This window comes from Micromonospora noduli, from assembly GCF_003264365.1.
Classification (GTDB): domain Bacteria; phylum Actinomycetota; class Actinomycetes; order Mycobacteriales; family Micromonosporaceae; genus Micromonospora; species Micromonospora noduli.
The window spans coordinates 114024-333724 of sequence record NZ_PYAK01000001.1; the positions used below are offsets into that span (position 1 = coordinate 114024).

Below are 219701 nucleotides of genomic sequence, written 5' to 3' on the forward strand. Positions count from 1 at the left end.
TAGCCCGCCGCTTGATCGACGGAGGACCGCAGGCAGCGCAGCCGCGCTGGTGTTCTACTCACTGAACTCGGTCACGGAGAGCGCCTCGTCCAGTCGACCGGCGGCGAGGTCGTCGTGGCGGATGACGAAGCTGCCGTAGTAGAACTCGTCGGCGAGGGAAAAACAGGCGAGCGAGGTACGACGCGAGGACGCCGGGCGGCCGGATGGCTCGCCCTGTCGGCATCACCGCCGTTGCCCGCCGACGGTCAGAGGCCCTGACCCACCTCGACCAGGTAGCCGTCCGGGTCGCGCAGGTAGCAGCGGATCTCCGTTCCGTGGTCCTTCGGCTCGGTGAGGAAGTCCGCGCCCCGGGACTTCCACTCCTCGTAGAGTTTCCGAATGTCCCGGACCCGGACGTTCATCGCGCAGCTCAGCGTGTTGGAGTCGGCCGGCGCCTTGGCCTGCACCGTCGGCTTGTCGTCCGTCGGACCGCCCTCGACGTTGATGATGATGTAGCTGTTGAAGAACTTCATGATCAGCGGGCTGCTCTCGTGGACGCAGGTCGCCCCGAACACCCGCTCGTAGTACTCCCGGGACCGCGCCAGATCGCGAACGATCAGCAAGGTTGCGAGGAACATGCCGTCCTCGGGCTCGAAGTAGTCGGGTGCCGGGTTGGCCAACGCCATGACGTCCTCCTGTCGTCGCCCGTCCAGCGCGAGAAGTCGGGCGGCGTCGTATCCCCCACCGATGTTGGCGAAAACGCCACTGCGGCGGGCGATGCCCCGACTGACACGACAGGTGCCGACCCGGCAGGGGGATGGGATATCGCTCCGGCGAGGGAGGCCGTGCGCCGTTGGCGGTGCGATGGTCAGGCCATCACCGGTGGCCGTCAGCGGACAACGGCATCGCGGGCGTCGGTGGTGACGGCAGTGTCCGAGCGGGACGGGTTGGGGTGACGATGACGAAGCATGCTGTCCGGGTGGCCCGGATGTTCGACGGCGAACGGCTCGTGGACGGTGGGGTGCTGGTCCTGCTCGACGAGGGGCGCATCGCCGAGGTGCACCGGGGTAGCGCCGAGGCGCCGGAAGGCTGGCCGGTGCGTGAGGAGCCGAACGGCACGCTGCTGCCCGGTCTGGTCGACGCGCACGTGCACCTGTGCGCCGACGCCGGGCCCGACGCGCTCGGCCGGCTCGCCGATCGTCCCGAGTCGGACCTCGACGCGGTCGTCGAGGCGTCGCTACGTACGCACCTGGCGGCCGGCGTCACGACGGTCCGGGACCTGGGCGACCGGCGCGACGCGGTGCTGCATTGGCGGGATCGGCGGGTACGGAACGACCTTCCGACGGTGGTGGGGTCGGGCGCACCGCTCACCAGCGTCGGCGGGCACTGCTGGTCGTTGGGGGGTGAGGCGAGCGGTGTCGACGGGATCCGCGAGGCCGTACGTCTGCGGGTGGCGGCCGGTGCCGATCTGGTGAAGGTCATGGCCAGCGGCGGGGTGTTCACCCCGGGCACCGACACCACGAGGCCGCAGTTCACCGACGAGGAACTGACCGCCGCACTGACGCAGGCCCACGATCTGGGCCTGCCGGTGACCGCGCACGCGCACGCGCTCAGCGCGGTCGAGCAGGCGCTGCGCGTCGGTGTGGACGGCATCGAGCACTGCACCTGCGTCACCGCGGCCGGCGCCCGTGTTCCCGCTGAGCTCGCGGACCGACTGGCCGCGTCCGGGGTGGCGGTCTGTGCCACGCTCGGCACCGACCCGGCCGTGGTCACGCCACCCGAGGTGGTGGAGATGGCGGCGCGGGCCGGGCTCAGCGAGGCCGCGCTGCGCGACGGCGTTGCCACCCTGCAGCGGGCCGGGGTCCGCCTGGTGGCCGGTTCGGACGCGGGCCTCGGCCCCGCGAAGCCGCACGGGATCCTGCCCGAGACGCTCGTCGAGTACGTGGTCTGCGGCATATCCGCCACCGTCGCCCTCGCCGCGGCCACGTCGGTCGGCGCCGAGGTGTGTGGCCTGGGGCGACGCAAGGGCCGGGTCCGCCCCGGGTTCGAGGCCGACCTGTTGATCGTGGACGGCGACCCGACGAGCGACATCACGGTGCTGCGCCGCCCGCTCGCGGTATACCTCGCCGGTGACCTCGTGAGATAAGGGTGTCGCCGGGTCAGGACGAGCGGAGCTGCTCACGGAACCAGGCCCGGTCGGGGTTCACGACAGCCTGATCGCCGAGCACGACGGTGGGCACTGTCTCGTTGCCGCCGGCCACCGCCCGGACGGCGGCGGCAGCGGCCGGGTCGCGCCAGATGTCCACCCAGTGCGCCCGCCGGGCGAGCCGGCCGAGGGAGAACCGGAGCCGCAGGCAGTAGTGACAGCCGGGACGCCAGTACACGATCGGCCGGCCGTCCAGCGCGCTGGCCCGCTGCGCCTCGGCGGCGCCCATCGAGCGGGGAAAGGCCCACGGCGACAGCAGCAGCGCCAAAGCCAGGAAGACCACCAACTCGACGCCGCCGACGACGGGCAGATCGTCGGCCAGTTGCGCCGTAGCCACCAGCACGCCGCACGTCGCCATCAGGATCGCCAGAACCCACCGTCGCAGCACGCCGAGGACCCTACCTCCCGGTACGCGACGGCCGCTGTTCCGGCCAGGTCGGCGGCCCTCACGCCTTGACATGTATCGATGTTAACGCCAACATGAACTCCGCCACCTGGTAGCAACGCCACCGTCACATTCCCAGCCCTTTACGCCTCTTCCCCGGCCCTGCCCGACGTCGCCGCGTGGCGTCGACCGGACCGGCCACGGATCCCCGCGCGCTACAGGTGCTGGTCAATGACCGTCCCCAATCTCGCGGAGGACACATGCCGCTGCCATTCCCTCGAACCGACCCGAACACCCGTCGGGCCGTCCGCCGGGGGCCTGCCGGCCACGGTGTCCCTCGGCGTCTGCGGTCGACGCTGGCCGCGGTGCTGGTGGTGCTGGCCGTGTCGGCCGGCCTGCCCGTGGCCGCGCCGGCGCACGCCGCGCCGGCCGTCACCTACACCAACCCGTTGGTGAACCAGCGGGCCGACCCGCACATTTTCCGGCACACCGACGGCTACTACTACCTGACCGCGACCGTGCCGCAGTACGACCGGATCGTGCTGCGCCGGGCGACCACCCTGCAAGGGTTGGCAACGGCCGCGGAGACGACGATCTGGAGCCGCCACACCAGCGGAGAGATGGGCGCCCACATCTGGGCGCCGGAGATCCACTTCATAAACAACAGGTGGTACGTCTACTTCGCCGCGGGCCGCACCGACGACGTGTGGCGCATCCGGATGTACGTGTTGGAGAACGCCAACGCGAATCCGCTGACCGGTTCGTGGACGGAACGCGGCCGGATCACCACACCCTGGGACACCTTCAGCCTGGACGCCTCGACCTTCGTCGCCAACGGGGTGCGCTATCTGACCTGGGCACAGCAGGAGCCGTCGATCGGAAACAACTCCAACGTCTACCTCGCCCGGATGGGTGCCAACCCGTGGCAGATCACTGGGACCGTGACCCGGCTCGTCGTGCCGACGTACGACTGGGAAACCCGCGGTTACCGGGTTGCCGAGGGACCGGCGGTGATCCAACGAAACGGCCGGATCTTCCTGACCTACTCGGCCAGCGCCACGGACGCCAACTACTGCCTCGGGATGCTGAGCGCCTCCGCCAGCGCGAACCTGCTCGACGCCGCCTCCTGGAGCAAGAGCCCCAGCCCGGTGTTCGCCAGCAACGCGGTCACCGGCCAGTACGGCCCCGGCCACAACTCGTTCACCGTCTCCGAGGACGGGCAGAGCGACATCCTCGTCTACCACGACCGGAACTACCGCGACATCACCGGCGATCCGCTCAACGACCCGAACCGACGCACCCGGCTACAGAAGGTGTACTGGAACGCCGACGGCACCCCGAACTTCGGCATCCCGGTGCCCGATGGGGCCACACCGGTGCGGCTGCGGTCCCATGACCAGGCCAGCAGCTTCATCCGGCACTACGACTACCGGGCACGGATCGAGCCGAACGTGACCAACCTGGCCGACTCCCAGTTCCGCATCGTCACCGGCCTCGCCGGCGGCGGATCGGTGTCGCTGGAGTCGACCAACTTCCCCGGTTACTACCTACGCCACCGGGGCTACGCCCTGTACGTGGAGAAGAACGACGGCTCGGCGCTGTTTGGCGGCGACGCGAGCTTCCGTCGTCAAGCCGGCCTCGCCGACAGCGCCGGGATCTCACTGGAGTCGCACAACTTCCCGGGCCGCCACGTGCGCCACCGCGACGGACTGCTCTACATCGAGGCGGTCAGTTCGAGCGCCGAGCGCGCTTCGGCCACCTTCCACCTCGAGTAGGTGCCCGCGGTCGTCGATACCCGTCCAGGTTCGTCCGGAGCCCATTCCAGCCAGGAGGAGCGATGCCCTTCAGCATCACCAGAAGACCGTCCGGCGGCGGGCCGATCCGTCGCGGCCGGCGTACGGGCCTGGTGTTCGCCATGATCACCACGCTGGTCGGCGCGGCCGGTGCCGCTCTGGTCGGCGCACCGCCGGCAGCGGCGGCGAGCATCGACACCAACGCCTACTACGTCCTGGTCAACCGCAACAGCGGCAAGGTCCTCGACGTCCGGGACACCTCGACGGCAGACGGCGCGGTGATCCAGCAGTGGTCCCGTAACGACGGCGCGTGGCAACAGTTCCAGTTCGTCTCCTCCGGCAGCGGCTACTACCGCCTCAAGGCCCGGCACAGCGGCAAGGTCGTCGACCTCTGGGAGTGGAACACCGCCGACGGCGCCGAGTACCGCCAGTGGTCCGATGTCAACGGCACCAACCAGCAGTTCCAGGTTCTCGACTCCGACGGCGGCTACGTCCGGCTGATCAACCGCCACTCCGCGAAGGCACTTGAGGTCTGGGAGCGGTCCGCGGCCGACGGCGGCCGGATCAGTCAGTACGCCGACCTCAACGGCCCGAACCAGCAGTGGCAGCTGGTCGCGGTCGGTGGCGGCAGCACGCCACCGACCACCGGCTGTGGCAGCGGGTCCACCAACGCCGAGGCCGTACTGAGCGGGAGCACCTGGACGGCCCGCAACGGCTCGTCGACTGTCTACTCGGGTTCGGACATGCTGTCGGCGATGCAGGCGGCGGTCAACTCGCTCTCGGCGGGTCGTACGTCGAAGCAGCGGGTGGTGGTTCGCGGCTCCGGCTCGATGAGCGCGGGCTCGCGGTTGTCGCTGCCGTCGTACACGACCCTGGCCGTGTGCGGCACGATCAACGTGACCGGGTCGGGTTCGGGTGACCAGGCGCCGGTGTACTCGCGGGGAACCACTGACGTCGAGGTGCAGAACCTCACGCTGACCGGCTCGCCGTTGTACGGGATCTTCATGCGCAACGTGAACAACCTGACTCTCGGGCAGATCGACATGCGGCTCTCCGCCGGTCTGGGCGTACGCATCGACAACCATGGTGGGGATCGAGCGGTGAAGGTGCGCAACGTCCGCATCGACACCGTGTACGTGTCGGGGACCGGCACCCACGGGGTGGAGACGTACGGCGTGGACGGTCTGACGATCGGCACGGTCACGGCCCGCAACACCCGGGACTCCGGCCTGCTGCTCAATGACACGATCAACGCCACGGTGGGCACCGTCGACGCGCAGGGCGCCGGGGCCGGCACCGGGTACGCCGCGTTCCGGATGGCCAACCGCAACGGCCGGGTGGGCAACTCGTACCCGACCAACATCCGGGTCGGAACCGTGCTCGCGTCCGGCGGTGGTCGGGGGATCTTCTGCGTGTCCGAGTCCGGTGGCGCGGTCATCGACCGGGTGACGATCTCTAACACGGGCAACAACGCGATCCTGGTGGAGAACTGCTACAACGTCACCATCGCCGGGGTGTCCGGGACGGTGACGGGCGGCGGCGAGGTGCGGATCGCGGCCCGGAGCGAGTTCCCGATCTCCTCCGGCATCCGATTCCAGAATCTGACCGTCAGCGGCACCAACATCACCCAGAGCCCCTGCGGTGGCGCGAACAACACGATCAGCAACGTCACCCGGGTCAACTCGACCCTGACGTGGTGCTGAGCCGGTGAAGAGCGGCCGCCCGGGTTGGGGCGGCCGCTCTGCACCGGATCGTGGTCGGTGCTTCCGCCCGGGCCGGTCGCGGGGTTTCGTCGGCTGGCGCTTGCGGGTAGCGATGGCCCATGAACCGCAATCTCGTCAAGGCTCTACAGGTCGCGTGGGAGCTGCCGGAGTTCCGTTCCGGGGTGCGACACGTCATCGATCTTGATGAGGTCGCGGTGCTGCTGGCCACGCTGTCGGTCCCGAACCATGACCACGAGGTGGAGCGCAGCCTGCTGAGCCTGCTGCGGTCCGCCCTGGACACTGTCGAGATTCGGGAAGCGGTGCTGCTGCTGCTGGAGCGCGACGAGGTGCGCGGGCCGCTTGTCGCGGCGGCGGTGGAGCCGCTGGCGGATCGGCCGGGTCAGGCTGCCGCCATCGCGTCGGCGGCCGAGGATCCGGTGGTGCGGCGTGAGGTGCGGGCGGTGCTGGCCAGTGCCAAGGTGCGCGAGCTGATCTGGCAGGCGATCGAGAACCAGCTGAGCGACGACCGGTTCGGTCTGATCCGCCGGGCGGCGGTGCTGTTCGTGCGGCACCCGAGCGTCCGACGCCTCGCCTGGGCACTGCGCCGGCACGGGGTGTTGCGGGAACTACGCCGCAAGCAGTGATCCACGCCAGTCAACGGCTCCGGGCCGACCTCGCAGGGTCGACCCGGAGCCGAACCTCCGCCTCGCCGGCCAGCAGATCACCGACGGCGGCGGGCCATCCACTGCCAGATGTGGGTGCCGTTGAGGCTCGGGTCGTTGCGGGCCACGTAGATCCAGGACCAGTGACCGGGGAACTGGTAGCCGTTCCAGACGACGTGGTCGTACAGGCTGATCAGTGATCCCGGGATGAGGTCGTGGGCGTGGATCGTGTTGGTCTCGGGTGGCACTGTGTCGTCGTCGCGCGAGGTGACCAGCCAGGTCGGGGTCCGAATGCTCGCCAACTCCGCGTCGGTGATCAGCGGCGGGCCCTCCCCGCTGAGCGGCTCGACGACACCGCAGATCGGCACCGAGGCGGCGAACAGGTCGGGGTAGGTCGAGGTCATCTCCAGGGACATGTAGCCGCCGTTGCTGCACCCGACCACGTAGATCCGGTCCGGGTCGACACGCTTGCGGCGTACGAGGTCCTGAACGATCTCGCGGATCAGCGGGGCGAACCGGGGGCCGTCCTCCATCCAGTAGGAGGTGCTCTGCGGAGCGACGACGTACGCGCCGGAGAAGATCCGCTGGGCCTGCGGGGTGGCGAAGCCGAGCGCTCCCCGGTTGGCGCGCAGCGTGGTCTCGTTGTCGTAGTAGCCGTCCGGCAGCGAGGCGCCCTCGCCGCCACCGTGCAGCCAGACGATCAGCGGCCGTCGGTCGTGCCGGGGCGAGTGGTCGGGCGAGTACAGCCGGTACTTCATACCCGAGCCCGAGACGTGGTAGCTGAAGGCGTCCACCTCGGGGTTCGACAGCCCTGCCTGCACGAAGCGACTGATGGTGACCGGTGAGCCGCGCCGCCGGACGATCGGGGTGTTCTGGGTGATGGTGTAGACGAGGTCCAGCCGGACGTTGCGGCCCCGGCTCAGGATGTAGCCGAGGGTGCCACCTCCGGGTTGACCCTCGGCGTGGCTCAGCTCCAGCACGATGTTCCCGTGCCGGTCGAGCCGGGCCGCGGTGACCGTACGGTCCAGGTCGTACTCGCTGAAGATCTGGTCCCCGGGAGCGATCGGGATCGGGCTGGTGGCCTTGGCGTGCACGCTGAACGTGCCGGGGGTCAGCCCGGCCGGGTCGATCGGCCCGAGCCGGCGGGTGTCGAGGGTGACCGAGGTGACCTGCTCGCCGCCGTCGAGCGTTGTCGCGTCGAGGGTGAAGCTCACGCTGGTGGGATGGCGGCCACTGGCGTGGGCGGCGGGGCCGGGCAGGGCCAGGCCGATGGCGGCACCGGCCCCACCGGCCAGAACGGTGCGACGAGTGACAGACGTGGACATGCGGTCCCCCGTACCTTGCGATGTAGAAGGTCATCGATGGCGTCTCAACGTAACGCCGCGGAGATCCGCTGGCAACCGGTGCGGGCACGAGCGATCAGGGCGCCCCACGTCATGGAGCTACGCGGAAGACGCCCTGATCAGTCACGGCAGGAGGATCGCCAGCACGGTCAGCTCAGGCGCTCGAACACGGAGAACGGGTAAACCCAGGCGGGGTTGAACATCAGGCCCAGCCGGTGCAGGTACCGCTGGCAGGCGCTCGGCTGCGCCGGGTCGGGGCAGAAGGTCACCCACAGTTCGGAGTACCCGTCCTTCTCGGTCGGGCTGTAGTTGACGATCTGGTCGCGCACGACGAACCGCATCGAGGTCAGTCGGGGGTCCTGCACGTCGTTGGGGAAGGAGAGGGACGTGTCCAGGCCGTACAGCACGATCTCGTTGGAGAACAGGCAGACGCTCGCCTGGAAGTACAACTCGTAGATGGTGGTGTAGGTGGCTGTCTCGTAGACCGCCTCGGAGACCTCCTCGCGGTAGCAGGGGGTGCCCGGCGGGAACGCGGGCGGCGTGGGCACCGGGATCGCGTTGGTCGTGATGTCGCCGGTGGTGCGGGCCGAACTGCCCGACGGGGTAGCGCGCAGGCCACCGTCGGCGCAGGCCGCCTTCGTCCTGCAGATGGCCGCGTCGGGCGCCGCCGACGCGGCGGCCGCCGGGACGGTGAGCGTCGCCGCGAGCACTGTCAGGGCCAGGACCAGAGACTTGAGATGTACGGACACATGACCTCCAATGGTTCGATCAGTGCGCTCTGCACCCGAGCAGGATCGCCGAACGAGCCGAGCCTCTGGCCGGGATTCCGTACACCGCCGTACACTGACGAACGTCGATTGCCGACGGGGGGCGGGACACTGGACGCTGCGGGGGTGCGAACGTCCGACGACCTTGCCGGGTTGTTGCGGGCGTTGCGACGCAGGCACGCACGCCAACAGGGTGACGGCGAGCTGACCTATCGCGAGTTGGCCGCCCGCACCGGCTGGTCGCACACCGCGATCGCGGAATACCTCACCGGGAAGACGCTGCCGCCGACCGACCGGCTCGACGCTCTGGTCCGGCTCCTCGGTGCCACGCCGGCCGAGCAGGGTGCGCTGGCCACCGCCCGGGACCGGATCGAGGAGAGCCGCCGCCGCGCGCCGCGCACACCCGACCGGCTGGTGCCCCGGCAGTTGCCCGCCGACGTGGCCAGCCTCGCCGGCCGTGACGACGAGTTGGCCCTTCTCGACAAGCTCGTCGCCGCGCCCACCGCCGTCGTGGTCGCCGCCATCTCGGGCACCGCCGGGGTGGGCAAGACCGCCCTGGCCGTGCACTGGGCGCATCGCGTCGCGCACCAGTTCGACGACGGTCAGCTCTACGTGAACCTACGCGGCTTCGACCCGCGCGGGCAGGCGCTGAGCGCGGCGAAGGTGCTGCACGGCTTCCTGGACGCTCTCGGGGTGCCGGCCGCCCGGGTGCCCGCCGACCTCGACGCCCAGGCCGCGCTGTACCGCAGCGCGCTGGCCGGCAAACGGGTCCTCATCGTGCTGGACAACGCCCGCGACGCCGAACAGGTCCGTCCGCTGCTGCCCGGCACATCCACCACCGTGGTGCTGGTGACGAGCCGCAACCAGCTCACCTCGCTGGTCAGCCTCGACTGCGCGCACCCGATCCCGCTCGGCCTGCTCAGCCGCGACGCGGCCAGTCGTCTACTCACCAATCGGCTCGGCGCCGAACGGGTGGCCGCCGAGCCGGAGGCCGCCGAGGCGATCATCGCCGCCTGCGCACGGCTACCGCTGGCGTTGAGCATCGCCGCCGCGAGAGTCCAGCAGTCCGGCTTTCCGCTGGGCACCCTCGCGACCGAACTGGGGACGGCTGGTCGGCGGTTCGGCGTACTGGACGCGGGCGACGCCGTCGGGGAGGTACGGGCGGTGTTCTCCTGGTCGTACACCGCGCTCGCCCCGCCGGCGGCCGGGTTGTTCCGGCTGCTGGGCCTGCACCCCGGTCCGGACATCACGGTGGCCGCGGCGGCGAGCCTGGCCGGTCTTCCGGCGGAAGGAACCCACCGGTCGCTGACCGAGCTGACCCGCGCGAACCTGCTCGCCGAGTACCGGCCCGGCCGGTTCACGGCGCACGACCTGTTGCGGGCGTACGCCGCCGAACTCAGCGACGGCACCGACCCCGAGCCGGACCGCAGGGCCGCCACGACAAGGTTTCTCGACCACTACACCCACACCACCCACACCGCCGACGCCCTGCTGCGCCCGCACAGCGACCCGGTCGACCACCTCATGACCCCGCCCGCGGCCGGTGTGCATCCTGAGCGACCCACCACCCACGCGGAGGCGATGGCCTGGTTGACCGCCGAGCACCCGGTCCTGCTCGCCGCGCTCCGCCAGGCCGCCGGTGCGGGGTTCGACGCGCACACCTGGCGGCTGGGACGGGCCCTCGACACGTTCCTGGACCGGCAGGGGCACTGGCACGACCGCGTCGAGACCTGCAAGGCGGCCCTGCTCGCCGCCGAGCGTCTCGGCGACCCGGTCGCGCAGGCGGTCGCGCACCGTTTCCTCGCCGGCGCCCACACCGCGGTCAACCGGTACGCCGACGCGCTGGGCCACCTCGAACGGGCCCTCGACCTGTACCTCCGCGCTGACGACGCCGAGGGCGAGGCGCGTACGCACCAGAACCTCGCCTCGTTGTGGGACCGGCAGGGCGAGCCACGGAAGGCCCTTGAGCACTCGAAGCGGACCCTCGTGCTGGCCGAGGCCGCCGGCCATCGCCGAGCCCAGGCCGACGCGCTCAACGCGGTGGGCTGGTGCCATGCCCAACTCGGCGAGCACCCCGCCGCGTTGGCGTACTGCGAGCAGGCCCTCGCACTCCTCCAACAGCTCGACGACCGCGCCGGCGAGGCCGCGACCTGGGACAGCCTCGGCTTCGCACACCACCACCTCGGCCAGTACGGCCGGGCCGTGGAGTGCTACGAGCGCACGCTTGAGCTGACCCGTGACCTCGGCGACCTCTGGGGTGAGGCGGACACGCTCAGCCGGCTCGGTGACACCCGCCACGCCCTTGGCGACCCCACCTCCGGTCGGGCCGACTGGCAGCGGGCACTGGACATCTTCACGGCCCTCAACCACCCGGACGCCGCCGCCGTCCGCGCCAAACTCCAGCTGCCGTAATCGAGACCATCGCCCAGCGACCGGCCACCCGGGTCGTACTTTGGGACGATCTGAAGTCGCACCACCGTTCGTACGATGGGTCCATGCACCCTCGCCTGCACGCGGTGTTGGCCGAGCCGCGTGTCTCCCCCGCCCTGTCGAGGGTGTGGCGTGACTGGGCGCTGATCGCGGTCCTCGCGCCGGCGATCCTGGTGGAAGGGGTCTTCCGACCCGATCTGCCGTGGCGGGTGGGCTGCGTCGTCGTCGTGCTCGCGCTGCTGCCCACGCTCCTGTGGCGGCGTACGGCGCCGCTGGCGATGGTGGTGACCGCGTTCGGCTGCACGACGGTCGCCCCGTTCGTGCTGCCCGGCGATCCCTGCCAGCTGTTCACGGCCAGCTTCCTGGTCCTCCTGGTGTACGCGCTGTTCCGTTGGGGCTCCGGCCGGGATGCGGTGCTCGGTTCATTCTTCGTGGTGGCCAAGGTGACCGCCGCCGGCCTGGTCGACTCGGTCGACGGCGGTGAGCTGGTCGCCGGTTTCGCGGTGATGTTCGCCGCCGCCACGCTGGGTGTCGCGATCCGTTTCCGCGCTGCCGCCCGGCAGCGCGAGCTCGATCAGGTGAAGCTGTTGGAGCGTGAGCGGCTCGCCCGCGACCTGCACGACACGGTGGCCCACCACGTGTCGGCGATGGCGATCCGCGCCCAGGCCGGCATCGCGGCGTCGGCGAGTCAGCCGGACGCCGCCGTCGAGGCGCTGCACACCATCGAGGCCGAGGCGTCCCGTGCGCTGGCCGAGATGCGCGCGATGGTCCGCGTCCTGCGCCGTAACGAGCCTGCCGACCTGGGGCCCAACCCGCAGGTCGCCGACATCGGACGGCTCGCCGGCCAATTCCGCACCGGGCCGACCGTCGACGTGGATCTGCGAGGCGACCTCGGCGGCCTTCCGCCCACTGTCGGCTCCGCGCTCTACCGCCTGGCTCAGGAGTCGGTCACCAATGCCCGTCGGCACGCGCGCCACGCCACCCGCATCGAGGTCAGCGTGGCGGCCGACGACACGTCGGTGTGCCTGCGGGTCAGCGACGACGGCGAGGCCGGCGGCGCCCGTCCGACAGGTTCGCCCGGTTTCGGGCTGGTCGGAATGAAGGAGCGCGCCGACCTGCTCGGCGGCACCTGCGAGGCCGGCCCCGATCCCGACCGCGGATGGACCGTCACGGCCGTGCTTCCGCGCGAGGGGGTCGGCGCGTGACGGTTCGCGTGCTCGTGGCGGACGACCAGGAGATCGTCCGTACCGGCCTCACCATCATCCTGAACACTCAACCTGGCATCGAGGTCGTCGGTGGGGCTGGCGACGGCCGCCAGGCCGTCGAGCTCGCCCGGCGGCTCCGCCCCGACGTGTGTCTGTTCGACATTCGGATGCCGGGCATGGACGGCATCGAGGCCACCCGGGCGCTCGCCGGGCCAACGGTCCCGGAGCCGCTCGCGGTGGTCGTCATCACGACCTTCGACCTCGACGAGTACGTGTACGCGGCGCTGCGGGCCGGCGCCCGCGGTTTCCTGCTCAAGGAGGCCGGTCCTGACCTGCTCAGCCAGGCGGTGCACGCGGCCGCCAACGGGGACGCGCTGATAGCTCCGAGTGTCACCACGCGGCTGCTGAAGGCGTTCGCCGACGCGGACCCGGCCGCGCCGCGCGCGCAGCCCATCGAGGCGCTCACCGACCGGGAGGAGCAGGTCCTGGTCGCCGTCGCGCGGGGACGCACCAACCAGGAGATCGCCGACGAGCTCTACATCACGTTGAGCACTGTCAAGTCGCACGTCACCAGCCTGATGATGAAGCTGGGGGTGCGTAACCGGGTCGAGGTGGCGATGTGGGCGTACGAGACCAACCGCCGCCGACGGCACTGGTGAGCGCCGGAAGTACGACGACGGGGTGCGACCATGGGCCGACCCGATCGCGGCCCATGTGCCGATGAGCGGGGGCGGGTGCGGCGTCCACCATCGGTGTCATGACGATGCGCGAGTGGCGGCTACCGGCCGCGTTGATCCTGCTGGGGCTGATACCGATGCTCGCCGGCGCGGGACGCCTCACCGAGTTGGGCGCTGGACCGGCGGTCACCCCGGCGAACGCGCGTTTCGTCGCCGATCCGCTGCCTGTGGTGTTGCACATCGTCGGCGCGGTGGTTTACACGATCCTCGGCGCGTTCCAGTTCGTACCCCGTCTGCGCCGGCACTCGTGGCACCGCAGGGCCGGCCGGCTGCTCGTCCCCTGTGGGCTGACGGTCGCGTTCACCGGCCTGTGGATGGCCGTCGCGTACGACCTGCCCGCCCATGACAACGACGTGCTCGCCGGTATGCGACTCGTCTTCGGTTCGGCCATGGCCGGCTCGATCCTGCTCGGCCTCGCCGCCGTGCTCCGCCGGGACATCGCCCAGCACCGCAGGTGGATGGTGCGCGGCTACGCGATCGGCCTCGGTGCCGGCACCCAGGCGTTCACCCACGCGCCGTACCTCATTGCGACCGGCGACCAGCCCGACGGGAACCTCCGGGCCGGCCTGGTGGTCGCCGGATGGTTGATCAACCTTGCCGTGGCCGAGTGGTACCTGCGGCGTCCAGCTCCGGCCGTCGCCGCGGCGGCAGTGCGCCGAGCGGAGCCCGAGCGGCAGAAGGGCTGAGGGTCGTCACCCCTCTCACACCTGACGGTGTGGCTGCCGTGCCGGCGGTACGGCAGCCACACCGGGGCGTCACCTGTTCTGCTTCTCCTGGCACGGCACGCAGAAGCGAGCGTGCGGGAGAATTTCGAGCCGCTCGGCCGGGATGCTCCGGCCGCACCTCTGGCAGGCACCGTAGGTGCCGTCGCTGATCCGGTTCAGCGCACCGGTGATCTGCTCGATGTTCTGGCGGGTGGCCAGCAGCAGCGCGGCCTGGTTGTGGGCCTCGCCGGGGTCGCCGGTGTCCGCGTTGAGCTCGGTCAGTTCCCGCAGCCGAGCCGTCTGGGTGGCGAAGTCGTCCGCCAGGGACGCTCGTAGGTCAGCCAGCCAACTCTGGTCGGGAGTAGGACGATGATCGACGCTCATGATCTGCCTTTCAAGGGGAATGGGCGGGAAAAACAAAAAGGGCCGAAGCTTGATAGCTTCGCCCTGGCGGTCGTTCTGGGTATGCAACGACTCCGCGGGTGGGCCTCGGCCGGTTCGCATCGGGCTCGACACTGTGTGCGTGGGCACGGTGTGCGGCGCGCGGACAACCGGCACCCGCATGTCGGCCTTGGGGCGGGTCGCCGTCGGCACGCGGACAGCACCGCACACCGCCACCTCGGTGGCGGCGGGCGAGCGGAAGGTCACCGGCGGCATGCCCCCACCATAGAGCGACGTTGCCCTAATGCCAACGTCCGCGGTGGGGCCTCATTCCGGCCACGAACTGCCGCTTTTCGCCGCAATAGGGCCGTTGCCCGAACCCGGTGGGCGCCCTTCGATATCGCAGCGAGGTCATCTTTTCGAGTCCTAGACTGCGGTGCGTGGCGGGGTTTTTACCCTGCCTACCGGGGGGAGAGAATGCCATGCAATCTCAGTCGACACCGTCCGGGTCCCCGTCGACGACGCAACAACCCGACAAGGCTCACGGTGGCGCCAACCGCGACATGCCGCCGGAGTTGGGTTCGGACGCTGTCGGCATATTCGAAGGCCGGACCTTCATGTTGTCCAACCCGGCCGGGGACGTGCCGGCCGACTCCATCGCTGGTCTGGTGCACGACGACACCCGCTACCTCAGCCGTTGGGAGTTGACCCTCGACGGGAAGGCTCCGCTCGTCCTCAGCGCGAACCCCGTCGATCCGTACTCGGCGGCCTTCTTTCTCGCGAATCCAGAGGTCGAGGGCCTGGCGGCGAACCGGGTCGGCGTGCGACGGGAACGATTCGTCGGCGACGGCATGTGCGAGCGGATCACTGTGCAATATTTTGGTGCCGAGCCGATCTCCGTGCGTCTGCGGTTGGATGTCGGCGCGGACTTCGCTGATCTGTTCGAGATCAAGGGAACGGGACGGAGCAGGCTGGCCGACATCCGGCGGACCCACCGGTCGGACGGCTCGGCGCTGCGTTTCTCCTACCAGAATTCGCACTGGTCGGCCGTCACCACAGTGGAGGCCGAGCCGCGTGCCGATCGGGTCGAGGGCGACGCACTGGTCTGGGACGTGCACCTGGGGCGAGGTCAGACCTGGGGTTGTGAGCTGCGGGTGCTGCTGAACTGTCGGGGCACTGACTACCAGCCGGCCAGCCGCACCTTCGGAGAAGATCAGGACCCGGGCGCCGACGACGCAGCCTGGCGGTGGAGGGCCAACAAGCCACACCTGAGCGCTGAATCAGACCTGTTGCGCGACGTGTACCACAAGTCGGCCAGCGATCTGGTGTCGATGCGGATCGCCAAGGAGATTCGGGGTGAGCAGGTCGTTCTGCTGGCGGCCGGCATGCCCTGGTTCCTGGCGGTCTTCGGGCGGGACACTCTGATCACCGCCTACCAGAGCGTCAGCTGCGGACCTGACGTCGCCCGGGGCGCGCTGGTCACTCTCGCCGCGCACCAGGGCAGCGCCGTCGACGACTTCAGCGACGAGGAACCGGGAAAGATACTCCACGAGTTCCGTTCCGGTGAGCTGACGCAGCTCGGCATCATGCCTTACGGCCCGTGCTTCGGCGCGGCCGACACCACCCAGCTGTGGCTCATCCTGCTCTCCGAGTACTGGCGGTGGACGGGCGACGACGCGCTGGTCCAGCGGTTGCGGCCGAACGCCGACGCCGCTCTGCGGTGGATCGACAACTTCGGAGACCGCGACGGCGACGGCTACGTCGAGTACGCCACCCGCTCCCCCGAAGGTATGCGCAACCACTGCTGGCGCGACTCACCGGACGGGGTCCAGTTCGCCGACAGCAGCCTTCCCACCCTGCCGGTCGCGACCTGTGAGATCCAGGGCTACACCTATGACGCGAAGCTGCGCGCCGCACAACTCGCCGACGGCCCGTGGGCCGACCGCGCATTGGCGCGACGGCTGCGTACCGAGGCCACCGAGCTGCGCGAACGCTTCAACCGCGACTACTGGCTGCCTGCCCGCGGCGGCTACTACGCGATCGGCCTCGACGCCGACAAGTGCCCCATCGACTCGATGACCTCGAACATGGGCCACCTGCTGTGGAGTGGCATCGTCCCGCCGGACCGTGCCGCCGCGGTGGCCCGGCAGTTGATGTCCGACCAGATGTTCTCCGGCTGGGGTGTCCGGACCCTCTCCACCGAGGACGTGGGTTACAACCCCATCGGCTACCACCTCGGGACCGTGTGGCCACACGACAACTCGATCATCGCCGCCGGGCTCGCCCGGTACGGTCACCGCGACGCCGCGAACCGCATCGCGATGGCGATGCTGGAGGCCGCCGCCCACTTCGGGCACCGCCTGCCCGAGGCCATCTCCGGGTACGACCGTTCGCTCGGCCGACGACCCGTGCCGTACCCCACCGCCTGCAATCCCCAGGCCTGGGCCAGCGGCGCTCCCCTGCTGTTCCTGCGGACCATGCTCGGGCTCGATGCCAACGACGGGATCCTCGCCACCGATCCCCACGTTCCCGAGGCGCTGGGGACCATCCGGCTGACCGGGGTCACCGTCCACGGCGCCCGACAGACGGTCAGCTCGGGGTGAGGAGGCAGAACTCGTTGCCCTCCGGGTCGGCGAGCACCCTCCACGGGACGTCCTGGCCCAGGTCGATGGGGGTCGCGCCGAGACTCCGCAGCCGGGCCGCCTCGGCCTCCGGGTCGTCACCGGGGTACGGGCGGACGTCGAGGTGGACGCGGTTCCATCCGCTCTTCACGTCAGGTGTACGGACGAACTCCAGATAGGGACCGACGCCCTTCGCGGAGCGCAGTCGCGCAATCTGGTCGGTCACCTCGTGCACTGTCCAGTCCGTGGCCTCGCTCCAGAACCGGGCCATCGCGCGCGGGTCCGCGCAGTCGACCACCACGGCGGCGATCGGTCCGGTGTCCCGGTAGAGCGGTCGGGGGTCCAGCACACAGAACTCGTTGCCCTCCGGGTCGGCCATGACCGTCCACGGCACGTCGCCCTGGCCCACGTCGGCAGGTGTTGCGCCGAGATCCTTCAGGCGCGCGACCACCTGCGCCTGGTGGGCCGCCGAGGTGGTGGCGAGGTCCACGTGCACCCGGTTCTTCACCGTCTTGGCCTCCTGGGAGACGACGAGGTCGATGCAGACAGCGACGGGGTCGGGGTAGACGAAGCCCTCGGGTTCGAGGTTGGTCACGCCGGGTCCCTCGCTGGAGACCTCCCAACCGAGCGCCTGCGCCCAGAACCCGCCCAACGCGGAGTCGTCCCGAGCCTTCATGTTGATCTGCACAAGCCGTGTCACCATGCCGGCGATGCTAGGGCTTGTGCCCGCGTCTCGCTGACCGTCATCGCCGTCCACCCGCGCTACCCCGGGTGTCGTCCGGAGGCTGCTCTTTTGTCAGGTGCAGCAGCCAACCCTCGCCGGTGCGGATGAGCGCGTATCGCCGGCGGCCGGCGCGGCCGTGCAGTGTGAACAGCATCCGCCGGTCGGTGCGATCGTGCTCCTCCCAGGTGCCGATGTCGGCGATCGACTTGTCGACGTCCTCGTAGGTGAGGTGATTGAGGTCGTGGTCGGGCACGGCGATCGCGAGCCGGTTGTCGCTGGGACTGTCCGGCAGACCGCGGGGCACCGCCCACGAGCGCAGCACGCCGTCTTCCTCAAGCCGCAGGTCGAAGTGCGGTCGCGGTTTACGGTGGTGGTGCAGGACGAAGGCGGGTGCCACCTTCCTATTCTCGGTGCCGGCCGGCCCTTCCGCCTGTCAACCCGACCACCTCACGGAAGCCTGGCACGCCTGCCAGCGCTGAGCAGATGGATGAGCGCCGAGGGTGTCGTGGTGTCTTGATTGACTGGGTCGATGCGGATCGAGGAAGTTGAGGGGATCGCGGCGGCCCTGGGTAGCAGGGTCGTGACGACATCGGTGTTGGCGGGCGGTTTCTCTCACGAGACCTGCCTTCTCACGCTTGCTGACCGTCGGGTCGTTGCCCGGTTCGGAGGAACCGACCCGACGGTTGAGGCGGGGGTCATGGACGTCGCCCGCCGGTATGCGCCGGTCCCGGACGTCTTGTTGGTCATGCCCGCCGGAGACGGGCGAGTGCGCCCCGCGATGGTCATCGAGTATGTGGACGGCGTCTTGCTGAGTGGTGTGCTCGCTAGGGGCGATCTTGGGCGGTTGGAGGCGGGTGAGCTGGGGGCCGAGGTCGGACGGGCCGTCGCGCGAGTCGCTGGTGCGACGTTCGACCGACGAGGTTTCTTCGTGGACGGGGATCTCACCGTCAAGGAGGAGCGTCCCTGGTCGCAGCAGTTGGTGGAGGTCGCGGAGGTGTGTATGGCTGCGGTTCCCGACGGCCGGCTCGACGGCGAGACGCGTCGTGCCTGGGTGATGTTGTGCGCGGCTCACGCGACGGCACTGGAAGGCATCGACGGTCAGACTCGGCTCGTACATGCCGACATCAACCCGAAGAACATCCTGGTCTCCCGCGTGGGCGGGGGTTGGCGAGTGGATGCGCTGCTCGACTGGGAGTTCAGTTATTCCGGTTGCCCGTATGGCGACGCTGCGAACATGGCCCGGTTCGGCGCTGACTACCCCGCCGGATTCTTGGACGGCTTCCAGGCGGGCTTCGCCGAGCAGCAGCCCGCAGACCTGCCCCTGGTGCGGAACTGGACCTATGTGGGGCGGGTCCTTGACATGTTCGCGTTGAGTGACCTGCTGACTCGCCCTCTGGGGCATGCCGTGGCCGACCAAGCCGCCGATCAGGTCCGGCGGTGGGTTGGAAACGGCGTACCGGACAGTGTGTGACGTGTCGGGGCGGGATGGGCTGTCACACGCTGCGGGGGATAGATTTTGCGGGGCACGCATATTTGCGTGCCCCGCAATTAGTGCTAGCGTGGTGGCATGACGGGGCTACGGGAGCGCAAGAAGGCCGAGACGCGGGCGGCGCTCGGTTGGGCTGCGATCCACCTCACCGCCGAGCACGGCTACGACAACGTCCGCGTCGAGGACATCGCCGAGGCGGCCGGCGTCTCCCCGCGCACCTTCAACAACTACTTCTCCAGCAAGGCCGAGGCGATCGCCTCCCGCCACCTCGACCGCAGCCTGCGCACCGCCGCCGCGCTACGCGAACGTCCCGCCGACGAGCCGCTCTGGGTGGCGCTCACCCAGGCCTCGCTGGAGCAGTTCACGCGCGGCCCCGAGGTCGAGGCGATGCCCTCCCCCTCCCACGCCCAGTGGGTTGCCGGCGTACGCACCATGCTCGCCGAACCCGCGCTACAGGGCGAACGGCTGCGCGCCACCGCCCTCGCCGAGGCGGAGCTTGCCGCCGCGGTCGCCGAGCGCACCGGCACCGACCTCGCCACCGACATGTATCCGAGGCTCGTCGCGGCCGCCGCCAGCGCCGCCGTCGCCGTCGCCATGCAGCACTATCTCGACAGCGCCGACCCACCCGCCCCGATCGAACGCCTCATCACCGACGCCTTCACCCAGGTCGCCGCCGGCCTCCCGGCCCCACCCCGCTGAGGCTCCGCCCCCTCGCAGGGCACCACCCCACCCACGTCACCACCTCACCCACGTCTCCAGCCGCGTCCCACTCCCGCGGCGGGCCGGCCACGTGCCGCACCTGCCGTGGCGATGACGCACACCCCGAAGGAACCACGACCATGATCGATGTCATCATCGTCGGAGCCGGCCCCAACGGCCTCATGCTCGCCTGCGAACTGGCCCTCGCCGGCGTGCACCCCCTCGTCCTCGAACGCCACGCCACGCCCACCGGCGAGCCGCGCGCCAACGGGCTCGTGGGCCAGGTCGTCCGCCTGCTCGACCGGCGCGGCCTCTACGCGCGGCTCAGCGGAGAGAGCACCCCACCGGCCCCCCAACCGGCCTTCACCTTCGGCGCGTTCCCGCTGGATCTCACGATGCTCGCGGAGAACCCGCACTACGTGCTCGGCGTGCCGCAAGCCCAGCTCGAGGCCGGTCTCGCCGCCCGAGCCGCCGAGCTCGGAGTCGACCTGCGCCGCGGCCACGAGGTCGTCGACCTCCGCCAACGCCCCGACGCGGTCGAGGTCAACCTCGCCGACGGTACGCAGCTCACCAGTCGTTTCGTCGTCGGAGCCGACGGCGGCCGCAGCGCCGTGCGCCGCCTCGCCGGCATCGACTTCCCCGGTGTCACCAACGACAGGTCGATCTCCCGCACCGCCACCGTGACCGTGCCCGGGCCATCCCTCGACCCCGAAACGGGCGGCCTGCGCGTCCCCGGCTACGGCGTCGTCGCGCCGTTCCAGCACACCCGCACCGCGCGTGGCCTGATCGCCTGGGCCCCGTTCCCCGGCCGCCCGGCGATCCTGAGCACGACGGAGTGGCCCGACACGCCAACGAACGACGAGACCCCGATGACCCTGGCGGAGCTCCGCGCCAGCGTCGCCCGGGTGCTCGGTGCCGACATCCCCTTCGGCGCGCCTGACGGCCCCGGCCTGCTGCGGCGACTGACCGGCCGCAACACCCGCATCGCCGCCCGCTACCGCGCCGGCCGGGTGCTGCTGGTTGGCGACGCCGCGCACGTGCACCCCGCAATGGGCGGCCCCGGCCTCAACCTGGGCCTGCAGGACGCGGTCAACCTGGGTTGGAAGCTCGCCGCAACGGTACGCGGCTGGGCACCGCAGGGTCTGCTCGACACGTACGAAAGCGAACGTCGCCCCGTCGCCGAACGGGTCGTCATGTCCACCCAGGCGCAGTCGGCCCTCATCGGCCCCGGCGACGAGATCAGCGGATTGCGGGAACTCTTCGCCGAACTGCTGCGCAAGCCGGAGGTGACCGGGCACATCGCGGCGCTGATGTCCGGCGCGGACATCAGCTACCCCGCCGACCCCACCGACCCGTTGGCCGGCCGCTGGGCCCCCGACGTGGTCGTGCACGCCGACCACGGCGCGACACGCCTCGCCGAGCTGACCCGCACCGCCCGGCCACTGCTGCTGGACTCCACGGGTGCCCACGCCGGGATTGCCGCACCATGGCGAGACCGGGTCGACGTGGTCACCGGCTCACTGGAGGGCACGACGGCGACCGCCCTGCTCATACGCCCCGACTGCTTCATCGCATGGTCCGCCGGGAACGCCGCCACGCTGCGCGCCTCGCTCACCCACCACTTCGGCCTACCAGGCTGACCATCCACCAGCGTCAGCGCGCCCTTTCCGGAAGCCGAGGCGTCTCGGCCCTGTCTGGCTCTCTTCAGCGTCGGTTCGCGTCGTACGCCTTCCAGGCCTCGACCGGAGTGAGCGGAACCGGCGCGGGTCGCTGCGCCACGGTCGTCAGCTCGATCCGCTGGCCTTCCGCCGCCGACCGGAGCAGGCTGGTCATCGTTTCGAGCACGTGCAGCGCGACGTCGCCGCCGGCGCGCGGCGGACGCTGATCGTCGGCCCTGACAAGGTCGATCAGACCGATGCCCCGGGAACCCTTGGCGTAACCAGCCTGCGGTTCGAGGGCGCGCCATTCGGTGCCACCGAGCGGGAAGAGACGGACCTCGCCGTCGAAGTAGTTCGGATCGGGTACGGCGAGCGAGCCGGCCTCCCCGTGCACCTCGATCGGTACGGCAGTCGTCCGGACGCCGTCGAAGCTCGTCGTGATGGTGGAGAGCGCACCGTTGGCGTGCTCGAGGACGCCGGTGAGGTGGGTGTCCACCCCCACCGGGATTCGCTCGCCGGTGCGCGGGCCCGAGCCGATGACGCGCTCGGCGCGCAGGCGGCTGGCGGCTCCGGTCACCGCCCGGACCGGCCCGAGCAGGTGGATGAGCGCTGAGATGTAGTACGGCCCCATGTCCAGCATCGGGCCGCCGCCGGGTGCGTAGTAGAAGTCAGGGTTGGGATGCCAGCGTTCGTGCCCCGGAGTGACCATGACGGCCGATGCGGACATGGGGCGTCCGATGAGCCCGCCGTCGATCGCCGCCCGCGCCGTCTGCGTACCCGTACCCAAAACGGTGTCCGGCGCGCAACCGACGCGGACGCCGGCCGACGCGGCGCGCTCGATGATCGCGCGGCCGTCCGGGAACGTCACGGCGAGCGGCTTCTCGACGTACACGTCCTTGCCGGCGTCGATCGCGCCCAGCGAGATGTCCGCGTGCGCCGCGGGGATGGTGAGGTTGAGCACCGTCCCCACGTCCGGGCGGGCGAGCAGGCGCTCGACGCTCATCGCCTCGGCCCCGGGAATCGTGGCCGCGACCGCGGCCGACCGGGAGGCGTCGAGGTCGGCCACCGCGGCGATGCTCACCTCGGGGTGGTCCGCGAGTGTGTCCAGGTACGCGCGGGAGATGAACCCGAGACCTACGACGCCGACGCGGTGCGGGTCGCCCACACCATTCCCCTCTCGATGACGGTACGGACGCCCGGGTGCTCCAGCACGTCCAGGCTGTGGCCGGGGGTCGTCACGACGACGCGTCCGGCACCCCACAGTCGGGTCCAGATCGCCGGCGAGGTGACCGGCCGGTGCCACGGGTGCCATGCCTGCGTCGGGTGGGTGGTGACGGCCAGTACGTCGATCAGGTCGTCGTGCAGCACCCAGTACTGTTCGGTGACCAGGTCGAAGTCCTCGATGCCCGCGGTGATCGGGTGCTCCCGGCCGAGGTCGGTGATGCGCACCGTGTGCGGCAGGAAGTTGTCCTCCGGGCCGCCGTGACGCTCACACGGCTCCAAGCCCGGATGGGTCGCGAACTGGCCGCCCACCAGGTGCAGGTATTCCGATGACGCGCGGAACGCGTCCACGATGCCGCCGTGCCAGCCGGTGAAGCCCGTGCCGGCGACGACCGCCGCGCTGAGGCCGGCCACCTGGTCCGCGGTGATCTGCGACATCGTCATGCACTGCACGACGAGGTCGGTCTCGGCCATCTCGGCGGCGTCGGCGTAGATCTCTGTCGACTCCTCGACCCGTACGGCATAGCCGCTACGTTCGAGGAAGGGGAGGAACAACTCGGTCGCCTTGACCGGCTGGTGCCCCTCCCAACCGCCCCGAACCACCAGTGCTCTGCGCTGCGCCACCATCGCTCCCTCCCACGGCCGCCGCCACCGGGTTGGCCGCTTCCGACCCGACGACGTGCCGCCGATGCCCGTACGTGTCGAGCACCGAAACCGTACCCGTGGTCGCCGACAAAGCCGACGTACGCCGGCTTCCGGATTCCACTGTGCACGGTCGGCTCACGCCGCAGCAAGAACGCAGGTGCTGAAACGGCGCAGAGGTTCCGGGCCGGGCGGGTCGAGATCGCGAGCGTCGCAGCGGATCTGCTGATCAACCGCTACGGCGGTTACCATACTGGCGAGGGCTCTGGACCGAGCCCCGGCCGCCGAGGTGCTGACCCTTTCCATGCGGTTGAGGCGAGGCGACCTTGCCCTTCGCGCGTCGGGCAGCCCGATTCGCGGGAACGGCAGGCGGGTCGGTCTCGGTCTCGGTGTCGGCCGCTGTCGGGGTGTCGGCAGCCACCGCGGGGTCGTCTTGGGCGGGCTCAGGCTCCGGCATCGGGTTCTCCTTGGATCTGGTGGGGTCCTACGGGCCATCGATGGCCGCCGGGACGCGGACTGATCGACGCCGGGGTGTGCTCCTTGACGGTAGCGCAACGCCAGGGCCAGGCGAGTGTTCCCCCGCTCGGATGGGACGGTCGTTACCTGCTGCCTGCCGGCGCGGACCGAACCCCAGGCCGCAACCGCATCGCCGGAACTGGATACTTCTTCTGGCCCGAACCGAAGGGCGCCCGTGCCGAAGCTCGCCATGGTCGCGCGGCGAGAGTTACGGCCCAGTATGCGGAGGTGGGTGGGTATTGGGCCGTCCGGAAAAGCCCGTGGACCCGGCGGCAGGCCCGGTGCAACGGTTGGCGTGGCAGCTGCGACAGTTGCGGGAGCACGCGGGCAACCCGAGCTATCGGCTCCTGGCTCGGCGCGCGCACTACTCGGCAAGCACGTTGGCGGACGCGGCGAAGGTGACCGGCTGCCGTCGTTGGAGGTGACGCTCGGGTACGTCCAGGCCTGTGGCGGCGACCCGGCCGAGTGGCGGGCACGGTGGTCGGCCATCGCCGAAGCGGCGGTCGCCTCCGGTACCGCCGAGACCACCGCGCAGCGCTGCCCGTATCAAGGGCTGACGGCATTCCAGCCCGAGCAGGCGGAGCTGTTCTTCGGCCGTAGGGAGTTGGTCGAACGGCTGCTGGCACGGGTCGATCGGCGGTGCCTGACCGCGGTTGTCGGGGCTTCCGGAAGCGGCAAGTCCTCGTTGCTGCGCGCCGGTCTGCTGGGAGCCATCGCCGCCGACCGTGGGCTCGCGCAGCGGTGGCAGACCATGTTGTTGACGCCGACCGAACGCCCGCTGGAGGCGTTGGCCGCCGAGGTCGCGAAGGTGACCGGCCAGGATGCCCCAGAGATCCGGAAGGACCTGGCGGCGGATCCCGCGGCGCTCGACATCGCGGTGCGCAGCGCACTGGCCGGCGGCCCGCCGCAGGCCCGCGCGCTGCTGGTGGTGGACCAGTTCGAGGAGGTGTTCACACTCTGCCCCGACAATGCGGAACGCCGCCGGTTCGTCGAGGCGCTGCTGGACGCCGCGCACGGGCCCGACCGCCGCACCGCTGTGGTGCTCGGGGTACGCGCCGACTTCCTCGCCCACCTCATGCAGTACCCGAACCTCGCCGCAGCGCTGGACGACGAGGCGTACCTCCTGGTGCGGCCGGTGAGCTCCACCGACCTGCGGGAGATCATCATCCGACCCGCCGCCCAGGTCGGCATGGCCGTCGAAGCCGACCTGGTCAGCACGGTGCTCGCCGATGCCGCCGACGAGCCGGGCGCGTTGCCGCTCGTCTCGCACGCGCTCCTCGAGACGTGGCAGCGACGCACCGGGGAGACCCTCACCCTGACGGCCTATCAGGCGAGCGGCGGTATGCGCGGGGCAATCGCCCAGACTGCCGAGCGGGCCTATGGCGACTTCGGGTCAGCCGAGCAACAAGCCGCTCGCCGGGTCTTCCTACGGCTCACCGCATTGGGCGACGGCACCGAGGACACCCGGCGGCGCATCACGCGTACCGAACTCGACGGTATCGCCGACGAGGCTGTCACTGCCCGAGTTCTGGACAAGCTGGCCGAATCCCGTCTGGTGGTCATGGGCGACGGCACGGTGGAGGTGGCCCATGAGGCACTCATCCGGGCCTGGCCGCGGCTACACCGATGGCTGACCGATGGCCGCGCGAACCTGCTGATCCACCGGCGACTCACCGAAGCCGCGCACACCTGGGCGACGCTCCACCGTGATGCCGGAGCCCTGTACCGGGGAACCCAACTCCTGGGCGCGCAAGCCCTGGCCGAGGACCATCCGGAGGAGCTCAACGAACTCGAAAGCTCGTTCCTGCACGCCAGCTCCGCTCTCGCCGAATCCGAGCAGAACGCCGCCCGGCGTCAGGCCCGCCTGTTCAAGCGCTTCGTGGCAGGCATATCCACGCTGCTCGTCCTCGCCCTGTTGGGTGGCGGCGTCGCGGTACGACAACGCCAGGACACCCGCCGACAGCAGGTGGCCACGCTCTCCGGTGAACTGTCGCTGCAAGCCCGATCCCTGCTCGCCACCGATTCCGAGCTGGCCGGCCTGCTGGCCGTCGAGGCCGACCACCTCAACTCGAACACCGAGACCCAGGGCAGTGTGCTCAGCGCGGCTGCCGCGCCCCGCCGCACCGAGCTCAACGTCGGCGGGCCGTCCATCTACACGGTCGCGTTCAACCCGGACCATTCCCTGTTGGCCTCCGCGGCCGGCGACGGCACCATCGGATTGTGGGACCCCGCACGCGGTGCGCGGCTCGCCACCCTCTCCGGCCACACCGGTCGGACCGCCGACCTGGCCTTCGCCGACCACGGAAGGCTGCTCGCCTCCGTCGGGATCGACAGGTCCATCATCATCTGGGACGTAGCGACGCGCCAACAGACGACCCGGTTGACGGAGAGCAACCTCGGGTCGGGGATGGCCTTCAGCCCCGACGGGACCAAGCTCGCCGTCGGTCTCACCGGCGGCCCCGGCACCGACGCGAACGCCGGCCGTGCCGGCGACATCGCCCTCTACGATCTGCGGACCACAACTCGCACCCTGCTCCGCGAGCACCGGAGTCCGGTCAGATCGCTCACGTTCAGCCACGACGGCACGATCCTCGTCTCCAGCGACGGGGTGGAGCACCCGGCCGCTTGGCGTGTGGCGACCGGCGTGCTGTTCGCCAGACTGCCCGCCGAGCATGTCTTCTCGGTCGCCTTCGGTCCCTCGGGGTATGTCCTCGCGGGTTCCGCCGACGACCGCGGGGTGTACCTGTGGGATCTTGCGAGCGGCCAGCCCGTCCGCCTTCCGCCGCTACCGCTGGCCGGCCGCTACGCATGGACGATCTCCGCGCCCACCGACAGCATGCTCGCCGTGGCCGACGAGAACGGCGCGATCACCATCTGGGACGTGCGACGCCGCGAGTCCCTGCAGACCTTTCAGGACCGGGGCCGCACCGAGACGGTGTCCGTCGCCCTGAGCCGGGACGGGGCGATGCTCGCCTCCGCCGGCTTCAACGGAACCATCGTGCTCCACAATTTGGCGGATGCCCCGTTCAGCGGTTTCGCAGCCCAGGTCAAAGACCTGAAGATCAGCCCGGACGGCAGCCGTGTCGCCTCGGCGGGCAGCGACGGCACGGTCCGTCTCTGGGACACCGACGGTAGACACGTGGCTGCCCTCGCCGGGCACGCAGACGAGGTGCAGGCCGTCGCGTTCAGCCCCGACGGGCTCCGGCTCGCCGCCGTGACCCGGAACAACATCATCACGATCTGGGATCTCCAACGTCGACGGCACGCCACCCGACCGATCGTGTCCAAGGGAATCGGTGCCTCCACGGACGTCGCCTTCGATCCTGGTGGCCGTCTCGTCGCAGCCGCCACGCTCGGCCCCTTCATCTGGGACGTCGGCGACATCAACGACCCGACCGACATCACGGCCAGGTTCCCGACGCAGATCGTCACGTCGCTGGCCTTCAGCCCGGACGGCCGCCGCCTCCTGGGCGCGAGCGTCGGCGGCTTCGTCAACACGTGGGACGTCACCACCGGCAAACTTCTCAGCCGAGTGAAAAGCCAGCAGGGCACAGTGCAGGACATCGCGATCAGCCCGGACGGAGCTCTGCTCGCGACCGCCGGCGACAGCCGTACCGTCAAGCTCTGGGACGCCGCGACCGGCAGCGAACTCGCCATTCTGCACGGCCACACCGCGCCCGTCCAGGTTCTTGCCTTCAGCCGCGACGGCCGCAGGATCGCGTCCGCTGGCGACGACCGCACCATCGCCGTCTGGGACACCGCCACCCAGCAACGCGTTGCGACCCTCAGCGGCCACGGCGCGAGAGTCCGCGGGCTCGCCTTCACTGCCGCCGGAACTCTCATCTCCGGCGCCGAGGACGGCCGAATCATCCGCTGGTCGTTCGATCTCCGCGCCGCCAGGGCCCAGATCTGCGCCACGGCCGGCCGTGAGCTGACCCGGCAGGAGTGGGCGACACACATCCCATCAGAACCGTACAAGCCCTCCTGCGGCACACCGCCGAATCGCTGACTGAGCCGCGCAGACGTCCGAAGAATTGTCCGACGTTGTTTGTCCGGTGCCGCCGCCCTGTCGGACAACCTCGCCCCGCACCAGCCTGACTCCAGGACACAAGCCTTGCGGTGGGTGTCCGCCGAGGAGTCCGACCACCCGGGGAGCAGCCCGACGGGGGCCCCGGGCAGTCGGACGACACTGCGATGAAGGAGAACTCAATGAAGCGGATGGCAACACTAATCGCATTGCTCATGACCGTGCTCGCGGGCACGCTCGTCACCGCCAGCCCCGCCCACGCTCGCAGTCAACCGGAATGCGAGTCCTACGACGTCGTCAGCAACCAGGCGGGTTATCGGGTTGCCGCGCCGGTCGGCAAGTACGGCGTCCTGCCGTGCTCGCTGGTCTGGGGCGACGGCGGGCCGGGCACGGTGGCCCTCCAGTGGGCCCTGAACGACTGCTACCTCGCACCCGCCGGCAAGACGCTGCTCAGCGATGACGGGGCGTTCGGTCAACTGACCTTCAACGCGCTGAAGTTCGCCCAGAGCAAGGCGGGCATCAGCGCGGACGGCCAGTTCGGGCCGCAGTCACGCGCCTCCCTGAAGTTCCCCGCCTACACGGGCGGAACCTACGGAACCCCTACCTGTGCCCGCCTCGGCCGTCCACTGCCGTAGCTGCCGCTGCGTGGGCCACGCCGGCGGTGACAGCGCAAACGCTGTCACCGCCGGCTCGCCGATCCCACACTGCCGTTCGTCGCGGAGACCTTCAGAGGTACGGGCTCAGTCGAGTACCGACTCGCCGCCCGGGTAGGCGAACGACGCGCGTGGTGAGTAGAAGCCCCAGACGATCTCCAGCGGATCGGCCGGACGCAGCGCGTACACCGGATGGTCGGGCTCGAGGAACTCCAGCGACTCGACCTCGAACGGGTCGACCGGCTCCGCCACGAAGGGGTAGTTGCCGCTGAGCAGCCTGCCGTCGAGCCGGGTGAGGTAGCGCAGCTGGCCCCGGTTGACGGCGTCGCCGGTGCGCCCGACGCGGGCCGTCGTCCTGATCACGGGCACGCCGTCCGCCTCGGTGGTCGCGATCAGCCGTTGCCCCCGTACCTCGATAGTGGTCCTTCCCGGCGAGGCCGGCACGCCCCGGGCGGTGGCGTACGCCCGGACAACCGGGCTGGAGTTGACGTACTGCGTCCACCAGCGGCCGGGCGTGACACCGTCGGGGGCGTCGACCCCGGAGAGGTCCGGACCGATGTACGTCAGGGAGTAGGCGCCGAAGCCAGAGGTCTGCCCGTCGTCGTCGACGACGTACTGGTTCATGAAGACCTGGTGGTTCGGTGCCGGCCGGAGCCCGTCGGGCACCAGGGCGGCCACCGCGTCGGGGTCGGCCGGCAGCCAACCGAAGTAGATCATTCTGCTGTTCACGACGAGCTGCGGAGCGACGATTTCGGTCACGAGGGGTCCTTCCGCTGGGCATCGGTCCGTAGTCGCGACGCTACGGAGCCGCCCGCCGCCCGGACAACGACGGATTGCCGACATGCAACCCGTCGTTGTCCGGCTCGGGAAGGCCACGGTGAATCGGCCGTCAGGTCGGAGCGACCGTCAGACGGCCGTGCGGGACCACTGCTGGTTGGTGCCGGAGTTGCACGAATACTGCTTGAGGACCACTCCGTCCGCTGTCGCCGCGGCCGGCACGTCCACGCACTTGTTGCTGTGTCGTGCCCGGAGCTGGAAGTAACCGCCGTTGGCGACCATCTGGAACTGCTGGTTGGTGCCGGTGCCACAGGTGTACTGGACGAGCTCGGCGCCGTCGGCGGTCGATGCGCTCACCACGTCGAGGCACTTTCCGCTGTGCCGGCTGACGATGCGCCAGTAGCCGCTGCCGGCGTCCTGGAACTGCCACTGCTGCCACGCACCACCGCCGTACGTGTACTGGCCGACGCGCGCGCCGTTGTCGGTGTTCGGCTGCTGGACGTCCATGGCCTTGCCGCTGTGCCGCACGTCGATCCGGTAGAACGTCCCCGTCGATGGCGGGGGTGTCGTCGGGCCACCGCCGACGGTGTCGCCCCACGCGTACCGGATCCGGTCCGCGCCGGAGGTGTTACGGACCGTCAGGTTGAGGTCGGTGCCGCTGCCGCTGAGGGCGAACATCGAGTACCAGTCGTAGCCGATGGTGCCGGTCTTGCCGCCGAGGGCGGGCCAATAGGTGCCACCCATCTGGTTGTCCCGCATGACCTGGGCCATGGCCCGGATGTAGCGCACGAAGTTGTCGGTGCTGCCCGCGTCGGCGTAGTTGCGACCGTCGTTCATCGGTGCGCCGAACTCGGTCGCGACCGCGCGGGAGGCGCAGTTGCCGAGGCGCGCCTGGATGTGGCTGCGGAAGGCGTCGTAGGTCATCGCGCCGTAGAAGAAGGCGTAGTAGTGGAAGGACAGCAGCGTCGAGTTGAAGCGGCTGTCGTTGCAGATGTCGCGCAGGTCCTGGCTGAAGCCGGTGCCGCCGATCAGCACCCGGCCGGGCACCGCCGAGTAGTGGTAGCTGAGCCAGTTGGCGGCGACGTTGCGCCACTCCGCCGAGCTGTAGCCGTGCGGCTCGTTCATCGGCTCGAAGTAGACGTTGGTGTTCGTGCCGTACGTGTTGGTCACTGTGGACCACATCGCGTTCCACGCGGCGAGGTTCGTGATCCTGCCGCCGGAGGCGGCACCGTCCTCCCAGTAGGCGAGGATGACCTTGAAGCCGCGGGCGGTGGCCGCGTCGATGGCACCTCGGTACGCCTCCCACCAGGCCGTCCCCACCGTGTGGGTGTTGATGGGCAGTCGGATGGTGTTGACCCCCATGGTGGAGGCCATGTCGTCGTAGAGGGCATTGGCCTTGGCCCGCACGGTTGCGTTGCTGTCGGACATGCTCAGGCCCTGCACGACGAGCGGGCTGGTCTTGAAGTTGTCACCCAACATGGCCCAGTTCATGCCGCGGAACTGGTTGGTGGCGGCAGTGGCCGGCGACGACGCGACGGCGACTACGCCAACCATCGCCGTCAACGCGGCCACCAGGGCGCAGAGCACCCGTCGATGTAGTGCCACAGTCGAAACTCCTCGGAGAGGGACCAGGTTCAGCTGGTCACGCGGAAGGTGGCGTCGGCACGGCTCTGCGCGTCGGACACCGGGTCGAGTCGGAGCAGGTAGCTGTAGTGCCGGAGGTAGCGGTCCGGGTGGCTGTAGGACTGGAACGACGTCCACGACGAGTTGGCGAGGCCGGCGACCTGCCGAAAGGTGGCGTCGGCGGCGAAGGTGGCGGTGCCGTCGTTGGCTTCCAGCCGGAAGTCGTATCCGTAGTGGCGCAGGTAGTGGCCCGGGTAGTTGACCGACTGGATGGAGACGGTGCCGGAGCCGACCAGGCCGGGCACCAGCCGCCACTGGCCGTCCTGGGCAGGGCTGACGTTCGGGTCGATGCGGACGTCGTAGTCGTAGTGCCGCACGTACCGGTCCTGGAAGTTGTACGACTGGATCCGGTTGACCGCGGTGGCGGGCCAGCGGGTGAGCACCCGGTTCTGCTCGGCAGCGGTCAGGTTGAGGATCGAACCGTGCCGTTTCTTGGTGCCGCCCATCGCGTACGAGCCGGACGCCGGCAGGCGGTAGCTGCCCGGGCTCGATGGATCGGTGGTCAGGACCGGCAGGTAGCCGCGCCCGCTGGAGTACTGGTCGAGGTAGAGGAACCACTCGTTGCGGGTGTTCATTTTCATCCACATCGGGCCTTCGACCTGCGCGCCGGTCAGCCCGATGCCGGAGAGGTTTCCGAGGCTGGTCCAGGTGCCGAGGATGGAGTTGCTGCCTTCGATGGCGATCTGGCCGTCCCGGGAGGCCCGGACGTAGCGGTAGGCGCCGACTCCGGCCGGCACCTCGACGATCTGGGTGTCGATGATCTCCTGGTTTCCCGGCCGGTTGACGTAGGGCTGCGGTGTGGTGACGCTGCGGAAGTTCGCCGTGCGCGCGTAGTAGATGCGGTGCTTGGTCGCGCCGTTGAGCGGGACGTTCGTCGCCCAGTAGAGGACGTAGTCGCCGGTGGCCGGGTTCCAGATCGCCTCGGGCGCCCAGGCGTTGCGTCCGTCTGGAATTGCGCTGGCGACGTTCAGCAGCCACGGCGCCGACCAGTTGACCAGGTCGGTGGACTCCCACACGACGAGGTTGCGGCTGCCGTTGTTGATCGCGGTCGACCAGTCCTGACCGCAGCCGATGCACAGGTCGGTGGCGATGATCCAGTACCGGTCGCCGGCCGGCGAGCGGACCAGGGCGGGGTCGCGGACGCCGCGGGTGCCGACTGTGGACCGCAGCACGAGCCCACCGTTGTTGAGGTCGGTCCAGCGTAGGCCGTCGGTGCTGTGGGCGAAGTAGATCTGCTGGTCGGTCGACGACTCGCCGGTGAAGTGCGCCATCAGGTAGCCGACGGTCGGGTCGAGCGCGGCCGCCTCCTTCGGCGTCGCCGCCGACCAGGTGGTGAACAGCAGGCTCGCGGCCACCGCAACCGCGCAGAGCCGGGCGAGGACTCTCGACATGTGTCTCTCTCCTTCGCGCAGGGGCTTACCAGTCAGCTAGAGCGTCGGCACAACGGGCCGGATGGTGCCGTCGGTGCTGAACTCCATCCGGTCGATGGCGGTCTCGCGGTTGGTGCCGTTGCCGGTCGGTACGGCGAAGCGGTGGTAGGCGATGTGCCAGGTGTCGCTGCCGGGTGCCCGGGCCACGGAGTGGTGACCGGTGCCCTTGATGCCGACGTCGAGGCGTTTCTGCAGCACCACGCCGCGCCTTGTCCAGGGCCCGAGGGGTGAGGAGCCGGTGGCGTAGGCGACCCGGTAGTCCTCGCTGCGGGTGTCGTTCTCGGACCACATGAAGTAGTACAGGCCGTTGCGCTTGAACACGAACGGCGCCTCGTTGTAGCCCGACGGGGTGATGACCCGCGCCTGCGTCGCTTCGAAGGAGACCATGTCGGCGTTCAACCGCACCGCCCGCGCGACACCCTGTCCCCAGTACAGGTAGGACTGGCCGTCGTCGTCGGTGAACACCATCGGGTCGATCGTCTGTCCGCCGGAGAACTGGTCGCTGCGGATCAGCGGCCGGCCCAGCGCGTCGCGGAACGGCCCGGTGGGGCTGTCGGCCACCGCCACGCCCAGCTGTTTGGCGGTGTTGCCGCTGGCCGCGCCGCCGCTGAAGTACAGGTAGTAGCGGCCGTTGGCGGCGGCCACCGCCGGCGCCCAGGCCGAGTTGTCCGCCCAGGAGACGTCCGGACCGTGGTCGAGGATCACGCCGTGGTCGGTCCAGTTGACCAGGTCGGTCGAGGAGAACGCCTTGTAGTAGGTGCCGGCCCAGCTCGCGTAGCCGTCGGTGGTCGGGTACAGGTAGTAGCGGCCGTTGAACACCGTGAGGTGCGGGTCGGCGAAGAGGCCCGGAATCACCGGGCCCTTGGTGGTCCTGGGCGCCCAGGGAGCGACGAGGCGGAAGGCGCTGTCCGCACGGAACACGGCCGTGTCCTGGTAGGCGTCGAGCCAGAGTGCGAAGTCGCGGTGTCGGATCCGCCGGCTCGGGTAGTTGTACGAGGCGAGCGCCACCGATCCGCTGACCGAACCCTCCACGGCACAGAAGGTGGCGTCGGCCCGGAACGCCGCGTCACCGGTGTTCGGATCGACCCGGAGCCGGTAGTCGCGGTGCCGCAGGAACATGCCCGTCCTGGTCTGCAACGAGTAGCAGGTCGGCGACGCCAGACCGTTGACCACCGTGAAGGTGGCGTCGAGCTTGGTCTGGTTGCCGCTGCTCGAGGTGACCGGGTCGAGTTGACCGAGATAGTCGATGTGTCGCACGTACCGTCCGGCCTGGTTGACCGCCTCCAGCGAGACCGCGCCGGTCGGCAGCGTGGCGGCATGCGCCGGCCGGTCGGCCACCACCAGGACAGCTGCGGCGGCCACGGCGGAGAGCAAGAGGAGGGCACGTAGACGCATCGTCGATGCTCCCGACCGGATCACCATCCCGCCCCTCTCGCAAGATCGTCTATGTTAGCGTTAACAAGAGCAGGCGGTATCCGGGCTCAGGCTTGGGCGGCCTTGGCGACGGGGTGGAGTGTCCACACGCCGTGCCCCTGGCGCGTCACACGACCACAGGCACAATGTGTTCGGTTCGTTAAGTTCGCGTTGCGGACAAGTGTTAGCGATCGCATCTACGAGTGTCAAGGGATCGACCGCGGCCGCTCCCCCGCGACCCCGGTCACGCCACCCGTCATCCACAGTCCCGGTCAGACCGTGCCATCACCGTCCTGAAGCCATCGATGGATGGCGGCGAAGTCCGCCTCGGTCAGGCCCGTGTACGGGTCAACGCGGTGCAGCAGCGCCCGCGCCGGGTGGTGAGCCCTCACCCATCGGCGGTCGGCGTCGGTGATCTCGTCGTCAAACCACACGAAGGGGCCTCCTGCTGCCCACTGGGTCAGGAACGCGGTCTTCCAGTGCAGGCCACGCCCCGTCCCCTCGTCGTCGTCCGGCCAATCGACGACGGGCAGGTCCGGAAGCCCGAGCCGGGGGGAGACGACCTCGTTCGCCTCCGCCATCCACGTCGTTGCCCAGACCAACTCGCCCTCCAAGGCGAGCAGCCGACGACCGTCATCCGGGTTGAGACGATCAAGGAGGGGATTGCCGGTGTTTTCCGTCTGCCGCTTGGCGGTGCCGCCCGACGGACTTCTCTGGCCAACCGGTCGGGCCTTGAACGGGATCAGTGGTCCGTCCACATCAAGGAAGATGACCGGACGTCCGGCGAAGCCGGGAGTCACGCCGGAACCGTCCCCTGCCGACCTTGATCCTCGAGCGCCTCACGCACCTGCATGAGCGCGAAGCCCAGCAGGTTGAGCCCTCGCCAACAGGCGGGGTCGCCAGCAGCCGGATCGTCGCGGTTCAGGCCGATGCCCCAGATCCGGTCGACCGGGCTGGCCTCCACGAGGACTCGCAGCCCGGTAGCCAGCAGAAACGCCCGGAGCGCGGGGTGCTGATCGAATTTCGCGAGGTTGCCGGCCACCACGATCGCGAAGCGGTGTTCACTCCAGGTCTGCTGATCGAAACCCGCGACGCGTCCTCCCAGCACCTTCGCGGCGTGGGGATGCGGCGCGGCGAGGATCTGTTTCGCCATCGCGCGGTCGCCGAACAGGGTGGCCTTGCGCCACATCATGTAGTGCTCCGCAGTGGCGAACCGCGTGTCGTCGGCGGTGAACGGCGCCGGCCACCACTGACTCAGGCAGCCTGCGCCGACACCACCGTCACGTTCGGGCTGGTGCCCCCAGAAGAACAGGAATTTGACCTGATGACCCTGTGCCTGCGCAGCGGCCAGATCCGCGACGCTACGAACCGATGACAGCATGATGGTGAGTGTGTGGCACCGGGGCTCGGCGTGCCCCGCATTTTCGACCGCGACGACGTGCTCGCGGCCGCCGCGACGCCGGGCATGCCCACAGCGCTGTGACATATTGCCCACGTCCGGCGGCAATCGAACCCGACGGCCGATACCTACAGTCGGACCATGACCATCGACGACGGCGTGCGGGTCTGGCTCCGCCGGCAGGGAGCTGAGCAGATCGCCCATCCCGGAGGCAACCTGTACGTCCACCTATGTCGAGTCAGCGAACGACTCGCCGTGCTCGGCTGCGCCCGTGACGTGCAAGCAGCGGGCCTCACCCACGCCGCCTACGGGACCGACGGGTTCGACGTCACCCTGGTTGATCGGGCCGATCGTGCGGTGCTGCGGGATCTCGTTGGCGCCGACGCCGAGGAGCTCGTCTATCTGTACGGCGCCTGCGACCGTGGACGCAGCTGGCAGCAGCTGGTGAGGACCGGTGAGGTGTTCGACCGCTTCACACGTCAGGTGCGGACGCCCGGTGAGACTCAACTTCGGTCGCTCGTGGACCTGAGCATCGTCAACGAGTTGGACGTCATCGAGCACGATCCTGCGGTGGCAGACCGGCACGGGGCCTACTTCCGGAAGCTGTTCGCGTCGTGGGCCCCGATCGCCTCGGAGCAGGTCATCAGCGATGCGCAGCGGGTCCTGCGGCAGTGACACCCGAATCGTCGCGTCCGACAGCACGGGCCTCCGGCCGCGTACGGGTGCGAGCCGTCTACCCCGGCAGCTTCGATCCCGTCACTGCAGGGCATGTGAATGTGGTCAGCCGGGCACGCGCTCTCTTCGACGTGCGCACGCTAGGGGCGCGGCGGGCCGAGTAGGGCGGCGATCATCGCTTCGGGCTCGATGGTGGTTGGTCGATCGCTGACCTGCCCGTCGCCGAGTTCGATGACCCGCCACACTCCGTCCGCGCGTAGGGCGAGGTCCACGGTGACGAAGGGCAGGCCCAGCCCGGCGATCATCGGCGCGAGCGACTCCAGGTCGACCTCGACCGAAGGGCGCTCGTTCGGGCTGTCCGGATGAGGGCCGATCAGGACACAGCCGCCGTTGACCCACCAGGTGCGTACCTCGGCGGAGGTGAACCGCTCGAAGCGGCGCAGCACGAACCCGCCCACGAAGTCGTCCTCGCGCAACTCCAGGAACCGGCTCGCCACTCTCCAGACGGCCACCGCGTCATCGAGCTCGGGGATGAAGGCCGCGTCGTCCCAGTAGTGCTTCATCGACTTGGTGTAGTCACGAAGTACCGCCGGTCCTGCCCCAAGCGCAACGCGCGCCTGGTCAAGATCCGCCTGATCCGAGCCCCGGGTCCACACCGACGCCGGAGTGACCGCCGCCAGCGCCGCGTACCAGCCGGGCAGCTCATGTGCCCGCCGATACTGCTCGCCACTGGTTCTCAACACCACACCGCGCTCGGCGAGGGCCTCGGCGAACGCCGCGTACCGCTCGCTGCGCAGCATCCAACCGCGATAGACCGCCGCACCGGTGCCCGAGACTGAGGCCACCGCCTGGTGTACGTCACCGCCCCGCGCCACGGCGTCGTGGTCGACCACCGCAACCTGGAACCCGGCAGCACGGGCCGCCTCAGCCTCGGCCGCGAAGTGCTCGTCCGGGCGGCGTGGGCGCAGCGGGTTCGCGGGAACGATCAGGATCACGCTCGTATCCTGCCCGAACTCATGCCTGCGCCTCGAACCCGTATCCGGCCAACGACCGGAAACCGGTTGCCTGTCGCCGGGGTCGCGCCGACGATCAGTCGATGCCCAGTGACCAGGCGACCCCCGACTTCTCAATCAAGCCCACCCTCACCGGTGAGCGAGTGATCCTGCGTCCCTTCGTCGACGACGACCTGGACACCTTCCGAACGGCGGTGGCCGATCCCGAGGTGGTCCGGCTGACCGGCAGCCCGGCCGACGACACTCTCGACGAGGAGCGGATGCTTTCCTGGTACGGCAGCCGCAACGCGCAGACCGACCGACTCGACCTGGCGGTCGTGGACCGCGCCACCGGGGCCTGCGTCGGCGAGGTGGTCCTCAACGACTGGGACCCCGTCAACCGGAACTGCAACTTCCGCACCCTGCTCACCGCCGCCGGCCGCGACCGCGGCTTGGGCACCGAGGCGGTACGCCTGATCGTCGGCCACGGTTTCGAGAGGCTCGGCCTGCACCGCATCTCGCTGGAGGTGTTCGCCTTCAACCCCCGGGCCCGGCGGGTGTACGAGAAGGTCGGCTTCGTTGCCGAGGGTGTGCTGCGGCAGGTCCTGCGCGACGGCGGCGACTGGGTTGACGCCACGGTGATGTCGATCCTCGCGCCCGAGTGGGCGGCGCACCGGGGACGTCCCGAGCGCCGAGGCTCGTAGCCGGCGGGCCGGAGGCGTCAGCTCTGGATGGAGAAGGTGGAGACGACACCGTTGTGGTCGGACCTGGTGCCACCGACGATGTCGTAGTCGGTCATCCACATCAGCTGGTGTTCGGGCAGCCGCTTCCAGAAGTAGACGTAGTCGATGTGCCGGTTGCCGTGCGTCCCGGTGCCCTTTTCGCCGTACAGGTTGTAGTTGGAGCGCAGATTCGGCAGCTCGTTGGCCTCGAAGACCTGCCACGGGAACTTCGCGTACCCGTAGCTCCGGTCGGCGCTGAAGTCGACGTTGAGGTCTCCGCTCACGATGACCTGGCCCTCGTCCTGCTTGTCGACCGCCAGTTCCTTGAGACCCTGGAACTGCGCCTCGGCGCACCTGGTGCGCGGCAGGTCCTCCGGCCGGCCGGCGGTTTCGATGCTGGCCACCGCGTGGGCGTTGATGTGGGTCACGTTGCGGCCACTGGTCTTGTGCCGGTACTTGACCCAGTTGTTGTACCGCGCGGGCGGCACCTCGCCCGGCCCGTTGGTGTCACAGACGAAGATCGAGCCCTTGTCGAGTACGTCGAACATGCTCTTCTTGGCGATCAACGCCTCGCCGGCCTGGTTGGTGCCGCCCGGCGCGTACAACCACCAGCCGTTGTCGGCGGCCCAGCTCGCCAGGAACGCCTTTCGGGCACCGACCTCGTTGAGACCGACGAGGTCGGCCTTGGACGCGATCAGGTTCAGGTCGTGCACGAAGTCGGCCTGGCTCAGCCCGTAGTAGATGTTCAGCGTGGCCGCCTTGAAGCCCACGCTTGCGGCAGCGGCTGGTGCCGCCGGCAGCAGGGCCGCCACCAGCGCGACCGCGCCCGCGAGAGCGCCCAGAGCGCGGGTCGACCAGTCCGTTGTGCTGCGCATCGATTTTCCTCCGCCTTGACGCCGACGGTGGCCGGCCAACGGACACTATCGATTCGAGTCGACGCGACGCCGAACATCCGGTGACGAAGCATCGACAGACCTGGGTCGACCAGTGCGGGGTAATCATTCCCCCCAGCGGCGGTGGTGGGGCTACGCGAAGGTGAGGCCGTCGGACCGGGCGCGTTTGAGCTCGGAGAAAGCCCGGCAGCCGGCGAGCAGGCGAGCGCCGTCGAAGACGCGGACGGCCTCCTCGCCACGAGGGATCGAGGTCAGCACGGGGCCGAAGAAGGCCACGTCGTCGACGACGACCGTCGGGGTGCCGAGGTCCTCGCCCACCAGTTGCTGTGCGTGGGCGGTGCTCGCCCGCATCTGCGGGTCGAGGTCGCTGCGGTGGGCGGCGTCGGCCAGGTCGGCGGGGAGGCCGGCCTCGGCCAGGGCCAACGGGACGACGGTGTCGAAGTCCTTGTCGCCGGCGTCGTGGATCCGGCGGCCGAGCGCCGGGTACAGCCGTGCGAGGGCGGCGGAGCCGTGTTGCGCGGCGGCCGCCACACACACCCTGGCCGGCCCCCACGCCCGGTCGTTGAATTCGCGATACCAGGGCTCCAGGTCACGATGCTCGTTGATCACCGCGAGGCTCATCACCTCGAACCGCAGGGTGAGCGGCCGCATCTTCGCGACCTCCATGAGCCAGCGGGAGGTGATCCAGGCGAACGGGCAGGACGGATCCACGTACGCCGTGACCACCGGAGCTGATGCTTGAGGCGAGTTGTCTTCCACGGAAGACAACTTATCTTCCCCGGAAGGTAAGGTGCAACAGTGGATGACGACCGGATCGCCGACATCGTTGGCCAGTGGGGTCGCGAGCGACCAGACCTCGACCCCAGCCCGTTGCTGATCATCGGTCGCATCCAACAGTTGGCCGCCGTACTCGATGAGGCCCTGCGGCCGCCGTTCGCCGCAGCGGACCTCGGCAACGGCGACTTCGACGTGCTCGCGGCGCTGCGTCGCGAGGGCGAGCCCTACACGCTCACGGCGGGCCAGCTGAGCCAGCGGATGCTCGTGACCACGGGAGCGGTGACCAAGCGGGTGGACCGTCTGATCGCCCGCGGCCTCGTGTCACGCTCGGTCTCCGCAGCCGACGCGCGCGGCAGGGTGGTCGGGCTGACGTCGACCGGCGTGGCGTTGACCGACCGGCTCATCGAGGAACATCTGGCCAACGAGGCGGCCATCCTTCGCGGCCTGACCGACAGCGACCGCAGAACACTTGAGCGCCTACTGGCGGCGATGAATCGGACCCTGACCTCCGGAGATTTTGGACCCGAGGGCGGGGACCACGACGGGTGATGCCCCCGGGCATGATCGGCCGATCCTCGGAATACCATTCGGGCATGGACGACACCACACGCGGCGTACGCATCAGACGCGGTGGCCCGGCCGACGCACCCGCCGTACTGGACATGCTCGACTCCGCGGTGGTCTGGATGAACGACCGCGGCAACACCGAGCAGTGGGGCACGACGCCGTTCTCGGAAAAACCCGAACGGGCCGCACAGGTCGATCGGTACCTGACCGAGAACCTCCCGTTCATCGCGGAAGTGGATGGGACACCGGCCGCAGCCCTGGTATTGGATTCCGGGCCTGATCCGCGGGCACCGATCGCGCCTGCGGAGGAACCCGAGCGCTACGTCCGCCTCCTGGTCTCCGACCGACGATTCGCCGGCCGGAAACTCGGGTCGGCCCTGTTGGCACACGCCGTCGAGGAAACCCGGCGAGCCGGCGTGCGGTTGCTACGGGTCGACTGCTGGGCGGGCAGCGGCGGCGAGTTGGTGGCGTATTACGAGCGCAACGGGTTCACTCCCACCGATACCTTCCTGGCCGGGACCTGGCCGGGGCAGGTGCTGGCCCAGCGGGTCGATTGAGCCGTGCAGCCTCTGCTACCGAGCTTGGGGTGGGGCCATCGGACCAATAATCGGGCGTCTCGCCGGTGTGCGTCCACTAGCGTCCCGCCTCATGGAGAACACCACCGTACGCACTGAACGCCTCGAGCTTCGCCCGGTGCGAGACGCGGACGTCGACCGGATCCTGGAGTACCGCAATCTGCCGCAGGTCACGCGCTGGCTACTCCGCACGCAGGTCGACCCTGCGTCCTTCCGCACGGCATGGCGACGCGCGGCCGCAGACCCTGACGACCACAGCATGGCGGCCACGCTCGACGGCGTGGTGATCGGAACCGTCTCGCTCGACGTCGTCGACGGCATGGGCCAACCCGGCATGCCACCACGGACCGAGGCCGAGCTTGGCTACATCTTCGATCCGGCCTACGGCGGAAATGGGTACGCGACCGAGGCGGTAACCGCCGTGGTGGCGCACGCATTCGACCGGCTGGGCATTCGGAGAATCACCGCCGGCTGCTTCGCGGCCAACCTCGCCTCGGTGCGAATCCTCGAGAAGGTCGGCATGCGTCGTGAACAGCACGGCGTCGGCGATTCCTGGCACGCCGAACTGGGCTGGGTGGACGGCTACACCTACGCCCTCCTCGCCGAGGCATGGCATCGAGAGGCAGCACCGTCGGAGCAGCCGATCGCGTCCACACCGGCGCCGCGGGCGCGGTGAACCACCAGCGCATCCTCGACGGGGCTTGTGCTATCCCGGCCGGATCGGCCCCGGCGGGGCTAGCCGCTGGTGGGATCCAGCTGCTCGAAGGCCATGCTTCACCCGGTCCGTCGCGACGAGCCCTCCGAGTCGGTAGAGGAACTCGATGAACGCGGCGAAGGTCGCGTTGACCGTCTCGAAGTTGGGGGTCTCCAGGTCCAGCAACACGACGGCGCCGGTCAGCGCGGCCAACGGCATGAGCGTGCATCGGCTCAGCTACTGCATGATGGTGACCGGCGGGTGCTCCTGCACGGCGGCGCACTGATAGACCTGGAGTGTGTAGCCACGACCGATTTCCACCTGCGTCGGGGTGTGATCGACCGACTCGTCCTCCTCAGCGATGGGACGCCAGCTGCGGCTGTCGCCGTCCCATTCGTCGCTTGGGATGGTGAGAAGTGGTTCCAGCGGAGCGCCGCAGCACCGGAGCTCGTCAGGGCCCGCCGGGCTCCGAAAGGTGAAGAAGGCGGCCCAGCCACCGACCTTCCAACCGGGAGCGATTGACAGGTCGCCCCGGTAACTCGGTTGCTTCTCGTCCGGTGACTGGAGGAGCTCCCTCTCTCGGGAGATGATGCGTTCCGCCAGCTTGTCATCCAGCTCGTGATAAGCCGGGTACTCGGTGACCTGCTCTGGGTGCAGAACGCAAGGTTCCGGTACGTAACAGCCCTGACCGACGAAGGCCGGCTCGGGCGGGTTCATCAGCATGTTCCGCACGCTTGTGGATTGCCGCCACCGTAGGCGCACTGCCGACCGCGCATCCATGATTTCATCGAACGGGCACCACAGCACCTGAAGCATGTCTGTGCCAGGGGGACAGGGCAGATCAGGGACGTCCCGGGCGTAGAGCTGGGCGAGCGGGATGAGCGGCAGCGGCTCCACCGGCAGCAGGGCCGGGTCGTAACCGGAATCTACGCGGTCTACGACTACCTTCTCATCGGGAGTGAGCAGATTCGTTCCCGGCGACCTGGGCCGTTGCCACGCTGCGGCGAGGATACGCCGACGCGTGCGGACGTCCTCCAGCGTCGTCAACCCGTACGGCTCGTGCTCGTCTCCGCATCTTGGCCAGGCCTCGTCTTCCGGCCACAGCAAAGGCCCACCCACCGAGCTGTCATGCACGGCCGGGTCTCCTGGGCGGGGATGAAGGCGGGTGGCGGTCCTGGCCCTCGCTGCCAGTTCCGGGAACAACGAGACCACATCCAACGGACGCGGTGGGGTGGTGCGCGTCATGATTCACTCTCCTGATCAGCGGCCTGCATGCAACCACGTGGCGCTGACAGGAGGAGCCGTCAGAGAGCCGCGCTGGTCATCCGGTCAGATCGTTCGGTTGGTCTGACCGACCGCTCCCAGCGACTGGGGCTAGCCGCTGGTGGATTCCAGCTGATCGAAGGCCACGCTCCACCAGGACTTCGGGTCGGCAAACGCTGACGAGTCGACGCCCATCAGTTCCTCGCGGATCGCGGCGGCGCGGGCGGCGCGGGCCCGACCGCCCGGGTCCGTGGCGATGAGCTGCCCGAGCCGGTAGAGGAACTCGACGAACGCGGCGAAGGTCGCGTTGACCGTCTCGAAGTTGGGGGTTTCCAGGTCCAGCAACACGACGGCGCCGGTCAGCGCGTCGAGGCAGAAGAGCAGCTGCGGGTCCTCGGGTGAGCTGCCGAGGACGATGTGGATGCGCGGGCTGGCCTCGCCGATCTCGATCTTCAGCTTGGAGAACAACTCCATGCCGGAGACGTCGACGTCGACGGTGAACAGGATCGGTACGTCGACCGGAATGGCTCCGAACGGCGGGAAGACCTCTGGCGTCAGCGGGCCGAGGACGTCGTCGAACCGGTCGACCGGGAAGTAGATCATCCCATCGGCGCCCCAGAGCGCCGTGAGCTCCTCATGCGTCGCGGTCAATCGTCCGCCTCCTCGTCATCGTCGCCGGGCGTGGTCAGACCGTGCTCGTCGAGGAAGCCCCACCACTCGTCGTCGTCGAAGCCGACCTCGCCGTACCCGGCGCCGAAGACGTAGTAGGCGAGGAACGAGTCGAGGTCCGGCGCGACGTCGAGGAACATCTCACGCATGAACCACTCGTCGGTGGTCTCCGCCGGGAAGTACCAGACCGCGCCGGTGTCGCGTCGGATCAGCAGTGGCTCGTCGTTCAGTGTGCCGATGACCAGCCACTCGGCGGGTTCGTCGGCGACGCCGGTGAACTCGGGCATCTGCTCGAGGTAGTACTGGATGTCGTCGAGGTCCGCGACTGCGGGCAGGTCGAACGCGCCGGCCAGGATGCCGTTGGCGGTCTCCAGCAGCTCCCGGACCGGCTGCGGCAGCTCGGCGGGAATCTGGTCGGCCGGAGCGCCCTCGTTGATCTGTGCCCACGCCAGCGTCGCCGGCTGGTCCGCCTCCAGGTCGGTACGCAGCTCCGCGATGAGCTCCCGCAACTCGGGATTCAATCCACTACCTCTATTCGGATCGGTGTGCCATCGGGCAGGTTCATGATCTGACGCCAGATTTGCCCGCCGACATCCCAGTTTGTTCTACCGTGCAGGAGCTTCAGATTACTAACGTCGTCGGCGCCCCCGAGTTGCAGCTCCCACACATGGTCGGGCTGCTGCTTGCGGAGTCGGGCGGCGAGGGCGTTCGCCATCTTCTTGTCGTGGGGCCAGTACTTGTCGAAGATCTTCTGCCGGATGCGCTTCTTGTAGTCGGCCGTGATCTTCTTGTCCCGAGCGACCGGGTTCGCCTGTTTGAACAGCTTGCCCTCGTCGCTGAGCTTCTTCAGCGCGTTCATCTTGCGGTCAAACTGGCCGCGCGCGTGGAACGACTTGCGCTGCACCTTGATCGTGACCTCGGGCAGGTCGTTGTTGCGCACCACCGGCTTGGCGGCGGCTTTCTTCACCGCCGCGCGGACGCCCTTGCCAACCTTCGGCTTGCCCGCGCCGCCGCGCTTCTTCGAGCTCTTCGGCGCCCTGCTAGGCATCGAGGAGCTCCTGGATCACCTGGTCGATCAGCAGACCGACGATCTCCCGCGTGATCATCTGGAAGATCGGGACCTCGGCCAGCGACGCGCCGAACGTGACGACGGCGGTGGCGATCGCCTGAGCCACAGCGAAGGCGAGGATCGCAAGCTGCACGATCACCTGGATCTTCAGCGCGAGCACGATCGCGGCGGCGATGATCAGCCCGGTGCCGATCAGCATGGCGGCCTCAGAGTAGTCCGGCAGCGTTCCGGGGCCGCTCTCCGGCTTGGACCACCACTTCTGGAACGCCTGCACCGACTCGCCCTGGTGCTGTGACCAGATCGCCGCCGCAGCCGAGCTGGCCTCCCCGGATGCCTCGGCGACAGTGCCGGAGAAGTCCAGCCAGGCCTGGCCCATCTCGAACAGCTTTTCCTCGTCGGCTTCGGGCCAGCTGTAGCCGATCCAGCCGAGTGCCGTGATCAGCTCACCCGGCAGTTGAAGTCCCATGCCGTCACCCCAGCATTCCCTGGATGTCCCGCAGCGCGCCCGCGGCGGCGTCCTCGACCAGCTCGAAGTTGTCGGCCATCTTCGTCAGGTCGCTGCCGGCCGATCCGATCTCCTCGGCGGCCACGCCGATGCAGTCAAAAACCCAGGTGGACGCCTCCGTGTAGGCGATGCCGATCAGCGAGCCGATGTCGTCGGCACCCCACGGCTCGCCGTGCCCCTGCATCTTTGCCTCGAAGCTCTCCAACTGCCCGATGAAGCGTTCGGCGGCGCCGATGACCTCATCGCCGCCGGAACGCAGCAGCGCGGGCTCGACCTCGAAGCCGTTCACCGGGAACCTCCTCGGGCCATTCGCTCCTGCGCGTCCGTGAGCGCCTGCAGGAACGCACCGAGCCGCGGCACGGCCGTGTCACGAACCTGCTCCAGCTGCTCGGTGAGCTGCGAGAGGTCGCCGGAGGCCACCGCCGGGCCGCCACCGCGCATCGAGTCGATCGCCGCGTTCACGGCCGCGATCACGTGTTCGCAGACCTCGGCGGCGCCGAGCCGCATCATCCGTGGGTCCAGCGTCAGCGACTCCAGCCGGCCATCAGCGCCGAACTCGGCACGGACCTGCCCCTCGGCCGACTCACCGACCCGACGCAGGCGCGCGGCCTCCTCGTCCTCCGGCGCAGCGCCGGCGGCGCGCAACGCGCCAACCGTCGCGTCCAGCATGCGAGCGAACTCTCCGCTCGCCGGCTCATTCACCGACATGCGCCCTCCATCGATCGCCTCCGAGACAGTGGAAAGCGTAGTCAGATCCGGCAAACAGTGTGGACCGGCGAGGTGGACGTTCCATCGAATCCTGTCGACGGGTCCGGCCGATCGACGGAGCTGCACAACAACGGGGGTACGCCCGACGCAGGTCCCTCGACCGGCGCACCTGACAGCGGCTGGGTACCGCTCAGGGCTGGAAGTACTCCGACATCAGGCGGCTGACCCATTCCGGCTGCTCGACGTTCACCGGGACGAACTCCACCATCGTCGGCTTCAGGTCGACGACCGGGGTGCCCGAGACCGCGTCGAGACCCACCACCGTCAATTCGCGGCCGTGGACGGATTCGATGGCGCAGCACGTCACTCCGATGCGGTTTGGTCTGCGAGGGCCGCGGCCGGCGAATACACCAACGGGCGGTAGGTCGGAGCGACCACGGTAGGGACGGGGTTCGCGGTGATCACCGTCTGCTGGGAACTGGTCGAAGATGAAGAGGACTTCCACATGGGAGAAGCCCTCCAGGCCCTGGAGGCACAGATCACCGAAGCGCTCGTCGATGGTGATGGTGCTGCGGACGGCACCCCAGTTGTCCGTGTGCTGGACATCGGTCCTGTCATTTCGGACCGTACCGATCGGGGTGATCTCAAAGCTGGGCATGACCTGAGGCTAGTTGCCGCGCACGACCGGCCGGCATGCACGAGCACCCGATCAAGGAGTCAGGCCGGGGTTGCGCTGGCGGCGGTCCTGGCGAAGCGGCGGGCCAGGTGGCCGAAGGCGTCGACAAGCTCGGCGGGGCCGACAACGTCGATCTCGGTGTCGAACCGGGCGATGGCGGCGGCCAGGCTGGGCCAGGACCAGGAGCCGAGAGTGCCAACGGGATGGGGCCGTCGCAACCCGACGGCCCCGTCCCGCCACTCCGAGCGTTCGTACCCTCAGGCGGTGGCCAGGCGGACCATGAACTGGCAGCCGTCGGGGGTGTTGCGCACCTCGACCCGACCGCCGTGCGCCTCCACCAGGCCATGAACGATGGCCAGGCCGAGCCCTCCGGACGCCCCACCGTCACCGGGGCCGGGAGTGCGGGCCGGCTCACCACGGAACGCGATGTCGAACACCCGGGGAAGGTCGGCCGGGGGAATGCCGCCACAGGTGTCGGCAACCGACAGCCAGGCGTGGTCGTCCTCCCGGCCGGCTTCGATACGTACGGTGCCGTCGGCCGGGGTGTAGCGGACCGCGTTGAGCAGCAGGTTCGCCACGACCCGGGCCAACTCCGGTTCGCTCGCGGCGACCGTCGGCCACCCCGACTCGCTGGCGATCAACTTGATCCGGCGAGCGTCGGCCAACGGGATGGTGCTGGCCAGCGCGTCCGAAACCACCTCTCCGAGCGGCACCGCCGTCAACGACAACCGCAACGCTCCCGCGTTGATCCGGGACAGCTCGAACAGGTCATCGACGAGTCGGGTCATCCGGTCGGTCTCCAGTCGGATGCGCCGGTGGTACTCGTCGACCGTGTCCGGATCGCGCACCACCCGGTCCTCCAGCGCCTCCGCCATGGCCCTCAGCCCGGCGAGCGGGGTCCGCAGGTCGTGGGAGACCCAGGCGACCAGGTCGCGCCGGCCCTTCTCCAGTTGCCGTTCCCGCTCCCGGGCCTGGTCGCGCCAGACCGCGGCGCGGGCCAGTCGCCGGCCGAAGTGCCCGCCGACGGCGAGGCTGACCACCGCTGCCGCCGCGACGGTGATCAGGACCACCTCAAGGTCGTGCGCGGAGAGGAACATCGCCTCCGCGACCGCCATCACCCCGACGGCGACGGCGACCACAGTGGTGGTGAGCAGCACGTTGAGGTGCACGGTGATCGAGCTGCGCCGAAGCGCGCGGAGCAGCACCGCACCGGCGAGCCCGATGCCGAGTGCCGCCCCGAGGGCGATCGCGAAGATCAGGAGTACGTCACGCATGGGCCGGCTCGTAGCGGTAGCCGACGCCCCAGACGGTCACGATCCGCTGCGGATCGGCCGGGTTGGCCTCAATCTTCTCCCGCAGCCGGCGTACGTGCACTGTCACTGTCGAGTGGTCCCCGAAGTTCCAGCCCCAGACCTGCTCAAGAAGTTCGGCCCGGCCGAAGACCCGGGACGGATGCCGCATGAGGTGGACGAGCAGGTCGAATTCGCGCAACGTCAGGGCCAGATCCGCACCGGCGAGGCGGGCGGTTCGGGAGGCCGTGTGCACCACCAGGTTGCCGTCGGTGAGCGCCTCCGGCCGCTCGGGCGGCGTCCCACCGCCGGCGCGACGGAGCACCGAACGGACCCGCAGCACCAGTTCCCTGGGTGAGAAGGGCTTGGTCAGGTAGTCGTCCGCGCCGAGTTGCAGCCCGAGGATCCGGTCGGACTCGTCGCCGCGCGCGGTGAGCATGACGATCGGTACGCCGTCCGGCCGTACCCGCAGCGCCCGGCACACCTCCAGACCGTTGATCAGCGGCAGCATCAGGTCGAGCACGACCAGGTGTGGCGCGTGCCGCTCCACGGCCGCCAGTGCCGCCGCACCGTCCGCCGCGAGGCTCACCTGGAAGCCGTCGTTCTCGAGGTAACGACGGATGACGTCGCTCACGGTCTGATCGTCGTCGACCACCAGCACACGCTGTGTCACGGACCTTCCCCGTTCCGCCCCGTCAACGTCTCCCCCAGATGTCCATCGACCCAGCGTAGCCAGGCACCAGACTCCGCCCGCACCGGTAAACCTTGCGAGGTTCTTACGGCTGTACGCGGAAACCCGCTCGGGCGTACGCGAGGTCATACGGTGACCGGAATGCGGATCCTTGTCACCGGTGCGGCCGGGTTCATCGGCTCACACGTCGCCGACCTGCTCACCGACGACGGGCACGAGGTGGTGGCAGTGGACGCGCTCCTGCCCGAGGCGCACGGTGCGACGGCGCCGCGGTGGACCGAGCGGCACGACCTGGTGGTCGGTGACGTACGCGACGGCGAGCTGCTGACCCGGCTACTGAACGGGGTCGACGCGGTCTGCCATCAGGCAGCCATGGTCGGCCATGGCCTCGACCCGGCCGATGCCCCCCGGTACGCCGCGCACAACGACCTCGGCACTGCCACCCTCCTCGCGGCGATGCACGCCACCGGGGTGCGCCGACTGGTGCTGGCCAGCTCGATGGTGGTCTACGGCGAGGGCCGCTATCACTGCCCCACCCACGGGATCGTCCGACCTGCCAACCGCCGGGTCGTCGACCTGGCCGAGGGCCAGTACGAGCCGACCTGCCCTCGCTGCGACCAGGCGCTCTCCCCCGGTCTTGTGCCCGAGGACGCGCCGCTGGAACCGCAGAGCACGTACGCCGCCACCAAGTTGGCCCAGGAACACCTCGCCGGTGCCTGGGCCCGGCAGACCGGCGGATCGGTCTGGGCCCTGCGCTATCACAACGTCTACGGACCGCGAATGCCCCGCGACACTCCGTATTCGGGGGTTGCGTCGATCTTCCGGTCGGCCCTGGCCGCCGGACGACCGCCCCGGGTGCTGGAGGACGGCCGGCAACGGCGCGACTTCGTGCACGTGACCGACGTGGCCGCGGCCAACCTGCTGGCCCTCACGACACCGGCACCGGATCCCCTGACGCCGATCAACGTCTGCTCGGGCGAACCGCACACCGTCGGCGAGTTGGCCCACGAGCTGGCGTCGGCGATGGGCGGGCCACCGCCGATCACGGTCGGGGGCGGACGGGCGGCGGACGTACGGCACGTCGTGGCCGATCCGGCGCGGGCCACCCGCGTGCTCGGTTTCACCGCCCGAGTCGGCTTCGCCGCTGGCATCGCCGACTTCACCACCGCGGTGATGCGGGACCCGGCATCGGTCACGACACCGTCCACAGCAGGTGGTTGACGGCGAGAGCCGTGGCGGCCTGGGCGGCCAACCACCACCGTCGGTGACCGTGCGGCAGGTGCGCGGTGGCGACCAGCAGCCAGACGGCGAACGGTAGCCAGATCCGCTCGACCTCGGCCTTGCTGAGCCCGGACAGGTCCGCGGCGAGCACCGCCGCCGTCGCCGCGACGGGCAACCACACAGTGGGCCCGGCGCTGGCGATCCGCTGCCGGAGGGCCGTCGCGAGCGGTGGGTGCGGTGCCCGGATCGACACGGCGGCCACCGCCCGCCGCAGCGCCGGCCCGACCACCGGGCCGGCCGAGAGCAGCAGGGCGGCGAAATTCGCCCAGACCCAGTAGCCGTACGGACGTTCCGCCGCCCAGCCCTGGTAGTAACGACGCGCCACCAGGTGGTAGCCGTCCAGCCACCAGAAGCCGGCGAGGGTGAACGCCGCGACGACGGCCGCGACCGCCGTCGCCGCGACCAGGAGCACGCCGAGGCGGTCCCGCGCCCGGAGCAGCACCACTGTCAACGCGAGCAACCCGACCAGGACGAACCCGTACGACAGGTAGAGCGCGAAGCCGAGGAGCAACCCGCCCAGTGCGGCCCCCGGTCGGCCACCCACCGCCAGCAACGCCAACCCGGCCGCGACCACCGCGGCGAAGATCCCGTCCGCGGACGCGCCCACCCAGACCGCCCCCGGGAGGAGCACCAGGAACGGCCACACCGCCCGGGCGGCGTCCTCGGCGCCGAGTGCCCGCAACGTCACCGGAACCGACACCGACACCGTGGCACCGAGCAGCACGCAGGCGAGCCCGGCGGCGGTCCCGCCGCCCAGGCCGATCCGCTCCAGCCAGACGAAGAACAGCAACGCTCCCGGGGGGTGAGCGGCAGCGTGGGTGGACCACGAATCGGGCTGGAAGTCGAGAATCCGGTCGGCGAAGCCGGACAGCATGATGCCGACGTCCGTCACCCGGGGCACCTCGTGCAGGTACTCGGCCTGCACTGTGAGCCGCCCGGTCAACCCCGCGGACCAGCCGTCCACCAGGGCCAGCGACAGCGTCCAGAGCAGCGAGGCGAGATAGCCGACCGCCAGCAGTCGCGGCCACGGCGTGTCCGTTCCCCAGCGCACGCCCCGCCAGACGAACAGCGCCGCGACGAGAAGCGCGGCGGGGGTGCCGGGCCCCAGATGGGGCTGCCAACTCGCGTAGAGCGGTGCCGCGTCGGCGTGCAGCCGTACGCCCTGATGGTTGAGCAGGGCGCCGACGGCGACGGCGACGGCGAGCAGGGCCACCTCGGTGCCGAGGACGATCAGGTCGGCGGACCGGGTTCGTCCCGGCCGGGTCATCATGGTCATGGTGACGGCCGACGATACGACCTCCCACCAGGCATTCGGCGGCCAGACGGTGAGACGTCAGCGAGTCGTAAGATCCGTTGCCGTGTAAGCGATTCGTAAGGAGAAACCGCGGCCCGGACGACCGGTGGCGGGCCTAGCGTCGCCGGTATGCACACAACGATCGACGTGGTGCTGCCGTGTCTGGACGAGGCGGCCGCACTGCCTGCCGTACTGAGCGGACTGCCACCCGGCTACCGCGCCATCGTGGTCGACAACGGCTCCACCGACGGTTCGCCGGTCGTCGCGGCCGAGCACGGGGCCCGGGTCGTCCACGAGCCGCGACGCGGGTACGGCGCGGCAGTGCACGCCGGCCTGCTGGCGGCGGAGGCGGATCTGGTCTGCGTGCTCGACGCGGACGGCTCGTTCGACCCGGCCGAGTTGCCCAGGCTCGTCTCGGCGGTGCTCGACGGGCGGGCCGATCTCGCCGTCGGGCGGCGTCGGCCGGTCTCGGCGGCTGCCTGGCCGTGGCATGCCCGCGCCGGGAACGCGCTGGTCGCGGCCCTGCTGCGGCGTCGCGGCGTGCCGGTGTACGACATCAGCCCGATCCGGGTGGCCCGCCGGGCGGCGCTGCTGGGCCTCGGTGTCAACGACCGCGCGTTCGGCTACCCCCTGGAGTTGCTGCTGCGCGCGGCCGGAGCGGGCTGGCGGATCCTCGAACTGGACGTCGCGTACGCACCCCGGGCCGCCGGGACCGTCTCGAAGGTCTCCGGCTCGGTCCGGGGCACGCTGCGAGCGACCCGGGACTTCGCCGGAGTGCTGCGCGCCGACGCCGGTGGTGGCCGGTGAACGTCCTGCTCCTTGTCGCGAAGGCGCCGGTCCCCGGGCAGGCCAAGACGCGCCTCTGCCCGCCCGCCGATCCCACCCAGGCGGCCCGGATCGCGGCGGCGTCGCTGTTGGACACCCTCGCGGCGGTGCGCGCCACCGCCTCGACCATTCCCGTGTTGGCCCACACCGGCCGGTTCGCCGATGCCGAGTACGGCGCGGAGTTGACCGCCGCGTTGGTCGGTTGGCACCTGCTTCCGCAGCGCGGCGACACGTTCGCCGACCGCCTCGCGAACGCCCACGCCGACACCGCTGCGGCATTTCCCGGCCGGGCGGTGCTGCAGATCGGCATGGACACCCCGCAGATCCGCCCGGCAGTGCTCACCACCGCGCTGGACCGGCTCGCCGAACACGAGGCGGTGTTCGGGCCCGCGCTGGACGGCGGCTGGTGGGCACTCGGGTTACGCGATCCGAGGTACGCGAGCGCGCTACGCGACGTACCCATGTCGACCGACGACACCGGGCGTCATACCCTGGCCGCGCTGCGCGGGCACGGCGTACAACCGGCGATGCTGCCCGTGCTGCGGGATGTCGACGACTGGTCGTCGGCGCTGGCGGTCGCGGCTGACCTACAGGGCACCCGGTTCGCGGACGCCGTCGCGTCGGTGGGTGGCCATCTGCTGAGCGGACGCCCCCGGTGAATTCGACGATCAGTCTCGACGGTTTCGACGTGGTGCTGCGCAGACTCGGCGGGTGGTCCGCCGACCAGGACGCCTACGGCACGCCGGTCGGCCCGAGGCCTGCGACCCAACCCGACCATTGGCTGGTGCACACCGACGGGCGACGTGACCTGTTGCCGGTACGGCGCTGGCACGGCCCGCCCGAACCGGAAATCGAGTCCGTCGCCGCACGCTGCACGGGGCCCACGATCGATCTCGGCTGCGGCCCCGGTCGGCTGACCAGGGCACTCGCGCAGCGCGGCCTCGTCGCACTGGGGGTGGACATCTCCGCCGAGGCGGTACGTCTGACCCAGGGTCGGGGTGTGGTGGCCCTACGACGCGACGTCTTCGAACCCCTTCCCGGCGAGGGTAGGTGGGCGCACGCCCTGCTCATCGACGGCAACATCGGCATCGGTGGCGACCCGGTCCGCCTGCTGCGCCGGTGCGGCACCCTGATCGCGGCCGACGGAACGCTGGTGGTCGAGGTGGAACCCCCGGGTGCCGGGCTGTGGCAGGGACAGGCGTACGTCCTGTCCGGATCGTCCGGCGATCGGGAACAGCGCGGACCGGTGTTTCGCTGGGCGCGGGTCGGGGCGGAGGCGGTGGCCCGTACCGCCGCCGCTGCCGGCCTGCGGGTCGTTGACCGTTTCCGGTTCGGTCCACGCTGGTTCGCCGAGTTGGCACGCTCATGATCCGCCGGCCACGCGTCCCCGCCCCCGAGGACTTCACCGCGCCCTCGCACTCACCGCTGGTCACCGCCCGGCTCGGCCTCTGGCTCGGGGTGGCGTTCGGGCTGTGTTTCGGCACCGGGCTGCTCAGCCACTACATCCAGCACCCGCCGGGCTGGTTCACCTGGCCGACCCGACCGGTCAACCTGTACCGGGTCACCCAGGGCGTTCACGTGCTCTCCGGTGTCGCGGCGATCCCGTTGCTGCTGGCCAAGCTGTGGAGCGTCTATCCCCGGCTGTTTGTCCGTCCGCCTCTACGTCAGCCGATCCGGTTGTCCGCACACGCCCTCGAACGGATCTCCGTCCTGGTGCTGGTCTGCGCCGCGTTCTTCGAACTGGTCACGGGCCTGTTCAACGTCGCGCAGTCGTACCCGTGGGGGTTCTTCTTCCCGACGGCCCACTACGCGGTCGCCTGGCTGGTGGTCGGGGCGATGCTGCTGCACGTCGCGGTGAAGCTCCCGGTCGCCCGCGCGGCGCTGAGCACGCCACTGCGACGCAGGAGAGCGGTGCCAGCCGCGACGCCGGGGCCTGACGATCGGGACTCGTCCGAGCGACGCGCGTTCCTGCGTACCTCGGCGGGCGTCGCCGGCATCGCCGTGCTGGCCACCGCCGGAGTCACAGTGCCGTGGCTACGTCGGGTGTCGCCGCTGGCGTGGCGTTCCGCGTCCGGGCCGCAGGGCGTACCGATCAACCGCACGGCGGCTGCCGCGCGTATCGCCGTTCCTGCGGACTGGCGACTGGAGATCGTCTGGCCGGGCGGGCGGGACAGCCTGTCCCTGGCCGACCTGGCGGCCCTGCCGCAACGGACGGCAGAACTGCCGATCGCCTGTGTCGAGGGCTGGAGCGCCTCGGCCCACTGGACCGGCGTGCCCGTCGTTGCGCTGCTCCGCCGGGCCGGCGCACCGACCGGCCGACCGGTTCGGGTCACCTCACTGGAAACCGACGGCCTGTACGCGGCGAGCACACTCCCTGCGGCCCACGCCCGCGACCCGCTGACCCTCCTCGCCCTGCGGATCAATGGCGAGCAGCTGTCGCCCGACCACGGTTACCCCTGTCGACTCATCGCGCCGAGCCGGCCAGGCGTCCTGCAGACCAAGTGGGTGGCCCGGCTGGAGGTGCTGCGGTGAGAACCGTCCGACTGCTCCTGTTCGTGGTCGGTGCCGCGGCCACCGCGTACGGCGGTTGGTTGCTCCTCCCCCAGCTCGGCACCGCCCTGCCGTGGCTGATCGGCGGCCCGGTGCTGCACGACGTCCTGGTGGCACCGCTGGTCGGACTGGTCGGGTTGGCGCTGGGTCGACTGGTGACGAACCGGTTACGTCTGGCCTGGATCGCCGCGGGTCTGACGGCCAGCGCCACGTTGCTGCTGATCGCGGTGCCCCTGCTGTGGCGACCACCCTCGGCGCCTCCGAACCCGGGCCTACCGGACCGTGACTACCCGCTCGGGCTCGCTGTCGGGCTGGCTGTCCTCTGGGCCGCGATCGTGATCGTCCTGGTCGTCGCCACCATTGTCGACCGACGCGTCGCGCACCGACGGGCAGACCGTCGCTGAGTCGACCCCCACCCGTTTTCACCGTTCGCCCAGGAGGGGTACACATGTCAGCAGGAGACGCCAGCACGACCGATCGCCCGCCGATCGCCGTGATCGGTGGATCGGGGTTCTACGAGTTCCTCGACGACGTCGCCGAGGTCACCGTCGACACACCGTACGGACCGCCGAGCGACGCGCTGTCCGTCGGGAGTGTCGCCGGGCGGCCGGTGGTGTTCCTGCCCCGCCACGGACGGCGACACACCCTCCCCCCACATCGGATCAACTACCGGGCCAATCTGTGGGCGCTGCACGCACTCGGCGTCCGCCAGGTGCTCGCACCGGGCGCCGTGGGCGGTCTGCGCCCGGATCTGGGCCCGGGGACCCTCGTCGTACCGGACCAACTGGTCGACCGGACCAGCGGCCGCGCGCAGACCTACTACGACGGACAGCCACGCGCGGACGGGGAACTCTCCCCGGTCGTACATGTGCCCTTCGCCGACCCCTACTGTCCGGTCGGACGGGCCACTGTCCTCGACGCCGCCCGATCCGCCGGTTGGCAGCCGGTCGACGGCGGAACCATGGTCGTCATCGAAGGGCCCCGATTCTCCACCCGCGCCGAATCACTGTGGTACGGCCGGGAGGGCTGGTCGGTCGTCGGCATGACCGGCCACCCGGAAGCGGTGTTGGCCCGCGAACTGGCGCTGTGTTACACCGCGCTGTCACTGGTGACCGACCTCGACTCGGGCGTCGAGGTTGGTCAGGGCGTGACCCAGCAGGAGGTGTTCACGGTCTTCGCCCGGAACATCGATCGTCTGCGCCTCCTGCTCGGCGACGTGGTGAAGACGTTGCCGGAGGACCAGGGAACCTGCCCGTGCGGACAGGCGCTGGCAGATACGCAGCGGTGACTGTCGTAAGAGTTCCGAAAGGGTTCGCGAACAGTTCGACGGCGGCTACGGCCGTACGCTGCGGGGGTGGGAAAACGGATGTTCCGGTCGCCGGTGGTCCGAGCCGGGCTCGCCGTCGCTGTCGTCGTGGCGATGCTGGCCCTCTACTGGTTCCAGCCGTGGAAGCTGTTCACCGACACCTACGTCGACGAGGCGATTCCCCGCGTAGGGACGACCTCGGCCGCCCCGATCGAGGCGTCCGCGACCCCGGGATCCTCGACACCGGCGCCCGCGACCTCGGCAGCCGCCCCAGCGGCGAACAAGATCCTGACCACCGGCGAGTTCGTCACCCATGAGCACCGGACGACCGGCAGTGCCGAGATTCACCGGCTCGCCGACGGGCGCCACCAGCTCGTCATCCGCGACCTGAACACGTCGAACGGCCCGGACCTGCGGGTGTGGCTGACCGACCAACCGGTCATCCGGGGCACGCCCGGCTGGCGGGTGTTCGACGACGGCAAATGGGTCGAGCTGGCGAAGCTCAAGGGCAACAAGGGCAACCAGGTGTACGAGCTACCGGCGTCGGTGGAGCCAGGCGACTTCCGCAGCGTCTCCATCTGGTGCAAGCGGTTCGCGGTCTCCTTCGGCGCGGCAGAACTCACGAGCGCCTGACCGGCCTGCCCGGTCGCAACCTGCCGGACACGGCATTGACATCTTTCACTGCGCGATCTAGCGTCGAAGCGAATCGGTTCGACACCGAGCCAGGTGCTCCGGCACCGTCGGGCGAACGGTCACGTGGTGTTCGGGCGCACGGTGTGGCCGCCATCGATTCGACGATCGACTGGTCCTGCGTGGGCGGCGAGACCAGTGGCGGAAACCTGTGTCGATGAGCCGGCCGGGCGCCGTCGGCACATCGCGTCTTCTGGGGTTCGTCCGCGGCGAACGTGGTCGACGGGGGTGACCCGCAGCGGCGCGTCGTGGCGGCGTGCGGGTTGCCGTGGACCCCCTTTCAACCAGTTCGTGCCGAGTGGCGGGAGCCCCTTCATGACAAGACGTAGACCCATCCTTGGACTGCTTGCGACGGCGGCGGCCGTCGTCCTGACAGTGAGCGCGGGGGCACTGGCCGGTGGTTCGATCACCACCGCGTCGGCCGCGAACATCGGAGCGGCCGCAGCGACCGCCGGGTGCGGCAAGGCACCCACCTTGACCAGTGGCCAACGGTCCATCCAGAGCAGCGGCCAGAACCGCAGTTTCATCCTGAGGATTCCTGACAACTACGACAGGAACCATCCCTACCGGTTGATCTTCGGATTCCACTGGAACGGCGGCACCGCAAACGACGTCGACGGCGGTGGGTCCGACGGGGCGGCCTGGTCCTACTACGGGCTGCGGCAGCAGGCGAACAACAGCACCATTTTCGTCGCGCCCCAGGGCAACGGCAACGGCTGGGCCAACCCCGGCGGCCAGGACGTCACCTTCGTCGACGACATGATCAGGGTGATCGAGGCAGACCTCTGCGTCGAGACCACGCAACGCTTCGCGCTCGGCTTCAGCTACGGCGGCGGCATGAGCTACTCGCTGGCCTGTTCCCGGCCAAGCGTCTTCCGCGCTGTCGCTGTCTACTCCGGCGGGCAGCTCAGTGGATGCGGCGGCGGCACCCAGCCGGTCGCGTACATGGGGATCCATGGCATCGGCGATGCGGTGCTCAACGTCTCCGCCGGACGGTCCCTGCGCGACACGTTCGTGCGGAACAACGGGTGCACCGCACAGAGCCCACCCGAACCGAGGGCGGGCAGCCTGACCCACATCACCACCACCTACTCCGGCTGCCGGTCCGGCTATCCGGTGGTCTGGGCCGCCTTCGACGGCGGGCACACCCCGGGCCCGGTGGACGGCGGCGGGGACAGCGGAGCCAGGACCTGGACCAAGGGCGAGGTGTGGAGGTTCTTCACCCAGTTCGGTGGCAGCACCGACCCGACGACACCGCCACCGACCACCACCCCGCCACCGAGCGGCACGTCGGCCCTGCGCAGCACGTCCTCCGGACGGTGCCTCGACGTCAACGGCGCCTCGCAGACCAACGGCGCGGCGGCGATCATCTGGGACTGCCACGGTCAGAGCAACCAGAGCTGGACCTCGACCGCCGCCCAGGAACTGCGCGTCTTCGGCGGCAAGTGCCTCGACGTCAACGGCGCCGGCACCGCGAACGGCAGCTCGGTGATCATTTGGGACTGCAACGGCCAGTCCAACCAGAAGTGGCGGCTCAACACCGACGGCTCGATCACCGGAGTTGGTTCGGGCCGGTGCCTGGACATGGTCGGCAACGGCACCGCCAACGGCACGCGCGTCCAGATCTGGGACTGCACCGGCGCGGCCAACCAACGCTGGAGCCGGAGCTGAGCCCGGCGAGGTTCCCGGGACGGGGACCGGGCCAACGGATGTTCCACCACCCACAAGGAGGCTCAACCGTGCCACTTCGCAAACTCTCCGCCCCCTGGCTGGGGGCAGCCATGGCGGTGATGGTCCTGATCGCCGTCGCAACGTACGTCCTCACGACCGTCGCACCGGCGGCGGCGGCCACCACAGCCGGCTGCGGCAAGGCGCCCGGACTGAACAGCGGCACCCACACCATCCAGAGCAGCGGGAAGAGCCGCAGCTTCATCCTTCGGCTGCCGGACAACTACAACAACACCTACGCCCACCGGCTGGCCTTCGGGTTCCACTGGTTGGGCGGCACCGCCAGCCAGGTCGCGGGCGGCGGCTCCGACGGAGCCGCGTGGGCCTACTACGGCATGCAGTCGCAGGCGAACAACAGCACCATCTTCGTCGCCCCGCAGGGACTCAACAACGGCTGGGGCAACTCCAACGGCGAAGATGTCACCTTCACCGACGACATGATCCGCGTGATCGACAACGCTCTCTGCGTCGACACCACCCAACGTTTCTCGGTCGGGTTCAGCTACGGCGGCGCGATGAGCTACTCGTTGGCGTGTTCCCGGCCGACGGTGTTCCGTGCGGTCGCGGCAATTGCGGCCCCGGGAGCGATCAGCGGATGCAGCGGCGGCACCCAGCCCGTGGCGTACCTGGGGATCCACGGCATCAACGACAACATCCCCAGCGGACGGTCGCTGCGCGACAGGTTCGTCCGCAACAACGGATGCGCCGCACAGAGCCCGCCCGAGCCGAGGGCTGGCAGCCTGACCCACATCACCACCGCGTACTCCTGCCAGCCCGGATACCCGGTGCTCTGGGCCGCGTTCGACGGCGGCCACCAGCAGGGCCCGGTGGACGGGTGCGCCGGCTGTGAGAGCGGCGCACGGAGCTGGGTCAAGCAGGAGGTGTGGCGGTTCTTCACGCAGTTCGGGTCGGACGTCCCGCCCACCACTCCCCCGCCGACCACCCCGCCGCCAGGGCAGCAGAACGTCCTGATCGTGGGGAGCCCGTCCGGCCGGTGCATCGACATCCCCAACTCCAGCACCACCAACGGCACCCGCCCGCAGCTGTGGGACTGTCACGGTGGCACCAACCAGCGCTGGACCCACACCGCCAACCGCACCCTGACCGTCTACGGCAACAAGTGCCTGGACGCCAGCGGGGCGGGCAGCAGCAACGGCACGGCGGTCCTCATCTGGGACTGCAACGGCCAGGCCAACCAACAGTGGAACCTGAACTCCAACGGCACCATCACCGGCGCCCAATCGGGGCTGTGCCTCGACGCCGTCGCATCCGGCACGGCCAATGGGACGCAACTTCACCTCTGGGCCTGCCACGGCGGTGCCAACCAACAGTGGGCTAGGCGCGCCTAGTACCACACCAGGCAACGCGCCGCTCGGGTCGTTTCCCGGGCGGCGCGTGCGTCTGGCAGGGGGGCCACCACCGCGCGGTCAGTATCGGTGGGGTGGGGCGCCGATGGCCAGGACAGCGGTGTCGTCGGTGAGTCCGGTGCCGAAGGTATCGATCAAGTCGATGATGGCGGTGACGGCGGCGGCTGCGGGCGCGGGCGCGAGAGAGCGAGCAAATCGGGCGAGGGCTGCCGCTCCGTACCGGCCATCGGCGGTCTCACTGCCGACGGAACGTGCCTCGGTGAGTCCGTCGCTGTAGAGGAGCAACGTGTCGCCAGGGTTCACCACCACTGTGGTGTTGGTGTATTGGGCGTTCGGGAAGGCCCCCACGATGCGGCCCTTCGTGGGGTGGTAGTGGACCGAGCCATCGGCCCGCAGCAGCAGCGGCTCCGGGTGCCCACCGCTGGCGATGATCGCGGTGAAGCCGCCGACGGCCGTCGTGGAGGTGAGGATGCCGAACACGACGGTGCAGTAGCGGGCGTCCTCGCGGTACTCCTGCCAGAGCACTGTGTTGAGGTTGTGCAGCGCGGCAGCGGGGTCGGGGTTGTAGACCGTCGCGGCCCGCAACGTGTAGCGGGCCAGGGCGGTGACGGCAGCCGCTTCGACGCCCTTGCCGCTGACATCGCCCAGGAAGAACCCCCAGCGGCCGTCGACGAGGGGGAAGAGGTCGTAGAAGTCGCCGCCGACCTGGTCGGTGGAGGCCGCCCGGTAGTACGCGGCGCTGTCCAGCCCGGGCGGAGTCTGCAGCACGGCGGGGAGGAGACTGCGCTGGAGCTTGCCGACGAGATGCCGTAGCCGTTCGTCCTCGCGTTCTGCGGCCTTGCGGGCATCGAGGAGCTCTCGTTCGTAGGCACGGCGCATCTTGGCGTCGAAGATCGCCGTCCGGATGAGTTGGGGTTGCCCCTCGCTGCCGGCCTTGACGATCGACGTGACGAGGACCGGCATCCGGGAGCCGTCCCTGGTGCGAAGTTCGAGGGACACACCGCCGATCTCGCCCTGCATGGCCAGCATCGGCGCGAAGTGGGTCTCGTGGTAGATCCGCCCGCCGCCGGTGAGGAGATCGCTGAAGCGGCGCCGTCCGACGAGTTCCTCGCGGCGGTAGCCGAGCCAGGCCAGCAGGGTGCCGTTGATTTTGGCGATGGTGCCGTCCAGGAGGGTGGACAGGTACCCGCAGGGCGCGTTCTCGTACAGGTCTTCGAGGTTGTCTTCCAGCAGGGCAGGGAAGCCGGCCTCACTCGGCCGGGCACTCCTGTGATCGTCTGGACCTTGGCCGTGAGGGTCATGCCCCGCAGCGGCGGTCATCGGTAGGCGGCCCTGACAAACGACGTGATCGCTGCGGCCGTGGCCTCCGGCGCGCTCAACTGCGGGCAATGCCCGGTCGCGTCCAAGGTGACGAGCCGACTTCCGGCGATCTGTGCATGCACGAACGCGCCGACTTCGGGCGGCGCGATGGCGTCCTGAGCACATTGCAGGATCAACGTGGGAACACTCACCGCGGCGAGATCCGCCCGGTTGTCGGACAGGAACGTCGCACGGGCGAACACCTGCGCCATCGCGGGATTCGTCCGGCAGAAGCTCGCCGTCAGCTCTTCACCCAACTCCGGGCGCTCCGGGTTGCCCATGATCAGAGGTGCCATGCTCGACGACCAGCCGAGGTAGTTGCTCTCAAGTGAACCGAGCAGGTCGTCGATGTCGTCGCGAGTGAAACCGCCTCGGTAAGTCTCGTCATCGATGTAGCACGGTGAGGGGGTGACCAGGACGAGCGCGGAGAAGCGGTCCGGCTCCCGGTTCGCCGCGAGGACCCCGATGCTCGAACTGACCGAATGCCCCACGAAGATCGGCTGCTGGAGGTCGAGGTCCTGGCAGATACTCAGCACGTCGTCGGCGTAGCCGTCCAGGGAGGCGTACCGGTCAGCGTCCCAGGCCGCCGGGTCAGCCTGGCCTGATCCGACGTGATCAAACAACACCAGCTGGGCCCATTGTCCGATTTCGGCGGCCACATGGCGCCACATCTGCTGATCGCAGCCGAAGCCGTGCGCGAGCACAAGGGTAGGACCGCCCTCACGACCGGTCACCACCACGTTGTTGCGATTCCGCACAAGCATTCGCCTATCTTCCATCACCCGCATCCCCGTACCAAATGTTGGTTCACCTGGGCGAACGTCGTCGCACGAACGACCCCGCAGGCCCGTTGGCCGATGATCACCAGGATCGGCAGGAGAACCTTTCCCTGGTGGTGATGGCCGGTGCCGCGGCGGGCAGATCGTGTCCTGTCCGTTCGACCTCCTCCGCGGCCTCCAGGACCTGTGCCACACCAGGTGCCGCCAACGCCGGGTGGGTCTCGGCCACCGCGCGGCCCGAGGGGACGGGCCCGGCCCAGAGCGCGCGGTGCCAGGGGCGGTTGACCGGTGGCCCCCACAACGCCGGTGACACCGGCCCGAAGAGCAGGACCGATGGCGTGGCGTAGGCGGTCGCGAGGTGACCGATGCCGGTGTCGCCAGCGACCACCAGCCGACCGTGGGCGACCAGGGCGGCCACCTCCCCCACCCCGGTCCGTCCGGCGAGCACCGCCGAACCGGGCAGACCGGCCCGGGCCGCGACCTCGGCGGCGAGGACACCCTCGCCACTCGACCCGGTGACCACCACCCGATGTCCCCGGCAAGTCAGTTCCCGGGCCACGGCGGCGAACCGGTCGACCGGCCAGCGCCGCTGCGCGGCCTTCGCGCCCGGGTGCACGATGGTCACCCCGGTCGGCAGGTTCTGCGGGGGTGGTCGGCGCAGCGCGAGATCGTCCGGGTCGGCCACGATGCCGTACCAGGCCAACAGCCGGCACCACCGGTGGACCTCGTGCTCGAGGGCACCGGACGCTTGCCGTGCTTACGCCGGCTGAACCGCTCCTCCTCCGCGGCGGCCACCACCTGACCGTCGATGACCAGGGCGGCCGCTGGGTCATGGAAGACAGCGTTTATCCCGAGGACGCGCATAGACCGGCCTCTACCCCGCCGCGACGCGGTAAACCCAGAGATCAGCAACTTCCCAAAAGTGCTGATTGTCCACTTAGCTCGGGCTGGCCGGACAGGCGCTGATCGTCCACGCGGTTTCCCTGGTTCAGCCCTCGACCCCGGTCGCGGAGTGGGCCGCGCCGACCGGTTTCGACTGCGACGATCCGCGCTGCCGCAAATAGATCGACAGAACCACCATCGACGTGACGGCCAGCAGTTCCGACTGCCAGTTCTGCAGGGTGCGATTCCAGAAGTCCGGTTGGAGCAGGTACTGCCCCCACGACACCGGATCCTGGAGGTTGCCGAGCTGCTCCTCGTTGTACGCGGCGACCCCGGCGATCGACTGCGCCAGCCACGACAGCGCGAAGATCGCACCCATGACCAGGCCCAGCGAGTGGGAGAAGAGCGCCTGCCGCGCCCCACCGACGCGGGCCCACGCCGGCGAGGTGTCGGTGGCGTGGGCGCCGACCATCTGGTCCTCATCCGATTCACGGCCGGGCTTGTCGAGTTTCTTGGACTCCGGCGAGCCCTTCTGCAGCAGCCAGACGGTCAGGAAGATGTACAGGAAGAACTGCAGATACTCCGACTGCCAGTTCTCCGTGACGTCCACGGCGAAACTCGCCGACGTGACGTACCGGCCGAGCGACACCGGTGCCAGACCCTCGCTGAACTGTCGCTGGTTGAAGTCGGCGTGCCCGGCGAAGGCCTGACCGACCAGCGAGAGGAGGAACAGCAGGCCGAAGACCAGGCCGAGGGAGTTTTCGCGAAGAAACCTCCTCACCGGTGCAACACCCCCAGCGCACCGAAGTAGACCAGGCCAGCGGCGACCACGAGCAGCAGCAACACGAACTGGACCCGCATTGGCTCACCCTCCCTGGAGCACACAGTCGTAGGGCTTCTCACCCCGGGCGGTGCAACCGGCGGCGACCACGCGCCAGCCGCCGGGGAAGACGGCGAGGAAGACCGTGTCGCCGCTGAGCCGCACCTGCGCCCGCTGGCCGTACACCTCGCTGGCCGACACCCTGCCCGGTTGCGGGAGGTTTTCGGCCAGGATCGCCTCCGCGCACGGTTTGTCCGCAGACTGCTCGAGTTCACCGAGGGTGTCGGGTCCCAGCAGCGCGCAGGCCGCAGCCGCGTCCCTCTCGGCGGCGGCGGTCAGCATCCGCACGGCGACGGCGGCCGCCGCGTCGCCGCGGTCGGTCACCGAGCTGCAACCGGCCACGGTCACCAGAACCAGAGCCGCGCCCAACGCGGCGCCTGCACCCCTCATGTAGGGCCCACTCCCCCCGATCGCCGCCTCCCAGTCGAATGGGATCACCGACTCGCGTTGGCCACCGGGATATCCAGGTTTATCCCGGCGCTGGTCACCGCCAGCAGGTAGGTGACGCAGGGAGCGGCGGCGCGCAGGGCCAACGCGACCTCGGCAGACTCGGCCGCGCGCTGTGTTCGCAACAGGGCGCTGATGCCGTGGGCGCTGAAGAAGGTCACCCCGGAGAGATCGAGCACCAGACGTGCGGGTCGCCGGGTGATCACGTGTTCGGCCAGCTCACTGATGAGATGAGCGGTGCTCATGTCGACCTCGCCGGAAACGGCGATCAGTGGCGCATTCCGATCGTTGTGCAGGTCGAGCGTCATGATCGGTTTGGCGGGCTGGGTGTGCTGCCGAGTGGGCTGAGCGTCGTGCCGAGTGGGCTGAGCGTGCTGCCGAGTGGGTTGTTCGAGGATGGACATGACGCCTCCCGATCTGGTGCATCGGTGAGTCGGACCCTCCCGCGGCGACGAGGCGCGGGCGGCGGACCTGGGCGCATGTCTTGACCCGCGAACCACCCTACCCACGATTTTCGCCGCTGACACCACTCGCGCGGTGGCCGAGCCTCGATCCGGCAGTGCTGGCGAGAATCCCCGAAGAGGTGCCGCTCGTCCGGTTTGGTCCGCCGGCCCGGGGCAGGGCACATGCTGAAGGGCGGTCGAGGCGAGGAGGCGACGGTGGCGGACGCGACGGTGGCGGACCTGGTGGTGGCCCGGTTGGCCGACTGGGGCGTGGACCGGGTCTTCGGCTACTCCGGGGACGGTATCGATGGGGTGATGGGGGCCCTGCGTCGGGCCGGTCGGCCGGAGTTCGTGCAGGCCCGGCACGAGGAGACGGCGGCGTTCATGGCCTGCGGGCACGCCAAGTACACCGGCGGGCTGGGGGTGTGCCTGTCGACCCAGGGACCGGGCGCGGTGCATCTGCTCAACGGCCTCTACGACGCCCGGCTGGACTCCCAGCCGGTGCTCGCCCTGGTCGGTCAGCAGGTGACGTCCGTGCTGGGCAGCGGCTACCAGCAGGAGATCGACCTGGTACGCCTCTACGGCGATGTGTGCGCACAGTTCGTGCAGACCGCGTACACCCCGGAGCAGCTGCCGATGCTGCTCGACCGGGCGATCCGCACCGCCCTGGCGACCCGCAGCCCGACCTGTGTGATCCTGCCGCACGACGTGCAGACCGCCCCGGCCCCGGACCTCGGCGCACAGGAGCACGGGATCATGGTGACCAACCCCGGGTTGCCGGTGCCCGAGCTGCGGCCCCGCGCCGGTGATCTGCGGGCAGCCGCGGACCTGCTCGACGCCGGGGAGCGGGTGGCGATCCTGGTGGGGCAGGGTGCCCGAGCCGCCGCCGGCGAGGTGGTCGAGCTGGCCGAGGCCCTCGGCGCCGGCGTGACGGCGTCGCTGCTGGGCAAGCCGGTGCTGGACGAGTCGCTGCCGTTTCACACCGGCGTGATGGGTCACCTGGGCAGCACCGCCAGCAGCATGCTGATGAACGAGTGCGACACCCTGCTGATCGTCGGCAGCAACGATCCCTGGTCGGAGTTCTACCCGGCACCGGGGCAGGCCCGGGCGGTGCAGATCGACATCGACGGTCGACGCCTGGGGATGCGCTACCCCGTGGAGGTGCCGCTGCTCGGCGACGCCGCCGAGACCATCCGGGCGCTCCTGCCGCTGCTCACCGCGCGGTCCGACCGGAGCTGGCGTCAGCGCGTCGAGGGCGAGGTGACCCGCTGGCGAGACATCGCCCGACAGCGGGCGACGGCCACCGCCGAGCCGGTGAACCCGCAGTACGTCCTGCACGCCCTCACCGACCGGCTACCCGCAGACGCGCAGGTGGCGGTGGATGTCGGGTCGGTGACCTACTGGTACGCCCGGCACCTGCGGCTGCCCGTCGGAGTGGACGCGCACCTGTCCAGCACCCTGGCCTCGATGGGTTCGGCGCTGCCGTACGGGCTGGCCGCGAAGCTCGCCACCCCGCACCGACCAGTGGTGGCGCTGGCCGGGGACGGGGCGATGCAGATGAACGGGCTGGCCGAGTTGCTCACTGTGGCGCACCGCTGGCGGGACTGGGCGGACCCCCGGTTCGTGGTGCTGGTGCTGCACAACCGCGACCTGGCCGAGGTGAGCTGGGAGCAGCGGGAGATGGAGGGCGATCCCCGCTTCGTCGACTCCCAGCGCCTGCCCGACGCGCCGTACGCCCGGTGGGCCGAGTTGCTGGGTCTGCGCGGCGTTCGGGTCACCACCCCGACCGAGGTCGACACCGCCTGGGACGAGGCCCTGTCGGCGGACCGGCCGACGCTGATCGAAGCGATCGTGGACCCGGCGATCCCTCTGCTTCCGCCCGCGCAGCCCTACCAGAAGATCGCCACCATGTACGAGGCGCTCGGTCGGGAGAACACCGACCTGGGCCGGCGGGCGCTGGCGCATTTGCGCCGCGAACGGGCCACCGAAGCCTTCGACGATCCGCAGTGAGACCGGGCAGGCATGACGAACAAGATTCGGGAGAAGTATCCCTGAGCAGACGCGGAGCGGCACGAGCGACAGGGGGAACGTGATGGGCCGAGCGAGGCGCTCCGCGCACGCCTTCGCGGGCGGCGCGCTGGCGGTGGTGCTCGCTGGGCTGGTCGCCCTCGTCACGCATCAGCCGTGGCTGTTCCCCAGTCTGGGGCCGGCGGTGATGTTGCAACTGGAGAAGCCGGGATCGCCCGAGTCCTCTCCGCGCAACACGTTCATCGGGCACGGGGTGGCCATGCTGGCCGGGTACCTGTTCCTGGTGGCCTGCGGGCTTGCCGACGAACCCTCGGCGCTCCAGGAGGGGGTGACCGGGTTGAGGATCGTGGCGGTGGCCGGGTCGCTGGCGGTGACCGCATCGCTGTTGTTGTTGCTGAAGGCGTCGCACGCCCCGGCGGGTGCGACGACACTGATCGTGAGCCTGGGCCTGCTCCGTACCCCGACCCAGTTGCTCGTCGTGGCCGGCGCGGTGGTGCTGGTCACGGTCGTCGACTGGCTGTACGGACGGGTGTCGGGCCGACCGATGCCGCTGTGGGCGGCGCCCGCGCCGTCACCGGAAGGAGAACATCGTGGTGGACCGGATCGCCGACCCGTGGGGTGAGCGGACCCCGTACGGGCCGGGACAGCAGTGGCCGGTGCGGGTGGACCGGTACCTCGCCGACGGCCGGAGCGACGCCGACGTGGACCGGTGGGTGCAGTCGGCGTCGATACTGCACTCCAACGGCGACGCGCTGGACATCGCGGTCGCCGACGGGCGGATCGTCGGGGTGCGCGGGCGGGCCGTGGACCGGATCAACCGGGGTCGGGTCGACCCGAAGGACCTGTACGGCTGGCAGGCCAACCACAGCCCGGACCGGTTGACCCGACCACTGGTCCGCGACGGCGGCCGCCTGGTCGAGACGGACTGGGACACGGCGATGGGCCGGATCGTGGCCCGGTCGAAGGAACTCCTCGACGGGCCGGGTGGGTGGGGGCACTTCGGCTTCTACACCAGTGGGCAACTGTTCCTGGAGGAGTACTACACGCTCGGTGTGATCGGTAAGGCCGGTCTGGGCACGCCGCACATGGACGGCAACACCCGACTGTGCACGGCCACCGCGGCGGCGTCGATGAAGGCGAGCTTCGGCACCGACGGGCAGCCCGGCTCGTACACCGACGTGGACCACTGCGACGCGATCGCGCTGTGGGGTCACAACGTCGCCGAGACGCAGACGGTGCTGTGGATGCGGATGCTGGACCGACGCCGTGGCCCCAACCCCCCGGCGATGCTGGCGGTGGACCCGCGCGCCACCCCGGTCGCCCGGGAGGCCGATGTGCACCTGGCGGTGCGTAACGGCACGAACGTGGCCCTGATGAACGGCCTGCTCCGGGAGATCATCCGGCGCGGCTGGTACGACCACGACTACGTCGAGGCCCACACCCTGGGTTTCGACGAGCTGTGCCGGATCGTCGACGGCTACCCGCCGTCGCGGGTCGCTGACATCTGCGACGTGCCGGCCGTCGACGTGGAGCGCGCCGCCGAACTGCTCGGCACCTCGCAGCGGTTGCTGTCGACAGTGTTGCAGGGCTTCTACCAGTCGAACCAGGCCACCGCCGCCGCCTGCGCCGTCAACAACCTGCACCTGGTCCGCGGCATGATCGGCCGGCCCGGCGCCGGGATCTACCAGATGAACGGCCAGCCCACCGCCCAGAACAACCGGGAGACCGGCGCCGACGGCGACCTGCCCGGTCTGCGTAACTGGGACAACGAGCGGCACGTCGAGGAGCTGGCCCGGCTGTGGAACGTGGATGTGGACACCATTCCGCACTGGGCGCCGCCGACGCACGCCATGCAGATCTTCCGGTACGCCGAGCAGGGCTCGATCAAACTGCTCTGGATCTCCGCCACCAACCCGGCCGTCTCACTGCCGGAGCTGCACCGGATCCGGCAGATCCTGACCCGGCCGGAGCTGTTCGTGGTGGTCCAGGATCTCTTCCTCACCGAGACCGCTGAGCTGGCCGACGTCGTGCTGCCCGCCGCCACCTGGGGCGAGAAGACCGGCACGTTCACCAGCGTCGACCGGACCGTGCACATCTCCGACAAGGCCGTCGACCCGCCCGGGGAGGCCCGCCCGGACCTGGACATCTTCCTCGACTACGCCCGCCGGATGGACTTCCGCGACCGCGACGGCCAGCCGCTGATTGACTGGAGCGGGCCGGAGGAGGTGTTCGAGGCGTGGAAGGAGTGTTCGCGGGGCCGACCGTGCGACTACACCGGGATCACCTACGAGAAGCTGCGCGGCGGCTCCGGCATTCAGTGGCCCTGCACCGACGAGCATCCCGACGGCACGGAGCGCCTCTACACCGACGGACATTTCCACACCGAACCCGACTACTGCGAGACGTACGGTCATGACCTGGCCACCGGTGCGGAGTTCACCGAGGCGGAATACCGGGCCAAGGAACCGGACGGGCGGGCGTTCCTGCACACCGTCGACTACCAGCCCTCACCTGAGGTGCCCGACGACGAGCATCCGCTGCTCCTCACCACCGGCCGCACCGTCTACCAGTTCCACACCCGCACCAAGACCGGCCGCGCCCCACAACTCAACCAGGCGGCACCGGACGTGTGGGTCGAGTTGAACCCCGCCGACGCGGCCCGGTTCGGCATCGTCGAAGGCGATCTGGTGGGCATCTCCTCGGCCCGCGGCGCCATCCAGGCCCGCGCCCGGCTCTGCGGCATCCGCCCCGGGGTCGTCTTCCTGCCGTTCCACTACGGCTACTTCGACCAGGACCCCACCGACCGCACCCCGCGGGCGGCGAACGAGCTGACCATCACCGCCTGGGACCCGGTGTCCAAGCAGCCCCTCTTCAAGGTCGCCGCCGTGGCGGTGGCGAAACTCGCCGACGGGCGGGGCGTACCCTCGCCGGCACCGACCGTCGGCGGCAGCGCACCACCAGCGGACGCTGACGTGCCGCCCACCGTCGGTGGGCCGGCAGCCGAGGCCACCAGCGGGAAGGAGTGAGCCGTGCACCTCGCCCACTACCTGGGTCTCCTGCACCGTGCGCAGGTCAACCTGGCCGACGCGTTCCGGCAGGTCGCCGACGCGCACGCCGAGGAACCGGACATCGAGCACCTCTGCCAGCAGCAGGCGAAGCGCTGCGACGCACACGCTGAACAGCTGCACCCGTTCGTGGTCCGCTACTCCGAGGACGCTCCCGACGAACCCGACCGGCTGCACTCGCAACTGTTCACCGGCACCCGCACTGGCGGCATCGGCCTCCTGCGGGACCTCCAGGACCTCTACCTGATGGCCGCCGAGTGCGACATCACCTGGACGGTCGTCGGCCAGGCCGCCTACGGTGCCCGCGACAAAGAACTGCTCGCGGTCGTCCTGCGCTGCGAGGGAGAGACCGCGATCCAACTCAAGTGGCTGCGTACCCGGATGAAGGCCGCCGCGCCCCAGGCGCTCGTCGTCGCCGACTGACGGCGCCGACCGGGGCAGGCCGCGCTTCGGTCCGCTGGTCCGCCGGGTGGCCGCCGGCGTCCACCCGGTGTGTCCCGAGGCTCTTCGGGTAGGGCATCAGGAACCGAGAGAAAGGGATTCCTGATGCCGAGCATCACCATGGCAATGCTGGAGACGTACCCCAGATCGATCAACCTGGACCGCGCGAAACTGGCCGCGGCGATCGACGCGCTCAACGACTGTGCCCAGGCCTGCACCGCGTGCGCGGACGCCTGCCTGAGCGAGGACATGGTCACCGAGTTGACCAAGTGCATCCGCACGGACCTGGACTGCGCCGACATCTGCACCACCACCGCTCGGGTGCTGTCCCGACACACCGGCTACGACGCGAACATCAGCCGCAGTCTGCTGGAGGCGTGCGCGACAGCCTGCAAGTCGTGTGGGGACGAGTGCGCCGCTCACGCCGACAAGCACGAACACTGCCGGGTCTGCGCCGAGGCGTGTCGGGCGTGCGAGCGGGCCTGCCGGGACCTGCTGGCGACCATGAGCTGAGCAACAGGCAGGGGTGCCGGCAAGCGTCAGCCACCTTCCCGACGACAGGAGGCGCAAACGGCGCCAGCCGGCACCCGGTTCCAGGATTCGGACGTTTCCGCCTTCAGCATGGGGTTACCACCTGAACGAGACGAGGAACGACAGTCGACCGTTGAGGGGAACCGTCATGGCCCGACCCAGGATCGTCATCGTCGGCGCGGGATTCGCCGGCTTCCACGCCGCGCGCCGGCTGGCCCGCGTCTCGCGCGGCGCCGCCGACGTGGTGCTGGTCAACCCGACCGACTACTTCCTGTATCTGCCGCTGCTGCCCGAGGTCTCCGGTGGCGTGCTCGACCCGCGCCGGGTCACCGTGTCACTGGCCGACACCCTGCCCGGGGTGCAAGTGGTCCTCGGTGAGGTCGACGGAATCGACACCGACGGGCGGACCCTGTCCTACGTGGACCCGGAAGGGCGCACCAGCCGGTTGTCGTACCACCGCCTGGTCCTGGCCGCCGGCAGCGTCAACAAGCTGCTGCCGATCCCCGGAGTCGCCGACCACGCGCACGGCTTCCGCGGCATCCCGGAGGCGGTGTACCTGCGGGAGCGGCTGATCCAGCAGATCGAACTGGCCGACGCCACCGACGACCCGACCGAACGGGAGGCACGCTGCACCTTCGTCGTGGTCGGCGCCGGCTACACCGGCACCGAGGTCGCCGCCCAGGGGCAGCTGTTCACCGACGAGATCGTCCGCCACCACCCCCGGCTGGACGGGATCCGTCCACGCTGGTTGCTGCTGGACACCGCCGACCGGGTCCTGCCCGGCCTCGCCGCCCGGATGTCGCGGGCAGCCGAGCGGGTGCTGCGCGAGCGCGGGATCGAGGTGTGTCTGGGCACATCGGTGACCGAGGCCACCGCCGACGGAGTTCAGCTCTCCGACGGCCGGTTCCTGCCGTCCCGGACCCTGGTGTGGTGCGTCGGGGTACGGCCCGACCCGCTCGTCGAGGCCACCGGACTGCCGACGACCCGCGGGCGGGTCACCGTCGACGAGTACCTGACCGTGCCCGGCCACCCGGAGATCCTGGCCTGCGGCGACGCCGCCGCCGTACCCGACCCCGCCCGACCCGGTGAGATCACCCCGATGACCGCCCAGCATGCCGTGCGGCAGGGCCGGCTGGCCGCCGACAACATCGCCGCCTCGTACGGGGTCGGCCGACGCCGCCCGTACCGGCACCGTGACCTGGGTTTCGTGGTGGACCTCGGCGGGTGGCAGGCCACCGCGAACCCTCTGCACGTACCCCTGTCCGGGCTACCGGCCCGCGCCATGGCGCGCGGCTACCACCTGCTGTCCCTGCCCGCCAATCGCGCCCGCACCGCCGCCGACTGGCTCTTCGCCGCCGTCGGATCCCGGCCGAGCGTGCAACTCGGCCTGGTGCCCGACGCCGCCGTGCCCCTGGACACCGCCGCCCCGGAACTCGCCCGCCGCTGACCTGTCCCGGGGACCGGTGCGGGCAGTGAGCCGGTACCCACGGCGAGGGCTGCCGGTTGATCGGGAACGCGAGCCGCCCCGCCGCCGAGAGGCGGCGGGGCGGGCCAACCGGCGCCTCGTCGGGTCACTCGCCGCCAGCGGCTCTGTCACGGTCGGCTTCGGCATCCGCCGCGCCGGTCGGGGTGCCGTCGCCGTCGCGGGCCGCGTGGGACAGGTCCACGTCTGCACCGGCCCGGGCGGCGTCCGCCTTCGCGTCGTCAGCGCCGACGATCTCCCCGGCGGGGCCGGCGTCCGCGCCGTCGTCGTCGATCAGCCGTCCGGCGGCGGCCAGTCCGACCGGTACGTACCTGGGATCGGTCATCTCGTCCTCCTCGGGGGTTTTGCTCGCCCCCTACCGCTACCCCCAGGTGGTTTCCACACACCCCGGCCCGCTACTCCTCCGGGACGCGCGGCCCGACCTCTCCCCGCCTCAGGTGCTCCGCGTTGCGGTCGGCCTCACTGTCGGCGTTCGCGGCCCCGGAGCCGGGATCGGTCGTTCGGCGCCCCTCGGCGTCCTGATACACAGCGCCGGTCTCGAGGGCTCTTTCCTGCTGACTCTGCTCAGGCGTAGTCATGAATTCCCACCTACCCTCCGGCTCCAACAGCAAACGGTCCCGCCGGTGCTGCGGCGCGTTGGCCTGCCGAACGGTGGGCCGGTCTGCTACGGCTGTGGGCGGCGTGTGTTCTCGACCATCGCCGAGGCGACGTCGCGTACTTTGCGGTTGCTGTCCTGCGACATCTTGCTCAGGATGGCGAATGCCTGCTCGGGGGTGCAACGACGCTCACCCATGATGATGCCTTTGGCCTGTTCGATGACGGCGCGGTTCTCCATCGCCTTCTGCATGTGCCCGGCCAGGGTGGCCTGAGTTTCGTACAGGTGGGCGTTGGCCAGGCCGACGGCGGCGAACCCGGCGAACGTCTGAGCGATCGCGATCGCGTCGTCGTCGAAGGCGTCCGGTGTGGTGGCGTAGATGTTCAGCGCACCGGTGACGTGCTCGTGCACGGGCAACCCGACCGACAGGGAGCTGTGCGCACCGGCCTGGGCGGCGGTCTGGGCCCAGCCGGGCCACCGCTGCTCGGTGCCGGTGTCCGGCACGATCAGACTGGAGGTGCTCTCAGCGGCCTGCAGGCACGGACCGTAGCCACGTTCGTACTGCTTCTCGTCCAGGGCGCGGGCGAGCTCGCCGGTGAATGCGGCGGTCTGCGGCTTGTTGCCGTGCAGCAGGGTGACACTGACCTCACTGGCCCCGGGGATCGTGCGCTTGGCCAGTAGCGCGATCTTTTCCAGCAGGGCGTCGATGTCAACGTCGGCGAGTCGAATACGGCCGAGCTCGGCGAACGCCTCGTGCGGGTCCATGGGTTCGACGTGCGTCATCAAAGCGTCCTTAACGAGGGCGCGTATCACCACCAGGTGCCTGGGGTGGGGTGCGCGGATCGCTGCAGGACTCTCTTCAGGCGGAGTCCGGGATCCGCGCCGCTTCTTGACGCCGGTCTCGACGACGCCCATCGAAGGCGCCGTGCCACAGAATTTCAGCCTACCCGTACCGGAACGTCGGCTGCGATCCACGTCCCGCGGTGGCGGCGTGCCGCCCTCGCATCGCCAAGTAGCGGCCTGTCATCGAACAACCAACCGCACCGTCCACGAGGTCGCTCAAGCCATGGCGGAGCGCACCGCCGAAACCGCCGGACAGTAGTCGCTCAACCTCCTCTCCCTCGCAGCCTCGACATCGATCCTGATCGTGGCTTCAGGCGACGCAGAACTCGTTGCCCTCGGGGTCCTGCATGACGACGTGCCCGAGGACATCGCCGTACCACTCCTCGCGGACCACAGTCGCGCCGGCGGCAACCAGTTCGGGCACCTTCTGCCGGATCAACCGGGCGCGCTCGGTCATGTCCCCGGAGCCGGGACCGGCCACCCGGATGTCGATGTGCATCCGGTTCTTGGCGGACTTTCCCTCGGGAACCTTGAGGAAGCTGATGGCAGGACCCCGACCGTCCGGATCAACTATGGACGCGTTGTCGGGCTCGTCGAAACCGGGCTCCTTGACATAGCCGAGGGCCAACGCCCAGAAAGCAGCGATCTGCTGGGGATCGTCGGCATCGCATCCCAGGGTCCAATGAGTGGCCACCGCGCCAACCTACGTCAGCTGTGACACCCTGTCACCGCCCTGATCGGGCGTCGCCCGGCTGACACCCGGGAGCGCGGGAGGCTGGCCCTGCCAATACCTACGGCGGTGGCCTAGTGGCCACGGAACGCCTCCTCCAACCACCAGGAGCCGCGCGCGGCGCTGACCTTGGCGTCGATCACCAGCGGGCGGGTACGGGGACCGGCGAGCCAGTGGCGTACCGGTGCGAGATCGTCGACGGTCCGGACGGTCAATCCGTCACAGCCGTAACCTCTGGCGATCGCGGCCAGGTCGGTCTCGGGGAAGGTGACCGTCTCCAACGGGTGCCCGTCCGGGCCGAAGTGGTGCACCTCGGCGCCGTACGCCGCGTCGTCGTAGATCACCACGAGCAGGGGTAGCGCCAGCCGGACGGCGGTGACCAGTTCGGTCGCGGACATGACGAAGCCACCGTCGCCCAACGCGGCGACGGTGAGCCGGTCCGGGCGGGCGACCGCCGCGCCGAGCGCACTGGCCAGACCGAGCCCGACCGACTGGAACGCCTGGGTGAAACAGAATCCAGCCACGTCCGGCACGTCTAGCCACATCGACGGGTAGCCCATAAAGTTGCCCGAGTCGACCACCACCGTCCGGTCGGCCGGCAGCAGGTCGTCAAGGGCGGTCGAGAGCGTCCTCGGGTCGATCGTCGCCGGGGCACCGCCGCCCTCATCCTGGTACGGAACAGTCCGCCACCGGCCGTGGTCGCGGATCCGTTGTGCCAGCTCCGGCGTACGCCACCCGCCGGTGGTGGCGTCCCCAGGCCCGGTGGAGCCGACGCTGAGCCGGGCGAGCAGCGCCTCGGCGACCGTCGTCACCTCGCCGGCCACCGTCAGGTCGACCGGGCGGTTCACTCCGAACGCCGCCGGGTCGTGGTCGATCTGCACGACCACGGCGGAGGGCGGGATCAGTTCGCCGTGCCGGGTGGTCCACATGTTCAACGTGCTGCCCCACGCGACGACCAGATCAGCCGTGCCGATCAGCTCGGCGGTGAGCGGGGTGGCGAAGCCACCGGCCACGTCGAGGTTCCACGGGTTCCCCGCGAACAGTCCCTTCGCCGCGGCGGAGACCGCGAGCAGCGCGCCGCAGGCGTCGGCGAGCCGGGTCAGCGGTTCCCGGGCCGCCCGGGCGCCCCGACCGGCGATGAAGACCGGTCGACGGGCGGCCTGGAGCGCGGCCAGCAACGGCTCGACCTGCGGGGCGATGACCGGGGTCGGCGCGACCGCCGGGACCGGGCCGAACCACGCTCCGGTCACCGCTTGCTGCACCTCCAACGGGAGGCCCAGCACCACCGTCGCGCCCCGGGCGGCGGCCCGGTACGCCGCGCCCGTGTCCTCGGCCGCGTGCGTCGCGCGTACCCGGTGGAAGTCGGCCCCGACCGCGGCGGCGAGTGCCGGCAGGTCGATGAAGAAGTTCGACCGCGGCGCTGTCGCCTCCGGAGCCAGGACAACCATGGGGGTACGGCTCTTCGCGGCCTCGGTGAGGCCGGTCAGCGCGTTGGTGACGCCTGGACCCTGGTGCACCGAGAGCAGTCCCACCGTCCCGGCGGTGCGGGCGTACCCGTCGGCCATGCTCGCCGCGCCGCCCTCGTGGGCCGCCGCCACGAACCGGGCGCCGGCCGCGACGAGCGCGTTCGTGACATGGAAGTTGCCGCTGCCGACCACCCCGAAGACGTGCCGCGCGCCGTGTCCGTACAGGACCCGCCCGACCACCTCGGCTACCCGCATCGGTGGCCCGGCCTACCGTTCGACAAGCGCGAGGACCCGGCACGGGCTGCCGGACCCGGAGACGATGGGCAGCGGCCCGGCGATCACCACCGCGCCGGTCGCCGGCAACTGCGCCAGGTTACGCAGCTGGGTCAGGCCGTACTTGTCCTGGCCGAGCAGGAACGAGTGGCACGGGAACGGCGGGTCGAACGAGTGCGCGGCCCCCGCGTCGGTCCCGACCGTCTCCACCCCGACGCCCTGGATCGGCGACTCCTCGGCCAGCCAGCGGGCGCACTCCACGGAGATGCCCGGGGTACGCCCGGCGTTGGCGTACCGCTCCGGGTCGTCGCCGTACGCGTCCCAACCGGTGCGGTAGAGCAGCCAGCCACCGGTGGGCAGGGCGCCATGTTCCGCCTCCCATGCTTTGACGTGCTCGACCTCCAGCAGGAAGTCCGGGTTGTCGGCGGCGTCGGCGGCGTGGTCGATCACCACTGCCGGGGCGATCAACTGGCTCACCGGGACCTGCGACACGTCGGCACCCTGTTGACCGGTGACCCAGTGCACCGGGGCGTCGAAGTGGGTGCCGGTGTGCTCGCCGGTGGAGAAGTTGTTCCAGTACCAAGCTGGACCCCGGTCGTCGTACCGGCTGATCTCGCTGAGCTGGAACGGCCAGGTCTGGCCGAACTGCTCGGGCAGACCCAGGATCGGGGTCTGGTCCGAGAGCGGAGCGGTGAGGTCGACAACCTGGATCCGGCCGCTGGAAAGAGCGGCGACAAACTCCTGCAGCACCGTCATGCGGCGACGGTACACCCGCCTCACCTCCATGATGGACCGCCGAACGACGCCACTTGGGGCGATGGACACCGCTGCCCGGAACTCGCCGCCGCCGACCTCCAGGTTGCTGCTCACACTGTCGCTTCGGCTCGGTCGAGCGGGTTTCGCGCCGGGCGTTGTGGGCACTGCCCGCTCATGACCGACCAACGCGGACCACACCTGGACGACGCCCTCGGGGCGCTGCTCAACGGCTACGCCTGGCTGCCCGGGCTGTTGAGACGTGGAGGCGCATCCAGTGTGCAGATCCGGGTGCTGGGTCAACGCGCACTGGCGCTCCGTGGGCCCGAAGCGGTGCGGTTCTTCTACGACGAACGGCACGTGTGCCGGCGTGCGGCCATCCCGGAACCGGTACAGGGAACGTTGTTCGGTCACCGGGCTGTGCACACCCTCGACGGTGCGGACCATCGTCACCGCAAGGCGATGTTCCTGTCCCTGCTCACCGATCCGAGGCGAGTTGCCGCACTGGTCGACCAGGTGGGCGCGGCCTGGAACGAGGCGATCGCGACGAGCGGTGACGGGCGGCAGGTCGTGCTGTTCGACGAGGCGAGCCACGCGATCACCAAGGGCGTCTGCGAGTGGGCTGGAATCCCACTCGACCATGCCGCTGTCGGGCCCGTGGCCCGCGACCTGACCGCCCTGGTCGACGGCTTCGCCACGCTCGGCCCGCGACACTGGCGGGCACGGCGCGCCCGTGGGCGGCGGGAGGAATGGCTGGCCGAACTCGTCCAGCAGGTCCGCGCGGGCGTGGTCACCGCACCTGCCGGATCCGCACTGGAAGCGGTCGCCGGGCACCGCCACCGGGACGGTCAGCTGGTGGACGCCAAGCTCGCCGCGGTCGAGCTGCTCAACATCATCCGTCCCACCGTCGCGGTGTCCTGGTTCGTGGCGTTCACGGCACACGCGCTGCACCGCTGGCCCGAACACCGCGACCATTTGCGCGCCGGCGACAGCGGCTACGCTGTCGCTTTCGCCCACGAGGTACGCCGTTTCTATCCGTTCGCCCCGTTCGTCGGTGGCCGGGCGGCGACCGACCTGACCTGGCAGGGCCAGCGCGTTCCCGCCGGGGCGCTCGTCCTGCTCGACATCTACGGTCAGAACCACGACCCGGGACTGTGGCCCGACCCGTACCGCTTCGACCCACAGCGATTCGTCGGGCGCACTCCCGATCCGTACGAACTCATCCCTCAGGGCGGGGCCGATCCGAGCACCGGGCACCGCTGCCCGGGTGAGGACGTCACAGTGGCCCTGCTCGCGGCCTTCGCCGGCTGGTTGGCACGGCTGGACTACAGGGTGCCCGAGCAGGACCTGACGATCTCGCTGCGTCGAATCCCCACGCTGCCCCGCAGCCGGTTCGTCGTGACCGACCTGTGCGGGACCGAGACCGAGCGGTGGGGCTGACGGTCGGATCTTGGTAGCCCGGCGGGGGTTGATCCCGGGCGCGCAGGGCGGTGGCGGTCGATGACCCGGTGGGGCCACGACGCGGCACCAGGGGGCCGCCGGGCTGGGAACAGGAAGGCCAGCACCGCGCAGGGCGGCGCTGGCCACGATCGGAGAACGCTGTGTTCCGCCACGACCAGCATCTGCAGTTCCAAGCCAAGCCCGAGAAGCCCGACGCCCTGTTCGCCATGAAACTTCAGGAGATTCTCGGCGGACAGTTCGGCGAGATGACCGTGATGATGCAGTACCTGTGGCAGGGCTGGACCTGCCGGGTGCCCGGCAAGTACAAAGACATGATCATGGACATCGGGACCGAGGAGATCGGTCACGTCGAGATGCTCACCACGATGCTGGCCCGGCTGCTCGAAGGCGCCCCCGCCGAAACGACCGAGAAGGCCGTGGCCGCCAATCCGGTGCTTGCGGCCGTCATCGGCGGCATGAATCCGCAGCACGCGATTGTCGGCGGGGGCGGTCCGCTGCCGCGCGACAGCCAGGGTGTGCCGTGGAACGCCGGCTACATCGTCGCCAGCGGCAACCTGCTCGCCGACTTCCGCTCCAACGTCGCCGCCGAGGCGCAGAGCCGGCTACAGACCAGCCGGGTGATGGGTATGACGGACGACCCGGGTGTGAAGGAGATGCTGCGCTTCAACCTTGCCCGCGACACCTACCACCAGCAGCAGTGGCTGCTCGGCATCGAGCAGCTCATCGCCGACGGGTACGTCGAGCACGGTATCGAGAACTCCAACGGCGACCAGGAGAACGCCGATCACAACCACACCTTCTGGAGCTTCGACACCGACAGCCGCGCCTGCGAAGGCCGCTGGGCGCAGGGCCCCAGCCTCATCGGCGGACCGGACCTGGACTGCCTGGCCGAACCGGTCGCGCTGACCGACGACACGCCGCTGCCCCCACCCCCGGACCCGAAGCTGTTCGTCACCTACGACGGCTCGCAGGGGCCGGGCAAACCGGGCAACGCCGCTGGCGCCCACCAGCAGGGCCTCACCAACGTCGTGAAGAAGGTCAAGGACGCTCTCGAGTAACGCCGGCGTCGGTCTTCGTCCGGGAGGCCGGAATCGGGTGCCGGATCGAGGCTGAGGGACCGGCCGCCCACAGGCGGTCACGAGGGGAGAGATTTCAGTGCCGAGCCAGGTGACCCCGGCCAGCCCGGGGGTACGTCCGTATCCCGTGGCCGGGGCCCCGCTGCTCTGCAATGCTCAGGATCACGGCCTGACCGGCAACGGTACGACCAACGACCAGCCCGCGCTCGCCGCGCTCGTTGATCAACTGGGTGACGCGTTCGCCGCGGACGGGCGGGCGCGGGTGATCTACTGCCCACCGGGGGTGTACGCCATCCGCGACGCCGCCACGGTGTGGCGCAGCGGGGTGTCGCTGATGGGCGCGGGGCCCGGCGCCACCCGGTTCGTCCTGAGCAACGAGGGCAACCGGTCCCAGGCGGTCCCGCTGGCGTTCTACACCGCGCAGCTGCACGGGGCGAGTCCGGACCGTCATCTTGCCTACTGCACCTTCGCGGACTTCGAGATCGACGGGTCGGGAGTGGCGCAGGCGGCGTACGACCCGCTGGCCAAGGGGCTCGGGTTGCAGTACGTGACCGGTGGCCTGTTTCGAAACCTGTTCATCCACCACACCGCCGCCACCGGCTTCGGCTGCGACTTCCTCCAGGACACCCTGATCCAGGCGGTCCGGGTGCTCGAGTGCGGCCGGATGGACAACGGCATGGAGATGGGCGGCGCGGGCATCGGTGTCGGCATCGGCGGATGGGGGGCGATGGAGAGGCTGACCATCGCCAACTGCGTCACGGTCGGCAACGCGACCAACGGGATCTTCCTGGAGATGCAGCACCCCGATCGACCCCAGCCGCGCGGGATCAGGATCGTCGGCTGCCACGCCGAGGCGAACCGGTTCGGCATCTCGGACTGGGGTGCCGACGGTCTCATCGTCACCGGGTGCACGATGACCGGAAACCTCGAGGCTGGCTTCCAGGTGTCGGCGAAGGGCACCACCGGCATCCCGGGCAAGGGCGGCCTGCTCACCGACTGCGTCCTCGATGGCAATCTGCGTGACGGAGTCAGCATCGGTAACACCGCCGGCCCCTACACGGTGCGGGGCAACCGGATCACCGGTAACGGCCGCTACGGCTACCACCACCAGGACCTCGGTGAGGGCGATCAGGCCGCCGCCGAGGAGATCGTCATCGAGAGCAACGACATCTGGGGCAACAGTCTCGACGGGATCCGCTTCGACCGCCCACTGACCGACGCCGTCATTATCAACAATCGGATCCGTAACAACGGCCGCCAGTGCGCCGAGGCCGCCGAAGGCGGTGGCGAATCGGTCCGCTACAGCCAGAACACCCTGGTCGACCAGCGTGTGAGCTGGCCTGCCGACGGCCACCGCGGCAAGGTGCTCCGCGTCGGCCACCGGTACGCCGTCGTGGCCGCCAACGACGCCACCACCCTCACCCTCACCCCGATCCGTCCCGGCAGCGCCAACAGTTGGAGCGCCGACACACCGCCGCCCGGAACACCGTACGAACTGCCGGCCGCTCCCACCAGCCGGGCCGGCATCATGATCAATGCCGTCGCCGACTCGGTCACGATCCGGGGCAACCTGATCCGCGACACCAAGTCCCACACCCAGACCCACGGAATCCTGATCACCGATCGGGGTGACTGCGTCAACTGCCGTGTCGTGGAGAACGACCTCGACGGCAACCGGTTCGCCATCCAGACCGACACTCCCCCAGGGGGTGGCTACTGGGAGGGCAACCACGGAGACCAGTGATCTGAAGATCGGGCCGGGCGGCACCCTGAATACGGGCCGCCGACTCCCGCTCACGGGACGCCAACCGGCAAGCCGGACAAACGGCGGCGCGCGCCGCCGCCGCCGTTTACGGTCGAGGCGGGGTGTGCCGATCGGGTCGGGCACGCCCACCGCACCGGGCCATGATCGGATCACGCCTTCCGGGGGACTGATGTTCGCCAATTCCGAGGAACTGCTGCGATACCTCAAGAACGAGGACGTGAAGTTCGTCGACGTTCGTTTCTGTGACCTGCCCGGCGTGATGCAGCACTTCAATCTGCCGGTCGAGTCCGTCAACGACGACCTCTTCACCGACGGCCTCGCGTTCGACGGTTCGTCGATCCGCGGTTTCCAGGCGATCCACGAGTCGGACATGCTCCTGCTCCCGGATGTCGCCACCGCGTTCATCGACCCGTTCCGCGCGCAGAAGACACTCGCGCTGAACTTCTTCATCCACGACCCGTTCACCCGCGAGGCCTACAGCCGCGACCCGCGTAACGTGGCGAAGAAGGCCGAGGCGTACCTCGCCGCCAGCGGCATCGCCGACACCGCCTACTTCGGCGCCGAGGCGGAGTTCTACATCTTCGACTCAATCCGCCACGAAACCTCCGCGCACCAGTCGTTCTACTACATCGACTCGATCGAGGGCGCCTGGAACACCGGCCGCGAAGAGCCCGGCGGCAACCGCGGCTACAAGACCGCCTACAAGGGCGGCTACTTCCCCGTCCCGCCGGTCGACCACTACGCCGACCTGCGTGACTCGATCGTGCGCCGCCTCGTCGACACCGGCTTCAACGTCGAACGCTCACACCACGAGGTCGGCACCGCCGGCCAGTCCGAGATCAACTACCGGTTCTCCACCCTGCTGCACGCCGGCGACCAACTCCAACTCTTCAAGTACATCGTGAAGAACGAGGCCTGGGCCAACGGCAAAACCGCAACCTTCATGCCCAAGCCGCTCTTCGGCGACAACGGCTCCGGCATGCACACCCACCAGAGCCTCTGGCTCAACGGCGAACCACTGTTCTACGACGAGACCGGCTACGCCGGCCTGTCCGACATGGCCCGCTGGTACATCGGCGGCCTGCTGCACCACGCCCCGTCACTGCTGGCCTTCACCAACCCCACGATCAACTCCTACCGCCGCCTCGTGCCCGGCTTCGAAGCACCGGTCAACCTGGTCTACTCCCAGCGCAACCGCTCCGCCTGCACCCGCATCCCGGTCACCGGCGCGAACCCCAAGGCCAAGCGCGTCGAGTTCCGCGTCCCCGACCCCTCGGCCAACGTCTACCTGGCCTTCTCCGCCATGATGATGGCCGGCCTCGACGGCATCAAGAGCAAGATCGAGCCGCCGACGCCGATCGACAAGGACCTCTACGACCTCCCGCCGGAGGAGTGGGGCGACGTCAAGCAGGTCCCCGGCTCCTTCGCGCAGGCGTTGGACTCCCTGGCTCACGACCACGACTACCTGCTCGCGGGCGGCGTCTTCTCCCCGGATCTGATCTCCACCTGGGTCGACTGGAAGCGCGCCAACGAGGTCGAGCCCATGGCGCTACGGCCGACCCCACACGAGTTCGCCCTCTATTTCGACTGCTGACCTCGACGTACGGCAGGTCGCCGCGCCGTGCCAGCCCCGACGAGACCGTTACGAGCAGTTCTTCCGCGGGGTCCCCCGCCGCAGGCCCGCAGGTCGATCAGCTGTCCGTACGGTCGCCCTCGCTGGGGCACACCTCCCTGGCCGATCTTCTCGGTTACCAGGACCGCGTCGGTGACGGCTACCCGAGAGTGCCGCGGGCTCGCGCCGCGATGCGGATGGTGGTGCCTGCGGGTCCGCTGTCGACGAGGAGGTAGTCGGCCATCTGCCCGACCACCCACAGGCCCATTCCTCCCGTGTCGGACAGGGGCGGCCGCTGCGTGGGCGGGACGTAGCGAGCGGTGTTGAACCCCCGCCCCTGGTCGCTGACCTCACAGGTGAGCCGGCGGGCCAGGAGCAGGCGTAGGTCACCTCTGCCGCCCCCGTGCCGAACCACGTTGATCATCAGCTCGTTGACCGCGATGACCCAGTTCTCGATCTCGTCGTGGTCGAGGCCGCACCGGCGACTGACGGCCTCAACCTCGTGTCGGACGCGATTGAGGTCGGCGAGGGTGAATGACGTCGAGAGCAGGGGTTTCCTGGCGGTGGGGGCATGGTGGTCGAGCGGCGGGTTCACCATTGATTCCCCTCCCTGTCGGACGTGACGCCGGTGACCTTGCCGGTGGCATTGGGCTGGACAGCTTCCCGGAACGGGTTCACCAGTCGACCATTGCATCAATGTGACATGGGAAGGTACCCCACGTCGGAGGCACGACACTGTTGATCTCGCTCCTGACGTGCCGTCGGCGGCGTGCCGGCGTCTAGGCTGCCTGAGTGGCTGATGCCGAGGTGGTGACGAACGAGGAACGTCTGCGACGTATCGAGGCGATCACCGATGCTGCCCTGTCGGGGCTGAACGTCGCCGAGTTGCTCGACGAGCTACTTGAACGGGTCCGGGACCTGCTCAAGGTCGACACCGCCACCATCCTCCTGCTGGACGACCACACCGGCGAGCTCGTCGCGACAGCGGCCAAGGGCCTGGAGGAGGAAGTGCGCCGCGGGTTCCGCGTCCGGGTCGGACGCGGCTTCGCCGGACGAGTGGCGGCGACACGCGCGCCGGTCACGATCCATGACGTCACGCCCGACGATGTGGTCAATCCCGTCCTGCTCGCCACGGGCGTACGTGCCCTGCTGGGTGTGCCCATGCTCGCCAACGGCAACCTCGTCGGCGTGCTGCACGTCGGCTCCCTGGCCCTGCGGCGGTTCGGCCCTGAAGACGTGAAGCTGTTGCAGCTCGTTGCCGACCGTGCCAGCCTCGCAGGTCAGGCTCGAGCGCAGGTCCTCGACCGGCAGGCGGCGCTGGCCCTACAACACAGCCTGCTACCCGGCCGACTACCCGACATCCCCGGCCTGGACCTGGCCGCCCGGTACGTGCCCGGCCACGACCTGGGCATCGGGGGCGACTGGTACGACGTGTTCACGTTGCCCTCGGGCTGGTTGGGCGCCGTCATCGGTGATGTCTCCGGCCACGGTCTGCCCTCCGCCGTCGTCATGGGACGCATCCGCAGCGCGCTACGCGCCTACGCGCTCGATTCCGACGATCCCGCCTCGGCGCTGACCTCCCTCGACCGCAAGATCCACCACTTCGAGGCGGGCACTCTCACCACCGCCGTCTATGCCCTGATCGCACCCGACCGCACGAAGGTGCACCTCTCCTCCGCAGGCCATCTGCCACCGCTGCTGGCTGTCCCCGGCCACCCCACCCAGCCTGTCAACCTGACGGTGGACCGGCCCCTCGGCGTGGGCCGACCTTCAACCAGTCGCCGCACCACCGTCCTGGACCTACCGCCGGGCGCGGCGCTCGTCTTCTACACCGACGGACTGGTCGAACGTCGCAACGAGCTGATCGACACCGGCATCGAGCGCCTCGCCGACGCCGTGCGGTCCGGGCCAGCCGAGGCGTTGTGCGACCACATCATGACCACCACCGCGGAGGAGCACCCTACCGACGACATCGCCCTGCTGGTCATCCGCCGCCAACCACCACCGGATCAATCCGCTGGGGCAGCTGATTCGGATGTACTGCGATAACCGACGGCAATCGCGCCGTCGCCGGATCGGTCAACGCCTGCAACCGCACCCTCGGCTGACACGGTCGTACGGGCGGGTCCCGATCTCCGCGGGCAGGAGCGCGTCCGGCGATTCCTGCGGACCACTGGGCTCAGCCGGTTGCTCGGATGATGCGTAGGTTGGCCCTCGTCGGGCACTGGACCAACGACTACCGAAGGAGCTTTCTCGATGCCGAAGTCACCGTATTCACCGCCGGGATCCCGACGGGAAGTACGCGGCGCGCTCGCGGATGCTCTGGTCGGTCTCGCCGAAACCCCGAGTGACGCCTCGTTGATCGATGATCTGTTGCAGCGGATCGTGCAGCTGACCGCTGACCTCGTGGCCCCGGTGAGCTATGCGTCGGTCACCCGGACGCGCGACGGCGCGCCGACAACGGTCGCCATGAGCAGCGAGATCGCACTCGCTGTCGACAGTGCCCAGTACGCCGACCAGACCGGGCCGTGCCTGGAGGCGCTCGACGTCGGTGTGCCCGTCGCCGTGCCGGACATCGCGGCGACCATGGCCTGGCCTCGGTTCCGCGAGGCGGCGCTGGGCCTGGGTCTGCGGGCATCGCTGTCCATCCCGCTGTTCGCCGGTGCCGGCGTGCCCGTCGCCGCGCTCAACCTCTACGGCCATGATCCCGACATGATGGCACCGCTGACCGACCGGGTCTGGACGGTGTACGACCCGGAGCGCACCCGCACCGGAGCCTCGGATCCGCCGTCGTCGGACCCGGGCACCGAGGAACTCATCAGCGGACTCATCGAGGCCTTCGCCGTGCGTGCCGTGATCCAGCAGGCCCTCGGAATGATCATGCATCAGCGGCGCAGCACAGCCGAGGAGGCCTACCTGATACTGCGGGTCAAGGCGGCCGAGACCGGTAGATCGCTCATCGAGATCGCGGCCTCCACCAGACACCACGATGACAGGCCCATACCCGGAAGCTAGGGCGCTGGGCCAGCTGCCAAGATCACACCCTCATCGGCGCGACCCTGCCCTTCCGGTAGTACGGCGAGGGCACAGTCGACCTTGCGGCGGCCGGATCCACCGACCGCCGCAGGTCACCCTCAAGGGATGGCAGTGAGCTGCACCCTCAGCTTGGCCAGCGCGCGGGTCAGCAGCCGGGAGACGTGCATCTGTGACACCCCGATCTGCTCGGCGATGCCCTGCTGGGTCAGGTTGCCGTGAAAGCGCAGTGCGACGACCCTCCGTTCCCGGTCGTCAAGGATCGCCAGCGCCGACGTGAGAGCCACCCTCAGCTCGGCCAGCGCGAGTTCGTTGTCGTCGCCGCCGAGAGTGTCGCCCAGTTCCCTGGAGGTGGTGCCATCGCCGAACGGGGTGGACAGTGAGACCGCGTTGTAGGCACGGGCGCCTTCCAGCCCTTCGAGGATCTCCTCCTCCGTGAGGTCCAGATGCCGGGCGATGTCCGCGACGGTCGGCGAACGGCCCAGCAGCTGGGTGAGGCTGTTGTTGGCCTCGCCGATGGCCATCCGCCGCTCCTGCAGCCGCCGGGGAACGCGGACGTCCCAGGTGCGGTCACGGAAGTGGCGCTTGATCTCCCCCACGATGGTGGGGACCGCGAAGCTGACGAATTCGATCCCACGCGACGGGTCGAACCTGTCGATCGCGTTGATCAGCCCCAGTGCCGCCGTCTGGGTCAGGTCCTCGTTCGGCTCGCCACGGCCGTTGTAACGCCGGGCGAGGTGATGGGCCAGCGGGAGCCATGCCTCGATGGCCCGGGCGCGGGCGGCGGGCCTGGACGGGTGGCCAGCCGGCAGCGCGACCATCACGGCGAGGAGGTGGCTGGCCGGCGACTCAGGCGTGGTGCTGCGGTCAGCCAGGCTGTTCGTCGGTGCGGGCCGGCCTGTCGAAGTGATGGTCATGGTTCCTCCGCTGTCCGGTGTGGGCGTCGTCGCGACCCCCGCGTGGGGAGGTCGCGTCGTGCTCAGACCGGGCGGGTCGCCAGCCGTCCGCAAACCTGTATCAATGGGCATCAGGTGGGCCTTCACGGCCGCTGCGGTTGCTGGCTCGTCGGGTCACGTGCGGACCTCCCGAGACTCGGGATCGTGTCGGGCACGTGGCTTGACCCAGACAAGAGCCTAGAACGGTCGGTGAAGTTCTGCCAGTGGACCGCAACCGCGCCGGCCGCCTGGCGCCGACACGAAACCGCGGCGCCGGCACGCGGGCTGCGGTGGGTGTCGCTCCACCCCGACAGGCTGAGTCGCCGCTCAACCCAGCTTCGGTTTGTCGGCAAAAGACACGGGTACCGAATTCGCGGCGCTTCGGACGGGCCCGGGGCGACACATCCGCCAGCCCTCTGCTCCGGGAGGCAGTCAATGCGAGCAATGGTCTACCGCGGTCCGTACCGCCTGCGGGTGGAGGAGAAGGACCGTCCCCCCATCGAGCATCCCAACGACGCGATCATCAAGGTGACGCGTGCGGCGATCTGCGGGTCCGACCTGCACCTCTATCACGGAATGATGCCCGACACCCGGGTCGGGATGACCTTCGGTCACGAGTTCGTCGGCGTGGTCGACGAGGTGGGTCCGTCGGTGCGGAACGTCCAGCCGGGTGACCGGGTCATGGTTCCCTTCAACGTCTACTGCGGGTCGTGCTTCTTCTGCGCCCGAGGGCTGTTCAGCAACTGCCACAACGTCAACCCCAACGCCACAGCCGTCGGCGGCATCTACGGCTACTCACACACCTGCGGCGGCTACGACGGCGGTCAGGCCGAGTACGTCCGGGTGCCGTTCGCCGACATCGGCCCGAGTCTGATCCCCGAGTGGATGGACGACGACGACGCCGTCCTGCTCACCGACGCGCTCGCCACCGGTTACTTCGGCGCGCAGCTCGGCGACATCGTCGAGGGTGACGTGGTCGTGGTCTTCGGTGCCGGACCCGTGGGCCTGTACGCCGCGAAGTCGGCCTGGTTGATGGGCGCCGGCCGGGTCATCGTCATCGACCACCTCGATTACCGGCTGGAGAAGGCGGCGTCGTTCGCCCACGCCGAGACCTACAACTTCGGGGAGTACGACGACATCGTCGTACACCTGAAAAAGATCACCGACCACCTGGGTGCCGACGTGGCCATCGACGCCGTCGGCGCGGAGGCGGACGGCAACCTCCTCCAGCACGTCACCGCCGCGAAGCTGAAGTTGCAGGGCGGTTCGCCGGTCGCCCTCAACTGGGCGATCGACTCGGTACGCAAGGGCGGCAACGTCTCGGTGATGGGCGCGTACGGGCCGATGTTCAGCGCGGTCAAGTTCGGTGACGCGCTGAACAAGGGCCTGACCCTGCGGATGAACCAGTGCCCGGTGAAGCGGCAGTGGCCGCGCCTGTTCGAGCACATCCGCAACGGCTACCTCAAGCCCAGCGACATCGTGACCCATCGGATTCCGCTGGAGCACATCGCCGAGGCGTACCACATCTTCTCCGCCAAGCTCGACGGCTGCATCAAGCCGCTGATCGTTCCGAACCCCGCCTGACCCGATCGGGAGCCCGACATGGCCTACACAGCAGACAAGCCGAAACTGGCTGAGTCCAGCGACGAGTTGCGTGCCCGAATCCCCGGCTGGGGTGTCGACCTTGATCCGAAGGACCGACCCTCGGTGCCGCAGGAGCGGTTCGACCCGACCCTCAACGGTGCGCACTGGGAGTTCCCCGAGCGGCAGCCTGAGAAGTGGCCGAGGGAGAGGTCGATCGAGCACACGTTCCTCACCCCGGTCTTCGGTACCTCGTGCCCGCCCAGAGGGCTGTCCGGGATGATCCGCCGGTACTCCTACCGCAGGTACAGCGAGGGACGCGCCGCCCACTGGCTGCTCCTGCTCGCCGCCGACCGCGTGGACGTGGTCGAGGCCACCTTTGCTTCGTTCCTGACCCGCCATCCTGACAATCCGATCACCGAGACCGGCGTCCTGAGCGAATTCACCCACCACGGGCTCCCGTCACGGCTGGGCGGCAAGCGGGTCGATCGCGTACACCACCCGCTCGACCCGGTCCTCGTCGCCGCGCCGTGGGTGTTGGCCGCAGGGGTCGCCTATCTGGCCCTCCGCCGAGTCGCCGGCCGCACAAGGAACTAGGTCGGCAACGTCCCCGGCGAGTGGGCGCTCTTCTACCTCGATCCATGGTTGACGGTCCTCGGTCGTCGGCGGCCGACATGGCACGATGGCCGTGTCCTGCGCCGCCGGTGGCCGGGCACGACGCTGATGGAGTCGGGATGTCGGAGCTGGCCGGCCCGCCGGTGCCAGGGTTGGCGAAACTGTGGACGCACGACCCGGTCACCGCCGGCCCGTATCGCCTGGTCGGGCGGTTGGGCGCGGGTGGGCAGGGGGTCGTCTATCTCGGCGAGGACGACGCCGGTGACCGGGTCGCGGTCAAGATGGTCAACGTCGATCTGAGTGATCCACGGGCGCGGTCGCAGTTCGTCAAGGAGATCGCCGCCGCCCGCCGGGTCGCTCCGTTCTGCACCGCGCAGGTGCTCTTCGCGGAGGTGGATGGCGAGCGGCCCTACGTGGTCAGTGAGTTCATCGAGGGCCTGACCCTGCACCGGCACGTCCGCGAGCGTGGTCCGGTGACCGGTAACGCCCTGCACCGGCTCGCGGTCGGCACCGTCACAGCGCTCGCGGCGATCCACAGTGCCGGGGTGGTGCACTGCGATCTGAAGCCGGACAACGTGGTGCTGGGCCAGGACGGTCCCCGGGTGATCGACTTCGGTATCGCCCGGGCGTTGGGCAACACCGAGACGGCGTCCAGCAGGGTCATGGGGACCACCGCGTACATGGCGCCGGAGCGGTTCCGCGACGACGCGATCGGTCCCCCCTGCGACGTCTTCGCCTGGGCGGCCACTATCGCCTTCGCCGCCGGTGGCCGGCCGCCTTTCGGCAGCGATTCGCTCTTCGCTGTGATGCACCGGGTGCTGCACGATCCGCCCGACCTGCCGGCGATGCCTCCCGTTCTGGACGAGCTGATCCGGGAGTGCCTGGCCAAGGATCCGGCGGACCGGCCGACTGCCGAGCGCGTGTTGGTGCGGCTGCTTCGGCAGGACGGCAGGGTCACCGAGCCGCTACGTCGGGAGAGCCTGCTCGAGGTCGGCAACGAGACCGCGGGCGCGCCGACGCCGGACCACCCGCTCCCCCAGGTCACGCCGACGACACCGCCACCGGGCGCGACGCAGTCGCAGGTTCCGGCCCGGCCGACGGTGCCGACCCAGGCCCGACCGGCTCAGCCGGCGCACCTGCCGGTGCAGACCCAGCCGGCGCACCTGCCGGCGACGGAGCCCGGCGTTCGTGCTGAAGAAGGCGGCGCGTCACTGCGTAGTGAGGCCTTTGACGCCTGGGGCATCTCGACCGCGCTCTTCCTCGGTTCGGTTGGCGCCGCCGCCGGCTACGTCGCGTCGAGCGCTGTCGGCCCGGCCGCCGCGGTCGGTGCGGTCGCCTTCGTCGTGGTCTACCTGGTTCGACTGCTGGTCGCGACGGCCCTCGGGAGACGGTCCGACCGCGGGTGACCGGCGCGCTGGGGTCGAGGTCGCCGACTGGCGGCGGATCGATAGGTTGACTGCCACCAGCCGCCCGCCGAGGAGGACGTCCCGATGGCCCCACCCGCTACGCGTACCCGGCAGTGGTTGCCGTACACCGCCGCCGTCACCGCCGGGTTGGTGGTCATCGCCGGGGCGTTCGTGTTCGTCCGGCAACGCGAAGCGGGCAACGACTGCGCCACCATCCTCCAGGTCAACTCCTCCACGGAGAAGGCTGCCCTGCTGGTCGACCTGGCCGAGGCTTACAACCGCAGCGACCGGTCGATCAAGGGCGATGGCTGCGCCCAGGTGCACGTCAGCGCGTTGAACTCGGGCAAGGCCACCGAGGCGCTGGCCACCGGCTGGACCCACACCGGCCTGCCGCAACCACAGGTCTGGCTGCCGACGTCGAGTCTGTGGACCGGCCAGCTCCGGCTGCTCGACGAAGCCGCCGGGCGGGAGTTGCAGACTCCGGACCACTACCCGTCGATCGCGAACAGCCCGCTGGTGATCGCGATGCCGCAGCCCAAGGCCGAACTGGTACGCAAGCAGGGACCGCTGGGCTGGGGAGAGATCCTGGGCCTGTCCGGGCGGGACGGGTGGGCGGGCTTCGGCAAGCCGGAGTGGGGCCGCTTCACCTTCGGCAAGGACAACCCGAACCTGTCCACCTCCGGGCTGGCGGCGACCATCGCCACCTACTACGCGGCGGTGCAACGGGCCAGTGACCTGACCCGGTCCGACCTGGCAGACCCGGCGGTCACCCAGTTCGTCCGCCGCATCGAGGCCAACGTGTCGCACTACAGCGACGACTCGGTCGACCTGCTGCGCAGCCTCGCCGAGGCGGACCTGACCGGCGGGGCGGGCAGCACTGACGACATGAGTGCCATCGTCCTGCAGGAGGAGCTGGTGGACCTCTACAACACCGGCGCGCTGAGCCCTCGGCAGGACGGGCAGGAGCGGGGCCGCCGGCCGAACGTCCCGCTGGTCGCCGTCCATCCCAAGGAGGGCACGTTCAACCTGGACCACCCGTTCGTGGTGCTGCCTTCCGCCGATGAGCAGCAGCGCGCGGCAGCGGCGGACTTCCAGAAGTTCCTGACCGAGGACGCCCAGCAGGAGAGCTTCGCCCGCCTCGGTTTCCGGGACCACGAGCGTCGCGCCTCGGCGGAACTGCTCGCCAGCGTCGGCGCCGAGCCCACCGCCGGGCTGAACTACTTCGAGCCACCGGACCCGCAGGTGGTAAGCGCGATGCTGGACGGCTGGCGCACCATCCGCAAGAAGGCCAACATCCTGATCGCGCTGGACACCTCGGGGTCCATGCTGGCGAAGGTCGGCACCCGTACCCGTTTCCAGGTGGCCTCGGCGGCGGCGGGCAAGGGCCTCGCCCTGCTCAACACCGAAGACCGGGTGGGGCTCTGGTCGTTCTCCTCGGAGACGCAGCAGCAGCCGAAGAGCCCCTATCGGCAGGAGGTCCCGCTCGGCGGGTTCGATCAGAAGCGGATCAACAGCAAGATCGCCGGCCTGGAGGTCGCGGGCAGCACCGCGCTCTACGCGACGATCCGGGCCGCACACCGAGAACTGCTCGACCGGTACGACCCGCAGCGGATCAACGCGATAGTGGTGCTGACCGACGGCAAGAACGAGTACAGCAAGGACAACGACCTGGCCCGGTTGCTCGCCGAGGTCGCCCTGGACCCGCGGCGTCCGGTGAAGGTCTTCTGCATCGCCTTCGACCGGGAGTCGGACTTCGCCACGCTGGACCGGATCGCGAAGGCGTCGTCGGGCAAGGCCTTCGACGCCACCGACCCTGCCAAGATCGACGAGGCGTTCGTGAAACTGGTCAGCAGCTTCTGACACTCCCCCAAGCCCGCTGGCCGGGTAGCTACGGTTCGACACACAGGTGGGGGCCAGGCGCTCGGCCTGCCCCCACCGGCGCTGCCGTCAGACCAGTCGGCGGCGGACCCACCAGAGGGAGAACAGGGACAGCGCGACGGTCAACGCGAACAGCGCGCCGAACTCCCGCCATTGCAGGTCCCAGAACTTCGAGCCCGGCACGTAGCTCACCTTCAGGCTGAGGTTCTGCTTCCCCAGCCAACTCTGGCACGCCTCGCGCCCACCGGACGCCCTCGGCCCGCACTGCGTCATATCGGCCGGACCGGTGAACTCCGCTCCGGTCGAGGTGATCGTGGTGCTCGACACGATCCAGTCACCCCTGCGGTCGGGCTGGACGTGGACCGTCATCCGCCCGGTGTCGGGGCTCATCGAGATCCCGTAATCACCGTCGAACTGTAGGGGGCTGACCGTGGTGACCGGCTGAGCCAGCCAGGGGCGCACCACGAACGGCGCGGCGATCTGCAGGCTGATCACCACCAGCAGGGTCACCGCCATCGCGGCGAGGGTCCGCCGCAGCAGCAGCCCGGTGGCGACACCCACCACGAAGGCCAGCGTCGCGTAGCCAATCGGCACAATCCCCCGGGCCGCGAACACCAGCGGGTTCATCCGGTCCGCCGAGGCCCCGTCGATCGGCTGCGCCCACTCGGTAAGCACCAGGCTGAGCAGGCCGGCACCGAGCGCGGCGGCACCGCAGCCGGCCGCCAGTTTGACCAGCAGCCAGCGGCCGCGGCTGACGGACTGACTGAAGACCATGCGGTACGTGCCGGACTCCAACTCCCGGGCCACCAGCGGCGCGCCCCAGAAGATGCCCACCAGGGCGGGCAGCAGGTACAGGGCGCCGATGGCGGCGATGTGGAACTCACTGGCCCAACCCGGTTGCAGCGCCTGGAGGAACGCCTCGCCGGCGGCACGGCAGGCATCGCCCTGGCAGCCGGTGTATCCGGTCTCTCTGGCCAACTGCGTCACCTCCGACCAGGTCAGCGCCAGACCGCCCAGCAGCGCCAGCAACAGGGTGCCGGTGGCCAAAGCCGGGGTCCGGAACTGCCGCCACGTCATCCAGATCATCGCTGTCCCTCCAGAACCCGATCCGGCCCGTCGCCGGCGGCACCGCTCATGTACGCCAGCACGATGTCCTCCAGGTCCAGCCGGTCGACCTGCCAGGACGGGTCGACGATCGGCGCGGTGCTGCGCACCACCAGGGTCGACTGCACCTCGGTGTGACTCTGCTCGACCAGGGCTCGCCCGGCACCCAGGTCGGCGGTGTCGCGCCGCCGCCCGACCAGACGGTGGTGGGTGGCGAGCAGGTCGTCCACATCGCCGGCCACCCGCACCCGAGAGGCGACCAGCACGATCAGGTGGTCGCAGACCCGTTCCAGGTCGGCGACCAGGTGCGAGGACATCACGATGCTCATGCCCTGCTCTGCGGTCAGCTCCATCAGCCCCTGTAGGAAGTTGCGCCGGGCGAGCGGGTCGAGTGCCGCCACCGGCTCGTCGAGCAGCAGCAGATTGGGGCGCTTCGCCGCGGCGACGGTCAGGGCCAGTTGGGCGCGCTGGCCTCCGGAGAGCTTGCCCGCCTTCTGTGCCGGGTCCAGGCCGACCTGGGCGATCCGCCGCTTGGCGAGCGCAGCGTCCCAGGACGGGTTGAGGTGCGCGCCCATCCGCAGGTGGTCGGCGACGGTCAGGCCGGCGTAGACCGGGGTGTCCTGTGCGACGAACCCGACCTGCGGCGACCCGCTGACCGGCCGCGCGCCGAGCACCTCGATCCGCCCCGCGGTCGGATCGAGCAGCCCACAGGCCAGTTGCAGCAGCGTGGACTTACCGGCGCCGTTCGGCCCGACCAGGCCCACGACGTGGCCGGCCGGAATGTCCAGAGTGCAGTCATTCAGTGCGGAGCGCCGTCCGTAGCGCTTGGTCAGACCGTCCGCGATCAGGGCGCTAGTCATCCTCGGGCCTCCGAAAATGCCCGAAAGCTGCTGAGGAAGAGTGCCTCGATGCTCTCGTCGTCCAGGCCGGCCTCCCGTGCCTCGGTCAGCCAGCGGGCCAGGCCCTGCCGCAGCGGCTCGTGCTTGCTCAGCGAGTCGCCGACCAGCGTGCGGGTGACGAACGTGCCCAGCCCGGGCCGGGCCGTGACCAGGCCCTCGTACTCCAACTCGCGGTACGCCTTGGACACCGTGTTCGGGTTGATCGCGACCCGGGCCACGACCTCCTTCACGGTGGGCAGCTTGTCGCCTTCGTTCAGGACTCCGAGCCGGAGCGCGTGCCGTACCTGTCGGATGAGCTGCATGTACGGCGCGACCCCGGACCGTGCGTCCAGGTGGAACTCGATCACCTCGGCACCCCATTTCACTAGTTGCCTAGCACAATAGGGCCATCGAAGGTCTGTTCGCTAGCGAATGACGTCACCTCGCGTCGTGGAATCTCGGACGACTACCGTCGACGTTGCGCCGGGTCCCTCCGATGTCACTACAGGCCCAGGCCCCGCAGGGTGGGTACGGTCTGGCCCACCCAGGCGAGGTCGGCGTCCTCGCGAGCACCCTGGGTGCGTTGGGTGCCGGCCAGGAACCACAGGAAATAGGTGGTGTAGCCGGGTGCGCTGACCACTGTGTGGTACCCCTCGGGCATCATCTGCATCACGTGGTCACGGATGGTGACGTTCTCCTCGTACCCGTCGTCGGTGTAGACCCGGCTGATGCCGAATCCGTTCGCCGGGTTGACGCGGTAGTAGTACATCTCCTCGTGTGCGGCCTCGGCGGGCAGGTCGTCGACCTTGTGCCGGTGGGGCGGGTAGGTGCTCCAGTTGCCCGAGGGCGTGTAGGTCTCGCCGACGATGAGCCGGCGGGCGGGCAGGTCCGGCTGGGAGACTTCGGTGAGGATCTGGTGATAGGTACGGCCAAAGTTGGCCGCTCCCCAGCGGCCGCTCACGACCTGCTCCGGTGCGATGACATAGGGGTCGGTGGCCAACTCGCTGGGTGCGCTGGGTAGGGCTATCTCCACGGCGGTGACCGCCTCGACGATCACCGAGGAGCCGGCCGGGATGAAGACGGAGTGCGGCTTGCCGGAGAAGACGTCCGGACGTTGGCCAACCTGCGGGAAGTGGCTGTCGGCGACGGTGAAGCTGGCCGTGCCACCGAGGATGACGGCCAGGATCTCCCGGTCACCGGACTCGCCGGTCCAGGACTCGCCGGCCGACAACCGCAGCAGTGTGAAGTCCAGCAGCCGGCAGGGATTGAAGGGCAGCGTGTTCCGGCCGTCGGCGGCGGGAAGGGAGCAGTGGTAGCGGTAGTCCATGATCACCTTTCGGAATGCGGGGCAGAGCGGGTCGGTGCGCGGTGGTCACCAGGGGCTGGTCCAGCCCGGAATGGTGGCGCGGGTGAGGGCTTCCAGGTAGAAGTAGTCGCCCCACAGGGTTCCCTCGTCCACGCCGACGCTCTTGGGCTTGTCGTAGACGCCGTGCAGGATCAGCGCGTTCGAGTCCGGATGGCCGTCGGTGGAGTAGTGGCCGATGAGCGAGCGCAGGATCTCGGCGGCTGCTTTCCGGTACCGGTCGGCGCTGGCCGTGTCGGTGAGGCCGTCTGCCAGTTCGACAAGGCCGCAGGCGGCGATGGCCGCGGCCGAGCTGTCCCGCTCCTGGCCGCTGCCGTCGCCGAATTCCAGGTCCCAGTACGCGACGTGGTCGTCGGGCAGGTGGGCGAGGAAACGGTCGGCGCAGGTCCTCGCGGCGGCGAGCAGCGCCGGGTCGCCGATGTGCCGGTGGTTGAGGCTGAACCCGTAGATGCCCCATGCCTGCCCACGCGCCCAGCAGGAGTGGTCGGAGTGACCCTGCTCGGTCTCGCCGCGTAGCGGCGCACCGCTGTCCGGGTCCCAGTAGAAGGTGTGGAAGGTGGTGCCGTCCGGACGCAGGATGTGCTGGCGCAGCTGTGCGGTGTGTCGGCGGGCCGCGGCGGCGTAGCGGTCGTCGCCGGTGGTCTGGCTGGCCCAGAAGAGCAGCGGCGTGTTCATGAGGCTGTCGATGATCGTGCGCCCGCGTTGGCGGGGGTCGTTCAGGTCGCCCCAGGCCTGGATGATTCCGGCGGGTTCGAGGACGCGCGTCATCAGGTGGTCGGCGGCGGCGAGAGCCGCGTCCCGGGCCTGTGGGTCACCGGTACGGCGGGCCGGGGTGACACAGGCGAGGGTGTAGAGGAACCCCAGGTCGTGGGTGTCCAGGTCGACGCCGTGGGTCACCCGGGCCGCGAAGCTGTCCACGTGGGAGAGCGCTGCCCGCAGGTGGCGCTCATCGCCGGTCAGATCGTGTGCCAGCCAGAGCATGCCGGGCCAGAAGCTTGTGGTCCAGCCGACGTTGGCGCCCTCGGGCTGGCCTGCGCTCGGTGGCCGGAGCGGGTAGCGGTCGGCGTCGGTGGTGTCCGCGGGGTACCGGTCGCCGAAGGTGGCGATGTTCGCGTCGACGGTACGTATCGCGGCTGCCACCGCGGCCGCCGTGGCTTCTGCGTCGGAGCTGGGACGGACGTCGGTCGCCGTCATGGGTGCTGTTCTCCCTCGTGTGTCCGGTCCGGTGCCGGGCAGGTGTGTCGTCGGCGTCCCGGTTCGGTGGCCGAAACGTGGTGGTCAGGTGCTCTGGGGTGCGGTCGTCGGTGGGTCGAGGGCGGCGCGCACTGTGAAGCGGCTGTTGGCCCAGACGACGTAGAGCAGTGGCGCGGCGGCGAGGCCGAGCGCGATCGCGGGGCGGGCCGCCAGGATCTGGGCGAGCAGCACGAGGACGAGCAGAGACACGGCGGTGAGGTACCAGCGGCGCACCGCCAGATACAGGCAGGCGCGGGCCACGTCACGCAACCGCGCGGCGGGTCGGTCGGCGATGGTCACCAGCCCGAGCAGCGTGGTAGCGAGGGTGAGGACGATCAGGGTCGCGAGGACCGGCAGGGCGAGTGCCCCGACCCGGTGGCCCCACGCGGCGCGGGCGTCGACGGCGAGCACGACGAGGGCGGCCATGGCTGCCGCCGTCCAGAGCATCGCCGGCCGGGCAGTGGCTCGCCAGGCGCGGCCGTAGGTGCGCAGCACGCCGCCGGAGTCGCCGGCAGAGTAGGCGGCCATGACCGCGAAGACCGCGCAGAGCCCGGGCGCGCAGAGCGGGGCGGTCAGCGCGTACAGCGGCCACGAGCGCGCCGCCTCGGTGGTGAACGCGAGCGTCACCAGAGGTAGGCAACCGAGCACCAGCAGCAGGTTGGTGACGAGCGCGACGTAGACCCCGTCGAAGATGGCGGCGATGGTGTTGTGGCGCGAACGCATGGACCTCAACCCTTCAGTCCCGTCGTGGCGATGCCCTCGATGAAGTGGCGCTGGCCGAGCAGGAAGATGACAGCTACCGGCAGCACGGACAGCACCGAGCCCGTCATGATCAGCGCGTACTCGGCGTTGTACTGGGAGATGAAGGTGTTCAGCCCCAACTGGATGGTGCGCAGCTCCGGACTGCGCAGGTAGATCAGCGGGCCGAGGTAGTCGTTCCAGGTGGTCACGAACGTCAGCAGGGCCAGGCTGGCCAGCGCCGGTCGGGACAGCGGCAGCATGATCCGTCGGTAGATGCCGAACTCGCTGAGGCCGTCCACCCGCGCCGACTCGCTCAGCTCCTCGGGGATCGTCTCGTAGAACTGCTTCATCAGGAACACGCCGAACGCGCCGAACGCCTGGATCGCGACGATCGACCACAGCGTGTTCGACAACTGCAACTTCGACATGAGGATGAACTGCGGAATCATGTACGACTGCCAGGGCACCGCGATCGTCCCGACGTACGCCAGGAAGAGCGCGTTGCGGCCGGGAAAGCGGACCCGGGCGAAGCCGTAGGCGGCGAAGCTCCCGGTCACCACCTGCAGAAGTGTGACGACCACCGACAGCAGCAGCGTGTTCCACAACCACGTCGTCATGTCCGAGCGCTGCCAGATGTCGATGTAGTTTCGCCACACCACCGGATCGGGGAGCCAGGTGATCGGGATGGTGAAGACGTCGCTGTTGGTCTTCAACGACGCCACCACCATCCAGTAGAACGGCAGCAGCAGCCCCGCCGCGGCGAGCACGAGGGCGGCGTACCCGACGAGCCGCCAGCCCCGGGACCGGACCGGTCGGCCGGGCGCGCTGCGGTTGCCGGGCGCGGCGACGGTCGGGGCGGGCAGCGAGAGGTCGGTAGCGGTCATCAGCTGTTCCTCCGCTTGTTGACCATGAACTGAATGACCGTGATGGTGAAGCAGATGGCGAACAGGACGACGGAGACCGCCGAGGCGTAGCCGAACTGGTTCTCCTCGAAGCCCTTCTGGTAGATGTACTGCGAGAGCACCAGGGTCGACTGGCCCGGTCCGCCGCCGGTCATTACGAGGATGAGGTCGAAGACCTTGAAGCTCTCGATGGTGAGCAGCACCGTGACGAAGAAGGTGGTGTGCCGCAACCCGGGGAGGGTCACGTGCACGAACCGCTGCCACGGTGAGGCCCCGTCGGTCTCGGCCGCCTCGTAGAGCTGGGCCGGGATGGTTTGCAGGCCGGCCAGGAACAGCAGCATGTAGTAGCCCATGTACCGCCAGGTGCCGACGATGATGACCGCCGGCATCGACCAGGTCGACGACGTGGTCCAGCCCGGCGCATTGTCCACCCCGACGGCGCCGAGGAGAGCGTTGATCGGGCCGTACTCCGGGCTGAACAGCTGGTTCCACACGATCGCGATCGCCACGATCGAGGTGATGTAGGGGAAGAACGCGACGGTGCGGAAGAACCGCACGCCGCGCAGTTTGCGGTTGAGCAGCAGCGCCAGCCCGAGTGACGCCGCGAGGGTCAGCGGGATGTGGAAGACGGTGTAGTAGACGGTGTTGCGCAAAGCGGTCCAGAAGCTCGCGTCACCCCACATCCGCCGGAAGTTGGCGGTGCCGGTCCACTCGGCCACCCCGAAGACGTTCCAGCTGGTGAAGGCCACGTAGAACAGCACCGCGACGGGCAGGAGGGTGAGCACGGCGAAGCCGACGAAGTTGGGCAGGATGAACGACCAGCCGGCGACCGTGTTGCGCGACACCAGCCGCCGGTTCCTGGGTCTCGTGCGCGGCAATGTTGCCATAGGGAGTCTCCGGGAGCGTTCGGCATGGTGGCGGGGCCGGCGTGCGGCTCAGGCGCGCCGGACCCGCCATCAGCTCACTGGTTGAGGACCTCGTTCTTGGCGCGGGCCTGCGCCTTGCTCAGCTCCGCGTCGACGCCCTTGCTGTCGGAGAGGATCGCCGAGTGCGTCTCGTTGAGGAGGTTCTGCAGGCCTGCGGTGTGCTTCGACACCGGGTTTTCCGGCTTGATGGTGTGCTTGGCGTAGGCGAACTTCGACAGGTCGTCCTGCGGTACGCCGTCCAGCCCGAACAGCGTCGCGGTGACCGCGTCGGTGACCTGGGCCGGGGTGATGCCGATCCCGGCCAGCGCCTTGGCGGCATCCGGGCCGGCCGCGTACTGGAGGAAGGCCTTGGCCGCGGCGGTCTTGGACTTGCTGATCTTCGGGTTGATCCCCAAGCCGGTCGGGTCACCGAAGGTGACAGGTGTGGCGGAGGTGCCGGTGGTGGACTTGTCGAACTGCGGCGCCGGGGCGATCCCCCACTGAAACTTGTCGGCGTCACCGCTCTGTCGCTGGTTGAGCAGCGTGGCCACGTACCAGGTGCCCATCAGCACCATTGCCGACTGCTGCTTGCCGAACTGCGCCTGGTAGGTGAGTTTGTTTGTCTTCGCGGTGCCGAAGGTCGGCTGCGCGCCGGCCGCCTGCAGGTCCAGTGACCGCTCGTAGTACGGCTTCAGGTAGCCGAAGTCTCCGGAGAGCAGGTCCGCGTTGGGGGTCTGGGCGAGCGCGAACCCCTGCACTGTCGACTGGAAGGTGTGCTGGTACGCGCCGGTCGCGTTCGAGCCGGCCCCCTTCAGCCCGGTGTGCAGTCGCTTCGTCGCGTCGGTGTAGTCGTCCCAGGTCCAACTGCCGTCCGGCGGCGCCACCTTCGCCTTCGCGAACAGATCCTTGTTGTAGAACAACACCCAGGAGTCCTGCCGGTACGGCACCGCGTACGCCTTGCCATCCACCTGGTAGGACGCGAGCGCCGGGCTCGAGCCGAGACCGGAGGTGGCGTCGGAGACGTCGAGCAGCTGACCACCGCTCTGGTACGTGTAGAAGTTCTTGAGGTTCTTCATGACGTAGACGTCCGGGGCGGTGCCGGCGGCCAGGTCCGTGATCATCTGGGTGTCGTAGTCGTTGCCTGGGGCGTACTCCTTGAGCTCCACCGTCACGTTCGGGTGGGTCGCCTTGAAGCCGTCGGCAAGCGTTTTGAATTCGGGCGTGGACGACAGGGTCCAGCCGGCCAGGGTGATGGTCACCGGGGCATTGGGGTCGACTGGCTCGTCTCCGCCGCCGCAACCGGCGAGGACAAGCGTCAGGGCCGTCGCAGCGCTGATGACGGCCGGTATCGCACGCTTCATCCCTCTCTCCTTAGGTCAAGGGGCCCGGATGGGCCCGCACTGCTACCAGGACGCCTGGGTGGGCCCGGCATGCTCCGTGTCCAGACGGGTCGACGTGCTGATCCCGTCGGGCCAGTCGATTCCCAGGTGGAGGCCGCGGCCGTCCTCGTCGACCACGGCCTGGCAGGCCTGCCCGGCCGTGGCCACCGGCACCCTGGACAGCTCGGTGAAGGTGGCGGCCCATGCGCCCGGCCGGACGGGGTGGTCCAGCCATGGCACGACCAGCCCGCCGGCCAGGGGCCCGCCGTGCGGAAAGTCGGTGACGCCGGCCGTTGCGCCGCCGTGCACGCTTTCGAGCCAGCTGGTCAGGTCGGCTCCGGTCACGACCGCCACACCGCCGGCGGCGGTGGCCGTCGCGTCCCCGGCAACGGCCCAGCCGCCGATCCGTAAGCGCAGCGCAGCCGCCTCGACGCCGTCGGCGAGGCCGTCGACGCGGGTCAGCCGTAGTTCCCAGGGGCCGCGGACCAGCGAATACACAGTGAGGTGCCCGGCCGGTCGGGACCGGCCCACGCGGCCGCCGCCGTGATCGCGCTGACCCGGATCCGGGTCGACCCAGTGGGCGAGGGCACGTGACCCGGCCACGCCCACGCCGTCGGTGTCGACGTGAACGGTCAGCAGGCGCATACCGGCGCGGTGGGTGACCCGGCCCGCGTCGTCGACGAGAGTGACGGACTGGTCGAGCGGGCTGGCCCAGCCGCTGTCGTCGAGGACCGGGGTGGTGGCGGTGGAGTAACCCAGTCGGGCGTAGAGCGGGGAATCTGCGACGGTGGCACCCTCGACGGCGTGGTCGGTGCCGTGGTTGACGACGCGGACAATGCCGTCGGCACGGGTGCTGGAGACCAGCCAGCCGGGCGCGTGTATCGCCCGCACCTCGTCCCGTTCCTCGACCGGCAGCGGCTCCTCGGGCGTCGTCCAGACCGGATGGTCGGCGGGCAGCGCGATGCCGAGCAGGCCCTTGCTGGCCCAGTACGGCGAGCCGGGCCCGGAGTACGACTGCGCCAGTCGCGGCCACGGCCCGTGCCAGCCGACTGTGAGCAGGCCTCGTTCGTCCAGGGCGCCGTTGGCGACGAAGTGACGCACGATGCGGGTGGCCGCGCCGCGCAACCGGCCGAGGCTGACCGAGGGCACGCCGGCGATGGCGCCAACCCAGAACGGCGCCGCCGCGGCGAAGCGGTAGGTCAGGCTTCGCCCCTGGATCAACGGTGATCCGTTGGCGCCCACGAGCGCGACCGCGTCGCTCAGGAAGCGGTCGAGGCCGGCCAGGTCCCGTTCGCGGCGCTGCTCGGCCAGGTCCGCTGCGCCGGCCATCCGGGCCCACAGTGTCGGGTAGAGGTGCAGGGCCCAGCCCACGTAGTGGTCGTAGGCGCGGTGCGGCCCGTCGGACATCCAGCCGTCCCTGCGGACGAAGCCGTCATGGGTGGTCAGGTCCTCGTTCATCTCGTCGCGCGAGTGCGGCCCGCCCACCGACCGCAGGAACGTCTGCACGACCAGCCGGAACCAGACCCAGTTGATCCGTGGGTACGTGTCGTCGCCGACGGCCGGGCGCAGATAGTCCACTACCCGTTCGCGCACCACGGACGGCAGTCGATCCCAGATCCACGGGCGGGTCATGTCCAGGACCAGCGCGATGGAGGCGGCCTCCACCTTCGCCTGGGGGTGCTCGTCCAAGCGCACCCAACGGTCTGGAGAGCTCGGGTCGGTGCCAGCGGTGATACCTGCCGTGTACCGGTCCACGAGCTCGTCCAAGCCCGCTCCTCGTGCACCCGCGATGCGGAACCCAGCCAGCAGGAAGGTGCGGGCGAAGCCCTCCAGTCCGTCGACGGACCGCCCGTAACCGCCCTCCGGCCCGGGGAAGGTGACGAGGGCGTGTCCGGGCGACGCGAACGGTCGGGCGGCGGCGAGCATCCGGTCGGCGAGGGCCAACCAGTCATCCCGGCTCCAGGTCGCGGCGGTAGCGACATCCGAGTCCGTCGCCGGTGCCACCTGGCCGGTCGTCCCGAACGTCATCCGTGGTCCTGTCGCATCGATCCGTCTCCGTCGAATGTGGCGAGCGGGGCGTTGCCCATGAATGTGACGCGCTGGCATCCGCAAGGTTTCCGAAGTAAAACGCTCACAAAGGAGCAAGTCAATGCCGTTCCCAAACCGATGTGGACACACTCGATCAAGAGAGCACACAACACGGTCTTGACACGCCAAGTGCTCTGATACGATCAGAATCGTTCACAGTCGCTCTATCAGTCCGAGGAGCCATGACCGGCGCAGACCGCTTCGCGGGCCCTCTGGCGGCGGCATTGCCCGCGGTCGACGTCACCGGGATCGGCCCGGCCGGCGAGGTCGTCCGTACCATGCAAGAGCTTTCGCCGCACGAAGCGTTCCTCGGAGGTCCCCCATGACCAAGGACAGCCCCGTCGTCGCCACGGCGGAGGCCCCCCGGGGGCCGCTTCAGGTCGCCCGCCGCCAGCAACTGTTGGCAGCCCTGCAACGCGACGGCTCGATGCGCATCTCTGACCTGTCCCATGCGCTCGGTGCCGCGCCGGTCACCATCCGGCGCGACATCGCGGAGCTCGCCGCCGAAGGGTTGGTTCGCCGGGTCCACGGTGGGGTCGCCCTGATCCTGCCGGACGACGTCCCGGCAGTCGACGAGCCACCCGCCACAGGCCTGGACCCGCTGGTCGGGCGCGCCCTCGGCATGCTCGTGCCCTCCTTGGACTACTACTGGCCGGACGTGGCTCGCGGCGTCGAGGGGGCCGCCCGCGAGCTGGACATGCGTGTGGTCCTGCGCGGCTCGTCCTACGACAGTGAGGACGACCAGCCGCAACTGGCCCGCCTGGTGGGGCGGATGGGCGTCGACGCGCTGATCATCGCGCCGAGCATGGACGCACCGACCGCTGAGCGCACCATCGAGTGGCTCGACCAGGTCGGCGTCCCGGTCGTCCTGCTGGAACGCACCGCCACGCTAGGCAGCCACCACGCTGTCATGGAGTCGGTGGTCACCGACCACGCGCTCGGTGCAGCCATGGCGGTGCGCCACCTCACGTCGCTCGGACACCGCAAGGTCGGCCTGGTGCTCGACGCCAACAGCCCCACCAGCCAGCACGTGCGGCGCGGCTGGCTCGACGCCGCGACCGAGTGCGGCCTCGACTCGGACGCGACGGTGGTGGCTGTCGTACCCGACGCGCGGTCACCCGAGCGAGACGTCGTGCTCAACGGCATCCTCGACCAGTGCCAGGCGACCCGGACGACCGCGCTGCTGGTGCACGCCGACGCCGAGGCGATCGCGCTGGTGCAGCGCTGCGAGGAGCGGCACCTGTCGGTACCCGGCGACCTCTCCATCGTGGCGTACGACGACGAGGTCGCCGGGCTCTTCAGCCCGCCGCTGACCGCGGTCCGACCGCCGCGACGCTCGATCGGACGAGCCGCCGTGCGTCTCGTCGCCGACCGGCTCGCCGACCCCGACCGCCCGACCCACCGGATCGTCATCAGCCCATCGCTGCGGATCCGGGAGTCGACCGCGCCGCCACCCGCGTAGGCGGTCATCCCCGGTCCGGGACGTTCGCCGATCAGGGACCAGCCGGGTGACGGGCAGCCGGCCTCCCCATCGGATGGAGTGCGCCCGCATCCTGCCGACGAGCGCGCATTCACCGGATGCGATTGCGTGAGCGCACCGCTACGATGGGTCAGCAGTCCAGAGGGAAGGGATCGTGCCCGCGTGCGAAGTCCCGTCAGCGGAACCGCGCCGGCGTCTGTGCCGGACCGGTCCGCGCCGCTTGCGGCCGGCCGGCTGCGCCGGCTCGCCCGGCGGCTGGTGCTGCTCGCGGCCGCCGTCGGGGCCGGTTTCGTCATGGCCGCCCTGTTGCAGGGGCCGGCCGCCGCCGACGGGATGCGCAGCGGGTCCGGTGACGAGCCTCATCGGAGGATCGGCGGTCTGGTCGAGTCGGTCGCGCGGCTCACGATCGCCGAGCGCCCCAACCAGGACCGTCAACGAGCTGCGGCTGCCGACGACCGCCGCCACGACAGGCCCCGTGCCCCGCTGGTGGTGCCCACCGGTGGGGTGGCCACCCCCCGCGAGGATCCACCCGCGAAGGAGCCTCGACGGTCGGCGGGTGCGTCGAGGTTCGGCGCATCCGTCCCACCCGGCGCGACGGAGCGCGAAAGGCTCCGACCGGCCTCCGTGGCCCGCGCGGCTCAGCGTGTCGACCTGCCGCGGCCGGCCGCCCCTGCACCGCGGCAGCCGGCCACCGCCGCACCCGATCCGTTGGCGGTGCGTACGCCGGCCGAGTCAACAGTGGTCGGCCTGATCACCGCTCCCCTGCCGTACGTCGTCGACATCGTGAGCACCGTGCCGATCAGGCCCGTCGTCATGGGGCTCCTCCGGGTCACCGATGCCGTTCTACCACCCCCTCTCTGCCCCGTGATCGTTCCGGGGGCGGCACCTCGACTGCCCGCTCCCCCAGCGCTCGTGCCGACCGCCGTGCCGGTGACCGAGCCGGCTCCCGTACTGACAGTTCCGATGCCACCGGCGGGTCCGGCGCTGGCCCTCGTACGCGCCGCAGCGCCGCCGGCCCCGGCCGCGCCACCGCCGATGTCCGTCGTCGTCCCCACGCGGGCCACGGCCCCGACGGGGCACGTCGCCGCACGCCCGGCACCGGTGGCCGCGCCGGGTCTGCTTTCTGGTGAGCCAGTCGCACCCGCCGACCAGGACGCCGCCGGCGTCGATAATCGATCGACGCCTGCACCGGGGCTGGTCCGGCCGCTCGACCGGCAGTCGCACCTCGGTGCCGGGCAACAGTGCGATCTCGTGCCGCTTCTGGTCGAGAGCCGAACTCCATCTGCGATCGCCCGCCCAGGCTGAGGCGGGTCGACCGACCCCGGTGGCTGGCCCGAGTGGCCGGCCTGTCCCACCCACTGGTCGGTCGATCAGTGCCCGCGCCCGTCCGCCGTGACGGTGCCGCGGGCCGATGCCCACCCGTCTGTAGCGCACGACCGCCCTGACCAACCCGTGGACGTTCCGGGATCGGTGGCCGTCGTGGCGCGTACCGGAGATCGGAGAGAACGTGGTGATCCACGTTGTTGTCGCCGAGGACATGGGTTTGCTCCGCGGGGCGCTCTGCGCCGCGCTGTCACGCGAGGAGGACATGGAGGTGGTCGCCGACGTCGAGGGTGTCGCTGAACTGTTGACGGTGGTCCGGCGGTGCCGACCACAGGTGGTGGTGCTGGCACTGACACCGGAGCTGCCCGACCCGGTGGAGGTGGTCGCCCGGATCGACGTCGAGGCGCCGCACGCCGCCGTGCTGGCGATGAGCCCGCGGTGGAGTCCGGCGTTGGTGGAGGCGGCGCTGGCAGCCGGCGCGCGCGGCCTGGTCGGGAAGGACTGTTCGCTGGCCGAGTTGGTGCGCGCGATCCGCGCGCTCGCGGCCGGGGAGAGAGCGATCGACCCGGCCGCGGCGATCGCGGTGCTGAGTCCCCCGGAGATGCCGTTGACGCCTCGGGAGATGGACGTGCTGCGGATGGCAGCCGAGGGTCTGCCCCTGAAGGAGATCGCCGTCCGCCTTTACCTGGCACACGGGACGGTGCGCAATCACCTGTCGGTGATTCTGCGCAAGACCGGGGCCCGCAACCGGTTGGAGGCGGTGTCGCGCGCGCGGCGTAACGGCTGGCTTTAGCCGTCGGGGCGGGTCCGGTGAAGTTTCCGGACCCGCCCCCGTCACCGTGCGGCCCCACCGGACGCGTGTTTGAATGTTGACGTTGTGTGATCGCCATCGGAGTGCGGGAAGGTTCATCGTGATCCGTACCCTGCTCGCCTTGGACGGCGCCCTGGTTCTGGGCGCGCTGTCGTTCGTCCTCGCCGCCGAGGAGGACATCCGTGTCGTGGCGGAGGTGGATCGCGGCGACGCGGTCTCCGCGGCCGTCCACGCTCAACGCCCCGACGTGGTGGTGGCCGACCTCGATCTCGTCGAGCAGGTCGATCCCGACCGCCTCGGCCGGTGCCCCGTCCTGGTGCTGGCCCACCCGCATCGGGCCCGGCGGCTGCGAGGCATGCTCTGCCCGACCAGGGCGGTCGGCATCCTGCGCAGTGACGCCGCCCCCCAGCGGGTCATCGACGGGATCCGCCGGCTCGCCCGCCGGGAGCCCGTGCTCGACGCGGATCTCGTCGTCGCGGCGCTGCACTCGGACGGCCCACTGACGAGCCGCGAGACGGAGGTGTTGAGGCTGACGGCGGCGGGTGCGCCGGTCGCGGAGGTGGCGGTGACGCTCGGGCTCACCCGTGGCACCGTCCGCAACCATCTCGGGAGGATCGCCCGCAAGGTGGGCGCGCGTACCCGGGTGGAGGCCGTGCGGATGGCCGGCGAGGCGGGCTGGATCTGACGGGCGTCGTGGGGGCGAATGGGCGGGGTTCAGCCCTGCCGCGCCGACGCCGCCGGGGACGGCAGCACCGAGTCGTCCCAGCAGCCGACGAGCACCCGGTAGGTGGCCGAGCGGGCCAACAACTGTTCGTGCGTCCCCACCACGGGCTCGTCGCCGTCGAGGACCAGCACCCGTCCGGCCCGCAGCGCGGAACTGATCCGGTGCGCGATCACCACGAGGGTGCCGGGCCGCCGGGCGAAGGCGGCCTCGACCCTCGCTTCCAGCACCGGGTCCAGGTGGCAGGTCGCCTCGTCGAGGACCACCAGCGGGGCGGGTGCCAGCCAGGCCCGGACCGCCGCGATGAGCTGCCGCTCGCCGGCGGAGAGCAGGGCCGGCGCGACCGGCGCGCCCAGGCCGCCCAGGCGGGTCGCCAGGGGACGCGCGCCGAGCGCGTCGAGGGCGACCTCCAGCGTGTCATCGTCGGCGTCCGGCCGGAGGTAGCGGAGGTTGTCGGCGAGACTGCCGGTGAAGACGTACGCCTCCTGGGGCACGAGCACTCGCATCCGGGCGAGAACGGCCGGCTCCACCTCGGCGACCCTCGTGCCGGCCAGGTGGACCGCCCCTGCCTGCGGTGGCACCAGACCGGCCATCAGAGCGGCCAGTGTGGACTTGCCCGCGCCGCTCGGGCCCACCACGGCGAGATGGTCCCGGTCGGCCAGTGTCAGCGAGAAGTTCTGCAGGACGGGCCGGGCGCGCGGGCCGTAGCCGAAGGTCAGGTCCCGGACCTCGACGGCTGGCGGAGGGCCGGCGGGACCGGTGGGCGGTCGGCAGCGGGGCATCGCGGCGGCGAGGGCTGACGGCTGGTCGTCGGGGACCTGATAGGTGCGCAGGATGTTCTCCAGGGTGACCGCGTAGCGGAGCCCGCCGCCGCCGAGACCCTGCACCAGGGTGTGCAGGGCCGGTTGCAGCCCGGTGGAGACGTAGATCAGCGCGCCCAGCACCGCGCCGGCGGTGAGACCACGCTCGACCAGCCACGGGGCGGTCACCATCAGCACCAGCAGTGGCAGCCAGCCGCCGATGCCGAGGCTGAGGCTGCGGATCGCCGCCATCCGGGCGAGCATGCGTTCGGCGGCGGCCTGCGCCGACACCCAACGTGCCACCTCCGCCGTCACGCGTGCCTGTGCGCCGCAGGCCAGCACGTCGCGGTGACCGGCCAACGCGGTCGCCGCCGACTGGCCGAGCTGCTCACCGGCCCGGACGTAGGCGCGCTGGTGCGTGACCATCGCCGGCAGCGCGGCGAGAAACACGACCAGACCGGCGACCAACGGCGCGACCGCCAGCAACGCCACCACCGGCGCCAGGGCGAGCAGGCCGAGCAGGGCCGCGCCAGCGGAGAAGAGGAAACCGCGGGTCACCATCAGCAGACCGGCGAAGGTGTCGCGGACGATCTCCATCTGGTGGGTCAGCCGGGTCACGGCGGCGCTGTCCGGACGACCACCCGTCCTGGTGGCATTGCGTAGCGCGCCCCGGATCACCTGAGCGGCCACCTCGTCGCGGAACGGCTCAACCACGGCGCCGAGGCTCCGGTACGTCCGACCGGTGGCCGCCGCGCCGACCAGTACGGCCACGGCGAGGACCCCCAACCAGGCCAGGCCGTTGAGCAGACGTCCGGCCAGAAATCCCTCGTCGACGGCACGGGCCACCAGGTAGCCGGCGAGCAGCGCGGGCAGCGACTCGACAAGCGACCAGCCGCCGAGCCCGGCGAGTTCCCGCCGACGGGCCCGTAGCGCCCGCCAGGTCACCCGGCGTACGCCGGGACGGCTCACGACCCACCGCCGGCCGGCTGGAAGACGGCACGGTAGTCCGGGTCGGCCCACAGTTGCCGGTGCGGTGCGAGGCCGCGCAGCCGACCGCCGTCCAGCCAGGCGACGAGGTCGGCCGCAGCGGCCGCCGCGGTCCGGTGGGTGACCACCAGTCGGGTACGCCCCCCGGCGCGCCCGAGAACCGCCTCGGTGATCCGGTGTTCGGTGGCGGTGTCGAGGCTGGACGTCGCGTCGTCCAGGATGAGCAGCCGTTCGGCGGCGAACGCGCGGGCCAGGCCGAGGCGTTGGGTCTCGCCCCCGGAGAGCGGTGTGTCCACCAGCGGGGTGCGGTAACCGCCGGGCAGACGGTCGATCACGTCGGCGACGGCCGCCATCCGGGCCGCTCGCAGAACCGCCGGAGTGGCCGGGCTCCGATCGGCCGGCGGCGCCGCCGCGTCGACCGGCAGCGCCAAGCCGATCGCGTCGTGGACGGTCGCACCGATCAGCACCGGCCGGTCGAAGGCGTAGCCGACGGCCCGGCGCAGCGCCGCCGCGTCGAGGTCCCGCAGCGGCACCCCGTCCAGTCGCACCTCACCGCGGTCGGGGTCGTACAACCGTCCCGCCACGGCCGCCAGGGTCGACTTGCCGGCACCGGACGCTCCGACGACGGCCACTGTCGCACCGGCCGGCACGTCCAGGTCGACGCCGTCCAGGATGGGCCGGCCGTCGTCGGCGTGCACGCACACCCCGCGCAGTCGCAGGGCGCCGCCGCCGGGCGGAAGGGGCCGCTCGCCCGCCGGCGTGGCGGGCTGCGTCAGCAGCTCGGCGACCCGGTGTGCTCCCGCGCGGCTGCGGACCAGGTGGTTCAGGGTGGCGAGCACCGCGCCGAGCCCGGCGCCCATGGCCGCGTACCGGACCGCGGCGACCAGTTCGCCCGGTGTGAGCCAGCCTGCGGTCAGGGCGTACCCGCCGACCGCGATGACGCTCAGGTTCAGCAGCGGCGCCACGGCGGAGGTGCGCGCACTCGCCCGGGCCAGCAGCCCCCAGGTACGCCGGCCGTGCCGGTCCAGCTCCGGTAGGTCCGCCAGCACCCGGTCCTCCTCGCGGCGGGTGGTGCCGGCGGCGGCGATGGTCCGGGCACCGGTCAACGACTCCAACAGTCGGCCGGCCATGCTGCCGAGCACCCGCTGGTACCCGGCGGTCGCGGCCGAGGCGTCGGCCACGAAGGCGCGCATGAGGACGGCGAGCACGCCGAGGCCGGCGAGCAGGGTGAGACCGAGGACCGGTTCCATGATGGCGAGCGCGACGACGCTGCCCAGCGGCGGAAGCACCGCCACGATGGCCAGGACCACGGCGTTGCCGGCCTGTCCCGCGTCGGCGGCCTGGCCGACCAACCGGCCGACGAGATCACCGACCGGGTGCCGGCGGGTGGCGCGGACGTCCACGGCGAACAGGTGACGCAGTAGGCGCTGGCGCAGCGCGGCGGTGGCGCGCGCCGCACCGAACCCGCTGGCCAGGTCGGTCAGGGTGTCGACGCAGATGAGGACGACGACCAGGGCGCAGGCGGACACCGCCCACCAGGCGGAGCCGCCGTCGAGGGCGGCGTCGACGGCGCGGCCGAGGGCCGCGGGGAGCAACAGTTCGGCGGCCGCGCCGAGCAGCGCGACCGCCGCGAGTCCGGCGGTCCAGCCGCCGCCCGCCAGGACCGTCTGCCGCAGCAGCCTGTCCCCCACGGCGAACGTCGGCATCGGTCCTCCCGTTGGTACGCGGTTGCCCTGGGCGGGTACGTCTACCCACCCAGGGCCCCACGTGTGCGTGGATCAGTTGCAGGTCGTGACGGAGAGCGAGCTGTCGCCGCAGAGCAGCAGGCTCGCCCGGCTACCGCCACCGGTGCGGTCGGCCGGAGCCATCTCCAGGCCCTGGAGGTCCAGAAGTGCCATGTCGTTCACCTCCCTTCCTTCCGTTCGCCGATCAGGTCGCCCCCGCTGTCGCGGGGGAGTCTGTCCGCGCCCGGCAGGGGCGCGAGAAAGGGCAGCGCCGGCGGCTGGTCGTGCTGCGCGCTGGCCAGCGCGTACAGCACGCCGGCTGTGCCGGTGCCGAAGTCCATCGAGAGCCGCAGCAACTGCTCACCGGGGAATGCGGTCCCCTCCTGGTACGGCAGTGCGTGCCAGGCCAGCCGATCCAGCTGCGCGCGAAGTTCGCGGCGGTCGGCGTCGTCGGTCGAGGCGGCGAGGTAGGCGATGATGCCGGCCCGGCCGGCGAACAGCCCGGACTGTGCGTAGAACGGTGAGCGCGCCGCGCGGCGGACCCCCGCGCTCGCCTCGGCGAACCGGTCGTCGGCCCGGTGGCGCAGGTACTGGTCGAGGACCAGCCCGATACCGACACTGCCGTGCGCCAGGTAGGGCATGGTGCGCCAGCCCTCGTTGACCTCCAGGGCACCGTCCGGGCGCAGCACACACCGGCGCAGATCCTGACGCAGCGCCGTGGCGGCGTGCCCCAACAGCTCGTCGTCGCCGCTGAGCTCGTAGAGCCGCAGCAGCATCAGCGCGGGTCCGGTCCGGCCCCGCAACAGCCCGGCGTACGGGTTACGTCCGCCGCTGACGTCCGGGCCCGGGTCGTCGGCCAGCTGCCCGATCACACGCTCGGCGGCCCGCCACGCGGCGTCGCGCAACGACACCTCCCCGGTGCGCGCGGCCAACTCGGCCAGGTTGAGCGCGATCCCGGACAGTCCGCTGGCCAGACTGTGGTCGAGCCCGTCCAGGGGTTCCCGCAGGCAGATGTCGAGAACGTCCAGCGCGTCCTGCCGGCGTCCGAGGTGAACGAGTGCGTACGCGACGCCATGCAGCCCGTCGTAGAAGCCGCAGCGGGTACCGGACGGGGGCGCTGTCGCCCGCCGCACCAGCCAGTCTTCGTGCTCGGGCCACCGCCCGGCACCGCTCTTGTCGAGCGCGTACAGCACCCCCGCCGCCCCGTGAGCGAGGTTGAGGCCGCCGCTGCGGAACTGCTCGATGTCACCGGGAAAGAGCCGGTCGTCGCGCTCGGGGGTGGCGCTGGCCACGATCGCCGTCGTCAGCCGGGCCCGCATGGTGCGCCAGTCATCCGCGTCGAGATCCCCTCGCGGTTCCGCTGCGCCGTGCGGCTCACCGGTGATCTCCTCGACCGCCGGATCGAGGAAGGACCTCGGCACCGGGAAGTTCGCGGCGATGATGTCGGCCAGGTGAGTGACCTTCTCCGGGGCGAGCCGGACCAGCTGGGTCAGTGGCAGGAACAGCGCCAACCGCAGGCACGCCAGGGCGTACCGGTCGACGGCCGGCCCGCTGCGGTCCCTCGGTGCCGCGAAGCCCTGGTTGCGCAGCCCGGGTCGGCGGTGCCCGGCGATCGGGGCGGCCACCTCGAAGTCGACAAGGGCGACCCGGTCGTCCGGCCGGATCATGATGTTGAACAGGTGCAGGTCTCCGTAGACCAGGCCGCGCTCGTGGATCGCCGCGACGACGGATTCGACCTGCTCGTAGGTCTGGCGGGCCCACCGGGCGTACGCCGCCCGGTCGTCGTCGGTCGCGTCGGCGTCGATCAGCGGGTACCGGTCGACCAGCACCTTGTTCAGCGGTCGGCCCTCGATGAACTCGAGCGCGAGGAACCGGTGCTCGCCGAGGACGAACTCGTCGTGCACCCGAGGCACCTGCGGCAGGTCGGCGAGTTGCCGCAGAGCCTGCGCCTCGCGGGCCAGCCGGGCGACGGCGTCGGTGCCGTCGGCGTCCAGGCCGGCGTGCGGTCGGGCCTCCTTCAGCACCACAGCGGTGTCGGTACGCAGGTCCCTGCCCACGTACAGGCCGCCACCGTTCGAGAAGTGGATCACCCGCTCGATCCGGTACGGCACCTGGTCCGTGCTGGTGCCGCTCCGGGCGGCCAGGTGCGGGCCGAGGAAGTCGGGCACTGTGACCCAGGACGGTACGTGAAAGACGGGCTCCCGGCGGTCCGGCACCAGCGTGCCGGACTCGTCCTCGATCGCCGGCACCACCTGGCCGTCGGGCGAGTGGCAGTAGCGGGCGGCGAAGCCGCCGTAGCGCACGTAGACCGGGCCGGTGCCGTAGCGGAGGTCACTGAGGATGTACGGCCCGGTCTCGCCGGTCAGCAGTTCGTCGAGTTCCTTGCAGGCCAGCTCCAGCTCCGCGTCGTCGCGCGGATAGACAGTGATGAACTTGCCGCTGGCGGCCCGGGCGGCGTACTTGGAGTTGCGCAGCAGCAGCGTGCGCGGGCCGCGCAGGAACTTGAAGGACAACCCGCGGGGGACGCAGTAGTTCCAGACCGCGTCCAGCACCCGCTCGGCGTTCGCCAGACCGGCCGACACATGAATCTTCCAGCCCTGCTGCGGCAGCGAGCCGCCGTCGGGCGCGTAGATCAGCCAGTCGTCGAGCGGCTCACGGCGCCAGCCGGTCGGCGTCGGCCGGTCGGCGGCCGGGAAGACGGGCTGTGCGACGGCGCTGCCGAGCGAGTCGTAGAACAGCCGATCCGCGGCGCAGTAGCTGTCGTAGCGTTCGTCCACCGTCTCGCCGCCCCTCGAACTCGGCCGGCTGGTGTTCCGGCGTTGAATCGAGTCTCATCGACGGGACGTGGTGGGCTCCAGTGCACTTAGTCACGACGTTCGATGCGTGGTGCACAGGTACTCATGACATTAGTCAGGGCCGCGCACCGTAGACGGCGGCGCCCATCGGCTTGTCGACTTCCAGGTCCGTTACCGCGGCGACCCGGGCGATCATCATGTACTGGCCGATCACCATCAGGAGTTCGACCACCTCGCGCGGGGAGAGCAGCCCGGTCAGTGCGGCGGTGGTGTCGTCGGGCGGGCGGACGTCGCGGACGACTTCGGTGGTGAAACGCAGGACGATCTGCTGGTCTGACGTGAAACAGTCGTCCCCGATCTCGTCGCGGCCGAGCGCGTGGATCATCTCGTCCGTGGCGCCGACGGAGCGGGCGATGGGCTCGTGCTGGGCCCACTCATATGTCACGTCGCTCAACTGGGCAACTCGCAGGATCGCGATTTCGCGGAGCAGTGGGTCGAGGGCCAGGCCCTTGAGCAGCGTGCCACCCCAGCGCATCCAGTCCGGAAACGCCGTCTCGGCGTGGGCCATGACGCGGAAGAAGCTCAGGGGAAGCGCGGCCTGCAGCGCCTCGCGGACCGGCGCCGGGGCGTCGGCCGGGTTCACGTACGGCAAGCGACTCATGTTTCCCCTTACAAGCGGCAAATCGGGTGCAACAGACCATATCCAATCCCGGTTGCGCTCGCCGCAGATCCGTTCCGGGGGCCGGCGGCGGTGCGGCGATGAGCACCCGCACACGACGAAGGTGCGGGTGACCGGGCCGAATTCACGCTGATGCTCGTCGATGTTGCCAAAGCCGATCCAGACGTGTTGGAATGGCTCATATCGCCGCAGCGCGGGGGCAACCGCGCTGGGAACGGCCAGCACGGGAGCATCGCAGCGCCGCCGGCGCGCCGCCTTGGCGGACGCTCGCCTGGCGGATCGCCGGGCCATCTCTACGACGACGGGCGCCTTGCCGGGCAGTCATTCTCGCCCGCCGTAGGCAACCCCGGCACGTGTCCCCGACGGCTGACGCGCTCGACGCCTGACCCGCCGGGGGCGTCCGATTCGGCCTGCCAGCACCAGAACCGGCGACGAGGTGAGAAGCAATCATGATTTCCCGAGAGAACTTCGCGGGTTGGTACCGGAACCGCTTCGTGTGGGTGGCGGTGATCGTGCTGGTGGCGTCGGCCGGCGCGGTCGTACTGGTCAACCGGGCCGGCCCGGAGGCGAAGCCGGCGGATCTGCAATCGCAGATCATCGCCCGGATGCGTACCACACTCGAACAGGCGGACCCGGGACAGCACAATCACGCCGGACACGGGGCCCAGCAGGCGGCCAGCACCGCGAAGCCGGCAGTGATCTGCGGGGTTCGCGTCTACGGCTACGAGCCGACCGAGGCCACCGCGCTCGCCGACGTGCGAACGGTCTACGGCTTCCACCTCTGCGGGGTCGCCGAACAGAAGCGCCCCTGGGACGTGGCGGTCAAACTGGCCGGTCCCGTGATCATGGACATGTCCACCGAGCCTCCAGGCATCCAGGTGGTCGAGGCGACCGCCGAGGTCATGTTCACCGACCGGGTGCGGCAGATGCTCCCGCCCAAGTACGCGGAGCTGGCGCTCAAGGAAGCGCTGACCGAGTCGGAGATGGCCGACCAGCGCCGCCGGTACGACGCCGCAGCCGACCTCTGACCACGTCGGCGGCAGGTGGGGCGGTCGTTGTCCACACCCGGATCCGAACCGGGCGGCTGCGGACACCCCGGTCAGCTCGATCCACATCCGACCATAGATCGATAAACATTGATATCTAGGCCGATAGATGCAACAGTTGGTTTGGGAGCGTTCCCATTCTGATCTGTACCCGAAGAGCGGAGGATGAACAGTGCGTTCACTCAAGTCCGATCGATCCGGCGGACGATCCCGGTCACCAGTCCGTCGGTCCCTGCGAGCATTCGTCATGGTGTTCGCCATCGTGGCCGGCATGCTGCCCTTCACCGGGGCAGCCCAGGCGCACGGCACCATCATCAACCCGATGAGCCGCGCCTACCAGTGCTGGAAGACCTGGGGAAGTCAGCACATGAACCCCGCCATGCAGCAGCAAGACCCCATGTGTTGGCGGGCGTTCCAGGCAAACCCCGACACCATGTGGAACTGGATGAGCCAGTTGCGGGACGGCCTCGGCGGCCAGTACCAGGCTCGCACCCCGGACGGGCAACTGTGCAGCAACGCCCTGTCCAGGAACGACAGCGTGAACCAGCCCGGGGCGTGGAAGACGACCACCGTCAGCCGCAACCTCACGGTTCAGCTGTACGACCAGGCCAGCCACGGCGCTGACTACTTCCAGGTCTACGTCACCAAGCAGGGGTTCAACCCATCCACCCAGAAGCTCGGGTGGGGCAACCTCGACCTGATCACGACGACCGGGCGCTACGCGCCGGCGCAGAACATCTCGTTCAACGTCTCGCTCCCGGCGCGCAGCGGAAACCACATCCTGTTCGTGCTCTGGAGGGCGTCGCACCTGGACCAGACCTACATGTGGTGCAGCGACATCAACGTCACCTGATCGGCAGTACCAACAACTGCGACACTGATCCGGCTCAGGGCGTTGACGCCCTGAGCCGGATTGCTCCTTCCGTCGGAGGTCACGCGTCGGCTTCGAGGGCGAAGGTGTTGCCGTCCGGGTCCTGGAACCATGCGATACGTCCACCTCCGGCCCGCGCGGTGATCCCCTTGTCGTCGTGCTCGAACTGCTCGTAGCGAACGAACTCGACGCCGGACGAGGTGAGCTCGTCGACGACCTGGTCGATGTCCTCGACGTACCACGTCGCCACCGTCGCCGAGGTCTTCCCGGCGGTGACCGACTGGTACACGTTCAGCGCCGGACCGCCACCGGAGCCATAGACGCGGCTGCCGTCGGCGATGGTGGCGCTGGGGCCGGACCGCAGCGCCCGCAGACCCAGCACCCCTTCGTAGAAGGCCACGGCCTTCCGAATGTCGGACACGGCGACCGAGGCTCTGAGGTGGTACGTACTCAAGGGCATGAACCACTCTGGCAGGTGCTCGACGAATCGGGGCGCCGAATCGGAGACCCTCAGGTCCGCGCACTGCGGGAGATGCGGTACAGCACGTTCGAACGCAGTGCCCCTTCGGGTTCGGTGGGATCGTCGAAGTCGTCGGCCGGGTTCCGGGTCATGCCGATCCGGCGCATCACGGCCTGGGAACGAAGGTTGGTGGCCGTTGTGACAGCGAGGATCTCGGGAAGAGCAAGAGCGTCGAAGCCGTGGGCCAGGACCCTCAGCGCCCCCCCGGTGGCGTAGCCCTGACCCCAGGCCGAGCGGGCGAGCCGCCAGCCGATCTCCACTCCTGTGAACGGCATGTCCTCGTCCACGTCATCCAAGCCCGCGAACCCGATGAACTCGCCCGTGACCTGCACCTCGACCGCCCACCACCCGTAGCCTCGCTTGTCGAAATCGGCCTGGAACCGCGACACGGAGGCATCGCTCTGTTCGCGGGTGAGCAGGTCGCCCAAGTGCTCCCGAACCTCGGGATCGGCATTCATGGCCGCCCACGGTTCAAGGTCGGAGTCACGCCATCGGCGCAGGACGAGGCGATCCGTACGTAGTTCAGCCATGCTGACCAGCCAACGTGAGCTCTGACTCCGGGGCAATCCCTTTTCGACCCAACCCACCGTCGGCCTGCCCGGCGCCGGGGCCTACCCCTGCGGAGGACCGTCGCCCGCAGTGGCGGCGCGTAGCTCCTTGAGCACGTACGTGGCGGCCCTCTCGACGACGCGGATGCCCTCTTTCTGACTCACGTGATGGTCGGAGAGCACGGCTATCAGCCAGTCATGACGAGCCTCGACGATCCGTCCGATGCTGTTGACCAGCCAGCGGCCGCCGTCCACATCAGCGGTGTCCCAGCCGTTCTTGACGTACTCGGAACGACTGCCCGGCTCCCGCGCGGCGGTGACTCCCCATCGCTGCTCGGGAATCACCTTCTTCATGAGACCCATGATGAAGGTACGGTCCTGCGGGGTCAGCGGTCCCGTCGGTGACGTCAGCCCGGTCAGCAGACGGAGCTGGTCGGCGACCGTGGTCGTGGTGAGTCCCCAGTGCGAGTTGGGCTTCGTCTCACGCAGACCGAGCGCGCGGTTCGCGGCCTTGAGGCCGCGCGAGCCCTCGATCCGCTGCCACAGGGCCACCGCCGCATCGTTGTCACTGGACACGATCATGGCCTCGGCCAACCGCCGGGTGTCAGAACCCAGGGCCTTGCCCGGCGGGTTCTGGCGCAGCAGAAGAGCCGCGAGGATGTTGACCTTGACGATGCTGGCGGTCTCGAACCGTTTGGCACCGACCGTCACCGCAGCCGTTCCTTGTCGATCCAGTGCCGCGACCGCCAGGTGGCCGTCGTACCGTTGCACGTAGGCCTTGATGCGCGTTCTCGCCTGGTCGATCCGGTCGACGGCCGGCGTCGTGGGAATCGGACTGGCAGGGGAAGAACCGTGCGAGGGCCCGGCTCCCTCGCCGTCGCGACCGCGCGTGGCACCGAAGGCGGCCGTCGCGACGCCGGCCAGCGACATGGTGGCCGCGGAGAGAACCCAGCGTCGCGGCAGCTGCCGACCTTTCCGCTCAGCCAAGGCGGGCCACCGCCCTCGCCGCGATCTCGTCCACCACAGCCCGGCTGCCCGGATCGGGCAGGCGGACCGTCGAGACCGTCTCGCCTCGTTTCACCATCACGAAGTACGTGACGGTGTTCGGGGTGTCCGCACGCGCGATGCGACCTCGAACGAGCATGGCGGTGCCCTCCAGATATTGCGGATCGACGACATCGAAAGAGACCTGCGATCCGAGGACCGGGTAGGTCGCGCACCGTAGGAGGACCCGACGGACGTCATCGACATTCCGCTCGGCCCATCCAGGCTCGTACGTCTCCACGACGTGGTGGGCCGATGACGAGCCGTCAGACAGCCGGTAGTAGCGCTCCACGGCAGCGCGCCGATGCGACTTGGCCGGGTAGTCGCTGCTCTTGTAGTTGGGGCAGCTGTCCTGTTCCCACGGCCAGGACGCCAGACCGGTTCGCGCATCGTCCGCATGCCAGTCCGCTCCCAGCTCGCCCGCCCCCAGCAGCGGGCTCGGATCGCCCCGTTCCGCGTTCGCGGTGTGTCGCTCGTCGGGGCCGACACCGGACTCCCCCCGATGGCACCCTGCGGCCATCACCAACAACGCCGACAGGACCGCCGGCACGACGGCGATCGAACCTCGGCCTCTGCCGCGAATCCGGCCTCGGCTCGTCCTGCTGCTCGACACGGACACCGAAAACCTCCCCCAGACGCAGATACTTGCCACCGCAGGTGGCGCTTCAGCCGACGACGCGTGGCGGCACATTCGTCGCCGCCGCAGCACCGACGCGGCGGTTGCCGGCCGGCGGTCCCACGCCACCGGGACCCGCCGCACCCCGGCGGCAGACGAGACCGGTCAATGGCGTTCCTCGGCGAACAGCTCGGAACGGGTCTCGCCGAGCAACTCGCGCAGGCGGTTGAGGGAGCGCATGCTCTGGCTCTTGACGACGGCGGTGGAGACGCCCACAACCTCGGCGGTTGTCTCCACGCTCAGGTCGTCCCAGTAGCGCAGGACGATGATCGCCCGGTCCCGCAACGGCAGGGTGGCGACCGCGTCCAGCAATGTCATGCGCAGCTCGGCCGGATGTTCCTCGCTCCGCTCCGGCGGCGCCGACATCGCCAACTCGCGGCTGGAGCGACGTCGCTGCTGGTCGATCATGCAGCGCAGCAGTATCTTGCGGGCGTACGCGTGGGGGTCATCGGCCCGGCGGACCCGCCTCCAGTTGGCGTACACCTTGGCCAGCGTCGTCTGGGTGAGGTCCTGGGCGAAATGCCAGTCGCGGCACATGAGGAACGCGGCGTCACGCAGCCGGCCGGCGGTCGCCTGCGCGAACTCCACGAAGTCTTCGTCAGCCATTCGACCGGTCCAGCGTCGGGAACCGCTTGGCACCGTTGAGGACGAACTCAGCCGGCAGTTCCGTCCCCCAGATCGGGTTGCCGGCGATCTCGGTCGCCTCCTTCACGGAGAGGACGGGCGGTGCCGGCATGGTTCCCTTGGCGTCCCAGACCAGACAGGTGGAGATCATCAGATCGACCTGGAGGCCGCCGCGGTGATGCACGGTGACCATCTGGTTCTGCACGCAGTTGTCGGGTATTTCGGTCAGCTCCACCGTCCCCGGGACCGGGTCGCCACCCAGGTTGTCCCGGTAGATGGAGAGCCGCACCATGCCCGGTCCATCGCCTCGGTCCAGGTAGAGCTGGACGTACGGCATGCCGGGGCCCACCCCGCTGCTCTGCAGACTCGCATAACCGCTGGTCTTCCCCTTGGGCAGCAACCGGGTCAGCAGTTCCAGTGCGCCCTGCGGTGTGGTGGTCAGCAGTTCACCGTCCGGCCCCGCCCCCATCCTCAGGGTGTCAATCACCGTGGTCGAGCGAGCCGGCGGCGCTGGCCGACGGGGGTCCCCGCCGGTGCCCGGCTCCAACCCGCCCGGGGCACCATCGGAGGACCCAGTCGGGGACGGCGTGGCGGTGTCGACCGACCCACCCGGCGAACCGACGTTCAGCCCACCAGGCTGGCCAGCGTCATCCGCACCGACGCCGAGCGGCCCGGCGGCCAGGCCGATCACGAGCAGCATCGCCAACGCCGATCCGCCGGCACCGAACTGCGCCAGGCGGCGCCGGCGGCGCAGCCGGCGGCCCTGCACCACCGACTGCTGGACCAGGTCACCCAACGGCGGGGCGGGATGTTGGGCCAGGTCGTCCCTGAAACGCCCACGCACGTCGCCCATGTCCCTACCCCTCCTCGGCCGACCGCCCGCAGTGGCGATCCGTCACTGACCTGACGGGTTGACGCGCCGATTTGGTTACCGAATCTCGGGGCGAATTTTCCGCGCAGAACCGGCTCTGCCGCAGGGGCGACCCGGTGGGTGGAGGCACAACCCGTAGAGCATCCTAGGAGGTTAGGTCGTCGACGTGGAGGCTGACCGAAAGCCGCAGGCAGCTCAGAAATCTGGATGGTCGACGCTCTCCGGCGATCCGGCGTGCGATTGACCTTCATCGAACCGGTTCCATAGGATGACCATCGATGAGGATCGCGGGTTGGAGTCGCGCCACGCCAGCCGAGGCAGCAGCGCTGGCAGCGCTCTTCCAGCGCGCCGAGGCTGTCGCCCCTGTCGGCATGGAGCAGCGCGCTAAGGACGTCCGGAATCGACTGGCCACTCTCGGGCCGGACAGTGCCGGACGCACCCGGGTTGGCCGCGATGACACCGGCAGCGTCGCCGCATACGGTGAGGTCGCCGACATGGGAACAGCGGACGACGTGCTCCGGATCCGCCTGACCAACGTGTTCCATCCCGACATTGCCGACGACGTCCGTGCAGAGCTGCACCATTGGCTCATCGACCAGGCGAAGCAGTTGCGCGATAACCGAGGATCGGCACGGGCCGTCCTCGGCATCCGTTGTGCCGAGAACGACCGGGCCGGCCACGAGCTGCTGATCCGTGGCGGCTTCGCGCTGGCCCGACACGAACGGGACCTCGTCCTGGCGGTGCCTGACGAGCCGCCGGCTCCCGCGCTGCCGCCCGGTCTGGTGCTGGCACCTGTCGACGAGCGCTACGACGAACTGGCCCGGCTGGCCCACAATGAGGCCTACGCCGACAGCCCGACAGCGGTTCGACCAGACCAGCGCACCTGGCCCCAGCACGCGACCGGACATCCGCGGTTCCTGCCCGACCTCTCCTGCCTGGTGCTCGCCGAGGTCGACCGAAGCGACAACCCGGTGGCCGCCTTCCTCTTCGCGCTCGCCGACGGCAGCACGGACACACCGACGGTGGTTCTGCACTGTCTGGGCACCCGAGCACCCTGGCGCCGCAGTGGCCTGGCCACAGCGATGATCTCGCGGGTCCTGCACCGTGCGCGCTCAGCTGGCGTCAGACAACTACGACTCAAGGTCACCGACAGCAACCACCCCGCTCTGGCGCTCTACCGGAAACTGGGCTTTGTGGAGTCGGGGCAAGGGTTCGCGGTGCTGATGCGGCAGCTCACCCCCGAGGCCGACGAGCAGCCGTAAGCCCAACGGTTCGTCGACTCGCGCCCTGCGCCGCGTACACGGAACGTTCCGCGATTCGCCACAGCGCGTGGAGCCCGCCGATGCGTACGTCCAGCTTGTCGCTGCCGAGCTGGTCCATCGCGTAACGCGGGTCGACCAGCCACGGTGCGCGGAGAGTCCAACACCACCGCTCTGATCCGTAACAGGTCCGAAACTACCGGTTGAAAACTCTGGAATTTTCTGCCAGCCTGAGAGCCATCGACAAGTGTGAACGTTAACAAGATCCCTTAGCACTGGAGGCGCTTCACGCGACCGTCGGGCCCACCCACCTGCCAGGTGACCACGTCCACCACCGAAAGAGCCCAACGCCCGCAACCACCCCCCGACGGGCGACCGGGCCACCTGTCACCGCCCTCCACCCGCTGGCCAGATAGCCCGAACGACTCGCATCTGGGCTGGTGCCCGACGTGATTCCCGGCCCGCTCGGGCGGACTCGACATCGTGCCCGCCGCCATCCGAGCGCGGCCTCCCAACGGAACAGCGACAGGAATCTCTCACCCCCACCACAGGAGGATCAGCATGGTTCCCCGGACCCGTCCCATCAGGCGCACCCGACTGCGAACGCTCACTCTTTCCGGAACAGCCGCGATAATTCTGACCCTGGTCGTGTCGCTGCTGCCCAACCTGGCCCAAGCCGCCGAGACGACCCTCGGTGCCGCCGCAGCCCAGTCCGGTCGGTACTTCGGTGCCGCCGTCGCCGCCAACAAACTCAACGACAGCGCCTACACGACGATCCTGAACCGCGAGTTCAACGCCATCACTCCCGAGAACGAAATGAAGATCGACGCGACCGAGCCGCAGCAGAACAACTTCACCTTCAGCAATGCGGACCGGATCGTGAACCACGCCATCTCCCGGGGTTGGAAGGTCCGGGGCCACACCCTGGCCTGGTACTCGCAGCAGCCGGGCTGGATGCAGAGCATGGAGGGCACCGCGCTGCGCAACGCGATGCTGAACCACGTCACCCGAGTGGCCACCTACTACCGCGGCAAGATCTACTCGTGGGACGTGGTGAACGAGGCGTTCGAGGACGGCAACAGCGGCGCCCGCCGCAACTCGAACCTGCAGCGCACCGGCAACGACTGGATCGAGGCGGCGTTCCGCGCCGCCGACGCGGCCGACCCGAACGCGAAGCTCTGTTACAACGACTACAACACCGACAACTGGACCTGGGCCAAGACGCAGGCCGTGTACAACATGGTGCGCGACTTCAAGTCTCGTGGCGTGCCGATCGACTGCGTCGGCTTCCAGTCGCACTTCAACGCCAACTCGCCGTACAACAGCAACTACCGCACCACGCTGTCCAGCTTCGCCGCCCTCGGGGTGGACGTGCAGATCACCGAGTTGGACATCGAGGGATCCGGCACGACGCAGGCCAACACCTACCGCAGTGTGGTCAACGACTGTCTTGCCGTGGCTCGCTGCAACGGGCTGACCGTGTGGGGTGTGCGGGACTGCGACTCGTGGCGCTCCAGCGGCACTCCCCTGCTCTTCGAGTGCAACGGCAACAAGAAGGCCGCCTACACGGCCACCCTGGAGGCGCTGAACAGCGCCGGCCCCACCAACCCGCCCACCGACCCACCCACCGACCCGCCCACCAACCCGCCCGGCTCCGCCAGCGAGATCGTCGGCACGCAGTCGGGCCGGTGTGTCGATGTGCCCAACGCCTCGACCAGCAACGGCACCCGGGTGCAGCTCTACGACTGCAACAAGCAGACCAACCAGGCCTGGACCTACACCTCGGGCAAACAGCTACAGGTGTACGGGAACATGTGCCTCGACGCCGCCGGGACCGGCAACGGTGCGGCGGTGCAGATCTACAGCTGTCACAGCCAGACCAACCAGCAGTGGAACGTCAACTCCAACGGCACCATCAGCAATGTGCAGTCCGGACGATGCCTGGACGCCTGGAGCACCGCCAACGGTGCCCAGATCCAGCTCTACGACTGCCACGGACAAACCAACCAGCAGTTCCGGCTCGCCGCCCTGGGCGGCGGCTCGACCCCGACGCCGACCCCGACGACGCCGCCGCCGACCGGCGGCACGTGTGACCTTCCCTCGTCGTACCGCTGGTCGTCGTCGGGTGCGCTGGCACAGCCGAGGTCGGGGTGGGTGTCGCTGAAGGACTTCACCGTCGCGCCGTACAACGGCCAGCAGCTCGTCTACGCCACCACCCACGACACCGGCACCACGTGGGGCTCGATGAACTTCGGCCTCTTCAGCAACTACTCGCAGATGGGCTCGGCCAGCCAGAACGCGATGAACTCGGCGACCGTCGCACCGTCGCTGTTCTACTTTGCGCCGCGCAACATCTGGGTGCTGGCCTACCAGTGGGGCGGCCCGGCCTTCTCGTACCGGACCTCCAGCGACCCGACCAACCCGAACGGGTGGTCGTCGCCCCAGACGCTGTTCAGCGGCAGCATCTCCAACTCCAGCACGGGCCCGATCGACCAGGCGATCATCGGTGACGACCAGAACATGTACCTGTTCTTCGCCGGGGACAACGGCAGGATCTACCGGGCCAGCATGCCTATCGGGAACTTCCCGGGCAGCTTCGGGTCGAACTACACGACGATCATGACCGACTCGACGAACAACCTCTTCGAGGCCGTCCAGGTCTACAAGCTCCAGGGCCTGAACAAGTACCTGATGATCGTCGAGGCGATCGGTTCGCAGGGCCGGTACTTCCGTTCGTTCACGGCCACCAGCCTCGGTGGTACGTGGACGCCGCAGGCCACCAGCGAGAGCAACCCGTTCGCCGGCAAGGCCAACAGCGGCGCCACCTGGACCAACGACATCAGTCACGGCGAACTGATCCGCAGCAACGCCGATCAGACCATGACCGTTGACGCCTGCAACCTGCAACTGCTCTACCAGGGGCGCTCCCCCAGCTCCGGCGGCGACTACGGCCTGCTGCCGTACCGGCCGGGTCTGCTGACGCTGCAACGCTGACGACGGACAACGCCGGGGCGGGCAGGTTCGGCACCACACCGGGCCCGTCCGCCCCGCACCCATCCACCACCAGGAGGTAGCGATAGTGCGAGGACACGGACACCACCCCCCACCCTCGGGGAAGACCCACACCGACCGAGTGGCGCCCCGTTTGCGGGGACGCCTGTTCAAGCTGGCCGCGGCCGGGATAGCCGTCGCGGTCGGGTTGTTCACCATCACCGTGGCGACCGGGTCGGCGTCGGCTGCCGACAACCCGTACCAGCGGGGCCCGGATCCCACCCGGACCAGCGTCACCGCCGTGAACGGCCCCTTCGCCAACACGTCGGTCAGCGTCCCGACCGGGTACGGCTTCAACGGCGGCAGGATCTACTACCCGACCGACACCAGCCAGGGCACCTTCGGTGCCATCGCGATCTCGCCGGGTTACACCGCGTTGTTCTCCGCCGAACTGGCCTGGATGGGACCGTGGCTGGCGTCCCACGGCTTCGTCGTGATCGGCATCGAGACCAACAGCCGCAACGACTTCGACACGGCCCGAGGCACCCAGTTGCTCGCCGCACTGGACTACCTCACGCAGCAGAGCCCCGTACGCGACCGGGTCGACCCCAACCGGTTGGCGGTCGCAGGCCACTCCATGGGTGGCGGCGGCGCGCTGAGCGCAGCCACCCGACGCCCGTCGTTGAAGGCAGTGGTCGGCATCGCGCCGTACTCGCCGTCGTCGAACCTGGCCAACGACCGGGTGCCCACCATGATCTTCTCTGGGCAGGCGGACACGGTGGTCACCCCGTCCTACGCCACCGGCCTGTACAACAGCCTCCCGGCCACGACGGAGAGCGTCTACCTGGAGGTCGCCGGCGCGGATCATGGCTTCATGGTCGGACGGTCGAACCCGGTGATGGTCCGGACCATGCTGCCGTTCGTCAAGATGTTCATCGACAACGACACCCGGTACAGCCAGTTCCTCTGCCCACTGCTCGACTCCAGCGGCGTGGTCACCTACCGCAGCACCTGCCCGTTGCTGCCCTCGACCCCGACCGACCCGCCGACCCCGACCGACCCGCCGACCCCCACCGATCCGCCGACCGTTCCGCCCGGCTCCGCCAACGAGATCGTCGGCACCCAGTCCGGCAGGTGCGTCGACGTACCCAACGCCTCACGTAACAACGGCACCCGGGTGCAGCTCTACGGCTGCAACAAACAAACCAACCAGGCATGGACCTACACCTCAACCAAACAACTCCAGGTGTACGGCACCATGTGCCTCGACGCGGCAGGCACCGCCAACGGCGCGGCAGTGCAGATCTACAGCTGCCACAACCAGACCAACCAACAGTGGAACGTCAACTCCAACGGCACCATCAGCAACGTCCAGTCCGGACGATGCCTCGACGCCTGGAGCACCACCAACGGAGCCCAGATCCAGCTCTACGACTGCCACGGACAAACCAACCAGCAGTTCAGGCTCGCCGCCCTCGCACGTTGATCACTGCCGACTCCGCGCAGCACCCGTTCGAGGGTGTCAGGTCGACCAGCGGCAGGGCGAGGTCCAGCACGCCTGAAACGGGCGGACCCGGCATCGCGCCGGGTCCGCCCGCATCACGTGGCCGGAGGGCGGCGACGCCTGGCGTCTCGGACGAGCGTCAGGGCGATGACGAGAAGGCCGAGCAGGGCGACGACGGCATTGGCGGTTGTGAGGAAGACCTTCTCGCCACGGGTGGCGTGGTGGAGGTGGGTCAGGTGGAAGAAGAAGTGGGGTATGGCGAAGGTGGAGAATGCCGCCGCGGCGGGGATGGTGAATGCGGCTCGAGGTGCGACAAGCGCTATGCCGAGGACGACGGCCAGGCCGAGGGTGGCTCCGCCGAAGTCTCGCGCGTAGTGCTCGCTGAACGGCGGGGTGAGGGTGACGGTCGGGAAGTTGTTGTAGAAGCTTGCGGGGAAGACCTGGTTCCAGAACCCGACAACGAGTTCGTCGAGGAAGAGGACGGCCAAGGCGATCCGGATCAACGCGGTCAGCGCGGTGTCCCGCCCGTCTGTTGACGTTGCCCGCGGTGCGGCGGGAGTGGGTGACCGGCCTTCGTTCATCGGGTCCGCCTGGCGTCGTTCTGCGCTGCCGGGCTGGCCAGCCACTGGTCGAAGGTCTGTGTGCCCCGCGGACCGGGGCCGGTGGGCAGCAGGCCGTGTCCGGCCATGGCTCGACCGGTCGCTCCCGGAAGGCGGACGGGCAGGACAAGGCGGTGACTCCCGCGGGTGCGTAGCAGGCGGCGGGCCATGTCAGACATGCGCAACTGTTGCGGGCCGGCGATGTCGGGCGCCCGGCCGGTCGGATCTGCCAGGGCGAGGTCGACGAGACAGTTGGCGACCTCGTGGGCCGCGATCGGCTGCATGAGCATCTGGGGCACCACTGCGATCGGACCGGGAATGGTGGCGAGCATCTGCGCGGCCAACTCGTAGAACTGCGTCGAGCGGAGCACCGTCGCGGGAACCGCACCGTCCAGGACGAGCTTCTCCTGGCGTCGTTTGCCTGCGTAGTAACCCCAATTCACCCGATCGGCGCCGACGACCGACAGCGCGACGTGGTGCCGCACCCCGACGCGCCGGCCTGCGGCGAGCAGGTTGGTTGTCGCCGTGCCAAAGAAGTTCTCCGATTTCTTCCGGTTGATCGTCGACACGTTGCTGACGTCGATCACGACCGGTACGCCGGTCAGCGCCTCGTCCAGCCCGGAACCGCGGATCAGGTCTACGCCCGTGGAGCGGGCGAGGACGACCGGCTCATGGCCGGCAGCCCGTACGGCGTTGACGACGAGACGTCCAACCCCGCCGGTCCCGCCAGCTACCGCGATACGCACTGAGCTACCTCCCGATTCGTGTTCGCCGTAACGCCGCGATGGCGCGTAGCCCGGACCGGGGGCCGGGGTGAAGGGGGGATAAACCGCTGTGATGTCACTGTTGGTTCTACCTCTCCGAGACTTCTCGTCCAGTAATAGACTGCGCAGACAGCCCTAAAGGGTGGAACGGTCATCTGCATCGGTGCGCTTGTTGGCGGCGTAGACACCGCGTGAGAGCGTCATGATCGCGAGCAGGAGAGCGATTACGGCTACACCTGAGGCGGCGTACAACGCGACGACTCCGCCGTGCGTGAGACGGGCCCGAAACGGATTCGCCGCGGCAGCCGCCGCGGCTTCCGCTCCCACAGTGAACTCCGCCGTGCCGGTCACCGGGTGTCCGTCGGTGAAGGTGGCTCGCCAACTGATCTCGTACCAGCCGTCAGGCATATCCGCTCTCACCTGATGGCGCAGCGTCGCTCCGTGGACAACCGGCCGACCGCCTGCCCAGTCCGTCCCCGTGTGGTCCGTCACTGTGACACTGCTGTCCGACGTGATCTCGGCGGCGAACACCACCTCGACCCGTTGGGGGGCCTTCGCGAGCGCGGCACCGGCGGTCGGCGTGATCGAATGCGTCGCGCCGTGCGCGAACGCGGGCGCGGGCGTGACCGTCAGCGGGAAACCGGTAGCAAGCGCGACCGTGACGATCAATCTGACGCTACGACCAATGCGAGGCGCCCGACCCGTGTCTGACTCGTCGGTCACGCGCGCCGCAACGCTTCTCTTCATGGCGTGCTCCCTCCGCCGCGAGCGACCGCGCGGCGTCTACGAACTGGACCGAGCGGCCCCCCGATTCGTGACAGCAGAGGTCGCGGCCGGGGCCGAGTGTCACGAATCGGAGACCTGCCCGGTCCGTACCTGGTGACACTCGCCCACCACCGGCGGGCTCCTGAGATGTCCAGCCACGTCGGCTGGCGTGCCAAGGAGGACATCGCGGACGCCGAGCCGGTACAGCGCAAGGAGCGACGATCATGAACGCCATCATCCGCATCGCACTGGCGATCTTGTTTCTCGACAATTTCGTGGTCGGAGCCTGGAACGCGATCTGGCCGGCCAGCTTCTACGCGAACTTCCCGACAGTGGATCTCACGCCACCGTTCAGCGAGCACTATGCGCGGGACTTCGGTACGACATCACTGGCGATCGCCCTGCTGCTGGGCATCGCGGCGGTCAAACCCAAGGCCCACTTCGTCATCCCTGCCGCGGCTGCCTATTCGGTCTTCGCGCTGCCCCACTTCTTCTATCACCTCACGAACATGCAGGGGGCGACCGTGGGTGAGGCGATCCTCCTCACCACCGCAAACGCGGCCGTCGCGCTCATCGGCCTGGTGATCATCTTGCTGACGGCGCTACGCGACCGTTCGGCGGCTCGGCGCGACCTCGCCTCGGCTCGGGCCGCCCGCTGAAGCTGCTGCGTCAACCACTGGGAGAGCCGATGGTTCCCGAACCCCTCCGGCCACTTCGGTCAAACGCGCTACCCAGCGCGTTCTGCGTCGTCGTCGCCGAACGACGCCTCCTCAAGAACCTCGCGTACCACCTGCTCGGTTCAGTCGACGCCGCCGAAGACGCGGTACAAGCGACGTACACCGTCTGGTACACGATGCCGGACGACAAACAGGATGGCCTCGACAGTCCCTTTACCTGGCTCGTCGGCATGCTCGTGCAGATCTGTATCGGTCTGCTCGAATCGTCGCCGACCCAAACGGCTGGGCATACCGCCGGTCACGTGCTGTAGTACGGCCCCGCAGGGGTACCTGTGTGGCTGGCGCTCGACAGACAGCAGCGATATCGGCGGTAGTTCCAACTCACCTGCACATTCAGGGATGGAAGCGACGAGGCGGCGGCCATGGTAGGGCGAGGAAAAGACGGGGCACTTGTCGACGCGTTAGCGGTGTTCGACGCGGTCCGTCCGCGGCTCTTCGGCATCGCCTACCGGATGCTCGGCAGTGTCGCGGAGGCGGAGGACATCGTCCAGGAAGCCTGGGTCCGGTGGCAGCAGACCGAACGCAGCCGGGTACGGGACCCGATCGGGTTCCTGGTCACGACGACGTCTCGGCTCGCTCTGAACGCCGCGACGTCGGCTCGCGCCCGCCGCGAGCTGTATCCCGGACCGTGGCTACCCGAGCCCGTCGACACCTCCGCCGACCCGACACTCCAGGCCGAACGCAACGAGTCGCTCGAACTCGCCGTGCTACTCCTGTTGGAACGGCTCACCCCGGTCGAGCGGGCGGTGTACGTGCTGCGGGAGGCGTTCGACTACCCGTTCCGGCGGATCGGCGAGGTACTCGACGTCAGCGAGGCGTACGCACGACAGCTCGGCCACCGCGCCCGCACGCACCTGGCCCGGCAGCGGCGCGAGCCGGTCGGCCACGCCGACCGCGACCGCCTGCTGCATGCCTTTCTTGCCGCAGCCCGATCCGGTGAGCTGACCCAGCTCGAGGAACTGCTCGCCGAAACAGCCATCTCCTACGCCGACGGCGGTGGCGCCGTCCGGGCCGCCCAGCTACCCGTCGTCGGACGGGACAACGTCGCGCGTTACGTCCTGGGACTGATCCGGAAGTTCGGCCGCGACCTCTCGCCGGAGATCGTCGAATCCAACGGCCAAGCCGCGATCCTCGTCTCGCGGCCCGGGACAACTGTCGCTCTGGTCACCATCGACGCCTCACCCGCCGGGATCGAACGAGTGTTGATCATCCTCAACCCGCAGAAACTAGCCCAGTTCCAGCGGTGACCATCGGCACCGGCGCCTGGTTCGTCGACGGCACGTACGTCGAGGTCGATGGTCTGGCGCCTGAGTCGTCGCCGAACCTGCCGGCGCTGCTCACACGAATGGGATCGTTGCTGAGTGACGAAGTCGCTTGACCTCCATCTGGAGTTCGATCGGAGTGCGGGTTTCCCGGGTCGCTCGCTGGAGAGCGCATTACGGGAGAGCATTCGGACAGGTCGGCTGCAAGCCGGGTCGCGCCTACCCGGGAGCCGGAGCCTGGCCGCCGACCTGGGCTTGGCCCGGGGCACTGTGGTGCAGGCGTACGCGCAACTGGTGGCGGAAGGGTGGCTGCTGGCGGCACCCGGCTCGGGCACCCGGGTCGCGGACGTACTCCATGATCCGCCCGACTCGCGCAGGCGACCGCGACCGTCACCCCCGGCCGGGCCGTTGATCGAGTTGCGGCCGGGGATTCCCGACCTCGCGTCTTTTCCCCGAACGGCCTGGGCGGACAGTGTCCGCCGGGCGTTGACAACGGCTTCACGCGGCACGCTGGACTACTCCGAGCCGACCGGGCTACCCGCACTGCGCGCGGCGGTGGCCGGCTATCTCGCGCGCACTCGTGGAGTGCTCTGCGACCCGGATGCGGTGGTGATCACGGCGGGCTTCACCCAGGGCCTCTCCCTTCTGGCGCGGACGTTGCACCGGCGCGGCGTCCGCGCCATCGCCACCGAGAACCCCGGTCTGGCCCATCACCGCATGGTGTTGCGTGCCGCGGGCCTGACAGTCACCCCGCTCACCGTCGGCCCCGGTGGGGCCGACCCGGATGACGCGGCGGGTCAGGCCGCGCTACTCACCCCGGCGCACCAGCATCCGACCGGAGTGGTGCTCGCCCCGGGGCACCGCTACCGGCTCATCGCGTGGGCACGCAAGCACGACGCGTTTCTGATCGAGGACGACTACGACGGCGAGTTCCGCTACGACCAGCGGCCGGTGGGCGCCATGCAGGCGCTGGCACCAGAGCGGATCGTGTACGCCGGCAGCACGAGCAAGTCGCTGGCGCCGGGCGTCCGCCTGGGCTGGTTCGTCGTACCCGAGCCACTGCGTCGAGAACTGACGACGACGATCGTGGAGGCCGGCGCGGCAGTCTCCGCGATCGACCAGCTCACCATGGCCGACCTGCTCACGCACGGCGACTACGACCGGCACATCCGCCGCATGCGCCTGACCTACCGGCGTCGCCGGACCGAACTGGCCGGCCGCCTGGCCGAGGTGACCACCACTGCGTTGGAGGGCATTGCTGCCGGCGTGCACGCGCTGCTACCGCTGGCGTCCGTGGCGGAGGAGCGCTGGCTGATCCAGGCCGGGCGCCGCGAGGGATTGCACCTGATCGGCCTGCACAGCAACGGCTACTGGCACGACCCCGCGGATGAGCGGCAGTCGGCAGCCCTGGTCCTCGGATATGCGGCGCCACCGGCGCATGCCTGGCAGGAGGCGCTGTCCGGACTCTGCCAACTGGTCCATCAGACCGGTCACCAACTGGTCCATCCTGCTGGTCCGGTCGGGGATACGTTCGATTCATGCAGACCATGAAGATCGGAAACAACGAAATCGTGCTGCTGGGCACGGCCATGCCGCCGGAGTTGCCGGAGGGCTCCCATGTGATGACAGCGACGATCGAACTGCCACCGGGCGACCCGGGCACGCCGCCACACCGGCACTCCGGCCCTGTCTTCGGCTACCTGCTCGAGGGCGAGATGATCTTCGAGCTGGAGGGCGAGCCCGAACGGGTGATCAAGGCCGGCGAGGCGTTCTGGGAGCCTGGCGGCGACGTCATCCACTACCGGTCCGCAAACAACCTGTCCGATCGGGTGACCAAATTCCTGGTCGTGATGGTGTGCGCGCCCGGCCAGGAAATGCTGGTGCTGGTGAGCCCCGAGGAGCTCGAACAGCGTAAGAACCGCCGCTCAAACCGACCGAACTGACGGAGAGGCACGTCATGCGAATCGTTCTCGCCGGTTCGACCGGCGTCATAGGCCGCCGTCTCGAGCCGACCCTGACCGCTCAGGGGCATGAGGTCATCGGGTTGGCCCGTAACGGCCCGGTCGCCGTCGACGTGCTCGACCGGGACGCGGTGGCGGCCGCCGTCCGCGACGCCCGGCCTGACGTGGTGATGCACCAGTTGACCAGCCTGAGCACGGGCGACTTCGCCGCCAATGCGCGACTGCGTCGGACCGGGACCCGCAACCTGGTCGACGCGGCGCTCGCCGCCGGGGTACGCCGCATCGTGGCACAGAGCATCGCCTGGGCGTACGAGCCGGGCGCCGAGCCCGCGACCGAGGAGACCCCGCTCGACCTCGGCGCCCCCGAGCCACGCCAGACCAGTGTGGGTGGTGCCGCCGCGCTCGAATCCGCCGTCCAGGAGGCGCCCGAGTGGGTCGTGCTGAGGTACGGCACCCTCTACGGCCCGGGCACCTGGTACGCCCGCGACGGTCTGATGGCCCAGTTCGCCGCCGCCGGCAAGATCCCCGCCGACGCGGACGTGAGCAGCCTGCTGCACATCGACGACGCCGTCGACGCTGCGGTCGCGGCTCTGGAGTGGCCCGTCGGCGTCGTCAACGTCTGCGACGACGAGCCAGCCGCCGCCTCGCAGTGGGTGCCCGCGTTCTGCGCGGCGGCCAACGTGCCAGCGCCAGCGGCGACCGAGGGCGAACGGCATGGCTGGGCGCGGGGAGCGAGCAACCACTACGCCCGCACGCACCTCGGCTGGAACCCGGCCTATCCGTCCTGGCGGCAGGGATTCGTCACCCTGTGAGCCGTCCGCACATCTTGATCTTGTAGAAGCAACGGAGACGAAGAGTCATGTCGGATCAACCCGAACTGGCCGCGCTGAGCGACGACTATGCCCGCTTCGGGCTGGAGCGCGATGCCGTACGCGAATGGGAGGACGGCGCCCGCACCGACAATCGCGCCGGGTCGTACGAGTGGTGGTACTTCGACGCCCACCTCGACGACGGCGCGAAGGTGGTCGTGGTGTTCATGAACAAGGACCTCGGCGCGGCGGGTAGGCCGCTGTCTCCGCAGCTGCGGGTCAACCTGGAACTGCCTGACGGGACGATGTCCAACAACACGATCTCGATCCCCGCGGCCGAGTGGTCGGCGGCGAGCGGGCGTACCGACGTCCGGATGGGGCCGGGCAACCGCTTCCAGGGCGAGAAGCTGCGCGAGTACCGGATCCAGGCGACCGCCGGAGGGTTGCGGGTCGACTTCACACTGACGTCCGAGGTCCCGGCCTGGCGTCCGGCCACTGGGCACATGCTGTTCGGCCCGGAGCGCGACCTCGAGTTCAACTGGCTGCCCTCGGTGCCCCAAGGAGCCGTGCGGGGCTCGTACACGATCGGCGGGGTACGGCACGAGACGACCGGCGTCGGCTACCACGACCACAACTGGGGCAACGTCGGGCTGCCGAAAATCCTCAATGACTGGTACTGGGGGCGGGGGCACGCCGGACCGTACACGGTCATCGCGTCGTTCATCACTGGCGCCGAGAGGTACGGCTTCGCCGAGATCCCCATCTTCATGCTGGCCCGCGACGGCCGGATCATCGGCGACGATCCAGCCAAGATGACGTTCGAGCGAGACGGGGTCTACACCGACGCGAAGACCGGCAAGCCAGTGGCGAGCATCGTCCGCTACACGTACGTGGACGACGACGACACGTACGTGGTGACCTTCGACCGCGAGCGCGACCTGGTCCGCAACCCCCTCACGAAGGACCTGCCCTGGCTGAAGCGGACAGCGGCGCGGTTGATCCGGTTCGACGGCGCCTACCTCCGCTTCGCCGGCCTGCTCACGATCGAACACCACAAGGGCGGGCACGTGGTCGAGGAGTTCGCCGAGGACGCAATCTGGGAGCTCATGTATTTCGGGCGCGCCCGAGGCACTGCCGGGGATCCGTCACTGCCCGGTCGGCGGGTCGTCCGGAAGCGGCCCTGAGTCCACGGGCTGGCGAAGGCGCTCGATCAGCTCGCGGGCCGCGTCGGCGTACCGCTGCTCCGATCCGCGGGGCCGGTGTCCCTGGATCGGCGGCGGGACGCTGTCGCCAGGTAGCGGCACCACGTCGGCGGGATCCCGTAGCCGGCGGTCCACCGTTGCCGCGGTCCCGTCGAGGGTTACCGGCGCGGCTGTCCGGTGGGCGGTGAATACCCAGCCGCCAACCGAGTCGGTGTCGCGCCACAGGTTCACCCACCGCCAGTCGACGCGAGCGCCGATCTCGTGCAGCACCTCGTCGTCGACGAAGGCGGGGAACAGTCGCGCGTAGAGGCGGCTCAGAGGTGACCCATGGGTGAGCAGAGCGACTCGACTGCTGACCTGCGGCGGTAACTGGAGCACCGTCGCGGCGGCCAGGACCGAACCGTGGCTGTGTGCGGTGAGCAGCACGAGGTTGCCGCGTCCGACCAGGTACGTGATTCGTCGGGTCAACTCCGGCACGGCTCGTTCGGCGTAGCAGGGTGGCGCGAACGGGTGGGCGGCGCGGGGCCAGAACGTGCCCAGGTCCCACAGGACACCAACGTGGCGCCTGAATTCGGCTGTCCGGTAGGCGAAGATTCCACCGAGGGCCAGGCCGAGGATGATCGCGGCGATCCCCCAGCTTCCGAACGCGATGGAGAAGGTGATCAGGTCGCCGGGCACCCGTGCGTACCGCTGCACAGACTCGCTCGGCAGCAACTCCAGCAGACCGAGGGTGGTCGTGGCCGTGCCGATCCCGGCCAGGCAGGCGTAGACCACCGCCAACGGAATCAGTCTTTCCGTGAAGCGGGCCCTGGCTATCGCCTTCTGCACCTGCCGCAGTCGGGTCGCGGCTGCGGGCGGGCGGTCCGGGTAGTCGCAGGCGACAATCGCCGCAGCGGCACGAAGTCGACGGCGTCGAGAGATGAGGATGACCGGAACCGCTACCACCAGCGTGAACAGCACTGTCCGGAGAAAGCCGAAGATCGCCCAGGTGAACGCCGGCGGCAGACCGGAGGCCAGGCCCGCTCCGGTCGGCGCGTCGCGATCCAGGAAATCCGCCACCCGGTAGACCAGCTCGGCGGACACTGCCACCGCCAGACTGACCGCGCTGGCCGCCATCACCAGCGCGCCCAGCCCGAGCAACGGGATGGCGTCCCGCCGCCGAACCCGGCGCCAGAGCAGCACAGCGCCGAGGGCGGTCAGCAGGGTCGTCTGGGCAACGAACAACGAGGTGAGAATTGCGCCGTAGCCGGGTAGGCCGCCCCCCTCGTGCCACGGCGCTGGGCTGGCGAGGACGTGGGCCGTCACCACGATGGTCAGGGCCACGGCTACCGTCCGCACCGTGCGGGTGATCCGGTCCAGTCGCTGATCCGAGGCGGCCCGGTCGAGCAGCGGAGGCATGCAGAGCAGGACCACGCAGCTGGCCAGCACCGTCCCGGTGGCCACGGCCAACGCGATCGTGCTGGCCGAGGCGCCGTTCGCGGCTCGGGCGGCGAGCAGAGCGACGTCCAGTGTCGCGAACGCCGCCGCGACGTGAATCGAACGCAGCCGACCCACCAGCGGCCCCGCATCCCACTGACCGATCCCGCTGAGTCGATGCTCGGAGACCTCGTCCGCGGGAGCGCGGAACGCGTCGAACATCTTTCGCGGCCGGGTGCTGGCCCGCCAGAGCAGGCCGATGGCGGCGGCCGGAACCACAGCGAGTACCGCGAGGCGCAGGCCCACGGGCTGCCCACCCAACCAGGACAACCAGGAGCGCCCGGCCAGGCAACGTGGCGAGCCCATGCACTTCCACGCGATCAGGTCCAGCGTGACGCCGGCGAAGGCAAGGACATACAGCACTGTGAGAGTGAGCGCCAGCAACCGGCACAGGGATCTGACCATCGCGTCGGAGCCAGGGCTCGCCGGTCGCATCCAGATCGCAAGGTTGGCCAGCATGAACGGCAGGAGGAACACCAGCGTCAGTGTTCGGACCACGCTTCCGGCGGGCAGGTCACCCCAGTGGTACGCCTCCGTCACCCGTTCGCCGCTGCCGCACGAACAGGGGCGGTGGGGTCGGTAGAAGCCCCCACTGCGGTCGCCCGCGACCTGCTCGACCTGCGCCACGTTCAACACCTCGGCGGCGCTTGCGCTGGCGGCCCCGTGTACCCGCAGCTCCACCACGTCATCGGACATCCCGGGCCCGCTTGACCGCGCTGACGCACCCGACATCGGCCCCTCCGAAGCACCTTCGGTGGCCAAGCCGGGTGAACCCAGCCCCCGCGCCACTCGCGGCGGTGTACCCCGCCCGACCGGGGCCAACCGTGGGCCCGCCTCATGGTTGTTTCGGCGCTTACAGGTCCTCGGCAGCACAAAATTCCCGTGTCGATCTGGTAAGCGGTGGCTAGCGTACGCGGATGAGCATTGTCCCGAGAACCGGACTGCGGCTGCGGTTCCTCAGCGATCCGGGCGAGTTCCTGGCCGCTGCGGGCGACTACCTGGGCGCCGATCCGGTCATCAGCACGGTCGTGACCACCATCGCGCACCGGCTGTTGTCGCAGCGGGCCGAGGGGATCCCGCAGCCCGACCGCAACTGGTGGCTGGTGGTCAGCGACGACTCCGGCACCGTGGTCGGTGCCGGGATGCGCTCGGCGCCGTATGCCCCCTATCCACCATTCCTGCTGCCCATGCCCGACGAGGGGGCCGTTGCGCTGGCCCACGCGTTGCACGATCGCGGGGAGGAGGTCCTCGCGGTCAACGGGGCCCTGCCCACGGTCGACCTGTGCGCCACCGCGCTGGCCCGGCTCGGTGGGGGTGAAGTCCAGGTCTCCCAGCACACACGGCTGCACGAGCTCGGCGAACTGACGTGGCCGCCACCGGTGCCTGGCGGCTTGGTGGCCGCGACCGAGGACGATGCGGGACTGGTCACGGAGTGGCTCGCCGCGTTCGTGGGCGACGCCGACGAACAGGCGGGCCGCCCGCGCGGTACGAGTGCGCACGAAGCGCCCGACCACGCGGAGGTGCTGCGTCGGCTCCACGCCGGACGGCTGTGGTTCTGGGTCGACGAGACCGGGGAACCGATGCACCTCACCGGTGCCAACCCACCGTCGTTCGGGGTGGCCCGCTTGGGCCCGGTGTACACACCGCCGGCCCAGCGCGGGCGCGGTTGGGCCAGCAACGCGGTCGCCGAGGTTTCCCGCCGAATCCGGGCCGAGGGCGCGCGGGTCTGCCTGTTCACCGACCAGGCCAACCCGACGTCGAACAAGATCTACGCCGCCCTCGGCTACCGGCCGGTCGTCGACATGGCCAACCTGGTCATCGTGCGATGAGCAGCCGGTGGAACGGCTCCACCGATCGGGTCGTGGTCTGCTCGCGCAGTGCACTGGTCGAGTTGGCGGCGGTGTTACCGGCAGCGGGCAGGTTCGTCGTCGCCCGGCTCGACGGAACGAGGATGACGGACGCGGACCACGCCTTCTACGAGTTCTCCGACGCGCTGTTCTTTCCGGGCTACTTCGGCTGGAACTGGGACGCGCTGTCCGATTGTCTCCGCGATCTGCACTGGTTGCCGGCGGACGGGTATCTCATCGTCGTCGAGAACGCGCCCCGGATGCTGTCGAGCAGTGCCGAGGATCGGCGCACGCTGTTCCGGATCCTGTCGCAGGCCGTACATCACTGGGCCAGCCCGTTCGGCCAGCCAGAGTTCGCGGTGCTGCTGCTCTGCGACCGCGACGACGAGGCGGCGCTGTTGCGGCAGGAGATCGCCCGCGCGGACGACGGTACGCCTCACCGAGACGGGTTCGCTGATCGTCGGCCGTAGGAAACGGTTGTCCCAACCAGCAGCACTGCTCCTGCGAAGAAGTAGGTGTTGATTCCGATACCGGTCCAGAACTCGCCAGTGGAGATGTCCGCCACCCCCACGAAGCCACCGCGACGGATACCGCTGACCATGAGAAGATTCTCCACCATCCCTGGAACACCCCGGATGACGAGCAGGATGCTGCCGAACAACAGTGGCGTCAGAAGTAGCCACCGGGGAAGACGTCGAGCCGGCGGGCGGACCGTGGCCAGAACGACGGCTGCTCCGATGGCCGACATCGAGATGAGCACCACGTTGAAGATCACGTAGGCCCTCATGCCCCACGGTCCATCACCGGTTGGATCGGGCCCAGGGAAGAACACCAGGATCACGTGGGACACCACGAAGAAGATCAACCAAGCCAAGGCGCCGTACGCCCAGCGACGGCCTCTGCGAGCGGGCATACCAGCACCCTCGCCGAGGCAGCACCGTGACGCCTCCCGCCCTGGGCGGGTCTCACTCCCCCAGCAGAGCGAGGTGCGGGAGCGTCAGATGCTGCTACCGGGGTGCCACTCTCGGCATGATTCTCCGTTCGCCGGTGGCGGCCATCGAGTGCATCGCGCCGCTGGCTAGCGGGATCAGCCGGGCCAGGCCCGGCTGTCCGTTGCGTCGGGCCAGGTCGGGCCCGAGGCGAGCCATCAGCAGGGTGAGCGCAGGCAAGGGCCGGACGTAGAGGGTGATGTGACTGATCAGGCCGTCGGGGCCCAGGCGCAGTCGCTGGGCTTCGTGGAGACGCACTGCGCCGACCTGCGCCTCGTAGAAGAGCGCCACGGTACGGCGCTCGGCGACCTGGTCGGTGTAGGTGATGTCGTCGATCGCGGCCAGAGCCGCCTCGAGCAAGGTGCGTACCTGCTGGCGGCCCTGGAAGGTGAACTGATCCGTGATCGGCGAGACCACTGTGACATCGGGGCTGAGGGCGGCGACTCTGGTGCTCATACCGCTGTCACGTCAGGACCGCTTCGGGAGACGGCTCTCCCGCCGTCGGCACGTTCGTCCGCAGCGGTCGTTCGGCATTCACGGCTGGGGTGTCCACGTCCAACGTAGACCGTCGATGGCGTACGCGAGGTCCCCCGGTTGACAGGCGGGATCGCCGCCGCCCTGCTGGATGTCCTGCCCGCCGTGGCGGACGACCTCTCTCCTTTGACAGCCGGAACTCACGGTCCGCGACGGTGGACGCGTCTACAGCCAGTCGTGTTCGCGGGCGTAGCGGGCCGCTTCGTGGCGGGTCCGGGTCTGGGTCTTGCGCATCGCGTTGGAGAGGTAGTTGCGGACGGTGCCCGGAGCGAGGTGGAGCCGAGCGGCGATGTCGACGACCGAGTAGCCCTCGCCGGTGACCCGCAGGACGTCGGCTTCACGGTCGGTGAGGGGGCAGTCCTCGGTGACGGCGAGCACTGACACGTCCGGGTCGATCCAGCGCTTTCCCGAGTGCAGGGTGGCGATGACCGAGGTGATGTGGGCTGGCTCGGCGGACTTGCTGACGAAGCCCTGGACACCGAGCTTCAGCGCCTTGCGCAGGACGCCGGGGCGGGCATGCCGGGTCAGCATGAGGATCACCTGCTCCGGTCGCTCGCGGCGGATCTCGGCGACCGCGCCCAGGCCGTCCACGCCCGGCATCTCCAGGTCGATGACCAGCACGTCGGGCCGGTGCCGCAGGGTGGCGGCGATCGCCGTCCGGCCGTCCTGCGCCTCGGCGAGAACGGTGATGTCGCCCTCCATCGGCAGCAGCGCGGCCAGGGCCGTGCGCAGCAGCGCCTCGTCGTCGGCGAGCACGATGGTGGTCATCGGCCGTCCTCCCCGCTGACCGTCGGGGCCGCGTCGGCCCGAGCGGGTGGGAAGACCGCGGCGGTCAGGAACCGCCCATCCTTCTGTTCCACGGTCAGCTCACCCCCGTCCCCCGCCACCCGTTGCCTCAGCGCCGCAAGTCCCCTGAGTTCGAGGGCCGTGGTGGCGGTCACGCCGTCGTTGACGATGGTGATGCCCGACGCGGCGAGCGTGATCTGCACCTGGGTGGCCTGCGCGTGCCGCAGGATGTTCGTGGTCGTCTCCCGCAGCACCTGCCCGAGCAGTTCACTGGCGCGGGCATCGACCTCGGCCTCCCGGGTCACCCGGACCCGGATGCCGGCGGCCTCGAACAGGTTCTTCGCGTTCTCCATCTCGGCGGTGAGGTTGAGCCGCCGTTGCGCGTAGGCGAGTTCCTTCGTCTGTGCGATGGTGTCGCTGACCAGCGTGTACGTCTCCCGCAGCTCCTTCTCCGCCCGAGCGGTGTCGCGGAGCAGCAGTCGCTGGGCCAGGGCGATCTTCAGCTTGACCACGTGCAGGGTGTGGCCCTGGATGTCGTGCAGGTCGCTGGCGAACCGCACGCGCTCCCGGACCACTGCCAGCTCCGCCTCGCGTTCCCGGGTCTGTTCGAGCTCCCGGATGAGGTCGTAGAACCGCTCGCCCACCACTGTGAAGACCGTCACGATGACGGTGAGGGCGGTCGGGATGAGAACGTAGGTGACCAGGACGTGACCGATGTCGTCCCGCTGCACCAGCAGCCGTGCCGCGCCGACGGCGGCGACGTAGGTGAACAGCCCGGCCATCACCAGCTTCCGGCGTCGTCGCACCTCGCGCAGGGCAAGCGAACCTACGGCGCAGACACCCCAGTAGGCGTTGGGGCTGCCGGTCACCAGAACCCCGAGCGGCCAGACCGCCGCTGCTACGACCAGGCAGGGCAGCGCGACCCGGGCGAGGTCGTTGGCCGTCCACCGTTCGAAGGCCACCACGGCCGCCACGGCCCCCGGCGCCAGGACGACGACGTGCCACCAGGTACGCGCATCGGTGTAGAGCAGGACCACCGCGGCGAACACCACCGGCGGCAGTGACGTGGCCAGGTTGAGCCGCCGCAGTCTTCCCTGCGTCGACTCGGTGAAGCGCGCCGATCTCCCGGTCACCACCTCAGTATCCGGCAGCCAGGGGCCACGACCAGTGACACCACGTCACATGCGGTGATGACGTGGTGCCACTGACGGGTCGGCCGCGCCCGCGCTGTCATAGGTGCATGTCCACCACACCCGTCATCGAAGTCGAACGGCTGAACCTCACCTACGGCGACTTCCACGCCGTCAAGGACCTCTCCTTCGAGGTACGACCGGGAGAGCTCTACGCACTGCTGGGCACCAACGGAGCCGGAAAGACCTCGACCCTGGAGGTTGTCGAGGGACACCGGAGGCCAACCTCGGGCACCGTACGCGTCTTCGGGCACCGCCCCGACGACCGACGAGCGGTACGTCCCCGAATGGGTGTCATGCTCCAGGAGAGCGGATTCTCCCCGGACCTCACCGTCCGTGAGTCCGTCGGTCTGGTCGGTCGGCTCACCCGGCGCACCGACGATGTCGACCGGGTGCTCGACCTTGTCGACCTCACCGGCCGAGCCGGCCGCAAGGTGTCGCAGCTGTCCGGCGGGGAGAAGCGGCGGCTGGACTTCGCCACCGCGGTCTACGGCACCCCGGAGCTGATCTTCCTGGACGAGCCGACCACCGGCCTCGACATTCAGTCCCGCGACGCCGTCTGGACGACGGTGGACCGGCTCCGGGAGAACGGCGCGACCATCGTCCTCACCACGCACTACCTGGAGGAGGCACAACAGCGCGCGGACCGGATCGGGCTGATGCACGAGGGCGCCTTCCACCGGGAAGGCACCGTGTCCGAGCTGACCCGCACCCTGCCCGCGGTCATCCGCTTCTCGCTCCCGGCACCGGCGCCGGCGCTGCCGGTGCGGGCCGCCGTCGACGCGGACGGGAAGGTCACGGTCGAGACCTTCGAGCTGCAGAAGGACCTGCACCTCCTGCTCGGCTGGGCCCAGGACCACGCCGTGGAACTGCGGGACCTGGCGGCAGGGCCGACCCGGCTCGACGACGTGTTCCGCGCCATCAACAGTTGATTCGATCTTCCGCGAGGAGCCTCACCGTGTTGTCCATCGCGTCCAGCGAACTCATCCAGATCTTCCGCAACCGGCTGGTGCTGATCACCAGCCTCATCATCCCGTTCGCGGTCTGTGCGTTCTTCGTCCGTCAGCACGAGACCTACGCCGCCATCGGGAGCCTCGGCTACATCGCCGCGATCGTCGTGTTCACGGTGGCCGCGTTCGGGCTCTACGCCACGGCCGTCACCACCCTGGCGTCCCGGCGGCAGAATCTCTTCCTCAAGCGGCTGCGCTCCACCGCCGAAGGCGACGCCGGCATCCTCGCCGGCCTGCTGCTGCCCGTACTTCTTCTCGCCGTGGTGCAGGTGACCGCGATCCTGACCGCTCTGGCCGTGGTCGCCGGCGGACCGGCGAACGTCGCCCTCCTGGTGGTGGCGGTCCTCGCGACCGTGGCCATGATGATCGGCCTGGCGCTGGCCACGGCCGGGCTGACCAACTCTCCCGAACACGCCCAGGTCACCACCCTGCCCGTTACCCTCGGCGTGATCGCCATGGCCAGCTGGGTGGGAATCTCCGGCACCGAGAACCTCGCCTGGCTCAAGCGGCTGCTGCCCGGTGGCGCGGCCACCGAACTGACCATGAACGCCTGGAACGGCGGCGTCGCCGTGACCGACTCCCTGCTCCTGCTCGCGCCCACGCTCGGCTGGGTCGTCGTCGCCGTCGCCCTGGCCAGCCGACTCTTCCGCTGGGAGCCCCGCCGATGACCACCGAAGCCCGGTCGGACGCGCCGACAGTGGTGGAAGATCTCCTGCTGCTCCTGTTCCAACCCCGGTCCGGGACCATCGCGGGAGAGAACACCCTCTTCTACGTCCTCGGCGGCGCCGTCCTCGCAGACCTCGCCCTCGGCGATCACCTGACCACGACGGACCGGGAGCGGCTCAGGAGCGTGTCGGGTCACCCACCATCGGATGGTCTCCTGCGCCCGGCGTGGGACTACCTCGCCGAGAAACCGAGGGGGGTGCAGACGGCCCTGGCCGCGATCGGTCCCGCCCTGCGCAAGCCGGTGTTGGAGCGGCTCATCGCGCGAGGCGACATCGACCAGGAGCCCCGTAAGGTGCTCGGCCTGTTCCGGACGACGGCCCTGCTCGAGGGCAGGACCGAACGACGGGCCCGCCTGCTCGCCGACGTTCGTCGGGTCCTCGTGGACGGCGCGGAGCCGCAGGCCCGTGTCGCCGCGCTCGCGGCGTTGCTCTCGGCGAGCGGAACGCTCCCGCAGTTCCACCGCGAGATCCCGTGGACGTCACCGGTGATCAGCCGAGCCAGGGAACTCGAGCGGGGCAACTGGGGTGCCGACGCCGCGGCGGCGGCCGTGACCCGCACCGTGACGGCCACCGTCGTCAACAGCGCCGTCGTGGCCATCACCGTGCTTCCTCGAAACTAGGGCGCGTCCGCCGCTCACTGCCTGGAGTTGGCCGGGTGCGGCCGTTCGGGCGGTTTCCCCCTGGCGTGGGCGGCGTCGGAAGCGGCGATGCCGGCGAGGACGATGACGGCGGTGACGGCCACGGCCAGCGGCGGCAGAAGGATCATGAACGGCGAGGCGCCGGCAAGCGCCAGAGCGCCGATGATCCGGGAGTGGGACACCCGGGCGAAGACGGCATGTTCCACCAAGGCTCGCCCGATCAGGAAAAGCATCGGTCCGCCGAGGACAACGAGGATCCACGCGGCCTCGGTGTGCCCGAACGGATGTTCGATCACGATTTCGTATCCGACGGCAACGGCGACAATCCCGGCAACCATGAGTACGTGCGCGAGGAAAGCTTCCCGGATGAGGTGCGCCGGCTCAGCGGCGGCTCTGATGGCTTCGGGCAACAACTGACCCGCCCTGAAGACGTAGACGCGAAACAGCAGCACAGTGGTGATGAATGAAACCGCGAAGGCCGCTGCGGCTCCGCCCTGCCGGAACGATGTGTCGCTGTAGGCCGAGCCGGTCGTCAAAATCAGTTCGCCCAGCGCAATGATGAAGAATTGTCGGTAGCGCTCAGACAGGTATTCGGCCAGGACGGGCCACCGCCGTTGGGTGGGGCGGGACCACGGCGCGGGGTAGAACAGCAGCAGTGCCGCGCCGTCGATGGCGATCGCGAGCGTCCACAACAGGCTGCGGGCCCAATCCGTCACGATCGCGCCGGCGATCCAGGGCACGGCCGACAACGTGAACCAGAAGAACACTCCAGCCGCTCGGCGCTGGGCTTCGTGGCCACGCAGTATCGGCACGATGACCAGCCCACGAACGATGTGGACGGCGACGTACGCGCCGGCGAAGGCCAGACTTCTGTCCCCGAACGCCTGCGGCACCGCGACTGCCATCACCAGCGCCCCGAGCATGGCGGTGTAGACCAGCACCTGAAGCTGCGGCCGCTGCGGATCATAGAGGTCGGTGACCCACGCCGTGACGAACCACAGCACCATGAAGGCCAGCAGCAACAACAGCGTCTCGGCGGCCTCGATGAGGACGACTCGCTGCTCGGTGAGCTCCTCGACCAGCCGCTGCGAAACCCGGTTGAGGGCAAAGATGAAGACCAGGTCGAAGAAGAGTTCCAGAAGGCTCGGTCGTTGCGGTTGCCCAGGCTTTCGAAGCAGCGCTGCTGCCCTTGTCGACATGGGCCGCCCATTCCTGCCGGCTTCGCCTGTCTGGGTATTGGTACCACGCCGGGCAGGTCGTCGAGTCGATAAGCCAAGAACGCCGGCGCAGACCCGAAGCGCCGCGATGTGCTCGCACTGCTCAGAAGTTGGGTTACGGGTAGCGGACAGCCGACACCAGAGCACGATGTAGCCGACTGTGACCATCGGATCACTACGTGCACACTCCTCTCCGACATGTTCCCGTCGACTGGAGGAACAGATGCGTCTCCGATCGTTCGTCACCACAGCACTGGCCGCCGTCCTGGCCGCCGGCGCGCTCGCGCCGGCGGCACCGGCCGCGGCGGCCACCGCCGACCGCTGGGGCTTCGCGTACGTCAAGGACCCCACCGTGCCGGCCTGGACCGTGCTGGACACCAGCCGGCAATGGGGTAGCTGGAAGACCGCCTTCCCGGCCGCCTGGGCCGACGGCATCAAGCTCGCGCCCGGCCGGTTCCAGGTCCGCTTCCCGCAGATAGGTGCCAGCTCACGGGGTGTGCCGCACGTGACCCCGGTGAACCGGACCGGTCACTACTGCGAGGTGGTCCGCTGGTTCCAGTCGGGCGCCGACGAGATCGTGGACGTGCAGTGCCACAAGCCGGGCGGCACGCGCGATGACACTCCGTTCACAGTGCTCTGGACGACCAGCTCGGGCGTGCTGCCAGCCGCTACCGCCCACGCGTACGTGCAGTGGACCAGCGGCCTGGTGGCGCAGTCGTACAACTCCACCGGCGTGGTGAACACTGCCGGGCCGGTGGGCGTCGGGCAGTACCTGGTGCGGCTGCCCGGGGTGGGATTGGCCGGGCTGCTCGCCGGCAACGTGCAGGTCACCGCAGTGCAGCCGAACGCCGGTCCCCGCCGCTGCAAGGTCAACTCCTGGAGCGCGGTCGGCACCGGTGTGCAGGTGTACGTCTTCTGCTACGACCAGGCCGGCGCGTTCATCAACACCGACTTCGTCCTCTCGTACCACCGTCGGCGGCCGGTGATCGGCTCCCTCGGCCCGCCCTCGTACTTCGGTTACCTGGGTACCGCCGTCGGCGGGCCGACCAACGACAACTCGGTGCTCGGCGTCGGTGCGAACACGGTGGCACCGCTGGCGCCCGCCGGCCGCTACCTGGCGACCTTCCCGCAGGTCGGCCTCAAGGAGACGCACGCCCAGGTGGTGGCGCAGGGCACGGGTAGCAACTACTGCCACCTCACCCAACCCTGGACCTACACCACAAACGCCGACGTCGACGTCATCTGCTTCGACAACGCCGCCGTCGTCACCCCGCACCGCTTCCTGGCCACCTTCACCTCCCGGCTCTGACGTCGGGCCGCGCCGGCGGTGGCGGTTTCCGTTGCTGCCGGCGCGGTCAAGGGCCAGCACTCTCGCGGCGAGGCTGAGCCCGCAGTGCCGGTGGTCGTCGTGGCCGCGCGCGAGGCGGATTCCGTCATCGCAGGAGCGGGGCGAGGCCGTCGAGGAGGCGCTGGAGGCCGAACTCGAAGAGCGTGTCCAGGCTCCAGACCATGTCGTCGGCGGTGATGAAGCGGGCCATCAGCGGGAGCCGCCCGTCGGCCAGGACCGCACCGATCCGTTCTCCGTGGGCCGCCATCCACTGGGTGTCGGTCAGGCCGCTGTCCTGCTCGGCCTGCGCCTCCTCGGCCAGGTTCACCGCCGTGCCGCGCACGTAGTTGGCCACCGTCACCGCCGCCGTGAACTGTGCGTTCAGGTCGAGCCCGCGCCCGTCCAGGGCCCGCATCGCCCACTCGGTGTGGGCCATGGCGTGCGGGGCCGGCAGTGGCCGGGTGAAGGAGAGTGCCTGGGCCAGCCAGGTGTGCCGACGGTACATCGCCCACTGCAACTGGGCGAACGCCTCCAGGCAGACCCGCCAGCCGTCGTGGTCCGGGGTGAGGGCCGGGGGCGGGTTGTCGGCCATGACCTTGTCGATCATGAACAGCACCAGCTCTTCCCGGTCGGCCACGTACCGGTAGATCGCCATCGTCGGAATGCCGAGCTGGCCGGCGAGCCGGCGCATCGACAGGCCGTGCAGCCCCTCGGCGTCGGCGATGGCCACGGCGGCGGCGACCACCTGCTCGCGGTCGGGGTCGGGTGCTCTACCCGCACCAGCGGCGGCGACCACGGTGCCGACGCCCCGCACGGGTTCAACGAGACCCCGTTCGCGCAGCGTCGCCAGGACCTTCGTCGCGGTCGCCATCGCGATCCCGTACTCGGCCATGAGCTGTCGGGTCGACGGGATCCTCGCCCCGGGCGCCAGCTCGCCCGAGGCGATCCGGTCCGCGAGATCGGCGGCGATCCGGCGGTACGGCGGTTCCTCCACAGCAGCCTCCCGTGCACTAGTGCAGTCACGGTACCCCGTGGATGAATACGGGTGTCAGCCTCACTATTGCTGGTTGCTAGTGCACTCATACGCTGTACGGCATGACTGATTTCGTACCTCTGAAGTCGCTTCGCAAGACCTACCACGGCCCGGTGACCGCGCCCCACAACGGCACGTACGCCGACACCGTGGCCTCCCGAGGAGCGATGTCATGACTGCGCTCCGACCTGGTCAGCGGGGCCATGCCCTGGACGTGTCCGCCGAGAACATCGACGACGCCCGGATCAACGTCGTGGACGCGTTGCGCGGGGTTGCGCTGCTGCTCATCCTGCTGGTCAATGTGTGGTACTTCAGCTCCGGGTATGCGTTCCAACTGGTCAGTGATCCGTCGTACGGCGCACTTGACCGGCTGGTCGCAGGTGCGGTTGAACTGCTGTTCGCGATGAAGGCGTACCTGCTGTTCTCATTCCTGTTCGGCTACAGCTTCACCCTGCAACTCGACTCGGCGGCCCGGCGCGGGGCCGTCTTCGGCCGGTCGTTCCTGCGCCGGCTGACCGGGTTGTTCGTACTCGGCGCGCTACATGCGGTGCTGCTGTTTCACGGCGACATCCTCACCACGTACGCCTTGCTCGGTCTCGTGCTGCTCGCCGTTCGGCGGATCGAGCCGCGCTCCGCCCTGACTGCGGCGGCGATCATCGTGGGCGTTGTCGCGTTCCTGGTCGGTCTGGCCGCGGTTCTTGGTGCCGCGGTGGTACCGGACCAGGCCGCCGCGGTCACCGCCGGTGCGCGTTCGACGGAGGCCCTACGCGGAGGGCTCGGTGATGTCGTCCTGGAGCACCTGCGCTCGTTGCCGGCAATGCTCGGCGCACTCGCCGTGCAAGGGCCGTTGGCCTTCGCCGCGTTCCTCGTCGGTCTGGCCGCTGGCAAGCACCGGATGCTCGCCGCCGCGCACACCCACGAGAACGTGCTGCGCCGATGCGAGCGGGTCGGCTATCCGGTTGGTCTGGCCGGCGCCACAGTGTTCGCGATCGGCGGCGGCACGGCGAACATGACCGGACTGATGGTCAGCATCCTCACCGCGCCGTTCCTCGCGGCGGCCTACGCCGCGACTCTACTGCGCCTGTTCACACGGCGTCCGCGCGTCGCGGACGCGTTGGCGCCTGCGGGACGCATGGCGCTGACGAACTATCTGGGCCAGTCGCTCATCTGCGTGCTCGTCTTCACCGGCGTCGGGCTGGGCCTGGCCGGCCACACCTCGCCGGCGCAGACGCTGCTCATCGCACTGACAATCTTTGTGGCCCAGGTGGCTGCCAGTTACTGGTGGATGCGGCGGTTCCGGTACGGCCCGTTCGAATGGGCGTTGCGCGGGTGGACCCATAGCAGGCGACCCGCCATGCGACGGTAGGTCCGACAGCTCACACCTGCGCGCACCGGCTCGCGGCGGCTGGTGGTGGCTTCCCCGGCGAGATTGGCCAGGTGTCGGCAGCGAGACGGCCCGACGATCGTCGGCCCTCCGCGGAGGGTTGATCGCCGGGCCGTCCCGGTGACGAGCCGCGCGTGGCGGCCCGCCGGTCAGCCGGTCAGAGGCCGGCGGCGTGTGCGGCGGCGGTACCGCCGACCACGGGTAGGACGATGTTGCTGCTCTTCAGCGCGACCTGCAGGTTCGCGGCGGTGGTGTCCGCCTGGCTGGAGTACTGCGGGTAGCTGGCCACGATGATCACGCCGATCCGGTGGCCGGGCTTGAAGACATAGTCCTCCGGCAGCAGCGGGAAACTGAAGTTGTACGACTCCCCCTGCACCAGCGGCACGGCGACGCGGATCGACTGCCGGTTCTGGGCGTCCATGATGCCCTTGGTGACCAGCTCGTAGTCGGCAGTGGCCACCCGCTTCGTGGTCTGCTTGTAGCAGCCGTCGTCGGTCGGGCTGCTCTGGCCCCAGCAGTCCTCAGTGGTCAGGGTGATGATCCCCTCACCGGAGGCCCGGTGCGCGACCCGCTCGTCGGTGCCGTAGTCGACCAGGATCGCCCCGAGGTTGGTGTCGGTCTGGTCGGCGGAGGCCCGCAGTTGCACGGTGGGTGTGCCGGAGATGTGCAGCGGCGCGGAGAGTGGCGCGGAGAGGAAGGCCAGCCGGTTGGGCTGCACCACGTCCGGGTTGAGGATCATGGTGTTCTGGCTCTGCGTGCGGCTGTCCTGGAACGCCCCGGTCGCCGGCTTCGCGGTGGGCACCAGCCCGAGACCGCCCGCGCCGGTGGTGCCGGGCTGCAGGAACACCTCCGTGTCCGCCTTGCCGGGGATCGGCCAGTCGGCGTGGGTCTCCCACACGTCGGCGGACCGCTCCAGGTCAACCCGCGGCTCGTCCATGATGCCGTTGGCGACGTTCTGCAGCCAGAAGTCGAACCACCGGTGCAGCGTCGACACCCACACCGCGCGGCGCGAGTCGAACGGGTCGACGTGGCCCTCCTGCGACAGCCACAGCTTGCGCGGCACGTTGTTCTCCGCCAGGGCGTACCAGAACTTGCTGAAGTGGTCCGGCCGGACGTTGTCGTCGTTGAGGCCGTGATAGAGCAGCACGCTGGCGGTGACGTTGGGGACCTTCTTGACGTAGCTGCGCTCGTTCCAGAAGGCCGTGTAGTCGCCGTGCTCGTCGCCATCGGCGGCGCCTATCGCGTCGCGCACCGGCTTGCAGTACTCCCGGCGCTCCGGGTTGGTGACCGTGTTGGCCAGCGAGGACACGTAGCTGTTGCCACGGGTGACCACGCCGTTGCTGCGCACGTAGTCGTAGTACTCGGTCGGTCCGCTGATGGGCACGACAGTGGTCAGGCCCTTCACGCCGGTCACCGCCGTGGCCATGGCCAGCGAGCCGTCGTACGACTTGCCGATCATCCCCGTCCTGCCGTTGTGCCAGTCCGCCTTGACGACCTCACCGGCGGCGTTGCGGGCGGTGGCCCGGCCGTTGAGCCAGTTGATGGCCTGCTTGGCGCTCAGGTTGTCCTGGTTGGCGTTTGTGGTCGGGCAGCCGGTGGAGTTGTTGGTGCCGACCATGTCCAGCAGGATGACCGCGTAGCCGCGCGGCACGAAGTAGTTGTCGTAGAACAGCGGCCACTTGTCGAGCAGCCCGTCGCCGTCGAGGTCCGCCTTGCATTCGGACTCGTTGCCCCGGCAGACCGTCGAGTAGTAGGGGCTGGCGTCCATCACCACGGGGGCCTTGAGCCCCTGCGCGGTGGCCGCCGGCCGCATCAGGTCGAACGCGATGATGTCGCGCAGACCGTCGTTGTCGCTGTCGAAGGTGGAGTCGATGAACAGGCGTTCCCTGATGGCGTCGGCGTAGCCGAACACCGGCTGGGTGACGCCGTCCTGGACGACGATCGACGGCGGGCCGTCCGCAGCCGACGCCTGCGGCGCCGCGCCGAGGGCGGCGAGCACAGTCGCGGACAGTACGGCCACGCCTGTGCGCCAGCGCGTTCCCACTGTAGGCATGCAGTCTCCTTGATGTGTCCGAGGCTGCGTACGCTACGAGCCGGTGGCCTGCACCACCATCTGCACGTGTAGGAACTTCACCGGGTGTGGTTCGACGCGGGCCGCACCGAGGTGCCTGCGCGACGGGACTATGGCTGGTCGGCCAGCACCAGCTCCCGCAGCCGTCGGTCGAGTGTCGGGGCGTCCAGCCCACCCGGCCAGCCGCGGAGCAGGGCGCCACCCTTGGCCACCAGCACGACGGCCGGGGGTTCCCGCACCGCGTACGAACGCCAGATCGTCTGTTGGTCGTCCAGGACGACCGGATACTCCACCCGGTGCGCGCGGAGGTAGTCCTGGACCTCGTCGGCCTGGTCCGCGCCGGCCACGCCGACGAAGATCACCCGGTCCCGATAGCTGCGGGCCAGCTCGCTGAGGGCGGCCTGGCTGCTGGCGCAGGTGGTGCACCAGGAATTGAAGAAGATGAGCACCACGGGACGCTGCGCCCACAGCTCGGCGGCGGCGAACGGTGTGCCGTCGGTCAGCGCGCCGGTGAACGCCGGGGCGGCCGGGGCGGTGCCGGGCGCCGGGCGTAACGCCAGGTCGGCGGGGACCGGCCCGGGCAACGCCGCCGCCCCTCCGGCGGGCGCCGGCGCGGGCGCGGGCTCGGGCTCGGGCTCGGGCGTGCTGCATCCGCCCAGCAGCGCCGCTGCCAGCAACAGCGGCAGGAGTGCCCGCCTCATGACGGGACCACCGCCACCAGCGCCGGGCCCTCGCTGCTGTCCGGCGTCAGGTCGAGCGCCGGTCGGCCGTCCACCTCCAGCCGATAGGAGGTCCGCTGCGGCACGCGCACTCCGACGGCGAACTCGCAGTAGGTGGGCAGGCGCTCGACCCCCAGATCCTCGGCGAAGGCGGCCACCGCGGTCCCCGCCGGCAGTTGCCCGCTGGCCAGCGCCGCTCCGTCCGGGTCGAGCACGCGGAACGGCGCTCGGTTGTGGAAGTGCTGGTACGGACCGGTGCCGGCGCAGTCCACACCCGCGGCCCGGATGTTGATGTCGCGAACCAGGACCCGGACGGTCGTCGGATCGACCGCCTCCTGGGCGGCGCCGACGGTGCCGCAGCCGGTCGCGCCGGCCAGCAGCAGGGGCAGCAGAGTCGTGATGCTTCGCCGCACGTCATCCTCCTTCCGTCCGCCTGCCGGGTCCGTGGCGGCCTACCGCCGCGGACCCGGCAGGAACGGGGTCAACCTCGGACGCCGGTCAGGACTTCTCGACCCGGCACTGCTTGGTCACCGTCTTCGTCGGGTCGCTCTCCGAGGTCGCGGTGAGCTTCACGAAACCGGTGTTCGCGGCGGCGGCGGTGGCACCCACCGACACCTTGACCGTGGTGGCCTTGCCGAACTGCGCGGTGGCGAGCTGGTTGGGCAGCCAGGTCCGCCAGCCCTTGCCGGCCACCTCCGCCGACAGGCGGTAGACGTCCGACTTCAGGTACGCGCTGACGTCCTCCGGGTGCTGCTGCCCGCCGGCCGAGTAGGAACCGGTGTTGGTCAACTCGAACGAGCAGGTCACCCCGCGGTTGGTCGGCTTGCCGCCGCCGGTCACCTCGCCCTTGCCCAGCAGCACGTCGTGGCTGCTCGGCCCGCCGGTGCCGTCGAGCGAACGCACCGCCACCGTGTAGGAGAGCGAGCCGGCCGAGTCCCGCTTGAGGTCGATGATGTAGAAGTGCAGTCGGTTGGCCTCGTCGACGTACTCGTACTGGCTGCCGGTGTCCGCGCCGGCGTGGAACAGCGCGTCGGAGAGCTGCCGGTAGTCACCCATGGTGATCTTCTGCGGGGTGCCGTCGGGCCGATAGAAGTCGATCATGTCGATGTCCTGCGGGTTGGCGTCCACCACCCACTGGAAGGGCGCGCTGTCGGCGTTCTTCGTCTTGCTGACCAGCACGCCGCTGTCCGGGGTGAAGGAGTCCGCGCCCATCCGGTCGACGACCTCGACCGTGTAGTTGTTGAAGTTGCCACCGTCGCACAACGGGTCGGTGGTGACACCACACGTCGGCGACAGGTCCTTGTTCAGCGCGATGTTGACGCCGCTCAGGCCCTTCTGGCCGGCGTCGACCGCCCGGGCCGTGACCTGGGCGACCACGAGGCCCGAGGAGGCCAGCGACTCCCGTGACAGCCGCAGCACGTGCTCCTCACCGAGCAGCCCGATCTTGAGCTTGTCCCGCACGGTGTGCAGCGAGCCCATCGAGCCGCCGTTGGTCGGCGGAATCTGCCAGCGGGTGTGCGGACCACCCGGGCCGTTGAACGACCCGCGCGACATCATGCTCCAGATCCCGGTGTACGCCCTGCGCAGCGGCTCGCCGTACGGGTTGTTGTAGTTGTCACCGATGCCCAGCAGATGGGTCAACTCGTGGGCGTAGACGCCCATGCCGGAGCTCTCCCCCTGCGTCGAGGAACCTCCGCCGGCGTTCGGCCACAGTGTCGCCGCCGCCTTCCACGAGGTCCAGTCCACGTAGCGCGTCTTCGCCCAGTTCGGCAGGTTGGGGTCCGGCGGGCCCCAGGCGTCCGGCACGTCCTCCTTGTTCTGGAAGATCATCTGCCCGAACTCCTGCCAGGTCGACGACTCGTCCTGGCCGGCGCTGAGGATGAACACCAGCTCGTACTGGTTGGCGACCTCCTCGCCGACGGCGGCCCGCCAGGCGCCCAGACCGTCGGTGCGGATGTTCTTGCCGCACACGTCCCCGCTCGGGCAGGCGCCCGGGTTGAACCCGTTGTCCAGCCCGTACTGGTAGGACTTGGACGGCATCTGGTACGGCCCGAACCCGGTGAGGTCGACGCCGTAGCGGCCGTTGGAGTCCTGCATCCAGTACTCGTGCAGGGTGTGACCCTTGTTGAGGGTGTTCGGGGTGTTCAGGAAGTCCTGGTAGAACTTCGGCACGTCGGCCCGGGGAATGTTGGTCGCGACGGACTGGGGGTTGCCGAAGACCGTCGAGCGGGCCCGCTGGGAGACCGCGAACGTCTCGTCAGGATAGTCGAGCGCCACCAGGGCGATCTTGAAGTTGCGGACCGAGCCGGACACGCTCGGGTCGGCCCAGTTCTTGCCGGGCACGGCCTTGTAGTCGTTCCAGGTCATGGTGTCCGGGTTCTGCCAGGCCTGCGGGTCGAGGACCTGGAACGGCGCGGTACCGCCGGCCGGGTTGGCCGGTGCCGCGGCGGCCTGCGCCGCGCCGGTCGCCACGAGCGTGGTCACCACGGCTGCGGCCAGCACGGCCCGCCTCAGTCGGGTGCGGTGGGGGGTAGCACGGTGCACGGAACCACCTCTCGTCGGAGGGAACGCGGCGCTGGCGTCCCGGTGGGGGTGCCGCGGAACATCTGTCAGCAGGCCGCGCAGCGAATCTAGGAGTACGGGCCGGTGCCGGTCACTGTGCAGATGTCGGCAGGTGGGCCGGCGACTTCCGACACCTGAATGACCGGCGCCCACCGGCGGATCAGCCAGGGCCGGCCCCGGAAGCCGGATCGGCCGTTGCCCCGAGGGCCCGCAGCACGTCCCGGCGCACCCGGTCGGCGGCAGTCCCGGACAGGGGTCCGCGTGGTGGGCGGCACCGCCCACCGAACCGTCCGGCGCACTCCATGGCGAGCTTGACGGCCTGCACGGCTTCCGGCCGGGAGGCCCAGCCGAGGATCGGGTGCAGCTCCGAGTAGAGCGGCAGCGCCCGGCCCAGGTCGCGGGCCACGCACAGCTCGTACAGGCGCACGGCCTGGCGGGGCAGCGCGTTGGGCAGGGTGGCGACCCATCCCGTGGCGCCGCACAGCACCAGTTCGAGCACCACGTCGTCGGCGCCGACCAGCACGTCGACGTGCGGGCAGAGGTCGCGCAGGCGGTGCAACCTGCGTACGTCGCCGGTGACCTCCTTGACCGCGACGATCCCGTCGATCTCGGCGACGGTCGCCAGCAGGTCCGGCGTGAGGTCCAACCGGGTGTCGTACGGGTCGTTGTGGGCGATCACCGGCAGACCGACCGCCGCCACCTCCCGGTAGTGGGCGACCACGTCGGCGGCGCGGGCGGCGGGCCAGTCGGGTGGCCGTGCGAGCACGCCGTTGGCGCCGGCCTCGGCGGCCTGCTCCGCCCACCGGCGGGCCTGCCTGCTGCCGTAACCGCCGACGCCGGGCACCACCGCGCAGCCGGACGGCGCGGCCTGCACCGTCGCCCTCACCACGGCGGCCCGCTCGTCGTCGGAGAGGGCCCGGTACTCCCCCATCGACGCGCAGGGCGCGACCCCGTGGCACCCCTCGGCGGCGAGCCAACTGACGTGTTCCTGGAGCTTGTCGAAGTCGACCGACAGGTCGGCGCGAAACGGCGTGGTGATGGCGACCAGCACGCCCCGCCAGGGCCTACCAGTTCCCACTCGGCAATCCCCTCCCCACCGGCGCCGCCCGTCATCCCGCCCGGACCGTGCGCGGCGGCGCTGGTGCGATCCGTACCGGAACCCTAGGAACGTCTGTCGCCCCCGGTCTTCGGACAGATGCCGGAACAGTCGCGACGCCGTCCGTCTTTTTGTCGTGACTTCGACAGTGGACCTTGCGCGATGACCCACCCGCACCGGAGGGTAAGGACTGGCGGTCGCGCGATCCCTGTCACGCAGCGCAACCATGGGAGTTATATGCACGGCGAGCTCCAGCGAATCGTCGACGCCGTCGCCGCCCGGGTGGGGCGACCCGCCCTCATCGAGGACCGGCGACAGCGGGTGGTCGCCTACAGCGAGCACGACGGCCCGATGGACGACGTCCGCCGGACGTCGATCCTGCGCCGGCAGACGACGCCGGAGGTGATCGCCTGGTTCCGGGGCATGGGGGTGCTCACGGCGCACGTGCCGGTCCGCACCCCCGCGTGCGCCGAGCTGGACCTGCTGGCGAGGGTCTGCGTGCCGATCCGGCACGACGACCTGCTGCTCGGGTTCGTCTGGTTCATCGACGCGGACGGTTCGATGACCGACGCGGACATCGCCACCGCGACCGGCCCCTTCACCGACCTGTCGCTGGCCCTGTACCGGGAGAACCTGCTCGGGGAGCTCGCCTCACAGCGGGAGACCGAGGCCACCCGCACCCTGCTGGTGGAGAGCCGGCAGGCGCGCGAGCACGCGGCGCGGGCGCTGTTGGAGGAGGGCGTGGTGGTCGCCGACGGGTCGACGGTCGCGCTCGTCGCCCAGCTCGTGCCGGCCGCCGGGCGGCAGCCGGACGAGGTGGCCCGGATCGCCCTGGAACAGGCCCTGGTCACCACCCGCCGGTGGATCGGCGTACGGGAGACGCTGCACCTGGTCTGGCACGACCACGGCGTACTGCTGGTCTGCGGCGACCGGGTCGCCGGCCGGCCCTCGCCGGAAGCCTCCGCCGGGCACCTCAACGACGCGCTGGGCACCGCGACCCGGGGCCTGGCCTCGGTGGACCGGACGGTGACCGGGATCGGCCAGCCCCGCGCCGGGCTGTCCAGCGCTGTGGAGTCCTACCAGGAGGCCGCGCAGGCCGCCCGGGTCGGCACGCAACTGCCCGCGCTGGGCGGGGTCGTCTCCTGGGCCGGCCTCGGCATCTACCGGGTGCTGTCCCAGCTGGACAGCCAGCACCTCGACGTCGCCGGTGTCCATCCCGGGCTGGAGCGGCTGCTGCGCGACGACGCTCACCAGGTGCTGCTGGAGACCCTGGAGGCCTACCTCGACCTGGCGGGCAACGCGCACGCGACCGCCGAGAAGCTCCGACTGCACCGGACGACCCTCTACTACCGGCTGCAACGGGTGGAACAGCTCGCCGGGACCGACCTCAAGGACGGTAACGAACGGCTGTGCCTGCACCTGGCTATGAAGCTCGGCCGGCTCAGCGGCGACTACCGCACGCCGTGACGCCGCCGGTGCCCGTGGTACCACCACCGGCAGCCGCGCGGCTGGACGGTCCTCGTCACACGAGGCGGGTCATCCAGCCGTACGGGTCGGCGGCCCGGCCGTACTGGATGTCGAGCAGGTGGCGGCGCAGCCGCATGGTCACCGAGTCCTCGGCGCCGGCCTTCGGGGCGGTCACCTCGCCGCCCTCCCAGACCAGGCGCCCGACCGGCGTGACCACCGCGCCGGTGCCACACGCGAAGACCTCGGTGATCGCGCCGGAGGCCACGCCCTCCTGCCATTCCCGGATCTCCACCGGGCGCTCCTCGACCTCCAGGCCGAGGTCCTTGGCAAGGATGAGGATCGACCCCCGGGTGACGCCCTCGAGGATCGTGCCGAGTTCCGGGGTGATGATCCGGCCGTCCGCCGTGATGAAGTAGACGTTCATTCCGCCGAGCTCCTCCACGTAGCGGCCCTCGGCGGCGTCCAGGAAACAGACCTGCTCACAGCCGTGCTCGGCGGCCTCGACCATCGGCGCGAGGCTGGAGGCGTAGTTGCCGCCGCACTTCGCCTCGCCCGTGCCGCCCCGCGCCGCCCGGGTGTACTCGGTGGACAGCCAGATGGAGACCGGCTTGACGCCACCGGAGAAGTACGCGCCGACTGGGCAGGCGATCACCATGTAGGTGATCTCCTTCCCCGGGCGGACCCCCAGGAACGGCTCGGACGCGAACATGAACGGCCGCAGGTAGACGCTGTATTCGTCCTCGTCCGGCACCCACACCTGATCGGCGCGGACCAGTCCCTCGACCGAGGCCATGAAGTCCGGCACCGGCAGTTCGGGCAGTGCCAGCCGCCGGGCGGACCGGGCGAAGCGCTCGCCGTTGGCCTGCGGCCGGAACGACCAGATGGAGCCGTCGTCGTGCCGGTACGCCTTCATCCCCTCGAAGATCTCCTGGGCGTAGTGCAGTACGGCCGCCGCCGGGTGCATGAGGATCGGACCGAAGGGGATGATCTCGGAGTCCTGCCAGCCGCCGTCCGGTCTCCACACCGCCCGTGCCATGTGGTCGGTGAAGTACGTGCCGAACCCCGGATTCGCCATGATCTCGGCTCGCCGCTGCGCGCTCGCCGGGCTCGGATTCTGGTGCAACGGGAACGACAGGCTCATCGCCGGGTCCTCTCAATGGCCGCATCCCTGGGCGCTCAGGTCACCAGAACGAACACGCAGGGGAAGGTTGTCGGATGACCAGTGCAGAATACCGACCGTAATGTCGCCGGTCGCAGACCGCCGAGCTGCCGCCCCGCTTCGTCGAGATCGCGCATCGCACCGGCATCCAGCTCGACCACGAGGCCGCCGCCGAGGTGACGGAATTCTGAAACCGCGGTGGTCGAACGGCGAATGGTTGGACGCGGGTGCCCTTGCCCGACTGCTTGACCGAGGGCACCCGCCGGATCACCCTGGCAACGGCCCGAGCGGCGATCTACCTGCTGCATATCCGCGGCCGGGGCCCTACCGCCACCGGGACGGACGGCGCGCTACGCCTGCCGCGAAGTCGATGCGTATCGTGGATAAGAAGGTCGCCTGGCACCTGGGCAGGAGGGGTGGAGGCATGCTGGACGGCACCGTCTACTCCGGCTCGCACTGGCAGCGCTACGCCACCGCTGAGACCGATGAGGCGCACGACTACATCCGGCGAGCCTTCTTCGACGTCAAGGTGCGGTTCGCCGGCGGGAGCCGCGACGGAGCCGGCCTGCGCACCATCACCACCAGGCTCACCGACATCGGCGTGACCCGGCTGCACTATTCGGCGCGCACCCAGGTACAGACCGCACCGGACGGGGACCTGACCATCACCCACCTGATGAGCGGTCGCTTCATGATCGCAAGGAACAAGGACGAGTACCGCTTACGGTCCGGCGACGTGGTGCTGATGCTGCCGGATCAGCCCCAGGAAGCTGAATTCGACGACGTCGACTCTTTCACCACCCGCCTTCCCCGCGCCCTGCTGGAGGAGGCCGCCCACGCGCAGACCGGCATCAGCGGCGCGGATCTGCGCTTCGACAGCTCCCGGCCCATCTCGGCGGCGCTCGGCCGCCACTGGACCCAGACCCTCTCCCATCTGACCCGCAGCGTGCTGTGCGACCCCGCGCTCATGGCCAACCCGCTGGTCGTCGGGAACACCCGCCACCTGCTCGCGGCGACGGCCCTTGCCGTGTTCCCCAACACCGCCCACGACTCGGCCCCGCGGGCGACCGGCGAGGTCACTCCGCAGGCGTTACGCCGAGCCGTTACCTACGTCGACGACCACGCGGACCAACCGATCACGCTGGACCAGATCGCCGCCGCGGCCGGCGTGCGCCCCCGCGCTCTGCAACTCGCGTTCCGCCGCCACCACGACACCACTCCGATGCGGTACGTCCGCCAGGTCCGCCTCGAACGGGCGCGCCGCGACCTGCAGGCCAGCAGCCCGACCACCGGTGTCACCGTCAGCATGATCGCCACGCGTTGGGGCTTCACCCATCTCGGACGCTTCAGCACCGACTACCGCGCCGCCTACGGGTGCAGTCCTAGCCACACTCTGCGCACCTGACGTCGGCCTCACCAGGAGGGAGCGCGTATCCGGCTTGCGCCGGCTCGCCTCCCGGTGGGCGTGTGGCGGACTGCCGCCCGGGTAATCGGCGGACTCGGACGCCGATGACCCGAGAGGCGGCAGACATGCCCGACCAATACGTCATGCGCGACCCGACCACCCAGTACCCCAAGTCCGGGCCGGAGTTCAGCCAACAGCAGCCGGGGCCGGGCCTGCAACAGCAGATGGGGCCGCAGCCGGACGCCGGTGAGCACAGCTACCGGGGCACCGGCCGGCTGACCGGTCGCAAGGCCGTGGTCACCGGCGCCGACAGCGGCATCGGTCGAGCCGTGGCCATCGCCTTCGCCCGCGAGGGCGCCGACGTCGTCCTTTCCTACCTACCTCAGGAGGAACCGGACGCCCAGCAGGTGGTCCAACTGATCGAGGACGCCGGGCAGCGGGCGGTGACCATGCCGGGCGACGTCACCGACGAGGCGTACTGCACCGAACTGATCGAGACGGCGCGACGCGAGTTCGGCGGGGTGGACGTGCTGGCCAACATCGCCGGCAAGCAACAGGAGGTCCCGGACATCGCCGACCTCACCACTGAGCAGTTCGACGAGACGTTCAAGACGGACGTCTACTCCCTGTTCTGGCTCTGTCGGGCGGCGGTGCCGCAGATGCCCGCCGGTAGTGCCATCATCAACACCACCTCGGTTGAGGCGTACGAGCCGGCACCCATCCTGCTGGACTACGCCGCAGCGAAGTCGGCCATCAACACCTTCACGAAATCGCTGGCCCGGCAGGTCGCACCGAAGGGCATCCGGGTCAATGCCGTGGCGCCCGGTCCGGTCTGGACTCCACTGCAGGTCGTCGGTGGCCAGCCGGCTGACGCGCTGAAGCAGTTCGGTGCACAGACCCCACTGGGACGTCCCGCGCAGCCGGCGGAGATGGCCCCGGCGTTCGTGTTCCTCGCCAGCCAGGAGGCCAGTTACGTCATCGGGGAGACGCTGAGTGCCACCGGTGGCATGCCCACCCCCTGATCGCAGGGGCCCCACCCTGCCAGCGGTCGGCCGCCGGGTTCGGAAGACGGCGTGACGGGTAGTCCGCCATGTGGCCGCTTCCCGATCCGAGCCCGGTGATCACGCACCGCTCGACGCGGTGGGTGGCCGCATCCGGAGCTTGACGGCCGGTACCCGACGTCGGGGAAGTCGGGCGGGTCGGCTGCGGCGGCGCCAAATGGAGATCATCGGGCTGATCGCGGTGCAGGCAGGACTCGCGGCGGCGCTCGCCTGGTGGCTGGCGCACGACCTGTTGGGTAATCCGAACCCCGTCTTCGCACCGACAGCGGCGGTGGGCACCATCGCGGCGGCGATCGGCCAGCGGACAAGGCGCACCGTCGAACTGCTTGTCGGAGTGGGGCTCGGCATCGCCATCGGGGACGGACTGGTCCGGCTCATCGGCACCGGAGCATGGCAGACAGGCATCATCGTCGCCTTCGCCATCGCCATCGCCCTCGGCCTCGTGGGCCGAGGCGGCACCGTGGTCAGTCAGGTGGGCGGTACGGCCGTGCTGATCGCCACGCTCTCCTCCAGCCAACGGAATCTGGAACTACCCCGGGTCGTCGACGCAGTCACCGGCAGCGTGGTGGGCCTGGTCGTGGTGGCGTTGCTGCTGCCCCTGAACCCCATGCGCGTCATGCACCGCGCGGCCGCGCCGGTCTTCGACGCGCTTGCCGCGTACCTGTGTGACATCGAGACGGCGATGCGCACCAGCGACCGGAACCGCGCGAGACAGGCACTGAACGGACTCCGCGCCATGGGACCGGATGTGGAACGACTCCGCGAAGCCCTCAGCGGCGCCGAAGAGGTGGTGACTGTCGCACCGGCCCGGTGGCACTGGCGGCGCCACGTCGAACACTACGACCGAGGTGTCAACTACCTGGTTCGGGTCATCGACGACAGCAGAGCGCTGGCCCGACGGTCAGCCACGATGATCCAGTATCAGGAAAAGCTGCCCGGCCACCTTCCCGACGCCGTCGCCGCCCTGGCCGAGGCCATTCGCCAGTTGCACCGGGAGACACGGGCCGACAAGCCCCACGAGCGCACTCGACGCCATGCCCTGCGGGCCGCGGACGAAGCCGGCCGGGCCATGGCCACCGGTTTGCAGAACTTCGGTGTCACCACCGCCACGCAAGTCCGGGTGACGGCCAGTGATCTGCTCAGGGCAACCGGCTGCTCGGCGGACGAGGCGAATCGGCAGGTTCGGCAGACAGCACGTCACGCGGAACAGGCGGCCTCCGCCGAAGGGTGACCATTGACTCGTAGCCGCGCCGACCCGCCGGGACCTACCAGCCAGCATGCTGCCTGCGAACGCGTGCGGTGCCGGCACCCGAGAGGGTGCCGGCACCGCCGCATTCGTCATCGCTTGGCGTCGTGTTTGGCCATCTGGGGCCGCTCGCCCTTGCCGACCTTGCGCAGGGCATCACGCAACTGATCCTCGGTCATCTTGGAGTTACCCTCGATGCCCGCGTCGTGGGCCTGTTGGCGAAGATCGTGCAGCTTATCCCGGTCACCCATGTCACCCTCCCCGTGGTGTCGTGGCGCAGGCGGCTCCGCGCCACCCTCGCCCATCGCCTTCCCGTCGCTACCGGGTGCAAACTGCCTCAGCCGGCACCTGCCAGGCGGATTGTCGGGCGTTACGGACGCGAACAGGTCGAGCACTGGACTACCGTCCGGTGCTCCGGTCCACCGCGCCGGGGAGCGGGGTGCTGTCCGGGAATGCGTCGTCGAGCAGCGCCACCCCGTCCTGGGGATGTGCGTGCTCAACCAGCTCCGAGCGGGAGGCGCGCTTCTCGGCGCGGTCGACGTCCATGGCCTGATTGCGGTGCTGCTCCAGGGCCGGATCACACTGCCCATCGCGGTTGAACGACCACATCAGCATCGGCTCGCCCAACGGCAGCGTGTCCCCCGGGCCGGTGTCAAGGCGACCGGTGTGCCAGGTGTGCCAGGTCTTGCCGTAGCTGTTCATCAACATCGCCATCAGCGCCCGCTCGGCGGGCTCCGGCAGGCCCGGGGCGATCAGCGAGCCGCCGAGCACCTCGAAGTTGTGCGGGTGCCAGTACCCGCGTTCGCCCTCGGGCAGCGTCCCGTACAACCGTTCGGAGACGATGTACTCGACGCCGATGAGGTTGGCCTCGGCGGTATTGCCGTCGAACAGCACGCACTGCAGGAAGTCGTCGTTGACCTGACGGCAGTAGTGATGTGCCTCCATCTGCATCGACGGGTCGTCCTTGGCGGGGTGGAACCCGACAACGTAGGCATCGAAGCCCTTCAGCGGCGTCGTTTCCTGAAGGGCTTTGGAACCGAGCGACAACCCCTGGTGCCACAGGCTCGTCGACTCTCCCGGCGGTCGTACCGGGGACGGGCGCCGTTGCATCAATCACTCCTTCGCCAGGCTCGTGTCGTCTTCAGCAGGCTAGGTGGGCTGAAGACCAGCTTCCGCGTTTTCGGGGTGCCGCCCCGCGTTCGGGTATTCCCCTTCTCCGCCGTGTGCTACCACAGCGCCGGCCGGACCTACCCCGCCGTGGCGGCGGCGCGAGTTACCAGGTCGGCGAAGATTGACGGGGCGTCGGAGGTGGCCGTTGGTGGTTGGGTTACACCGGTGACGTACCCGGTCCCGGCCGACGAAACCGTGCCAGCCCGACCCCCGCTTCGACCGTGTGATGGACGGCCGACCTGACGTCGAGGCAGTGCCGCGGGAGCCAGCATGGGCGGCATGGGGTTTCCGGGAGGTGGCGGACGGGATCTCCTGGAACGCCGCGAGGACGTGCGACAGGCGAACTTCCTGGAACTCTTCGTCGACCTGGTGCTGGTCTTCGCCCTCTCCGGAGTGGTGACCCGGGTGGCACGGGACGCCACGGCAGTCGATCGCGTCGTGCAGTGGCGTTCGCTGGCTTACCTGCTGGTGCTCGCCCTGCCGTTGATCTGGTTGTGGATCACCACCGCGCACATCACCAGCTGGTTCGACCCCCGCCGCCGCAAGATCCAATGGGTGGTGCTGGCCAGCGCCTTCGGCCTGCTGGTCATGGCCTCGTCCCTGCCCTATGCGTTCACCGGCAAGGGCTGGTCGTTCGTCCTTCCGTACGTGGTCCTGCACTGCGTCCGTCCACTGATCCTGCTGCCCAGTCTGCACGGGCATGCTCTCCGCGATCTCTACGCGAGATCGGTGGCGTGGTGCACGGCCGGCGCGGGCATCTGGGTGGCCGGCGCGTTGGTCAGCGGAAACGCCAGAGCCGCCCTCTGGGCAATCGCCGTTACCGTGGACATCGTGGCCGCCCAACTGCGATGGCCGGTCTACGGCCGGGCCCGACCACCGGTCAGCGCCTGGGCCATGGACAGCGGCCACCACCTGCCGGAGCGCTACCAGCAGTTGCTGATGATCGCCCTCGGCGAGACCGTCCTGGCCGTGGGTATCACCTTCACCGACCTACCGGCCACCACGTCCACCTGGGCGACGCTGGTGGTGGCGTACCTGTCGACAGTGCTGCTGTGGCGGATCTACTTCTACCGGTCCGGGCAGGTCCTCGCCGAGGCGGTCGCCGCCGCCCGGGACCGGCTTGCTGCCGGCCGCGCCACCGGCATCGCCCATGTCGTCATGGTCGTTGGCATCGTCACCACCGCCGTGGGCTACGAGATCGTCCTCGAACACCCTGCGGACCGGCCGGAACCAGCCTGGCTCGCGATGATCCTCGGCGGTCCGGCCCTGTTCCTCTACGGCCGCATCCGGCTGGAACGGATCGTGTTCAACCGGCTGTCGATCCGCCGGGTCGTCGCCATTGCCGCACTGGCGGCGGCTGCCGGACCGCTGCATCACGCCCCGCCGCTGACCGCCTCCGTCGTGGCCGCGTTCGTGCTGCTCGGTGTCGCTGTCGCCGACGCCCGCCGCGCGGCCCACCAGCCGCCAGAGAAGCCTTCCCCAGCGAGCTGAGAACGGGCGTCCCTGGGTTCGCCGCCGCTGTCCGGCCCGGCCACTCCCCAACTTCCCGGGATCTGTAAACAACCCTTGATATTAGGCGTCACGAACGTCAATATGTGGAGGTCGCGGGTCATCTAAGCCTGGGGAGTGAGCCATGAGAAGCCGTCGAATTTTCGCAGTGGTAGCCGGGGCGGCGATGACCGTCACGGCCGCCGTCGCCTTCGTCCCCAGCAGCATGGCGGCCGTGCCCTCGGCCAACGCCGTCCCGATGGTCGCCTGCACCGCCCCCACCTGGACCGAGGGCCCCACCTACCAGGCGGGTGCCCAGGTCACCTACAGCGGCCGGCTCTACCAGGCACTGGTCACCCACACCGCGCACCCCGGCGCCGGCTGGAACCCCGCCTCGACCCCATCGCTCTGGCGTGACCTCGGCGCGTGCTCGGGAACCACGCCGCCGCCCACCACGCCACCACCCACAACCCCGCCGCCCACCACCCCGCCACCGACCACACCTCCCCCCACCACCACGCCCCCAACCGGTGGGACCTGCGCGGTGAAGTCGCGGCCCACCGGCAAGGTGTTGCAGGGCTACTGGGAGAACTGGGACGGGGCCTCCAACGGCGTACACCCCGGCCTCGGCTGGATCCCGATCACCGACAGCCGGCTCAACCAGCACGGCTACAACGTGATCAACGCAGCGTTCCCGGTGATCCGCTCGGACGGCACCGTCCTCTGGGAGAACGGCATGGACGCTGGCGTGAAGGTGGCCACCCCGGCCGAGATGTGCCAGGCCAAAGCGGCCGGCGCCACCATCCTGATGTCGATCGGCGGAGCCGCGGCGGGCATCGACCTCAGTTCCGCCGCCGTCGCCGACCGGTTCATCGCGACGATCGTGCCGATCCTGACGGCGTACCACTTCGACGGCATCGACATCGACATCGAGACCGGCCTGACCGGCAGCGGCAACATCAACACCCTGTCCACCTCGCAGGCCAACCTGATCCGGATCATCGACGGCGTGCTGGCCCGGATGCCGCCGAACTTCGGCCTGACCATGGCACCGGAGACGGCCTATGTCACCGGCGGCAGCGTGGTCTACGGCTCGATCTGGGGCTCGTACCTGCCGATCATCAAGAAGTACGTGGACAACGGCCGGCTCTGGTGGCTGAACATGCAGTACTACAACGGCAGCATGTACGGCTGCGCCGGCGACTCGTACCCGGCGGGCACCGTGCAGGGCTTCACGGTGCAGACGCAGTGCCTGAACAACGGGCTCACCATTCAGGGCACCACCATCCGGGTGCCGTACGACAAGCAGGTCCCGGGCCTGCCGGCGCAGAACGGGGCGGGCGGCGGCTACATGTCGACGTCGTTGGTCACGCAGGCCTGGAACTCCGTGCCCGGCCTGAAGGGCCTGATGACCTGGTCGGCGAACTGGGACGGGTCGAAGGGCTGGACCTTCGGCGACAACGTGAAGCGCCTGCAGGGCCGCTGACGGATGACGGCGTCGGGCCTACCGCCAGCCGGTCCTCCGGCAGGCGGTAGGCCCGGCGCTCCGCTTTCCGGAGGTCGGCATCAGAACGGCACGTTCGTACTCGAGGACTGCCGACCCCGCGCGACGAACATCGCCAGCCGATAGCCGACGAGAGGAACGCGACCGCCGCCCACGACCGGTGGACGTACCTGTTGGCAGGGACGCTGTTGGCGACCGCCGGGGTGCTCACCGTCCGCAGGTGGAGACCCTCTCAGGAGTCACCCAAGGCATGCCCCGCAGTGCTGTCCACATGATCAGGAACCTCACCCTCGTGGCGATCGCCGGTAGTGGAGGTCCCGGTTGGCTCGAACATCAGAATCGAGCCGCCCGGCGAGGAAGGCTTGTGTTCGATGCCCTTGGGAACCACGAACGTATCGCCCTGGCGCAGGACGACGGTGTGTTCCTGCCCGTCGGCGTCGCGGTAGGCGACATTGAACTGGCCGTCCAGGACCAGGAAGAACTCGTCGGTGTCCTCGTGGACGTGCCAGACGTGCTCGCCCCGGGCGTGGGCGATCCGCACGTCATAATCGTTTATCCGGGTCACGATCCGTGGGCTGTAGATGTCGTCGAACGACGCAAGCGCCTCGGACAGGTTCACGACGGCGAGGTTGACGGGAGTGATCGACATAAGCCGAGCCTCCACCGTGGCCGCCGCGCCGGTCTTGGACGTTCTTGACGCCGACGGCACACGACCGCCCGGTTGCCGAGTCCGGGCCTGGCGGCCACGAGTCCCAGGGATCAGCGAGGTGTTTCACGCCCAGATCGTCGACTACGCCTACCCGCTGCATGCCCACGACACCTGGACGGTGCTGATCCTCGACGCTGGGGCCATACGCTACGACCTCGACAACCGCCACTGCGCGGTAAGCGGCGGCGACTATGTCGCTGTCCTGCCACCCGGAGTGGTCCACGACGGCCGTCCCGCCGCCAACGCCCCCGGCTTCCGCAAACGCAACCTGTACCTCGACCCCACCTTCCTACCCGCCAATCTGATCGGCTCCGCCGTCGACCACACCACCTTCCGCGACGGGCCACTGCGGCGCGCCCTCGCCAGGCTCCACCATGTCCTTGACGCCGACGAGGACCCGCTGAACGCCGAAGCCAGGCTGGCCATGATCGAGCAACGGCTCACCGACCACCTGGCCGCCGCCCCTTCCACGTCCACACGTCCGGAGCCGCAGGCCGCCCGCGCGCTGAGGGCGCTGCTCGACGAGCACACTGTGCAGGCTGTCAGCCTTGCCGCCGCCGCTCGCCTCCTGGACCGGTCGGTACCTCACCTGGTCCGCAGCTTCGGCCAGGCTTTCGGGATCAGTCCGCACGCATACATCATCGGTCGACGGATCGAGGCCGCCCGCAAACTACTCCTCGCCGGCATCCCGCCGGCCGAAGTGGCGATCACCGTCGGCTTCTGCGACCAGGCCCACCTGACCCGACACTTTCGCCGACACACCTCCACCACACCGGCCCGATACGCCTCCGTCACAGGTAGCCGCGCTGCGTCCATCTGACGTCAAAGCTCGTGGAGGAAGACCAAGGAGTACGCCGGGTCTGGTAGCGCAGCTGCCCACATGGCGCTCGCACTACCCGGCGGGACGGGTCTACTCGCCTGGGCCCAATGAGACAGGCATCGATCCTGCCCGCTGCTGCGACTCGTCCAGAAGGCGACGCGGGCTGCGGCGGGAACGCACAGCGGCCGAGTTCGCCGGAGGTCATCCCTCAGCGGCGGGTCGGCTGTGCACCACCAGTTCGTCGATCTCCAATCGGCCGACGCGCAGCTCCCGCACGACCGCCCGGCGGATCGCCAGCCGCCCGATGACCAGCGCCCCGACTGCCACGGCCCCGACGGCCAGCGCCCCCACGGCGAGGGCGCCGAGCGAGGCCGCTCCCGCAGCCCGCGCCCCGGTAGCCGCCGCGCCTGTCGCCACCGCGCCGTTGGCCCGCGCCCCGGTCAACCGCATCAGGCTCACGTCTCGCTTCATTCCCCCATTGTCCGCATACCCTCGGCCGCCCGCTCCTCATAGGTCCGGTTGTGTGCTTCAGGGTGCCGCCGACGATGCCGAGGAGCATCGGCCGGACGACTTCGGCGGCGCACACCGAGCCAGTCCCAGCTGGGGCGAGCCACAAGAACACCTTCCACTGAATCCGCTGCACCGATCGGGGTGGTCTCTTAGGCTGCGTGGGCGGGGCGCCCGGTTCGACGAGTGCGTCGCGGTGGCGCTGTACGGGCTGGTCAGGGTGCTCCTCTCGGCGGCTCGGCCGTACCGCTACGTCAGCCGGCACGGGGAGCTGCGGCGACGGCGCCTGAGGCCCCCGGTTTGTTCGCCGTCAGCGGCCGAGCCTGGCTACCGGTGAGGAGCACCGATGACGCAGAGTGAACAGGACCGCCCGGAGATCGTCGTCGGACTGGTGGCAACCCCGCCGGACCACCCGGCCCGGGTGGCCGCGCGGCTCACCGCCGAGCTGACCAGCGGGCTCGCCGAGCGGGTGAACGCCGACGTGCGGTGGATCGTCCGGGAAGGTTGGGGCGAAGTGGCACCGCGCCGCGACGGCGGCGTAGAGGCGCTACTCGATGATCTCGCCCAACGGCGTGCCGACGACCAGTGGGACGTCGCCGTCTGCTTGACCGATCTGCCGCTGCATGCCGATCGGGTGCCGCTGGTCGCGCAGACCTCCGCTCGGCGTCGGGTCGCTGTGGTGTCCCTGCCCGCGCTGGGACTGCGCCAGCTGCGAGCGGCCCGCGCCGCCGTTCCGGATCTGGTGAGCCGGCTGCTGAACGAGGCTTCCGACCAGCGGTTGCCGCCGGCCGGCCGGGCATCGACCGAGATGACAAGCCGGATTCCCGCCGTCCACCGGGTGGTCGGCGAGGCCGACGCCGGTGAGCGGCGCTACGTCGCCTCGCGACTCATCGGCCGGTTACGACTGTTGATCGGCATGGTTCGAGCCAACCGTCCGGGGCGTGCCCTGCTGGGCCTGTCGAAGCTGTTGGTCGGCGCGTTCGGCACGGCCGCGTTCGCACTCACCACGGACACCATCTGGCAGATGGGCGCTGCGCTCGGCGGACTGCGGCTCGCCGTGATCATGCTGCTCGGGCTGACAGCGTTGGTGGCCTGGTTGATCGTCGCGCACGACCTGTGGGAGAAACCAGGCCGCGAGACGCCGACCGAGCTGGCACGGCTGTTCAACCTGGGTACGATCCTCACCCTCACTCTGGCCACGGTGCTGTCCTACGTGGTGTTGTTCGTGGGAACGGTGCTCGTCGGGGCGCTGCTGATCGACACCTCCGTGCTGGAGCAGACCCTGCAGCGACCAGTCAACCTCACCGACTATCTGACGCTCGCTTGGATCACCAGCTCGCTGGCCACCGTCGGCGGCGCGATCGGCTCCGGGCTGGAAAACGAGGAAACGGTACGGGCTGCCGCGTACGGCTACCATCCCCAACCCGACGGCTGGCGGGACGAGAAGAGCGGACAGTCCCACAGGGGGAGGTAAGTGGGAGTAGTCCCTGGTCGCGACGGTCAGCTGGTTGGCTGGAAGACGGCACGTACACATCCGTCGAGTTTCTGCTTGAACATCTCGTAGCCGCGCGGCGCCTCGTCCAACGTCATGGTGTGCGTCGCGAGATGCTCCGGGACCAACTCGCCGCGGGCCATTCGCTCGAGCAGCATGGGAATGTAGCGCTGTCCGTGCTGCTGCGCGCCGCGCAGCGTCAGCCCCTTGTTCATCACCGCCCCGAGCGGGAACTTGTCCACCAGGCCGGCGAACACGCCCAGGATGAACACACTGCCGCCCTTGCGACAGTTGTAGATCGCCTCCCGCGCGGCGATCGGGCGGTCGGACTCGATGCGCAGCTGCTGCTTGACCTGGTCGTACCAGAATTGCGGACCGCTGCTGTGCGACTCCATGCCGACGGCCTCGATGCACACGTCCGGGCCTCGACCACCACTGCGTTCCAGCAACTCGCCGCTGACGTCCTGCTGTTCGTAGTTCAGCGTCTCGACGCCGAGATGCGTCTGGGCCATCTGGAGCCGGTTGTCGAGTCGGTCGATCACGATCACCCGATCGGCACCGAGCAGCACGGCGGCGCGGGCCGCCATCTGCCCTACCCCACCGGCGCCCCACACCGCCACGACATCACCCGGTTTGACCCCGGCGAGGTCGGCGCCCATCCAGCCGGTCGGCGCGGCGTCGGAGGCGAACAGCGCGCGCTCGTCGCTCACCTCGTCCGGGACGGTGAAGGCGCCCTGGTCGGCGTAGGGGACGCGGATGTATTCGGCGTGGCTGCCGGCGAAGCCGCCGAGTGCGTGGGAGTAGCCGTAGCAGCCTCCGGGCGCGGCACCCCAGACGTTCTCGGTGATCATCGGGTTCGTGTTCCCGTTGTCGCACAGCGAGAACTGTTGTTGCTGGCAGTACCAGCACTTGCCGCAGGAGACGAACGAACAGACGACGACCCGGTCGCCTACCTTGTGGTTGCGTACCTGCGGACCGACCTCGACGATCTCGCCAAGGAACTCGTGCCCGAGGACATCGCCGCGTTCCATGAACGGGATGTACCCGCCGAGCAGGTGCAGGTCCGACCCGCAGGTCACCGTCCGACGGACCCGGACGATGGCGTCCTGCTCGTTGCGGAGTTGCGGGTCCGGAACCTGCCGCACCGCGAGCTCGTTGGCTCCTTCCCAGACCAGTGCCTTCACAGTCGTCCCTCCCGCCGACCCTGTTGGGTGGCCATCCGCAGTGGCTTGTTCATCGGAGTCGGCTCGGTGGTGGGTGGATAGTCGGGATGGAGGACCTCACTGGTCTCGATCAGTTGCTTCGACTCTCGCAGCGCAGCGCGGATGGCCTGCTCCGGATCCCGGCCGGTGGCTCGTCGAGCGGCGGCGGCGACAGGTAGTCGAGAACCGTCGCGCAGCCGTACGGCGATCTCCGTCCCCTGGTCGCCGGGGGCAGGCCGGAGCTGGACCTCGACGGCGTCCCCAAGCCCGGCCAGCGGCTCGGGGAGTTGCCCGCCGGGGGCGACGTCACCCGCTGGTCGGTTCACCGTCGCCACGTGCCACTGCGGCCCGCGCCGCCGTGCCTGACCCCGTTGCCGGTGGCCGTCACCCTGGTCGGTCCCGCCGAGCAGACGCCGCGCGACCACCCCGCCGGCAACCACGACCGCTCCGCCGATCAGCCACCTCATGTCCGCCCCTGTCGCTTGGTCTGCTCGTGCGGGTGCCGTCAATTATTGGCAACTTTCAGGGCAAACCCTTTCATAAACGGCGACCGCGTCGCGGCGGTTCTGGCACTGAATGAGTTCCTGCCGGTCGGGTGTCTCCCGCCGGAACGGCCGCTGGTCCTACAACATCTCCAGCGGTTGCGGGGCTGCCGGCGGCGGGAACGCCGTGTCGAGTGCCGCCACGTCCTCCTCGGTCAGCTGCACGTCGCGCGCCTCAGCGTTCTCCTGGGTGTGTTCTGGCCTGGACGACCGGGGGATGGCCGCGACCATCTCCTGCCGTAGCAGCCAGGCCAGCGCGACCTGGGCGGCCGTGGCCCCGCGCCGGGCGGCGACCTCCGCGACCTGGGGGTGGCCGAGCAGTCGACCCTGCTCGATCGGCGAGTACGCCATCACCGGAATCCGATGCTCACGTAGCCACGGTAGGAGGTCGTACTCGGGACCACGGCGGGTGAGGTTGTACAGAATCTGATTCGTCGCGCAGGCACTTCCGCCCGCCTCAAAGAGGTCCGTCATGTCCGAAAGATCGAAGTTGCTCACGCCCCACTGTCCGATGTCACCGGCGTCGACAAGTTCGGCGAACGCCTCGATCGTCTCCGCGAGTGGATGCGTGCCACGCCAGTGCAGCAGGTAGAGGTCGATATGGTCGACGCCGAGTCGTTGCAGGCTGCGGCGGCAGGCCTGCACGGTTCCCCGTCGGCTGGCGTTCGACGGCAGCACCTTGTCGACCAGAAAGACGTCGGCCCGTCGTCCGACGATCGCCTCGCCGACGAGTTCCTCGGAAGCGCCGTCACCGTACATCTCCGCAGTGTCGATCATGGTCATGCCCAGGTCGAGCCCGGCACGCAGGGCGGCCAGCTCGTCCTGGCGCCTTGCAGGGTTCTCGCCGAGGTACCACGTTCCCTGCCCGAGCACGGGCATGGGCTGGCCGGACGGCATCTCGATCGCATCGCTGGCGAGGGTCATGTCGACCTTTCCCGGTTCCAGTTGGGTTGTCTGCCTTACCCGCTGCGACAGGCAGCACACGCGCACGACGCGCCACGCTCGCCCACCGGCACCGGTTGCGCAGCGTGCAGGCGGGAAGGATCGTCCACCATCGGGCGGGCTTTGCTGGCCTGTTTGCCCGTCCCCCGCACCGGGAAGGCGACCGCGATCCAGCGACGCGACGCCGACCGGGCGGCGCCGCGAAGGGGAGGCCACCGAGATGGCGCAGAGCCAGCAGCCACTGACCGGCAAGCGAGTCGCTTGCCTCGCCGCCGACGGAGTGGAGGACGTGGAATACACCCAGTCCCGAGCCGCCGCGGAGCAGGCGGGAGCCGAGGTTCACCTGATCTCGTTGCAGTCCGGCGAGATCCAGTCGATGAACCAGGACATCAACCCTGCCAACCGCTACCGGGTGGATCGGACCGTGAACGACGTCGATGCGGCTGACTACGACGCCCTGTTGCTGCCGGGCGGGACGGTCAACCCCGACCGGCTCCGGATGAACGCGGAGGCGATGAACTTCGTCCGGGCGTTCTTCCAACAGCACAAGCCGGTGGCGGCGATCTGCCACGGGCCGTGGTCGTTGGTCGAGACCGGCATGGTCAACGGCCGGACCCTCACCTCGTTCCCCAGCCTGCGCACCGACATCCGCAACGCCGGCGGAAACTGGGTCGACCAACAGGTGCAGGTCGACAACGGCCTCGTCACCAGCCGCAGCCCCAGCGACCTTCCGGCCTTCTGCGCCAAGATGGTCGAGGAGTTCGCCCAGGGCGAAGACGTCCGCCAGATGGCGACGGCCTGACCGACGGGGCTCAGGGCCGGGAGCATCAAGCCGGTCCTGAGCCCGTGACGACGGCTGTCCCGCCGCCCGACACGCCGCCGCTCCCGCCGAACAGCGGCTGTCATGACGGCGGACTGAGCAGCGGGACAGGGATCGCCTCCCTACTGCGGCCGATGGGCGGGTTGAGGTGGTTTCCGAGGGGTATCCGGGCCCATACGGGTCGCGCTCCGGACCGTCGTGAACCGACAAACGCGGCCGGGCGCGACCGGATACGGAGGCTACCCGTGACTCAACTAGCAACCCGAGAGGCAGCGAAGGCAAGGCAGGACGACGTGCAGCGGCGAGGACGCCGGCTCGGCTGGGTGAGTCTCGGCCTGGGCGTGGCACAGCTGGCGGCACCGGGCACGGTGCGCCGAATCAGCGGAGTGGACGACTCCCCGACGACCCGGGCGGTGGTGCCGCTGGTCGGGGCGCGGGAGTTGGTACACGCGGCCGGGCTCCTGACGAGCCGGCGAAAGAGCGTTTGGGCGTGGACACGGGTCGTGGGTGACGCGATGGACCTGGCCTCCCTCGGGGTGGCCATCGCCCACCGCAGCGGGCGCCCCCGGCGTCGCCTCGTCGCTGTCACTGGCGCCGTCGTCGGGATCACGGTGGTGGATCTGCTGACCGCCGTGCAGGCCACCCGGGCGAAGAAGATCGGCTCAGCGCCGACGGCACGAGGCTCACGCGAAGGAGGACCCATGGAGCTGACAGCCACGACGACCATCCGCAAACCCCCGCCCAAGGTCTACGCGTTCTGGCGCGACCTGGGCAACCTCCCGACGTTCATGGCCCACCTCGAGCAGATCCGCACCACCGGCGACCGTACGAGCCACTGGTCCGCCAGCGCTCCGTTCGGCACTAACGTCGAGTGGGACGCGGAGATCGTCGACGAGGCACCCGGCGAGAAGATCGCCTGGCGGTCGACCGGGAACGCCGACGTGCCGAACGCCGGCACGGTCCGGTTCGTGCCCGCCCCGGACGGGGTGAGCACCGAGGTGCACGTCGTTCTGTCGTACGACATCCCGGGCGGCGCGGTCGGCAAGGCGGTCGCCAAGTACTTCGGCGAGGAACCGCACCAGCAGCTCGACGACGACCTGCGCCGGCTCAAGCAGGTGCTGGAGACCGGCCAGGTGGTCCGATCCGAGGGCGCCCCGTGGGGCAAGCGGGCACGCAAGGAGTTCCCGCAGCGTCCGGCGCAACCGCTGTCGGATTCCGAGCTGGCGAAGGGGGCCGATTCGTGAGGGCGAACACCTGGGCGGGTCGCAACAAGGTCAAGGTTCGTGACGTGCCGGACCCGAAGATCCTGAACGAGCGCGATGCCATCGTAAGGATCACTTTGACGGCGATCTGCGGCTCGGACCTGCACCTGCTCGATGGGTATGTGCCCACCATGCAGGACGGCGACGTCATGGGCCACGAGTTCATGGGCGAGGTGATCGAGGTCGGTCGGGGCGTTGATCCGGGCCGGCTGCGCGTCGGGGACCGGGTTGTCGTGCCGTTCCCCATCGCGTGCGGCGCGTGCGGCGCCTGCGCCTCCGAGCTGTACTCCTGCTGCGAAAACTCCAACCCCAACGCCGGCATCGCGGAGAAGATGTTCGGCCACCCGGTCGCCGGAATTTTCGGCTATTCGCATCTGACCGGCGGCTTCGCGGGCGGTCAGGCGCAGTACGCGCGGGTGCCGTTCGCCGACGTCGGCCCGCTGAAGATCGAGTCGGACCTGACCGACGAGCAGGTCCTGTTCCTCTCCGACATCCTGCCCACCGGCTACATGGGTGCCGAAATGTGCGACATCCAGTCCACCGACGTGGTGGCGGTGTGGGGGGCGGGTCCGGTCGGCCAGTTCGCGATGGACAGTGCCCGGGCACTCGGCGCCGCGAAGGTCATCGCTATCGACAAGGAGCCGTACCGCCTGCAGATGGCCGAACGGGCGGGCCACACACCGGTGAACTTCGAGGAAGTCGATGTGCGGTCGCGGCTGCTGGAACTGACCGGTGGGCGGGGACCGGACAAGTGCGTCGACGCCGTCGGCATGGAGTCCAGCCACGGCAGCGCGCACGTGCACGCGTATGACCGGATCAAGCAGGCCGTCCGCTCGGAGACCGAGCGACCGCACGCGCTCCGGCAGGCGATCCTGTCGTGCCGCAGCGGTGGCACCGTGTCGGTGATCGGCGTGTACGGCGGCTTCCTCGACAAGTTCCCGGCCGGGGCATGGATGAACCGGGCGCTGACGTTGCGTACCGGCCAGTGTCACGTGCAGCGCTACATGAAGCCGCTGCTGCAGCGCATCGAACGCGGGGAGATCGATCCGACCCGGGTCATCACCCACACCCTGCCGCTCGACCAGGCAGAACGCGGCTTCGAGATCTTCAAGAACAAGCAGGACAACTGCGAGAAGGTCGTCCTCAAGCCCTGACCACCATCACCCACGCATCCGGCCACCGCAGCACGCTCGGTGGCCGGATGCGTTGTCTGTCCACAGGCGCGGATCTGCGGGCGGCCCTGCATTCGCCACCGAGCTGCCCAGCTGTTTGCCGCAGACGACCCTGGGTAGGCGCGGTCGGTGAGCGGGCCAGACACAGACCTAGGCACCCGATCGGACACCAGCCGTGCCGTGGCGTTCAGCGATGCGATCTTCGCCATCATCATCACGCTGCTCGTCCTGGACCTCGGGATACCGGACGTCCCACCTGGTCGTCTCCTGTCCGGTTTGCTCAGTCAGTGGCCGTCGTACGTCGCCTATCTCGCGTCCTACTCGTACGTGGCCGTCGTCTGGCTCAACCACAAGGCGGCGTTCAACCGCATTCGGCAGGTCGATCGTGGGCTGCACTGGATGAACCTGCTCGTACTGTTCAGCACGGCGCTGCTGCCGTTTCCAACGATTGTCGTGTCGCATGCGCTGCAGGAGCACAACAACGCGGACCAGCGTGTGGCCATCGCCTTCTATGCGCTCATCGGCGCGTTCTTGTGCGCGACGTGGCTGGCGTTCTACCACTACCTGGCCAGGCACCCTGATCTGCTGAAGGAGCAGGGCAAGGGCGGTTTCTTTCACGGCGAGCGGTTCCGGGCCCTTGCCGGGGTCGTCCTGTACCTCCTCGCGGGGGTGATCGGCTACCTGGTGGCACCCTTGATCGGCTTGGTCATCTTTCCCTTCCTACCCGTCTTCTATGCCCTCACCAGCGCCGGCCTGTACCAGTTGCGGGTGACCCGGCGTATCACCCACCGCCCTTCGCCACCATCCTGAGGGCGGGCGAACCGCCGTTTCACCCGGGCGTGGGTGGGAACCCGCCGCAATCCGTTTCGAGAGGGGACCCGAGGTGAACTACAGCGAGTTCATTCAGTCTGTGGCAGCACGACCCAAGGTTTCACCGGGGCAGGCGGAACCGATTACCCGCGCCACGCTCGAGACTGTGGCAAAACGGATCACTGGTGGCCAGGCAAGGGACCTCGCCTCCCAGCTCCCCGAGGAGCTACGAGGCCTGGTGTCCAGGCCCACCGAAGATCCGGAACGGTTCGGTCTCACCGAATTCCTGGAACGGGTGCAGTCCCGGGCAGGGGTCGATCGCGAGATGGCCACGGAGGGAGCGCGGGCCGTGATGGATACCCTGCGTGAGGCTGCCAGCGCGAAGGAGTACGGAGACTTCGTCGACCAGTTGCCGCAGGAGTTCTGGCAGTTGACCGGGCCTGGCTCTGGACAGCTCCAGCCTCGCCGGATCGGCACCTAGGCCACACCGATAGGTGGGCTCGATTCGGTCCGGATGTTAGGCGAGGCCCGAGGAGTGCGGGATGACCGAACCGGAGAGCCGGGACACGGGCGCACGAGAGTTGCCCGCCCCGACGAGTGGTGAGCACGGCCTTCCCCAGCCGGCTGGTGGGCACAGCAGCAAGACCATGTCAGACCCGGACGTCGTCCTCCAGATTCCGCAGGTCAAGGTCGAACAGATCTACGTCGAGGTCGACGATCTGGACGCCTCTGTTTCTCTGCGAGCCCGGCTGGGTAGCCTGCTCCAGCTCGACGTGGGCGTTCAGGCGCGTCTCGGCACGGTGAAGATCGATATCAAGGGCGTCGAGGCCGAGGCGATGCTCGAGGTTCGGCTCGACGAGGTACGGGGAATTCTCGACAGCGCCCTCCGCACGATCGAGCGCAACCCTCAGATCATCGAGTCGGTGGTGAAGACGGTGGACAAGGCCGTGGACCAGGTGGGGCAGACAGCGCAGGAGGCGCTGGGGCCCAATGGTCCGCTGTCGCAGACGCTGCAGCAGGCCACCCAGCAGGTCGGTCAACAACTCGGGCAGGCCGCCCAGCAGCTCGGGCAGTCCACCCAGCAACTGGCTCAGACCAGCGGAACGACGGCTGGCGGCGGTGTGGAGGGTCTCGGCAGCGTGCTGGGCGGGTCTCCGGCCCGAGCGGCGTGGCGACGGATGAAGAGGACCGTCCACAGTAGTCAGCCACTGAGGCAGGTCACGACGCGGCTAGCAGGACCGCAGGGGCAGCAGCCGCCGGGCTGATCGACGTCCACCGTGGTGGCGACATGGCAGCGGGCCAGGTCACGCCACTGCATGCTCCGCGGGGGTCATGATTGGCCCAGGTTGGTGACCAGGTTGACGGCGACGGCCAGGATGCCAGTTCCGAAGGTGTAGGAGAGCAGGGCATGCCCGAGCGCGATCCGGCGCATGCGGTTGCTTGTGGGTTCGTTCTCGCCCGGGGCGTAGGACATGCCGACGGTGAAGGCGACGTACGCGAAGTCGGCGTAGGCCGGTGGATCTTCCCGCTTGAAATCGATGCCGCCATCGTGGCGGTAGTACAGCCGCGCGTACTTGAGTGCGAAGACCGTATTCACCAGCGCCCACGCCAGGACCACCGCGACGACGCTGAGGATCACCAGCGTGACAGCCACCACGTCCTGCTGGTTCGAGGCGCGGATGAGCGCCTCGGCCACGGCGACGAGGCTGATGACGGACGCGATCAGGACCGCCGCATCGGTGGAACGGGACTGCTGCTCCGCCTCGGCAAGCTGCTCGGTGCGCCGTGGGCTCGCCGGCCAGCAGGCCCGCCACACCCAGACGAGGACCGTGCCCGCCGCGATCGTCCAGATCACCAGCGGCGTCAACTCCGGTGCCCCGACCAACGCGATGGCGGTCCCTGCCACGACACCGACGGCTAACGACCACAGGGCACGCCTGACCGACAGGAGCCGTCCCCGCGCCGGTCGTCCCGATTGCTGCTCCACCTGGTCAGCGTTCCAGCTGAAGCAGATCACGTAGGAAAAACCGGAAGCGATTACCGGATCAGGTTGTGAATATCCTGGAATCGTGGAGAGGTCTCAGCCCTCCATTCCGGTGGCGGTGTGCGCCACGCCGACCGGCTTGGATTGTGAGGACCCTCGCTGTCGCAGGTAGATCGAAAGAACGACCATCGGGAGACGGCCAGTAGGTCCGACTGCCAGTTCTCCAGTGTGCGGTTCCAGAAGTCGGGCTGGAGCAGGTACCCGGCCCCAAGACGCCCGCTGGACTCCCAACGGAGAGAGGAGGCCCCGGGCGCCATTGACGGGTTGCCCTCAAGAGATGCGGGCTGAACGGGGTCGCCATCGAGCGGATTTGAGCTCAGGCCCCGCCCATTCAAGGCTGATACTGACTGCGGGTGCGGGGAAGCCACTGGGGATGGCGGTCGCGCAGGTAGCGCACCAGTCCCTCGCGCAGGTCGCAGCGCAGGTCCCAGGCGCTGGCGCCGTCGGCGGCCGAGGCCTGAACCTGGATGACCGCTGTCTGGGGGGTGGAGTCGACCATCTGGAGCACCCACTGGTGGCGATCCCACAGCGGTGAGGACTCGACCAGCCGGCGCGTTTCCCGTCGTAGGTCGTCCAGGTCGGCGGTGTGGTCGACATGAATCTGGATCTTGCCGACAACCCTGGACTCGTTCCGGGTCCAGTTCTGAAACGGCCGCTCGGTGAAGTACGTGGTCGGGAGGATGAGCATCCGCTCGTCCCAGAGCCGGATCACCACGTTGGTCAGCTTCACCTCCTCAACCCGGCCCCATTCGCCGTCCACCACCAGCACGTCGCCGACGTGCAGGCCGTCGGCGAACGCGACCTGGACACCGGCGAACGCGTTGCCGAGCGCGGTACGGGCCGACAGGCCGATCAACGCGCCGACCACCCCCGCCGACGTCAACACGGAGACGCCGAAGAGGCGTACCGGCCGAAAGGTGATCAGGATCAGGCCGATCGCGACGATGGTGACCACGGCGACGGTGAGCCGCCGCACGGGGCGAATCTGCGTCCGGGCCCGCCGGACCCGCCGGCTGGCGACCGCGTCGCCAGGCAGTCGACTGAACGCGACCGCCTCGGCGACGTGCAACGCCTTGTTCACCAACCATGCCCCGGATATCACCAGCGCCACCCGGGCGACGTGCCGCAGCTGAGGCTGCCACCCGACCGGTCCCAGAGGCAGCGCGTAGTACAGCGCCCCGGCCAGCAGGACCGCTGCCGCCGGGCGGCGGCAGGCATGCCGCAGCGGCTCCAGCAGCCAGCGGTAACGGCCACGGGCTATGCGGCGGACGACCATGCCAGTGATCAGGTCCACGACCACCGCCGTCGCCAGCGCGGCTACTACGATCAACGCGGTACGCATCAGAGGCCGTTCACCGTAATCCCGATGCCAGCTTCCCCCGGCTCACTGCCCTGTCCACGTGCTCAGGGTGCCACCCCGTCCAGTGGCAGGCGGCCAACATCGGGGAACAACCGCTGACCACACCTGCGTCAGTCGCCCGAGTCGCCTTCCCGGAGCAGTACGGCGGACCTGCAGTCGTACGGCGGGTCATTGAACTGGTCCGGACGCAACGCCATGCGGCGAAGACCAGTGCGGCAGCCCTTCGCCGATCAGTCCCCGGCATGCTGCGAGAAGGATCCCGTGACGCGAGTCGCCACGAGGGGGTACTTGTGTCCGGGCAGCGAAAAGCGAGATCATCACGCATGCTCGACCCCTCGCCCGAGGACGACGGGACCTCACCGACCGTCTCCACTCCGCACTTCGTGGGTCGTGATCGGGAGCTGGCGGCGCTTCGGGGCGCCCTGGCCCGGCCACCGGCGATCGTGCTGGTCGAGGGCGAGGCGGGGATCGGGAAGAGCCGACTGCTGCGAGAGTGGCTGGCCGCACCGGGCCAGCGCACCGCCTTGGTGTCGGTGTGCCCACCGCTTCGCGAGTCGCTGACGTTGGGGCCGATCGTCGACGCGTTCCGTGGGATCGACCGTCCGGTGTCGCGATTGCGGCTCACCGAGCTTGCGGGTGCGTTACGGCCCCTGTTCCCCGAGTGGTCCACGGACCTGCCGCCCGCATTGCAGCCCCTGGGCGATGCGAAGGCGGCGCGGCATCGCCTGTTCCGCGCCCTGGAGGAGCTGCTGCGGGCTCTGCATGTCGATGTTCTCGTGCTCGAGGACGCGCACTGGGCCGACGAGGTGACCCTGGAGTTCCTGCTGTTCGTCACCTCCCGACAGCAGTCGCAGGGGCCCAGCCTCGTGATCTCCTATCGGCCGGAGGAGGTGGACGACGGTTCGCTGTTGCTGCGGCTGACGTCCCGGTTGCCTGCTGGCGTGACCCAGCTGAGGATCGCCCTGGCGCCGATGCGACCCGACGACACGGCAGCGCTGGTGTCCTCGATGCTGGACGGCAACCCGATATCCCAGGAGTTCACGACCTTCATGCACGAGCGGACCGGCGGTGTTCCGCTGGCCGTGGAGGAGTCGGTTCGCCTCATGTGCGACCGCGCCGACCTCGTCTTCCGCGACGGGCAGTGGGTCCGGCTGAAGTTGCGCGAGCTACAGGTGCCGCCAACGGTGCGCGACTCCACCCGGGAGCGGGTGGGCCGTCTGTCGCCGACGGCGCAGCAGGTGTTGCGGGCCGCGGCGACGTTGGCTGAGCGGTCATCGGTGGAAACGATCGCGATGACCGCCGGTCTGTCACCAGCCGCGTGCCGAGGCGCTGTCGCGGAGGCGGCCGGCGCCGGTGTCCTGGACGGAGACGACCGCGGCCGGTGGCGATTCCGTCATGTGCTGGCCGCCACGGCTGTCTACGAAGCGATCCCGTTGACCGACCGCAGGCACTTCCACCTGCGGGCCGGCCGGGCCGTGGAGCACATCCATCCACCGCCGGTGGCACAGCTTGCCCACCACTTCCGCGAGGCGGGCGAGACGCAGTCCTGGGCACGGTACGCCGAGCAGAGTGCCGAGCTGGCCATGGCCTCGGGCGACCACACCAAGGCGGTCGACCTGCTCGTCGACCTGTTGACGTGGGCCGTGCTGGCGCCTGTGGACCGGGCACGGGTCGCGCGCATCGCCGGAGTCGCCGCACTGGGCCGTCGTGAACCGGTCGACGAGGTCTACCACCGCGTGATCCGTACCTTGCGCTCGGTGCTGGAGACCCCCGGTCTCTCCGCCCGCCAGCAGGCCGAGATCCGCAACCCCCTGGGTCGGCTCCTGATCACCGGGGGTGAGGCGCAGGCAGCACTCAGCGAGCTGGAGCAGGCGGTGGCCAACCTCGACCATGACCCGGTCGAGGCGGCTCGGGCAATGACCTACCTTGGCTGGGCCTATGCGGGACCGTGGCCGGCGGCGACCCATCGACGTTGGCTGGATCGCGCCGCTGAACTCACCGCCGACTTCGATTCTCCCGCGGAGCGACTGAACCTGGCCGGCAACCGGGCCGCGGCGTTGCTCATGCTCGGCGAAGAGGAGGCGTGGGACGTCGTCGCCGACCTCCCCATCGACGGCGCGACGCCGGCGGAGCGTCTCGACGTGGCCCGCATCCACGCAAACGTCGGGACCGGCGCACTGATCTGGGGTCGGTACGCCGACGCGGAGGAACACCTCGCCGTGGCCATGCGCCTTGCCGAGGCCGAGCAGGCGTCCCGGTTGCACCACAACGTCGGACTCGAACAGGCCAACCTGGCGTGGCTCACCGGCCGGTGGGAGGGCCTCGCGGAGCGAAGCACGGCACTCGCCGATGCCGACCGGGACCGGCCGGCGCACTACCTCGGCAGCATTCGCCTCGCTGCGCGGCTGGCAGCCGCAGCCGGTCGGCGGCGCGCGGCGGAGGAACAGTTCCGGCTGGTCCTCGAGGAATCTGCCCGTCTCGGCGCAGCCGACGACACGATGGAGGCAGCCGCCGCGTTGGCCAGGCTGTGGCTGACGGACGGAAACAGCGGCCGTGCACTGCAGATCACGAATGAGCCGATGGACACCGTCCGGAGGAAAGGCATCTGGGTCTGGGCGACGGACCTCGTTCCCGCCCGGATCGAGGCGCACCTCGCCGCGGGGGATCTGGAGGCCGCGACCCGTCTGGGCGACCAGTTCGCCAGAGGACTGCGTGGCCGTACGGCGCCTGCGCCTCGCGCCTCGCTCACCGTCTGCCGTGCCCTGCTGCTCGCCGCAGCCGGAGACCACGCCCGCGCGGCTACGGCATACGGTCGGGCGGCCCGCGCCTGGAGCGCGTTGCCGCGCCCCTACGACGCCATGCTCGCCCGCGAGCGTCAAGCCGAGGCGCTCATCGCGCAGGGCCAGATCGAGCAGGGCCGAGAGCTGCTGGCGGCACAGTACGAGCAGCTGTTCAGGCTCGGGGCGCGCGGCGATGCGGACCGGGTCGCACAGCGGCTTCGCGAACAGGGCGCCGACGTCCCGCGACTGTGGCGCGGCGGCCGACGCGGGTATGGCGACCAGCTCTCCCCTCGCGAGCTCGACGTGGTCCAACTGGTCGTCGCCGGCAAGACGAACCGGGAGATCAGCCGGATCCTGGCCAAGTCGCCGGCCACAGTGGATCAGCAGCTTCGTGCCGCGATGCGCAAGTTGAAAGTGAGCTCCCGGACCGCGCTCGCGGTCAAGGCAGTGGAGGCCGGAGTGTTCGCTGAAGAGGACTCCCTCCACGACGCGTCGTGAAAATTGACGTATCCGCTGGATAGCGACTGTCACTCGTCCCGCCGAGCATGACTCCATGATTCATAGCCGTCGGGCAATGCATGCCTGAGCGACCTGTCGCGGGTGACGACGCCGCCATCGAGCACCCGCCACCACCCGAGCCGCCCCGCGAGCCGGACGTCAGCGGCCCCGACGCCCGTGACGTTGACGGTGCCGACGACCACAAGAACCACGACCCCTACCAACCCCTGTAGGTCAAAGGACTCCCATGAGACTCAAAGCCCTCGCGGCAACGCTTGCCGCAGCGGTCGGCCTGAGCATGATCCAGGCTCCACCGGCGTCTGCCGCTGAGCCGGATCCCGGCGCCGCCGTCAACAAGATCGCCCCGAGCCTGAAGGATCGCTTCCGCACGTCTCCGGCTTCCGACTTCTGGATCAGGTTCGAGACCACTGCCGACCTCGGGCCAGCGAAGAAGCTCACCGACTGGGCCGCTCGTGGCCAGTTCGTCTACGACGCACTGACCGCAGCGACGAAGGACTCCCTGGCATCCGTCTCCACCGACCTCGACCGGGCGGGCGTCAAGTACACCTCCTACCCGATCGCCAACGCCGTGCTCGTCAAGGGGGGCACCGAGAAACTCGCCCTCAACGTGGCCTCCAAGGTGCAGGTCGCCGAGATCCACGCGACGCCGCAGGTCGCGCTGGTCGAGCCCGTGGACGAGAAGATCCCCACTGACCAGGCTGCCCGCCCCACCGCCCCGAAGAACGCCGCCGAGGCGGGCACCGTCTCGTGGGGTCTGGACGCCATCCACGCCCCGCAGGCGTGGGCCATGGGCGCCACCGGTGCGGGCATCACCGTGTCCAACCTCGACTCGGGCGTCCAGTTCGACCACCCCGCCCTGGCGCACCAGTACCGCGGCACGAAGCCCGACGGTACCGTCGACCACAACTACAACTGGATGGGCGTCCGGGGCACGTGCACTGGCGCACCGTGCGACGACAACGGACACGGCACGCACACCATGGGCACCATGGTCGGCGACGACGGCACCAACCACGTCGGCGTCGCCCCGGACGCGCAGTGGATCGCGACGAACGGCTGCTGCGACAGCACCGGCGTCGAGTCGCTGCTGCGGTCCGGCTGGTGGCTGCTCGCCCCGACCGACGTCCAGGGGAACAACCCCGACCCGTCCAAGCGCCCCCACGTCGTCAACAACTCGTGGGGCCAGACCGTCGAGCACAGCTTCGACGACTTCTTCCAGGCCATCGACGAGGCGTGGAGCGCCGCGGGCATCTTCAGCGTCTGGTCATCGGGCAACACCACGCCGTACGCGGCCTGCGACACCGTCTCCTCGCCCGGCTCCGCCGAGAGCGCCTACTCCGTCGGCGCGTACTCGTCGGACGGCACGCTCGCGTCGTTCTCCCGCAAGGGCGAGGGTGAAGGTGGCCGGATCAAGCCCGAGATCTCCGCTCCGGGCGACGCCGTTCGTTCGTCCTATCCGAACAACAGCTACACCGAGATGTCCGGCACCTCGATGGCGGCACCCCACGTCGCCGGTGCCGTCGCGGCGCTGTGGAGCTACGACCCGACCCTCATCGGGCAGGTCGAGGCAACCCGCCGCCTGCTCGCCGAGTCGGCCGTGGACGTCGACGACACCGAGTGCGGAGGCACCGCCCAGGTCAACAACAAGTACGGCGAGGGCCGGCTCGACCTCGTCCGCCTGCTCGAGCTCGCGCCCCGACAGGGCGGCACCCTCACCGGTGTCGTCACCGCCAACGGCGCCCCGGTCCCCGCTGCCGAGGTGACGATCAGCGGACCGTTCAGCCGGTCGATCGGAACCGACAAGGACGGCCGGTTCACGACGAACCTTCCGGTCGGCGCCTACCAGCTCAGCACCAAGGTCTTCGGCTACCTGACCGCGACCGCCAACGTCACGATCACCCTCGGCCAGGACACCTCCGTCAAGCTGCCGCTCACGGCCGCCGTGCGGCACGACATCAGCGGCACTGTCGTCGATGACAAGAAGCGGCCCGTCCCGAACGCCGACGTCTCCGTCAGGGACACGCCGCTGAAGCCGGTACGCACGGATGCCAACGGCGCGTTCACGATCACCGCTGTTCCCGAGGGCGGGTACACGCTGGGTGTCAAGCCCAACGCCTGCTTCTCCCCCACGTCCGTCCCGCTGACCGTCGGCGCGCAGAACGAGTCGCGCGAGATCCCCGTCGGGCTCGTCGTCGACAAGGGCGGCTACAGCTGCGCCGTCTCGGACGGCGCGTACCTGCGCGGCACCGACCCTGTCGCGTTCACCAGTGGGGTGTGGGCGACGGTGAAGCTGCCGTTCCCAATCGCGCTCTACAACGGCAGCCACGACACCCTCGGCGTCGGCCTGCGTGGCGTGATCTCCCCGGACACCAGCACCGGCCCCGGCAGCGGCGGCGCAGGCATCTTCCCGTTCTACGTCCAGAGTCCCGTCGAGTTCGCCCCCGGCGGGGGTGTCTTCACGGCAGCCACCAAGGTCAACGGCGAGGATGCGTTCGTCGTCGAGTACCGCAGGGCCAAGCTCTGGGCCTATCCGATCCGGTCGGAGTACACGGAGCCGGTCAGCTTCTCGGCCACCCTCACCCGCTCCGGCACGGTGATCTTCGGGTACGGCGACGGCGTCGGGTCCGACGACCCGGTGACCGCCGGCGTGCACGCCACCACGGGCATTCAGGGCTGGGCCGGTGTCGACGGCATCCGGTTCTCCGACAGCGCCCCGGTGCTGCGCGACGGGATGATCGTCACCTACGACATGCCTGACTTCGGGTACCTGGACGCGACAGTCGTCGACCAGAACGACGGGCTGCCGGTGGCCGGGGCCAAGGTCTCGTTCACGGACAAGCTGGGGCTCGTCGAGACCGTCACGACCAACGGGACGGGCATGGTGCATCGCCAGCTTCCGGTCGGCGACTACACCATGACTGTCGACGCGCCGAACTACACGACCGCGGCGTACCCCTTCTCCCTGGACAAGCTCTACGCCAGTGCCAAGATCGACGCGCGGCTGACCACGGGTGCCGCCGGCCTGAAGGCCGACGGCCTCGACGCGCTGTTGGGTACCGACCAGAACGGCGCGGGCACGCTGACGCTGACCAACAACGGTTCCGCCCCGCTCACGTACAACCTGGGCGAGGCCGCGCGCCACCCCGAGCTTGACGCCGCCGGCGCCACCGCGCGCACCGGGAAGGGTGCGGCCAGCACGATCGACCTCACCGCCTGGAAGGCCGGTGCGAGCGGCATGAAGCCGTCGAACGTCGACGGCAAGGCCGCGACGGCGAGCGCCGCGGAAGCGCAGGCGGCCGCCAAGGTCGGTACGACCTCCGGCGGTGACGTCATCACCCGGATCGCCATCCCGGGCACGATCGCGGAGAAGGAGCCGTCCGGCGTCGGGTACGACGGCGACGTCTGGGTCCACGACTACAACGCGCGGACCAACACCGCCTGGACGGTGACGGGCAAGCCGACCGGGAAGGTCTTCGACGCGTCGTGGAACCCCGCGTACCGGGCGTTCGACATGGCGCTCGACGCCAAGACCGGTGACATGTGCCAGATGGAGGACAGCCCGGCCAGCTTCATCCACTGCTTCGACCGGCAGACCGGGAAGGAGACCCGGCAGATCAAGGGTGACTGGTCCACGCTGCAGCTGACCGGCCTCGCCTACAACCCCACCGAGGACGTGTTCTACGTCGGCGGCCGGGCGAACGGCATGATCGGCACCGTCGCCGGGACGTCGCACGACAACCCGGGTGCGCTGCTGTCCTTCTGCGCCCCGCCGCTGCCCGAGGTGATGGGCCTGGCCTACAACCAGGCGTCCGACACCATCTGGTACACCGACCTCACCTCGAACCGGCCCACCCGCCTGCTGCAGGTCGACCCCGACGACTGCTCACTGGTGAACGCGTGGTGGTTCCCGGGCCAGAAGGCGGGCCAGGGCGGCGGCCTCGAGACCGACTCGACCGGTGCGCTGTGGGCGGCGGACCAGGTCGCCGACGACGTCGTGCTGGTCGACGTCGAGGACGACCTGCTCACCGACCTGCCGTGGCTGTCGCTCTCCTCGACCGGCGGCACCCTCGCCCCAGGTCAGTCCACGACCGTCAAGGTCTCGATCTCCTCGAAGGGCACCAGGCCAGGGGCCCTCGGCGCGAACATCGTGGTGCGGTCCGACTCCGGACGCCAGTCCAAGACCTACGTCCCGGTGACTCTCACGACCACGAAGTACCAGGTCGGCGTCAACGCCGGCGGCCCCAGGTTCACCGACGGCTCCGGCTACACCTGGTCCGCCGACCAGGCCGCCAGCAGAACGACGTGGGGTTACGAGGGGAAGACCAAGGACGCCTCCACGAAGGCCGGGATCGCCGGCACCACGGACGACACCCTGTTCCAGTCGCAGCGCACCACGCCGGACAAGCAGTTGTTCTACCGCTTCCCCGACGCGCCCAAGGGCACCTACGCGATCGATTTCGGGTTCGCCGAGATCGAGAAGGTGGCCAAGGGCAAGCGGGTGTTCGACGTCCTCGTGGACGGAACGCTGACGGAGTACGCGTACGACCCGGCCGCGGCCGTGGGGCCGAACGCCGCCGACTGGCGCACCGCCGTGGTGAAGCACGAGGGCGGTCCGCTGACCGTGGAGCTGCGGGGCTCGAAGGGCCTGAAGCCGCCGACCATCGCCGCGTTGCGGGTGACGCTCGACCCGCGGGCAGACACGGCGGAGCCCGAGCCCCAGCCCGAGCAGCCGGAGCCGGGCCCCGTGCCGGTGGCCCCCGCCGGTCGCTCGTACTCGATGAAGGTGACCGACGGCCTCTACCGCCAGGGCACGCAGGAGTCCGGATGGCACGGCGACGACCTCTGCGGCGTGCTGTGGTTCGACTCCAGCTTCCTGGCTCCGTTCTACGACACGGCCTGGGACGGCGTGTGTGTGACGACGAACGGCGCGCTGACCTTCGACCGCGCCAGCACGCAGGGGAGCAACACGGCGCTGCCGTCGCCGTACCCGATCGACGCGATCTACCCGCTCTGGGACGACCTCATCGTCGACGACGAGGCGGGCATCTACTTCGGCACGACAGAGGTGGACGGGCTGGCGGCGCAGGTCATCGAATGGCGCAACGTCGCCTTCTACAGTGACCGGGCGGCTCGGGTGAGCTTCTCGGTCACCCTGATCGCGGACGGACGGATCCAGATCGGGTACGGCGACGGCGTCGGCGGCGACAACCCCCTCACCCGCGGGTCGTCGGCGACGGTCGGCGTGGAGAGTCTGACGCGCAACCCCGCGAGCCAGTACTCCTTCGACCAGCCCGTCCTGAGGGCCGGTCTGGGGTTGGAGTACACCCTCCCGGCCGCGGGCACGATCGAGGGTACGGTCACCGACAAGAACGACGGCAAGCCGATCGAGGGCGCGATCGTCACGCTCAAGGGGCCGGCCGGTGAACGGGTCATCACCACCGACGCAAAGGGCCGGTGGAAGGCTCAGGCGCTGGTCGGCGAGAACACCGTGCAGGTCGAGGCGCCGAACTACATCACCGCCAGCCACCCGGTGACCATCGCCAAGAAGGATCAGGCCGAGGTGGTCGACACGGCGTTGACGACCGGCGTCGCCACCGTCACCGGAGGTGACTTCGACTGGCTCCTCGACAAGGCCCAGAAGGCGCCGGCCGACGTGACAGTGACCAACAGCGGCTCCGCCCCGCTTGAGGTGCGGATCAGCGAGCAGAAGCGCACCAGCGACGGTGGGCACGAGGCTGCCGACCTTGCCTGGCTGACCCTCACGGGCCCGGCCGCGACCGGCACGGTCACGCTCGCGGCCGGCGAATCCACCACGGTCACGGCGACGGCCGACAACGCCGGGGTCCAGCCCGGCGTGCTCGTCGGAGACGTGCTGGTGACGTCGAACGCCGGCAAGGGCGAAGCCCAGCTCAAGCCGGTCCGCCTGGCGACCTCGGCCTACTGGGAGGGTGTCGACGTGGGCGGATCCGGACACGTCGGTGCCGACGGCTTCGTCTGGTCGCCCGACCAGCAGCTCGGCTCGCGGCCGTGGGGCTACGTCGGCGGCAAGACGCGCGCCACCAAGGCCGACATCGCCGGCACCGAGGCCGACGCGCTGTTCCGCACCCAGCGGACCGGCGAGACGTTCAGCTACGTGTTCAAGAACGCCCCCGCCGGTAAGTACCGGATCGGCCTCGACTTCGCCGAGATCGAGAAGGTCAAGGTCGGCAAGCGTGCCTTCGATGTGCTGGTCGACGGCAAGGTCGTGCTCTACGACCACGACGTGCAGGCGAAGGTGGGTGCGCTGACCGCGGACATGAACGCGGTCACCGTCGAGCACACCGGTGGCGATCTGAAGGTCGAGCTTCTCCGCGAGAAGGGCGAGAGCGACCCGATTCTCAACGCCCTGAAGGTCCAGCAGGACCCGCGCCTCTGAGGTAGCCAGACCTATCCGCCAACAGTGGTCAGAGCCTCCTCGGAAAGGATCGCCGGGGAGGCTCTGACCACGACGCCCGCAACCGTCGACTGACACACCGCTGAAGGCCACTCCTGGCACCTACGCCAAGAGCACTGAGGCTTACGCCACCGATAGCCAGCGAGGTTTGCCGACAGCCGCCACATCAGCGTAACCTGGACGATATGGTCCAGTTAATTTACGCCAGAGTGCGGGCATCCGCCCTCAACCCAGGGCGGGGCGCATGGCGGTGATCACACGCGGTTTCGGTGGCCGCAGACGCGACGACGCCGACCTCCCGCCTGGCCAGTACCGCACCGACGACTTCCCGGTACTGTCGGCGGGACCGACACCGCGCATCGGCCTCGACGAGTGGGAGCTCGCCGTCGTCACCGAGACCGGCGAGCGGAGCACGTGGTCATGGGCGGAGTTCACCGCCCTCCCTGCCGACGAGCCGACTGTGGACATCCATTGCGTCACGCGCTGGTCGAAGTTCGGCACGAGCTGGCGAGGCGTCTCCGTGGACACGCTGCTGGCCGACGTCGACACTGCGGCCGAGTACGTGGTCGCCCACTCCTACGGCGGCTACACCACGAACATCCCGCTCGAGGGCCTTCTCGACGGCCAGGCCTGGGTGGCGTACGAGTTTGACGGCGCGCCGCTGGCTCCTGTGCACGGCGGGCCGGCCCGCCTCCTCGTCCCTCACCTGTACTTCTGGAAGAGCGCGAAATGGCTGCGCGCTCTGGAACTGCGTCTCGACGACGAGCCCGGGTTCTGGGAGACGGCCGGCTACCACAACGACGGTGACCCATGGCGCGAGCAGCGGTACCTGGAGGACTGACCTGGCAGCCGGCAACCGTCGCCGCCACCCGCGCGGAGACTGCGACGGCGCGGACCCTGGTCCTCGACGTCGACGGCTGGACAGGTCACGTGCCGGGCCAGCACGTCGACGTCCGGTTGACGGCTCCCGACGGCTACATGGCGCACCGCAGCTACTCGATCTCGTCCGCCCCGGGGCCCGACCGACTCGAGGTGACCGTCCAGGCGGTGATCGACGGCGAGGTGTCGCCACACCTCGTCGAGGTTGCGGAGCCGGGTGACCACCTCGAGATCCGAGGGCCGCTCGGGGGCTGGTTCGTACGCCGACCCTCCGACCCGCGCCCGGCGTTGCTGATCGGCGGCGGCTCCGGCGTGGTGCCCCTGATGTCGATGGTGCGTGCGGCGACGAATCCCACCAGGCTGCTCTACTCGACCCGATCCCCGTCGGATGCGCTGTTCACGGCGGATCTTGCGACTGCACAAGCCACAGGCAATACTCCTGTCGCCGTCACCCACGTCTATACCAGGGTCGCGCCCCACGGCTGGCCGGCCCCACCTCGACGACTGGACGCGGACATCCTTGCCCGCGTCGCCTGGCCCCGCGATGCCGACGTTGTCGCGTTCGTGTGCGGGCCCACCGGATTCGTCGAAACCGTGGCCGACCTTCTCGTCGAAATCGGCCACAACCCCGCGAACATCCGCACCGAGCGTTTCGGACCCACCGGAGGATGACCGTGCCGACCACCAACGTCGGAGCAGACGATCCACCCTGGGTGGACGGTAACGCCCTCGCCGGACCGCTCGGTGAGATCATGGGGACTGACCTCACCGTTGCCGAGCTCACCTGCGCCGGCTGCCGGATGACCCGTCCGCTGGCCGCGATGCGCGTGTTCGACCGAGCGCCGGGCCTCGTCGCCCGATGTCCCGGCTGCGAGGACGTTGTCATGCGCCTGGTGCGCACGGCTGATCGGGCCCTGGTCGACCTGCGTGGGTCCCTCGTCGTCAGCATTCCGGTGCCGATCACCTGAGCACCAAAGAATCCGCAACAATCGGGGCGGAGTGACAATCAGGAGGAAAATTGGCGAACAACACCGAAGACATGATCACGCTGACCAGCGCCGAGCAGGACTCGGGTGGCTCGAACCTGTCGGTAGCCACCCCGGCCGGCGCGGAAGACTTCGTCATCACCAACAACACCGCGAGCGGCATCTACGAGGCTGCGATAGGGGGCCGGACAGCCGCAGGGTTGGTCTACAGCATGGTCGGAAGCCGCGTCATCCTGTCGGCGACATCCGTGTTCCCCGAGTTCCGGGGGAAGGGAGTAGCGAGCAGGCTCATCGGTGGCGTCCTCGACGAGCTGCGCATGCAAGGGAAGACCGCTACCGTGACGTGTCCGTTCGCGGCAGCATTCGTCGGTGCTCATCCGGAGTACGCCGACGTGCTGGACCTGGCATTCCCTCGGTCGGACCCAGCCAAGGGGCATTGAACACGGGTCGTCGGGCCCTGAACGCAGGCCGGCCGCCGGAGAGGCTCAAGTGTCCAACGGCCGGCGGACAATCGCATGAATCGCGCTTTCGCCGAGGGTGCGCCCGGCGGTCGCGGGCTGCGAACGCGTGGGCACGTCCGCAGCCCCGCTCGCTGTCCCCGAATCCTTACGAGTGAGCGCGGATGATCGTCTTCCCGGTGACCCGCTCGGTCGGGTTGAGAGCGGCGACGGCGTCGTCGAGGTCCGCGACATTGCCGATGTTCGTCCGCAGTCGCCCGTCCCGTACCCGCCGGACGATTTCCCCCAGTTGTCCACGATCAGACGTCACGACGAAGTCGATCGCCAGGCCGTCCGCGGGCCGCGCCTCGGTCGGCCCGACAACGGAGACCAGTGTTCCTCCGGCTCGAATCAGGCCTGCCGACCGCTTCCCGATGTCACCGCCGATGACGTCGAAAACCAGATCGACTCCGCCGACGTCCTCCAGGGCCTCGTTGCCGAGGTCGACGAACTCGTGTGTGCCGAAGTCGAGCGCCCTTTCACGGTCGGCAGCGCGCCCGGTGCCGATGACATAGGCGCCGAACTCACGTGCGAGCTGCGTCACCATCGAACCGACCGCGCCGGCCGCACCGTGCACGAGGACGCTCTGCCCCGCCTGAAGGCGGCCGTGCTCGAATAATCCCTGCCAGGCGGTCAGGCCGGAGATCGGCAGGCTCGCGCCCACCGTGAAGTCGACGTCGCCGGGCAGCGGCGCGAGGTTACGCGCCTCGACGGCCACATACTCCGCCAGAGTGCCGTCGCGGGTCCAGTCCGTCAGGCCGAACACCCGCTGTCCCACCGACAGTCCCGTCGTGCCATACCCGAGAGCGCTGACCACTCCGGCCAGTTCGTGCCCGGGAATCGACGGAGTCCGGTCACGGCCGAGGCGATCGGTCCAGGTCGAGGGCCATGCCATCTCGGTCGGGACGAACCCCGACGCATGAACCTGAACGACGACGTCGTTGAGGGCCGGTTCGGGCTCAGGCCGCTCTGCCAGCGTCATCCCGGCCGTTCCCGCAGCCTCGTCCGTCACCACAATCGCCTTCATCAGGTACCTCCTTGTATTCAGCCCCCGTCTGCACTGCCACGAGGAGCACCGTTCCGTTTCCCAGCAATGACGGCGCCACGCCTCCGCGCCGCACCACGCCACGCCACGGTGATCGGGCGCGGGTGGGGCGCGAGGATTCGCCGTAGGTGGCGGGGATGTCTGCCGAACCCGACGTCGGCGGGCAAGTCGGGCAGCTCGTCGCTGCCCGGAGGCGCCCCGTCGGACGTCCCGAACCTAGTCGCGGCAAAACTGGTCTGTCAAGTCCACTATTGGGTCACGTGGTTGTTGATGTGACTACGAGAAGTGCCAGCTCAAGCCCTATGCATACGGACGGTTTGGCACCGGCCGAGCCCGTCTTTCGGACCTAGGGGTCCAGGGAGTGTGGAGGCTGCGGGAATACCACCGCCCCGGAGAGCGTCTGTACTTGCGCGTCCAGGTGCACTCCACCTGGCTCCGCAACCGTGCGTGGCAAGGCCGTGAAGGGAGAGCTGTGGCCCAGCAGACCCAGTACCGCAAGAACCCGGAGACCGTTTCGGGGCTCAACCCGGAGCAGTACCGCGTGACCCAGCAGGACGGCACCGAGCGACCGTTCACCAATGCCTACTGGGACAATCACGAGCCCGGCATCTACGTCGATGTGGTGTCCGGCGAGCCATTGTTCGCATCGGTCGACAAGTACGACAGCAACTCCGGCTGGCCGAGCTTCACCAAGCCGATCGCCAAGACGAACGTTGTCGAGCGCAAAGACTCCAGCCACGGAATGATCCGGACTGAGGCCCGCTCGCTGCACGGGGACAGCCACCTGGGTCACGTCTTCAACGACGGCCCGCCAGAAAAGGGTGGACTGCGTTACTGCATCAACTCGGCATCGCTGCGGTTCATCCACCTCGACGACCTGCAGGACGCAGGGTACGGCGAGTACCGCATTCTGTTCACGAGTGCCACCGACACCGGCACGACGACACACAAGGAGACGACGTGAACACCGAAAAGGCAATCCTCGCCGGCGGCTGCTTCTGGGGCATGGAGGAGTTGTTCCGCCGCCAGCCCGGCATCGTGTCCACGCGCGTCGGCTACAGCGGCGGCGACGTCCCGAACGCCACCTACCGCAACCACGGCACCCACGCGGAGTCCATCGAGGTCGTCTACGACACCGACAGGACCGACTTCCGCGCGCTGCTCGAGTTCTTCTTCCAGATCCACGACCCTTCGACGAAGAACCGCCAGGGTAACGACATCGGCATCAGCTACCGCTCGGCGATCTTCTACACAAGCGATGAGCAGAAGCGGGTCGCGGAGGACACCATCGCCGACGTCGACGCCTCGGGTCTGTGGCCCGGCAAGGTCGTCACCGAGGTCACCGCGGCAGGCGACTTCTGGGAAGCCGAGCCTGAGCACCAGAACTACCTACAGACCTACCCCAACGGATACACCTGCCACTTCCCCCGCCCCGGATGGAAGCTTCCGAAGCGGGCGACGGCCTGACACCTCCGGCGCGCGGACCCCGGGTCCGCGCGCCGGTCCGGGCCGAGGCGGACCGAATAGTCCAATACAGCTCCTGCCGACGATGACCTGGCGATGTCGGCCCCGTTCATCGAGCCAACGACGCGCAGGCGCGCCCTTCACCGCCGCGTGAATGCGACATGACATCGGATGGACTCCAAGGTCCCGTTTTCCCTAGATTATCTGGCGCGCTGGATACACTTGACAGATGAGCGACGAGCAGGTGGCTGCGCCGACGAATAGGCGGAGGATCAGTCAACGGGGCATCGCGACGCGAGAACGGATCCTCGAGGCCGCGAACCGGCTGATGCTCGTGCGCGGAGTGAACGCGACGACCCTTGACGACATCCGCGAGGCAAGCCAGACGAGCAAGTCTCAGCTCTACCACCACTTCGCCGACAAGCAGGAACTTGTGCGCGCCTTGGTCAAATATCGAGGCGCGCTTGTGCTTCAGCGTGAGCGTGCAGGGCTCGAACGACTGAGATCATTCTCAGGGCTGGTCCGGTGGCGCAACGCCCTGGTCCAGGCCAACTCGCTGAACAACGGCAAATACGGGTGCGGCCTCGGGTCGATGGCTCTCGAACTGTCCGATCAAGATGAGCAGGCTCGATCGTCTCTGTCGGAGACGTTCGCGGCATGGGAAAAGCTGATCAGTGATGGCCTGCACCGGATGCAGGACAGCGGTCTGCTGCGCCATGACGCCGACCCGGAGAAGTTGGCCACTGGCTTGATGGCCGCATTGCAGGGCGGCTACTTGCTGGCGAACGCCTCGCACGACATCGCACCCATGGAAGTCGCTCTGGACATGGCGCTGGAACATATCAAATCGTTCCTCACGCAGCCGTCCGGTGAGCCGACCCGTTAATTCGAGCAACGCTGCTCACATCCGCATCGACTTCCCGGGCCGACGCGCCAGCGCAAGGGACCATTTGGTCCATTTTACGACTTGGATCCGATCGGGCCCAGTCCGGGAGTGTTGGACCTAGCCGCCCCTCGGTGCAGTCTGCGCCACCACACCGTCCAGGATCACCAAGGGCGCAGGGTTCGGCCAGCGAACAGTCGTTTGGACTATCCAGTCCACACAGGCTAGCCTGCGGAGGTACCGGCCCAGGGTGATGCGCCCGGCCACAGCCTCCGCTCGGACTTCGGCTCGGCTGTTGCTGGGTCCGTATCCCTGGACCCTCACCACTGGATCCACAGGAAGGCGCGGCTGATGGAAACCGATCAGGATCATGTCGTCGCATCGGCCCGAGTTGTCCTTCCGGCCACAGAGCGCCGGCGCACGGACATGACGACCCGCGGCTTCACGTTCATCGCCGATGAACCGCACAGCGGCGCGCTCGGTGACGGCCCGACGCCGACGGAGTACCTGTTGATGGCGCTCGCGTCGTGCACTGCTCAGACGCTGCGGCAGTACGTCGACTACAAGTACGACACCGCCGGCGACATCACCGTCGAGATCGACTACCACGAACCCGAGCAGGAAGGCGCAGAGCGCTACCTGCAGCGCACGATCACGCTCAGCGAGGAGCCCGACCCTGACGACCTGAAGGTGATGCACGACATTGCCGAGAGGTCCCCGGTGACCCTGCTGATTCAGTTCGCATGGAGCGTGCGGACCGCGTTCGTCGGGCCGCGCTGAGAACAGACCGTCTGCTGCTCGGCGATCACGGCCGTGCAGCAGACGGTTGCCATTGCGCCCCAGCGGCGACAGTGTTTCCGTCGACCGCGACCGCTGGGGCGGCGCGATCAGTACTGAACCGGACGCCTGGTGCTGCTGAGTGGCGGCCAGCAGCGCCGGGTCCGGGGGTCGCGCGCCTCATTGCGCCACGTGGTCTAGCTGTCCGTGCTGGCCCGGCCAGCACGTCGAAGGGTGACGTGTGACCGAAACCAAGAGCGGCCGAACGATCTGGAAGCGGAACCTGGCGTCACCGCTGTGGGCATTCTTGCGAATCGAGTCCGGCAGCGCCGGCATACTCGTGGCCGCCATCGTCGCCGCACTGTTCTGGGCCAACATCGACCTTGGCTCCTACGAAGCCGTATGGCGCACCCAGTTGTCCCTGCGCCTCGGGCACCTCGAACTCTCCCGCGACCTGCAGACCTGGATCAACAGTGGCTTGATGACGCTGTTCTTCCTTGTCGTCGGCCTTGAGGCGCGGCGCGAGTTCGACCTCGGCGACCTCCGCGACCGGCGACGTTTCGTGCTGCCCAGCGTGGCCGGCCTGATTGGCATGCTGATCCCGGTACTGATCTTCCTGGGGATCAACCACGGTGGGCCGGGTGCGCATGGTTGGGGCGTGGCCATGTCGACCGACACGGCCCTTGCGTTGGGTCTGCTTGCACTGCTCGGCCGAGGTGTGCCCGACCGGGTCCGGATCTTCCTGCTCACCGTGTTCGTGGTCGACGATGTGATCGCACTCATCGTCATCGCCCTGGTCTACAGCGAGGACATCAGGGTTCTGCCCATCGTGGTGGCCGTTGTCGCATTCGCGGTCATGTTGGCCATCCACGCAGGCGGCGTCCGACGGGGCTGGGCGTACGTGCCGGTCGCCGTCGTGATGTGGGGCGCGTTGCTGGTCAGCGGAGTCGACCCTGTGGTGACCGGCCTGGCCATCGGATTGACCGCGTTTGCCTACTCCCCCGGCCGATCTGACCTCGAAAAGGTCACCGGGCTGTTCCGGTCGTTCCGTGAGCAGCCGACGCCCACGCTCGCGCGTACGGCCTCGATCGGCTTGGCGAACACGCTGTCGCCCAACGACCGCCTTCAGCGCATCTACCACCCATGGTCCAGCTACGTCATCGTGCCGCTGTTCGGCCTGGCCAACGCCGGCATCAGCATCGACCGTCCGTTCCTGGCCCAGGCGTTCGCGTCGCCTGTCACCTGGGGCGTGCTGCTCGGGTATGTCGTCGGCAAACCGCTCGCCGTGATCGGCACCTCGGCCGGGCTCACCTGGCTCTCCCACGGGCGTATCCGTCCGGCCGTGGGCTGGGCGGGCGTGCTCGGCAGCGGCACGATCGCCGGTGTCAGCTTCACGGTGTCACTGCTGGTCGCGAGCCTGGCCTTCACCGGCGACCAACTGGCCGAGGCCAAGGTCGGGGTGCTCAGCGCCGCGATCGTATCCTCAGCACTGACCTGGGTCGCGTTCCGCGTCACCAACACGTTTCCCCAGGACAAGCGCGTCCGTGCGCTCTTCGGCGACATGACGGAGCTGATCGATCTCACCCCAGCGGTCGACGAGAAGCAGGACCACGTCCGCGGCCCAGCCGGTGCATCGGTAACGCTGGTGCAATACGGCGACTTCCAGTGCCCGTACTGCGGGAAGGCCGAACCAGTCGTCCGGCAGCTGCTGGGCGACGCCGACCTGCGCTTCGTGTGGCGTCACCTGCCTCTGTCAGACGTGCATCCGCAGGCCCGACTGGCAGCCGAGGGCGCCGAAGCAGCCGCCGCTCAGGGAAAATTCTGGCAGATGCATGACCTGTTGCTCGACCACCAGGGCGAACTGGACATCACCGCTCTGATCAAGTACGCCGACGACCTCGGTCTGGATCAGAGACGATTCCACGACGATCTGACCAACCAAGCCCACGCCGCCCGCATCGACAGTGACATCGACTCCGCCGACAACAGCGGAGTGTCCGGCACCCCGACGTTCTTCATCAACGGCCGCCGCCACTACGGCGCCTACGACATCACGGCCTTGACCGCGGCCATTCGCATGGCCCGAGCCCGCGCCCGCCTCGGCCACGACGCACCACCGATTCGTCATTAGACGCGTTGCGTTGACACGACGGCACGCCCGTCGGCCCGTCGATCCGGGCCATGCTCCTGATTCATCGCGCTCGCGGGCCGGTCAGCAGGGTGGCCGCGCGCAGCGACTCGGCAGCTGTCAGGAGGGCGGCGCCGAGAAGCACTGTGTCTTTGAGCAGGAATTGTCCCAGCTGAGAAAGGCTCAATATCCCCTGCCCTTCCTGCCGGGCCTCAGGCGTCGTGGCCAGGAAACTGAGCGTGGTAACGAACATCCCCGTCGCACCGAAGCTACCGATCGCTGAGGCTCTGGGCGCAAAGGGCTTGGCGACGATCAGGGAACCCAGAGCGATCTCCGTGACCCCGATGAGTCGGTTGAGCTTTTCTGCGCCCAGCCTCGCGCGGAGCCGCGAGAACAGCGGACTCGAGGTGACCAGGGGCTCGTCGTTCTCCACCTCGTACGGCTTGAACTTGAGCGCACCGATCCACAAGATGTTCGTCGCCAACGCGCAGCGCAGGACTGAGAAGCCCACCGAGGCGAGGCCATCGGCGTACGAGTGTCCTGTGCCCATCGCTCGCTCCTGTTCGCCGCGTCGACGCTCGGCCTGCTGGGGACCATTACCCGCTGGGACCGGCAACACGCATCGAGGGCGCGCCTCCGGAGGGGCCGGCGAGTGATTCCCGCCGACCCCTCCGGGCGAGGTCACTTTTGGTAAACCTCGAATTCGTAGAGCGAGAACCCGTACGAGGTGGCCCGCTTGACCCCGTACACCCGCACGTAGCGGGCGGTGACGGGGGCGAAGGTGGCGTTGTCGACGCCGCCGTTGCCGGTGGCGTTGGTGAACACCGGCGTCCATGAGGTGCCGTCGCCGGACACCTCGATCCGGTACGAGGTGCCGTGCGCGGCCTCCCAGCGCAGCACGACCCTGCTGACGCTGCGGGCCGCCCCGAGGTCGACCCTGAGCCACTGGTTGTCGTTGTAACTGCTGGCCCACCGGCTGCCGAGGCTGCCGTCGACCGCCTTGTCCGGTGTGTGGCTGGTCAGAAACTGGGTGCTCGACGCGATGGTCGGACGGCCCTGCGCCAGGTTGGTGACATCGTCGCCCCGGCGCGCCGGGAACGAGACGACCTGCTGGTAGGTGGGGCGGTTCTGCCAGGCGATCACCGGGTGGGTGATGCCGCCGAGCCCGGACTGGGCGATCGAGTCGGCACACCACTGGTCGCCAGCCCCGCAGGACTTGTCTCCGGGGTAGACGGTGGTGGCCGGCACCGCGGCGGCCTGGCCGAGCGCGTCGAGCAGTGCCTGCCGGCACGCGCCGAGGTTGCCGTTGCCGCAGTACGCGCGGCCCAGCCCACCCGCCACCGGGTCGCCGAGTACGGTCCGCAGGTCCTTGTCGACGTAGCCCCACCAGCCGTACTGGAACGACGAGCCCTTGTGCGCCTGCCCCTGCAACGCCCAACTCGCGGCGCCGTCGCGTCCGCCGTTCTGGCCGCCCGACGGCGCCTCGTTCACCTCGATGGCGTCGACCAGCGCGGCGTAGAGGTCCGACCCGAGGCCGGGGCGGAACTGCGCCGAGGCCAGCAGCGGCCACCAGGCGTCGAAGATCCGGATGGCGTCGGCGTGCTGGTAGACCTTGGAGCCGGAGGACGTCTCCACCCGGCGGGCCCCGGCCTGCTGCCAGGCCCGCAGCTTGCCCACCGCGTCGACCAACGCCGGATCCGTGACCGGTGTGCTGTCCAGCACCCGCAGCAGGTCACCGAGAACCTGCTGGCCGCGCAGGTCGGTCACCGCCGCATCCGCCATGATCGTGACGACGTCGGCGCGGCCGAGCTTGCGCTGGGCGATCGCGGCGCGCACCGGGCCGTCGAGCAACTGAGCCCGGTGTACGGAGCCGAAGCTGAAGTTGCCGTCGGCGGCCACGAAGTCCCGCGCCTGCTTGTTGTTCCAGCTGACGTAGTAGTCCTGGTTGACCGACTGCGGATGCGCCGCCGCCGGGGTGTAGGTGGCGTCGTTGGTGTCCGGGTTCCAGCCGGCCCACTCGTACGCCGCTTCGGCCTTGGTGGGCAGGTTCGGGTCGGCGGTGGCCGGACGGACCGGGTTCGAGCCGGAGTTGTAGTACGCCGCCTCGGTCGAGTTGACGTAGAACCAGTTGAACGCGTACCCGACGTCGGCCGCGGACGCCTGGAAGGCCGCGGCGCTGCCCATCGCGGCCGGGTCGTTGAAGGCCTGGAAGCCGATCGCCGAGTCAGCCTCGTGCCGGTAGGTCGAGCGCAGTTTGGTGAACGCGGTCGGCTGCCCGTTCACCAGGCCCCGGTGGGCCACCAGCCCGTACTTGGTGCGCAGCGCGCGCAGGGTGTACGAGCCGGCCGGGGTGGAGTCGGCCAACGTCGGTGACCAGGAGTTGCGCTGCTCCAGCGCCTCCATGGCGAGGCACTGCCCGTGATAGAGGTAGCGGTTGGTGCGCAGCGTCGGGGCGCTGCCGTCGGTGGTGCACAGCGGCACCGCGTACGTGTCGGTGAGGTCCTGGGAGGCGGAGGTAGCGCTCCACGCGTAGTCCTGGCCCCGGCCGAGCAGCACGTAGAGGTTGAGCCCGGCGAACGCGGCGCCCCGAGCGCTGATGCCCGGGCCCTGCAACTCCTGGAGCATCAGCAACTGCGGCGCGAAGTAACCGGTCTGCGGCCCGAACACGGCCACCGGGTTGCCGGTGGTGGTGTGCCGTCCGGAGACCACCACCGCGTTGGACATGCCGTGAGCGCGCAGGTTGGCCAGGCCGCCGAGCAGTTCCTTGGTGGCGGTGCTGGCGCCGGTGCGGGCGGCGGCCCCGCCGGTGGCGTCGTAGGCCAGGGGTTCGGCGACCACCGAGCCGGCGTCGGGGAGCACCGCGCTGGTCGCGCCGGGCGGCGTCGCCCCGTACGGGAAGCTCTGCCCGTCGTGCAGGGTGAGCACGGTCTCCGGGTCGTTCTGCGAGCGGAAGGCCGCCCACACCCGGTCGCCCTCGGTCGCGCCGTACTTGGCGCGGGCGGCCACCCGGACCAGCGCGGACTGGATCTCGCTGCCGCCGCCCCCGCCGAAGAGTCCGCCGATCACGCCGGCGGTGGCGATCAGATCGGTCATGGTGAAGTGCTTCGGCTTACCGGCGCCGGCGAGCACGTACTCGCCCGGGTAGTTGTCCTCGGCGATCGACCTGTCGATGTAGGCGTTGATGCCAGCGATGTAGTCGACCACGTCGGTGTAGAGCTGCTGGCCCCGGGCGCCCTTGGTGCGCAGCGCGTCCACCTGGGCCTGGAGGTCCGCCTCGGTGTACGGCGAGTTGGCCCAGACGCTCTGCTCCAGCTCACGGTTGCCAGGGGCGCCGCCGGCGAACGAGGTGACGTTGCCGCGGCCGACGTGCCGCAGCAGGTCCATCACCCAGAGCCGGTCCTGTGCCCCGGCGTAGCCGGCGCCGAACATGGTGCCGGCGCGGGTGGTGCCTGTGACGTGCGGGACGCCGGTGGCCTTGTCCCGCACGATGGTGACGTCCGCGCGCGGTGAGACGGTGCTCTCCACCTGTGCGGCCGGGACACCGAACGAGGCGTCGTTGTAGAAGTGGGCGATCTGTTCGTCGGTCAGCCCGGCGTAGTTGTAGACCAGGTTCGCGTACTCGTCGAGCTGGTCGCTGGAGTGCGCCGGGCGGGTGCCGAGCGCCTGGTGCGCCAGGATGGCGACCAGCGTGGCGTTGCCGTTCTGCCCGGGGGGCAGGATGTCGGCGCACTGGCCGAGGCAGTAGTCGTTGGCGGCGAACGTTGTGGCGGCCAGCGCCGGTGACGGCGGGGTCACCGTCAGGACGCTCGCGGTCAGGACGGCGGCGGTGAACGCCGCGAGCCGGTTACGGAGAGCGGGACGGGGCATGGCGATCCTCCGGGGACGCGGAGTCGGGCCGTTCGGTCACGCCCGGCTGCCGGTGCCGACGTCTCGCCCTCCGCGCCCGGGCGATCCGCCAGGAGGTGAGAGTGACTCACATCTATCTCCCGGCAATGATCGACGTAGGACCCCCGCCCGGGATACCCGTCGTTCACCACGCGCCAATGCCGACGTTTCGCCGATTTCCCCTCACCGACTTCCCGGATCACGGCTTTGGTGGTGTCCGGCGACCGCACCGACACCGCACCGAAATGAATGGCCTCGCCGACCCGATCCGACCTACCGTGCAACGAGGTATCCGTCTCCGACGCATCCACGAGAGGACCTCACCCGCGTGACACCGCCTGCTCTCTAGACCTGACACGTTCCCCGCGCCTGGGTTGCCGACGTCGCCGTCGGTTCGTTCCCATGCCTTCCGTCAGGTCTTTGGAGAGATCATGTCTACGCGTCCACATACCGCGCTGCCCTGGCCCGCCGGGCACACCGGGCTTCCCCTGCTCGCACTCGGCTGTGTCCACTGCGATTCCGGCATCGGCGACCGGCCGTTCCGCATCACGGCCGACGGCGGAATCGTCCACAACAGACCCCTGGTCGCCTACGGCGCCGGCTTCCCGGGCCAGCATGCGCACCCGATCCTCGTGACGGGCCACTCCGGCAGGTCCTCGGGTCGACGGCCGCCGTTGGGGCGAGAGCATCGCTGGCCCCGCCCGTGGCTGCATCAGGCCGCGGTCCGCGCGAGGTCGCTCCTGACGCGCGAACGAACGTCAGGACCGGCCCGATACCGACGGAGGAGGTGACCGCCCGGGGTGCGTACCCTCGGCCCGCGCTCCGAGCGACCGCCATCAGGCGAAGCCGGACGCGGGCCGCCCGCACCGGCACGCCGAACGGAAGAGCGTCATGGCCACGGCCATGTCGAGCATGCCCTGCGCGACGGCCTCGGAGCGGCCGGCCCGCAGCATGTCCTCCGCGGCCTCATCGCTGGGCGTCGTAGGCGCGCCGTGCGCGTTCGACCTCTCCGAGGCTGGCGTCGGCCCACGTGGCCAGGTGCGCGAAGAGCGGGCCCAGGCTGGCGCCCAACTCGGTGATCTCGTACTCGACTCTGGGAGGCACCTCGGCGTGGTAGGTGCGTGACACGAGCCCGTCACGCTCGAGTTGGCGAAGCCGCTGCGTGAGCACCTTCGGCGTGATGCTCGTCAGTCGGCGCTCCAACTCGACAAAGCGCTGCCGACCGTACTCGTTCAATGCCCACAGGATCGGTGTGGTCCACCGGCTGAAGACGATGTCGACAACCGGCGCGACCGGGCAGGCCAACTCGGGATCTGCCGACTGCTTCATGTGTCCCCCGTCACAAACGCATTACTATCCTCTAGGTACCTACTATATCGACGCTATTAGCGTCTTCTTCGGCCGTGCGAACGACACGGTCGGACTGGAGACCCAGACATGTTTGTCGTGGTAGGAGCAACCGGAAACGTCGGCCGTACGCTCGCGTCAACCCTCGCGGCCTCGGGTGCCGCGGTGACGGCGGTGTCCCGGGGGCGACGTCCGGGCGCCGTACCAGAGGGCATCCGCCACCATCGCGCGGACCTCGAGCAGCCGGAGAGCCTGCGCCCGGTGCTCGCCGGCGCCGAGGCGCTGTACCTGCTCGTGGAGGGCGCCGGAGCCCACGTCGAGATGCGCGAAATCCTGCGGGTCGCCGCGGCCGGCGGCGTGAAGCGCGTTGTGCTCCAGTCCTCGCAGGCGGTCGCCACACGACCGGACTCGGCGTCACACGCGCCGCTGCGCGCCATCGAGGATCTCGTCCGTCGATCCGAATTCGACTGGACGATCCTTCGCCCCGGCGGCTTCGCCTCCAACTCCTTTGCCTGGACCGAACCGATCCGGGGCAGGCGGACCGTGGCCGCACCGTTCGGCGACGTCGGTCTGCCCGTGGTCGACCCGGCCGACATCGCCGAAGTGGCGGCCACCGTGCTCCTCGACCGCTCGCACGATGGCCGTACCTACGAACTGACCGGCCCGGTCCTGCGCACGCCACGCGAACGGGTCGCCGATCTCGCCGCCGCGCTCGGCGAGCCGATCCACTTCGTGGACCAGACGCCCGACGAAGCCCGCGAGCAGATGCTGCGGTTCATGCCGCCGCCGGTTGTCGAGGGGACGCTGGCGATCCTCGGTACGCCGACCGAAGCCGAACAGCGGATCAGCCCGGACGTTTCCGAGGTCCTGGGCCGATCACCACGCCCCTTCGCCGCCTGGGCCACGCGCAACATCGACGCCTTCCGCTGACAATCGGCCGGGGCCGCCAGCGGCGGCCCCGGCCCCGGATCAGCTCCCGCAGATGCCGTACCCGTTGAGGCTCCACCAGCCGGCGAAGCCGTCGGCGTCCTCGTCCGCTCGCAACCGCACGGTGTTACCCCCGGTGATGTTGACCGCTGTCAGCAGCACCTGACCATTGCCGGCGTTGATATCCGCACGGCTGCACGAGAAAACCGGCGACCGGCACGGCGCGGCGCTGACCTGGGACAGCCTCGGTTACGTCCGGCACGGCCTCGGCGGCCAGGATCGGGCGGCGGACTGCTACCGGCGGGCGCTGGCGCTGCACCGGGAACTCGGCGACCGGTACGACGAGGCGGAGGTGCTGGACAACCTGGGCGACAGCCTGCAGGCCGCCGGTGACCTCGACGCCGCGCGTCGGGCGTGGCGAGAGGCGCTGACGGTCTTCGACGAGCTGCGCCACCCGGACGCCGACCGCCCCCGGTTGAAGCTGGCCGCCCCAGCCGTCCCGGCGCCAGCGGGCGGCGGAGAACCGTAGGTGACGTGGTACAACGTGCGGGCTCAATCCTCTTCACTGGCGACCGCCGGTCGCCGGCGGGACAGGTGAGACGTGAACGCCCTGACTCCCGCTAGCCGACGGCCGCCTCACGCTGGATCTGCTCGAATTGATCTGCCATCGCGGCGGCCAGGGCCTGCGCGGCGGACAGCGGACGAACCATGACCGTGAACTCATCGATCAAGCCGCTCTCATCGAGGTGCAGGAAATCGCAACCCTCGACGGCGACACCGCCTATCCGCGCCTCGAATACCAGCGCGTGATCGCGACCGCCCTCGCCGCTCAGCTCCCGGACGTACCGGAAGTCCTCGAACACCCGCAGCACACCCCGCAGGATCGCTGCGGTGATTGCCTTGCCCGGATAGGGCTTGAACGCCACCGGGCTGCGAAACAGCACGTTGTCGGCGAGGGTCGCCTCAAGGGCATCGGGGTCGCGTGCTTCGACCGCCGCACGAAAGTCGATCACCACCTCAGCGTACCGGCAGTCCGGCGTCACGGTCGCGGTGAAGCCGCCCGGCCAAGTAATGCCCCGCCAGGCCGACGACAGCTCAGGCAGACCGCTGCGCGGTCTCGCCGCCGCGCAGGCGGTCCAACTCGGCGAGGTACATCGCCTGCATGCGGTCGTAGTGCCGGACCAGCAGCATGACCTCCTCGACGCTGTAGCCCTCGATGAGCTGCTCGGCCCCTTCGGCGAACCGCTCGTACGGTCGCTTCAACTCGGCGGACCGCTCCGGCCGCAGGGCGACGATCACCCGCCGCCGGTCCGCCGGATCGCGCTCGGCCGTCACGTAGCCCGCCTGCTGGAGCCGGCGGAGCATGCTGGTCACCGCCCCGGTGGTGAGGTTGGTCCGCTCGGCGACCTGCCCCGCGGTGGCGGATCCGACGTCCGCCAGGTAGTCCAGGCACTCCAGGTCGCTCACGGTGAGGCCCAGCCGCTCCGCGATGGCGTACCGGAACACCATGGACAGCCGCGACGTCTCCCGCCCGGCGCGCATGAGGTCGGTGATCGCGGACGCACGGGCCGGCTCGTGGGACATGCCGGCAATCATCCCTGCGGCACGGTGACCCGGTGCAGCCGAGGTAACACGCGGGTCAGCACCCAGTGCGGTGCGGCCGCTCCCCCGGTGAGGCGGCGCATCAGCCTGGCGGCGGTGTCGACGGCGCGAAAGGCGTAGGGCGTCATCTCGTCCTGGTAGCTGGCGATCGCCTCCTCCACCGGCGTGCCACTGGCCCGGGCCTCGACCAGCTTGTGGCCGAGCAGGGCAGCGTCGCGCAGCGCGGTGTTGCCGCCGTGCGCGCCGAACGGCGGCATGACGTGCACGGCGTCGCCCATCATCGTCGCCCGGGGCACCGCCCACCGGCGCGGGCGCTGGCCGGTGGCGAAGAGGTTGAGCACTGTGGCGTCCAGCTCGGCCGTGCCGACCAGCCGCCGGATGACCGGGTGGAAGTCCATGCTCATCCCGGAGGCCAGTCTCCACAGCGCCAGCAGGTCGCCCCGGATGCCCATGGGCACCTCCTCCTGCCGGAGCAGCAGTCCCCACATGACGTAGTCGTCGCCGGTGGGCGCATAGCTGCCCGGGGCCAGGCGCGCGAACGCCTCCGGCGGGCTCTCGCCGAACCGCATGGAGGTGAAGAAGAAGGCCCGGCCCGGCCGGTCGGCGATGGCCAGGACCCCGCTGGTACGCAGCGCGTCCGGGATGATGCTTTCGCCGTTGCGGCAAAGGGGCGACCGGCCGTAGATGCCCGCCATCGGGGTGTTCGCCGGGTTCGCGTCCGGCATGATCTGCGCGCGCAGCGCCGAGCCGACGCCGTCCGCGCCCACGACGACGCTTGCCGCCGCGCTCCCGCCGTCGGAGAACAGCAGCCGCGGCCGCGCCGGGTCGCCGCTGTCCACCGCGACGGCGTCCTTGCCGTAGTGGATGCGCCCGTCCAGCCCGGACTGCAGGATCGACCGCAGGGTCAGCCGGTCGACCTGGCGGGTCGCGTGCGGCTCGTCCTTGAAGGTGATGGTGAATGCGTCCCGCAGCCGGCTGTCGGTGAAGCGTAGGTGCCCGCCGGGCTCGTCGCCGGTGGTCAGCGCCAGGTTGTACAGCGAGCGCGGCAGGCTCTCGCGCAGCGCCTCGATGCCATACCGGTCGAGAATGATCCGGTAGCCCTGCCGCCGGACGAAGGGGCCCGAGTCCCGCTCGTAGACGTGCACGTCGACGCCGGCGCGCATCAGGTACTGGGCGAGGCAGAGGCCGGAGAGGCCGGCGCCGGCGATCGCCACCGAGAAGTTCGTCGATATGCTCACACGGTTATCTTAACGACTAAGATGATTTGGGCAAGGCCGCCGGCATGCCACGCCGCAGCCCGCCAAGCCGCCCGGCGGGGGTGGATTAGTGTCGATGCATGACGCCAGTCCTTGCCGCCAGTGCCTTCGACTCACTGCGCCTCGACGCCGTGCCCGACCAGGAGTCGCTGCGCCGGGCCTACGAACTCCCCAGTGACGCGGCCGTGCGAAAGCAGATGACCGAGCTCACCGAACAGACCCGGCGGTTGATCGGCTGCTCGTCGCTGGTCCTGGTCGCCACCGTGGACGCCAAGGGCAACTGCGACGTCTCCCCGCGCGGCGGCCCGGCCGGCTTCGTCGCCGTCCTGGACGCACGGACGGTGGCAATACCGGATGCCACCGGCAACAAGCGCCTGGACACCCTGCAGAACGTCGTCGCCACCGGGCGAGCCGGGCTGCTGTTCATCATCCCAGGGCGCCCCACGACGCTCAGGGTGAATGGCCGGGCCTGCGTCTCCACTCGCCCCGAACTGCTGTCGCAGCTGACCGCTGTGGGCAAGCCGCCGGCCAGTGCGTTGGTGCTGGGGATCGATGAGGTCTACCCGCACTGCCCCAAGGCGCTGCTGCGCAGCGGGGCCTGGAAGCCCGAGCAGTGGCTGCCGGCGGACGCCCAGCCGACCTCGGCCGAGGTGACGCTGGCCCAGCTACGAATGCCCGAGCTGACGATCGGTGACATCGAAAAGGCCGAGGCAGAATCGCTGAAGTACCGGTACGAGTAGCAAGCCGCACAGCGATCGTTGGGGTGTCTCGCGCTCTTCGACGAACGACTGACAGACATTGCTTGATTTCAATGAATTCAAGCTTGTGTCTGGTGAGTTTCCGTGGGACTGCTCTAACCTCGACACATGGTTTCGCGTCGATCCGTATTGCGGGCGGTCCCCCTTGCAGCCGCTGCCCTTACCGCCGCCCCAGGTGCTCCCCGTTGGCTCGGTCCGCCGTCCACCTCGACGGCAGTGGACCGCGTACCACCCGACCCGGCCACGATGCAGGCCGCCGCTACCGCAGTTCGCGGCTTCACGGCCGACCTCTACCGCACGGTGGCATCGACCCGGGCAGGCAGCAATGTGGTGTGCGCGCCGTACTCGGTCGGGCTCGCGCTCGCGATGACCAGGGCGGGCGCCGGGTCGACCACGGCGGACGAGATGGACACGGTGCTCCACGCGCCGCATCCGCGCCCCCGCTCGCTCGACAGCGGGCTCAACACCGTTGAGCAGACGCTCGCCGGCCGCTACCAGGACGGTGACGGAGTCAAGCAGCCTCGGCTGACCACGGCCAATGCGCTGTGGACACGACTCGACCTGTGTCTGCGACCCGGGTTCCGGGAAACCCTGGCCGGCTATTACGGTGCCGCGCCGCGACCGGTCGACTTCCGTGGTGCGCCGGAGGTGGCCCGCCAGGAGATCAACACCTGGGTGTCCGATCGGACCAACGCGAAGATTCCGGAGCTGCTGCAGTCCGACGCCGTGGGCCCCGACACCAGCCTGATGCTGACCAACACGATCTATCTCAAGGCGGCCTGGAAGTACCCGTTCACCGCTACGGCCACGTCGGTGGGACAGTTCACCAGGGATGACGGGAGCGTCGTCGACGTCCCGGTCATGCGCGGACCGTTCGACAGGATGGGCTACCTCGAGGGCGACGGGTGGCACGCAGTCGACGTGCCGTACGCGGGCGACGGGCTTGCCATGGCCATCGTCATGCCGACCCGGGACGATCTCGCCGCGGTCGAGGCGAGCCTCGATGCGACCTGGCTGGGCGCCTTGCTGAACGGGTTCCGGATCACCGACGTCGAACTGCGCCTGCCCCGGTGGACGTTCCGCCTGCCGGCCGAGCTGGGTGCCGCGCTGAGCAGCCTCGGCATGCCCACGGCATTCACGTCACAGGCCGATTTCACCGGCATGAGCACCGAACCGACCCTGTGTATCGACGACGTGGTGCACGAGACGTTCATCGCTGTGGACGAGAAGGGCACCGAGGCCGCAGCCGCGTCGGCCGTCATCGTCCGGCCGCCGTCGATTCCGCAGGGGCCGCAGTTCTTCGTCAACCGGCCATTCCTGTACGTCATCCACGACCGGCTCACCGGCGTGCCGCTGTTCCTCGGCCGGGTCCACGACCCGCTGGTCAACGGCCCAGCCTGACCGGGCAAGACCAGGCGACATCGTCGGCCGATTCGTACCACGAGCCGGGAAGGGCCGTGCCCCTGTGTGATGAGCGAATCGCGGCATCAGCAGATGTCGGCCGCCTGGATTACGGACACGGTGGTTGGCGGCTCAGCTGACAATTACGCAACGTCAATTGGCCCCGAGCAGGTCCCACCGGTTGCCGGCGATGTCGAGGAAGACCGCGACCCGGCCATAGGGCTCGGTCCGCGGCTCCCGGACGAAGGTGACGTCGGCCGCGACCATCCGCCGATAGGCGGCGTCGAAGTCGTCGACGCGGAAGAAGAACCCGACTCGGCCGGCTACCTGGTTACCGATTGCGGCGCGTTGGTGTTCTCCGTCGGCGCGAGCGAGCAGAATCCCGGTCTGGGCGCCCGGCGGCCGAACGACCACCCACCGCTTGGCTCGACCGTCATTGGTCAGTGATGGGGAGTCCTCGACGAGGTCGAAGCCGAGCACGTCGGTGAAGAACGCGATCGCGGGGTCGTACTCGTCGACAATCAGGGCAACCAAGTCGATCTGCACCAGGGCAGCTTATCTGGGACCAGGTTCTGCTGGCCTGCTCCCCGGTCCGCACTGGACCACCCTCGGATCGTCGGCTACTGCATCAACGCCCGCATCAAGGCAGCCGTGGGCTTGGCGACGAACCCTCAGCCCTCATCGGCGACTTCCACCGCGGGTGCGAAGCGGCGGACAGCCGCCTCGATGCCCGGGCGGTGCAGCCGCCAGAAGGTCGCCGGCCGGCGGTCGGCGAGGACGGCCGGCGGCACCTGCGGGACGAGCCTGGTTCATCCGCCGCAGACTCGCCGGCAGTCACGCACACCGACCTGGTGGAAAAGCCGTGGCTACACTGCACGACCGTTGGCCTTGGTGGACGCTCTGTGCCACGAATGCGGTTGCAGCGCCCCGTAGGATTCCTGTCATGAGTTGCTTCGCTGCTTGGCGTACTCGCCACTGAGGGTCGGCTTGCCGCCGTTCCGGCCGCTGGCTGGCCATCTGATGCCCGCTTCGTTGGCTTTCAGAACCTCAGCTCGAGAGGCACACTCACATGCGCATCCGCTCGTTTCTTCAGCATGACCTGGCCCAGCTCACCGAACTGACCATCGAGACGTTCGGACCGTTCTACGAAGACTCCTTCCGCCCTCTCATGGGCGAGACCGTTTTCGCCAACCAGCACGGCAAGTGGCGCGACGACTACGTCAAGCAGGTCGCCGGGCTCCACGACCCCGCCGAGCACCGGTATGTCGCGGTCGCCGAGACCAACGGTGCCATCGCCGGCTACGTGGCCTGGGCGGTAGAGCCTGAGCGCCGAAATGCCAGCGTCACTATCCTCGCCGTGTCCGCCGAGCATCGCCGGCTCGGCACGGGCACCGTGCTGTGCGAGCACGCGTTCGCCGCGATGCGGGACCTCGGCGCCGAGGTCGTCACGATCGGCACGGGCGGGGACGGATTCCATGCGCCCGCCCGAGCCCTGTACGAAGCACTGGGCTGCACGCCGCTGCCGGTCGCCGTCTACTACCGGGAGCTCTGATCTGATCCGGGGTGGGTTACGGCGACGCAACCCGCCCCGGTCACAACGGCATGATGGGCTGGTGACCGAGCCGGTGTTTCGATACCACCCTGATCCTTTGGCCACGGGCTCGGCGGTGCGGGTTCAGCACGAATGCAGCGTCTGCGGTCAACTTCGGCAAGTCCGCTACCGGGGACCGGTCTACGGCAGACAGCCCGAGAGTCTTTGCTTGCACTGCATCTACTCCGGGGCGGCCTCCAAGGCACTCGGCGTCGTTGCCGTCGCCACGGATGGCAGCGAAACCCTGGAGATGCCTGCCGAGCTCAGCGACGCGGTCGACGTGCCTGATGACGTGCCGCATCACGTCATCGAGGAGGTCACTCGCAGAACCCCCGGCTTCACCGGTTGGCAGCAAGAGTCATGGCTCTACCACTGCGGCGATGGCGCGGCCTTTCTCGGCCCGGCCGGCTACCGCGATGTCGAACCTCATCCGGACGCCCTGAACATGCTTCGCGCGAGCCACCGGCAACTCGGCTGGTCATCCGAGGAGACCGACGAGTTCCTGCACCGGCTCGACCGCAACGGTGAGCCCACCGCGTATCTGTTCCAATGCCTGCACTGCGGTACTCATCTCGCGTCCTGGGATATCGGTTAACTGCACCTCATCGCCGAGACGCAGACGCACTCTCTGCAGCACACACCACGATCGCGGCCCGTGACGCAAAGCTCGCCCAGCACCGGGCCGCCCTCGACACGGCGCAGATCCCGCACTTGTCGCCGGCTGGATTACCCCAACCCAGGCCGAACGGCCACGAGCCGAAGCCGATCTTCAACGACTCAGCGCACGGAGCCACGCCGGATGAGCCGGTCTCGGCAGCTACCCGACCATAGGTCCGGCGTGTTCGAGCCAGCTGCGCAACCAGGCCGCCGTGTGGTCGTCGGAGGCGGCCGCGTCCTCGAGGAGCCGGCCGAGCACCTCGCCGACGGCCGGGCTATGCGGCTGGTCAGCGAGGGCTTGGACGGCGGCGCCCGGCTCCGATTCGCGACCGAAGCGATCTCGCACGAAGGCGGACAGGGACGCCCATGCCTGTTTGCCGGCTTCGTCAGCAGCGCCGCTCGCCAGCGGAACCACGGTGGCCGCGACTATGCCGGCCGTGATTGGTTCTATCGACACCTCCGGTGCCTCTGCTGATCCCGACGGAGACCGTTGACGGTCAGAGAGGGGTAGCGGCTGCTGGCGGCGGGCGCGCTCGGCGGCGAGGTGATCTGCCCGGCGGGACGGCATGCCGGGGAAGGGCGCCTCGGGGATCGGGGGAAGGTCCACCCGCGTCTTCCCGGTCCCACGCGGGTACCGGGGTTTGTTCAGCAGCCAGCGCAGCACGAGCGTCGCGTGGGGATCGTTCACGGGGCGGCGCTGGATGCGGGACAGATCAGCCGGGACCGGCGCGTCCATGCCGTCGGGCAGCACCACGATGAGCACCTTGCGCTGGAAAGCGGCCTGGTCCGTGTCGAACAGGCCGTGCAGCGCATCGCACTCGCGAACCGACCCCGCGCCCTCGTTCGCCGGGTTGCGGCCCGACCAGCGGTCCCACAGGGGCACGCTGCTGATCATGATGACGGTGTCCGCCCAGGACACTCGGTCCGGTCCCCAGCGGGTGAAGTCGATCGTCCGGTCCTCGCTGTGGAAAAGGTCGATCTCCACCTCGATACCTTCGACTCGGTCGAGCGTGTGGGCGAAGGCGAGCACCGCCGCCCGGTAGCGGGCCTGTTTCTGGGCGCTCCAGCGCCGGTCGCGGTGCGCCCACACAATGAAGACCCGGTGCGGCATCGTGCTCATCGCCAGATCGGCGTGGTCACGACGGCGCGCAGGGCTTCCGGGTCGTCGTCGGCGACAGCCGCCGCCGCGGCCCGCGACAGCGTCCACGGATGGTCCGGCCCGTAGAGCGCCGCGCTGCTGTCCGCCGCCTCCCGGAGCAGGACACCGGCGTCGATGGCCCCGGCCAGGGCCGCGAGCCGGCCGATGTTTGTCCGCCAGCAGATCTCCTCGCCAGCGGAGGGTTCGACGACATCGTCCGCGAGCAGGTGCCGCAGACGGTCTGCCTCCCAGCCCGGCCGGGCCGAATCCACCGGTGGCTGACCGTGCTGCCGGAGATCCTCGGCAAACCCCCCGCCCCCCGGCCGGGACAGAGAGTCCAGCATGGTCAGCAGGACACGCCCGGCGGCGGTCCGTAGCGGGCGTGGGCGGCGGGCGGCGTCCCGGCGCAGCAATACGAGGCGGGCACTGGACAACAACGTCAGTGGGTGACCGGAGCCGAGAGACCGGGCGGAGTAACGGACGGCCTTCGCTGCGGATGCGATGTCGCCCGGCTCGACGGTGTCGGGGTCGGCCAGGCGCCAGGCAGCGAGGGCGTCCCGGGCCATCGCGGCATAAGCGGTGTCTGGGCCGAAGAGCCGTTCCACCGCCGCGGCCAACTCTCGGATCGTCTCCGGCGGCTGTGCCGCGAGGCCGGTGAGCCACGCCGCCCTCAGCCGGTGGACGATGGCCCAGACGGAGTCGGACCCGTTCTCTGCCCGGCAAGCTGCCAGATCGAGGAGGACGGCTTGGTGGGCGGCCCGCCGGTCACCCCGGGCCAGCTGCAACTCGGCCAGGGCCAGCCGCCGGATCAGGGTCTCCCGGTCCTCGTGTCCGAGCCGGTCCCGCAGGGTCTGCCAGGAACCCTGAACCAGGGCGAACCCCTCGTCGGTGTCGCCGAGGTCGTAGGTCACCAGCCCAAGGTTGCACTGGGCGATCGCAACGTCCGTGCTCTGCGCCGCCGAGCGGTCCAGCAGCCAGTGCAGCCCGCCGTTCAGCCGGTCGCGTGCGGACCGTAGCCGCCAGGTCAGATGCTCGGTACGCGCCAAATTGTTGTCGATGTTGTTAAGTACCCCGGCACCCTGCGACTTCTTCCGTGCCAGGTCCGCGGCGGCGCTGAACTCCGCCACGCCCTGCTCGTATCGGCCGGTGTCGAGCAGCAGCAGCGCGCGGTCGTTGAGCAGTTCGGCGTACTTGCTCTCGGCGCCACCGCCGGGGAAGGACAGCAGGTGACGGATCGCCGCGTCGTACACCTTCGCGGACTCCGGGAACCTCTCCCGCAGTTGGAGGATGAAGCCGAGGTTGTCCCCGATTTCCAACCGGATCATCGCCGACCTGGGGACGGCGTCCGCGTCGACGGCTCCGCGGGCTCGACGGGGAAGGAGCGTCAAAGCCCTGCGGGCGTACGCCTCGGCCTCGGCCAGATCCACGTCCGTGAGCAGCGAGTCGGTCTCGTTGAGCCACCGCGCGGCCGATGTCCGCGCATCGGCGCCCGCGACGTCGCCGAGCCGGTCTGCGGGCACCACCATGGCCGGGTCGAGGTCGTCGAACGCGTCGACCACCTCGGCGGACACTCCGGGCACGGCCGCTGCGGCGACCTCGTCGCCGTGCATCGCCAGCGCCAGTAGGGCGACCCGGTAGGCACCACGGGCCGCGCCACGCTCGTGCAGGTACGCCCGGGGCAGCCAGAGCGCGTGATTTGCCAGACCACGCAACCGGTCGGGCGCGACATTGCCCGGGCGTTGCCGGGATCCGTCGAGGACAAGGTGACAGGCCGCCACGGCGACCGCGGACAACGCCATGGTGCGCGACCACAGATCGGCGTCGTTGACGTCCTCGTCGTCCAGCAGCCGCCCGGCGACGGCGGCAACCATCAGTGCGACCTGGGCGGTGTCCGGACCGGCCTCATCGCGGACCGCACCGGCCAGCAGTGGATGGACCAGAAAAGTCTCCTCGTCGGCGCCGGTCCGGATCAATGACTGGGCCCGCAGTTCGGTGACGGCGGCGTCACGACGTTCGGTGTCGGCGCACACTGCGACGGCGGGGTTGTCGCCGTAGTCCCGGCCCAGTCCGGACAGCAGTTCGCCGGAGACCGGGGCGGGCTGGGCGCAGGACAGGATGCCTAGCAGCGCCAGCGCATCCGGATGACTGACGCGCAGAGCCGCCAGGCGGATCCGCCAGGCCTGTTCGAGAGCAGCCGCCCCGGCGACGGGCGCGTCGACGTGACGGTCCAGCCAACCGCGCAGTGATAGCCCGTCGACGACAGCGGCCGCCGCCTGCTCGAGCGCCAGCGGGAAGCCGCCGAGCCGGCGGGTGACCTCGGCGGCCAGCCGCTCGTCTTCGGCGCCGGTACGGGCCAGCAGGAACTCGATGCCGTCCGACTCGGACAGCGGCTCCAGTTCGACCGTGGCGGCTTCGGCGCGCCAGCGGACCGACGGTGAGGTGACGAGCACGTGGACACCGGACATCGACGGCAGCGCGGCCGCGAACGCCGTCGGCTCCGGGGCGTCATCCACCACGATCAGAGCCGGCCGTCGTTCGCCGAGCGCCTCCCAGAGGTCGTCCGGATTGGCGCCGTCGATGCCTAGGCGTTCGGTGAGCAGGGCGATCGAGGAACGCCAAGTCGTGGAGTTTGTCGCGGATAGCCAGCCGACGACGGTGTAGCCGTCCGCCAGGTGTCGACACATCCGTACCGCGAGGGAACTCTTGCCCATCCCGGAGCCGGCCACCAGCGCGACCCGGATTGCTGCGGTCCGGTCGGCGAGCAGCTGCGCGAGCCGATCGACCACGTCGTGGCGGGTGCGGTCTTCGGCAGGGTTACCGCGCCCGGGAACGGCGACGACCCTGCCCCGCACGGCCGGCGTCGCAGCCGGCGCCTGCCGGGCGAGGTCCACCGTCCGGGGCCAGCTCGCCAGCACCCGGTCGGAGCGCTGCACGGCGGACGCCAGAACGGCGGGGTCTTCGATGCGGACCGTCAACAGGCCGGCCACATCGGCAGGCCGCGGCACCCGCAACCGGCGCAGGCGGGCGTGCACCTGCCGCCGGCGTTCCGCCGTCGCGCCGGCGCCGTGCATCGCGGCGAGCACCGTACGGGCACGGGTGTGCCGGTCGCCGCGGATGACCTCGGCGGCGAACCGGTCACTGTCGAGAGTGACCGCGGCGCGGCGGGCCAGCGTCCGCAGAGCAGCGAGCAACTCGTGCTGCCCGGCGGACGAGTCCCGAGGGAGCACGAGCACCGTGCAGTCCTCCGGCCGCCCAGGATCGAGCAGCGCGGCGATCTCCGCCGCCACCCCGTCGCGCAGACAGCGGGCCAGCATTCGCCCGCCGCCCGCCGTCGCGTCGATCCGCACCTGTACATCCGCGCCGGACGGCTCGATCCGGACTAGCGCGGGCGGCGCGGCCATGCCCAGCACCGGTATACCGGCCGTCACTCCGGCGACCGCCACTCGTATCAGGTTCCCCGCGTTCTCCGCATCCACGTCGGCCCCTTTGCACGCGCAGAACATGCCACTGACCGCGATGGCCGGTTCCGCCACCGGGCTTGCTGAAGGAGAATGTATCGACAACTCATCGTATCGGGGGCTGCCGATGACCGGGTCCACCGATAACTTCATGGACGGCACCGCCCACATCGTCGTTCAGGCAGGTAGCGTACGCGGCGGAGTCCACATCAAGGCGTCGCCCGAGCAGCCGCTGCCGCTCCCTCGTCAGCTACCGGCCCGGCCGTGGCTGCTGGTCGGCCGGGACGACGAGGCCGCCGCACTGGACGAAGTCATCCGCACAGGTGATCTCTTCGTCGCGGCGATCGACGGTCCCGGGGGCATCGGGAAGACCACGCTCGTGCTGGAGTGGGCATATCGGCACCTGGACCGTTTCCCGGACGGGCAACTTTTCGCCGACCTCGGTGGTTTCGGCAAGGGCGAGCCGGGACCGCCGCCGCTCACGGTGCTCCGCGGCTTCCTGGCCGCCCTCGGCGTTCCGGCCAGCGCGGTCCCCACCGACACCGGTGCGGCATCGGCGCTGTTCCGCAGCCTGCTCGCCGGCAGACGTATCCTCATCGTCCTCGACAACGCCGCCGTCGCGGCACAGGTCGTTCCGTTGCTGCCCGCGGCAGCGCCCGCCGCGGTCGTCGTGACCAGCCGTCAACACCTAGCTGGCCTGGGCGCCGGACGGGTCCGCCGGATCCGGCTCGGTGTCCTGGACCGGGCCGGATCGGCCGCGCTGCTCACCGAGAACCTCGGCGAGTCAGCGGCTGGCGTCGAACCGGCCGCCCTCAACGTCCTGATCGACCACTGCGGCGGGCTGCCGCTGGCCCTGTCGATTGTCGCCGCCCGGGCATCCCGGCATCCCGGGCATCCTCTGTCCACCATGATTGACGAACTCGGTGCGGCGGAGGCGCACCTGAGCGGCTTCGACGCGGGCACCGAATCCATGCGCCTACAGTCCGTCTTCTCCTGGTCGACCTCCCGCCTCACTCCGCCGCAGGCCCGGGCATTCCGGCTCGTCGGCACGGCGCCGGTCGCCCCGCTCGGGCAGCACGCGGCGGCGAGCCTGCTAGGTCTTGCGCCGCGGCGGGCCACGGTGCTGCTGAACGAACTGGAGAGAGCGAACCTGCTGGAGGAGCCCACCCCGCGCCGCTATCTGATGCACGCCCTGCTGCGGCGGCACGCGGGGGAACTCGCCGAGGAGGACGAACCGACGGCGGACCGCGTCGCCGCCGTGCGACGACTGACCGACTCCTACTTGGGCACCGCCTACCAGGCGGACCGGCTGCTGTTCCCCTACCGCACGCTGGTGACGCTGGACCATCCGGCACCCGGGGTCAGCACGGCGCTGCTCACCGACGAGTCCGCAGCCCTGGCCTGGTTCAGCACCGAGTACGACCAACTGCTCGCTCTCCACCGGCACGCCGAACAGCTCGGCTGGTGGCGCCACGTCTGGCTACTGGCTCGCCTGCTCGACACCTACCAGCACCGCTGGGCGCTGCTGCGCGACAATGTGGACACCTCACGCCGGGGCGTCGCCGCCGCCCACGCCCTGGCCGACCGGTATGCGATCTCCCTGGCGGAGCGGCAGCTCGGCCGGGCGCTCACCCACGCACAGCGTTACGACGACGCGCGCCGTCACCTGAACCTGGCTCTGCAGGCCGCCGACGACCGTGACGACACGCTCGCCGTAGCGCACACCCGGCACGACCTGGCGCGCCTGTCGTCACTCGTCGGCGAGCACGATGCCGCCCTGCGCCACGCCCGCGAGGCGTTGCGCCTCTACCGCGACTGCGGCGACCCGGTCGGCGAGGCCCACGCGCTGAACCGGGCGGCCCGCCAGCTCGCCGAACTAGGCGATCATCAGGCGGCTCGAACGGCCGCCCAGCAGGCTCTCGCCCTGCACGAGCGGAACAGCGACCCGGCCGGTTCCGCGGCCACCCTCGACAACCTGGGCCACATCGCCCGCCTGCTGGAGCAGCCGGACGAGGCGATCGAGCACTACTCGCGCGCGCTCGCGGACGGCGGGGCCAACCCGTACCTCGAAGCCGCCATGGTCGAACATCTCGGTGACGCCCACGCCGCCGCGGGCGACGACCAGCGTGCGGGCTTCGCCTGGCAGCATGCGCTGACGCTCTACGAGGCGCAGTTCCGCACCGCGGAGGCCCGTCGCGTCTCCAACCGAATCCTGGGCCTGGGCGGCCCGTAAGGCCGACCACCCTTCGACGATCTGGCCGTCGTAGCCAGTTGGTCAACCACCATGCTCACACGAACCCGGCGTCAACCACCTGCGCCAAGTCCAGTCCGGAAATCGGCTGGATGCCCGGATTAGCGGCACGCCAGGGTGGTACTGGTCGCTCCGTGCCGTTGATGGTCGTTATCCGGCATCGCTACGCGTTGACGGTCCTCCTCACGCTCCTCAGCCTCGCCGCCCAGACCCGCATCACACGGCGCACCCGCGGCTGACGGACGCTTGGCACAGCGCCCATCAGACTCGATCAGCCGGCCCGCGACCTTCAGGCCGAGGCCGTCCAGGCGGGTTGGGTGGTCAGGTCGGGGCAGGAGAAGGTAGGAGCGTGACTTCGACTCTCCCCCGCCGCGCGACCCGCCAGCCCGCCCAGACCGGTCAACGGCGCACCCGATAGCGCAGGTGAAGCACCCGGTTGCCCTGAACCACCACGTCAGGATCCTCCAACAGGTGTTGCGCGTGGACCGACCCGAAGTAGCGCTTGCCAGACCCGAACACCACGGGTACCACGTCCATGCGCACCTCGTCGACCAGGCCCGCGGCTAGCACCTGGCCGCCGACGTCGCCAGCGGCGACCTCGACGATGCGGTCACCCGCGAGCTCCTGCGCCTTGGCCATTGCTGCCTTGACGCCGTCGACGAAGTGAAACGGCGCCTCAGGGTCCCAGCCCTCGGGCTTCGGACGGTGCGTCACGACGACCACATGGTCGATCCCGCTCGGTGGCTTCCCGTCCCAGCCGTCCGTCATGTCGAAGACGCGGCGGCCGGCGATTGTCACCCCGATCTGGTCCCAGTACGGCCGGGTGTGGTCGTAGGACGCTTGTGACACCTTCAACACACCACTGTCGTCCAGCGGGACGTCACCGCTGGTCAACCAGTCGAACAGCGGTCCGGGATGGTCGTTCTCGTCCGCGATGAAGCCGTCCACCGACACCGAGCTGTACAGGACTACTTCGCCCATGGGCGCGCTCCTCTGCTTGGGGATGCCCTCAGGCTAGAGTTTCGTGCGCTGTCGCTCTTGTAAGGAATCAATCGATCGGTAGCGGCCAGCCGTCCAGAACGTGGCCGGGGTGTTCGCGCAGGAACCGCCGCCTGACGTCGACGTACCGGGTCGGTGTGAGCCCGGTGAAGGCCCGGAACTCGTGGCCGAAGTGGGCCTGGTCAAAGTAGCCGGCGCCGCCGGCGAGGTCGGCCCAGTCGATCGGTTCGGCGGGGTTGATCGAGAGCACGGTGGCGGCGAAGCGGTAGGTGCGGGCGAACCGCTTCGGCGTGACGCCGATGAACTCCTTGAACCGCTGTGCCAGGTGAGTGCTGCTGACACCGGCGGAAACCCTCAGGTCGTCGATCGCCACCGCCCCGCTGGTGGCGGCGATGATGCGGCTCGTGTGGCGGACCAGTCCCAGGCCGGCCGCCTCGCCCAGCCGTCGCGTCAGCTCCTCCTCGAGCAGCGTCAGCATCTCGTGAGGTCCCTCGGCCGTGGCCAGCCGGTCTCGCAGCTCAGCAGTGGCGGGCCGGCCCCACACCTGCTCTATCGTCGCCGGCCGGTCACACATCTCCGCTGCGGGCATCGGCAGGAACGGTGCCAGCCCCCACGGCTTGAAGTGCACGCCGACGGACCGGGTCCGGAGTGGGTAGCCGAACTCGAACGCGCGGGTGGGCGTGGTGACCACGCAGCCGTCGGCGTACTCGGCCGTCTCGACGTTGGCGCCGGCACGAATGCGGAACGGTGCCCCGAGGTTGACGATGAGGAACGCCGCCGGACTTGCCGGCAGCGTCAGCCGGGCGTACGGCGGCGCGCCCTCCAGGTAGTAAAGGTCGTCGATCAGCCCGTCCAGCGGCGGTCGCGGCACTCTGGACACGTACTCCACGCCGACAGTATCGCCGACGTGGCCCCGGTAGACCTGGCTCACCACCAGTCGAAGTAGCGGCCCGCGTGGAAGATCCCCACTCCGATGGCGGCGACGATGCCGACCACGAGCACGACCGGGGCGACCACCACGCTGCCGGCCGCGATGCCGATGGCACCCGCGGCGATGGCCAGACCTGCCCCGATGCCGACGCCGCCGGCCACCACCCCTGGCGTGTCGCCGGCCTCGGCGGCCCGGTTCATGCTGACGTACGAGACGGCGGCCAGACCGATGCCACCGATCACCAGTCCGGCGGTCATCGCGCTGACGGTGGCGACAGTGGCACCGGGCACGGCGATGGCGTACAGCTCCAGGCCACCGCCCACCGCGCCGAGCGCGTCACCGATGCCCATCTCCCAGTCGCCGTGCTGGTAGTCGCCCCACAGGGCGAACGCCGACAGGCCGAATCCGACGACACCGAGCCCCTTGCCGAGCATGCCGGTCCGGCCCGGCAGTCCGCGCACGTGCTCGGGCGCCGTGGCACTGGCTGGGATCTTCCGCCCGCGTCCCGGGTTGGTCGCCGTACGGATCGCGTTTCCCGCGCTGGCCGGCGCGTCGGTCTCGGTGATGATGACGGCCTGGGATCGCTTGCCGGCCATGGTCGGGTTGGCCTGGATCGCCCGGTTGGCGTCCCGGGTCGCCGACCGGGCGATGTCGCCGGCCTTGCCGTATACGTCGGTCGACTTGATCTGCTTGACCGCGGTGCTGGTCTCCAGGTCGAAGTTCGGCGTGTTGTCGCGCCACGGCATGCCGTACAGCCATTCGAGGATGTTGCCGCGGAACGTCCCCCGGCCGCCCTTGAACTTGAAGTTCCAGATGAACTTCTCGGCGGCGGGCGCTGTGTGCGCGGCGGCCCCGCCGACGGCGCCGGGTGCGGCCGGCGCGGACGGCCGCATATGCTGGCTGGTGGAGATCTCGCCTCCGCCGGCCGGCCCGTCCCGCCCATG

208 protein-coding genes are annotated in these 219701 nt (G+C 69.6%); 104 read left to right on the top strand and 104 right to left on the bottom strand.

The window, feature by feature from the left end:
- Nucleotides 1–245: 245 nt before the first annotated feature.
- Nucleotides 246–665 (bottom strand): VOC family protein, encoded by a 420-nt coding sequence (locus GUI43_RS00465; RefSeq protein ID WP_112583511.1) that lies wholly within the window; start codon nt 663–665, stop codon nt 246–248.
- A gap of 272 nt (nt 666–937) precedes the next feature.
- Between GUI43_RS00465 and GUI43_RS00470 the strand changes: the two genes are divergently transcribed.
- Nucleotides 938–2125: a metal-dependent hydrolase family protein gene (locus GUI43_RS00470; protein ID WP_112697646.1), complete on the top strand. Its 1188-nt coding sequence runs from the start codon at nt 938–940 to the stop codon at nt 2123–2125.
- Between the two features lie 13 nt (nt 2126–2138).
- On the opposite strand, the gene GUI43_RS00475 is transcribed toward GUI43_RS00470, so the two are convergent.
- On the bottom strand, nt 2139–2573 hold the full coding sequence (locus tag GUI43_RS00475; RefSeq protein ID WP_112697393.1) for a glutaredoxin domain-containing protein: 435 nt from the start codon (nt 2571–2573) through the stop codon (nt 2139–2141).
- Between the two features lie 257 nt (nt 2574–2830).
- Between GUI43_RS00475 and GUI43_RS00480 the strand changes: the two genes are divergently transcribed.
- The 3 genes from GUI43_RS00480 (at nt 2831) to GUI43_RS00490 (ending at nt 6710) form a co-directional block, all read left to right on the top strand.
- Complete coding sequence (locus GUI43_RS00480) at nt 2831–4345, top strand: family 43 glycosylhydrolase (protein ID WP_112697395.1); 1515 nt, start codon at nt 2831–2833, stop codon at nt 4343–4345.
- A gap of 62 nt (nt 4346–4407) precedes the next feature.
- Complete coding sequence (locus GUI43_RS00485) at nt 4408–6066, top strand: RICIN domain-containing protein (RefSeq protein WP_112697397.1); 1659 nt, start codon at nt 4408–4410, stop codon at nt 6064–6066.
- Between the two features lie 119 nt (nt 6067–6185).
- Nucleotides 6186–6710 (top strand): hypothetical protein, encoded by a 525-nt coding sequence (locus tag GUI43_RS00490; RefSeq protein WP_112601376.1) that lies wholly within the window; start codon nt 6186–6188, stop codon nt 6708–6710.
- Between the two features lie 77 nt (nt 6711–6787).
- Here the strand turns inward: GUI43_RS00490 and GUI43_RS00495 are convergent, their stop codons facing one another.
- Entirely contained in the window at nt 6788–8053 is a 1266-nt protein-coding gene (locus GUI43_RS00495; RefSeq protein ID WP_112601375.1) for a prolyl oligopeptidase family serine peptidase, read from the bottom strand.
- Between the two features lie 167 nt (nt 8054–8220).
- Nucleotides 8221–8820: a hypothetical protein gene (locus GUI43_RS00500; protein WP_146754708.1), complete on the bottom strand. Its 600-nt coding sequence runs from the start codon at nt 8818–8820 to the stop codon at nt 8221–8223.
- A 144-nt stretch (nt 8821–8964) separates the two neighbouring features.
- On the opposite strand from GUI43_RS00500, the gene GUI43_RS00505 reads away from it, so the two are divergent.
- From GUI43_RS00505 to GUI43_RS00520, 4 genes are all read left to right on the top strand, one after another.
- Nucleotides 8965–11250: an ATP-binding protein gene (locus GUI43_RS00505; RefSeq protein ID WP_170158632.1), complete on the top strand. Its 2286-nt coding sequence runs from the start codon at nt 8965–8967 to the stop codon at nt 11248–11250.
- An 83-nt stretch (nt 11251–11333) separates the two neighbouring features.
- Nucleotides 11334–12473 (top strand): sensor histidine kinase, encoded by a 1140-nt coding sequence (locus tag GUI43_RS00510; protein WP_112601373.1) that lies wholly within the window; start codon nt 11334–11336, stop codon nt 12471–12473.
- Nucleotides 12470–13132: a response regulator gene (locus GUI43_RS00515; RefSeq protein ID WP_112583502.1), complete on the top strand. Its 663-nt coding sequence runs from the start codon at nt 12470–12472 to the stop codon at nt 13130–13132. The genes GUI43_RS00510 and GUI43_RS00515 overlap by 4 nt, the downstream gene beginning before the upstream one ends.
- A gap of 98 nt (nt 13133–13230) precedes the next feature.
- Complete coding sequence (locus GUI43_RS00520; RefSeq protein WP_112697399.1) at nt 13231–13896, top strand: DUF2306 domain-containing protein; 666 nt, start codon at nt 13231–13233, stop codon at nt 13894–13896.
- A 69-nt stretch (nt 13897–13965) separates the two neighbouring features.
- Here the strand turns inward: GUI43_RS00520 and GUI43_RS35060 are convergent, their stop codons facing one another.
- On the bottom strand, nt 13966–14571 hold the full coding sequence (locus GUI43_RS35060) for a TraR/DksA family transcriptional regulator (protein ID WP_373861048.1): 606 nt from the start codon (nt 14569–14571) through the stop codon (nt 13966–13968).
- A gap of 206 nt (nt 14572–14777) precedes the next feature.
- Between GUI43_RS35060 and GUI43_RS00530 the strand changes: the two genes are divergently transcribed.
- Complete coding sequence (locus tag GUI43_RS00530; RefSeq protein ID WP_112697401.1) at nt 14778–16898, top strand: amylo-alpha-1,6-glucosidase; 2121 nt, start codon at nt 14778–14780, stop codon at nt 16896–16898.
- Here GUI43_RS00530 and GUI43_RS00535 read toward each other — a convergent pair.
- Both GUI43_RS00535 and GUI43_RS00540 read right to left on the bottom strand, forming a co-directional pair.
- Nucleotides 16885–17619: a VOC family protein gene (locus GUI43_RS00535; RefSeq protein ID WP_112697403.1), complete on the bottom strand. Its 735-nt coding sequence runs from the start codon at nt 17617–17619 to the stop codon at nt 16885–16887. The genes GUI43_RS00530 and GUI43_RS00535 overlap by 14 nt on opposite strands.
- Before the next feature lie 40 nt (nt 17620–17659).
- Entirely contained in the window at nt 17660–18037 is a 378-nt protein-coding gene (locus GUI43_RS00540) for a DNA polymerase ligase N-terminal domain-containing protein (RefSeq protein ID WP_112697405.1), read from the bottom strand.
- A gap of 132 nt (nt 18038–18169) precedes the next feature.
- Between GUI43_RS00540 and GUI43_RS00545 the strand changes: the two genes are divergently transcribed.
- From GUI43_RS00545 to GUI43_RS00555, 3 genes are all read left to right on the top strand, one after another.
- Entirely contained in the window at nt 18170–19111 is a 942-nt protein-coding gene (locus tag GUI43_RS00545) for a phosphotransferase (RefSeq protein ID WP_112697407.1), read from the top strand.
- A gap of 96 nt (nt 19112–19207) precedes the next feature.
- Entirely contained in the window at nt 19208–19828 is a 621-nt protein-coding gene (locus GUI43_RS00550; protein WP_112583497.1) for a TetR/AcrR family transcriptional regulator, read from the top strand.
- A 140-nt stretch (nt 19829–19968) separates the two neighbouring features.
- Nucleotides 19969–21468 carry an FAD-dependent monooxygenase gene (locus tag GUI43_RS00555; protein ID WP_112697409.1) on the top strand — a complete coding sequence of 500 codons (1500 nt, stop codon included), beginning with the start codon at nt 19969–19971 and terminating at the stop codon, nt 21466–21468.
- 64 nt (nt 21469–21532) lie between these two features.
- Here the strand turns inward: GUI43_RS00555 and GUI43_RS00560 are convergent, their stop codons facing one another.
- Both GUI43_RS00560 and GUI43_RS00565 read right to left on the bottom strand, forming a co-directional pair.
- A complete protein-coding gene (locus GUI43_RS00560) occupies nt 21533–22651 on the bottom strand; it encodes a Gfo/Idh/MocA family protein (RefSeq protein ID WP_112697411.1) in 1119 nt (372 codons plus the stop codon).
- On the bottom strand, nt 22621–23334 hold the full coding sequence (locus GUI43_RS00565) for a ThuA domain-containing protein (protein WP_208646477.1): 714 nt from the start codon (nt 23332–23334) through the stop codon (nt 22621–22623). Before GUI43_RS00565 ends, GUI43_RS00560 begins: the two co-directional genes overlap by 31 nt.
- A 586-nt stretch (nt 23335–23920) precedes the next feature.
- Between GUI43_RS00565 and GUI43_RS34185 the strand changes: the two genes are divergently transcribed.
- The gene (locus GUI43_RS34185) at nt 23921–27874 is read left to right on the top strand and encodes an nSTAND1 domain-containing NTPase (protein ID WP_211326618.1); all 3954 of its coding nucleotides are present in this window, start codon (nt 23921–23923) and stop codon (nt 27872–27874) included.
- 200 nt (nt 27875–28074) lie between these two features.
- Nucleotides 28075–28527 (top strand): peptidoglycan-binding domain-containing protein, encoded by a 453-nt coding sequence (locus GUI43_RS00600; protein ID WP_170158633.1) that lies wholly within the window; start codon nt 28075–28077, stop codon nt 28525–28527.
- 105 nt (nt 28528–28632) lie between these two features.
- Here GUI43_RS00600 and GUI43_RS00605 read toward each other — a convergent pair whose 3' ends face one another.
- The 6 genes from GUI43_RS00605 to ybiA all read right to left on the bottom strand — a co-directional run bounded on the left by GUI43_RS00605 (nt 28633) and on the right by ybiA (nt 35229).
- Nucleotides 28633–29304 carry an acetoacetate decarboxylase family protein gene (locus GUI43_RS00605; RefSeq protein WP_225855281.1) on the bottom strand — a complete coding sequence of 224 codons (672 nt, stop codon included), beginning with the start codon at nt 29302–29304 and terminating at the stop codon, nt 28633–28635.
- Between the two features lie 147 nt (nt 29305–29451).
- Complete coding sequence (locus GUI43_RS00610; protein WP_249037605.1) at nt 29452–30927, bottom strand: RICIN domain-containing protein; 1476 nt, start codon at nt 30925–30927, stop codon at nt 29452–29454.
- Nucleotides 30928–30956: 29 nt separating this feature from the next.
- The gene (locus GUI43_RS00615) at nt 30957–32396 is read right to left on the bottom strand and encodes a glycoside hydrolase family 43 protein (protein WP_112697415.1); all 1440 of its coding nucleotides are present in this window, start codon (nt 32394–32396) and stop codon (nt 30957–30959) included.
- 36 nt (nt 32397–32432) lie between these two features.
- Entirely contained in the window at nt 32433–33830 is a 1398-nt protein-coding gene (locus tag GUI43_RS00620) for a family 43 glycosylhydrolase (RefSeq protein ID WP_211326619.1), read from the bottom strand.
- A 290-nt stretch (nt 33831–34120) separates the two neighbouring features.
- Nucleotides 34121–34648 carry an HAD domain-containing protein gene (locus tag GUI43_RS00625; RefSeq protein ID WP_112697417.1) on the bottom strand — a complete coding sequence of 176 codons (528 nt, stop codon included), beginning with the start codon at nt 34646–34648 and terminating at the stop codon, nt 34121–34123.
- Entirely contained in the window at nt 34645–35229 is a 585-nt protein-coding gene (gene ybiA / locus GUI43_RS00630; RefSeq protein WP_112697419.1) for a riboflavin biosynthesis intermediates N-glycosidase, read from the bottom strand. Before ybiA ends, GUI43_RS00625 begins: the two co-directional genes overlap by 4 nt.
- Before the next feature lie 159 nt (nt 35230–35388).
- Between ybiA and GUI43_RS00635 the strand changes: the two genes are divergently transcribed.
- Together GUI43_RS00635 and GUI43_RS00640 are read left to right on the top strand one after the other, a co-directional pair.
- Nucleotides 35389–35922: a DUF6817 domain-containing protein gene (locus GUI43_RS00635; protein ID WP_112697421.1), complete on the top strand. Its 534-nt coding sequence runs from the start codon at nt 35389–35391 to the stop codon at nt 35920–35922.
- Nucleotides 35923–35969: 47 nt separating this feature from the next.
- Nucleotides 35970–36086: an adenylyltransferase/cytidyltransferase family protein gene (locus GUI43_RS00640; protein ID WP_112697423.1), complete on the top strand. Its 117-nt coding sequence runs from the start codon at nt 35970–35972 to the stop codon at nt 36084–36086.
- Here the strand turns inward: GUI43_RS00640 and GUI43_RS00645 are convergent.
- Nucleotides 36063–36917 (bottom strand): ATP-grasp domain-containing protein, encoded by an 855-nt coding sequence (locus GUI43_RS00645; RefSeq protein ID WP_112697425.1) that lies wholly within the window; start codon nt 36915–36917, stop codon nt 36063–36065. The genes GUI43_RS00640 and GUI43_RS00645 overlap by 24 nt on opposite strands.
- Nucleotides 36918–37018: 101 nt before the next feature.
- Here GUI43_RS00645 and GUI43_RS00650 point away from each other — a divergent pair, with 101 nt between their 5' ends.
- A complete protein-coding gene (locus tag GUI43_RS00650) occupies nt 37019–37618 on the top strand; it encodes a GNAT family N-acetyltransferase (protein WP_112697427.1) in 600 nt (199 codons plus the stop codon).
- A 17-nt stretch (nt 37619–37635) separates the two neighbouring features.
- Here the strand turns inward: GUI43_RS00650 and GUI43_RS00655 are convergent, their stop codons facing one another.
- Complete coding sequence (locus GUI43_RS00655) at nt 37636–38511, bottom strand: endonuclease/exonuclease/phosphatase family protein (protein WP_112697429.1); 876 nt, start codon at nt 38509–38511, stop codon at nt 37636–37638.
- Nucleotides 38512–38661: 150 nt separating this feature from the next.
- Entirely contained in the window at nt 38662–39255 is a 594-nt protein-coding gene (locus GUI43_RS00660) for a mycothiol-dependent nitroreductase Rv2466c family protein (protein WP_112733191.1), read from the bottom strand.
- Nucleotides 39256–39327: 72 nt separating this feature from the next.
- On the opposite strand from GUI43_RS00660, the gene GUI43_RS00665 reads away from it, so the two are divergent.
- The 3 genes from GUI43_RS00665 (at nt 39328) to GUI43_RS00675 (ending at nt 41124) form a co-directional block, all read left to right on the top strand.
- A complete protein-coding gene (locus GUI43_RS00665) occupies nt 39328–39855 on the top strand; it encodes a MarR family winged helix-turn-helix transcriptional regulator (RefSeq protein WP_112697433.1) in 528 nt (175 codons plus the stop codon).
- Between the two features lie 44 nt (nt 39856–39899).
- The gene (locus GUI43_RS00670) at nt 39900–40430 is read left to right on the top strand and encodes a GNAT family N-acetyltransferase (RefSeq protein ID WP_112583481.1); all 531 of its coding nucleotides are present in this window, start codon (nt 39900–39902) and stop codon (nt 40428–40430) included.
- Between the two features lie 91 nt (nt 40431–40521).
- Entirely contained in the window at nt 40522–41124 is a 603-nt protein-coding gene (locus GUI43_RS00675) for a GNAT family N-acetyltransferase (RefSeq protein ID WP_112583478.1), read from the top strand.
- 30 nt (nt 41125–41154) lie between these two features.
- On the opposite strand, the gene GUI43_RS00680 is transcribed toward GUI43_RS00675, so the two are convergent.
- The 12 genes from GUI43_RS00680 to GUI43_RS00735 all read right to left on the bottom strand — a co-directional run bounded on the left by GUI43_RS00680 (nt 41155) and on the right by GUI43_RS00735 (nt 47994).
- Nucleotides 41155–41355 (bottom strand): SUKH-4 family immunity protein, encoded by a 201-nt coding sequence (locus GUI43_RS00680; RefSeq protein WP_249037606.1) that lies wholly within the window; start codon nt 41353–41355, stop codon nt 41155–41157.
- 24 nt (nt 41356–41379) lie between these two features.
- Entirely contained in the window at nt 41380–42387 is a 1008-nt protein-coding gene (locus tag GUI43_RS00685; RefSeq protein WP_112697435.1) for a hypothetical protein, read from the bottom strand.
- Nucleotides 42388–42516: 129 nt separating this feature from the next.
- Nucleotides 42517–43056, bottom strand: a complete 540-nt coding sequence (locus GUI43_RS00690; protein WP_112583475.1) for an SUKH-4 family immunity protein — start codon at nt 43054–43056, stop codon at nt 42517–42519.
- A complete protein-coding gene (locus GUI43_RS00695) occupies nt 43053–43583 on the bottom strand; it encodes an SUKH-4 family immunity protein (RefSeq protein ID WP_225855278.1) in 531 nt (176 codons plus the stop codon). The genes GUI43_RS00690 and GUI43_RS00695 overlap by 4 nt, the downstream gene beginning before the upstream one ends.
- An 8-nt stretch (nt 43584–43591) precedes the next feature.
- The gene (locus GUI43_RS00700) at nt 43592–44122 is read right to left on the bottom strand and encodes an endonuclease (RefSeq protein WP_112583473.1); all 531 of its coding nucleotides are present in this window, start codon (nt 44120–44122) and stop codon (nt 43592–43594) included.
- On the bottom strand, nt 44115–44609 hold the full coding sequence (locus tag GUI43_RS00705) for a WXG100-like domain-containing protein (protein WP_112583472.1): 495 nt from the start codon (nt 44607–44609) through the stop codon (nt 44115–44117). The genes GUI43_RS00700 and GUI43_RS00705 overlap by 8 nt, the downstream gene beginning before the upstream one ends.
- 4 nt (nt 44610–44613) lie before the next feature.
- On the bottom strand, nt 44614–44937 hold the full coding sequence (locus GUI43_RS00710; RefSeq protein ID WP_112697438.1) for a hypothetical protein: 324 nt from the start codon (nt 44935–44937) through the stop codon (nt 44614–44616).
- Nucleotides 44934–45356 carry a YbaB/EbfC family nucleoid-associated protein gene (locus GUI43_RS00715; RefSeq protein ID WP_112601354.1) on the bottom strand — a complete coding sequence of 141 codons (423 nt, stop codon included), beginning with the start codon at nt 45354–45356 and terminating at the stop codon, nt 44934–44936. Before GUI43_RS00715 ends, GUI43_RS00710 begins: the two co-directional genes overlap by 4 nt.
- A 190-nt stretch (nt 45357–45546) precedes the next feature.
- Nucleotides 45547–46014 carry an SAM-dependent methyltransferase gene (locus tag GUI43_RS00720; protein ID WP_112583470.1) on the bottom strand — a complete coding sequence of 156 codons (468 nt, stop codon included), beginning with the start codon at nt 46012–46014 and terminating at the stop codon, nt 45547–45549.
- Nucleotides 46015–46073: 59 nt separating this feature from the next.
- Complete coding sequence (locus GUI43_RS00725) at nt 46074–46250, bottom strand: hypothetical protein (protein ID WP_244220347.1); 177 nt, start codon at nt 46248–46250, stop codon at nt 46074–46076.
- 39 nt (nt 46251–46289) lie between these two features.
- The gene (locus tag GUI43_RS00730; protein WP_112601353.1) at nt 46290–47306 is read right to left on the bottom strand and encodes a sensor histidine kinase; all 1017 of its coding nucleotides are present in this window, start codon (nt 47304–47306) and stop codon (nt 46290–46292) included.
- A complete protein-coding gene (locus GUI43_RS00735) occupies nt 47299–47994 on the bottom strand; it encodes a response regulator transcription factor (protein ID WP_112583468.1) in 696 nt (231 codons plus the stop codon). Before GUI43_RS00735 ends, GUI43_RS00730 begins: the two co-directional genes overlap by 8 nt.
- A gap of 159 nt (nt 47995–48153) precedes the next feature.
- Between GUI43_RS00735 and GUI43_RS00740 the strand changes: the two genes are divergently transcribed.
- Nucleotides 48154–49233 (top strand): NAD-dependent epimerase/dehydratase family protein, encoded by a 1080-nt coding sequence (locus GUI43_RS00740; RefSeq protein WP_112697440.1) that lies wholly within the window; start codon nt 48154–48156, stop codon nt 49231–49233.
- Here GUI43_RS00740 and GUI43_RS00745 read toward each other — a convergent pair.
- Nucleotides 49205–50569 (bottom strand): hypothetical protein, encoded by a 1365-nt coding sequence (locus GUI43_RS00745; protein WP_112697442.1) that lies wholly within the window; start codon nt 50567–50569, stop codon nt 49205–49207. The two genes, GUI43_RS00740 and GUI43_RS00745, sit on opposite strands and share 29 nt — an antisense overlap.
- Nucleotides 50570–50716: 147 nt before the next feature.
- Between GUI43_RS00745 and GUI43_RS00750 the strand changes: the two genes are divergently transcribed.
- The 9 genes from GUI43_RS00750 to GUI43_RS00790 all read left to right on the top strand — a co-directional run bounded on the left by GUI43_RS00750 (nt 50717) and on the right by GUI43_RS00790 (nt 59035).
- Complete coding sequence (locus GUI43_RS00750; RefSeq protein WP_112583465.1) at nt 50717–51394, top strand: glycosyltransferase family 2 protein; 678 nt, start codon at nt 50717–50719, stop codon at nt 51392–51394.
- The gene (locus GUI43_RS00755; RefSeq protein ID WP_112697444.1) at nt 51391–52071 is read left to right on the top strand and encodes a TIGR04282 family arsenosugar biosynthesis glycosyltransferase; all 681 of its coding nucleotides are present in this window, start codon (nt 51391–51393) and stop codon (nt 52069–52071) included. Before GUI43_RS00750 ends, GUI43_RS00755 begins: the two co-directional genes overlap by 4 nt.
- Nucleotides 52068–52781 (top strand): class I SAM-dependent methyltransferase, encoded by a 714-nt coding sequence (locus GUI43_RS00760; RefSeq protein WP_425271063.1) that lies wholly within the window; start codon nt 52068–52070, stop codon nt 52779–52781. Before GUI43_RS00755 ends, GUI43_RS00760 begins: the two co-directional genes overlap by 4 nt.
- Entirely contained in the window at nt 52778–53944 is a 1167-nt protein-coding gene (locus tag GUI43_RS00765) for a molybdopterin-dependent oxidoreductase (RefSeq protein ID WP_112697446.1), read from the top strand. Before GUI43_RS00760 ends, GUI43_RS00765 begins: the two co-directional genes overlap by 4 nt.
- On the top strand, nt 53941–54366 hold the full coding sequence (locus GUI43_RS00770; protein ID WP_211326621.1) for a hypothetical protein: 426 nt from the start codon (nt 53941–53943) through the stop codon (nt 54364–54366). The genes GUI43_RS00765 and GUI43_RS00770 overlap by 4 nt, the downstream gene beginning before the upstream one ends.
- Nucleotides 54367–54410: 44 nt before the next feature.
- Nucleotides 54411–55250 carry an S-methyl-5'-thioadenosine phosphorylase gene (locus GUI43_RS00775; protein WP_112697447.1) on the top strand — a complete coding sequence of 280 codons (840 nt, stop codon included), beginning with the start codon at nt 54411–54413 and terminating at the stop codon, nt 55248–55250.
- A 78-nt stretch (nt 55251–55328) separates the two neighbouring features.
- Nucleotides 55329–55901, top strand: coding sequence for a DM13 domain-containing protein (locus GUI43_RS00780; protein ID WP_112697449.1), 573 nt, complete (start codon nt 55329–55331; stop codon nt 55899–55901).
- A gap of 372 nt (nt 55902–56273) precedes the next feature.
- Nucleotides 56274–57629, top strand: a complete 1356-nt coding sequence (locus GUI43_RS00785; protein ID WP_112697451.1) for an RICIN domain-containing protein — start codon at nt 56274–56276, stop codon at nt 57627–57629.
- Nucleotides 57630–57697: 68 nt separating this feature from the next.
- Nucleotides 57698–59035 (top strand): ricin-type beta-trefoil lectin domain protein, encoded by a 1338-nt coding sequence (locus GUI43_RS00790; protein ID WP_425271065.1) that lies wholly within the window; start codon nt 57698–57700, stop codon nt 59033–59035.
- Nucleotides 59036–59113: 78 nt separating this feature from the next.
- On the opposite strand, the gene GUI43_RS00795 is transcribed toward GUI43_RS00790, so the two are convergent.
- The 6 genes from GUI43_RS00795 to GUI43_RS00825 all read right to left on the bottom strand — a co-directional run bounded on the left by GUI43_RS00795 (nt 59114) and on the right by GUI43_RS00825 (nt 63708).
- Entirely contained in the window at nt 59114–60373 is a 1260-nt protein-coding gene (locus GUI43_RS00795; protein WP_112697453.1) for a PP2C family protein-serine/threonine phosphatase, read from the bottom strand.
- A complete protein-coding gene (locus tag GUI43_RS00800) occupies nt 60370–61200 on the bottom strand; it encodes an alpha/beta fold hydrolase (protein ID WP_249037607.1) in 831 nt (276 codons plus the stop codon). Before GUI43_RS00800 ends, GUI43_RS00795 begins: the two co-directional genes overlap by 4 nt.
- 73 nt (nt 61201–61273) lie before the next feature.
- Nucleotides 61274–61894 (bottom strand): glycosyltransferase family 9 protein, encoded by a 621-nt coding sequence (locus GUI43_RS00805; RefSeq protein WP_425271066.1) that lies wholly within the window; start codon nt 61892–61894, stop codon nt 61274–61276.
- A gap of 285 nt (nt 61895–62179) precedes the next feature.
- Nucleotides 62180–62854, bottom strand: coding sequence for a DUF6766 family protein (locus GUI43_RS00815; protein ID WP_112583457.1), 675 nt, complete (start codon nt 62852–62854; stop codon nt 62180–62182).
- Between the two features lie 84 nt (nt 62855–62938).
- Nucleotides 62939–63343 (bottom strand): hypothetical protein, encoded by a 405-nt coding sequence (locus GUI43_RS00820; RefSeq protein WP_112697457.1) that lies wholly within the window; start codon nt 63341–63343, stop codon nt 62939–62941.
- A gap of 44 nt (nt 63344–63387) precedes the next feature.
- Nucleotides 63388–63708, bottom strand: a complete 321-nt coding sequence (locus GUI43_RS00825) for an STAS domain-containing protein (RefSeq protein ID WP_167457565.1) — start codon at nt 63706–63708, stop codon at nt 63388–63390.
- Between the two features lie 351 nt (nt 63709–64059).
- On the opposite strand from GUI43_RS00825, the gene GUI43_RS00830 reads away from it, so the two are divergent.
- From GUI43_RS00830 to GUI43_RS00855, 6 genes are all read left to right on the top strand, one after another.
- The gene (locus GUI43_RS00830; RefSeq protein ID WP_211326622.1) at nt 64060–65853 is read left to right on the top strand and encodes a thiamine pyrophosphate-requiring protein; all 1794 of its coding nucleotides are present in this window, start codon (nt 64060–64062) and stop codon (nt 65851–65853) included.
- 82 nt (nt 65854–65935) lie between these two features.
- Nucleotides 65936–66493 carry an HPP family protein gene (locus tag GUI43_RS00835; protein WP_112697463.1) on the top strand — a complete coding sequence of 186 codons (558 nt, stop codon included), beginning with the start codon at nt 65936–65938 and terminating at the stop codon, nt 66491–66493.
- The gene (locus GUI43_RS00840; protein ID WP_112697465.1) at nt 66462–68897 is read left to right on the top strand and encodes a molybdopterin oxidoreductase family protein; all 2436 of its coding nucleotides are present in this window, start codon (nt 66462–66464) and stop codon (nt 68895–68897) included. Before GUI43_RS00835 ends, GUI43_RS00840 begins: the two co-directional genes overlap by 32 nt.
- Before the next feature lie 3 nt (nt 68898–68900).
- Nucleotides 68901–69359, top strand: a complete 459-nt coding sequence (locus GUI43_RS00845; RefSeq protein WP_112588631.1) for a hypothetical protein — start codon at nt 68901–68903, stop codon at nt 69357–69359.
- Between the two features lie 123 nt (nt 69360–69482).
- The gene (locus tag GUI43_RS00850; RefSeq protein WP_112588629.1) at nt 69483–69890 is read left to right on the top strand and encodes a four-helix bundle copper-binding protein; all 408 of its coding nucleotides are present in this window, start codon (nt 69483–69485) and stop codon (nt 69888–69890) included.
- A 166-nt stretch (nt 69891–70056) separates the two neighbouring features.
- A complete protein-coding gene (locus tag GUI43_RS00855) occupies nt 70057–71355 on the top strand; it encodes an NAD(P)/FAD-dependent oxidoreductase (protein WP_112697467.1) in 1299 nt (432 codons plus the stop codon).
- A 124-nt stretch (nt 71356–71479) separates the two neighbouring features.
- Here the strand turns inward: GUI43_RS00855 and GUI43_RS00860 are convergent, their stop codons facing one another.
- The 5 genes from GUI43_RS00860 to GUI43_RS00885 form a co-directional block, all read right to left on the bottom strand.
- Entirely contained in the window at nt 71480–71716 is a 237-nt protein-coding gene (locus tag GUI43_RS00860) for a hypothetical protein (protein WP_112697469.1), read from the bottom strand.
- Nucleotides 71717–72055: 339 nt separating this feature from the next.
- Nucleotides 72056–72901, bottom strand: a complete 846-nt coding sequence (locus tag GUI43_RS00870; RefSeq protein ID WP_346265185.1) for an ANTAR domain-containing protein — start codon at nt 72899–72901, stop codon at nt 72056–72058.
- 238 nt (nt 72902–73139) lie between these two features.
- Nucleotides 73140–73523, bottom strand: a complete 384-nt coding sequence (locus GUI43_RS00875) for a VOC family protein (protein ID WP_112697473.1) — start codon at nt 73521–73523, stop codon at nt 73140–73142.
- Between the two features lie 110 nt (nt 73524–73633).
- Nucleotides 73634–75280, bottom strand: a complete 1647-nt coding sequence (locus GUI43_RS00880) for a thiamine pyrophosphate-binding protein (protein WP_112697475.1) — start codon at nt 75278–75280, stop codon at nt 73634–73636.
- Between the two features lie 12 nt (nt 75281–75292).
- Nucleotides 75293–76054 carry a cyclase family protein gene (locus GUI43_RS00885; RefSeq protein WP_112697660.1) on the bottom strand — a complete coding sequence of 254 codons (762 nt, stop codon included), beginning with the start codon at nt 76052–76054 and terminating at the stop codon, nt 75293–75295.
- Nucleotides 76055–76228: 174 nt separating this feature from the next.
- On the opposite strand from GUI43_RS00885, the gene GUI43_RS00890 reads away from it, so the two are divergent.
- The 4 genes from GUI43_RS00890 to glnA all read left to right on the top strand — a co-directional run bounded on the left by GUI43_RS00890 (nt 76229) and on the right by glnA (nt 81947).
- Nucleotides 76229–77491 (top strand): cytochrome P450, encoded by a 1263-nt coding sequence (locus GUI43_RS00890; RefSeq protein ID WP_112697477.1) that lies wholly within the window; start codon nt 76229–76231, stop codon nt 77489–77491.
- Nucleotides 77492–77652: 161 nt separating this feature from the next.
- Nucleotides 77653–78570 carry a manganese catalase gene (locus tag GUI43_RS00895; protein WP_112697479.1) on the top strand — a complete coding sequence of 306 codons (918 nt, stop codon included), beginning with the start codon at nt 77653–77655 and terminating at the stop codon, nt 78568–78570.
- Nucleotides 78571–78667: 97 nt separating this feature from the next.
- Entirely contained in the window at nt 78668–80332 is a 1665-nt protein-coding gene (locus GUI43_RS00900; RefSeq protein WP_112697481.1) for a right-handed parallel beta-helix repeat-containing protein, read from the top strand.
- Nucleotides 80333–80522: 190 nt separating this feature from the next.
- Nucleotides 80523–81947: a type I glutamate--ammonia ligase gene (gene glnA / locus GUI43_RS00905; protein ID WP_112697483.1), complete on the top strand. Its 1425-nt coding sequence runs from the start codon at nt 80523–80525 to the stop codon at nt 81945–81947.
- Between the two features lie 178 nt (nt 81948–82125).
- Here the strand turns inward: glnA and GUI43_RS00910 are convergent, their stop codons facing one another.
- Nucleotides 82126–82563 (bottom strand): ATP-binding protein, encoded by a 438-nt coding sequence (locus GUI43_RS00910; RefSeq protein WP_167457566.1) that lies wholly within the window; start codon nt 82561–82563, stop codon nt 82126–82128.
- Nucleotides 82564–82757: 194 nt separating this feature from the next.
- Here GUI43_RS00910 and GUI43_RS00915 point away from each other — a divergent pair, with 194 nt between their 5' ends.
- Nucleotides 82758–84014 carry a PP2C family protein-serine/threonine phosphatase gene (locus GUI43_RS00915; protein WP_112583297.1) on the top strand — a complete coding sequence of 419 codons (1257 nt, stop codon included), beginning with the start codon at nt 82758–82760 and terminating at the stop codon, nt 84012–84014.
- Nucleotides 84015–84221: 207 nt separating this feature from the next.
- Complete coding sequence (locus GUI43_RS00920) at nt 84222–84980, top strand: GAF and ANTAR domain-containing protein (RefSeq protein WP_112697485.1); 759 nt, start codon at nt 84222–84224, stop codon at nt 84978–84980.
- Nucleotides 84981–85099: 119 nt separating this feature from the next.
- On the opposite strand, the gene GUI43_RS00925 is transcribed toward GUI43_RS00920, so the two are convergent.
- Nucleotides 85100–85915 carry a SigB/SigF/SigG family RNA polymerase sigma factor gene (locus GUI43_RS00925; protein WP_112583295.1) on the bottom strand — a complete coding sequence of 272 codons (816 nt, stop codon included), beginning with the start codon at nt 85913–85915 and terminating at the stop codon, nt 85100–85102.
- 453 nt (nt 85916–86368) lie between these two features.
- Between GUI43_RS00925 and GUI43_RS00930 the strand changes: the two genes are divergently transcribed.
- From GUI43_RS00930 to GUI43_RS00945, 4 genes are all read left to right on the top strand, one after another.
- Nucleotides 86369–87517: a zinc-dependent alcohol dehydrogenase gene (locus tag GUI43_RS00930; RefSeq protein WP_112583294.1), complete on the top strand. Its 1149-nt coding sequence runs from the start codon at nt 86369–86371 to the stop codon at nt 87515–87517.
- Nucleotides 87518–87535: 18 nt separating this feature from the next.
- On the top strand, nt 87536–88111 hold the full coding sequence (locus GUI43_RS00935; protein WP_112583293.1) for a hypothetical protein: 576 nt from the start codon (nt 87536–87538) through the stop codon (nt 88109–88111).
- Between the two features lie 137 nt (nt 88112–88248).
- Complete coding sequence (locus GUI43_RS00940; RefSeq protein ID WP_170158634.1) at nt 88249–89535, top strand: serine/threonine-protein kinase; 1287 nt, start codon at nt 88249–88251, stop codon at nt 89533–89535.
- Nucleotides 89536–89619: 84 nt separating this feature from the next.
- A complete protein-coding gene (locus tag GUI43_RS00945) occupies nt 89620–91395 on the top strand; it encodes a vWA domain-containing protein (protein ID WP_112697494.1) in 1776 nt (591 codons plus the stop codon).
- Nucleotides 91396–91482: 87 nt separating this feature from the next.
- Here the strand turns inward: GUI43_RS00945 and GUI43_RS00950 are convergent, their stop codons facing one another.
- The 10 genes from GUI43_RS00950 to GUI43_RS00995 all read right to left on the bottom strand — a co-directional run bounded on the left by GUI43_RS00950 (nt 91483) and on the right by GUI43_RS00995 (nt 101946).
- The gene (locus GUI43_RS00950) at nt 91483–92499 is read right to left on the bottom strand and encodes an ABC-2 membrane transporter-related protein (protein ID WP_112697496.1); all 1017 of its coding nucleotides are present in this window, start codon (nt 92497–92499) and stop codon (nt 91483–91485) included.
- Nucleotides 92496–93377 (bottom strand): ABC transporter ATP-binding protein, encoded by an 882-nt coding sequence (locus GUI43_RS00955; protein WP_112697498.1) that lies wholly within the window; start codon nt 93375–93377, stop codon nt 92496–92498. Before GUI43_RS00955 ends, GUI43_RS00950 begins: the two co-directional genes overlap by 4 nt.
- Nucleotides 93374–93763: a GntR family transcriptional regulator gene (locus tag GUI43_RS00960; protein WP_112583335.1), complete on the bottom strand. Its 390-nt coding sequence runs from the start codon at nt 93761–93763 to the stop codon at nt 93374–93376. Before GUI43_RS00960 ends, GUI43_RS00955 begins: the two co-directional genes overlap by 4 nt.
- 134 nt (nt 93764–93897) lie before the next feature.
- Entirely contained in the window at nt 93898–94722 is an 825-nt protein-coding gene (iolB, locus tag GUI43_RS00965) for a 5-deoxy-glucuronate isomerase (protein ID WP_112697662.1), read from the bottom strand.
- Nucleotides 94723–94767: 45 nt separating this feature from the next.
- Nucleotides 94768–95952: a glycoside hydrolase family 88 protein gene (locus tag GUI43_RS00970; protein ID WP_112583288.1), complete on the bottom strand. Its 1185-nt coding sequence runs from the start codon at nt 95950–95952 to the stop codon at nt 94768–94770.
- A gap of 84 nt (nt 95953–96036) precedes the next feature.
- Entirely contained in the window at nt 96037–96714 is a 678-nt protein-coding gene (locus tag GUI43_RS00975) for a ferredoxin-NADPH reductase (RefSeq protein WP_112697500.1), read from the bottom strand.
- Between the two features lie 5 nt (nt 96715–96719).
- Nucleotides 96720–97616: a carbohydrate ABC transporter permease gene (locus GUI43_RS00980; RefSeq protein WP_112697502.1), complete on the bottom strand. Its 897-nt coding sequence runs from the start codon at nt 97614–97616 to the stop codon at nt 96720–96722.
- Nucleotides 97616–98479, bottom strand: a complete 864-nt coding sequence (locus GUI43_RS00985) for a carbohydrate ABC transporter permease (protein WP_225855315.1) — start codon at nt 98477–98479, stop codon at nt 97616–97618. Before GUI43_RS00985 ends, GUI43_RS00980 begins: the two co-directional genes overlap by 1 nt.
- Nucleotides 98480–98595: 116 nt before the next feature.
- Complete coding sequence (locus tag GUI43_RS00990) at nt 98596–99900, bottom strand: ABC transporter substrate-binding protein (protein ID WP_112697504.1); 1305 nt, start codon at nt 99898–99900, stop codon at nt 98596–98598.
- 42 nt (nt 99901–99942) lie between these two features.
- Entirely contained in the window at nt 99943–101946 is a 2004-nt protein-coding gene (locus tag GUI43_RS00995; protein WP_112697506.1) for a DUF2264 domain-containing protein, read from the bottom strand.
- A 382-nt stretch (nt 101947–102328) separates the two neighbouring features.
- Here GUI43_RS00995 and GUI43_RS01000 point away from each other — a divergent pair, with 382 nt between their 5' ends.
- From GUI43_RS01000 to GUI43_RS01015, 4 genes are all read left to right on the top strand, one after another.
- A complete protein-coding gene (locus tag GUI43_RS01000) occupies nt 102329–103468 on the top strand; it encodes a substrate-binding domain-containing protein (RefSeq protein WP_112697508.1) in 1140 nt (379 codons plus the stop codon).
- A gap of 180 nt (nt 103469–103648) precedes the next feature.
- Nucleotides 103649–104791, top strand: coding sequence for a hypothetical protein (locus tag GUI43_RS01005; RefSeq protein ID WP_146765837.1), 1143 nt, complete (start codon nt 103649–103651; stop codon nt 104789–104791).
- Nucleotides 104792–104993: 202 nt separating this feature from the next.
- Nucleotides 104994–105602 (top strand): response regulator transcription factor, encoded by a 609-nt coding sequence (locus tag GUI43_RS01010; protein ID WP_112697512.1) that lies wholly within the window; start codon nt 104994–104996, stop codon nt 105600–105602.
- 118 nt (nt 105603–105720) lie between these two features.
- Nucleotides 105721–106305 carry a response regulator transcription factor gene (locus tag GUI43_RS01015; RefSeq protein ID WP_112583279.1) on the top strand — a complete coding sequence of 195 codons (585 nt, stop codon included), beginning with the start codon at nt 105721–105723 and terminating at the stop codon, nt 106303–106305.
- Between the two features lie 29 nt (nt 106306–106334).
- Here GUI43_RS01015 and GUI43_RS01020 read toward each other — a convergent pair whose 3' ends face one another.
- From GUI43_RS01020 to GUI43_RS01040, 5 genes are all read right to left on the bottom strand, one after another.
- The gene (locus tag GUI43_RS01020; protein ID WP_112697514.1) at nt 106335–108110 is read right to left on the bottom strand and encodes an ATP-binding cassette domain-containing protein; all 1776 of its coding nucleotides are present in this window, start codon (nt 108108–108110) and stop codon (nt 106335–106337) included.
- Complete coding sequence (locus tag GUI43_RS01025) at nt 108107–109834, bottom strand: ABC transporter ATP-binding protein (protein ID WP_112697516.1); 1728 nt, start codon at nt 109832–109834, stop codon at nt 108107–108109. The genes GUI43_RS01020 and GUI43_RS01025 overlap by 4 nt, the downstream gene beginning before the upstream one ends.
- A 72-nt stretch (nt 109835–109906) precedes the next feature.
- The gene (locus GUI43_RS01030; RefSeq protein WP_013734295.1) at nt 109907–110026 is read right to left on the bottom strand and encodes a SapB/AmfS family lanthipeptide; all 120 of its coding nucleotides are present in this window, start codon (nt 110024–110026) and stop codon (nt 109907–109909) included.
- Nucleotides 110027–110031: 5 nt separating this feature from the next.
- Nucleotides 110032–112629 carry a class III lanthionine synthetase LanKC gene (lanKC, locus tag GUI43_RS01035; protein ID WP_112697518.1) on the bottom strand — a complete coding sequence of 866 codons (2598 nt, stop codon included), beginning with the start codon at nt 112627–112629 and terminating at the stop codon, nt 110032–110034.
- A gap of 133 nt (nt 112630–112762) precedes the next feature.
- Complete coding sequence (locus GUI43_RS01040; RefSeq protein ID WP_170158635.1) at nt 112763–113551, bottom strand: carboxymuconolactone decarboxylase family protein; 789 nt, start codon at nt 113549–113551, stop codon at nt 112763–112765.
- Between the two features lie 224 nt (nt 113552–113775).
- Between GUI43_RS01040 and GUI43_RS01045 the strand changes: the two genes are divergently transcribed.
- Together GUI43_RS01045 and GUI43_RS01050 are read left to right on the top strand one after the other, a co-directional pair.
- Nucleotides 113776–114354 carry a hypothetical protein gene (locus GUI43_RS01045; RefSeq protein ID WP_112583274.1) on the top strand — a complete coding sequence of 193 codons (579 nt, stop codon included), beginning with the start codon at nt 113776–113778 and terminating at the stop codon, nt 114352–114354.
- 265 nt (nt 114355–114619) lie between these two features.
- On the top strand, nt 114620–115225 hold the full coding sequence (locus GUI43_RS01050; protein ID WP_112583273.1) for a lytic polysaccharide monooxygenase auxiliary activity family 9 protein: 606 nt from the start codon (nt 114620–114622) through the stop codon (nt 115223–115225).
- A gap of 79 nt (nt 115226–115304) precedes the next feature.
- Here GUI43_RS01050 and GUI43_RS01055 read toward each other — a convergent pair whose 3' ends face one another.
- The 6 genes from GUI43_RS01055 to GUI43_RS01080 all read right to left on the bottom strand — a co-directional run bounded on the left by GUI43_RS01055 (nt 115305) and on the right by GUI43_RS01080 (nt 119508).
- A complete protein-coding gene (locus tag GUI43_RS01055) occupies nt 115305–115664 on the bottom strand; it encodes a VOC family protein (RefSeq protein ID WP_249037608.1) in 360 nt (119 codons plus the stop codon).
- A gap of 89 nt (nt 115665–115753) precedes the next feature.
- On the bottom strand, nt 115754–116293 hold the full coding sequence (locus GUI43_RS01060) for a GNAT family N-acetyltransferase (protein WP_112697524.1): 540 nt from the start codon (nt 116291–116293) through the stop codon (nt 115754–115756).
- 81 nt (nt 116294–116374) lie between these two features.
- A complete protein-coding gene (locus tag GUI43_RS01065; protein ID WP_112697526.1) occupies nt 116375–117241 on the bottom strand; it encodes a serine hydrolase in 867 nt (288 codons plus the stop codon).
- A 49-nt stretch (nt 117242–117290) separates the two neighbouring features.
- Nucleotides 117291–117905: a hypothetical protein gene (locus GUI43_RS01070; protein WP_112697528.1), complete on the bottom strand. Its 615-nt coding sequence runs from the start codon at nt 117903–117905 to the stop codon at nt 117291–117293.
- Nucleotides 117906–118136: 231 nt separating this feature from the next.
- Nucleotides 118137–118637 (bottom strand): SigE family RNA polymerase sigma factor, encoded by a 501-nt coding sequence (locus GUI43_RS01075; RefSeq protein WP_112697530.1) that lies wholly within the window; start codon nt 118635–118637, stop codon nt 118137–118139.
- Nucleotides 118630–119508, bottom strand: coding sequence for a hypothetical protein (locus tag GUI43_RS01080; RefSeq protein ID WP_112583267.1), 879 nt, complete (start codon nt 119506–119508; stop codon nt 118630–118632). Before GUI43_RS01080 ends, GUI43_RS01075 begins: the two co-directional genes overlap by 8 nt.
- A 296-nt stretch (nt 119509–119804) precedes the next feature.
- Here GUI43_RS01080 and GUI43_RS01085 point away from each other — a divergent pair, with 296 nt between their 5' ends.
- The 3 genes from GUI43_RS01085 (at nt 119805) to GUI43_RS01095 (ending at nt 125262) form a co-directional block, all read left to right on the top strand.
- Nucleotides 119805–120788, top strand: a complete 984-nt coding sequence (locus GUI43_RS01085) for a GNAT family N-acetyltransferase (protein ID WP_112697532.1) — start codon at nt 119805–119807, stop codon at nt 120786–120788.
- Between the two features lie 558 nt (nt 120789–121346).
- Complete coding sequence (locus GUI43_RS01090; protein ID WP_112697534.1) at nt 121347–123779, top strand: non-reducing end alpha-L-arabinofuranosidase family hydrolase; 2433 nt, start codon at nt 121347–121349, stop codon at nt 123777–123779.
- Nucleotides 123780–123918: 139 nt separating this feature from the next.
- Nucleotides 123919–125262: a poly(ethylene terephthalate) hydrolase family protein gene (locus GUI43_RS01095; RefSeq protein ID WP_225855242.1), complete on the top strand. Its 1344-nt coding sequence runs from the start codon at nt 123919–123921 to the stop codon at nt 125260–125262.
- 113 nt (nt 125263–125375) lie between these two features.
- On the opposite strand, the gene GUI43_RS01100 is transcribed toward GUI43_RS01095, so the two are convergent.
- The 3 genes from GUI43_RS01100 to GUI43_RS01110 all read right to left on the bottom strand — a co-directional run bounded on the left by GUI43_RS01100 (nt 125376) and on the right by GUI43_RS01110 (nt 127390).
- A complete protein-coding gene (locus tag GUI43_RS01100; protein WP_146765838.1) occupies nt 125376–125861 on the bottom strand; it encodes a hypothetical protein in 486 nt (161 codons plus the stop codon).
- Entirely contained in the window at nt 125858–126625 is a 768-nt protein-coding gene (locus GUI43_RS01105; protein ID WP_112697536.1) for an SDR family oxidoreductase, read from the bottom strand. The genes GUI43_RS01100 and GUI43_RS01105 overlap by 4 nt, the downstream gene beginning before the upstream one ends.
- A 153-nt stretch (nt 126626–126778) precedes the next feature.
- Nucleotides 126779–127390: a copper resistance CopC family protein gene (locus GUI43_RS01110; protein WP_112697538.1), complete on the bottom strand. Its 612-nt coding sequence runs from the start codon at nt 127388–127390 to the stop codon at nt 126779–126781.
- 96 nt (nt 127391–127486) lie between these two features.
- Here GUI43_RS01110 and GUI43_RS33640 point away from each other — a divergent pair, with 96 nt between their 5' ends.
- The 9 genes from GUI43_RS33640 to GUI43_RS01145 all read left to right on the top strand — a co-directional run bounded on the left by GUI43_RS33640 (nt 127487) and on the right by GUI43_RS01145 (nt 133361).
- Nucleotides 127487–127636, top strand: coding sequence for a hypothetical protein (locus tag GUI43_RS33640; protein ID WP_170158636.1), 150 nt, complete (start codon nt 127487–127489; stop codon nt 127634–127636).
- A complete protein-coding gene (locus tag GUI43_RS01115; RefSeq protein WP_112697540.1) occupies nt 127633–128067 on the top strand; it encodes a hypothetical protein in 435 nt (144 codons plus the stop codon). Before GUI43_RS33640 ends, GUI43_RS01115 begins: the two co-directional genes overlap by 4 nt.
- Before the next feature lie 29 nt (nt 128068–128096).
- On the top strand, nt 128097–128396 hold the full coding sequence (locus GUI43_RS01120; RefSeq protein ID WP_112697542.1) for an RNA polymerase sigma factor: 300 nt from the start codon (nt 128097–128099) through the stop codon (nt 128394–128396).
- A gap of 111 nt (nt 128397–128507) precedes the next feature.
- Nucleotides 128508–129392, top strand: a complete 885-nt coding sequence (gene sigJ, locus GUI43_RS01125) for an RNA polymerase sigma factor SigJ (RefSeq protein ID WP_112583258.1) — start codon at nt 128508–128510, stop codon at nt 129390–129392.
- Nucleotides 129389–129523 (top strand): hypothetical protein, encoded by a 135-nt coding sequence (locus GUI43_RS34870; RefSeq protein ID WP_258399551.1) that lies wholly within the window; start codon nt 129389–129391, stop codon nt 129521–129523. The genes sigJ and GUI43_RS34870 overlap by 4 nt, the downstream gene beginning before the upstream one ends.
- Nucleotides 129507–130958: a MocR-like pyridoxine biosynthesis transcription factor PdxR gene (gene pdxR, locus GUI43_RS01130; RefSeq protein ID WP_112697544.1), complete on the top strand. Its 1452-nt coding sequence runs from the start codon at nt 129507–129509 to the stop codon at nt 130956–130958. Before GUI43_RS34870 ends, pdxR begins: the two co-directional genes overlap by 17 nt.
- On the top strand, nt 130946–131350 hold the full coding sequence (locus GUI43_RS01135; RefSeq protein WP_112697546.1) for a cupin domain-containing protein: 405 nt from the start codon (nt 130946–130948) through the stop codon (nt 131348–131350). Before pdxR ends, GUI43_RS01135 begins: the two co-directional genes overlap by 13 nt.
- 14 nt (nt 131351–131364) lie before the next feature.
- Nucleotides 131365–132180, top strand: a complete 816-nt coding sequence (locus tag GUI43_RS01140; protein ID WP_112697548.1) for an NAD-dependent epimerase/dehydratase family protein — start codon at nt 131365–131367, stop codon at nt 132178–132180.
- Nucleotides 132181–132227: 47 nt separating this feature from the next.
- On the top strand, nt 132228–133361 hold the full coding sequence (locus GUI43_RS01145) for a lipocalin-like domain-containing protein (protein ID WP_112697550.1): 1134 nt from the start codon (nt 132228–132230) through the stop codon (nt 133359–133361).
- On the opposite strand, the gene GUI43_RS01150 is transcribed toward GUI43_RS01145, so the two are convergent.
- Nucleotides 133323–135551: a hypothetical protein gene (locus GUI43_RS01150; protein WP_112697552.1), complete on the bottom strand. Its 2229-nt coding sequence runs from the start codon at nt 135549–135551 to the stop codon at nt 133323–133325. The genes GUI43_RS01145 and GUI43_RS01150 overlap by 39 nt on opposite strands.
- Before the next feature lie 221 nt (nt 135552–135772).
- Here GUI43_RS01150 and GUI43_RS01155 point away from each other — a divergent pair, with 221 nt between their 5' ends.
- A complete protein-coding gene (locus tag GUI43_RS01155; protein WP_112697554.1) occupies nt 135773–136684 on the top strand; it encodes a GNAT family N-acetyltransferase in 912 nt (303 codons plus the stop codon).
- On the top strand, nt 136681–137172 hold the full coding sequence (locus tag GUI43_RS01160; protein ID WP_112697556.1) for a barstar family protein: 492 nt from the start codon (nt 136681–136683) through the stop codon (nt 137170–137172). Before GUI43_RS01155 ends, GUI43_RS01160 begins: the two co-directional genes overlap by 4 nt.
- Here GUI43_RS01160 and GUI43_RS01165 read toward each other — a convergent pair.
- The 4 genes from GUI43_RS01165 to GUI43_RS01180 form a co-directional block, all read right to left on the bottom strand.
- Nucleotides 137139–137543 (bottom strand): hypothetical protein, encoded by a 405-nt coding sequence (locus GUI43_RS01165; protein WP_146758780.1) that lies wholly within the window; start codon nt 137541–137543, stop codon nt 137139–137141. The two genes, GUI43_RS01160 and GUI43_RS01165, sit on opposite strands and share 34 nt — an antisense overlap.
- Nucleotides 137544–137709: 166 nt before the next feature.
- The gene (locus tag GUI43_RS01170) at nt 137710–138147 is read right to left on the bottom strand and encodes a nuclear transport factor 2 family protein (RefSeq protein WP_112697558.1); all 438 of its coding nucleotides are present in this window, start codon (nt 138145–138147) and stop codon (nt 137710–137712) included.
- A gap of 243 nt (nt 138148–138390) precedes the next feature.
- Nucleotides 138391–138993 (bottom strand): response regulator transcription factor, encoded by a 603-nt coding sequence (locus GUI43_RS01175; protein WP_112697559.1) that lies wholly within the window; start codon nt 138991–138993, stop codon nt 138391–138393.
- Nucleotides 138990–140144 (bottom strand): sensor histidine kinase, encoded by a 1155-nt coding sequence (locus GUI43_RS01180; RefSeq protein ID WP_112697664.1) that lies wholly within the window; start codon nt 140142–140144, stop codon nt 138990–138992. Before GUI43_RS01180 ends, GUI43_RS01175 begins: the two co-directional genes overlap by 4 nt.
- Before the next feature lie 107 nt (nt 140145–140251).
- On the opposite strand from GUI43_RS01180, the gene GUI43_RS01185 reads away from it, so the two are divergent.
- From GUI43_RS01185 to GUI43_RS01195, 3 genes are read left to right on the top strand one after another with little or no spacing between them, the layout of a single operon-like run.
- Nucleotides 140252–141133, top strand: a complete 882-nt coding sequence (locus GUI43_RS01185; protein WP_112697560.1) for an ABC transporter ATP-binding protein — start codon at nt 140252–140254, stop codon at nt 141131–141133.
- A gap of 26 nt (nt 141134–141159) precedes the next feature.
- The gene (locus tag GUI43_RS01190; RefSeq protein ID WP_112697561.1) at nt 141160–141879 is read left to right on the top strand and encodes an ABC transporter permease; all 720 of its coding nucleotides are present in this window, start codon (nt 141160–141162) and stop codon (nt 141877–141879) included.
- Entirely contained in the window at nt 141876–142556 is a 681-nt protein-coding gene (locus tag GUI43_RS01195; RefSeq protein WP_112697562.1) for a GOLPH3/VPS74 family protein, read from the top strand. The genes GUI43_RS01190 and GUI43_RS01195 overlap by 4 nt, the downstream gene beginning before the upstream one ends.
- Nucleotides 142557–142570: 14 nt before the next feature.
- Here the strand turns inward: GUI43_RS01195 and GUI43_RS01200 are convergent, their stop codons facing one another.
- The gene (locus GUI43_RS01200) at nt 142571–143773 is read right to left on the bottom strand and encodes a low temperature requirement protein A (RefSeq protein WP_112697563.1); all 1203 of its coding nucleotides are present in this window, start codon (nt 143771–143773) and stop codon (nt 142571–142573) included.
- 241 nt (nt 143774–144014) lie between these two features.
- Here GUI43_RS01200 and GUI43_RS01205 point away from each other — a divergent pair, with 241 nt between their 5' ends.
- A complete protein-coding gene (locus GUI43_RS01205) occupies nt 144015–145100 on the top strand; it encodes a hypothetical protein (protein ID WP_112604170.1) in 1086 nt (361 codons plus the stop codon).
- Between the two features lie 124 nt (nt 145101–145224).
- Here GUI43_RS01205 and GUI43_RS01210 read toward each other — a convergent pair whose 3' ends face one another.
- Nucleotides 145225–146112, bottom strand: a complete 888-nt coding sequence (locus tag GUI43_RS01210) for a TetR/AcrR family transcriptional regulator C-terminal domain-containing protein (protein ID WP_112697564.1) — start codon at nt 146110–146112, stop codon at nt 145225–145227.
- A gap of 211 nt (nt 146113–146323) precedes the next feature.
- Between GUI43_RS01210 and GUI43_RS01215 the strand changes: the two genes are divergently transcribed.
- Complete coding sequence (locus GUI43_RS01215; RefSeq protein ID WP_112697566.1) at nt 146324–147517, top strand: DUF418 domain-containing protein; 1194 nt, start codon at nt 146324–146326, stop codon at nt 147515–147517.
- 175 nt (nt 147518–147692) lie between these two features.
- On the opposite strand, the gene GUI43_RS01220 is transcribed toward GUI43_RS01215, so the two are convergent.
- The 5 genes from GUI43_RS01220 to GUI43_RS01240 all read right to left on the bottom strand — a co-directional run bounded on the left by GUI43_RS01220 (nt 147693) and on the right by GUI43_RS01240 (nt 153965).
- A complete protein-coding gene (locus GUI43_RS01220; RefSeq protein WP_112604176.1) occupies nt 147693–149588 on the bottom strand; it encodes a CocE/NonD family hydrolase in 1896 nt (631 codons plus the stop codon).
- Nucleotides 149589–149716: 128 nt separating this feature from the next.
- Nucleotides 149717–150307 (bottom strand): TlpA family protein disulfide reductase, encoded by a 591-nt coding sequence (locus tag GUI43_RS01225; RefSeq protein WP_112697568.1) that lies wholly within the window; start codon nt 150305–150307, stop codon nt 149717–149719.
- The gene (locus GUI43_RS01230; RefSeq protein WP_112604180.1) at nt 150304–150738 is read right to left on the bottom strand and encodes a hypothetical protein; all 435 of its coding nucleotides are present in this window, start codon (nt 150736–150738) and stop codon (nt 150304–150306) included. The genes GUI43_RS01225 and GUI43_RS01230 overlap by 4 nt, the downstream gene beginning before the upstream one ends.
- An 85-nt stretch (nt 150739–150823) precedes the next feature.
- Nucleotides 150824–152869: a M6 family metalloprotease domain-containing protein gene (locus GUI43_RS01235; protein ID WP_249037609.1), complete on the bottom strand. Its 2046-nt coding sequence runs from the start codon at nt 152867–152869 to the stop codon at nt 150824–150826.
- 178 nt (nt 152870–153047) lie between these two features.
- A complete protein-coding gene (locus GUI43_RS01240; protein ID WP_249037610.1) occupies nt 153048–153965 on the bottom strand; it encodes a dihydrodipicolinate synthase family protein in 918 nt (305 codons plus the stop codon).
- Nucleotides 153966–154220: 255 nt separating this feature from the next.
- On the opposite strand from GUI43_RS01240, the gene GUI43_RS01245 reads away from it, so the two are divergent.
- On the top strand, nt 154221–155450 hold the full coding sequence (locus GUI43_RS01245) for a PucR family transcriptional regulator (protein WP_112697572.1): 1230 nt from the start codon (nt 154221–154223) through the stop codon (nt 155448–155450).
- A 55-nt stretch (nt 155451–155505) separates the two neighbouring features.
- On the opposite strand, the gene GUI43_RS01250 is transcribed toward GUI43_RS01245, so the two are convergent.
- On the bottom strand, nt 155506–156591 hold the full coding sequence (locus GUI43_RS01250; protein ID WP_112697574.1) for a branched-chain amino acid aminotransferase: 1086 nt from the start codon (nt 156589–156591) through the stop codon (nt 155506–155508).
- Between the two features lie 388 nt (nt 156592–156979).
- On the opposite strand from GUI43_RS01250, the gene GUI43_RS01255 reads away from it, so the two are divergent.
- From GUI43_RS01255 to GUI43_RS01265, 3 genes are all read left to right on the top strand, one after another.
- A complete protein-coding gene (locus GUI43_RS01255) occupies nt 156980–158014 on the top strand; it encodes an AraC family transcriptional regulator (RefSeq protein WP_170158637.1) in 1035 nt (344 codons plus the stop codon).
- 125 nt (nt 158015–158139) lie between these two features.
- Entirely contained in the window at nt 158140–159036 is an 897-nt protein-coding gene (locus GUI43_RS01260; RefSeq protein WP_112697578.1) for an SDR family oxidoreductase, read from the top strand.
- A 196-nt stretch (nt 159037–159232) separates the two neighbouring features.
- Nucleotides 159233–160306: an FUSC family protein gene (locus tag GUI43_RS01265; RefSeq protein WP_249037611.1), complete on the top strand. Its 1074-nt coding sequence runs from the start codon at nt 159233–159235 to the stop codon at nt 160304–160306.
- 107 nt (nt 160307–160413) lie between these two features.
- Here GUI43_RS01265 and GUI43_RS33645 read toward each other — a convergent pair whose 3' ends face one another.
- The gene (locus tag GUI43_RS33645; RefSeq protein ID WP_167457571.1) at nt 160414–160572 is read right to left on the bottom strand and encodes a hypothetical protein; all 159 of its coding nucleotides are present in this window, start codon (nt 160570–160572) and stop codon (nt 160414–160416) included.
- Between the two features lie 148 nt (nt 160573–160720).
- Nucleotides 160721–161431 (bottom strand): OBAP family protein, encoded by a 711-nt coding sequence (locus GUI43_RS01270; RefSeq protein ID WP_112697580.1) that lies wholly within the window; start codon nt 161429–161431, stop codon nt 160721–160723.
- 339 nt (nt 161432–161770) lie between these two features.
- On the opposite strand from GUI43_RS01270, the gene GUI43_RS01275 reads away from it, so the two are divergent.
- Together GUI43_RS01275 and GUI43_RS01280 are read left to right on the top strand one after the other, a co-directional pair.
- On the top strand, nt 161771–162982 hold the full coding sequence (locus GUI43_RS01275; protein ID WP_170158638.1) for a low temperature requirement protein A: 1212 nt from the start codon (nt 161771–161773) through the stop codon (nt 162980–162982).
- Nucleotides 162983–163124: 142 nt separating this feature from the next.
- Nucleotides 163125–164465, top strand: a complete 1341-nt coding sequence (locus GUI43_RS01280; protein ID WP_112697584.1) for a carbohydrate-binding protein — start codon at nt 163125–163127, stop codon at nt 164463–164465.
- Between the two features lie 250 nt (nt 164466–164715).
- Here GUI43_RS01280 and GUI43_RS01285 read toward each other — a convergent pair whose 3' ends face one another.
- Nucleotides 164716–165132: a cupin domain-containing protein gene (locus GUI43_RS01285; RefSeq protein WP_091405328.1), complete on the bottom strand. Its 417-nt coding sequence runs from the start codon at nt 165130–165132 to the stop codon at nt 164716–164718.
- 118 nt (nt 165133–165250) lie between these two features.
- Between GUI43_RS01285 and GUI43_RS01290 the strand changes: the two genes are divergently transcribed.
- Nucleotides 165251–166012: a helix-turn-helix domain-containing protein gene (locus GUI43_RS01290; RefSeq protein WP_244166399.1), complete on the top strand. Its 762-nt coding sequence runs from the start codon at nt 165251–165253 to the stop codon at nt 166010–166012.
- Nucleotides 166013–166213: 201 nt separating this feature from the next.
- Here GUI43_RS01290 and GUI43_RS01295 read toward each other — a convergent pair whose 3' ends face one another.
- Nucleotides 166214–166483, bottom strand: a complete 270-nt coding sequence (locus GUI43_RS01295) for a hypothetical protein (protein ID WP_091404873.1) — start codon at nt 166481–166483, stop codon at nt 166214–166216.
- 382 nt (nt 166484–166865) lie between these two features.
- On the opposite strand from GUI43_RS01295, the gene GUI43_RS01300 reads away from it, so the two are divergent.
- Entirely contained in the window at nt 166866–167993 is a 1128-nt protein-coding gene (locus GUI43_RS01300; RefSeq protein WP_112697588.1) for an ABC-2 family transporter permease, read from the top strand.
- Between the two features lie 26 nt (nt 167994–168019).
- Here the strand turns inward: GUI43_RS01300 and GUI43_RS01305 are convergent, their stop codons facing one another.
- From GUI43_RS01305 to GUI43_RS01315, 3 genes are all read right to left on the bottom strand, one after another.
- Nucleotides 168020–169195 carry a zinc-dependent alcohol dehydrogenase gene (locus GUI43_RS01305; protein WP_112697590.1) on the bottom strand — a complete coding sequence of 392 codons (1176 nt, stop codon included), beginning with the start codon at nt 169193–169195 and terminating at the stop codon, nt 168020–168022.
- Entirely contained in the window at nt 169192–169680 is a 489-nt protein-coding gene (locus GUI43_RS01310) for a hypothetical protein (protein ID WP_112697592.1), read from the bottom strand. The genes GUI43_RS01305 and GUI43_RS01310 overlap by 4 nt, the downstream gene beginning before the upstream one ends.
- 156 nt (nt 169681–169836) lie before the next feature.
- Nucleotides 169837–170679 carry an aldo/keto reductase gene (locus tag GUI43_RS01315; RefSeq protein WP_112697594.1) on the bottom strand — a complete coding sequence of 281 codons (843 nt, stop codon included), beginning with the start codon at nt 170677–170679 and terminating at the stop codon, nt 169837–169839.
- Between the two features lie 238 nt (nt 170680–170917).
- Here GUI43_RS01315 and GUI43_RS01320 point away from each other — a divergent pair, with 238 nt between their 5' ends.
- From GUI43_RS01320 to GUI43_RS01345, 6 genes are all read left to right on the top strand, one after another.
- Nucleotides 170918–171499 (top strand): type 1 glutamine amidotransferase domain-containing protein, encoded by a 582-nt coding sequence (locus tag GUI43_RS01320; RefSeq protein WP_112620515.1) that lies wholly within the window; start codon nt 170918–170920, stop codon nt 171497–171499.
- Between the two features lie 311 nt (nt 171500–171810).
- A complete protein-coding gene (locus GUI43_RS34415) occupies nt 171811–172761 on the top strand; it encodes an SRPBCC family protein (RefSeq protein ID WP_249037612.1) in 951 nt (316 codons plus the stop codon).
- Nucleotides 172758–173933, top strand: coding sequence for a zinc-dependent alcohol dehydrogenase (locus GUI43_RS01330; protein WP_112697598.1), 1176 nt, complete (start codon nt 172758–172760; stop codon nt 173931–173933). The genes GUI43_RS34415 and GUI43_RS01330 overlap by 4 nt, the downstream gene beginning before the upstream one ends.
- A gap of 198 nt (nt 173934–174131) precedes the next feature.
- Nucleotides 174132–174761 carry a TMEM175 family protein gene (locus tag GUI43_RS01335; protein WP_112697600.1) on the top strand — a complete coding sequence of 210 codons (630 nt, stop codon included), beginning with the start codon at nt 174132–174134 and terminating at the stop codon, nt 174759–174761.
- A gap of 73 nt (nt 174762–174834) precedes the next feature.
- Nucleotides 174835–175242 (top strand): DUF2267 domain-containing protein, encoded by a 408-nt coding sequence (locus GUI43_RS01340; protein WP_244220355.1) that lies wholly within the window; start codon nt 174835–174837, stop codon nt 175240–175242.
- A gap of 61 nt (nt 175243–175303) precedes the next feature.
- Nucleotides 175304–176026: a hypothetical protein gene (locus GUI43_RS01345; protein WP_091404841.1), complete on the top strand. Its 723-nt coding sequence runs from the start codon at nt 175304–175306 to the stop codon at nt 176024–176026.
- A gap of 65 nt (nt 176027–176091) precedes the next feature.
- Here GUI43_RS01345 and GUI43_RS01350 read toward each other — a convergent pair whose 3' ends face one another.
- From GUI43_RS01350 to GUI43_RS01355, 3 genes are all read right to left on the bottom strand, one after another.
- Nucleotides 176092–176778: a DUF1345 domain-containing protein gene (locus GUI43_RS01350; RefSeq protein ID WP_244220356.1), complete on the bottom strand. Its 687-nt coding sequence runs from the start codon at nt 176776–176778 to the stop codon at nt 176092–176094.
- A gap of 63 nt (nt 176779–176841) precedes the next feature.
- Nucleotides 176842–176934 carry a DUF6766 family protein gene (locus GUI43_RS35005; RefSeq protein WP_309251764.1) on the bottom strand — a complete coding sequence of 31 codons (93 nt, stop codon included), beginning with the start codon at nt 176932–176934 and terminating at the stop codon, nt 176842–176844.
- 202 nt (nt 176935–177136) lie between these two features.
- Nucleotides 177137–178147: a mechanosensitive ion channel family protein gene (locus tag GUI43_RS01355; RefSeq protein WP_112697602.1), complete on the bottom strand. Its 1011-nt coding sequence runs from the start codon at nt 178145–178147 to the stop codon at nt 177137–177139.
- Nucleotides 178148–178488: 341 nt separating this feature from the next.
- Between GUI43_RS01355 and GUI43_RS01360 the strand changes: the two genes are divergently transcribed.
- The 7 genes from GUI43_RS01360 to GUI43_RS01385 all read left to right on the top strand — a co-directional run bounded on the left by GUI43_RS01360 (nt 178489) and on the right by GUI43_RS01385 (nt 190202).
- Nucleotides 178489–181443, top strand: coding sequence for an ATP-binding protein (locus GUI43_RS01360; RefSeq protein ID WP_112697604.1), 2955 nt, complete (start codon nt 178489–178491; stop codon nt 181441–181443).
- An 80-nt stretch (nt 181444–181523) separates the two neighbouring features.
- Nucleotides 181524–181676 carry a hypothetical protein gene (locus GUI43_RS33650; protein WP_170158639.1) on the top strand — a complete coding sequence of 51 codons (153 nt, stop codon included), beginning with the start codon at nt 181524–181526 and terminating at the stop codon, nt 181674–181676.
- A 14-nt stretch (nt 181677–181690) separates the two neighbouring features.
- A complete protein-coding gene (locus tag GUI43_RS01365) occupies nt 181691–187879 on the top strand; it encodes a S8 family serine peptidase (RefSeq protein WP_112697606.1) in 6189 nt (2062 codons plus the stop codon).
- A gap of 262 nt (nt 187880–188141) precedes the next feature.
- Nucleotides 188142–188738, top strand: coding sequence for a molybdopterin-dependent oxidoreductase (locus GUI43_RS01370; protein ID WP_112583222.1), 597 nt, complete (start codon nt 188142–188144; stop codon nt 188736–188738).
- The gene (locus GUI43_RS01375) at nt 188708–189448 is read left to right on the top strand and encodes an FAD-binding oxidoreductase (RefSeq protein WP_112697608.1); all 741 of its coding nucleotides are present in this window, start codon (nt 188708–188710) and stop codon (nt 189446–189448) included. The genes GUI43_RS01370 and GUI43_RS01375 overlap by 31 nt, the downstream gene beginning before the upstream one ends.
- On the top strand, nt 189445–189744 hold the full coding sequence (locus GUI43_RS01380; RefSeq protein WP_112583220.1) for a DUF6510 family protein: 300 nt from the start codon (nt 189445–189447) through the stop codon (nt 189742–189744). The genes GUI43_RS01375 and GUI43_RS01380 overlap by 4 nt, the downstream gene beginning before the upstream one ends.
- Nucleotides 189745–189794: 50 nt before the next feature.
- Entirely contained in the window at nt 189795–190202 is a 408-nt protein-coding gene (locus tag GUI43_RS01385) for a GNAT family N-acetyltransferase (protein ID WP_146758779.1), read from the top strand.
- A 166-nt stretch (nt 190203–190368) separates the two neighbouring features.
- Here the strand turns inward: GUI43_RS01385 and GUI43_RS01390 are convergent, their stop codons facing one another.
- Nucleotides 190369–191286, bottom strand: a complete 918-nt coding sequence (locus GUI43_RS01390) for an NADP-dependent oxidoreductase (RefSeq protein ID WP_112604205.1) — start codon at nt 191284–191286, stop codon at nt 190369–190371.
- A 490-nt stretch (nt 191287–191776) separates the two neighbouring features.
- Here GUI43_RS01390 and msrB point away from each other — a divergent pair, with 490 nt between their 5' ends.
- The 5 genes from msrB (at nt 191777) to GUI43_RS01415 (ending at nt 196559) form a co-directional block, all read left to right on the top strand.
- Complete coding sequence (msrB, locus tag GUI43_RS01395; RefSeq protein WP_112583217.1) at nt 191777–192268, top strand: peptide-methionine (R)-S-oxide reductase MsrB; 492 nt, start codon at nt 191777–191779, stop codon at nt 192266–192268.
- Nucleotides 192265–192771, top strand: coding sequence for a peptide-methionine (S)-S-oxide reductase MsrA (gene msrA / locus GUI43_RS01400; protein ID WP_112583216.1), 507 nt, complete (start codon nt 192265–192267; stop codon nt 192769–192771). The genes msrB and msrA overlap by 4 nt, the downstream gene beginning before the upstream one ends.
- Nucleotides 192772–192997: 226 nt before the next feature.
- The gene (locus GUI43_RS01405) at nt 192998–193654 is read left to right on the top strand and encodes a TetR/AcrR family transcriptional regulator (RefSeq protein ID WP_112604207.1); all 657 of its coding nucleotides are present in this window, start codon (nt 192998–193000) and stop codon (nt 193652–193654) included.
- 348 nt (nt 193655–194002) lie between these two features.
- Nucleotides 194003–194431 (top strand): OsmC family protein, encoded by a 429-nt coding sequence (locus GUI43_RS01410; RefSeq protein ID WP_112583214.1) that lies wholly within the window; start codon nt 194003–194005, stop codon nt 194429–194431.
- Between the two features lie 238 nt (nt 194432–194669).
- The gene (locus tag GUI43_RS01415) at nt 194670–196559 is read left to right on the top strand and encodes a Na+/H+ antiporter NhaA (RefSeq protein WP_112697610.1); all 1890 of its coding nucleotides are present in this window, start codon (nt 194670–194672) and stop codon (nt 196557–196559) included.
- Nucleotides 196560–196620: 61 nt separating this feature from the next.
- On the opposite strand, the gene GUI43_RS01420 is transcribed toward GUI43_RS01415, so the two are convergent.
- The 3 genes from GUI43_RS01420 to GUI43_RS01430 form a co-directional block, all read right to left on the bottom strand.
- Nucleotides 196621–197106 carry a DUF417 family protein gene (locus tag GUI43_RS01420; protein ID WP_112604213.1) on the bottom strand — a complete coding sequence of 162 codons (486 nt, stop codon included), beginning with the start codon at nt 197104–197106 and terminating at the stop codon, nt 196621–196623.
- 131 nt (nt 197107–197237) lie between these two features.
- Nucleotides 197238–200423 (bottom strand): penicillin acylase family protein, encoded by a 3186-nt coding sequence (locus GUI43_RS01425; protein WP_112697612.1) that lies wholly within the window; start codon nt 200421–200423, stop codon nt 197238–197240.
- A gap of 984 nt (nt 200424–201407) precedes the next feature.
- Nucleotides 201408–201770 carry a winged helix-turn-helix transcriptional regulator gene (locus GUI43_RS01430; protein ID WP_112583210.1) on the bottom strand — a complete coding sequence of 121 codons (363 nt, stop codon included), beginning with the start codon at nt 201768–201770 and terminating at the stop codon, nt 201408–201410.
- Between the two features lie 108 nt (nt 201771–201878).
- Between GUI43_RS01430 and GUI43_RS01435 the strand changes: the two genes are divergently transcribed.
- Both GUI43_RS01435 and GUI43_RS01440 read left to right on the top strand, forming a co-directional pair.
- Entirely contained in the window at nt 201879–202718 is an 840-nt protein-coding gene (locus GUI43_RS01435; protein WP_112697614.1) for an NAD(P)H-binding protein, read from the top strand.
- Nucleotides 202719–202893: 175 nt separating this feature from the next.
- Nucleotides 202894–203244, top strand: a complete 351-nt coding sequence (locus tag GUI43_RS01440) for a tetratricopeptide repeat protein (RefSeq protein WP_170158641.1) — start codon at nt 202894–202896, stop codon at nt 203242–203244.
- Nucleotides 203245–203335: 91 nt separating this feature from the next.
- Here GUI43_RS01440 and GUI43_RS01445 read toward each other — a convergent pair whose 3' ends face one another.
- From GUI43_RS01445 to GUI43_RS01455, 3 genes are all read right to left on the bottom strand, one after another.
- Nucleotides 203336–203728, bottom strand: a complete 393-nt coding sequence (locus GUI43_RS01445; RefSeq protein ID WP_091405325.1) for a nuclear transport factor 2 family protein — start codon at nt 203726–203728, stop codon at nt 203336–203338.
- 82 nt (nt 203729–203810) lie between these two features.
- On the bottom strand, nt 203811–204299 hold the full coding sequence (locus tag GUI43_RS01450) for a MarR family winged helix-turn-helix transcriptional regulator (protein ID WP_249037613.1): 489 nt from the start codon (nt 204297–204299) through the stop codon (nt 203811–203813).
- An 8-nt stretch (nt 204300–204307) separates the two neighbouring features.
- Nucleotides 204308–205555 carry an FAD-dependent oxidoreductase gene (locus tag GUI43_RS01455; protein WP_112697618.1) on the bottom strand — a complete coding sequence of 416 codons (1248 nt, stop codon included), beginning with the start codon at nt 205553–205555 and terminating at the stop codon, nt 204308–204310.
- A gap of 98 nt (nt 205556–205653) precedes the next feature.
- Here GUI43_RS01455 and GUI43_RS01460 point away from each other — a divergent pair, with 98 nt between their 5' ends.
- Nucleotides 205654–206313, top strand: coding sequence for an MSMEG_1061 family FMN-dependent PPOX-type flavoprotein (locus GUI43_RS01460; protein WP_112697620.1), 660 nt, complete (start codon nt 205654–205656; stop codon nt 206311–206313).
- Nucleotides 206314–206547: 234 nt separating this feature from the next.
- Nucleotides 206548–207732, top strand: a complete 1185-nt coding sequence (locus tag GUI43_RS01465; protein ID WP_170158642.1) for a serpin family protein — start codon at nt 206548–206550, stop codon at nt 207730–207732.
- Between the two features lie 153 nt (nt 207733–207885).
- Here the strand turns inward: GUI43_RS01465 and GUI43_RS01470 are convergent, their stop codons facing one another.
- Nucleotides 207886–208281: a VOC family protein gene (locus GUI43_RS01470; RefSeq protein WP_112583203.1), complete on the bottom strand. Its 396-nt coding sequence runs from the start codon at nt 208279–208281 to the stop codon at nt 207886–207888.
- A gap of 520 nt (nt 208282–208801) precedes the next feature.
- Here GUI43_RS01470 and GUI43_RS01475 point away from each other — a divergent pair.
- Both GUI43_RS01475 and GUI43_RS01480 read left to right on the top strand, forming a co-directional pair.
- Nucleotides 208802–209284 carry a GNAT family N-acetyltransferase gene (locus tag GUI43_RS01475; RefSeq protein WP_112583202.1) on the top strand — a complete coding sequence of 161 codons (483 nt, stop codon included), beginning with the start codon at nt 208802–208804 and terminating at the stop codon, nt 209282–209284.
- A 61-nt stretch (nt 209285–209345) separates the two neighbouring features.
- Nucleotides 209346–209918 carry a CbrC family protein gene (locus GUI43_RS01480; RefSeq protein ID WP_249037614.1) on the top strand — a complete coding sequence of 191 codons (573 nt, stop codon included), beginning with the start codon at nt 209346–209348 and terminating at the stop codon, nt 209916–209918.
- A 222-nt stretch (nt 209919–210140) separates the two neighbouring features.
- Here GUI43_RS01480 and GUI43_RS01485 read toward each other — a convergent pair whose 3' ends face one another.
- Together GUI43_RS01485 and GUI43_RS01490 are read right to left on the bottom strand one after the other, a co-directional pair.
- Complete coding sequence (locus GUI43_RS01485; RefSeq protein ID WP_112697626.1) at nt 210141–211100, bottom strand: Het-E N-terminal domain-containing protein; 960 nt, start codon at nt 211098–211100, stop codon at nt 210141–210143.
- A complete protein-coding gene (locus tag GUI43_RS01490) occupies nt 211097–214594 on the bottom strand; it encodes a hypothetical protein (RefSeq protein ID WP_146765839.1) in 3498 nt (1165 codons plus the stop codon). Before GUI43_RS01490 ends, GUI43_RS01485 begins: the two co-directional genes overlap by 4 nt.
- Before the next feature lie 109 nt (nt 214595–214703).
- Between GUI43_RS01490 and GUI43_RS01495 the strand changes: the two genes are divergently transcribed.
- Nucleotides 214704–216809, top strand: coding sequence for a tetratricopeptide repeat protein (locus GUI43_RS01495; protein WP_146765840.1), 2106 nt, complete (start codon nt 214704–214706; stop codon nt 216807–216809).
- A 417-nt stretch (nt 216810–217226) separates the two neighbouring features.
- Here the strand turns inward: GUI43_RS01495 and GUI43_RS01500 are convergent, their stop codons facing one another.
- The 3 genes from GUI43_RS01500 to GUI43_RS01510 form a co-directional block, all read right to left on the bottom strand.
- Nucleotides 217227–217808, bottom strand: a complete 582-nt coding sequence (locus tag GUI43_RS01500; protein ID WP_112697632.1) for a dihydrofolate reductase family protein — start codon at nt 217806–217808, stop codon at nt 217227–217229.
- A gap of 67 nt (nt 217809–217875) precedes the next feature.
- On the bottom strand, nt 217876–218715 hold the full coding sequence (locus GUI43_RS01505) for a helix-turn-helix domain-containing protein (RefSeq protein WP_249037615.1): 840 nt from the start codon (nt 218713–218715) through the stop codon (nt 217876–217878).
- Between the two features lie 38 nt (nt 218716–218753).
- Nucleotides 218754–219701: hypothetical protein (locus GUI43_RS01510; RefSeq protein WP_211326624.1), on the bottom strand; the 948-nt coding region annotated here is incomplete at its 5' end.

What these genes read in the sequence shown, in the direction of transcription:
- GUI43_RS01215 (WP_112697566.1), top strand. Translation starts at nt 146,324, where the DNA reads ATGACTGCGCTCCGACCTGGTCAGCGGGGCCATGCCCTGGACGTGTCC.
- GUI43_RS01120 (WP_112697542.1), top strand. Translation starts at nt 128,097, where the DNA reads ATGGTTCCCGAACCCCTCCGGCCACTTCGGTCAAACGCGCTACCCAGC.
- GUI43_RS01255 (WP_170158637.1), top strand. Translation starts at nt 156,980, where the DNA reads ATGCGTATCGTGGATAAGAAGGTCGCCTGGCACCTGGGCAGGAGGGGT.
- GUI43_RS01420 (WP_112604213.1), bottom strand. Translation starts at nt 197,106, where the DNA reads ATGGGCACAGGACACTCGTACGCCGATGGCCTCGCCTCGGTGGGCTTC.
- GUI43_RS01225 (WP_112697568.1), bottom strand. Translation starts at nt 150,307, where the DNA reads ATGAGGCGGGCACTCCTGCCGCTGTTGCTGGCAGCGGCGCTGCTGGGC.
- GUI43_RS00600 (WP_170158633.1), top strand. Translation starts at nt 28,075, where the DNA reads ATGAAGCGGATGGCAACACTAATCGCATTGCTCATGACCGTGCTCGCG.
- GUI43_RS01160 (WP_112697556.1), top strand. Translation starts at nt 136,681, where the DNA reads ATGAGCAGCCGGTGGAACGGCTCCACCGATCGGGTCGTGGTCTGCTCG.
- GUI43_RS00670 (WP_112583481.1), top strand. Translation starts at nt 39,900, where the DNA reads ATGGACGACACCACACGCGGCGTACGCATCAGACGCGGTGGCCCGGCC.
- GUI43_RS01045 (WP_112583274.1), top strand. Translation starts at nt 113,776, where the DNA reads ATGATTTCCCGAGAGAACTTCGCGGGTTGGTACCGGAACCGCTTCGTG.
- GUI43_RS00920 (WP_112697485.1), top strand. Translation starts at nt 84,222, where the DNA reads ATGCCGAAGTCACCGTATTCACCGCCGGGATCCCGACGGGAAGTACGC.
- GUI43_RS01380 (WP_112583220.1), top strand. Translation starts at nt 189,445, where the DNA reads ATGACCGTGCCGACCACCAACGTCGGAGCAGACGATCCACCCTGGGTG.
- GUI43_RS00825 (WP_167457565.1), bottom strand. Translation starts at nt 63,708, where the DNA reads ATGACGCTCGACCTGCACAACGATCGGAATGCGCCACTGATCGCCGTT.
- GUI43_RS00650 (WP_112697427.1), top strand. Translation starts at nt 37,019, where the DNA reads ATGCCCAGTGACCAGGCGACCCCCGACTTCTCAATCAAGCCCACCCTC.
- GUI43_RS01050 (WP_112583273.1), top strand. Translation starts at nt 114,620, where the DNA reads ATGGTGTTCGCCATCGTGGCCGGCATGCTGCCCTTCACCGGGGCAGCC.
- iolB (WP_112697662.1), bottom strand. Translation starts at nt 94,722, where the DNA reads ATGGACTACCGCTACCACTGCTCCCTTCCCGCCGCCGACGGCCGGAAC.
- GUI43_RS00775 (WP_112697447.1), top strand. Translation starts at nt 54,411, where the DNA reads ATGTCAGCAGGAGACGCCAGCACGACCGATCGCCCGCCGATCGCCGTG.
- GUI43_RS01435 (WP_112697614.1), top strand. Translation starts at nt 201,879, where the DNA reads ATGTTTGTCGTGGTAGGAGCAACCGGAAACGTCGGCCGTACGCTCGCG.
- GUI43_RS00970 (WP_112583288.1), bottom strand. Translation starts at nt 95,952, where the DNA reads ATGACGGCGACCGACGTCCGTCCCAGCTCCGACGCAGAAGCCACGGCG.
- GUI43_RS01300 (WP_112697588.1), top strand. Translation starts at nt 166,866, where the DNA reads ATGACGCAGAGTGAACAGGACCGCCCGGAGATCGTCGTCGGACTGGTG.
- GUI43_RS00945 (WP_112697494.1), top strand. Translation starts at nt 89,620, where the DNA reads ATGGCCCCACCCGCTACGCGTACCCGGCAGTGGTTGCCGTACACCGCC.
- GUI43_RS01265 (WP_249037611.1), top strand. Translation starts at nt 159,233, where the DNA reads ATGGAGATCATCGGGCTGATCGCGGTGCAGGCAGGACTCGCGGCGGCG.
- GUI43_RS01410 (WP_112583214.1), top strand. Translation starts at nt 194,003, where the DNA reads ATGGAAACCGATCAGGATCATGTCGTCGCATCGGCCCGAGTTGTCCTT.
- GUI43_RS01495 (WP_146765840.1), top strand. Translation starts at nt 214,704, where the DNA reads ATGACCGGGTCCACCGATAACTTCATGGACGGCACCGCCCACATCGTC.
- GUI43_RS01155 (WP_112697554.1), top strand. Translation starts at nt 135,773, where the DNA reads ATGAGCATTGTCCCGAGAACCGGACTGCGGCTGCGGTTCCTCAGCGAT.
- GUI43_RS01485 (WP_112697626.1), bottom strand. Translation starts at nt 211,100, where the DNA reads ATGAGCACGATGCCGCACCGGGTCTTCATTGTGTGGGCGCACCGCGAC.
- GUI43_RS00860 (WP_112697469.1), bottom strand. Translation starts at nt 71,716, where the DNA reads ATGACCGATCCCAGGTACGTACCGGTCGGACTGGCCGCCGCCGGACGG.
- GUI43_RS00565 (WP_208646477.1), bottom strand. Translation starts at nt 23,334, where the DNA reads ATGGTGGCGCAGCGCAGAGCACTGGTGGTTCGGGGCGGTTGGGAGGGG.
- GUI43_RS01000 (WP_112697508.1), top strand. Translation starts at nt 102,329, where the DNA reads ATGACCAAGGACAGCCCCGTCGTCGCCACGGCGGAGGCCCCCCGGGGG.
- GUI43_RS01220 (WP_112604176.1), bottom strand. Translation starts at nt 149,588, where the DNA reads ATGCCTACAGTGGGAACGCGCTGGCGCACAGGCGTGGCCGTACTGTCC.
- GUI43_RS00780 (WP_112697449.1), top strand. Translation starts at nt 55,329, where the DNA reads ATGTTCCGGTCGCCGGTGGTCCGAGCCGGGCTCGCCGTCGCTGTCGTC.
- GUI43_RS01115 (WP_112697540.1), top strand. Translation starts at nt 127,633, where the DNA reads ATGAACGCCATCATCCGCATCGCACTGGCGATCTTGTTTCTCGACAAT.
- GUI43_RS01060 (WP_112697524.1), bottom strand. Translation starts at nt 116,293, where the DNA reads ATGGCTGAACTACGTACGGATCGCCTCGTCCTGCGCCGATGGCGTGAC.
- GUI43_RS00535 (WP_112697403.1), bottom strand. Translation starts at nt 17,619, where the DNA reads ATGGTGACACGGCTTGTGCAGATCAACATGAAGGCTCGGGACGACTCC.
- GUI43_RS00495 (WP_112601375.1), bottom strand. Translation starts at nt 8,053, where the DNA reads ATGTCCACGTCTGTCACTCGTCGCACCGTTCTGGCCGGTGGGGCCGGT.
- GUI43_RS01170 (WP_112697558.1), bottom strand. Translation starts at nt 138,147, where the DNA reads ATGAGCACCAGAGTCGCCGCCCTCAGCCCCGATGTCACAGTGGTCTCG.
- GUI43_RS35060 (WP_373861048.1), bottom strand. Translation starts at nt 14,571, where the DNA reads ATGCCGCCGGTGACCTTCCGCTCGCCCGCCGCCACCGAGGTGGCGGTG.
- GUI43_RS00480 (WP_112697395.1), top strand. Translation starts at nt 2,831, where the DNA reads ATGCCGCTGCCATTCCCTCGAACCGACCCGAACACCCGTCGGGCCGTC.
- GUI43_RS01320 (WP_112620515.1), top strand. Translation starts at nt 170,918, where the DNA reads ATGGCGCAGAGCCAGCAGCCACTGACCGGCAAGCGAGTCGCTTGCCTC.
- GUI43_RS01030 (WP_013734295.1), bottom strand. Translation starts at nt 110,026, where the DNA reads ATGGCACTTCTGGACCTCCAGGGCCTGGAGATGGCTCCGGCCGACCGC.
- GUI43_RS01100 (WP_146765838.1), bottom strand. Translation starts at nt 125,861, where the DNA reads ATGAACGAAGGCCGGTCACCCACTCCCGCCGCACCGCGGGCAACGTCA.
- GUI43_RS00620 (WP_211326619.1), bottom strand. Translation starts at nt 33,830, where the DNA reads ATGCGTCTACGTGCCCTCCTCTTGCTCTCCGCCGTGGCCGCCGCAGCT.
- GUI43_RS00955 (WP_112697498.1), bottom strand. Translation starts at nt 93,377, where the DNA reads ATGACTAGCGCCCTGATCGCGGACGGTCTGACCAAGCGCTACGGACGG.
- GUI43_RS00850 (WP_112588629.1), top strand. Translation starts at nt 69,483, where the DNA reads ATGCCGAGCATCACCATGGCAATGCTGGAGACGTACCCCAGATCGATC.
- GUI43_RS00910 (WP_167457566.1), bottom strand. Translation starts at nt 82,563, where the DNA reads ATGGTGAACCCGCCGCTCGACCACCATGCCCCCACCGCCAGGAAACCC.
- GUI43_RS01185 (WP_112697560.1), top strand. Translation starts at nt 140,252, where the DNA reads ATGTCCACCACACCCGTCATCGAAGTCGAACGGCTGAACCTCACCTAC.
- GUI43_RS00835 (WP_112697463.1), top strand. Translation starts at nt 65,936, where the DNA reads ATGGGCCGAGCGAGGCGCTCCGCGCACGCCTTCGCGGGCGGCGCGCTG.
- GUI43_RS35005 (WP_309251764.1), bottom strand. Translation starts at nt 176,934, where the DNA reads ATGGTCGTTCTTTCGATCTACCTGCGACAGCGAGGGTCCTCACAATCC.
- GUI43_RS01065 (WP_112697526.1), bottom strand. Translation starts at nt 117,241, where the DNA reads ATGTCGCTGGCCGGCGTCGCGACGGCCGCCTTCGGTGCCACGCGCGGT.
- GUI43_RS00545 (WP_112697407.1), top strand. Translation starts at nt 18,170, where the DNA reads ATGCGGATCGAGGAAGTTGAGGGGATCGCGGCGGCCCTGGGTAGCAGG.
- GUI43_RS01285 (WP_091405328.1), bottom strand. Translation starts at nt 165,132, where the DNA reads ATGTCGATCACTCCCGTCAACCTCGCCGTCGTGAACCTGTCCGAGGCG.
- GUI43_RS01260 (WP_112697578.1), top strand. Translation starts at nt 158,140, where the DNA reads ATGCCCGACCAATACGTCATGCGCGACCCGACCACCCAGTACCCCAAG.
- GUI43_RS01145 (WP_112697550.1), top strand. Translation starts at nt 132,228, where the DNA reads ATGTCGGATCAACCCGAACTGGCCGCGCTGAGCGACGACTATGCCCGC.
- GUI43_RS00925 (WP_112583295.1), bottom strand. Translation starts at nt 85,915, where the DNA reads ATGACCATCACTTCGACAGGCCGGCCCGCACCGACGAACAGCCTGGCT.
- GUI43_RS01175 (WP_112697559.1), bottom strand. Translation starts at nt 138,993, where the DNA reads ATGACCACCATCGTGCTCGCCGACGACGAGGCGCTGCTGCGCACGGCC.
- GUI43_RS00820 (WP_112697457.1), bottom strand. Translation starts at nt 63,343, where the DNA reads ATGAGGGGTGCAGGCGCCGCGTTGGGCGCGGCTCTGGTTCTGGTGACC.
- GUI43_RS01200 (WP_112697563.1), bottom strand. Translation starts at nt 143,773, where the DNA reads ATGTCGACAAGGGCAGCAGCGCTGCTTCGAAAGCCTGGGCAACCGCAA.
- GUI43_RS00990 (WP_112697504.1), bottom strand. Translation starts at nt 99,900, where the DNA reads ATGAAGCGTGCGATACCGGCCGTCATCAGCGCTGCGACGGCCCTGACG.
- GUI43_RS00470 (WP_112697646.1), top strand. Translation starts at nt 938, where the DNA reads ATGACGAAGCATGCTGTCCGGGTGGCCCGGATGTTCGACGGCGAACGG.
- GUI43_RS00870 (WP_346265185.1), bottom strand. Translation starts at nt 72,901, where the DNA reads ATGGGCGTCGTCGAGACCGGCGTCAAGAAGCGGCGCGGATCCCGGACT.
- GUI43_RS01475 (WP_112583202.1), top strand. Translation starts at nt 208,802, where the DNA reads ATGCGCATCCGCTCGTTTCTTCAGCATGACCTGGCCCAGCTCACCGAA.
- GUI43_RS01390 (WP_112604205.1), bottom strand. Translation starts at nt 191,286, where the DNA reads ATGAAGGCGATTGTGGTGACGGACGAGGCTGCGGGAACGGCCGGGATG.
- GUI43_RS00795 (WP_112697453.1), bottom strand. Translation starts at nt 60,373, where the DNA reads ATGACCGCCGCTGCGGGGCATGACCCTCACGGCCAAGGTCCAGACGAT.
- GUI43_RS00935 (WP_112583293.1), top strand. Translation starts at nt 87,536, where the DNA reads ATGGCCTACACAGCAGACAAGCCGAAACTGGCTGAGTCCAGCGACGAG.
- GUI43_RS01405 (WP_112604207.1), top strand. Translation starts at nt 192,998, where the DNA reads ATGAGCGACGAGCAGGTGGCTGCGCCGACGAATAGGCGGAGGATCAGT.
- glnA (WP_112697483.1), top strand. Translation starts at nt 80,523, where the DNA reads ATGTTCGCCAATTCCGAGGAACTGCTGCGATACCTCAAGAACGAGGAC.
- GUI43_RS01150 (WP_112697552.1), bottom strand. Translation starts at nt 135,551, where the DNA reads ATGTCCGATGACGTGGTGGAGCTGCGGGTACACGGGGCCGCCAGCGCA.
- GUI43_RS00465 (WP_112583511.1), bottom strand. Translation starts at nt 665, where the DNA reads ATGGCGTTGGCCAACCCGGCACCCGACTACTTCGAGCCCGAGGACGGC.
- GUI43_RS00950 (WP_112697496.1), bottom strand. Translation starts at nt 92,499, where the DNA reads ATGATCTGGATGACGTGGCGGCAGTTCCGGACCCCGGCTTTGGCCACC.
- GUI43_RS00890 (WP_112697477.1), top strand. Translation starts at nt 76,229, where the DNA reads ATGACCGACCAACGCGGACCACACCTGGACGACGCCCTCGGGGCGCTG.
- GUI43_RS00855 (WP_112697467.1), top strand. Translation starts at nt 70,057, where the DNA reads ATGGCCCGACCCAGGATCGTCATCGTCGGCGCGGGATTCGCCGGCTTC.
- GUI43_RS01250 (WP_112697574.1), bottom strand. Translation starts at nt 156,591, where the DNA reads ATGAGCCTGTCGTTCCCGTTGCACCAGAATCCGAGCCCGGCGAGCGCG.
- GUI43_RS01025 (WP_112697516.1), bottom strand. Translation starts at nt 109,834, where the DNA reads ATGCCGACGTTCGCCGTGGGGGACAGGCTGCTGCGGCAGACGGTCCTG.
- ybiA (WP_112697419.1), bottom strand. Translation starts at nt 35,229, where the DNA reads ATGCTGTCATCGGTTCGTAGCGTCGCGGATCTGGCCGCTGCGCAGGCA.
- GUI43_RS01425 (WP_112697612.1), bottom strand. Translation starts at nt 200,423, where the DNA reads ATGCCCCGTCCCGCTCTCCGTAACCGGCTCGCGGCGTTCACCGCCGCC.
- GUI43_RS00995 (WP_112697506.1), bottom strand. Translation starts at nt 101,946, where the DNA reads ATGACGTTCGGGACGACCGGCCAGGTGGCACCGGCGACGGACTCGGAT.
- GUI43_RS00880 (WP_112697475.1), bottom strand. Translation starts at nt 75,280, where the DNA reads ATGCGGGTAGCCGAGGTGGTCGGGCGGGTCCTGTACGGACACGGCGCG.
- GUI43_RS00730 (WP_112601353.1), bottom strand. Translation starts at nt 47,306, where the DNA reads ATGCGTGACGTACTCCTGATCTTCGCGATCGCCCTCGGGGCGGCACTC.
- GUI43_RS01275 (WP_170158638.1), top strand. Translation starts at nt 161,771, where the DNA reads ATGGGGTTTCCGGGAGGTGGCGGACGGGATCTCCTGGAACGCCGCGAG.
- GUI43_RS00975 (WP_112697500.1), bottom strand. Translation starts at nt 96,714, where the DNA reads ATGCGTTCGCGCCACAACACCATCGCCGCCATCTTCGACGGGGTCTAC.
- GUI43_RS01310 (WP_112697592.1), bottom strand. Translation starts at nt 169,680, where the DNA reads ATGAGGTGGCTGATCGGCGGAGCGGTCGTGGTTGCCGGCGGGGTGGTC.
- GUI43_RS00980 (WP_112697502.1), bottom strand. Translation starts at nt 97,616, where the DNA reads ATGACCGCTACCGACCTCTCGCTGCCCGCCCCGACCGTCGCCGCGCCC.
- GUI43_RS00685 (WP_112697435.1), bottom strand. Translation starts at nt 42,387, where the DNA reads ATGACGCGCACCACCCCACCGCGTCCGTTGGATGTGGTCTCGTTGTTC.
- GUI43_RS00520 (WP_112697399.1), top strand. Translation starts at nt 13,231, where the DNA reads ATGACGATGCGCGAGTGGCGGCTACCGGCCGCGTTGATCCTGCTGGGG.
- GUI43_RS00510 (WP_112601373.1), top strand. Translation starts at nt 11,334, where the DNA reads ATGCACCCTCGCCTGCACGCGGTGTTGGCCGAGCCGCGTGTCTCCCCC.
- GUI43_RS33650 (WP_170158639.1), top strand. Translation starts at nt 181,524, where the DNA reads ATGCCTGAGCGACCTGTCGCGGGTGACGACGCCGCCATCGAGCACCCG.
- GUI43_RS00715 (WP_112601354.1), bottom strand. Translation starts at nt 45,356, where the DNA reads ATGTCGGTGAATGAGCCGGCGAGCGGAGAGTTCGCTCGCATGCTGGAC.
- GUI43_RS00530 (WP_112697401.1), top strand. Translation starts at nt 14,778, where the DNA reads ATGCAATCTCAGTCGACACCGTCCGGGTCCCCGTCGACGACGCAACAA.
- GUI43_RS00745 (WP_112697442.1), bottom strand. Translation starts at nt 50,569, where the DNA reads ATGACCATGATGACCCGGCCGGGACGAACCCGGTCCGCCGACCTGATC.
- GUI43_RS01270 (WP_112697580.1), bottom strand. Translation starts at nt 161,431, where the DNA reads ATGCAACGGCGCCCGTCCCCGGTACGACCGCCGGGAGAGTCGACGAGC.
- GUI43_RS01090 (WP_112697534.1), top strand. Translation starts at nt 121,347, where the DNA reads ATGGTTCCCCGGACCCGTCCCATCAGGCGCACCCGACTGCGAACGCTC.
- GUI43_RS00785 (WP_112697451.1), top strand. Translation starts at nt 56,274, where the DNA reads ATGACAAGACGTAGACCCATCCTTGGACTGCTTGCGACGGCGGCGGCC.
- GUI43_RS00720 (WP_112583470.1), bottom strand. Translation starts at nt 46,014, where the DNA reads ATGCCCAGCTTTGAGATCACCCCGATCGGTACGGTCCGAAATGACAGG.
- GUI43_RS01345 (WP_091404841.1), top strand. Translation starts at nt 175,304, where the DNA reads ATGACCGAACCGGAGAGCCGGGACACGGGCGCACGAGAGTTGCCCGCC.
- GUI43_RS01245 (WP_112697572.1), top strand. Translation starts at nt 154,221, where the DNA reads ATGCACGGCGAGCTCCAGCGAATCGTCGACGCCGTCGCCGCCCGGGTG.
- GUI43_RS00940 (WP_170158634.1), top strand. Translation starts at nt 88,249, where the DNA reads ATGTCGGAGCTGGCCGGCCCGCCGGTGCCAGGGTTGGCGAAACTGTGG.
- GUI43_RS01365 (WP_112697606.1), top strand. Translation starts at nt 181,691, where the DNA reads ATGAGACTCAAAGCCCTCGCGGCAACGCTTGCCGCAGCGGTCGGCCTG.
- GUI43_RS01430 (WP_112583210.1), bottom strand. Translation starts at nt 201,770, where the DNA reads ATGAAGCAGTCGGCAGATCCCGAGTTGGCCTGCCCGGTCGCGCCGGTT.
- GUI43_RS01140 (WP_112697548.1), top strand. Translation starts at nt 131,365, where the DNA reads ATGCGAATCGTTCTCGCCGGTTCGACCGGCGTCATAGGCCGCCGTCTC.
- GUI43_RS00885 (WP_112697660.1), bottom strand. Translation starts at nt 76,054, where the DNA reads ATGACGGTGCTGCAGGAGTTTGTCGCCGCTCTTTCCAGCGGCCGGATC.
- GUI43_RS00675 (WP_112583478.1), top strand. Translation starts at nt 40,522, where the DNA reads ATGGAGAACACCACCGTACGCACTGAACGCCTCGAGCTTCGCCCGGTG.
- GUI43_RS00635 (WP_112697421.1), top strand. Translation starts at nt 35,389, where the DNA reads ATGACCATCGACGACGGCGTGCGGGTCTGGCTCCGCCGGCAGGGAGCT.
- GUI43_RS00740 (WP_112697440.1), top strand. Translation starts at nt 48,154, where the DNA reads ATGCGGATCCTTGTCACCGGTGCGGCCGGGTTCATCGGCTCACACGTC.
- GUI43_RS00615 (WP_112697415.1), bottom strand. Translation starts at nt 32,396, where the DNA reads ATGTCGAGAGTCCTCGCCCGGCTCTGCGCGGTTGCGGTGGCCGCGAGC.
- GUI43_RS01080 (WP_112583267.1), bottom strand. Translation starts at nt 119,508, where the DNA reads ATGGGCGACGTGCGTGGGCGTTTCAGGGACGACCTGGCCCAACATCCC.
- GUI43_RS00800 (WP_249037607.1), bottom strand. Translation starts at nt 61,200, where the DNA reads ATGCGGGTGATGGAAGATAGGCGAATGCTTGTGCGGAATCGCAACAAC.
- GUI43_RS01135 (WP_112697546.1), top strand. Translation starts at nt 130,946, where the DNA reads ATGCAGACCATGAAGATCGGAAACAACGAAATCGTGCTGCTGGGCACG.
- GUI43_RS01375 (WP_112697608.1), top strand. Translation starts at nt 188,708, where the DNA reads ATGGCGCGAGCAGCGGTACCTGGAGGACTGACCTGGCAGCCGGCAACC.
- GUI43_RS01295 (WP_091404873.1), bottom strand. Translation starts at nt 166,483, where the DNA reads ATGAAGCGAGACGTGAGCCTGATGCGGTTGACCGGGGCGCGGGCCAAC.
- GUI43_RS00750 (WP_112583465.1), top strand. Translation starts at nt 50,717, where the DNA reads ATGCACACAACGATCGACGTGGTGCTGCCGTGTCTGGACGAGGCGGCC.
- GUI43_RS33645 (WP_167457571.1), bottom strand. Translation starts at nt 160,572, where the DNA reads ATGGGTGACCGGGATAAGCTGCACGATCTTCGCCAACAGGCCCACGAC.
- GUI43_RS00655 (WP_112697429.1), bottom strand. Translation starts at nt 38,511, where the DNA reads ATGCGCAGCACAACGGACTGGTCGACCCGCGCTCTGGGCGCTCTCGCG.
- GUI43_RS00485 (WP_112697397.1), top strand. Translation starts at nt 4,408, where the DNA reads ATGCCCTTCAGCATCACCAGAAGACCGTCCGGCGGCGGGCCGATCCGT.
- GUI43_RS00930 (WP_112583294.1), top strand. Translation starts at nt 86,369, where the DNA reads ATGCGAGCAATGGTCTACCGCGGTCCGTACCGCCTGCGGGTGGAGGAG.
- GUI43_RS01075 (WP_112697530.1), bottom strand. Translation starts at nt 118,637, where the DNA reads ATGGCTGACGAAGACTTCGTGGAGTTCGCGCAGGCGACCGCCGGCCGG.
- GUI43_RS01460 (WP_112697620.1), top strand. Translation starts at nt 205,654, where the DNA reads ATGACGCCAGTCCTTGCCGCCAGTGCCTTCGACTCACTGCGCCTCGAC.
- GUI43_RS01355 (WP_112697602.1), bottom strand. Translation starts at nt 178,147, where the DNA reads ATGCGTACCGCGTTGATCGTAGTAGCCGCGCTGGCGACGGCGGTGGTC.
- GUI43_RS00765 (WP_112697446.1), top strand. Translation starts at nt 52,778, where the DNA reads ATGATCCGCCGGCCACGCGTCCCCGCCCCCGAGGACTTCACCGCGCCC.
- GUI43_RS00490 (WP_112601376.1), top strand. Translation starts at nt 6,186, where the DNA reads ATGAACCGCAATCTCGTCAAGGCTCTACAGGTCGCGTGGGAGCTGCCG.
- GUI43_RS01450 (WP_249037613.1), bottom strand. Translation starts at nt 204,299, where the DNA reads ATGTCCCACGAGCCGGCCCGTGCGTCCGCGATCACCGACCTCATGCGC.
- GUI43_RS00705 (WP_112583472.1), bottom strand. Translation starts at nt 44,609, where the DNA reads ATGGGACTTCAACTGCCGGGTGAGCTGATCACGGCACTCGGCTGGATC.
- GUI43_RS01110 (WP_112697538.1), bottom strand. Translation starts at nt 127,390, where the DNA reads ATGAAGAGAAGCGTTGCGGCGCGCGTGACCGACGAGTCAGACACGGGT.
- GUI43_RS01370 (WP_112583222.1), top strand. Translation starts at nt 188,142, where the DNA reads ATGGCGGTGATCACACGCGGTTTCGGTGGCCGCAGACGCGACGACGCC.
- GUI43_RS00700 (WP_112583473.1), bottom strand. Translation starts at nt 44,122, where the DNA reads ATGCCTAGCAGGGCGCCGAAGAGCTCGAAGAAGCGCGGCGGCGCGGGC.
- GUI43_RS00550 (WP_112583497.1), top strand. Translation starts at nt 19,208, where the DNA reads ATGACGGGGCTACGGGAGCGCAAGAAGGCCGAGACGCGGGCGGCGCTC.
- GUI43_RS01500 (WP_112697632.1), bottom strand. Translation starts at nt 217,808, where the DNA reads ATGGGCGAAGTAGTCCTGTACAGCTCGGTGTCGGTGGACGGCTTCATC.
- GUI43_RS01085 (WP_112697532.1), top strand. Translation starts at nt 119,805, where the DNA reads ATGAGGATCGCGGGTTGGAGTCGCGCCACGCCAGCCGAGGCAGCAGCG.
- GUI43_RS01280 (WP_112697584.1), top strand. Translation starts at nt 163,125, where the DNA reads ATGAGAAGCCGTCGAATTTTCGCAGTGGTAGCCGGGGCGGCGATGACC.
- GUI43_RS01205 (WP_112604170.1), top strand. Translation starts at nt 144,015, where the DNA reads ATGCGTCTCCGATCGTTCGTCACCACAGCACTGGCCGCCGTCCTGGCC.
- sigJ (WP_112583258.1), top strand. Translation starts at nt 128,508, where the DNA reads ATGGTAGGGCGAGGAAAAGACGGGGCACTTGTCGACGCGTTAGCGGTG.
- GUI43_RS01315 (WP_112697594.1), bottom strand. Translation starts at nt 170,679, where the DNA reads ATGACCCTCGCCAGCGATGCGATCGAGATGCCGTCCGGCCAGCCCATG.
- GUI43_RS00555 (WP_112697409.1), top strand. Translation starts at nt 19,969, where the DNA reads ATGATCGATGTCATCATCGTCGGAGCCGGCCCCAACGGCCTCATGCTC.
- GUI43_RS01195 (WP_112697562.1), top strand. Translation starts at nt 141,876, where the DNA reads ATGACCACCGAAGCCCGGTCGGACGCGCCGACAGTGGTGGAAGATCTC.
- GUI43_RS01360 (WP_112697604.1), top strand. Translation starts at nt 178,489, where the DNA reads ATGCTCGACCCCTCGCCCGAGGACGACGGGACCTCACCGACCGTCTCC.